Genomic DNA, 221384 nt, shown 5'->3' on the forward strand with positions numbered 1-221384 from the left:
GGGCCGGGGTGGGGCTGTGCCCTGCGGGTGGGGGGGGGGCGGTGTGGTCGGGTGTCGTCCGGCAGGGGGGCCGCCGCCGCACCCCTGGTCCGGGGGGCGCCCGTCTCCGCATCGTCGGGTGGGCCCTCGCACTCCTCCGGGTCACGGGCGGTGAGCAGCGCGTCCGGCCGAGCGGAGTGCTCAATTCGGACGTCGGGGGCACCAGCCACCATCTCCGTACCGAGCCCCTCGTTTGCCTCGAACACCCCAGGGGTGATCGAATGCCCTTCCATCAAAGGGTCGCCATTTCCGACGGTTCGTCGTGCTTCGTCGCGTCCCTGCAGCAACGAATCGCACGGGGGTGCGCACACCATGATCTCCCGCTGGCTCGGCCGACGTACGAGCTCCGCAGGCCACGCCAATCCGCTCTCCGGACTCTCCGTCCCCTCCTCCGCCGGCGTCCTCACCTGCCGGGTCCTCGACCCGGTCAACGAGCCCGTGCGGCAGGCCGAATTCGTCGTCACCGACAGTGCCGGGCGCCGCATCGTGGGCGGTGAGACCGACCCGTACGGCACTCTCGTGGCGGCCGTCCCGGCCGGCGAGTACCGACTCGCCGTCACCGCCGAAGGCTTCACTCCCTACCGCGGCAGCGCCACCGTCACCGAGAGCGGGCACTCCGGCCTCGGGGACGTCACGCTCCAGGTCGCCACCCCGCCGCAGCTCCCCGACCCGGGCGAGTGGGAGATCGACCTGATGCACTCCCAGATCAGCTTCTCCGCCCGGCACATCGGCCTGGCACGCATCCGCGGCCGGTTCAACACCTTCGCGGGCGCCGTGCGCATCGGCGAGCGCATGGAGCACTCGGCCATGCACGTCGTCATCGACGCGGCGTCCATCGACACCAACGTCAAGATGCGTGACGACCACCTGCGCTCCAAGGACTTCTTCGACGTCGCGAACTATCCGACGATGGAGTTCTACAGCGACCGTTTCGTGCACCGGGGCGGCAACCGCTGGGCCGTGTCCGGCCCGCTCACCCTGCACGGCGTCAGCCGTACCGTCACCCTCGACAGTCAGTACCTGGGCACGGGCAACGGCATCCAGGGCGAGACCCGCGCCGCCGTGCACTCCACCGCCGAACTGCACCGCGAGGACTTCACCCTCACCTGGCAGACGATGCTCGGCCACGGCATCGCCGCCATCGGCTCCTCCATCGCCGTCGAGCTGGACATCCAGATCATCCCCAAGGGAACGGGCGCCGCACCCTCCTGAACAGGTCATTCGGTAGCCCCGGGCATCCACATCGGTGTCCTCGGTCCTGCCGCGTACCGGACAATGGGCACGTGAGCGATGGACGACATGTTTTGGTGCTGCCGGACCGGGACGCCGCCGAGGAGGTGGCCCAGGAGCTCCCCGACCGTTTCGGGACGGTGGAGGAGCCGCAGCTCGTGCGGGACGCGCTGGCGGGCGAGGACGACGCCGAGGACGCGCAGTGGCTGGTGGTGGTCGAGGACCCCGAGGAACGCCTCGACCCCGCCGCGCTGGACGCGTTGGCCGCAGCGTACGAGGGGTGGCTGGAAGCCCCGTAGACGGCACCCGGCGGGCACTGTCGGTGCCCCGTGGGATGCTTGACCGCGATGGCCACCAGGAAGAATTCGACCGACGATCCGCTCGCCCCCGTCACCCTCGCCGTGGGGCAGGAGGACCTGCTGCTCGACCGTGCCGTGCAGCAGGTCGTGGCGGCGGCCCGCGCCGCCGACGCCGACACCGACGTGCGCGACCTCACCCCCGACAAGCTGGAGCCCGGCACCCTCGCCGAGCTGACCAGCCCCTCGCTCTTCTCCGAGCGCAAGGTCGTCGTCGTACGCAACGCACAGGACCTCTCCGCCGACACGATCAAGGACGTCAAGGCGTACCTGGGCGCTCCCGCCGAAGAGATCACCCTCGTTCTGCTGCACGCCGGCGGCGCCAAGGGCAAGGGCCTGCTCGACGCGGCCCGCAAGGCGGGCGCCCGCGAGGTGGCCTGCCCCAAGACCACCAAGCCGGCCGAGCGTCTGTCGTTCGTACGGTCGGAATTCAAGGCGCTCGGCCGCTCGGCCACGCCCGAGGCCTGCCAGGCGCTCGTCGACTCCGTCGGCAGTGACCTGCGCGAACTCGCCAGCGCCGTGTCCCAGCTGGTCGCGGACGTCGAGGGGACCATCGACGAGGCGATCGTCGGCCGGTACTACACGGGCCGCGCCGAGGCCTCCAGCTTCACCGTCGCCGACCGCGCGGTCGAGGGCCGGGCCGCGGAGGCCCTGGAGGCCCTGCGCTGGTCGCTGTCGACGGGCGTCGCTCCCGTGCTGATCACCAGCGCCCTCGCACAGGCCGTACGGGCCATCGGCAAGCTCGCCTCCGCCCCGCGCGGGGCCCGCCCGGGAGATCTGGCGCGGGACCTGGGCATGCCCCCCTGGAAGATCGACCGGGTCCGCCAGCAGATGCGCGGCTGGTCCGCGGACGGCGTGGCGACGGCCCTGCGCGCGGTCGCCGATGCCGACGCGGGCGTCAAGGGCGGCGGGGACGACCCCGAGTACGCCCTGGAGAAGGCCGTGGTGGCCGTGTCCCGGGCGGCGAGGTCGCGAGGCGGTCGCTGAACGGCTGCCGTAGCCGTCGGCGGGCGCTGGAGGGCGCCGCCAGGAGGGCGCAGCCGCTGCTGACGCTCCACGCGTACGGAGCGACACAAGGAAGGGAAAACACCGGAACCCCGGTCCTCGTCCTGGGGAAGGACGAGGACCGGGGTTCCGGTTCACGCTGTTTCCACCGCGCCCGCGTGGCGAACGCGTTCGGTGCGCGGCGGGGGTGCCGGGTCAGGAGCGGTAGAGAGGGTCCGCTGGGTCCTGACGCCGACGGTGTACTGCAGGTACCTCAGAGACGATTGCTCAGCCCTGCAGGGCGTTCACCTTGGAGGCCAGCGCCGACTTCTTGTTGGCGGCGGCGTTCTTGTGGAGGACACCCTTGCTGGCGGCCTTGTCGAGCGCGCGGCAGGCGTCGCGAACGGCCAGCGTGGCCTTCTCGACGTCACCGGCGACGACGGCCTCACGGGCCTTGCGCACGGCGGTCTTGACCGAGGACTTGACGGCCTTGTTGCGCAGGCGCGCCTTCTCGTTGGTCTTGTTCCGCTTGATCTGGGACTTGATGTTCGCCACGAAAGAGCCTTTACAGGTTCGGTTGAATCTCAATGTGCGCGTCCCGTCACCCACAAGGGTCACGAGACACAGCTGCCCAGGCTACCAGTCGCCCCACGACCGGCCCAAACCGGCCGCAGGCCCCCGCACGTGGGACCATGGGAAGACTTCACAACTTCCGGACCGAGACGAGAACGACGCACGCGCGCGCACGGCGCACACCGCCGCGACGCATCCGCAGTGCCGTCTTCTCAAGAATCAGGACCCTGCGTGCCCGCGACTCCTCTCCACGTGCCCGAGCCGAGCCGTACCGACCCGGCACTGCTCCGAAACTTCTGCATCATCGCGCACATCGACCACGGCAAGTCGACGCTTGCCGACCGGATGCTCCAGCTGACCGGCGTGGTCGACCAGCGGCAGATGCGTGCCCAGTACCTCGACCGCATGGACATCGAGCGCGAGCGCGGCATCACCATCAAGTCCCAGGCGGTACGACTGCCCTGGGCGCCCGGTGAGGGCGAGGGCAAGGGCAAGACCCACATCCTCAACATGATCGACACCCCGGGCCACGTCGACTTCACCTACGAGGTCTCCCGCTCGCTGGCCGCCTGCGAGGGCACGATCCTGCTGGTCGACGCGGCACAGGGCATCGAGGCGCAGACGCTGGCGAACCTCTACCTGGCGATGGAGAACGACCTCGCGATCGTTCCCGTGCTCAACAAGATCGACCTTCCGGCCGCCCAACCGGAGAAGTTCTCCGAGGAGCTCGCCAACCTCATCGGCTGTCAGCCGGAGGACGTGCTGAAGGTCTCCGCGAAGACCGGCGTCGGCGTGGACGCGCTGCTCGACCGGGTCGTGCGCGACGTGCCGGCCCCGGTCGGCGTCAAGGACGCCCCGGCCCGCGCGATGATCTTCGACTCGGTCTACGACTCGTACCGCGGCGTCGTCACCTACGTCCGTGTCGTCGACGGCCAGCTCAACAAGCGCGAGCGCATCAAGATGATGTCGACCGGCGCCACCCACGAACTCCTGGAGATCGGCGTCTCCTCGCCCGAGATGACGTCCTCCGACGGTCTCGGTGTCGGCGAGGTCGGCTACATCATCACCGGTGTGAAGGACGTCCGGCAGTCCAAGGTCGGTGACACCATCACCTCCCTGAACAAGGGGGCGACCGAGGCGCTCGGCGGCTACAAGGACCCGAAGCCGATGGTCTTCTCCGGTCTGTACCCGCTCGACGGCTCCGAGTACCCGGACCTGCGGGAGGCCCTCGACAAGCTGCAGCTCAACGACGCCGCCCTGGTGTACGAGCCGGAGACCTCCGCGGCGCTCGGCTTCGGTTTCCGCGTCGGCTTCCTGGGCCTGCTGCACCTGGACGTGATCCGCGAGCGCCTGGAGCGCGAGTTCGGCCTCGACCTCATCGCGACCGCGCCGAACGTGGTGTACCGCGTCGTCATGGAGGACCGCAGCGAGCACACGGTCACCAACCCGAGCGAGTTCCCCGAGGGCAAGATCTCGGACGTCTTCGAGCCGGTCGTACGGGCCACCATCCTGGCCCCCAGCGAGTTCATCGGCGCGATCATGGAGCTCTGCCAGACCCGCCGCGGCACGCTCATCGGCATGGACTACCTCTCCGAGGACCGCGTCGAGATCCGCTACACGCTCCCCCTCGCGGAGATCGTCTTCGACTTCTTCGACCAGTTGAAGTCCAAGACCCGCGGTTACGCGTCGCTGGACTACGAGCCGACCGGCGAGCAGTCCGCCGCTCTCGTCAAGGTCGACATCCTGCTGCACGGCGACAAGGTCGACGCCTTCTCCGCCGTCACGCACAAGGACGCCGCCTACGCGTACGGCGTGCGGCTCGTCGCCAAGCTGCGCGAGCTCATCCCCCGCCAGGCCTTCGAGGTGCCCATCCAGGCGGCCATCGGCTCCCGGGTCATCGCCCGCGAGACCATCCGCGCCATCCGCAAGGACGTCCTCGCCAAGTGCTACGGCGGTGACATCTCCCGCAAGCGCAAGCTCCTGGAGAAGCAGAAGGAGGGCAAGAAGCGCATGAAGATGGTCGGCAGCGTCGAGGTGCCGCAGGAGGCCTTCATCGCTGTGCTCTCCAGCGACGATTCCGGCGGCAAGGCCAAGAAGTAACACTTCCGCCGCGCCGCGTGAGAAAGCGCCCGTCCGTTCCACGGACGGGCGCTTTCTGCATTGATGGGCGCGAAAAAAACCTTTACGGACACTTATGTGATTCCCAAAAGGGACCGGGGAAATGTTTGTCGGACGCTTCCGCTTCCGTCCCGGACACCGCAGCGGGGGCCGCCGCGGTTGTCGCCGGTTCCGCGACAGACCCGGGCGGGCCCGCCGATTCGGACACGCCGGTGAGCCGAGAACGCCGCCGACGCGCGTGTCGACGCGGAGGCCGACGCCGTCCCGCCGCCAGCGCCGGGCCGGGCCGGGGGTCAAGCCGGCGCCGTGCGGGCCGTTATCAAAAGGAGGGCTCGGAGGCTCTTACGCACCAGGCCCATGCGCTCTAGTCTGATCACTGATCGTTTGTTACTCGCCAGTTAAATACCAGCCAGTCGCGCAGCAATGCCGTGGGCCCGGAGGACGTCGTGAGCGACACACAGACCATGATCGAGAACCGGCCGCCGTCCGTCGCGGCCCTCTTCGTCGAGCGCGTGGCCGCCACGCCCGACACCGAGGCCTACCGGTATCCGGTACCGCCGTCGAGCGGCCGCGGTCCTGACGAGTGGCGCTCGCTGAGCTGGGGGCAGGCCGCCCAGCGGGTGTACGCGATCGGCGCGGGCCTCATCGAGCTGGGCGTCAGGCCCGAGGAGCGTGTCGCTCTCGCCTGCAACACGCGCGTCGAGTGGATCCTCGCCGACCTCGGCGTGATGTGCGCCGGAGCTGCCACCACCACGGTCTATCCCTCCACCAACGCCGAGGAGTCGGCGTACATCCTCGCGGACTCCGAGAGCCGGATCCTGATCGCCGAAGACGCCGCCCAGCTCGCGAAGGCCCGTGAGAAGCGTTCGGAGCTGCCGAATCTGGCGCACGTCGTCGTCGTGAACACCGAGGACGCCACGGCCGTCGACGGCGACCCCGAGGGCTGGGTGCTCTCACTCGCCGACCTGGAGGCCCGCGGCGCGGCGTACCTGGAGAAGAACCCGGAGGCGGTCAAGGAACGCGTCGCGGCCATCACCGCGGAGCAGCTCGCCACCCTCATCTACACCTCCGGCACCACCGGCCGCCCCAAGGGCGTACGGCTGCCGCACGACTGCTGGTCGTACATGGCGAAGGCGACGATCGCCACCGGTCTGATCACCAAGGACGACGTCCAGTACCTGTGGCTGCCGCTGGCGCACGTCTTCGGCAAGGTGCTGACCTCCGGACAGATCGAGGTCGGGCACGTCACCGCCGTCGACGGCCGCATCGACAAGATCATCGAGAATCTTCCGGTCGTGCAGCCGACGTACATGGCCGCCGTGCCGCGCATTTTCGAGAAGGTCTACAACGGCGTCGCCTCCAAGGCGCGGGCCGGCGGCGGGGCGAAGTACAAGATCTTCCAGTGGGCGGCGGGCGTCGCCCGTGAGTACGCGAAGGTGACGCAGGACAACTTCCGGCGCACCGGGCAGGCCACCGCGCCGTTCGCGCTGAACGCCAAGCACAAGGTCGCCGACACCCTGGTCTACTCGAAGATCCGTGAGGCGTTCGGCGGACGGCTGCGTGCCTGTGTCTCCGGTTCGGCGGCGCTCGCCCCCGACATCGGCTACTTCTTCTCCGGCGCCGGCATCCACATCCTGGAGGGGTACGGGCTCACCGAGTCCAGCGCCGCCAGCTTCGTGAACCCCGGCGAGGCGTACCGCACCGGCACCGTCGGCAAGCCGCTCCCCGGCACCGAGGTCCGCATCGCCGAGGACGGGGAGATCCTGCTGCGCGGCCCCGGCATCATGCAGGGCTACCACGGGCTGCCGGAGAAGACGGCGGAGGTCCTGGAGTCCGACGGCTGGTTCCACACCGGCGACATCGGCGAACTCTCGCCGGACGGCTATCTGCGGATCACCGACCGCAAGAAGGACCTCATCAAGACCTCCGGCGGCAAGTACGTCTCGCCCGCCGAGGTCGAGGGACAGTTCAAGGCGGTCTGCCCGTACGTCTCCAACATCCTGGTGCACGGCGCCGACCGGAACTTCTGCACGGCGCTCATCTCGCTCGACGAGCCGACGATCCTCGCCTGGGCGCAGGAGCAGGGCCTCAAGGCGACGTCGTACGCGGAGGTCGTCGCCGCCCCCGAGACCCGGAATCTCGTCGAGGGGTACGTCAAGGAACTCAACGAGGGTCTGCAGCGCTGGCAGACCATCAAGAAGTTCCGGCTGCTGCCGCGCGACCTGGACGTCGAGAACGGCGAGCTGACACCCAGCCTGAAGCTGAAGCGTCCGGTCGTGGAGCGCGAGTACAAGCACCTGATCGACGAGATGTACGCGGGGTCCCGCGAGGTCTGAACCCCGTTCGGCACGGAGATGCGTGGTGACCTTAAGCGCTGTGGTCGCGACGCATCTCCGTCAGGGTCTCCCGCATCCGGGCCACCTGGTTCCGCAGCGGCGACGCGGTGTCCGGGCACTCCTGCTCGACCTGTTCGCCGATCCGCGCCAACTGTCCGGCGAGGATTTCGAACTGACGGCGCTCCTGGGCGAGCAGCCGCTCCAGCTGACGGTTCTTGCGGTGCAGTTCCAGGAAGACGTTGACCTTGGCACGCAGCACCCACGGGTCGAACGGTTTCGTCAGGAAGTCGGCGGCACCGGTGGCGTAACCCCGGAAGGCGTAACCGGAATCGTTCTCCGTGCCGGTCAGGAAGATGATCGGGACGTCCTTCGTCTGGTCGAGCCGTTTGATGTGGGACGCCGTCTCGAAGCCGTCCATGCCGGGCATGCGTACGTCCAGCAGAACCACGGCGAACTTCTGGCGCAGGAGCGCCTTCATCGCCTCCTCGCCGGAACGGGCCCGCACCAGGGGTTCGTTCAGTGCGCCGAGGACCGCCTCCAGCGCGATGAGGTTGTCCTCCATGTCGTCCACGAGCAGGATGCCGGCGCGTTCGGTCCGCAGTGCCTCAGTGGTCATCGTCTACTCGCCTCACAGCGTCGGTGATGGGCCGGCCGGTTCCCGTGGGGCGTCGGCCTGCTTCGGGATGTCGGGGGCCGTCGAACGCGGCGCGGACGCGGGTGACGCGTTTCAGCAGCGGGAGGAGTGCTGGGTCCGGCGGAAGCGCCCGCCTGCGTCTGCGGCAGCCGCACCCCTGAGTCACCGTCCCGCGGAGCGGCTGTCACGGCGGGCCGGGGGCGCGGGGTGCGGGAGTGCGCCCGGTCCTCACCGGCGTGGCGCACCGCGTGCCCGCCCTCGGCGCAGGGGACACCGGCGCTGGTGGCGGCGCGTGTCGGGGCACGGTCGACCGAGCGGGCAACAGCGCGTGGGACTGCACGGGCTTCGTTCATTGCGGCCGACTTCGGTGACTCGGTGCTTATGGGCAGGCTCAGTCTGTCACCCTGTGGTTGTCGTGAGCGGCGCATTACGGCAACCGATCAGCCGTGGGCGGCGCGCTGCGACAAGCGACTCAGGAGCGCATCGTGACATCCATTCCGACGCAGCGGGACGCCGAACCCCCTGCGACAGCCCCGTGGGCCGGGAGGTACGAAATCCAGCCCTACGCCCGCACCAGCCTGCCCGGCAACCCACTCGCCCCGTCCGCCGCCCGGAAGTTCCTGCGCGCTGCGATCGTCGACTGGTCCGGCACCCCCCTGCTGCCGGCCGACGAGAACTTCGCCGGCCGGCTCGCCGACGACGCCTGCCTCGTCGTCAACGAACTCGTCACCAACGCGGTGGTGCACGCCGGCACCACCGTGGAGCTGCTCTGCCGCGTCGAGCCCGCACGCGCCACCGGCGAGGCCGCCGCCCTCGTCATCGAGGTCTCCGACCACCACCCCGCCCGTGTCGTGCGCAACGAACCGCAGCGGCACGACCGCAGCGCCGCCCCCGAGTACGGCAGGGGGCTGCATCTCGTCGCGGGGCTCGCCGAGAGCTGGGGCGTCACCTACCGCACCGGACTCAAGACCGTCTGGGCCGCCCTCCCGCTGGAGGGCTGGCAGCCCTCCCCGGTGGACGGTCCGGCGTTCACGCCCGCCGATCTCACCTCCCCGGCCGCCCACCAGGCCCTCCAGCGGGGGCTGCGGGCCGCGGAGATCCTCGCCCCGCTGCCCCGGCGGCAGGCCCGTGACGAGGACCCCGACTGGATCAACCGGGGGGCCCTGTCGTTCCTCGCCGAGGCCTCCGACCTGCTGGCCGGGCAGTTCGACCAGGACATGGTGGTGGCGCTCGCCGCCCAGCTCCTGGTGCCCCGGCTCGCCGACTGGTGTGCCGTGTGGCTCGACCCGGAGGGCGGCGGACCCTCCGCGGAACCCCGCCTGGCCCGGGTCTGGCACGCGCGCGAGGCGTGCATGGAGGAGCTGCGCACGCTGCTGGAGAAGGAGCCGCCCCGGCTGCCGGACTCGGCGCGCGGCGGTCCGGTCGCGCTTCCCTGGCCCGGCACCGGCGAGGGCTTCTCGGGCGCCGGGGCGGTGCTCGCCTGCCGCATGGTCGTCGGCGGGCGCAGGGTCGGCGTTCTGATGCTCGGCAGGGCGGGAATGCTGCGCATCCCCGACGAGGTCACCGGGCTCATCGAGGACTTCGTCCGCCGTGTCGCCCTCGCCGTGGGAGCCGCCCGCCGCTACACCCAGCAGGCCACCATCTCGCACGTGCTGCAGCGCGCCCTGCTGCCCAGCCAGGTCGCCCAGATCCCCGGGATCACCAGTGCGCTCGTCTACGAGCCGCGCGGCGAGGGCGTCGCGGGGGGCGACTTCTACGACATCTTCCACGCCGCCGACGGACGCTGGTGCTTCGCGCTCGGCGACGTACAGGGCAACGGCCCGGAGGCCGCGGTGGTCACCGGCCTGGTGCGCCCCTGGCTGCGGCTGCTCGCCCGCGAGGGCTACCAGGTGGCGGAGGTGCTGGACCGGCTCAACAGGCTGCTGCTGGACGACGCGACGGAGTCGGCGGACGCCGCCGCCCGGCTGGTCGCCGCCGCCGGGGGACAGGAACTCCCCGACGGGCCGCAGGCACGTTTCCTGTCGATGCTGTACGGAGAGCTGGAGCCGCTGCCGGAGGCCGACGGCGGCGGTGTGCGCTGCACGGTCTCCAGCGCCGGGCATCCGTTGCCGCTGGTGCTGCGACCGGACGGGGAGGTCCGGACGGCCGGCCGGCCCGGAGTGCTGCTCGGCGTCCTCGACGACGCGACGTACGAGAGCGAGACGTTCGTCCTGACACGGGGGGAGACCCTGCTGAGCGTCACCGACGGGGTGACCGAGCGCCGCCGCGGCAGGGCGATGTTCGACGACGGCGAGGGCGTCGCCGCGGAGCTCGCCCGGTGCGCGGGACTGTCCGCGCAGGGGGTGGCGGAGCGGATCACCAGGGCGGTGCACTCCTTCGCGGACGAGCCGCCCGACGACGACCTCGCGCTGCTGGTGCTGCGCGCCGAGTAGCCCGCCGGGCGGCCGCGGGACGGGAAGGCGCGCGGAGGGCGGACAATGGGGGCATGCCTTCCGTACTGCCTGATGGTGAGCCCATGCCCGAGGACGGGGCGCTGCCTCCCGACGCGCTGCGGAACGCGGGGGAGCGGCCCCTCGGTTTCTACCTGCACGTGCCGTACTGCGCGACCCGCTGCGGCTACTGCGACTTCAACACCTACACGGCGACCGAGCTGCGCGGTTCGGGCGGCGCGCTCGCCTCCCGGGACAACTACGCGGCGACGCTGACCGAGGAGGTGCGGCTGGCGCGCAAGGTCCTCAGCGACGACCCGCGCCCGGTGCGCACGGTGTTCGTGGGCGGCGGCACGCCGACCCTGCTGCCCGCTGCCGACCTCGTCACGATGCTGGGGGCGATCCGCGAGGAGTTCGGCCTCGCCGACGACTGCGAGGTCACCACCGAGGCGAACCCGGAGTCGGTGAACCCCGCCTACCTGGCCGAACTGCGCGAGGGCGGCTTCAACCGGGTCTCCTTCGGCATGCAGAGCGCCCGACAGCACGTCCTGAGGATCCTGGACCGCACGCACACCCCCGGACGGCCCGAGGCGTGTGTCGCCGAGGCGCGGGCGGCCGGGTTCGACCACGTCAACCTGGACCTGATCTACGGCACCCCGGGGGAGTCCGACGCCGACTGGCAGGCCTCCCTGGACGCGGCGATCGGCGCGGGCCCCGACCACGTGAGCGCGTACGCCCTGATCGTCGAGGAGGGCACCCAGCTCGCCCGGCGCATCCGCCGCGGCGAGGTCCCGATGACCGACGACGACGTGCACGCCGACCGCTACCTGATGACGGAGCGGGCGCTCGCCGCCGCCGGGTACTCCTGGTACGAGGTGTCCAACTGGGCCACCTCCCGGGCGGGCCGCTGCCTGCACAATGAGCTGTACTGGCGCGGCGCCGACTGGTGGGGCGCCGGACCCGGTGCGCACAGCCACGTCGGCGGGGTCCGCTGGTGGAACGTGAAGCACCCCGGCGCCTACGCGCAGGCGCTGGGCGACGGGAAGTCCCCCGGCGCCGGACGCGAGGTGCTCTCCGACGAGGACCGCAGGGTCGAGCGCATCCTCCTGGAACTGCGCCTCGTGGAGGGCTGCGAGCTGTCCCTGCTGAAGCCCGCCGGGCTGGCCGCCGCCGAGAAGGCGGTAAGGGACGGCCTCCTGGACGACGGTCCTTACACCGAGGGCCGCGCGGTCCTCACCCTGCGCGGCAGGCTGCTGGCCGACGCCGTGGTGCGGGACCTCGTGGACTGAGCCGGGGGCGCCCCCGGTGCCTGACACACCCCCCGGTGCCTGACACACCCCCCGGCGCCGGACACGCCCCCCGGCGCCCCGGCACCGGGTGCCGCCCTCAGCGGTCCTGCGGCGCTCAGTCGTCCTCCGGGGCCGTCACAAAGTCGATGAGTTCCTCGACGCGCCCCAGCAGCTCCGGCTGGAGGTCCTTGTACGTACGCACCCGCCCCAGGATGTGCTGCCAGGCCGCCCCGGTGTTCTCCGGCCAGCCCAGCGCCCGGCACACGCCCGTCTTCCAGTCCTGGCCGCGCGGAACCCGGGGCCAGCCGGGGATGCCCACCGACGACGGCTTCACGGCCTCCCAGACGTCGATGTACGGGTGCCCGACGACCAGGACGTCCGCGTCCGTCACCCGGGCGGCGATCCGGGACTCCTTCGAGCCCGGCACCAGGTGGTCGACCAGGACGCCCAGCCGGGCGTCCGGGCCCGGGGCGAAGTCGGCCACGATCGCGGGCAGGTCGTCGATGCCCTCCAGGTACTCGACGACGACGCCCTCGACGCGCAGGTCGTCGCCCCACACCCGCTCCACCAGCTCCGCGTCGTGCCGCCCCTCCACGTAGATGCGCCCCGCCCGCGCCACGCGCGCGCGGGCGTTCGCGACGGCGACCGACCCGGAGGCGGTACGGGCGGGACGCACCGGACCGGCACCGGAGGACGGGCGCACCAGCGTCACGGGCGTCCCCTCGTGGAGGAAGCCCGCCGGGGTCATCGGGAACACCCGGTGCTTGCCGAAGCGGTCCTCCAGGGTGACCGTCGGCCCCTGCGCCGTCTTCTCGGTACGGACGACCGCACCGCAGAAGCCCGTCGACACCTCCTCCACCACCAGGTCGTACTCGGCGGCCAGTTCGGGGACGGGCTTCGGCTTCTTCCACGGCGGCGTGAAGTCCGGGCTGTAACTGCGCATGCCGCCGACGCTACGACACCGGCCGCGCGACCGGTCGGGAGACCCCGAAACGGCGCGCCAGCGCGTCCCGTTGCGCCCGTACGAACGCCGCGTCCACCACGGCCCCGTGCCCCGGCACGTACACGGCGTCCTCGCCGCCCAAAGCCAGCAGCCGGTCCAACGCCTCGGGCCACCGCCCGCCGACCGCGTCGTGGCCCGCCTGCGGCTCCCCGGACTCCTCCACCAGATCCCCGCAGAAGACGACCCCGGGGCCGCCCCGGAGGCCCGGTACGAGGGCCACCAGGTCGTGCCCGCTGTGCGCGGGCCCCAGGTTGGCGAACAGGACACCGCGCCCGCTGCCCAGGTCGAGGGTGCGTTCGTCGGACACCAGGTGCCGCGGGGCGCGCAGCAGCTCCGCGGCCTCGACGGCGGCGTCGTGCGGCACCCCCTGCCGGGCCGCGTCGTCGGCGAGCGCGTCGCGCTGCGTGGTCAGCAGGACGTCCATGCCGGACGCGGCGAAGACCTCGACGCCGGCGAACGCCCCGGTGCCCAGGACGTGGTCGAAGTGCGGGTGGCCGAGAGCGACGTGCGTCACTCTGCGGCCCAGGAGGGCCTCGGCCTGCGTCCGTACCTCCGCGCCCTCCCGCAGCGAGGAGCCCGTGTCGTACAGCAGGGCCCCCCGGGCCCCCGCCACCAGGCCGATCGTGGCGTCCCAGCCGGGCATCCGCCGCCTGCCGACCCCCGGAGCGAGACGTTCCCAGCCTGCCTCTTCCCATCGCATGTCCATACCGTGACGCTAGCGTGAGCAGCCGCCCTTGCCCGGACCGGACCGCGCCGCCGTACACTGACCCGGGGAATCGCTGGCACTCGCACACGGTGAGTGCCAAGCGGGACACCGGGGCACAAGCTCCACATGTCCGATCGGCACCAGGGAACATCACGGCTTGGAGGTGTGCGCGATGCTCAGTGAACGCAGACTTGAAGTGCTGCGCGCCATCGTCCAGGACTACGTCGGCACGGAGGAGCCCGTCGGCTCCAAGGCCCTCACCGAGCGTCACCAGCTCGGGGTCTCCCCGGCCACCGTGCGCAACGACATGGCGGCCCTGGAGGACGAGGGGTTCATCGCCCAGCCGCACACCAGCGCCGGGCGCATCCCCACCGACAAGGGGTACCGGCTGTTCGTCGACCGGCTGGCCGGGGTCAAGCCCCTGTCGACGCCGGAGCGGCGTGCCATCCAGAACTTCCTGGACGCCTCCGTGGACCTGGACGACGTCGTCGCCCGCACCGTGCGGCTGCTCGCGCAGCTGACCCGGCAGGTGGCGGTCGTGCAGTACCCGTCGCTGACGCGCTCCACGGTGCGCCATGTGGAACTTCTCTCACTGGCCCCGGCCCGGCTGATGCTGGTGCTGATCACCGACACCGGCCGCGTCGAGCAGCGGATGATCGACTGCCCGGCGCCGTTCGGCGAGACCTCCCTCGCGGACCTGCGGGCCCGGCTCAACAGCCGGGTCGTGGGCCGCAGGTTCGCCGACGTGCCGCAGTTGGTGCAGGACCTCCCCGAGTCGTTCGAGCCGGAGGACAGGGGAACCGTCTCGACGGTGCTCGCGACTCTCCTTGAGACACTGGTGGAGGAGACCGAGGAACGGCTGATGATCGGCGGCACCGCCAATCTCACCCGCTTCGGCCACGACTTCCCGCTCACCATCCGCCCCGTACTGGAGGCGCTGGAGGAGCAGGTGGTACTGCTGAAGCTGCTCGGCGAGGCCACCGAGTCCGGCATGACGGTGCGCATCGGGCACGAGAACGCCCATGAAGGACTCAGTTCAACGTCCGTGGTCGCAGTCGGCTACGGTTCGGGCGACGAGGCAGTCGCCAAACTAGGCGTGGTCGGACCGACCCGCATGGACTACCCCGGAACGATGGGAGCGGTACGCGCAGTGGCACGTTACGTCGGACAGATCCTGGCGGAGTCGTAAGTGGCCACGGACTACTACGCCGTACTCGGCGTGCGCCGCGACGCTTCCCAGGACGAAATCAAGAAGGCGTTCCGGCGCCTCGCCCGTGAGCTCCACCCGGACGTCAATCCGGACCCGAAGACCCAGGAGCGCTTCAAGGAGATCAACGCCGCCTACGAGGTGTTGTCGGACCCGCAGAAGAAGCAGGTCTACGACCTCGGCGGCGACCCGCTGTCGGCCTCCGGCGGCGGCGGTGCCGCGGGCGGCTTCGGCCAGGGCGGTTTCGGGAACTTCTCCGACATCATGGACGCCTTCTTCGGCACGGCGTCGCAGCGCGGCCCGCGCTCGCGCACCCGCCGCGGCCAGGACGCCATGATCCGCCTGGAGATCGACCTCAACGAGGCGGCCTTCGGCACCACCAAGGAGATCCAGGTCGACACCGCCGTCGTCTGCACCACGTGCAGCGGCGAGGGCGCGGCCCCCGGCACCTCCGCGCAGACCTGCGACATGTGCCGCGGGCGCGGTGAGGTCTCGCAGGTCACCCGGTCCTTCCTCGGCCAGGTCATGACCTCGCGCCCCTGCCCGCAGTGCCAGGGCTTCGGCACGGTCGTGCCGACGCCGTGCCCGGAGTGCGCCGGCGACGGCCGCGTCCGCTCCCGTCGCACCCTGACGGTGAAGATCCCGGCCGGTGTCGACAACGGCACCCGCATCCAGCTCGCGGGCGAGGGCGAGGTCGGCCCCGGCGGCGGCCCCGCCGGCGACCTGTACGTGGAGATCCACGAGCAGCCGCACCCCACCTTCCAGCGGCGCGGCGACGACCTGCACTGCACGGTCACCATCCCGATGACGGCGGGCGCCCTCGGCACCAAGGTGCCGCTGGAGACGCTCGACGGGGTCGAGGAGATCGACATCCGTCCCGGTACGCAGTCGGGCCAGTCGGTGCCGCTGCACGGGCGCGGCGTGACGCACCTGCGCGGCGGCGGGCGCGGTGACCTCATCGTGCACGTCGAGGTGCTGACGCCGTCGAAGCTGGACCCGCAGCAGGAGGACCTGCTGCGCCAGCTCGCGAAGCTGCGCGGCGAGGAACGGCCGCAGGGCCAGTTCCAGCCGGGGCAGCAGGGACTGTTCTCGCGGCTGAAGGACGCCTTCAACGGCCGCTGAGCCGGTGGGTGGCGGAACGGGGCCGGGCCTGGCGGCCCGGCCCCGTTCCTGTTCGATTCGGCGGGTCGGCCGTGTCGTGAAACGATGCGGGCATGTCTGTTGAGACCCGGGTGGTGCCCGCGCTGGGAGAGCTGTGCCGGCGCGGAATCGTGGCCGCGCCCATGGCCGGCGGGGTGTCCCGCCCCGAGCTGGCCGCGGCCGTGTCGGACGCGGGCGGGCTCGGCTTCCTCGCCGCCGGGTACAAGACCGCCGACGGAACGTACGAGGAGATCAAGCAGCTCCGTGCGCTGACCTCGAAGCCGTTCGGCGTCAACCTGTTCATGCCGCAGGCCGCCGCCGATCCGGCGGCCGTCGACCTGTACCGGCAGCAGCTCGCGAGCGAGAGCGCCTGGTACGAGACGCCGATCGCCGAGCAGGACGACCACGGCACCGACGACGGGTACGAGGCCAAGCTGGCGCTCCTGGTCGACGACCCGGTGCCGGTGGTGTCCTTCACCTTCGGCTGCCCCTCCCGGGACGAGCTCGACGCGCTGGCGCACGTCGGGACGTACACGATCGTCACGGTCACCACCCCGGAGGAGGCGCAGGCCGCCGAGTGGGCGGGCGCGGACGCCGTGTGCGTGCAGGGCATCGAGGCCGGCGGCCACCAGGGCACCCACCGGGACGACCCGCAGACCGACGGCAGCGGGGGCCTGGGGCTGCTGTCGCTGGTGACGCAGGTCCGCGAGACCGTGCAGTTGCCGGTGGTCGCCGCGGGAGGGCTGATGCGCGGGGCGCAGATCGCCGCCGTGCGGGCCGCCGGGGCGGACGCGGCACAGCTCGGCACGGCGTTCCTCGCGTGCCCCGAGTCCGGTGCGCACGCCCTGCACAAGAACGCCCTGAAGAACCCTCTGTTCGTACGGACCGAACTCACCCGCGCGTTCTCCGGCCGGCCCGCGCGCGGGCTGGTGAACCGTTTCATGCGCGAGCACGGGCGGTACGCGCCCTCCGCCTACCCGGAGGTGCACTACCTGACCGCCGGGCTGCGGCAGGCCGCCGCACGGGTGGGGGACGCCCAGGGCATGGCGCTGTGGGCGGGGCAGGGCCACCGGCTGGCGAGGGACCTGCCCGCCGGGCGGCTGGTGCAGGTGCTGTCGGCCGAGGCGGACGCGGCGTGGACGGAGATGGCTTTGAGGAGGTCGACGTCATGACGGCGCCGGTGTTCGTGGTGGAGGACGTGCCCGAGGGCGGCCAGTACGTCCTGGCGGGCCCCGAGGGGCGTCACGCGGTGTCCGTGCGGCGGCTGACGGCGGGGGAGGACGTCGTCCTCGCCGACGGGCGCGGGCGCGGCGCCGAGGCCGTCGTGGTGGCCGCGGAGGGCAAGGACCGGCTCGTCGTGGAGGTCGTCGGGACCGTCGTCGAGGAGGAGCCCCGGCCGCGCATCACCGTCGTGCAGGCACTCCCCAAGGGCGACCGCGGCGAGCTGGCGGTGGAGACGATGACCGAGACCGGTGTGGACGCCGTCGTGCCGTGGCAGGCGGCGCGCTGCATCACCCAGTGGAAGGGCGAGCGGGGCGCGAAGTCCCTCGCCAAGTGGCGGGCCACCGCGCGGGAGGCCGGGAAGCAGTCGCGCAGGCTCCGCTTCCCGGAGATCGCCGACGCCATGAGCACCAAGCAGGTGGGCGCACTTCTGGCCACCGCCGACTTCGCCGCCGTCCTGCACGAGGACCGCGACGCCGACAGCGCCGCGCTGGCGCTCGCGGAGCTGCCCGCGGAGGGTTCCCTCGTGCTGGTGGTCGGTCCCGAGGGCGGGGTCTCGCCGCAGGAGCTGGAACTGTTCGCGCGGGCGGGGGCGGGAACGTACCGGCTGGGCCGCAGCGTGCTGCGGACGAGCACGGCGGGCACGGCGGCCACCGCGCTGCTGCTGGGACGCACCGGACGGTGGTCCTGACCCCGGCGCCGGAGCCGGGCGCCCGCCCGCGGGCACGGGTGCCGGGGACCGGGCCGCGGCCGGATCGCGCGGAAGACCACGGATGTCACTCGCACCGAGGGAGAGCGCCATGGAACTCGCACAGGTGAGGCTGCTGGTCACCGACTTCGCCGCCTGTTACCGCTTCTACGGCGAGGTGCTGGGGCTCCGGGCCCAGTCCGGGTTCGTGGACGGGCCGTACGAGAAGTTCTCCCCGTCGACCGGGTCGGCGGGCATCGCGCTCCAGGACCGCGCGGTGATGGCCGGCCTGCTGGGCGAGGTCGCCGGGCAGCCCGCGGGGCACCGGTCGTTCGTGGTGCTGCGGGTGGACGACCTCGACCGGTACTGCGCGGAGATCACCGCGCGCGGTGCGGTGCTGGTGCACGGGCCGGCGCCGCTGACGGAGCGCATGCGGGCGGCCCACCTGGAGGATCCCGAGGGGAACCTGGTCGAGCTCCAGGAGTGGCTGCTGCTCGGCGGCTGAAACGCGCCTGTCCTTCGCACCGGGGCGGTGGGAGGCTGCCGGACATGGGGGCACGGAGGCGAGCACGGCACAGGCGCGTCCTCGCGGCGGCGGTCCTCGCCGGTGCGACGGCGGCGGGCGCGGCCGCCTGCGAACCCGGCGGCGAAGGCGGCCCGAGTTCCTTCGCGGTGGCGCTGACCACCGACCGGGCCGGCACGCGTGCGCTGGAGCGCGCCGGCTTCGACGTCAGTTGGCTGACCTGTACGTCCACGGTCGGCGGCGGTGCGCGGGGGAGTGCGCTCCCCTCGGTCCGGCCGTCCCCGGCGACGGCGTCCGGCGTCGCCTCCGTGGCGTGCGAGGGGCAGACCAAGGACGGCGAGGAGATCCGCGTCGCCGGGAGGGTCACCGAGGAGCGCGACGGCCGTTGCGTACGGGGCGACCTGGCCGCCGAGGTCGGCGGGCGCACCGTGTTCCGGGTGAGCGTGCTCGGCGACTGCGGAGCCCGGCCCACCACCCGCCCGCCCACCTGGAGCCCGCCCCCGGAGCCCACCGTGCGCCCCACCAGGACGGTCACCGCCACCGCCACCCGGCCCGCCCCCGCCCCCTCGCCCGACCCGCCCGCCCCCCGGCCCACCGTCACGGTGACCGTGACCGTCGGCCCCGCCCCCGCGCCGGACCCCGCACCCACGTGCGGTTGTCCCCCCGGCAAGTGAGCACGCGCGACGGGGACGGCGGCGTACGAGCGGACCCGGCAGGCCCGGCGGACCCGGCAGGCCCGACGGGCCCGGGAGCGGCGCACGAGGCCGCCTCCCGCATACCTACGCGGCGGCGGCCCGCCGAATTAGGTGTACGGATCTCCGGACCGCAGGGGCGCGCGCCCTCTCCGGGCCCGGCCAGAGTGGGTCCCATGCCCCCCGCACACGGCCTTCCCGTCCCCCGGCTCCCCCGCGAGCCGTCCCTCGACGAGCTGCTCGACGTGCTCGCGGACACCCGGCTGGTGACCCTCACCGGTCCCGCCGGGGTCGGCAAGACGCACCTCGCCGCCCGCATCGCCGAGACCGTCACCGACCTCCCCGTGCACCGGGCCGACCTCTCGGACTGCGCGGACAACGCCCTCGTTCCGCAGACCGTCGCCGCGGCGCTCCACGCGGGCACCGCACCCGGCAGCGGCACCGACCCCATGGAGGCGGTGCTGCGGCTGCTGGCGGGACGGCGCGGCCTGCTCGTGCTGGACACCTGCGAGCACGTCCGGGCGGGCTGCGCCTATCTGGTGGGCAGGCTGCACGACGCGTGCCCGGGGCTCCAGATCCTGGTGACCAGCCGCGGCGCGGTCGGCGTGCCCGGTGAGTACCGGGTGCCGCTGCGGCCGCTGTCGCGCGAGCACACCGTGGAACTCCTGCGGGAGAAGGCGGCGGTGCAGGGGGTGGACCTGCCGGTGTTCTGGACCCGGTTGCTCGCCGAGCGCCTCGACGGCGACCCGCTGAGCGTCCTGCTGGCCGCCCGCACCCTGGGGAACAACACCACGCCGCAGCAGCTCTACGGCAGCCTGTGCGAGCCGGGGGCGCGGTTCGGGGTGCTGATACACGGACCCAAGCAGCCGGCCAGGCACCGCACCCTGTTGCGGGCGATCGCGTGGAGCCACGACCTGTGCGGGCGGGCGGAGCGGCTGCTGTGGGCCAAGTTGTCGGCGTTCACCGGCAACTTCACCGCGCAGCAGGTGGAGACGGTGTTCGCGGACGGCGGCGAACTCGACGCGCTGGTCGAGGCGTCGGTGGTGCTGCCGGAGGAGGACGGCACCTACCGGCTGCCGTTGGCGCACCGGGAGTACGGGCAACTGCTGCTGGCGGGGCTGGGCAGGCCGTAACGCCGCCGCCGGTGCCGTGGACCCGCCCGGGCGCGGGCCGCGCGCGGCCGTCGTGCTCGCGGAGAGGCCGCCGTCGGACGGGCCGCCGTCGGACGGGCCGTGTGGTGCGTGTCGTGCGCGGCCGTGAGGCGTACGGGAGGGGTCCTGGCACTTCCGGTACGGCGCGGGGCCCCCGGACGACGGGCGGGGCGTGCCCGGGACGGGGCGGTTCCCGGTGCGGGGCGCCCGGTGCGGGCCGTCCCCCCCCCGCCGGGCCGCGTCCCGTGTGCGGGCCGTGACGCGGCAGGTCGGGAGCGGGAGCGGGCCGATAGCATGCGCCGTGTCCGATCACCCTCTTCCAGGAGGTTTCCATGCCCGGTGAACCGCAGGCGGACTGCCTGTTCTGCAAGATCGTCGCGAAGGAGATCCCCGCCACCGTCGTCCGCGAGAGCGAGACCACCCTCGCCTTCCGCGACATCAACCCGCAGGCGCCCACGCACGTCCTGGTGATCCCCAAGGCGCACCACCCGGACGCGGCGTCGCTGGCCGCCGCCGATCCGCAGGCAGCCGCCGACGTGCTGCGCGAGGCCGGCGAGGTCGCCTTCGCGGAGGGCGTCGCCGAGAGCGGCCACCGGATCGTCTTCAACACCGGTTCCGGCGCCGGCCAGACCGTCTTCCACGCGCACGCGCACGTCCTGGGCGGGCGCGGCCTCACCTGGCCGCCCGGATAGCCGTCGTGTCCGCCCGCGAACTGGTCGTCCTCGGCACTGCCAGCCAGGTCCCCACCCGCCGCCGCAACCACAACGGCTACCTCCTGCGCTGGGACGCCGAGGGACTCCTCTTCGACCCCGGCGAGGGCACGCAGCGGCAGATGCTGCGCGCCGGGGTGGCCGCGCACGACATCGACCGCATCTGTGTCACGCACTTCCACGGCGACCACTCCCTGGGCCTCGCCGGGGTGATCCAGCGCATCAACCTCGACCAGGTCCCGCACCCGGTCACGGCGCACTACCCGGCGAGCGGACAGCACTTCTTCGAGCGGCTGCGGTACTCCACCGCCTACCGGGAGAGCGTCGACATCGCCGAGGCCCCCGTGTCGGCCGACGGGGTCGTGGCCGACACGCCCGGATACACCCTGTCCGCGCACAAGCTGTCGCACCCGGTGGAGAGTTACGGCTACCGGCTGGTCGAGCCGGACGGCCGCCGCATGCTGCCCGAGCGGCTCGCCGCGCACGGCATCGAGGGCCCGGACGTGGGGCGCCTCCAGCGCGACGGCGTGCTGAACGGGGTCACACTCGCCGAGGTGAGCGAGGAACGCCGGGGCCAGCGTTTCGCCTTCGTCATGGACACCCGCCTGTGCGACGGCGTGCACGTGCTCGCCGAGGGCTGCGACATGCTCGTCATCGAGTCGACGTTCCTCGACGAGGACGTGCGCCTGGCCGCCGACCACGGCCACCTGACCGCCGGACAGGCCGCGGGGGCGGCACGGGAGGCAGGCGTACGGCACCTGGTCCTGACGCACTTCTCGCAGCGCTACAGCGATCCGGAGGAGTTCGAGCGCCAGGCCAGGGCAGCGGGTTTCGAAGGGGAACTGACAGTGGCCGACGACCTGATGCGGGTGCCGGTGCCCAAACGGGTGTAGCGACCGGGGCGAGAGGGTGCCGGTGCCCAAGCGGATGTAGCGACCGGGGCGAGAGGGTGCCGGCGGCGTACGGGACGAGGGCGCGTACCGGGGCGGCAGGGCGCCGGAACTCCCTCCTTCCCGCGCGCCGCTACCGCTGACCCCGCGCGCCGCTACCGCCGCGCCCCGACCCCGCGCGGCTCCCGCTCCCGCCCCCGTGGCGCCCGCCCCGGCGCGGTGCGGGCGAACGGCGGGGGGCCCCCCCGGGCCGGCGGGCGGCCCCGGATCACCGCGAGCCCCAGCGCGCGCGGGGCCCCCCCCCCGCCCGGGCCCCCCCCCCCCCCCCCCCCCCCCGGGCGGCCCCCCCCCCCCCCCGCGGGGCGCCCCCCCGGGGGGGGGGGGGGCCCCCGGCGGGCGCGCCCGCCGGGCGAGCGGCCGCAGCGAGATCTCCGCGACCTCCTGCTCCGCCGCGCCCACCTGCGGCACCTGGCCGGCGGGCGCGCCCGTGGTGCCCGCCAGGACGGCCGCCGGGGCCCCGCCCCTGCGCCGTACCGCACCGGCGACCAGCGGACGGCCGCCGGTGTGCAGCGCCACCAGCGTCATCGGCACCGCCGTCAGCAGCAGGACGCAGCCCAGCACGAGCCCCATGGCAGGGAAGCCCGCCCGCGCCGACAGGACGCTGCCCGCCACCGGACCGCACGCCACGCCCAGCGAGGACGCCGACCCCGCGAACACCGCCCAGCGGCCGCGCGGATCCATCGAGGCGGCCAGCCCGATCAGGTACGACAGCACCACCGGGTAGACCGCGTTCCACAGGATCTCGCCCGCCGCGAAGGAACCGGCGCCGGTCGCCGACGCGCTCAGCGCCACGCACAGCGCGATGAACGCCGTACCGGCGCCCACCGGCACCGCACGCCCCAGCCGCGACCCGAGCGCGCCGGCGGCGGTGACGCCGAGCAGTCCGGCGCCCAGGGCCGCCGCGAACACCGCGCCGGCGCTCACCTCGGTGAGACCCGCCTGCACGGTGGCGATGCGGTTGCTGACGCCCCACAGGGCGTTCTGGCACATCGACCAGCACAGCATCGCCGCGGCCAGCACCAGGCCCGCCCCGCGGTGCGGCAGCCGGGTCGCGGCCGCGGCCGCCGCGAGAGGCGACGTCGTGGCGCCCGCCGCCGCGTCCGGCCGGCCCGCCAGACGTCCCGCGGCGGGCCACACCAGCACGGCGATCAGCGCGAGCGCCGCGAACGGCGGCCGGTGCCCGCCGTCCAGGTGCGGCACCGTCAGGTACAGCACGCCCGCCGTCGCCGACACGCTCAGCAGGCCGAGCACGGACGCCCGGTGCGGGTCGCGCCGGGCCGCCATCCCCGCGGCGGCCACCGCGGTCGCCGTGCCCGAGCCGAAGCCGCCGAGCGCCGCCCCCGCCACCACGGGCACCAGGGAGGACGCCAGGGCCGCGCACCCGTACCCGAGCAGCATCAGCAGCAGCCCCGCGCGGGCCGCCCGGCGCGCCCCGGTCCGCTCCACCCGGGAGGCGAGCGAGAAACCCGCGGTCGCCGAGCACAGCAGCAGGGCGCTGCCCACGAGACCGGCCCCGGCGGGCGTGAGCCCGAGCCCGGAGCCGAGCCGCCCCACCACGGTCGGCAGCAGGTACGCCGCGAGATATCCGGCGGTGAACACGGCGACCAACGGCCACAAAGAGGCACGACGGCACGGCAGGACGGCGCGGGAGCGCGACGAAACGCGAAAGAGCGACGAGACAGCGCGAAGGCGCGGCAGAACAGCGCGAGAGCGCGAAGACACGGGCATTCCTGAAAGAAGACGTGCGTGATGACAGGACGTCATGACGGCCGACCGGCAAAGGGGGTTGAGCGACCGTCGAGGGACAGGAACGCGGCCCAATTCTTATCAAGCGCGCAGACCGCAGGAAAAGGGAAACAGCTCAGTGAGCTGCGACACATTGTGTTTGCGGCCCGGAAGGCCGGGTAAGAGTGGCGCTCTCTCCGCGGTCCAGCGGCTCCGCTGCGTGGGCGCGACGCCCCGCGCACAGAGCCCGCACGGCCCCGCCGGTCGTGCACACTGGCCGCGAAACCGCAGCACACGCACGCACGACGGGGAGCGCACAGTGAGCACGCACATCCACCACGGCGACCAGGATCCCGCCCGGCGGGTCGACCCGCTCGACGGCCTGCGCGACCCCGGCGGACCCGAGTGCGACGTGTTCCTCACCGGCACGGTGTTCCTGGACATCATCTTCACCGGTCTCGACAGCGCCCCCGTGCGCGGCACCGAGTCCTGGGCGCGCGGCATGGGCTCCAGCCCCGGCGGCGTCGCCAACATGGCCACCGCCCTCGCCCGCCTGGGCCTGCACACCTCCCTCGCGGCGGCCTTCGGCGACGACCACTACGGCGAGTACTGCTGGGACGCGCTCGCCGACGGCGAGGGCATCGACCTCGGCATGTCGCGCACCGTCCCCGGCTGGCACTCCCCGGTCACCGTCTCCATGGCGTACGAGGGCGAGCGCACGATGGTCTCGCACGGCCACGAGGCGCCCCCGCCCGGCGGCTCCGCGCCCTTCCCGTCCTGCCCGCCCCGCGCGCGGGCCGCCATCGCGTCCCTGACGCCGGGCCGGCGCGAGGAGTGGACCGCCTCCGCCGCCCGGCGCGGTGCGAAGATCTTCGCCGACGTCGGCTGGGACGACACCGGCCGCTGGGACCTGTCCGCGCTCGCCGGCCTGGAGCACTGCGAGGCCTTCCTCCCCAACGCCGAGGAGGCCATGCGCTACACCCGCACCGACTGCCCGCGCCGGGCCGCCCACCGGCTGGCCGAGAAGGTGCCCCTGGCGGTCGTCACCCTGGGGCCGGACGGCGCGTACGCGGTGGACGGGTCGACCGGCGAGAGCGCCGAGGTGCCCGCCATCGCCGTCGAGGCGCTGGACCCGACCGGCGCGGGCGACGTCTTCGTCGCCGGATTCGTCACCGGCACCCTCGCGGACTGGCCGCTCGCCGACCGGCTCGCCTTCGCCGGGCTGACCGCGGCGCTCTCCGTGCAGGAGTTCGGCGGGTCGCTGTCCGCGCCGGGCTGGTCGGAGATCGGCGCGTGGTGGCGGCAGGTGCGCGGATACGAGGCGCAGGACCAGCAGGCGCTGCGCCGGTACGCCTTCCTGGAGGACCTCCTGCCGGAGCGCGCCCGGCCGTGGCCCCTGCGCCGCGCGGTCCCGACGATCGGCTTCCGGGCCTGAGACCGGAACACATCCGTGCGCGTCCGACGGCGAAACCCCCTGGGTGTTGTCAGCGGTGAGTCGTACGCTTGGGGATCCAGAGGTTGTCGAGCAGCGAGAACCCTGCAACGGGAGGTATGCGCAGGCCACAGTGCCGGCCCATGACTCAGACACCCACACGCAAGCCGCAGGCCCGTGCCGAGTTCAAGATTCCCGCCACGCATCCCATGGTGACGGTGCTCGGATCAGGCGACGCCCTGCTGCGCGTGATCGAAGAGGCCTTCCCGGCGGCCGACATCCACGTCCGGGGCAATGAGATCAGCGCTACGGGGGAGACGGCGGAAGTCGCCCTGATCCAGCGACTGTTCGACCAGATGATGCTGGTGCTGCGCACCGGGGCGCCGATGACGGAGGACGCAGTGGAACGCTCGATCGCCATGCTCAGGGCGAACGGCAACGGAAACGGGACGGGCGGGAGCGCCCCCGACGGCGGAGCGGTCACCGAGACGCCCGCCGAGGTGCTCACGCAGAACATCCTCTCCAGCCGCGGCCGCACCATCCGCCCGAAAACGCTCAACCAGAAGCGGTACGTCGACGCCATCGACAGGAACACCGTCGTCTTCGGCATCGGCCCCGCCGGTACGGGCAAGACCTACCTCGCCATGGCGAAGGCGGTCCAGGCGCTCCAGTCCAAGCAGGTCGACCGGATCATCCTGACCCGCCCCGCCGTCGAGGCCGGAGAGCGCCTGGGCTTCCTGCCCGGCACCCTCTTCGACAAGATCGACCCGTATCTGCGCCCGCTCTACGACGCGCTGCACGACATGATGGACCCCGAGACGATCCCGCGCCTGATGGCCGCGGGGACGATCGAGGTGGCCCCGCTGGCGTACATGCGCGGCCGGACGCTCAACAGCGCGTTCGTCGTCCTCGACGAGGCGCAGAACACCAGCACCGAGCAGATGAAGATGTTCCTCACCCGGCTCGGCTTCGACTCGAAGATCGTCATCACCGGTGACGTCACCCAGGTCGACCTGCCCAACGGCACGAAGAGCGGTCTGCGGCAGGTCCAGGACATCCTCGGGGACGTCCCGGACATCCACTTCTCCCGGCTCACGTCGGAGGATGTCGTACGGCACAAGCTCGTCGGCCGTATCGTCGACGCGTACGAGAAGTACGACAGCCGTACCGAAGTCCAGAACGGGCCGGGCGGCCGGACCGGGAAGTAGAGCCACAGCGCACCATGTCGATCGACGTCAACAACGAGTCCGGAACCGAGGTCGACGAGCAGGCGATCCTCGACATCGCCCGCTACGCCCTCACGCGGATGCGCATCCACCCGCTCTCCGAGCTCTCGGTGATCGTCGTGGACGCCGACGCCATGGAGCAGCTGCACATCCAGTGGATGGACCTGCCGGGTCCGACCGATGTCATGTCCTTCCCGATGGACGAACTGCGTCCGCCGGCGAAGGACGACGAGGAGCCCCCGCAGGGGCTCCTCGGTGACATCGTGCTGTGCCCGGAGGTCGCCGAGCAGCAGGGCAAGGACGCCGAGACGGAGCACTCCATGGACGAGGAGCTCCAGCTGCTCACCGTGCACGGCGTGCTGCACCTGCTGGGCTACGACCACGAGGAGCCGGACGAGAAGGCCGAGATGTTCGGCCTGCAGGCGGCCATCGTCGACGGCTGGCGGGCGGAGAAGGGCCTCACCGGTCCCTCCCCGGCGCCGACCGTCTCATGAGCCCGCAACTGATCGTCGGCGCCGTCGCCCTGGTCGTCGTGGCCTGGCTGGCGGCGTGCGCCGAGGCCGGTCTCGCGCGGGTGACGAGCTTCCGTGCGGACGAGGCGGTACGGGCGGGAAAGCGCGGCAGCGCGAAACTGGCGCAGGTGGCCGCCGATCCGACGCGCTATCTGAACGTGGCGCTGTTGGCACGGGTCGCCTGTGAGATGGCGGCCGGTGTTCTCGTCACGTACGGCTTTCTCGAAGTCTTCGACACGACCTGGCAGGCGTTGCTGGTCTCCATCGCGGTGATGGTGCTCGTCTCGTACGTCGCGGTGGGCGTTTCGCCGCGCACGATCGGACGGCAGCATCCGTTGAACACGGCGACGGCTTCGGCGTACGTGCTGCTGCCGTTGGCCAGGATCATGGGGCCGATCCCGCAACTGCTGATCCTCATCGGCAACGCGCTGACGCCGGGCAAGGGGTTCCGCAAGGGACCGTTCGCCAGTGAGGCGGAACTGCGCGCGATGGTCGACCTCGCGGAGCAGGAGTCGCTCATCGAGGACGACGAGCGGCGCATGGTCCACTCGGTCTTCGAGCTGGGCGACACCCTGGTGCGCGAGGTCATGGTGCCGCGCACCGACCTGGTGTCGATCGAGCGGTTCAAGACGGTGCGGCAGGCGCTGACGCTGGCACTGCGGTCCGGGTTCTCGCGGATTCCCGTGACGGGGGAGAACGAGGACGACGTCGTCGGCGTCGTCTACCTGAAGGACCTGGTGCGCAAGACGCACATCAACCGCGACGCCGAGTCCGATCTCGTGTCGACGGCGATGCGGCCCGCTGTCTTCGTGCCGGACACGAAGAACGCCGGCGACCTGCTGCGGGAGATGCAGCAGGAACGCAACCACGTGGCGGTGGTGATCGACGAGTACGGCGGCACGGCCGGGATCGTGACCATCGAGGACATCCTGGAGGAGATCGTCGGGGAGATCACCGACGAGTACGACCGCGAGGTCGCGCAGGTCGAGGAGCTCGGCGAGGGGCGCTTCCGGGTGACGGCACGGCTCGACATCGACGATCTCGGGGAGCTCTACGGGCTCGACGAGTTCGACGACGAGGACGTCGAGACGGTCGGCGGGCTGCTGGCCAAGGCGCTGGGCCGGGTGCCCATCGCCGGGGCGTCGGCGACGGTCGACCTGCCGGACGGGCGGCGGGTGAGGCTCACGGCGGAGTCGCCCGCGGGACGGCGGAACAAGATCGTGACGGTGCTGGCCGAGCCGGTGGCGTCCGAGGACGCCAAGGACTGAGGGGCGTCGGTGGGGGCGGGGGTGCGGTCGCAGCCGTCGGCTCCGATACTGGAACGTATGACTCCTGCTCAGCTCCGGTCGTTCTGTCTTGAGTTCAACGAGGCGGTGGAGGAGTTTCCGTTCACTCCGGAGACGTCCGTCTTCAAGGTGCTGGGAAAAGTCTTCGCCCTGAGCGCGCTCGCGTCCGAGCCGCTCCGGGTGAACCTGAAGTGCGATCCCGAGATCGCGGTCCGGCTGCGCGGGGAGCACCCGGCGGTCGTTCCCGGCTGGCACATGAACAAGCGGCACTGGAACACCGTCACCCTCGACGGGTCCGTCCCCGACCGTCTCGTGCGCGAGATGATCGAGGACTCGTACGACCTCGTGGTGGCCGGCCTGCCCCGGGCGGTCCGGCTCCGGCTGGACCGGGCATGACCCCCTCTTCGTCAGGCCGGGCGCCTCAGGCGCGCCTGCGCAGGCCGACGGCCACCAGCAGGGCGGTGGCGATCACCAGCCCGGCGCACAGGGCCAGCACCAGGCGGACGCCCGTGAAGAGGGTGTCCTGGGTGGTGGCGAGGACGCCCAGGAGGGGGATGCCGATCGTCAGCGAGACCTGCTGGGTCGTGGTGACCAGGCCGGTGGCCAGACCCTGTTCGGAGTCGGGGACGCCGGAGGTCGCGGTCAGCCCGTACGACACGATCGCGCCCAGGTGGGCCATGCTCGCCAGCGAGATGAAGACCGTGACGAGCAGGGCGCCCGAGCTCGTGCCGACGGCCAGCAGGCCGCCCATCAGAGCGCCCTGGGCGAGCAGCGAGAGCACCAGCGTGCGGCGGGCGCCGAAGCGGCCCACGACCCTCGGGGTGAGCGTGCCCGCGACGACGGAGAGGACTCCCTGGACGCCGAAGACCAGACCGGTCTGCGAGGCGGACAGATGCAGGATCTCCTGGAGGTACAGGGTCAGGACGAAAACGGCGGTGGTCATCGTCGCGAACGTGACCAGGCCCCCGATGTTCCCCCAGGCGACCGACGGCCGGCGCAGCATGGGCAGCGAGACCAGGGGTTCCCGCGTCCGGGACTCGACGAGGACGAAGGCCGTCAGCAGGACCAGGCCCGCGATCAGGGCGGCGAGCACGTCCGCGCCGCCGAAGCCGCGTTCGGCGGCCGTGGACAGGGCGTAGATCAGGGCGAGCAGTCCGCCGGTGACGGTGATCGCGCCGGGCACGTCCAGGCGCGGGCGCTCGGGGTGGCGGGACTCGGTGAGGACGCCGGGGGCCAGCGGCAGCACGATCAGTGTGAACAGGGCCAGCAGGCCCATCGTGGAGCGCCAGCCGAGGGCGTCGGTCAGGACGCCGCCCAGCACCATGCCCACCGTGAAGCCGAGCGAGAGCAGGGTGCCGCTGATGCCGAGCGCGCGGTCGCGCTGCGGGCCCTCGGGGAAGGTGGTGGTGAGCAGCGACATGCCGGTGGGGACGATCGCCGCCGCGCCGACGCCCTGGAGCGCGCGCCCGGCCAGGAACGACGCCGGGTCCCACGCGAAGGTGGCCAGCAGGGACGCCGTACCGAAGAGCGCGAGGCCGGCGAGGAACAGTTTGCGGCGGCCGAACAGGTCGCCGGTGCGGCCGAAGAGCAGCAGGAAGCCGCCGGACGGCAGCGCGAAGGCCGTCACCGCCCACTGGAGCGCGGACCGGCTCATGCCGAGTTCGGCGCCGAGCGCGGGCAGCGCCACATTGAGTACGGAGAAGTCCAGCGCCACCATGAACTGCGCCGCGCACAGCACGAACAGGACGAGCGCGGCGCGGCCCGTCAGCCGCGCCGACGGCGCCTGACCGGGAGGGGACGGGGGAGCGGTGGATGTGTCGAGTGCCATGCGCCCCACCCTCCGGTTCCCGGAATGCCCGTGGGGAGCGGGAACTTATCCTGTTGGCGCCACCACCAGGCAGCCGGGACCAGGGGGACGCACAGGATGACGACGGCCGCACGGCACGACGCGGGCATGACGATGAAGGAGCACCGGCTCAACGAACTGAGGGAGTTCCTGCGCAGCCGCCGGGCCCGGGTCACCCCCGCGCAGGCGGGACTTCCCGACGGCGGCGCGCGCCGCCGCACACCGGGACTGCGCCGCGAAGAGGTCGCCGTGCTCGCCGGCGTCGGCGTCAGTTGGTACCAGTGGCTGGAGCAGGGGCGCGACATCACCGTTTCTCCGCAGGTGCTGGACTCGGTGGGACGGGTGTTGCGGCTGAGCAGCACGGAACGCCGTCACCTGTACGTCCTCGCCGGGCTCAACCCGCCCGCCCCCGAGGTCGAACCGGGCGACCAGGACATGTGCGGCGGGCTGCGGCGGCTGATCGACGCGTGGCTGCCGTATCCGGCGCACATCATGGACGTGTACTGGAACGCCGTGCAGTACAACGACGCGGCGGCCGCCGTCCTCGGCATGCGGCCCGACGTCGTGCAGAACTGCCTGCTCTCGTTCTTCTCCGACCCCGTCTACCGCTCCCGGGCCAAGGACTGGGAGGGCACCGCGAGCCGGGTGGTGGCGCAGTTCCGGTCGGCGTGCTCGGAGTGCCCCGACGACGAGGGGTTCCGGGAGATCGTCGCGCAAGCGAAGGAACTCAGTCCCGCGTTCGCCGAGTTGTGGGAGCGCAGGGACATCGCGCCGGGCGGGCAGACGTTCAAGGACCTGTTGCATCCGCTGGTCGGCGAGCTGAAGCTGGAGAGCACTCAGTTGCGGGTGCCCGCCCGGCCCGACCTGACGATCGTGCTGCACACGCCGAGGCCCGGCACGGGCACGGCGGAGAAGCTGGAGTGGCTGGCGACGCCGGAGGGGCGGCGCGGGGCGATGGGGCCGGTGGCGGGCTGAGCCCGTTCGGGCCCCGGCCCCGGGTGCCCGGGTTTGGTGTTCTCTTTACGCGCTGTTTAAGTTCGCGGGAGTAATCGAACACCCTTCTGGAGTACCCCGTGCGCAACCGTCCGCTCCGTCAGGCCAGACCGGTCCGTCGGCTCCTTCTGGTCCCTCCGGCCCGCCCGGCCCGCCCGCTTCGTCTCGCCGCCGCCGGCCTGGCCGCCTCGTCCCTGCTGCTGCTCGCCGCGTGCGCCGACGGCAGTGCCGCCGAGGGCAGCGGCACCGGCGGCGGCGCCGAGGCCATGAAGGGGAAGGCCGCGGCCACCCCCGAGCCGCCCGGCCCCATGACGCCGCAGCAGGCCAAGAGCGTCCTGGTGGGGGAGAAGGACCTCGCCGACGGATGGAAGTTCCAGAAGGACGTCCTCGTCGACGTGGGCGACCCCTCGCAGAACGTCCTCGACAAGGCCGAGCCCGCGAAGTGCCACATCCTGGCCGACGTCCTGAACACCGGCCGGCTGCTCACCGACTTCAAGGTCACCCGGCAGGCGGTCTTCTACGACCGCACCGGGTCCAGCGTCATCGCCCAGGACGTCAGCGGCTACGGGCGTCCCGCCGAGGCCGAGCGGGCCATGGGGTCCCTGGCCGCCGCGGCCAAGGGCTGCGCCTCCTTCGGCGCGACGTACGAGGGCCGCAAGGTCGAGGTCACCGTCGCCGACTTCGCGGTGCCCGCACTCGGCGAGCAGAAGGTCTCCTACCGGCTGAAGATCGACGACGCGGGGAAGGAGCAGGTCCTCGACTACGACGTCGTCTCCCTCCGCTCCGGTGCGAACATCTCCACCCTCTTCAACAACTGGGGCGAGGACGGCGAGCGCGGCGAGAAGCCGTTCGACCGCGCCGTCCACCGGGCCGCCGCCGCGCTCGACGGGGTCGCCGCCGGGGCGAAGAAGTAACGGGCGCCCCGGCCCGCCGCCCGCACCACGTGCACCGGACACGCCTCCCGGCCGCCCCTCGCGCGGGGGAGGCCGGGGCGTTTCCTATGCTCGGGGCCATGACCACGCCCGCGCAGGACGCGCCCCTCGACCCCGAGGACCAGAAGCTGATCACCCTCGCCCGCTCCACCCGCGCCCGCAACGGCGTTCCCGAGGGTGCGGCCGTGCGCGACGAGACCGGGCGCACCTATGTCGCCGGAACCGTCGCCCTGGACTCCCTGAAGCTCAGCGCGCTGCGCACCGCCGTCGCGATGGCCGTCGCCAGCGGCGCCTCGTCGCTGGAGGCCGCCGCCGTGGTGACGGCCGCCGGCACCGCAGCCGACGCCGACCTCTCCGCGGTGCGGGACCTGGGCGGAGAGGGCACACCGGTGCTGGTGGCAGCGCCGGACGCGACCGTGCGGGCACGCCTCACCGCCTAGCCCGGCGGCACGGGCCGCCCCGGGTGTGACACACGGCACAGCGGCGGCGGACGGCGGGTCGGGCGACCCCCGCCCGCCGTCCTGGACACGTGGCTCCCTGGCCCGTGCGGCACCCGCGCCGGGACCTTCGGCCCGGGCCGTTCGTCCCGGTGCCGGGGCGGTGCCGCGGGGGCCGTCCGGCCCCCGTGGACCCCCCCGAAGGACCGTGGAAACGGGCCGCCGGCGCTGGGAGTGTGGAGGAACGCCGCAAGGGGCCGCACCAGGGCCCCGGCGAGAGGCCGTACCCGCCTCTCGGACGCGGCGGTCCACGTCCCCCAGTGTTAGGCCACTACGTGTTCTCCTCCCTGATCCGCTCCACCGTCGCCCGCCGCGTCACCGGTTCCGTCGTCGCCGCGGGAGCGGCGGCGACGATGATCCTCACCGGCTCGGGCAGCGCCTCGGCCGCCTCCGGTGCCAACTGGTCGGCCGTCGCGGCGTGCGAGTCGGGCGGCAACTGGGCCATCAACACCGGCAACGGCTACTCCGGCGGCCTCCAGTTCACCCAGCAGACCTGGGCGGCCTACGGCGGCACCGCGTACGCGCCGAGCGCCCACAAGGCCACCCAGGCCCAGCAGATCGCCGTCGCCGAGAAGGTCCTCGCGGGCCAGGGCGCGGGCGCCTGGGGCTCCTGCGGCGTCAAGGGCGGGCTGGCCTGAGCGCCTGACGCCGTCCGACGCGTGTCCCGAAGGGCCGACCACTGGTCGGCCCTTCGGCGTGCATCGGGGAGAATGGGCCGCATGAGCGCTCGTACCCCTGAAACCCCCGCAGCCGACCCCGCCCCCCACCGGGCCGGCTTCGCCTGCTTCGTGGGCCGCCCCAACGCGGGCAAGTCCACCCTCACGAACGCTCTGGTCGGCAAGAAGGTGGCGATCACCTCCAGCCGCCCGCAGACCACCCGGCACACCGTGCGCGGCATCGTGCACCGGCCGGACGCACAGCTGATCCTGGTGGACACCCCCGGGCTGCACAAGCCGCGCACACTCCTCGGCGAGCGGCTCAACGACGTCGTACGGACGACGTGGGCCGAGGTCGACGTCATCGGGTTCTGCGTGCCCGCGGACCAGAAGCTCGGACCCGGTGACAAGTTCATCGCCAAGGAGCTCGCCGGGATCAGGAAGACGCCGAAGATCGCCATCGTGACCAAGACGGACCTGGTCGACTCCAAGCAGCTCGCGGAACAGCTCATCGCCATCGACCAGCTCGGGCAGGAGCTGGGAATCGCCTGGGCGCAGATCGTGCCGGTGTCGGCGGTCGGCGAGTCGCAGGTGTCGCTGCTGGCGGACCTGATCGCGCCGATGCTGCCGGAGAGCCCGCCGCTGTATCCGGAGGGCGACCTCACGGACGAGCCGGAGATGGTGATGGTCGCGGAGCTGATCCGCGAGGCGGCGCTGGAGGGGGTGCGGGACGAGCTGCCGCACTCGATCGCGGTCGTCGTCGAGGAGATGATCCCGCGGGAGGACCGGCCGAAGGACCGGCCGCTGCTGGACATCCACGCGAACGTCTACATCGAGCGGCCCAGCCAGAAGGGCATCATCATCGGCCCCAAGGGGCAGCGGCTGAAGGACGTCGGGATGAAGTCCCGGAAGCAGATCGAGGCGCTGCTGGGGACGCCGGTGTACCTCGACCTGCACGTGAAGGTCGCGAAGGACTGGCAGCGGGACCCGAAGCAGTTGCGGAAGCTGGGGTTCTAGGCGGTACGGGGCGCCTCCCGGCCCTGGCGGAGGAGCGCGGCCGGCGCGGGCGCTCGCGCCGGGGCGGCGTCCGGGCGGGCCGGGAGCGCGACGCGCAAAGGAGCGGGCGGGGCGGTCAGGGCACGGCTTTGACGCGGTGGACCAGGAGGGCGCCCAACAGACCCGTCGCCGCGGCCAGTCCGTACAGGACGCGGTAGCCGCCCAGGTGGAGCACGACGGGCGCCGCGAGGGCCGGGGCCACCGCCTGCGGGAGCGAGTTCGCGATGTTGATCAGGCCGAGGTCCTTGCCCCGGGCGGCCGCGGACGGCAGGACCTGCGTCATCAGGGCGAAGTCCACCGAGGTGAAGACGCCGAAGCCGATGCCCAGCAGGGCCGCCGCGACCAGCGCGCCCGGCCAGGTCTGCCACACCGCCAGCAGCCCCGAGGCCCCCGCCATCAGCACCCCGGCCCCCAGCACGAAGGGCTTCCTGCGGCCCACCCGGTCCGACCACGCCCCGCCCACCACGACCGTGGCGAGGAGGGTGACCCCGTTGACGGCGGTCAGGACCAGCACACCGGTCTCCGGGTCGGCGTACCGCACCCGGTCCCGGAGGTAGTACAGCAGGTACAGCAGCACCACCGAGTTCCCCAGGTTGATCAGGAACCGGGTCAGCCACGCCCACCCCAGGTCCGGATGCCGGCGCGGGCTCAGCCAGAACCCCGCCAGGAACCCCCGCCACCGCAGCGGCTCCCGCTCCGCCGGCGACAGGGCCGGGTCCTTGTGCCGTACGACGAACGGCAGCACGCCCACCGCGCAGAACACCGCGCACGCCACGTACCCCGCGAGGACGCCGCCCAGCGACGCCAGTCCCGTCCCGGCGACCACGCCCAGCATCTGTGCCGCGCCCAGCCACCCGCCGACCCGCCCGCGCGTGCGGTGCGGCACCTGGTCCGGCACGGACGCGGTCACCGCGGCGAACGCGGCGTTCAGGGCGAGCTGCACCAGGCACCACCCCAGCGTCATCGTCACCGGGTCCGGGGCGAGGGCGAGCAGCACCAGCGCCGCCGCGCCGGTGAGGGAGCCGCCCACGATCCACGGCGTACGGCGTCCGAAGCGGGACGTCGTACGGTCCGACAGCGCGCCGAAGACGGGGTTGGCGACCATCGAGACGACGGCCCCGGCGCCCGTCACCCATGCCAGCAACGACTCCTCGGCCATCCCCGCGCCGGGCGCCAGCCCGGCCGCCTGGAGCGCCAGGAGGACCTGGAGGGGCCCGAACCACCCCACCCAGATCGCCCCGTTGGCGAGCGACAGGGACGCCGTCCACCCCCGGGAGACCTCCGCGGTGGGTTCCGCCCGCGCCGAGCGGGCGGGGAGGGTCGTCACCGCTGTGCCCGCAGCGCGTCCCGCAGCCATCCGAAGGAGGCCTTCGGGGTCCGCTCCAGGGTGTCGAAGTCGACGTGCACGAGCCCGAACCGCTGCGCGTACCCCTCGGCCCACTCCCAGTTGTCCAGCAGCGACCACACGAAGTACCCGCGCACGTCGACGCCCTCGTCCATCGCGTCGTGCAGGGCGCGCAGGTGCCCGTCCAGGAAGCGGATCCGGTCCTGGTCGTCCAGGCCCTCGTAACTGCAGCCGTTCTCGGTGACGACCACGGGCGGCAGCCGGTCCCCGTACCGCTCCTTGAAGCCCACCAGCAGTTCCAGCAGGGCGGGGGGCACCACCGGCCAGTCGAAGGCCGTGCGGGGGAAGCCGTCGACCCGGTGCACGGAGAAGGGCAGCTCCGGCGGGATCGTGATGCCCGCGAAGTCCGCCGGGACGGACGGGTCGGGGGCGCCCACCCTGGTCGGCTGGTAGTAGTTGACGCCGTACCAGTCCAGGGGCTGCGAGATCAGCCGCAGGTCGTCCTCCACCGGGCCCGGCAGCAGCTCGGCGATGCCCTCCGGGTACGTCCCCAGCAGCAGCGGGTCCGCGAACAGGCGGTTGAGCAGCAGGTCGTAGAAGTCGGCCGCCGCGCGGTCCCCGGCCGACTCCGAGGCCGCCCAGGTCGGCCCGTGCGAGTTGGCGATGCCGATGGAGCCCGAGCCGCGGTCGCGCAGCACTTCCACCGCCAGGCCGTGCGCCAGGAGCTGGTGGTGGGCGACCGGCAGGGCGTCGAAGAGCAGCCGCCTGCCCGGCGCGTGCTCGCCCAGCGCGTGCCCCAGCAGCGTGAGTTCGGCGGGCTCGTTGAGCGTGATCCAGCGCCCCACCCGGTCGCCCAGGCGGGCCGCCACCACCTCCGCGTACTCCGCGAACCGGTGCGCGGTGTCCCGTTCCAGCCACCCGCCCGCCCGCTCCAGCGCGAGCGGGGTGTCCCAGTGGAAGAGGGTCGGCACCGGACGCACCCCCGCCTCGCACAGGGCGTCGACCAGCCGGTCGTAGAAGTCGAGCCCGGCCTTGTTGACGGCGCCCGCCCCCTCCGGCAGCACCCGCGACCAGGAGACCGAGAAGCGGTACGCGCCCACCCCCAGCTCCTTGAGGAGCGCGACGTCCTCGGGGTAACGCCGGTAGTGGTCACAGGCCACGGACGCGTTCGAGCCGTCCTTGATGCGGCCGGGCTCGGCGGCGAAGGCGTCCCAGGAGGACGGCCCGCGCCCGTCGTCGGCCGCCGCGCCCTCGATCTGGTGCGCCGAAGTGGAGACCCCCCACAGGAAGTTGGCGGGGAAGCGGGGCAGCGGGCCGGTTGGACCGGGTGGCAGCGTCGTCATGGGGGAGATGCTCCGTACCGCCGGGTAACGCTGTCAACGGTCGTGACGCCGCCCGCCGTTACGCGCCTTCCTTCAGCACCCTCGTGATCAACTCGCGCTGGGCGTCGGAGAGTTGCGGCTCCGCGCAGTGGAAGGTCTGCCCGTCGACGGTGATCTCGTAGCTGAACCCGTCCGGGACCGCCGCCCCCGGCATCCGGAGCCCCCGCCCGGCGGCCGCCGCCTCCCCGGCGAGCGCGTGCCAGGCGTGGGCGTCGGGCCGGCCCGAGGTGTCGACCTCGGCGCGGCGCTCGATCCCGGCGAATCCTCCGGTGCGGACTACCTGAATAAGCATGGGGTCCGTTCTAGTACGGGTACGGGCGCACCGGTAGGGGGCGCCCCGCCGGCACGGCGAAAGGGGCGTCCCGCCTCGGGACGCCCCCACGACCGCCGACGGCGCCTACGGCTTCGCCTTCTTCGCCACCGGCACTCCGACCTGCTCCCACGCCTTCAGCACGGCCAGGGTCTCCGCGCCGTCCCGGAACCGGGCGCGCGACGCCGCCACCGTGGCCTGCGCGAACTCCGCGAAGGTCGGGGTGACGGAGAGCGTTCCGGCGGTCAGGGTGTCGTACCAGATCTGCCCGGCCCGCTCCCACGCCTTGCCGCCGAGCGCGTCGGCCAGCAGGTAGAAGGCGTGGTTGGGGATGCCGGAGTTGATGTGCACCCCGCCGTTGTCGCGGCCGGTGCTGACGTAGTCGTCCATCGTCGCGGGCTGCGGGTCCTTGCCCAGGACGTCGTCGTCGTACGCCGTGCCCGGGGCCTTCATCGAGCGCAGGGCGACGCCCTGGACGCGCTCGGCGAGCAGGCCCGCCCCGATCAGCCAGTCCGCCTCGGCGGCCGTCTGGTCGTTGACGTACTGCTTGACGAGGGAGCCGATGACGTCGGACACGGACTCGTTCAGCGCCCCCGGCTGGCCGAAGTAGCTGAAGTTCGCCGTGTGCTGGGTGACGCCGTGCGCCAGTTCGTGGCCGATGACGTCGACGGGGAGGGTGAAGTCGAGGAAGATCTCGCCGTCGCCGTCGCCGAACACCATCTGCTCGCCGTCCCAGAAGGCGTTGCCGTAGTCGCGGTCGAAGTGCACGGTCGCGTTCAACGGCAGCCCGGCGCCGTCGACGGAATTGCGTCCGAACGCCGAGAGCAGCAGCTCGAACGTGGCGCCGAGGCCGGCGTACGCGCGGTTCACGGTGGCGTCCTTGACGGGCTCCGCGCCCTCCGTCCGGACGGCCTTCCCCGGCAGGTTCCGGGTGTGCTCGGCGTCGTGAACGGTCCGGTGGACCTTGTTGTCGGCGGCTCCCGGCGAGGGCGCGGCCGCCGGCGCGCCGAGGACCGTGGTGAGCCGGCGGTGGGTGCGCTGCCGGGCGTCCGCCTCCAGGGTGCGGCGGGCGGGACCGGCGAGGGCGGGGTCGTCGGCGCGGGCGAGCCGGTCGAGGACGTGGGGCGGCACGATGGTGCAGAAAACGGGATGGATGGCTTCCATGGCGAGCAATGTGGCACTGGGTCATGCCGCTGTCACTACCCGCGACCATGATTCGGTCCATATTTCATTGCTTGGAGTGAAGGATCACAGTTTCCGCGACACGCATGCCGGGTCTTGCATACTGATACGGACCGGCGCCCCCGCCGCCCCTCGGTTAGGCTGCGGCACATCATGCGTTTCGGGCTGCTTCTCCTTAGCTGCCGCGGCGAGGGCCTGTAAGTCGTAGGCCGACCCCCTCCCCGCGGGATCTGGTGCTGCGCAGACACGTCGGCCGTCCCCTTGCAGGTGACCCGAGGAGCCCCACGCGATGACCCCCCAGCAGGCCCAGCCGTCCGCGCAGTCCGTCGGCAGCCCCACCCCCGTGACGAACGCCGGGCACTTCCAGCGGCCGTCCGGGATGCCGGTCCACAAGTACGGTCCGTACGACGCCGTGGACATCCCCGACCGCACCTGGCCCGAGGCCCGCATCACCCGGGCCCCCCGCTGGCTCTCCACCGACCTGCGCGACGGCAACCAGGCGCTGATCGACCCCATGTCGCCCGCCCGCAAGCGCGAGATGTTCGACCTGCTGGTCCGCATGGGCTACAAGGAGATCGAGGTCGGCTTCCCGTCCTCGGGCGAGACCGACTTCGCCTTCGTCCGCTCGATCATCGAGGAGGGCGCGATCCCCGAGGACGTGACGATCTCCGTCCTGACCCAGGCGCGCGAGGAGCTGATCGAGCGCACCGTGGAGTCCCTGCGCGGCGCGCACCGCGCCACCGTGCACCTGTACAACGCGACCGCCCCGACCTTCCGCCGCGTGGTCTTCCGCGGCACCAAGGAGCAGGTCAAGCAGATCGCGGTGGACGGCACCCGGCTGGTGATGGAGTACGCGGAGAAGATCCTCGGCCCCGAGACGGTCTTCGGCTACCAGTACAGCCCGGAGATCTTCACCGACACCGAGCTGGACTTCGCCCTGGAGGTCTGCGAGGCGGTCTGCGACGTGTGGGGCCCCGAGGAGGGGCGCGAGATCATCCTCAACCTGCCCGCGACCGTGGAGCGTTCGACGCCGTCCACGCACGCCGACCGCTTCGAGTGGATGTCCCGCCGCCTGACGCGCCGCGAGCACGTCTGCCTGTCGGTGCACCCGCACAACGACCGCGGCACCGCCGTCGCCGCTGCCGAGCTGGCGATCATGGCGGGCGCGGACCGCGTCGAGGGCTGCCTGTTCGGCCAGGGCGAGCGCACCGGCAACGTCGACCTGGTGACCCTGGGCATGAACCTCTTCTCCCAGGGCGTCGACCCGCAGATCGACTTCTCGCAGATCGACGAGATCCGCCGCACCAGCGAGTACTGCAACCAGATGGAGGTCCACCCGCGCCACCCCTACGCGGGCGACCTGGTCTACACCGCCTTCTCCGGCTCCCACCAGGACGCCATCAAGAAGGGCTTCGACGCCATGGAGGCCGACGCGGCCGCCGCGGGCAAGAGCGTCGACGACATCGAGTGGGCGGTCCCGTACCTGCCGATCGACCCCAAGGACGTCGGCCGCTCCTACGAGGCGGTCATCCGGGTCAACTCGCAGTCCGGCAAGGGCGGCATCGCGTACGTCCTGAAGAACGACCACAAGCTGGACCTGCCGCGCCGGATGCAGATCGAGTTCTCGAAGATCATCCAGCAGAAGACGGACACCGAGGGCGGCGAGGTCACCCCGAAGGCCATCTGGTCGGTCTTCCGGGACGAGTACCTGCCCAACGCCGAGAACCCGTGGGGCCGCATCCAGGTCCGCTCCGGCCAGACCACCACCGACACCGACGGCGTCGACACCCTGACGGTGGACGCGGTCGTAGACGGCCGGGAGACGGTCCTCACCGGTTCCGGCAACGGTCCGATCTCCGCGTTCTTCGACGCGCTGGCCGCCGTCGGCGTCGACGCCCGGCTGCTGGACTACCAGGAGCACACGATGAGCGAGGGCGCGTCCGCGCAGGCCGCCTCGTACATCGAGTGCGCGATCGACGGCAAGGTCCTGTGGGGCATCGGCATCGACCCGAACACGACGCGGGCCTCCCTGAAGGCAGTTGTCTCCGCCGTGAACCGGGCCGCCCGCTGACCTCGCTCTTTGCACGATGTTTCGGAAGGTCCCGTTCCCGCGCCGCCGGGGGCGGGACCTCCGTCTTTTCCCGGGGTGCTGACGGGGCCCCGCGGATGTGGCTAACATCACGTCCAACCCCGGCAAAGATGCCGAAGCGTTATGGAGGTACGCCGTGCTGCCAGGACGAGGCCGATCGCTCAGTCTGTGGGGCGTGCGCACCACGTGGACCACCGTCGGCGACGGGGAGTTCTTCTGCCCGGGCTGCGGCGGCGACCGCAACTACGCCCGCCGCACCGGCCGGCAGCGCCGCACCGTCCTGGGCGTCCCGCTCGCCGCGCGCGGCACGGTCGGACCCGTCGTGCACTGCGCCTCCTGCGAGGGCGAGTTCGGCCCCGAGGCCCTCGACCACCCCACCACCGTCCGGCTGTCGGCGATGCTCCGCGACGCCGTCCACACGGTCGCGCTCGCCGTCCTCGCCGCCGGCGGCACCTCCTCCCGTACGGTCACGGCCACCGCGGCGGCCACGGTCCGCTCGGCGGGCTTCGAGGACTGTACGGAGGACCAGCTCACCCACCTCGTGGAGGCGCTCTCCGCGGAATCGGGCCGCTACCTCCCCGAGGAGGCGGAGTCCGGGATCGACTGCCCCTACAGCGCCACCCTCGCCATCGAGCTCCACGAGGCCCTGGAACCCCTCGCCCCGCACCTGGCCCCGGCGGGCCGGGAGTCCCTGCTCCTCCAGGGCGCCCGCATCGCGCTGGCCGACGGCCCGTACAACCCGGCGGAGCGGGAGGTCCTGGCGACGGCCGGCGCGGCCCTCCACCTGTGCGCGGCGGACACCGCCCGCCTCCTGGCGGCGGCCCGCACGCCGTCCTGAAGCCCGCCCCTGCGGGCCGGAACCCTCCCGGGAAGCGGCGGCGGGGCGCCTGTGGCACGTTGTGGGGATGGTGCACGAGGAGCAGGCGGAGCGGTCCGGTGAGGAGCGGCGGCACGGGTGGGGCAGCGGGCTCACCCTGACCACGGCCGCGTTCCTCTTCCTGCTGCTGCGGCTGTTCGCCGTGTCCGGCTACCAGTGGCACACCGCCTTCGCCGTCCTGCACACGCTCGACCTCGACGACAGCATCGGCATCCTGCTCGGAACGGTGCTCGCCGACTCCGTCGTGGCCGCCGTGCTGCTCGTCGTCCTGCTGCCCGCGTTCCTCTTCCGGGTGGTCGGCGGTCTCGTGCTGGCCGCCCGGACGCGCGAGGAGGAGCAGCCCGACCGGGGCCCGCGGATCGACATGACCGGGATCGTCGTGCTGGCCATCGTCGTCGCGGGCATGACCGCGTACGTCCTGAGCTTCGGCACCTGGTGGCTGCCGCTGGCGTCGGTGCTGGTCACGGCGGTCATGGTGGGTCTGGGCGCGCTGACCAGGGGCGTGCACGGGCAGGTCGGCGAGGCGTCGCGGTGGGCGGGCCGGCACCTCATGGGGCTGGTGCTGGCCGCCTCGGTCCTCGCGCTGCTGATCAGCGCGGCCGTCGTCCGCACGCCGTGGATGCCCAAGGAGCGCATCGTGGTGAAGGGGCACGGGGAGCCGCTGCGCGGCTATGTGCTGGAGGCCGAGCCCGGGTTCCTGAAGGTCCTGACGGAGGAGGACCGGGAGTTCGTGATCCTCCGGGACGAGGAGGTGGAGTCCCGCGAGGAGATCGTCGAGCACTAGGGCCCGCGCCGACGTCAGGGCCCTAGGGTTCGCGGCTCACCGCCGGAGCCGACTCCGGCAGGGCCGGGGTCGTCGTCGGGCGGGGGGTGTCGACCACGCGCGGCGGTTGCGCGGGCGGCACCGGAGTCGGGTTCACGGGGCTGTGGGGCAGCAGCACGAGCAGGCACACGGCGACCACCGCCGCCGCGCCCACCACCGCGTATGCGATCCCGCGCACCCGGCGCACTCCCCAGGTCCGCCCCTGCGGAACTTCGCCGCGACGCAGCATCGAGTACGTGAGCTGGTCCGCCCGGGCGGCGAGCGCGGCCCGCAGCCTGTCTTCGGTCTGCGTCATGCGGTGGTGTTCTCCAGCTTCTTCTCCAGCGCGTCCAGGGCGCGGCTCGCGGTGGACTTCACCGTGCCACGCGACAGGCCGAGGGCCTGCGCCGTCTGCGCCTCGGTCAGCTCCGACCAGTACCGCAGCACCAGCACCTCGCGCTGGCGCCGGGTCAGTTCGGCCAGCGCCGCCAGGACGTGGCGGTGCTCCTCGGCGAGCAGGAGCCCTTCGTCGACGGGCGGGCCCGCCGCCGGGTGCGGCGGCGTGTACGCGCGTGCCGTGCGCCGTCTGCGCAGCACCGAGCGGGCCGCGTTGAGCACGGCGGTGTGCAGGTACGCCGCGGGGTCCTGGAGCCCGGCCAGCTTCGTCCCGTGGGTGCGGCACACCGCGGCGAACGCGTCCTGCACCACGTCCTCGGCGGTGTGCAGGTCGTCCACCAGGAACAGGGCGAGGCGGACCATGTCGAGGCGGCGGGCCCGGTAGAGGTCGCTGAGGGTGGGCGGCTCGCAGTCGTCGCCGTACGGGGCGCTGCCGTACGGCGTGCCGTCGTACGGCTGGCTCTCGACCGTGCGCAACGGGCGGGCGTCCCGGGGGCGGGACGCCCGTGCCCCGGACACGCGGGCGAGCAGGCGCGACCACCACGGGGGCGCGACGGGGACGGCGTACGCGGCGTACTGCATGGGCCTCGATCCGGTGGTGCGGGCGGCAGGGGACGGCGGGCGGGCCTGCGTACAGGCCCGCCCGCCGGATGAGGCCGCTACTTCTGCGGCGCGGGCGCGGGCGCGCTGCCCGGCTCCACCACGCGGGGAGCGGCATCGGACTTCCCGGCGGGCGCCGGACGCGTCTTGCCGTCGGCCACGGGGGCGGCGGGCGCCGGACGGGTCTTGTCGTCGGCCACCGGGGCGGCGGGAGCCGGACGGGGCTCGCCGGCGGGCGCCGGGGCGGCCTCCGGGGCGGTCTCCGGAGCGGCCGGGCCGGACTTCGGAGGGGCCGGCGCCGGGGTCGTGTCGGCGACGGCCTGGGCCGCGAAGGCGCCGCCCAGGACGACGGCGACCGAGGCGACGGCGCCGAAGAGGCGGGGGCGGGTCAGCTTCCGGTGCATGGACATGGGTACTCCCGAGTGCGGGGCGCGCCGGGCGCCGTACGAGATGACGTACGGCGCCCGGAGCACGATCTGGAACATGGGGTGAAGGGCGCCTTCAACCGACCAGACGTGCGGGTACCCGGGAGGTTGCGTCCGGAGTGCGGAAAGTTTTTGCGGGGACGGGCCGCGGCCGTCCGCGGCGCGGCCGTCCTCCCGGGGCCGGCCGCGCCGCGTCCGTAGCGCGGCAGCCGAAATCCCTCCCGCACGGGAAATTCACGACAATGATGGGGAATCCGCACCCCGGGCGCAGTGCGCCGGGAAGCACCGGAGCAACGGAGGACGTGGTGGAGACAGTGCGCTCGACACGGGGAAGTGCCGGCCTCGTGCCGCCGGACGCGCGGTGAAGCCGCCGCCTCTCGGCTCGTACGTGATGGACCTCACCAGCGGCCGGGTCGGCCGGGTCGTCGCCGCGGTGGGCCGCCTGCTGCGGCTGACCCCGGCGGGCGGCGGCCGCGACTGGAACGTCGACCAGGGCGAGGTCCGCCCCGCCACGGCCGCCGAGCGGCTCAGCGCGGCCACGGCCTACGTCAACGCCCGCAGCCGCGGCGAGCTGCCGTAGCACCTCCGGCCCCGGCTGCCGCCCGGGCCGGAAGCGCCGCCGTCCCCGGCCCCGCCCCCGCGTGCGGGACAATGGGCGTCATGAGTCTGTTCCGTGATGACGGCATCGTCCTGCGCACCCAGAAGCTGGGCGAGGCGGACCGCATCATCACGCTCCTCACCCGCCACCACGGCCGCGTCCGGGCCGTGGCCCGGGGCGTACGCCGCACGAAGTCGAAGTTCGGGGCGCGCCTGGAGCCCTTCTCCCACGTCGACGTGCAGTTCTTCGCCCGCGGCAGCGAGCTGGTCGGCCGCGGCCTGCCGCTGTGCACCCAGGGCGAGATCATCGCCCCCTACGGCAGCGGCATCGTCACCGACTACGGCCGCTACACCGCCGGCACCGCCATGCTGGAGACGGCGGAACGGTTCACCGACCACGAGGGCGAACCCGCGGTGCAGCAGTACCTCCTCCTGGTGGGCGGTCTGCGCACCCTCTCCCGCGCCGAGCACGCCCCGAACCTGATCCTCGACGCCTTCCTGCTGCGCTCCCTCGCCGTCAACGGGTACGCCCCCAGCTTCGACGACTGCGCCAAGTGCGGCATCGACGGACCCAACCGGCTGTTCTCCGTCTCGGCCGGCGGCGTCATATGCGGTGACTGCCGGGTGCCCGGGAGCGTCGTACCCTCTGCGGAGGCTGTCGCTCTGCTGAGCGCGCTGCTCACGGGGGACTGGGCGGCGGCCGACGCGTGCGAGCCCCGGCACGCCCGCGAGGGCAGCGGGCTGGTCTCGGCCTATCTGCACTGGCACCTGGAGCGCGGACTGCGCTCGCTCAGGTACGTGGAGAAGGCGTAGGGCACGCGGCGGGCACAGTCAGTACGGGAAGCACGGGCACATCACAGGGAGAGCTACGAACCATGGCACGACGCGGAATCCTGGGGCGCACCAAGCGCGAGTACAAGATCCCCGAGCCGCACCCGTCCGGCGCGCGCCCCCCGAGGATTCCCGGTGAGCTCGTCCCCGAGCACGTCGCGATCGTCATGGACGGCAACGGCCGCTGGGCCAAGGAGCGCGGCCTGCCCCGCACCGAGGGCCACAAGGTCGGCGAGGGCGTCGTCCTGGACGTCCTCAAGGGCTGCCTGGAGATGGGCGTCAAGAACCTCTCGCTGTACGCCTTCTCCACCGAGAACTGGAAGCGCACCCCCGACGAGGTCCGCTTCCTGATGAACTTCAACCGGGACGTCATCCGCCGCCGCCGCGACGAGATGAACGAGCTCGGCATCCGCATCCGCTGGGTCGGCCGGATGCCCAAGATGTGGAAGTCGGTCGTCCAGGAGCTCCAGGTCGCCCAGGAACAGACCGTCGACAACGACGCGATGACCCTCTACTTCTGCGTGAACTACGGCGGCCGCGCCGAGATCGCGGACGCCGCCCAGGCCGTCGCCCGGGACGTCGCCGCCGGGAAGCTCGACCCGTCGAAGGTCAACGAGAAGACCTTCGCCAAGTACCTGTACTACCCGGACATGCCGGACGTGGACCTCTTCCTGCGTCCCAGCGGCGAGCAGCGCACCTCCAACTACCTGCTCTGGCAGAGCGCGTACGCCGAGTTCGTCTACCAGGACGTGCTGTGGCCGGACTTCGACCGGCGCAACCTCTGGGACGCCTGCTACGAGTACGCGCAGCGCGACCGTCGCTTCGGCGGGGCGGTCCCCAACGAGCAGCAGAACGGCGGCGGTTCCCCGCTCGCGCAGGTTCCCGGACAGGGCTGAGCCGTCGCCGGGCCCCGTGCGGGGCGGGGCCCGGTGCGCGCACCCGCCGGGCCCCGCCCGCCGGGTCAGCCCGCCTGGGCCTTGTCGTACGCCGCCTTCACCTCGTTGCCGAAGTACGGGCCGAACATCCGGCCCGGCAGGAAGGTGTAGCCGAAGCTGTTCACCGAGGCCTGGAGGCCGGTGCCGGCGGACTCATTGAAGGAGTTGAACCACGGGCCGCCGCTGGAGCCGCCGGTCATGTCGCAGGCCAGGCCGTGGTCCTTGGTGAGCAGGAAGTCCTTCGTGGTGTTCCCGGAGCAGTAGACCAGCTTCTTGCCGTCGTACGGGGCGGCCGCCGGGAAGCCGAACGCGTACATCGGCTTGTTGTAGCCGCCGTTGAACTGGACGCCCTGCGCCCCGACCACGTCGGACAGCTTCTGCCCGTTCAGCGGGTTCACCACGGCGAGGCCCACGTCGTAGTTGATGTCCTCGCTCGCCGTCCACTGGTCGGTGGCGGAGAGCTTCGCGGCGGTCCACGTCCCGTACGGGGTGACGCCGTCATTGTAGGCGGGCACGAACACCCAGTTCGTGTGCCAGGCGCCGTCCATCTTGACGCAGTGTCCCGCCGTGACGACGGTCGACTTGTTCTGGCTGGTGACGGAGTTGCCCGAGCAGGAGGCGGTGCGGCCCTGGTACGTGAAGAACACGCGGCCGGAGGTCTTCACCACCGCCCCGCCGCCGGTCCACGCGCCGCCCTTCTGCGGGAAGGCCCGGGTGCCGGGGACGGAGGTCGCGGGGCCGTCGGCCCTCGCCGGGGAGACCTTGGCGGGGGACACCTTCAGCAGGTCGAGCGGCTTCGCCGCACGCATCCGCTCCGGCGTCCAGAAGTTCCGTACCTGCTGCTCGGCGGTGCGGGCGGCGGGGGCGGCGGGGGAGGGGGCGCCGGATGCGGCGGCGGGGGCCGCGGCGGTGGCGAGCAGACCGCCCACGGCGGCCGCCAGACCGAACAGTGCACTGGGGGGACGACGTCTCACGCTGACTCCTTCTGCGAAGAGGTAAGCGGTGCGGAAACCGGTGTGCGTGAGGAGCGTGCCACGGAAGCTGAACATCTGTCAGGAGTGCGTGCGGCACTCCGTGCGACTTGGCCGAAACACGCCGAACGCCCCAACCCGGCAAGGGAGTTGGGGCGTTCGGCAGGCGCGCGGGATCAGGCGGCGGCGCACTCCGCGCAGGTGCCGAAGATCTCCACGGTGTGCGCCACGTTCACATAGCCGTGCTGGGCCGCGACGGACTCGGCCCACGACTCGACCGCCGGGCCCTCGACCTCGACCGCCTTGCCGCACATCCGGCACACCAGATGGTGGTGGTGGTCGCCCGTGGAGCAGCGCCGGTAGACCGACTCGCCCTCACTGGTGCGCAGCACGTCCACCTCGCCGGCGTCGGCCAGCGACTGGAGCGTGCGGTAGACCGTGGTCAGGCCCACCGAGTCGCCCTTGTGCTTGAGCATGTCGTGGAGTTCCTGCGCGCTGCGGAACTCGTCCACCTCGTCCAGCGCCGCCGCCACGGCGGTCCGCTGCCGGGTGGAGCGCCCCTTCACCGGTGCGGTGTTCGTCGTCGCGGTCGCACCGCTCGGCGCCGTCGTCACAGGTGCCTCCTCAGGTTGCCCATTACGCGGGTAGATACGTCGGGCCATTGTGCCAGGAGCGCCGCCGCGCTCCGGCTCAGAGCTTCGCCGCCACGGGCTCGGCCGCGTCGGCCGGTCCCGTCGAGTGTCCCGCGCGGGCCCGGCGTCGTGCCAGCGGTGTGGCCAGAAGTGTCAGTGCGACGAAGGCCACGATGGCCAGCAGCACGATCGTCGCGCCCGGCGGCACGTCGTACTGGTAGGAGGCCACCGTGCCGCCCAGCGTCACCGCCGTGCCGATGGCGACCGCCAGCACGAAGGTGACCGCGAAGCTGCGCGAGATCTGCTGCGCGGCCGCCACCGGCACCACCATCAGCGCGCTGACCAGGAGCAGTCCCACGACCCGCATGGCGACCGTCACCGTCACCGCCGCCACCACCGCGACCAGCAGGTTCAGCGCCCGCACCGGCAGCCCGGTGACCCGCGCGAACTCCTCGTCCTGGCTCACCGCGAACAACTGCCGCCGCAGCCCGACCGTCACCGCCACCACGAACGCCGCGAGCAGCATGATCGCCGTCACGTCCTCCTGGGAGACCGTGGAGAGCGAACCGAAGAGGTACGAGGACAGATTGGCGTTGGAACCGGTCGGCGCCAGGTTGATCAGCAGCACACCGCCCGCCATGCCGCCGTAGAACAGCATGGCCAGGGCGATGTCGCCCCGGGTCTTGCCGTACCAGCGGATCAGCTCCATGACCACCGCGCCCGCGACGGCGACGACGGTGGCCGTCCACACGGGGCTGGCCTGCATCAGGAAGCCGAGGCCGACGCCGGTCATCGCGACGTGGCCGATGCCGTCGCCCATCAGGGACTGGCGGCGCTGCACCAGGTAGATGCCGATGGCGGGCGCGGTGACGCCGACTAGGACGGCGGCGATCAGGGCGCGCTGCATGAAGGCGGTGGAGAGGATCTCGGTCAGCATCAGCTCAGCAGTCCCGTCGGTACGGGGGAGGCGGGTGCCGGGGCCGCGGGCGGGTGGCAGTCCTCCTGGGTCAGGTGGTGCGGTTCGTGGCCGGGCAGGGCGTCCCCGGCGGTCACCGGGCCGTCGTACGCCACCAGGCCGTCGCGCAGGACGACCGTGCGGCCGATGAGCGGCTCCAGGGGGCCCAGCTCGTGCAGGACCAGCAGGACGGAGACCCCGGCGGCCACCTGCTCGCGCAGGGTCGCGGCGAGGATCTCCTGGCTGGCCAGGTCGACGCCGGCCATCGGCTCGTCCATGATCAGCAGTTCGGGTTCGCCGGCCAGCGCCCGCGCGATCAGCACCCGCTGGTGCTGCCCGCCGGACAGGGCGCTCACCGAGTCCTTCGCCCGGTCGGCGAGGCCCACCAGGCCGATGGCCCGCTCGACGGCGGCCTTGTCGGCCTTCGACAGCAGCCCGAACCGGGCGCGGGAGAGCCGCCCCGAGGAGACGACCTCGCGGATCGTCGCGGGCACGCCGCCCGCGGCCGTCGTGCGCTGGGGGACGTAACCGACGCGCGCCCACTGCCTGAAGCGCTTCAGCGGCGTGCCGAACAGCTCGACCGAGCCGCCGGTGAGCGGCACCTGCCCGATCACGGACCGCACCGCGGTGGACTTGCCCGAGCCGTTGGCGCCGAGCAGGGCGACGACCTCGCCGCGCTCGACGGCGAGGTCGATGCCGCGCAGCACGGGGCGCGAGCCGAGCACGGCGGTCGCCGCGCGCAGGGATATGACGGAGTCGTTGTGCACGGTTCGTGCCTCCGGGGCCGCTGGGAGTGGCATCACTTGGCGCCGAGCGCCTTCTTCAGCGCTTCGAGGTTGGACTGCATGACCTCGATGTAGGTGGAGCCCTTGGACTTGCCGGGCGTGATGCCCTCCAGCGGGTCCAGGACGTCCGTCTTGAGGCCGGCGTCCGAGGCGAAGGTCTTCGCCGTCCGGTCGCTGATCAGCGTCTCGAAGAAGACCGTGGAGACCTTGTCCTCCTTGGCGATCTTCTGGAGCTGCTTGATGTGGGCCGGGCTCGGGTCCGACTCGGGGGAGACGCCGTTGATGGCCTCCTGCTCCAGGCCGTACCGCTCGGCGAGGTAGCCGAAGGCGGAGTGGGTGGTGATGAAGGTCTTGGTGGAGGTGTTCTTCAGGCCGTTCCGGAACGCCGTGTTCAGGCCGTCCAGCTTCGTGACCAGTGTCGCGCTGTTCTTCTCGTACGTCGCGGCGTTCTTCGGGTCGGCCTTCGCGAGGGACTTCTCCACGCCCTTGGCGATCTCCGCGTACTTCACGGGATCCAGCCAGACGTGCGGGTCGGCGCCGTCCTCGGCGTGGTCGTGGCCGTGGCCCTCGTGCCCGGCCTCCTCGCCGCCGTGCCCGTGGTCGTGCCCGCCGGCCTCGGCGCCGTGCTTCTCCATCTTCGTCAGGGTCGCGGCGTCGACGGTGGCCTTGGCCCCGGACTGCTTCACGGCCTCGTCGACGGCGGGCTGGAGGCCGCCGAGGTAGAGGATCAGGTCCGCTTCGCCGAGCTGGGCGGTCTGCTTGGGGCCCAGCTCCAGGTCGTGCGGTTCGACGCCCGGCTTGGTCAGCGTGGTGACGGAGACCTTGTCGCCGCCTATCTGCTCGGCCAGGTACTGCAGGGGGTAGAACGACGCGGTCACCTTCAGCCCGCCGTCCGCGCCCTTGCCGTCCGCGGCGGAGGAACCCCCTCCGCAGGCGGACAGGGTGACCAGTCCGAGAGAGGCGGCGGCGGCGGTGGCGGCGGCGGGTATCAGGCGTCGTACGTTCATGACAGTCATTTTCAACAAAAGTGGAAACGATTGTCAATAGTGCGCTTGTCCGCTCTGTCCCCGATACCGATTTGATCCGGGGCCCCCGCACGCCGGTAACCTGAAGCATTCGCCGGGCCGTGCCGGGTCGTGGCCGTGCAGGGGGGCCGCGCGGGGAAGCAGCGCGCACCGGCGGGACCCACACCTTCGTCGTCGTAATGAAGAGAGCACCGTGGCCGCCGACAAGATCGAGACCATCGTCAGCCTGAGCAAGCGCCGTGGCTTCGTTTTCCCGAGCAGTGAGATCTACGGCGGGTCCCGGGCCGCCTGGGACTACGGTCCGCTGGGTGTCGAGCTCAAGGAGAACATCAAGCGCCAGTGGTGGCGCGCGATGGTCATCGCGCGCGAGGACGTGGTCGGCATCGACTCGTCGGTCATCCTGGCCCCCGAGGTGTGGGAGGCGTCCGGCCACGTCGCGACCTTCTCCGACCCGCTCACCGAGTGCACCTCCTGCCACAAGCGCCACCGCGCCGACCACCTGATCGAGGCGTACGAGGCCAAGCACCACGGCCGCGCCCCCGAGAACGGCCTGGCCGACGTCAACTGCCCCAACTGCGGCACCAAGGGCCAGTTCACCGAGCCCAAGCAGTTCTCCGGCATGCTGGAGACGCACCTCGGCCCCACCCAGGACACCGGCTCGAAGGCGTACCTGCGCCCGGAGACCGCGCAGGGCATCTTCACCAACTTCGCCCAGGTGCAGCAGACCGCCCGCAAGAAGCCGCCGTTCGGCATCGCGCAGATGGGCAAGTCCTTCCGGAACGAGATCACTCCGGGCAACTTCATCTTCCGCACGCGCGAGTTCGAGCAGATGGAGATGGAGTTCTTCGTCAAGCCGGGCGAGGACGAGCAGTGGCAGGAGTACTGGATGGAGCAGCGCTGGAACTGGTACCTGGACCTCGGCATCGACCCCGAGAACATCCGCTGGTACGAGCACCCGGCCGAGAAGCTCTCCCACTACTCCAAGCGCACCGCCGACATCGAGTACCGCTTCAACTTCGGCGGCACGGAGTTCTCCGAGCTCGAAGGCGTCGCCAACCGCACCGACTTCGACCTGAAGGCGCACTCCAAGGCCTCCGGCCACGACCTGGTCTACTTCGACCAGGAGGCCAACGAGCGCTGGACGCCGTACGTCATCGAGCCGGCCGCCGGCGTCAACCGCGCGATGCTCGCCTTCATGCTGGACGCCTACCGCGAGGACGAGGCGCCCAACGCCAAGGGCGTCATGGAGAAGCGCGTCGTGATGGGCCTCGACCCGCGCCTGGCCCCGGTCAAGGTCGCGGTGCTCCCGCTCTCCCGCAACCCGCAGCTCTCGCCGAAGGCCAAGGGCCTCGCCGCGGACCTGCGCAAGAACTGGAACATCGAGTTCGACGACGCGGGCGCCATCGGCCGCCGCTACCGCCGCCAGGACGAGATCGGCACGCCGTTCTGCGTGACGGTCGACTTCGACACCCTGGACGACAACGCGGTGACCGTGCGCGAGCGCGACACCATGAAGCAGGAGCGCGTGTCGCTGGACATGATCCAGGAGTACCTGGCGGTCCGCCTCATCGGCTGCTGACCCCCCGGTACGTCTCCTCCCCGTACGTCCCGGAGCCCCCGGCCGCCCGTTGGCGCGGCCGGGGGCTCCGGCGTGCCCGGGCGGCGCACAGGACGGCCAGCGGCAGCTCGGCACACCCCGCCATGGCGAGGGCGGCGGCGAACTCCGGGCCCGGCGCGGAGACGAGCAGGTCGGCACAGGCGTCGGCGGCGAGCAGCAGGGCGGCCCCGGCGGCGGGGAGACGGGCGGCGCGTCCCTGCCGCACACGGGCTCCCGCGACGAGCAGACAGAGGGCCTCCAGCAAGTCCAGTCCCACCCACGCGGCGGCCTCGGCGGGCGGCAGGGTGGCGGCCAGGTACCCCGTCCACGGAAGCAGGGCCAGCCCGGCCAGGGTGAGCAGCCCGCCCTGCCACCGGGCGGTGGGGAACGGGCAGGCGAAGACGAGGAGTGCCATGGGACGGTTCCTTCCGGGGCTCTTCGGGGAGTACGGACCCGGTTGTCGGGCCTGGCTCCACACTCCGGATTCCGGCGGCCCAAGTCAGGAACGCTGGTTGCCGGACCGGGGTGGCACCAGTTGCACCCCCGCACGGCAACGGGCTTCCTGGTGGGCTGTCGGACCCACCGTCTACCGTCGGATCATGAACCTCCTGACCCGGGGAACTCCCGGGCCGCTCACCCGCCCGAGGGCCGGGACGGGCGCCGAGCGGCGGTCCCGCCGGGCCCGTGCCCGCGCGCGGCTGCGCCGCGACCTCGCGTTCGTGGCCACGGGGGTGCCGCTGCACCTGCTCACCGTGCCGCTGTTCCTGTGGGCGACGACACAGTTCGTCGGGCTCCTGGAGGGACGCCTGGACGCGGCCCCGTACGGGCTGCCGGTGGCCCTCGCGCTGGTCGTCGCCGCCGGGTTCTGGCTCACTGAGGCGCAGCGGTGGCGGTTCCGCGAGCTGTGCGGGGTGGAGATGCCCCGGCTGCGGTTCGCGGCGGCGCGGCGGCAGTTCGGGTACCACTGGCTCGTGGGCCCCTGCCTCGCCCTGCTCGAACTCGCGGTGCTGGCGCTGGTGCTGCTCGCCGTCGCCGGGACGACGGTGTACGCGTGGGAGTGGCTGCTGCCGGACGAGTTCCGGACGGCGCACCGGGACTACACCACCTGGTCGGCGTTCGTCATGGCCGCCGGGATCGGCTCGTTGTTCGCCGTGCCGCCGGCCGCCGGAGCTCTCGTACGGCTGGAACACCGCATCGCCCCCGCCCTGCTGCGGGACGACAGGGCCGAAGCCCTCGAGCGGCGCGTGTCGGACCTCACCGAGAGCCGGGCCGCGGCGGTGGACGCGGCGGACGCCGAACGGCGGCGCATCGAACGGGACCTGCACGACGGGGCCCAGCAGCACCTGGTCTCGATGGCTCTCAACCTCGGTATCGCCAGAGCGACGTTGAAGGACCTGCCGCCCGAGGCACAGGCGGTCATCGACGAGGCGCACCGGGCGGCGAAGGAGTCCATCGAGGAGCTCAACAACCTGGTGCGCGGCCTGCACCCCTCGGTGCTGGACGAACTCGGCCTGGACCCCGCCCTGTCGGGACTCGCGGCCCGCGCGCCCCTCCCCGTGCGCCTGCGCGTGGACATCCCCTCCCGTCCCGCACCCGCCGTCGAGGCCGTCGCCTACTTCGTCGTCTCCGAAGCCCTCACCAACATCGCCAAGCACGCGCACGCGACCAGGGCGGAGGTGACCGTGACCCGGCGCGGGGAGATACTGCGGGTGATCGTCACCGACGACGGAACGGGCGGCGCCGACCCCTCCGCCGGCACCGGACTGCGCGGCCTCGCGCAACGGGCGTCCTCCGTCGACGGCGCGTTCCGCCTCAGCAGCCCCACCGGGGGACCGACCGTGATGACCGTGGAGTTGCCGTGCCGCGCCGCCGCGCAGTGATAGCCGAGGACTCCGTCCTTCTCCGCATGGGCGTCGTCAAGATCCTCGACATGGCCGGCTTCGACGTCGTCGCGGAGTCCGACGACGCGGACGGCCTGCTCGCGGCCGTCGGGGAACACCGCCCGGACCTCGCGGTCGTGGACGTCAGGATGCCGCCCGGCTTCACCGACGAGGGAATCCGCGCGGCCCTCGCCCTGCGCGAGAGATGGCCCTCCACGGCGGTCCTCATGCTCTCCCAGTACGTCGAGGAGCGGTACGCGGCGGATCTCCTCTCCCGGCACACCACCGGGATCGGCTACCTCCTCAAGCAGCGCGTCGCCGACGTGGAGGAGTTCATCGAGGCCCTGTGCCGCGTCGCCGACGGCGGCACGGCCCTGGACCCCCAGGTCGTCGCCCAGCTCCTGGTCCGCCGGGGCAGCGACCCGCTCGACCGCCTCACCGCCCGGGAACGCGAGGTGCTCGCTTCGATGGCGGAGGGCCGCTCGAACGCGGGGATCGCCGCGCAGCTCGTGCTCAGCGAGAGCGCGGTGGCCAAGCACATCAACTCCATCCTCGCCAAACTGGACCTGCCCCGCGCGGACGCCGACCACCGTCGGGTGCTGGCCGTGCTGCGCTTCCTGGAGGGCGGCGGCTGAGCTCCGCCCAGCCGGGGGCGGCGGAAATCTGGTGCGCGGCCCCGTCGGGAGCGGGTACCGTCGTGACCATGTTCTTCCAGACGCCGATTTACGAGTGAGAGCGTGACGGGCCGCCGCTGACGTCCTGCGATGCCGCCGCGCCCGTCCCCCACCGACGAATCCGTAGATCACTTCACATCATTCCGGGAGAACCCGTGACCACCAGCAAGAACATCAACAACCCCGTCGGCCAGGGCGGCGGCCAGCGCAAGCGGCAGTCCCGCGACGAGCGCGCCAACAACGGCCCGCACCGCAACGCCGACCGCGCGTCGGCGGCGGAGAAGAAGGCCGAACTGCTGGCCAAGATGCGCGAGAAGGCCGCCGGCGGCGGGGACGCGCAGCAGGCGGACGGCGACGCCTCCCAGAGCTGACTCAGCCGCGCGTGGGCCCGGACCGTTCCGACGGTCCGGGCCCACGCGTGCGTGGCCCGGCCCCTCGGTGAGCCCGGGAAGAGGGCTCTCAGGGCTGCCGCCCCCGGTGCCGTCGTCGTCCGCCGGGCCGTCCGCGGGAGCGGCGCGAGGCGGGCGGGCAGGTTCACGCGTTGGCCGGCGCGGTCTCCCGGGGCCCCGGCGACGCCAGCCGCTCCGCCGTCCGCAGGGCGGTGCCCTTCGCCCACTTTCCGCTGGTCAGCGCCCCGACCAGGAGGACGGCCAGGCCGCAGCCCGCGATGACCCACCACGCCGGGACGGCCGCCTCCACGAAGCCGTCGGCGTACGAGGTCCCGCTGATCCCCGCCGCGATCACCGCCCCGATCACCGCGACCCCCAGCGTGGAGCCGACCTGGCGGCTGGTCGAGGCGATGGCCGCCGCGACCCCGGCCTGGGCGCGCGGCATCCCGGACACCGCCGTGTTGGTGATGGGGGCGTTCACCATGCCGAAGCCGAGGCCGAAGAGCACATAGCCGGTGAACATCAGCACGTTGTCCGTCTCCGCCCGGAAGCCCGCGAACAGCACCGCGCTCGCCGTCATCGCCGTTCCTGCGACCAGCAGCGGAAGACGGGGCCCGCGCGCCCCCACCAGCCGTCCGGACAGCGGTGCGCAGACGAAGGTCATGGCGGCCATGGGCAGCATGTACAGCCCGGCGTGCAGGGCGGACAGACCGCGCACGTTCTGCAGGTACAGGGTGTTCAGGAAGAGGAACCCGGCCAGCGAGGCGAACGCGCAGACCGCGATCACCGTCGCCCCGCTGAACGGCGCGCTGTGGAAGAACCGCAGGTCGATCAGCGGCTCCGCCCGCCGGGGCTCGTACAGCACCAGCCCGGCCAGGGCCAGGACCGCGGCCCCCGCGAGCGACAGCGTGAGCGGCGAGAGCCAGCCCGCCTCCGGGCCCTCGATGATCGCGTACGTCAGCGAGGCGAGCAGCGCGATCACCAGGAGCTGGCCCACCGGGTCGGCCCGGCGGGCCCTGGAGGCGCGCGACTCGGGGACGTACCGGAACGTCAGCAGCAGGGCCGCGAGGCCGACCGGCAGGTTGACCCAGAAGATCGACCGCCAGCCCACCGAGTCGACCAGCAGTCCGCCGACCAGGGGTCCCGCGGCCATGGAGATGCCGACGACCCCGCCCCAGACGCCGATGGCACGGGCGCGTTCGCGCGGGTCGGTGAAGGTGTTGGTGATGATCGACATCGCGACCGGGTTGAGCATGGAGCCGCCGATCGCCTGGACCGCCCGGAAGGCGACCAGCGACTCCAGGTTCGGGGCGAGCGAGCACAGCAGCGAGCCGAGGGTGAAGAGCACCAGGCCTGCCATGAACACCTTGCGCCGCCCGACGCGGTCGGCCGTCGACCCGGCGAGCATCAGCAGGGAGGCCAGGACGAGGGTGTAGGCGTCGATGGTCCACTGCATCCCGGCGACGCTCGCGTCCAGCTCGCGCTGCATGGCGGGGAGGGCGACGTTGAGCGCCGTGTTGTCGAGGCTGACGATCAGCAGGCTCATGCAGCAGATGCCAAGGATCAGCATCCGGCGGCGGTGCGTCAGCGGGAGGGAGGGGTCGGCGGACATCTTTCGATAGTACGGATAACTAAAGAAACCGCTCGATCGGGTGCGGGGGGTGCGCGACAATGAGTCAATGACCCCGCTCAACATCGGCCCCCATGTCGTGCAGCCGCCCGTGGTCCTCGCACCCATGGCGGGCATCACGAACGCCCCCTTCCGCACCCTCTGCCGTGAGTTCTCCGGCGGGAAGGGCCTGTTCGTGAGCGAGATGATCACGACGCGGGCGCTGGTCGAGCGCAACGAGAAGACGATGCAACTGATCCACTTCGACGCGACGGAGACCCCGCGTTCGATCCAGTTGTACGGAGTGGACCCGGTCACCGTCGGCAAGGCGGTCCGCATGATCGTGGACGAGGACCTCGCCGACCACATCGACCTCAACTTCGGCTGCCCGGTGCCCAAGGTGACCCGCAAGGGCGGCGGCTCGGCGCTCCCGTACAAGCGGCCGCTGCTGCGCGCGATCCTGCACGAGGCCGTGGGCAACGCGGGCGACCTGCCCGTGACGATGAAGATGCGCAAGGGCATCGACGACGACCACATCACCTTCCTGGACGCCGGACGCATCGCCGTCGACGAGGGCGTCACCGCGATCGCCCTGCACGGCCGCACGGCCGCCCAGCACTACGGCGGCACCGCCGACTGGGACGCCATCGCGCGCCTGAAGGAGCATGTGCCGGAGATCCCGGTGCTCGGCAACGGCGACATCTGGTCGGCGGACGACGCGCTGCGGATGGTCCGGGAGACGGGCTGCGACGGCGTGGTCGTGGGGCGCGGCTGCCTGGGGCGGCCGTGGCTGTTCGGCGACCTGGTGGCGGCCTTCGAGGGCCGCGCGGAGCGGGCCGCGCCCACGCTGCGCGAGGTCGCGGTGGTGATGCGGCGGCACGCGGAGCTGCTCGGCGAGTGGATCGGCGACGAGGCACGCGGTGTCATCGACTTCCGCAAGCACGTCGCCTGGTACTTGAAGGGCTTCTCGACGGGCGGCGAGATGCGCAAGAAGCTCGCCGTGTCCTCCTCGCTCGCCGAAATGGACGCTCATCTGAGCGAGCTGGATCTGGACCAGCCGTGGCCCGAGGGGGCCGATGGGCCTCGGGGGCGTACATCCGGAAATGGGCGGGTTGTGCTGCCGGATGGCTGGTTGAAGGACCCGTATGACTGTGCCGGGATCAGTGACGAGGCGGAGCTGGACACGTCCGGAGGGTGAGATCCGGGGTGCTCTGATGAGCGTACGCGCGAGTGATTCTCGCCACGCCTGATGCTGTACTCGCTCAGATGAGCGCTCGGCGACGGGCTGCATTTTTCAAAGGGTGGCACCCAGTGCCACCCTTTATTTTTTCAATCCCCGGGATCAGACGTGACGGATCGTCGATCCGGGCGGGATCTTCTGTGGCTCTGCGTGATCTTGCGTTCAATGCCTGAAGGAATGCGGTACGGGACGCGGACGGCCGCAGCACTTTCGATCTGCTGGCGGACAGGCGGTTAAAGCCGTATGACGGTTAAGTGGACGTACCCAGACACCTTCGATCTGGGTATGTTCCTCGCCGTCAGGGCAGCCAACGCGTCTTCGAGGAGCCGAGACCGTGTCGGAAAACAAAGAACCCCACGTAGCGAAGTCTTCTTCCGGGCAGAAGTTCGTCTACGACTTCACCGAGGGCAACAAGGACCTCAAGGACCTTCTCGGTGGCAAGGGCGCCAACCTCGCCGAGATGACCAACCTGGGTCTGCCGGTGCCTCCGGGGTTCACGATCACGACCGAGGCCTGCAAGGTCTACCTCGACAGCGGCGACGCTCCCAAGGAGCTGCGCGACGAGGTCAGCGCCCATCTGGACGCCCTTGAGGCGAAGATGGGCAAGAAGCTCGGCCAGGCCGACAACCCGCTCCTCGTCTCGGTCCGCTCCGGCGCGAAGTTCTCCATGCCCGGCATGATGGACACGGTTCTCAACATCGGCCTCTCCGACGCCTCCGTCACCGGCCTGGCACAGCAGGTCGGCGGCGACGAGCGTTTCGCGTGGGACTCCTACCGGCGCCTCATCCAGATGTTCGGCAAGACCGTCCTCGGCGTGGACGGCGAACTCTTCGAGGACGCCCTCGAAGAGGCCAAGACGGCCAAGAAGGTGAAGGTCGACACCGACCTGGAGGCCGCCGACCTCAAGAAGCTCGTCAAGAAGTTCAAGAAGATCGTCTCCGACGAGGCCGGCCGCGACTTCCCGCAGGACCCGCGCGAGCAGATGGACCTCGCGATCAACGCGGTCTTCGACTCGTGGAACACCGACCGCGCCAAGCTCTACCGCCGTCAGGAGCGCATCCCGGGCGACCTGGGCACCGCGGTCAACGTCTGCTCGATGGTCTTCGGCAACCTCGGCCCGGACTCCGGCACGGGCGTCGCCTTCACCCGCGACCCGGCCTCCGGCCACCAGGGCGTGTACGGCGACTACCTGCAGAACGCGCAGGGCGAGGACGTCGTCGCGGGCATCCGCAACACCGTCCCGCTCGCCGACCTGGAGTCGATCGACAAGGCGTCGTACGACCAGCTCATGCAGATCATGGAGACCCTCGAAACGCACTACAAGGACCTGTGCGACATCGAGTTCACCATCGAGCGCGGCCAGCTCTGGATGCTCCAGACCCGCGTCGGCAAGCGCACGGCGGGCGCGGCCTTCCGCATCGCCACGCAGCTCGTGGACCAGGGCCTCATCGACGAGGCCGAGGCGCTCCAGCGGGTCAACGGCGCGCAGCTCGCGCAACTGATGTTCCCCCGCTTCGACGACAGCGCGAAGACGCGGCTGCTCGGCCGGGGCATCGCCGCCTCGCCGGGTGCGGCGGTCGGCAAGGCGGTCTTCGACTCGTACACGGCCGTCAAGTGGTCGCGCTCGGGCGAGAAGGTCATCCTGATCCGCCGGGAGACCAACCCGGACGACCTGGACGGCATGATCGCCGCCGAGGGCATCCTGACCTCGCGCGGCGGCAAGACCTCGCACGCCGCCGTCGTCGCGCGCGGCATGGGCAAGACCTGTGTCTGCGGCGCCGAGGAGATCGAGGTCGACACCAAGCGCCGCCGCCTCACCGTCGGCGACACGGTGGTCGAGGAGGGCGACGTCGTCTCCATCGACGGCTCCTCCGGCAAGGTCTACCTGGGCGAGGTCCCGGTCGTCCCGTCGCCGGTCGTGGAGTACTTCGAGGGCCGCATGCACGCCGGCGCCGACGACGCCGACGAACTGGTCGAGGCCGTGCACCGGATCATGGCGTACGCGGACCGCCGCCGCCGGCTGCGGGTGCGCGCCAACGCCGACAACGCCGAGGACGCGCTGCGGGCGCGGCGCTTCGGGGCGCAGGGCATCGGCCTGTGCCGCACCGAGCACATGTTCCTGGGCGAGCGCCGCGAGATGGTCGAGAAGCTGATCCTCGCGGACACCGACAACGAGCGCGAGGAGGCCCTCAAGGGGCTGCTGCCGCTCCAGAAGCAGGACTTCATAGAGCTCTTCGAGGCCATGGACGGCCTGCCGGTCACCGTCCGCCTCCTCGACCCGCCGCTGCACGAGTTCCTCCCCGACATCACGGAACTCTCCGTGCGCGTCGCCCTCGCCGAGTCCCGCAAGGACGCCAACGAGAACGACCTGCGGCTGCTCCAGGCCGTGCACCGGCTGCACGAGCAGAACCCGATGCTGGGTCTGCGCGGCGTCCGCCTGGGCCTGGTCATTCCGGGCCTGTTCACCATGCAGGTGCGGGCCATCGCGGAGGCGGCCGCCGAGCGGCGCGAGGCCAAGGGCGACCCGCGTGCGGAGATCATGATTCCGCTGGTGGGCACCGTCCAGGAGCTGGAGATCGTCCGCGAGGAGGCCGAGGCGGTCATCGCGGAGGTCCAGGCGGCCACCGGGACAGACCTCAAGCTGGCGCTGGGCACGATGATCGAGCTGCCGCGCGCCGCCATCACCGCCGGGCAGATCGCCGAGGCGGCGGAGTTCTTCTCCTTCGGCACGAACGACCTGACCCAGACGGTGTGGGGCTTCTCCCGCGACGACGTGGAGGCCTCCTTCTTCACGGCGTACCTGGAGAAGGGCATCTTCGGGGTGTCCCCCTTCGAGACCATTGACAAGGACGGCGTCGGCTCGCTGGTCCGCTCCGCGGTGGAGGCCGGCCGCAAGACCCGTCCCGACCTGAAGCTGGGCGTCTGCGGCGAGCACGGCGGCGACCCGGAGTCCGTCCACTTCTTCCACGAGGTGGGCCTGGACTACGTGTCCTGCTCCCCGTTCCGCATTCCGGTCGCCCGGCTGGAGGCGGGGCGGGCGGCGGCCCAGTCGGCGGGCAGCGACAGCCGCTGACGCGGTTTCCCTTCCTCCGCGAGACCCCCGAGTCCGTCGCCGGGACTGCACCACCCCACCCTCACCGCCCGGCGGCGGGCTCGGCTCCTCACGAAGCGGCGGCACCCTGTGCGGGGGTGCCGCCGCTTCGGCGTACGGGGCTTCCTGGGGCTGCGCTTCTGGCGCCCCGTCCAGGGGCGCGGGGAACTGCGCGACCAGCCACCCACTCACCCGCACGGGAACCGTGGGCGGCCGCGCGGCGAGCGCTTTAGGGAAAGGGGCGGGTTCGGGGCCTCTCTGCCTGAGCCGGGCGGGGCTGAGGCGTTCGGTACGGGGCTGAGCTCTCGGCCTTGGCGGAGGAGCGTGCCTGGCACAGGCGCTCACGTAAGGGGCGGCACCCGGGTGGGCCGGGAGCGGGAGGGGCCGCCCCCTTGCCCGCCCGTTCCGCCCCCTTGGGGCGGCCCCGTCGCCCAAGGGGCCGGGGGTGGAGCCCGAGGGGCCGGGGGTGGAGAGCGGCTGCGGAGCCCGAGAGGCAGGGTGGCTGCGGCGACCGAGCGGGTGGGGGCGCTGGCGCCCGAAGACGGGGTGGGGTGGGGAGTCGTCCCCGCGGAGCGTGAAGCTTGGTCCTGGTGCGCGAAGGTGGCAGTTGAAAAGTTGACCTTCGCAGTCGGGGGTTCGCCGGGACTTCTCCCGGCGTTTCCCGGGCGGCGGCACCGGGCACGGCCGGCAGATCCCCACCTGCCGACCGCGCCCCGGCGCCTCGGCCGGACACCGATTCCGCCGGCCCCGCGCGTCGCCGTCAAGTACGGCGAAGCCCCCCACGGCCTTCACCGAACCCCTCGGACGTGCGGGGCGGCCGGTGTCCGACGTCGCTCAGCTTCGCCCCTGGCCTTCCGTCGCCGCGAGGCGTTTCAACTGTGGCCGAAAGGCCGTGGTGACGGGGCGTGAGGGCGTGCATACTCGTTCCCTGGGACGGTTGCGGATGCAACCGGTGGGCGAGGGTGGGGAGTTGGGCCGGTGGTGCTGCGCATCCACTTCACGGGGGAGGACCTCGCACGGGTGAGGCTCGCCGCACGGCCGGACGCCCTGTGGGAGACGGTCCTGAGCCTGCACCGGCTGCGGGACCGCCGGGGCGGACGGACGTACGGCGACTGGCGGGACCGGGCCCGCGCCGGGTGGGCGGGCGGCGGGGACGGCCGCCGGCTGCTGCGGGCGGTGGTGCCGCCCCGGGGGTACTTCCCCGACTTCCTCACGCCGGAGGAGGGGGCGGTGGGGTGGGAAGAGGGACTGGCGGCCGTGCGGGGCACGCCCGACGGGCGGGTCGGAGCGGAACTGGCGGTGCTGGGCGGGGAGGTGGACGTACCGCTCGCCGGGCTGGTGGACGCCCTGGTCGACTACCACCGGGCGGTGGTCGCCCCGATGTGGCCGCATCTGCACGCACGGGTCGAGGCGGACCGGGCGGCGCGGGGGCGGGCGCTGCTCGACGGCGGCGCCGACGCGCTGCTGGCGTCGCTGCCGCCGGGGCTGCGGTGGCACTCGCCCGTGCTGGAGGCGGACTACCCGGTGGAGCGCGAGGTATATCTCCAGGGGCGGGGGCTGCGGCTCCAGCCGTCCTTCTTCTGCCAGGGGGCGCCGGTGATGCTGTACGACCCGGGGCTGCCGCCCGTGCTGGTGTACCCGGTGGCGCACGCGCCGGGGCCCCCGAGTGAGCGGGCCGGGGCCTCGCTGGGGCGGCTGGTGGGGTCCACGCGGGCGGCGGTACTGCGGGCCATCGACCACGGGTGCACGACCAGCGAACTGGCCCGGCGGGCGGGGGTGTCCCTGGCGTCGGCGAGCCAGCACGCGGGGGTGCTGCGGGAGGCGGGGCTGGTGGTGACGCTGCGGCACGGCAGCGCGGTGCTCCACTCGCTGACGCCGCTGGGCACGGCGCTCCTGCGGGGCAACGCGTAGGAGCAGCCGTAGCAGCCCGGCCCTCGGCCGCACCGAGGCCCCTCGAACCGCGCTGAAGCCTCTCGGGCCGCCCCGAGGCCCCCGGGCCGCCCCGAGGCCCCCGGCCGCCCCGAGGCCCCCGGGCCACCCCGAGGTCCCCGGACCGCGCCGAGTCCCCCGTACCACCCCGAGCCCCCCCGTACCGCCCCGAGCCCCCGCCCCGGGCGTCAGTCGTCGATGCCCGAGCGTTCCACGCCCGCCACGATCCACCGCTGGAAGAAGAGGAAGACCAGCAGCAGGGGGAGGACCGAGACCGCCGCGGCGACGAAGAGCCCGTGCAGGTTGACCGTCTGGGCGGTGTTCAGGGTGGACAGCGCCACCTGCACCGTCCAGGAGTTCTGGTCCTGGCCGATGACCAGCGGCCACAGGAACGCGTTCCAGGCGCCGATGAAGGTGATGGTGGCGACCGCCGCGAACACGGGCCGCGAGTTGGGGACCACGATCCGCCAGAAGGTGCGCCAGTACCCCAGCCCGTCCACCCGCGCCGCGTCCTCCAGCTCCCTCGGGAAGCCCAGGAAGTACTGCCGGAAGACGAAACACGCGAAGGCCGAGAAGAGGGTGGGGATGATCAGGCCCCGGAGGGAGGACACCCACCCCAGGGAGGAGACCAGCACGAAGCTGGGCACGAAGGTCACCGCGGCGGGGACCATCAGGGTGCCCAGGATCGCGTAGAAGACGGCGTCGGCGTGACGGTAGGGGATGCGGGCCAGCCCGTATCCGGCGAGCGCCGCGAGCAGCACCGTGCCCAGCGTCGTGGCGACCGCGATCAGCGCCGAGTTGAGCAGCGAGCGGGCGAAGGGGACCGTCGTGTCGGAGAAGACCTCGGCGATGTTGCCCCACTGGAGGGTGGCGGGGAAGAAGGTCCAGTCGGGGGAGGTGATCTCGGCGTCCGTGGACAGGCCGTTGCGGACCAGGAGGTAGAAGGGGATCAGGAAGAGCAGGGCGAGGGCGATCAGCAGCGCCACGCGCAGCGCACGGCCCACGCGCACCAGGGCGTCGTTCATGACGGCTCAGTCCTCCTTGCTGCCGAGGCCGAAGAAGCGGGCCTGGAAGACCGTCACCACCGCGATGATCAGCGCCAGGATGATCGCGCCCGCACTGCCCAGGCCCAGGTTCTGCCCCTGCCCGAGGGCCGTGTAGTAGAGGTAGACCAGCGGCGGCCGGGCGTACGGCGGGTAGCCGCGCGAGTCCGAGAGCAGGTTGTAGAACTCGTCGAAGGCCTGGAAGGCGTTGATGACCAGCAGCAGGACGACCGCGACCGACGTCGCCCGCAGCAGCGGGAAGGTGATGTTCCGGAAGACCTGCCAGCCCGGACGGGCCCCGTCGACGGCGGCCGCCTCGTACAGCGTGGGGGAGATGCGCTGCAGGCCCGCCAGGAAGAGGATCATGTAGAACCCCGCCTGGAGCCAGAGCCGTACGGTCACGATGACCAGCCAGTACCAGGGCGGCGAGGTCGTCGACAGCCACGCCGTCTGGTCCGCGCCGAACCAGCCGAGCACGGTGTTCGCCAGCCCGAACCGCACCCCGTTGAAGATCGACATCTTCCAGATCAGGGCGGCCACCACGTACGAGCAGGCCGCCGGCAGGAAGAACACCGACCGGAAGAAGGCCTGCGCGAAGCGCAGCCGGTTCACCATCAGCGCCAGCGCCAGCGAGAGCGCGTACGTCGCCGGGACGATGAAGGCGGTGAAGAGGACGAAGGTGCCGAGGCTGCCGGTGAACGCCTCGTCGCCCAGCATCGCGGTGTAGTTGTCGAGGCCGACGAAGTCCGTGGGCACGACCGTGTTGCGGGCGTCGAAGAAGCTGAGCCAGAGGCTCCAGAGCAGCGGTACGTACGTGAACAGGCCGAGCCCGAGCGCGAAGGGGCCGACGAACACCCAGAACCACAGCGTCCGGTTCTGGGCGCCGAGCAGCCGCTCCCGCACGGTCCTTTCCGCGGCCTGCGTCACGAGGCCTTCTTCTGCACGCGCTGAAGCTCCGCGTTCGCCGTGCGGATCACCTTCCTCAGCTCCGTTTCCGGGTTCGCGCCGTCCTTGACGATGCGGCTCAGCGCGTCCTGGTAGGCGGTCGCGGACGCCGGGGTCCACAGGAGGGGCTGCGCGTAGGCGTTCTCCGTCGCGTACCTGACCGCGTCGGCCGCCGCCCCCTGCTTCAGCTTGTCCGCCTTGCGGGCGAGCGAGACGCGGGCCGGGATGTGGAAGCCGTAGGAGAGCGCGAAGTCCGTCTGGTGCTGCGCCTGTTCGATCCAGAGCCACTTGACGTACGCCTTGGCGGCGGCCTGCTGCTTGCTGCGGGCGTTCACCGCCGCCCCGTACGCCCCGACCGGCACCGACGGCTTTCCGCCGCTGCCGTCCTTCGGGAACGGCAGCACGCCGAAGTCGTCACCGAGCGCCTTCTGCACGGCGGGCAGCGCCCACAGGCCCGACCACTGCATCGCGGTCAGCCCCTGGATGAAGGCGGAGGGGTCCGACCAGTCGGTGGGCGCGCCGAGCAGGAGCGACTTGTCGGCGTACAGCCGGCGCAGCTTGCCGAGCGCGCGGGCGGCGGCCGGGTCGTCGAAACCCACCTTGCCGTCCCCGGTGACCAGGGAGAGCCCGGCCGCGTACAGCGGGGTGCCGCCGACGGCGCCCGCGCCGCCGTCGTTGCCGAGGAAGAGCCCCTTGGTCTTCTCGTCCGTCAACGCGGCCGCCGCGTCCACGAGTTCGTCCAGGGTGCGCGGCGGCCGCACGCCGGCCGCCGCGAGCAGGCTCCTGCGGTAGAAGAGGAGCTGCGTGTCGACGACCTGCGGGACGGACCAGATCTTCCCTTCGTACGTCTTCGGGGCCAGCACGGCGGGATTGAAGTCCCCCCGCACCCCCTCGAACAGGTCGGTGAGGTCGACCACCTGGCCGCCCCGGATCTGGTCCAGCGTCGGCCCGTTGACCTCGAACACGTCCGGTCCGTCGGCGGTCAGCAGGGCCGCCGCGGTCTGCTGGTCGTAGTTGCCGGGCCGCCACTGCACGGTGACCTCGGTCTTCCGGTACGCCGCCGCGTACCGCCGCACGGCCTGCTCGGTGCCGGGCTCCCCGTACTGGTGGTACCACTGGGTGATCCCCGGCCCGCCGCTCGCGTCACCCCCGCCCCCCGAACCGCCTTCCTCGCGGCCGGTGTTGGAGCCGCAGGCGGTGAGGGCGCCGCCGGCGGCGAGCGCGGTGCCGGCGGCGAGGAGCGTGCGGCGGCTGATCGACATGACGTGTTTCCCCCAGTGCTTCCCGGTGGTCGGTCGTCGGACCCGGCCATCGTGCGGACGGACCTCCCAACGATCAACCATGCGGGGGGATGACGACCAGTGTGTTGCGCCGGTGTGTCGCTTCGTGAGACGGGAGCGGGGGTGCTTCCGGCCGTGCCCGCTCCCCGCCGTCGGCGAGCAACTCCCGCAGTACATACAGGTGTTCCCGCCGGAGGGCTTCGCCGCCGTCACCGCGTCCGCGTCGCCCGGCCCGCAGGGCGTCCGCCGGGGCGCGGTCGGCGACGCGCCTGACGTGTTGCGGGGAGGTCTGCGGCTTCACCGGGCCGTCGTTCGAATCCTGTGTCATTTTTCTTCCCCGGGGGCGATGAGTTTCGCGATCACCCCTGGTCTACATCTGTGCAGGGCGACGGCAAGCGGGCCGCGCCCGACGAGCGGGACGACGAGAGACAGGGGCGCACACCATGGCGACGTACCAGCAGATGATCTTCCTCAACCTTCCGGTCAAGGACCTGGAGGTGTCGAAGAACTTCTTCGCCAAGCTGGGTTACGGCTTCAACGAGCAGTTCAGCGACGACAGGACCGCCTCCATGGTGGTCAGCGAGACCATCGTCGTGATGCTGCTGACCGAGCCGCGCTTCAAGGAGTTCACGACGAAGCAGATCACGGACACCGCCACCCACACCGAGGCCCTGATCGCCATCAGCGCCGAGAGCCGGGAGAAGGTCGACGAGCTGTGCGACGCGGCGCTGGCGGCGGGCGGCACCGCGGCCAACGAGCCGCAGGACCACGGCTTCATGTACGGCCGCTCCTTCCAGGACCCGGACGGCCACATCTGGGAGGTCGTCTGGATGGACTCGGCGGCGGTCGAGGGCTGAGCGGCCGGGCACGGAGCGGGTGGGGGTTCGGTTTGTCCCACCCCCGGTGTCCGTGCCCGCACGATGGAGGCGCGCGGGCCCTGCCGACAGCATGGAGGCATGGACATCGCCGCGCAGTCGCAGACGAGGGCCGTGAGGGGCCGGAGGTTTCCCGGGTGGCGGGAGACCGGGCGGGAGCCGTTCCGCCCGGAGACCTGGCGGCGGGCGGGGTATCTGGTGCTGGCCGTGCCGGTGAGCGTGCTGTGTGTGCCGCTCGCGATGGTGGGCGGGCCGGTGGGGCGGGTGCAACGCGCGCTGCGGGAGCGGGTGCTGGGGGAGCGCTTCGGCTTCGAGGTGCGGGAGGGCGGCGGCGCGGCGGCCGCCGCGGTGTACGTCCTGGCGGCCGTGCCGTTGAGTCTGGCCGGGCTCGTGGTGACGGCGTACTGGTGGGCCGTGGTGGCCCTCAACCTCGGGTATCCGTTGCGGCCCGGCGTCGACCCGACGGACGCCTGGGGCGGGCCCGCCCTGGCCGGGGCGTGGGCCGTGCACGGCATCGGCGGGATCGGGTTCCTGCTGCTCGCGCCGTGGGTCGGGAAGGGCTTCACCGCCCTGCAGACGCGGCTCGCCGTCGGGCTGCTCGGGCGGGACGGGCGGGGCCGCGGACGGGCGCTCGGGTTCGCGGCGGGGGTCGTGCTGGTGTGCGGGCTGCTGTCCGTGCCCGTCGTCCATCAGCTGTAGGGGACTTCGGTGACCGCTGTGACCCGCTCGTTCAAGGCGCTGCTGCACGCGCTGCTCGCCTTCCCCCTGGCCCTCGTCGGCATGCTGCTCGTCGTGGCCGGGCTGCTGGCGGGCGGGGCGCTCTCGGTCACCGCGCTCGGGCCGTGGCTGATCGCCGCGACCCTGCGCGGTGCGGGCGCGCTGGCTTCCGTACAACGCGCCCTGGCGGGGCGGCTGCTGGGGGTGCGGGTCGAGGACCCGCCGCCGCTGCCGCCGGTCGGCGGGCCGTTCGCGTGGCGGCGGGCCGTGCTCGCCGACCGGCGGGCCCGGCGGGCGGCCGGGTGGGTGTGCCTGGCGCCGCTGCTGGCGCTGCCGGGGCCGGCGGTCGCCGTCGGCGGATACGTGTACGGGCTGCTGTTCCTGCTCCATCCGCTGCTGCGCCACGTCAACCACACCACCGTCCGCACCCCCGACGGCGGGGAGCGGCGGGTCTCGCTGGAGGTGTTCGGCGCGCAACTGGACACCTGGCCGCGGTGGCTCGCCGTGGTGGCGGTGGGGGCGCTGCTGCTCGCCGCCGCGCCGCGGCTCGTACGGCTGGCCCTCCGTCCGTACGAGAGGGTCCTGCGTTCCCTGCTCGGCCCGGGGGCCGCCGACCGGCGCATCCGCGCGCTGGAGGAGACCCGCGCCCGGGCCGTCGAGGACGCGGCCGCCACCCTGCGGCGCATCGAACGCGACCTGCACGACGGGACGCAGGCCCGGCTCGTCGGCCTGGGCATGCACCTGACGATGATCAGGGAACTGGTGGCGGGCGGAGCGCCGGACGAGCAGGTGCTCGCGGTCGTCGAGACCGCGCGGAACAACGCGAAACAGGCCGTCGCCGACCTGCGGGTCCTGGTCAAGGGCATCCATCCGCCGGTCCTCGACCAGGGCCTGGACGCCGCCCTGGCCACGCTCGCGGCGGACAGCCCGCTGCGGGTGGAGGTACGGGTGGGGATCGGCGAAAGGCCCTCCCCGGCCGTGGAGTCGATCGCCTACTTCTGCGCAGCGGAACTGCTCGCCAACGCGGCCAAGCACAGCGGGGCGGACGCCGTGGAGATCGAGGCCGTGGGCGACGGAGAGGCACTGAGCGTGGTCGTACGGGACGAGGGGTGCGGCGGCGCGGCCGTCGGGGCGGGCAGCGGGCTGACCGGTCTGCGTGGACGGGTCGGGGCGGTGGACGGGATGCTGCAGTGCGACAGCCCGGCGGGCGGGCCTACGGTGGTGCGCGTGGTACTGCCGTACCGGTGAGCAGCGGTTCGGCCGTGCCCCGCCGGGCCGCGCAAGGCGTCCTGCCGTCCCGTGGAGAGGAATCGACCCACCATGCGCGTTGTCGTCGCCGAGGACTCGGCGCTGCTGCGGGACGGACTCGTCCAGCTCCTCGGCATGCGGGGCGTGGCGGTGGTCGCGGCCGTGGACGACGCGGACGCGCTGCTGGCGGCGGTCGCCGAGCACGCGCCGGACGCGGCGGTCGTCGACGTGCGGATGCCGCCGACGCAGACGGACGAGGGGCTGCGGGCGGCCGTCGAGATCCGGCGGGCGCATCCGGGGACCGGGGTGCTGATCTTCTCGCAGTACGTCGAGACGAAGCACGCGGCCGAGCTGCTGGGGAGCGGCGCCGGGGGAGTCGGCTACCTGCTCAAGGAGCGGGTGGTGGACATCGGGGAGTTCGTCGACGCGCTGCGGCGGGTCGCCGCCGGGGGCACGGCCCTCGACCCGGAGGTCGTCTCGCAGCTCCTCGGCGCGAGCCGGCGCGGCTCGGCGCTGGACGGGCTGACGCCGCGCGAACGGGAGGTGCTGGGACTGATGGCGCAGGGACTCACGAACCAGTCGATCGCGGCACGGTTCGTGGTGTCGGAGCGGGCGGTGGAGAAGCACGTGGCGAACATCTTCGCCAAGCTGGGGCTCGCGGTGGGCGAGGGCGGGCACCGCAGGGTGCTGGCGGTGCTGCGCTATCTGGAGGGGTGAGGAGCGGGCCGGGTACCGGGAGGGGTGAGGAGCGGGCCGGGTACCGGGAGGGGGGAGAACGGGGTGGACACCGGGAGGGGTGCGGGGCGGGCTGCCCCGCACCCCTCCCGGCGCCGGTCAGATCCGGAGCTCGCCCATCTCGCTCCAGTCCGTCTGGCCCTCGATCGTCGTGCTGACGATCTGCGGGGTGTGCCGCAGCAGCGGGCGCATGGCCTCCAGGCCGGCCCGGAAGTGGTCGGAGTTCACATGGGCCTCCGCCGCGTCGTCCTGGAAGGCCTCCACCAGGACGTACTCGTTCGGGTCCGCGACACTGCGCGACCAGTCGAACCACAGGTTGCCCGGCTCGGCGCGGGTGGCCGCGGTGAACGCCGCCACGTGCTCCGGCCAGGACTCGACGTACTCGGGCTTTACCGGAAACTTCACCACAATAAAGATCATTGGCCCATTCTAGACCTGCCCTTAATCCCCGTTCAGGCCTCCCTCAAGGCTGCCTTAAGAATCTTCCCGGACCGCCCTGACCAGCCACTACGCCCCTGACCGCGGCCTAGTTTGGCAACCGTGACGACCCAGGCCCCCGCACCGCCCCAGCCGGACGCCTACCCGGCCCTCTCGGCCTACCTCTCCCGGACCGCCCGCCGGGCCGCGCCCCGGGCCGCCGCGCCCGGCGCCCCGGCGGCGGAGCCCGTCCGCGTCCCGCGGGTCACGCCCGGCGCCCTGCGCGCCGGCATCCTCACCGGCCTCGGCGCGGTCTGCCTGGCCTGGGGCGTCCAGGCCGTCCCCTCCTTCCGGCTCGACGCGCTGTTCGCCGCCGGGGCGCACCTCAGCGGGCTGCTCGCCGGGTACGGGGTCCTCGTCCTGCTCTTCCTGATGGCCCGCGTCCCCGCCGTCGAGCACGGCGTCGGCGCCGACCGGCTCGCCCGCTGGCACGCGCTGGGCGGACGGTACGTACTGTCGCTGTGCGTGGGCCACGGCCTGCTGGCCCTGTGCGGACACGCCGCCCACACCGGCGCCGACCTCCTCTCCGCCGCCGTCGAACTGCTCGGCTACGCGGGCATCCTCACCGCCGCGCTCGGCACCGCGCTCCTCGCCGTCGTCGGCGTCACCTCCGCACGCGCCGCCCGCACCCGGCTGCCGTACGAGACCTGGCGGGCCCTGCACCTGCTCACCTACCTCGGCGCGGCCCTCGCCTTCGCCCACCAGCTCGTCGGCCCCGACGTGGCCGGCAGCCCGCTCACGCTGTGGCTGTGGGCGATGCTGCACGCGAGCGTGGGCGTGCTGCTGGTCTGGTACCGGGCGGTGGTGCCCGTACGACAGGCCCTGCGGCACGGTCTGCGGGTGCGGGAGGTACGGGACGAGGGGCCGGGCGTGGTGTCCGTGCTCGTCCAGGGCGTCGGGCTCGACGAACTGCGGGCCGAGCCGGGCCAGTTCTTCCGCTGGCGGTTCCTGCACCGGCGGCTGTGGCACACCGCGCTGCCGTTCTCGCTGTCCGCGCCGGTGCGCGACGACGTGCTGCGGATCACCGTGAAGGCGGCCGGCGACCACACCCGCCGGCTGCGCCGGCTGCGCCCCGGCACCCGGGTGCTGGCGACCGGGCCGTTCGGCGCGCTCACCGCGCACCGGCGCACCCGGCGCAAGGTGCTGCTGCTCGCGGGCGGGGTCGGGATCACCCCGATGCGGGCCCTGTTCGAGACGCTGGAGTGCGCGCCGGGGGAACTGACCCTGCTCTACCGGGCGCGCAGCGAGGCGCAGTTGGTGCTGCGCGAGGAGCTGGAGGCAATCGCCCGGGCGCGGGGCGCGGGGCTGCGCTTCCTGCTCGGCCCCTCCGACGGCGCGTACGATCCGCTCGCCCCGCAGGCGCTGCGCGCACTGCTCCCCGACCTCGCCGAGCACGACGTGTACCTGTGCGGGCCGCCCGGGATGGCCGATGCGGCGATGGCGTCGCTGCGGCGGGCGGGGGTGCCCGAGAGGCAACTGCACGTCGAGATCTTCCGCTTCTGACGCCCACCGCGTTCCGACCTCCGAGGACTTGGCCATGCCCCGTCACCGCAGACCGCTGCCCGTCACCACCGCCGCCGTCGCCCGCCGGGCCCGTACCCGGGTCGCCGTGGCGCTCTTCGGCGTGAGCGCGCTCGCCGCGACCGTACTGGCCGCCGTCGTGGAACCGGCTGCCCCGCCGGCCCCCGACCGGGCGCCGGAGGTGACCGCGGACCGGGGCCCCGCTGTCACCTCGGACCGGGGTCCTGCTGTCACCTCGGACCGGGTTCCCGCTGTCACCTCAGGTTTGGCTCAAGTATCCGAGAAGTAAGTGGTGCCCCCGCCTCGCGCTCCGTACTGTCGTGCCCATGCCCGATATCTCGATCACCGCCGTCCTGCTCCTGTGCCTCGCCGCCGCCACAGCCGGGTGGGTGGACGCGGTGGTCGGCGGCGGAGGGCTCCTGCTGATCCCCGCGCTGGTCATGGGCCTGCCGCCTGGCATGGCGGGCACCTTCGCGCTCGGCACCAACAAGGCCGTCGCCATCGTCGGCACCACGGGCGCGGCCATCACGTACGTCCGCAGGACCCCGATCGACGTGAAGATCGCGCTGAAGGTCGGCGTCGCCGCCGTCGCGGGCTCCATGTCCGGAGCGCTGTTCGCCGCCGGGATCAGCGACGCGCTGCTGCGGCCCATGATCATGGTGGTGCTGGTGGGCGTCGGCACCTTCGTCATCTTCCGGCCCAGCTTCGGCACCGCGCCCGCCACCGGCCCCGCCACCAGGCGGCGCGTCCTCGCCGCGATCCTCCTCGCGGGCTGCGGACTGGGTTTCTACGACGGCCTGTTCGGGCCAGGCACCGGCACCTTCCTGGTGCTCGCGCTCACCGCGCTGCTGCACTTCGACATGGTCAACGCCTCCGCCACCGCGAAGATCGTCAACGTCTGCACCAACGCGGGCGCGCTCGTCATGTTCGCCGTCCAGGGGTACGTCCTGTGGCAACTCGCGCTGCTGCTCGCCGCGTTCAACCTCACCGGCGGTCTGATCGGAGCGCGTACCGCCCTGAAGAAGGGCAGCGGGTTCGTGCGGGTGGTGCTGCTGGTGGTGGTGTTCACGCTGGTCGCGAAGCTGGCGTACGACCAGTGGGTGGCGTGAGGTCCGTACGGCTCACGCTCGTACGGCTCACGTTCGTAGGGGTGGAGTTCGTACGGGTGACGTGCGTACGGGCGGCGCTCTCGGCGACCGTCCGCACCCCCGTGAGGTGGGCGAAGACCACCACGTTCCCCCGGTAGCCCTTGCCCTCGACGAAGCCGCCGCCGCAGGTGATCACTCGCAGCTCGGGCCGGGCGGCCTGCCCGTAGACCTTGCTGTCGGGGAAGGCGGCGGCGTCGTACACCTCGATCGCGTCGATGGTGAAGACGGCGGTACGACCGTCCTCGCGCAGCACCTCGACGGTGTGGCCCCTGCGCAGCGAGCCCAGGCGGTAGAAGACCGCCGGGCCCTCCGCCGTATCGACGTGGCCTGCGACGACGGCGGTGCCAGGGCTGCCGGGCGCGGTGCCGTCCTGGTACCAGCCGGCGATGTTCGGCTGGTCCCGCGGCGGTACGTCGAGGCTTCCGGCGGCGTCCAGGCCCAGGCGCATGACCGGGGTGTCCACGCTGATCCGCGGGATGCGCAGGCGCACCGGCTCGGAGGCCGGGAGCGGGGCGACGGCGGACCCGTCACGTGTGCTGCCGACCCGCTCCGCGGCCGCCCGGCCCGCGTGCTGGGGGGCGAACGCCTCGGCCGCGGAGGGCTGGGGCGGCGGGGCGGCCGGAGAGGGGTCGCCCTGGATCAGCCACACGCCGGTCAGGACGGCGAGCGCGAGGGCGGCGCAGTGGGTGCGGAAGCGGACGGTGTCGGCGGGGGAGAGGGCGGGGAGGCGGGGCAGGCGGGGCGGCTGGGGTCGGGGAATCCTTGGCACGGGGGTCCTCCCGCTGGCATACGTGCTGGTGGTGGCCGGTGGGACGGGCGTCCCGCGCCCCCGCCCGGGGCTCATGGTGAAGGGCGGGGACACGGGACGGTGGCGGGCGGCCGCAGGGGCCCGTGCTTCCGCACGGGCCGCGCGGCCGCTAGTGCGAGCCGCTCGCCCGGCGGCGCAGCAGCCAGGTGCCGCCTACGGCGGACGCGACCAGGACGGCCGCCCCCGCCGCGATCCGGGGGGAGCCGGGGTCGGCCGCGGCGGTGCCGCCGACTCCGGTGCGGACGTGGCCGGTGGGGGCGGTGTGGTTCGGAGAAGGGGCCGTGCCGGCGGTGACCCAGAGCTCGCCCGTCGCGGACCGCTTGCCGTCGGTGCAGGACACGGTGACCGCGTACGCGCCCTTGGCCGTGTCCGACGGGACCGTGAACTGTCCGACCAGCACTTCCCGGTGGGTGCCGGTCGTCATGGTGAAGTCACCGACGCCGAGCGAGGACGCGTCGCCGGTGCCGGGCCTGCCGGGGCCGCAGGCGGTGGTGTTCACGGTGACGACGGTGCCGGGGGAGGCGGTGGCGGGGTGGAACTCCAGCTTCCCGGAGGGCGCGCGGCCCTCGGTGAGGGCGCCGGGGGCGGCGGAGGGGTCGAGTGCGGGGAGTGGGTCGGTGGGGGTGTCGGGGCCGGTGCCGGCGTCGGGGTCCGTGCTGGTGTCGGCTTCCGTGCCCGTGCCCGTGCCCGTGCCCGTATCCGTGTCCGTGCCCAGGCCTGTGTCCGTGCCCATGCCCAGGCCCGTGTCCGTTTCCGCGTCTGTCTCGGTCTCCGGGTCTGTGCCCGCGTCCATGTCCGTGCTCGTGTCCGTGTCCATGTCCGGTGCGGCGGGTGCGGCGGACATTTCGGCGGGGTCGGGGAGGTCGGCCGCCCGAGCCACGCCGCCTGCCGTGCCGCTCAGCGCGAGTCCGGCGACGACGAGCGCGGCGAGGGCCGTTCCGGTCGGCCGGGGGCGGCGGCTGGGGTGGGGCGGGGAGGGCATGGGCCGGCTCCTTCGGGGCGGTGGGGGCGTACGGGTGGGACTTCCGCTGCTTCGAGGTAAGCGGCAGGGGGCCGGGGCCGCCTCCTGAGGGGGGTGTGCTGTGGGGGGTCAGAGGTGGGGCTCCTCACCCGTCCGCCGAGCCGTCCGGGCAGGTCAACGGGCTTTCCGGGGCTCAGCCCGACAGGCCCCGCCCGGACCACCCCGAACGGGTGACGCCTCCTCACTTCCCCCCGGCTCCGGTGCTGCGGACACCATCGCCGCCCCCGCATCCCGCCCCTTCTTTCCCCGAGCCTCCTCGACCTCCCTGCGCCTTCTTGATCTCTACAACCCCCCTCGGTCTCTTCGCCCCGACCCCCTTCGCCCCCCGGCCTCCTTCGCCCCCCCCGGGCCCCCTCGGCCTCCACGGCCCTTCACCCCGTCCCCTTGGGTTTGCGCAGCCGCCCTGCGCCCCCGCTCCCTTGGGCGACGGGGCCGCCCAAGGGGGCGAGGGGGGCACCCCCTGCTCGAGCGAAGCCGAGAGCTTGGGGGAGGGCGGGCAAGGGGGCGGCCCCTCCCGCTCTCGGCCCACCCGGGTGCCGCCCCCTGCCCCAGCACCTGCGCCGGACGCGCGACCCCGCCAAGGCCGAGAGCTCAGCCCCGTACCGAACGCCTCAGCCCCGCCCAGCTCAGGCAGAGAGGCCCCGGACCCGCCCCTTCCCTAAAGCGCTCGCCGCGCAGCCGTGCACGGTTCCGTGCAGATCCGTCGTGGCTGGTCGCGCAGTTCCCCGCGCCCCTGAAGGGGCGCCCCCGGTGGGAGATGTGCACGCGCGTCGTGGTTGCTCGCGCCGCCCCGCAACAGCCCTTGACCTCAAGTCAACTTGACGTATGAGAGTTCTCGCATGGACACCAACACCACCCCCCTCCGCCTCGCCCTCATCGTCGGCAGCAACCGCGAGGGCCGCTTCGCCCCCGTACTGCGCGACTGGTTCCTCTCCCGGGCCGAGCAGTTCGGCGAGTTCGACGTGGACGTCGTCGACGTCGCCGAGGCCGACCTGCCGACCGCCCTCACCCCCCGTCCCTCCGACACCGTCCAAGCCGAACTCGCCAAGGTGTCCGGCCGGTTGGCCGCCGCCGACGCCTTCGTCGTCCTCACCCCCGAGTACAACCACTCCTACCCCGCCGGTCTCAAGAACCTCATCGACTGGCACGGCCCCGAATGGCACGCCAAACCCGTCGGTTTCGTCTCGTACGGCGGACTCTCCGGCGGCCTGCGCTCCGTCGAGCACCTGCGCCAGGTCTTCGCCGAGCTGCACGCCGTGACCCTGCGCGACACCGTCTCCTTCCACGGCCCGTGGGGACAGTTCGACGCCGACGGCCGGCACCTCGACCCCGAGAGCGCCGACACCGCCGCCAAGGCGATGCTCGGCAAGCTGGGCTGGTGGGCGCACGCCCTCCGCGACGCCAAGGCCGTACGCCCCTTCGCCGCCTGACGGCCGCCCGACCGCCTTCGAGGGCCGGCGTCCGCCGTGCGCGCCCTCCTCGCCCTGCTCCGGCCGCACCTGCACCCGTGCCGCCGCACCCTCGCCGGGGCGGGCCGCACCGGCGAACAGGGCTCCGGCGATTCCGTACGGCACGCACAGGGGTGGGCCGTGCTGCGGTTCACCCCTGCGGCGGTGCCTCCGGCAGCGTCACCGTGACCACCGCGCCCCCGTCGTCCGGATGGTTCGCCAGCTCCACCCGGGCCCCGATCGCCCGCGCCTGTCCGAACGCGATCGTCAGGCCGAGGCCGCTGCCCTGACCGCGTTCGGCGGCTCCCGTCAGGAACCGCTGCGGGCCCTCGGCCAGCAGTTGGCGCGGAAAGCCGGGGCCGTGGTCGCGGACCACCACCCGGGGGCCCTCCAGTCGTACCTCCACCGGGTTCTGGCCGTGCTTGCGGGCGTTGACCAGCAGGTTCGTCAGGATCCGCTCCAGGCGGCGGGCGTCGGTGCGCACCTGCGTCCGCCCGTCGTCCCCGGTCAGCTCCACCGCGCAGCCGAGCCGGTCCACCAGGGCGGCCACCAGCCGGCCCAGCGGGTGCACCGCCAGGTCGGGCTCCTCGGCGTGCGAGTCCAGCCGGGCCACCTCCAGGAGGTCCTCGGTCAGGGTGCGCAGAGCGGCCACCCGGTCGCGTACCAGCTCCGTCGGACGGGACGGCGGGAGCAGCTCGGCGGCCGTCTGCAGCCCGGTGAGCGGGGTGCGCAGCTCGTGCGCCACATCGGCGGTGAACCGCTGCTCCGCCTCGATGCGGCGCTGGAGGGAGGCCGCCATGGTGTTGAGCGCGGCGGACAGCTCCGCCACCTCGTCCTTGGTGCCCGGGGGGCCGTCGGGGCAGCTCGCGACACGGGCGTCCAGGTCGCCGTGGCTGATCCGGCGGGCGGTCGCGGCGGCCGTGCGCAGCCTGCGGCTCAGCCGGGACGCCAGCGCCGCCCCGCCCAGCGCGGCCAGCCCCACCACGACCGCGCCCCACACCACCAGGCTGCGGTCCAGGTCGCGGATCTCGGCCCGCTGGGCGCCCAGCGGCAGCCGGACCGACAGGACCTGGTCGCCGATGGGCCGGGCCGCCCATACGCTCGGGGAGGCGCCCGACAGGTCCAGATAGGTGTTGCGGGTGCCCGCCCGGGCCTGGGCGCGCAGCGCGGCCGGCAGTTCGGGGGAGTCGAGGGCGGCCCCGGTGTCCTGCGGGTCCACGTGCCCGGTCAGCTCGTACAACTGGCGCACCCGGTACAGCTCGGCGATCGCGGACTCCCTGGCCGTCTCGGCGACCTGCGCGGTACGGGCCTGGTGGATCACCACACCGATGGCCAGCGCCACCAGGGCCGCCCCGGCGGCGGGCAGCGCGGCGATCTTCCAGCGCAGGCTGAGCCCGGCGACGAAGGCCCGCAGGCGGCGGACGGGACGGGGGGTCACGGGGTGGGCTCCCGGGTGGCCCGCGGGGGCGCGACGTCCTGCGGGGTGGGCTGCTCCCTGCCCGGGACGGACTCGGGGACGTCGTCGTCCGTGCGGAAGCTGCGGACCTCGCTGACGGTGATCATCCGGTTGCCGTCCCAGCGGTAGCGGATCGCCTGCTCGCCGCCGTCGGTCGCCGAACCCCGCACGACCAGGTCGACCCCGACGGACTCGACGACCGGGCGTACGCCGCTCGTGTGGAGGATCGGCACGATCCTCGCGTCGCGGACCGTGTACGCGGCCATCACCGTCCGGCCGCTCTCCAGGTCCACCGCGCTGATCAGCTCGGGTGTCCCGTCGCCGGTCAGGTCGTGCAGCACCGCCGGGCGGACGCCCGGCTTGCCCGGCCGGTCGACGGGTTCGCGCCGGGTCAGCCGCGCCATGCGCGGGTCGGCGCGCAGGACGTCCAACTGGTCCATGGCGGCCAGGCCGCCCGCGGGGACGGCGGGGGACTGGGGGAGCGGCTGCGGGGCGGGCTGGAGTTCGGGGTCGGTCACCGCGTCCGAGGGCGACGAGGACTCCGGCGACCAGGCGGGCCACAGGGTCCGCGGCCGGGGCTGGGCGGTGGCGGAGGGCGCGGGCTCCCCGGCGCCGAGGCCGTCGGGGGAGCCGCACCCGGCTAGGAGGGCGGCACAGAGCGCCGTGGCGGCAGCGGCGGGGCCGGCCGGAACGGATCTGCGCGCGGTGCTCGGAGGGCAGGACATGGGTCTACCGACCCTATGTACCGAGCATCACAAGAACCGGGACATTCTGTAACAGCCATGCGTACGGTCCATCGGCCGCCGCCCGTGCCCGCGTGCGGCGCTCGCCGCGCCGCTTCCGGGGTCCCCGCCCGGGGCGACACGCGATACACCCGAACGGGTGTTGCGGGTTTGGAAGTTGGGTGGGGCCAGTAGCAATGTGCCCCCCATGCACAGCTCCCACCTCAAGACCCTCGTCACGGCAGCAGCCCTCGCGGCGACCTTCTTCGCCCCCGCCGGCGAGTCCCACGCCGCCGGTTCCTGCGCGTGCGGCCCCGCCCAGCCGGCCGTGGCCGTCGCCCCCGACTACGACCGGTGGATCGGCAAGACGCTGGTGCGCGACGGGGACACCGACCCCGTCGGGGTGCCCGCCGACCGCCTCGTCCACGAGCGGGACATCCCGCGGCCGTACCGGATCGTCAAGCCGGGGACCTTCCTGACGCAGGAGTACCGGCCGGACCGGCTCAACGTCCACGTCGACGACGCCGACCGCATCACCCGCGTCACCGTCGGCTGACCGGATTCCCCGTGTCGTTCCGGGCCGACCGGCCCCTGCTCACCGGGCCCTGGCGTCCCGCCGGCCGCTGCGGCACCAGTCCCGCCGTCCAGCCTCCGTCCACCGCCAGCTCCGCCCCCGTCACGTACGCCGCCGCGTCCGACAGCAGGAACGCCACCGCCGAGGCGATCTCCTGGGGCACCCCCACCCGCCCCAGGGGCGTGCCGGGGTACTTGCCCGCACCGACCTCGATGCCCACGTGCGCCGTCATGTCCGTGTACGTCATCCCCGGGTGCACCGAGTTGACCCGGATGCCCGCCTCCGCCAGCTCGACCGCGCCGATCTTCGACAGGCCCCGGACGCCCCACTTGGACGCCCCGTAGCCCGCCGTGCGGGCCATCCCGGTCAGGCCGGCCGCCGACGAGATGTTCACGATCGAGCCGCCGCCCGCCTCCCGCAGGGCCGGCACCACCGTCTTCACGCCGATGAAGACGCCCACCAGGTTGACCTCGACGATCTCGCGGAAGCGGGCCACGTCCGCCTCGGCGAGCAACTCCCCGCCCGATATTCCGGCGTTGTTGACCAGCCCGTCCAGCCGGCCGAACTCCCGCACCGCGAAGGCGACCGCCGCCTCCCAGCCCGGCTCGCTCGTCACGTCGTGCCGGTGGAAGCGGGCCGCGCCGTCCCCGTACTCCCCGTTCAGCTCCTCGACGAGCGCCGTGCCCTCGGCCACGAGGACGTCCGTGACGACCGCCCGGCCGCCGCCCGCCGCCACCGCCCGCGCGACCGCCGCGCCCAGACCCCGGGCGCCCCCGGTGACCAGGACGACCTTCCCGTCCAACTGCCCGCCCGCACCGGTCACGTGGACCCACCGCCTCCGTCTGACCACACAGCACCGACGTATGCCTGTCCGGCACAGTCGTCTCGGACGGCGGTCAGTGTGTCAGCGCCCCGCGGCCCCTGCCAACGCCTCGGTGACCCCCTTTTCCCGCTCACCGAGAAAGCGCGGGTCCGGCCGCAGCGTCGCGTCCAGCAGCGCCTTGCCCGCCGCGAACACCTCGCGGGCGCCGCCGTAGTACCAGGTCGCGTCGTGCGCGTCGTCGACGCCGACCCCGAAGCCGTCCACCCCGGCCGCCTCGCACAGGGCGACGGCGCGCCGTATGTGGAATCCCTGGCTGATCAGGACCGCCCGGTCGACCCCGAAGATCTTCCTGGCCCGCACGCACGAGTCCCAGGTGTCGAAGCCGGCGAAGTCGCTGACGACGTGCTCGTCCGGGACGCCGTGGCGCACCAGATAGCCGCGCATCGCGTCCGGTTCGTCGTACTCCGCACGGCTGTTGTCCCCCGTGACCAGGACGACCTTCACCCTGCCCGTCCGGTACAGCTCCACCGCCGCGTCCAGCCGACGGGCCAGGTACGGGGTCGGCTCGCCCCGCCACAGGCCCGCCCCGAACACCATCGCCACCTCGCGCGCGGGCGCGTCCGCCACCTCGCCGACGCGGTCGGCGGTCGAGGCGTACGTCCAGGTGGAGGGCATCAGGGCCAGCACGCACCCCGCCATCACCGCCTGTACGAGCCGCCGTCTGCCCCGGCGCCCGCGCGGCAGCCGGGGCCACGAACCGCCGACGCTTCTCCACCGCATGGTCTTCCCCCCGTACCGCACTGTCTTCATCTGCCCCTTCTGACGTGTGGACGGGCGGCGGAGTTCCCGTCGGGCGGCCCGGCCCGGCCGTCGGTGACGCGGAGCGGGACGGCACGCTGTTCGATTGCTCGGCGCATGGGGCGGGCGGCTCGGGGCAGGCGTCCGTGCGGAGGTTGATAGTCATGGTTCCCCTGCTTCTGGTACTTCTGCTCGTCCTGCTCCTGTTCGGCCTCGGTTTCGTGGCCAAGCTCTTCTTCTGGATCGCCATCGCGGTCCTGGTGCTGTGGCTGCTCGGGTTCGTCGCCCGCTCCGGCAGCGGCGGCCGTCGCGGCCGCTGGTACCGCTGGTAGTCCGGATATCCGGATGAGGGATCGCGCGCGGAGTCCGATACTGCGCGCATGACCTTTGACGACAGCAGGGCCGTACTGCGGGTCGGCGGCGAGGACCACGACCTCGCCGACCGGCTGGACGCGGAACTCACCGCCTTCAACAGCGAGGCGTCGGGCGCGCCGGTGGAGGAACTGTCCGTGCGCGTCACCGACGCCTCGGACGAACTCATCGGCGGCCTCACCGGTTTCACCTGGGGCGGCCTCGGCTTCGTCCACCTGCTCTGGGTCCGCGACAGCGCCCGGCGCGAGGGCTGGGGTGCCCGGCTCATGCGGGCCGCCGAGGAGGAGATGCGGCGGCGCGGCTGCGACCGGGCGGGCGTCTCGACGTACACCTTCCAGGCCCCCGGCTTCTACCGGCGGCTCGGGTACGAGGAGACCGCCCGCCTGCCGGGCGTTCCGGGCGGGCACGAGGACGTGTACTTCTTCAAGGAGCTGTAGGGCGTCTGCTTCCTCGAGCGGCTCCAGACTTCCCCGAGCCGCTCCGGACCTCCTGGAGCGGCTCCAGGGCTTTCGGGACCGCCCCGGTCCGCCCGCCGGACCAGGTCACGGGGCGGCGGGGGATTGACTGTCGGTGCGTGCGGTTACGGTCATCGGTATGGAAAGCACCGCATACGACTCGGCCGCGACGCAGCGCTGGGACGCCGAGCCCGACAAACGGCCCGGCAGAACCGCGTTCCAGCGCGACCGCGCCCGTGTGCTGCACTCCTCGGCACTGCGCCGTCTCGCGGGCAAGACCCAGGTCGTCACCCCCGGTTCCCGCAGCCAGGTGTGGGACTCCAGCCCCCGCACCCGGCTCACCCACTCCCTGGAGTGCGCCCAGGTCGGCCGGGAGCTGGGCGCCGCCCTCGGCTGCGACCCCGACCTCGTCGAAGCGGCCTGCCTCTCCCACGACATGGGCCACCCGCCCTTCGGCCACAACGGCGAACAGGCCCTCAACGACTTCGCCAAGGACTGCGGCGGCTTCGAGGGCAACGCCCAGTCGCTGCGCCTGCTCACCCGCATCGAGCCCAAGCGGTTCGTGCGCTCGCCGCAGAGCGGGGAGCTGGTGAGCGTCGGGCTCAATCTCACCCGGGCCGCGCTGGACGCCGCCACCAAGTACCCCTGGACGCGGGGGAGCCACCCCACCGACCCCGCCTCGGTCAAGTTCGGGGTGTACGAGGACGACCTCCCCGTCTTCCAGTGGGTCCGGGAGGGAGCGCCCGGGCACCGCACGTGTTTCGAGGCGCAGGTCATGGACTGGTCCGACGACGTCGCGTACTCGGTGCACGACTTCGAGGACGGCCTGCACGCGGGCCACATCGACCCCGGCCTGCTTGACGCCGAACCCGAACGGAACGAGATCTTCCGGGTGGCGCGGGGCCGTTACGTCCCCGCCGACACCGACCCCGCCGAACTGGCCGAGGCGCTCGACCGGCTCATGGAGCAGGAGTGGTGGCCGCACGGCTACGACGGCTCGGCCCTGGCCCAGGCCCGGCTGAAGGACGCCACGAGCCAGCTCATCGGCCGCTTCTGCCTGTCGGCGGAGGGCGCGACCCGCACGGCGTACGGACCCGGCCGCCTCACCCGGTACGGCGCGGAACTGGTCGTACCGCGCGCCACCCGCAACGAGTGCGCGGTCCTCAAGGCGGTCGCCGACCGGTACGTCATGCAGCGCGACGAGCAGGAACGGCTCCGCGCCGACCAGCGCATCGTCATCGCGGAGCTCGCCGAGGCCCTGACCCTGCGCGCGCCCGCCGAGGGCCTGGACCCCCAGTTCCGCGCGCTGTACGACGCCGCCGAGGACGACCGCGCCCGCCAGCGCGTCCTGGTCGACCAGATCTCCTCCCTCACGGACTCCTCCGCCCGCTCCCTGCACGCCCGCCTCACCTCGAACCGGTGAGCGGGCACTCCCCCGGCACGCCCCGCCCCCGCACCCCACCCCCCTTCCCCCGCACCCCTCCGTGCGGGACGCTCAAGAGCCACGCGCACATTGATGGAGGCACCAAGTGGTCGACGCAGATCAGACCTATCTCATCGTCGGCGGCGGTCTCGCCGGCGCCAAAGCCGCCGAGACCCTGCGCACCGAGGGCTTCACCGGCCGGGTGATCCTGATCGGCGACGAACGCGACCACCCCTACGAACGCCCGCCCCTCTCCAAGGGCCTCCTCACCGGCAAGAGCGACCGCGACGGCGTCTTCGTCCACGACGCCGCCTGGTACGCCGCCCACGACATCGAGCTGCACCTCGGCCAGAGCGTCGTCCACCTCGACCGCGAGGCGAAGACCGTCCGCCTCGGCGACGACAGCACCCTGATCCGGTACGACAAACTCCTCCTCGCCACCGGCTCCGAGCCCCGCCGCCTCGACATCCCCGGCACCGACCTCACCGGCGTCCACCACCTGCGCCGTCTCTCCCACGCCGAGCGCCTGCGCGGGGTCCTGGCCACCCTCGGCCGGGACAACGGCCATCTCGTCATCGCCGGAGCCGGCTGGATCGGGCTGGAGATCGCCGCCGCCGCCCGGGGCTTCGGCGCGGAGGTCACGGTCGTCGAGGCCGAGCCCACCCCCCTGCACTCCGTCCTCGGCCCCGAACTCGGCCAGCTCTTCACCGACCTGCACGCCGAGCACGGCGTCCGCTTCCACTTCGGGGCCCGCCTCACCGAGATCGTCGGCCAGGACGGCCTGGTCCTCGCGGCCCGCACCGACGACGGCGAGGAGCACCCCGCCCACGACGTCCTCGCCGCCATCGGCGCCGCCCCCCGCACCGCCCTCGCCGAGGCCTCCGGGCTCGCCCTCGTCGACCGCGCCCACGGTGGCGGCATCGCCGTCGACGAGCACCACCGCACCAACGACCCCGACGTCTACGCCGCCGGCGACGTCGCCGCCGTCCCCCTGCACCTCCCCGGCACCCCCCTGCACGGCCGGCGCCTGCGCGTCGAGCACTGGGCGAACGCCCTCAACGGCGGTCCCGCCGCCGCCCGCGCCATGCTGGGCCGGGGCACCGCGTACGACCGCGTGCCCTACTTCTTCTCCGACCAGTACGACCTCGGCCTCGAATACTCCGGCTGGGCGCCCCCGGGAACGTACGACCAGGTCGTCGTGCGCGGCGACGCCGGAAAGCGCCAGTTCATCGCCTTCTGGCTGAAGGACCACCGCGTCCTCGCGGGCATGAACGTCAACGTGTGGGACGTCACCGAGTCGATCCAGCGCCTGATCCGGAGCGGTGCGGAGGTCGACCAGCACGCCCTCGCCGATCCGTCCGTACCGCTGGACTCCTTGATCGCGTAGCCGCCGCCGCAGACTGTCCGACCGGCCCCGTACACTTCACGCGTGGCAGGCAGGATCAACGACGACGACGTGAAGGCGGTCCGGGAGGCGCTCCCGATCGACGCCGTCGTGTCCGAATACCTTTCGCTCCGCAACGCGGGCGGCGGCAACCTCAAGGGCCTCTGCCCCTTCCACGACGAGAAGTCCCCGTCCTTCCAGGTCAGCCCCAGCAAGGGTCTCTTCCACTGCTTCGGCTGCCAGGAAGGCGGCGACACGATCGCCTTCGTGATGAAGATCGACCACCTCACCTTCGCGGAGACGGTCGAGCGCCTCGCCGCGCAGGCGGGCATCACCCTGCGGTACGAGGAGGGCGGCTACAACCCCTCCACCCAGCGCGGCGAACGCACCCGCCTGGTCGAGGCGCACAAGGCCGCCGCCGAGTTCTACCTCCAGCAGTTGGAGAGCCCGGAAGCGGAGATCGGCCGCGCGTTCCTCGCCGAACGCGGCTTCGACCAGGCCGCCGCCGCCCACTTCGGCGTCGGCTACAGCCCGGCCGGCTGGGACCACCTCACGCGTTACCTGCGCGGCAAGGGCTTCACCGACAAGGAGCTGCTGCTGTCCGGGCTCGCCCAGGAGTCCCGCCGCAGCCCCATCGACCGCTTCCGGGGCCGCCTGATGTGGCCGATCCGCGACATCGGCGGCGAGGTCGTCGGCTTCGGCGCGCGCAAGCTCCGCGACGACGACAACGGGCCCAAGTACCTCAACACCCCCGAGACCCCGATCTACAAGAAGTCCCAGGTCCTGTACGGCATCGACCTGGCCAAGAAGGACATCGCCAAGTCCAGCCGCGCCGTCGTCGTCGAGGGCTACACCGACGTCATGGCCTGCCACCTGGCCGGCGTCACCACCGCCATCGCGACCTGCGGCACGGCCTTCGGCGGCGACCACATCAAGATCCTGCGCCGGCTGCTGATGGACAACGGATCGGCCCGCGTCATCTTCACCTTCGACGGCGACGCGGCGGGTCAGAAGGCCGCCCTGCGTGCCTTCGAGGACGACCAGAAGTTCGCCGCCGAGACGTACATCGCGATCGCCCCCGACGGCATGGACCCCTGCGACCTGCGCCTGGCCAAGGGCGACGAGGCCGTCGCCGACCTCACCCAGCCGCGCACCCCGCTCTTCGAGTTCGCGCTGCGGCAGATCATCGCCCGCTACGACCTGGAGACCCCGGCGGGCCGCGCCGCCGCCCTCGACGAGGCCGGCCCCGTCGTCGCCCGCATCAAGAACAGCGCCTCCCAGCACGAGGTCGCCGTCCAGCTCGCGGGCATGCTCGGCATCCTCGACACCCAGTTCGTCGTCAAGCGCATCGCCCAGCTCGCCCGCTGGGCCAAGGACCGCGGCGGCCGCGGCCCCTCCGCGGACCCCCGGCAACGACAGCGGGCCTACGACGCCGCCCCCGCCGCCCCCGCCGTGCGCGGCCCCGCGCTCAACCTGCGCAGCCCCGTCCACCGCACCGAGCGCGAACTCCTCAAGCTCGCCCTCCAGCGCCCCGACCTGGTCTCCCCGGCCTTCGACGCGTACGGCGCCGACGAGTTCACCGCCCCGCCGTACGCGGCCGTCCGGCAGACCATCGAGGAGGCGGGCGGCGTTGAACTCGGCGCGCAGGCCCCCGCCGACTACCTCGCCCGGGTCCGCGAGTGCGCCGTCGACGACCAGGTCAGGGCCATGGTGACCGAGCTCGCGGTGGAGGCCCTGCACGCCAAGACCGTCGACGAGGTCTACGCGGGCGTCCAACTCGTCCAGGTCCGGCTGCGCGCCGTCGACCGCCGCATCCTGGAGGTCCAGGGCTCGCTGGCCCGCCTCGGCCACCACGGCGACCCCACCGCCGTGCAGAACGAGCTGTGGGTCCTCCAGCAGTACGCCCAGTCCCTCCGCAACCACGGCGCGGCAGCCCTCTAGCTCCCCCGGGTCACCACTCGGTCACGGACCGGACTCAAAAAGTCACCGCACGCCCCTCGCGGCGGCCGTGTGTCGCACCCCACACTGAGTGCGGTGCTTGTGGCCCGTGATGGGCGGCCGCAGTCGTCGGTCGTACGAGGGGCCGTACCCGTGCGTGGCCCGTGCCCCCGGCTCCGCCTTGGCAGCGTTCACCCTGGAGGTCGCCCCCGTGCAGACCCAGACCCTGGCCGATCTGGTCGCGGCCGTACCCGCGCAGAGCCGCGCCGAACGCCCCTTGCGGACGCCCGGGGAAACCGCCGAGGTCCCGGAGCCCGCCGGGGCCGCGCCCACGGGGCGCGAACCGGAGGAACCGGCCGACCTCGAACGGCCCGACGTGCCCGAACGTCCCGCCCGCGCCGACACGTCCGGCCCCTCCTCCGACCTCTTCCGCCAGTACCTGCGCGAGATCGGCCGCATCCCCCTCCTCACCGCGGCCGACGAGGTCGAGCTCGCCCGGAGCGTGGAAGCGGGCCTGTTCGCCGAGGAGAAGCTCGCCGGATCGACCGACCTGGACTTCCAACTCACCCTGGACCTGGACACCTTGGTGGTACGGGGCCGGATGGCGAAGCGCCGACTCATCGAGGCCAACCTCCGCCTGGTCGTCTCGGTGGCGAAACGCTACGTCGGCCGCGGCCTGACCATGCTCGACCTGGTCCAGGAGGGGAACCTGGGCCTGATCCGGGCCGTCGAGAAGTTCGACTACGCACGCGGCTACAAGTTCTCGACGTACGCCACCTGGTGGATCCGCCAGGCCATGTCCCGGGCCCTGGCCGACCAGGCGCGGACGATACGGGTCCCCGTCCACGTCGTCGAACTCATCAACCGCGTCGTGCGCGTCCAGCGCCGCCTGCTCCAGGAGCGGGGGTACGAGCCCACCGCCGAGGAGGTCGCCGCCCAGCTCGACCTGACGCCGGAGCGGGTGGGGGAGGTGCTGCGCCTGGCCCAGGAGCCGGTCTCCCTGCACGCGCCGGTCGGCGAGGAGGACGACGTCGCCCTCGGCGACCTGATCGAGGACGGCGACGCGGCGTCCCCCGTCGAGTCCGCCGCCTTCCTCCTCCTGCGCGAGCACCTGGAAGCCGTCCTCTCCACGCTCGGCGAACGCGAGCGCAAGGTGGTCCAGCTCCGCTACGGCCTCGCGGACGGGCGTCCCCGCACGCTCGAAGAAATCGGCCGGATCTTCGGCGTCACCCGCGAACGCATCCGCCAGATCGAGTCCAAGACCCTGAACAAACTCCGCGACCACGCCTTCGCCGACCAACTCCGCGGCTACCTCGACTGACCCCCGCCCCTCTGGGCGGCGGGGCCGCCCCCCCCCGGGGAGGGCGGACAAGGGGGCCGCCCCTCCCGCTTCCGGCCCACCGGGTGCCGCCCCTGCCCCAGCGCCCGCGCCGGACGCCCGGTCCACTCGGGCCCCGGCCCGCCCCCGTACCGGCGGGCCGGCGGCCTACTCCACCTCCACCACCGCCCTCGCGAACTGCGCCGCGTACAGCCGCGCGTACGCACCCCCCGCCTCCAGCAGCCCCGCATGGCTGCCCTGCTCCACGATCGCCCCGTTCTCCATCACCAGGATCACGTCCGCGTCCCGGATCGTCGACAGCCGGTGCGCGATCACGAACGACGTCCGCCCGTGCGCCAACCGCGCCATCGCCTTCTGGATCAGCACCTCGGTCCGCGTGTCGACCGAGCTCGTCGCCTCGTCGAGGACCAGGATCACCGGGTCCGACAGGAACGCCCGCGCGATCGTGACGAGCTGCTTCTCGCCCGCGCTGACCCCCGACCCCTCGTCGTCGATCACCGTGTCGTACCCGTCCGGCAGCGTCCGCACGAAACGGTCCGCGTGCGCCGCCCGCGCCGCCTCCTCGACCTGCTCCCGCGTCACCGGCCCGGCCGCCCCGTACGCGATGTTGTCCGCGATCGTCCCGCCGAACAGCCAGGTGTCCTGGAGCACCATTCCGACCCCGGACCTCAGCTCCTCCCGGGACATCTTCGCGATGTCCACCCCGTCGACGGCGATCCGGCCACCGGTCACCTCGTAGAAACGCATCAGCAGATTGACCAGCGTGGTCTTGCCCGCGCCCGTCGGCCCGACGATCGCGACCGTCTGGCCGGGGGAGACCCGCAGCGACAGGTCCTCGATCAGCGGCTTGTCCGGCTCGTAGCGGAAGGAGACGTTCTCCAGCTCCACCGCGCCCCGCAGCGCGTCGGGACCCGTCACCGGCAGCCCCGGCGCGTCCACCGCGTCCGGCTCCTGCTCCTCCGCGTCCAGCAGCTCGAAGACGCGCTCCGCCGAGGCCACCGCCGACTGCACCAGGTTCGCCATCGACGCCACCTGCGTCAGCGGCATCGAGAACTGCCGCGAGTACTGGATGAAGGCCTGTACATCACCGATCGACAGGGTTCCCGAAGCGACCTTCAGACCGCCGACCACCGCCACCAGCACGTAGTTCAGGTTCGACACGAACATCATCAGCGGCTGCATGATCCCGCTGTTGAACTGCGCCCGGAAGCTCGCCTCGTAGAGCTGCTCGTTCTGCTCGCGGAAACCCTCCGCCGACTCGTGCTGCCGGCCGAAGACCTTCACCAGCGAGTGACCGGTGTACATCTCCTCGATGTGCGCGTTCAGCGTGCCCGTCGTCTTCCACTGCTGCACGAACTGCGGCTGCGACCGCTTGCCGACCTTCGCCGCCACCACCACCGACAGCGGCACCGTGATCAGCGCGACCAGCGCCAGCAGCGGCGAGATCCAGAACATGATGACCAGGACCCCGATCACCGTCAGCACCGAGTTGATGAGCTGGCCCATCGTCTGCTGCATCGTCTGGCCGATGTTGTCGATGTCGTTCGTCGTCCGCGACAGCACCTCACCGCGCTTGGCGCGGTCGAAGTACGACAGCGGCAGGCGCGACAACTTCGCTTGGACGTCCTGACGCATCCGGTACACGGTCCTGTTGACCGCCCGGTTCACCATCCGCGTCGAGACCAGCATCAGCAGCCCCGCGCCCACGTACACCGCCAGCACGATCAGCAGCACGGTGCCGATCGCCCCGAAGTCGATGCCCTGGCCCGGCGTGAAGTCGACGCCCGACAGCATGTCCGCGAGCCGGCCGTCACCCGCCGCGCGCAGCCCCTCGACGGCCTCTTCCTTGGTCGGGCCCGCGTCCATCGTCCGGCCGACGATTCCCGCGAACAGCAGGTCCGTCGCCGAGCCGAGGATCTTCGGTCCGATCACCGACAGCGTCACGCTGAAGACCAGCGCCACGAACAGCACCCACAGGGTGACCTTCTCCGGTGCCAACTGTCGCAACAGCCGCTTCCCCGACCCGCGGAAGTCCATCGACTTCTCGGTCGGGGGTCCCATCATGCGTCCAGCGGGCCCGCTCATGCCGCCTCGGCCTCCGTCAGCTGGGAGAGCACGATCTCCCGGTAGGTCTCGTTGGTCTCCATCAGCTCGTGGTGCCGTCCGGCGCCCACGACCCGGCCCTCGTCCAGCACGACGATCCGGTCGGCGTCCCGGATGGTCGACACCCGCTGCGCCACGATGATCACCGTCGCCTCCGCGGTCTCCCGCGCCAGCGCCGCCCGCAGGGCCGCGTCCGTCGCGTAGTCCAGGGCGGAGAAGGAATCGTCGAAGAGATAGATCTCCGGCCGCTGCACGAGCGTCCGGGCGATCGAAAGCCGCTGCCGCTGCCCGCCCGACACATTCGTGCCGCCCTGCGAGACGGGGGCGTACAACCCGTCGTCCAGCCGCTGCACGAAGTCCTTGGCCTGCGCCGTCTCCAGCGCCGCCCACAGTTCTTCGTCCGTGGCGTCGGGATTTCCGTACCGCAGATTGCTCGCTACCGTCCCCGAGAACAGGTACGGCTTCTGCGGAACAAGTGACACCGTCTTCGCGAGCAGCACCGGGTCCAGGGTGCGTACGTCGACGCCGTCGACCAGCACCTCTCCGGCCGTGGCGTCGAACAGCCGCGGGATCAGGCCCAGCAGCGTCGACTTGCCGGAGCCCGTCGAGCCGATGACCGCCGTCGTCTCGCCCGGCCTGGCCCGCAGGGAGATGTTCTCGAGTACGGATTCCTCCGCGCCCGGATAGCTGAACCCGACGCCCCGCAGCTCCAGTTCGCCGTGCCTGCTCAGCTCCACGACCGGCGCGAGCGGCGGCACCACACTGCTGTCCGTCCCCAGCACTTCCTCGATGCGCTCGGCGCAGACCTCCGCGCGCGGCACCATCATGAACATGAAGGTGGCCATCATCACGGACATCACGATCTGCATCAGGTAGGCGAGGAAGGCGGTCAGCGCGCCGATCTCCATCCCGCCGCTGTCGATGCGCTGCGCACCGAACCAGACCACCGCCACGCTCGACACGTTCACGACCGTCATCACGATCGGGAACATCAGCGCCATCAGCTTGCCGGTGGCCAGCGACACCTCGGTCAGGTCCTCGTTGGCCCGCTTGAACCGCTCCTTCTCGAAGTCGTCCTTCACGAAGGCCCGGATGACGCGGTTGCCGGTGATCTGCTCGCGCAGCACCCGGTTCACGGTGTCCAGCTTCTCCTGCACGGACCGGAACAGCGGGCGCATCCTGCGGATGATCAGCGAGACGGCGACGCCCAGCACCGGCACCACCGCGAGCAGCACGCTCGACAGCGGCACGTCCTGACCGAGCGCCATGACGATGCCGCCGACGCACATGATGGGGGCGGCCACCACCAGCGTGAAGCTCATCAGGACCAGCATCTGCACCTGCTGGACGTCGTTCGTCGTGCGGGTGATCAGGGACGGAGCCCCGAACTGCCCGACCTCCCGCGCCGAGAAGCTCTGCACCTTCCCGAACACGGCGGCCCGGATGTCCCGGCCGAGGGCGGCGGCGGTACGGGCCCCGTAGAAGACCGCACCGATGTTGCAGACGACCTGCACGACGCTCACCGCGATCATGAAGGCGCCGAACTGGAGGATGTAACCCGTGTCCCCCTTCACGACGCCCTTGTCGATGATGTCGGCGTTGAGGGTGGGGAGGTAGAGGGCGGCGCTGGTCTGCAAGAGCTGCAGCAGCACCAGCAGGGCTATCGGTTTCCGGTACGGGCCGAGGTGGGCCCGCAGAAGCTTCAGAAGCACGCGCGGTCTTTCGTCGGACGGCGAGGGGGCGGAGGGATCGCCCCCCATCCTGCGCCACCCGCCCCCGGCCCGCCCACGGGTTTACCCCAAACCCCGGTCAAGCATCCCGCCGCCCGGGGCGCGCCCCTGCCGCTATTCGGCCCCGGTCTCGAAGGCCCCCGGGTGGACCTGGTCGCGGGCCGCCTTGAACTGCTGGCGGACGGCGGCGCCCACGGCGACCTCGTCCCCCGGCTCCAGCACCTGCGCCACCGCACCCCGCCAGGCCGGCGGCTCGTCCGGCGACAGCGTCCCCTGCGCGACCCCCAGCGCCCACGCCGCCTGCCGGGCCGCGCCCAGTGCCGCGTACTGCGCCGGAGCCGGCACCACCACCTGCGTACCGAAGATCATCGGTGCCATCGCCTGCACCGCGGGCAGCTCCGCCGCGGCCCCCAGCAGGAACACCCGCCGCACCTGCACGCCCCGTCCCCGCAGCACGTCCATCGCGTCGGCCAGCGAGCACAGCATCCCCTCGAAGGAGGCCCGCGCCACGTGCTCCGGTTTCATCGACTCCCGCCGCAGCCCGAACAGGGTCCCGGCCGTGTGCGGCAGCCACGGCGTCCGCTCGCCCTCCAGATACGGCAGGAGCACCAGGCCCGACGCCCCGGGCGTCGACTTCAACGCCAGCGCGGACAGCTCCTCCAGCCCGCCGCCCTCCACGCCCAGCATCTCCGCCGTCCCGCGCAGCGCCCGTACCGCGTTGGAGGTGTGCACGACCGGCAGGTGCATGCCCGTCGCGTCGGCGAAGGACGTGATCGTCCCGCTGGAGTCGACGAGTGCTTCGTGGTGCACCGCCATCACGGAACCGGAGGCCCCCAGCGAGACCACGGCGTCCCCGACGGCCACCCCGAGCCCGAAGGCCGCGGCCATCGTCTCCCCGGTGCCCGCCGAGATGAGCAGCCCCTCCGGCGTCGTGCCCGCCGCCTCACTGGGCCCGAGCACCTCCGGCAGCGCCACCTGGTGCCCGAGCGCCAGCTCGACCAGGTCGGGACGGTACGAGCCGGTGGCCGCCGACCAGTAACCCGTCCCCGAAGCGGCCCCCCGGTCCGTGGTCCTGCGGGCCGGCCGGCCCAGCAACTGCCACACCAGCCAGTCGTGCGGCTGCATCACACCGGCGGTCCTGGCGGCGTTCTCCGGTTCGTGCCGGGCCATCCACGCCAGCTTCGCCAGCGGCTGCGGCGACGTCGGAACCGACCCCACCGCCTGGGCCCACGCCTGCCGGCCCCCGTACCCCTCCACCAGGTCCGCCGCGGCGACCTGCGCCCGCTTGTCGTTGCCGAGCAGCGCGGGCCGCACCGGCTGCCCGTTCACGTCCAGCGGTACGAGACCGTGCTGCTGCGCCGACACCCCGATGGCGGCCACGTCGTCCAGCAGCCCGTCCGCGGCGGCCTCGCCCAGCGACAGCAGCCACACCTGCGGATCGGCCTCGGTGGCCCTCTCCTCGATCGGATGGGGGGCGTACCCCTCACGCAGTACGGCGCCCGTGTCCGTGTCGCAGACCACGACGTGTGTGAAACCGGAGGAACTGTCCAACCCCGCGACTATGCCCATGCACATGATTCTGCCGCACCCCGCCGAGGCGGAATGCGGCAGCCGGGAAACCCGCGACGAGGGGGGCGGGGGCGAGACCCGCGACGGGGGAGCCGGCTCGCACCGACACCTCCGCCGCGCCCGCTCCCGCGACGTCGCTCAGGTGTTGCTGGTCCCCCAGTCGTCCTCGCCGCCCTGGGTGCGCTCCCGCAGCGAGCGCACCCGCTGGGCGACCGACTCCGGGACCCGGCCGCTCACCCTGTCGCCCATCTTCTCGGTGACGGTGTGCACGGCCTTGTCCGCGAACTCGCGCCCGGTCTGGGCCGCCGACTCCGCGGTGTTCCGCACGGCCGGGTTCTGGGAGATCCGCCGCGCGGACTTCCTGATCTGCTCGTACCGCTCGCGCCCGGCCCGGGTCCCGAACACGTAACCCAGGGCCAGTCCGGCGACGAACGTGAGCCGGTAGCGCATGGCTGCCACCCTTCTCCTGCAACGGTCTCGGTGTGTGATCCGCCTACCCGTCGTGCCCGCAGATCATCCCGGGGCATACCGATTGGCGGAGCACCCCCCTGCTTGCGCTAATGTATGTCTCGCAGCGGGCGCACGCCCCCGGGAAGACCGGCGGGAGGTGCATTCGGTGCAAGCACAGCAATCCCCTGTAGCTCAATTGGCAGAGCAGCCGGCTGTTAACCGGCAGGTTACTGGTTCGAGTCCAGTCGGGGGAGCGCGGTCCCCTGTAGCTCAATTGGCAGAGCATTCGGCTGTTAACCGGAGGGTTACTGGTTCGAGTCCAGTCGGGGGAGCAGGAAGAGAAGAGGGCCTCTCCGGAGGCCCTCTTTTTCGTGCGTACGACGGCCGCTCCGCCCCTCTTCGTGTGGCATGCGGCACGTTCGGGAACCGTCCGGACGGCAGGGCAGTCCTCATGGTCATGTGTTGCCGGGCATCCGAGGCGGGAGATCGTATGACCGGCTATGCTGCGGCAGACGGCGCGTACATGTGTACGCGCCACGCCGTGTGGGGGCGGTAGCTCAGCCGGTTAGAGCAGCGGACTCATAATCCGTCGGCCGTGGGTTCGAGTCCCACCCGCCCCACCACAACGGAATGTCGCAGAAACGATCCGAGCTGCACGGCAGTCGGCGCAGGGCCTCCACCTCAGGGTGGGGGCCCTGCGGCGTTCGAGGTCCTGGGGCTTCGAGGGCAGGGCCCGGTTCGCCCCGGTGGGAGGGTGGCGCGGTTTCGGATGCGAGTTCGATGTATGAGACAACTGAGCGAGCCGTTCCGGTCGGGTGACCGGCGCGGTGGCGGTCGTCTCCAGTGAAAGGTGAACTCCATGGTCCTCTCCCTCCTCCGGCGTGCGCGGGCGAAGTCCGGCGGGGCGAGCGGCGGTGGGCTCGTGCTGCCGGTGCCGCGCGGTGCCGGAACCGTGAGCTGTGAGGTCGTGGACCCGGTCGGGCAGAAGCTCGGCGGGGCGGAGATCACGGTGACGGCGAAGAGCGACGGGCGGGTGGTGGCCAAGGGGACCACCGACCTGTTCGGGCTGTTCACGGCCGCGCTGCCGGCCGGGGAGTACGGGCTGCTGATGACCGCCGAGTCGATGCGGCCCGCGAGCTGGTCGTTCTACATCGAGCCCGGCGAGGCGCTCGGCATGGGGCGCGTCGAGCTGGAGGTGGCGCAGCAGTTGGAGCCGCCGAGCCCCGGCATGTGGCTGATCGACCCGCCGCACACCGCGATCCGCTTCATCGCCCAGCACGTCGGGATGGCGAACGTGCACGGCAGGTTCCAGAAGTTCGAGGGCGGGGTCAGGGTCGCCGAGAACCCCGAGGAGTCCGAGGTACGGGTGCGGATCGAGGCCGCCAGCCTCACCACCGGCAACAAGACCCGCGACACCCACCTGCGCTCCGCCGACTTCCTCGACGTGGAGAACTATCCGTACATCGACTTCGTCAGCGACCGCTTCGTCTACCGGGGCGGCAACGCCTGGTCCGTGCAGGGCGCGCTGACCCTGCACGGGGTGAGCCGGTCGGTGGCGCTCGACACCGTGTACCTGGGGGCCGTCAACGGCGGGTACGGCGAGGAACTGCGCTGCGCCGCCCGCGCCACCGCCGAACTCCACCGCGAGGACTACACCCTGAACTGGCGGAACATGCTCGCCAAGGGGATCGCCGTCGTCGGGCCCACGGTGAAGCTGGAGATGGACATCCAGACGATGTTCCAGGGGCCGGACACCCCGACACCGCCCGAGTAGGCGAGCGGGCCGCTGTGCGGTGGGCGGTGGGCGGTCATGTCGTGATCCAGTAGCGCTGGGTGCGGCCCAGGGCGGTCGTGCGGGTGTCCTCCAGGACGCCGCCGTTGCGCTCGATGGTGCGGGCCGAGGCGGTGTTGGTGTCCTCGCAGGTGACCAGGACCCGGTCCAGGCCGAGGGCCCGGGCCTCGGGGAGGACCGCCCCGAGGGCCCAGGTGGCCAGGCCGCGCCTGCGGGCGGAGGGGCGGATGCTGTAGCCGACGTGCCCGCCGGCGTCGAGCAGGAAGTCGTTCAGGGTGTGCCGCAGGTCGATGGCGCCCAGGTACGTGTCGCCCTCGGCCACCCACCAGTGCGTGGCCGGCACGCGGCCCTCGTCGAGCTCCGCCGAGGGGTCCGACTGCCGCTTCAGCGTCTCCACCCACGCCGCGAAGACCCCGGGATCGGTGAGGTCTCCGTCCGCCAGGACCACCGCCGCACCGGGCAGGTGCGCGCCGGGGTCCCACTCCTCGCGGGCGTCGAGCCAGGAGGAGTGGAGCCGGGCGGTGGGCGCGATCAGTTCGGGCATGCGGGGGAACGTAACACCGGAGCGCCCCGCTGAGCAGGGGATTTACGGGGGTGGGGCGGGGGTACGGCTACGGATGCGGTTGCGGCCAGGTCGCCGGGGCCGGGCCGAAGGCGCGGCGGGCGGAGCGGACCGCGAGGGAGGCCATCGCGGCGTTGGCGCCGCCCCCGATGACCGCGCCGATGCCGAAGGGGGCGACGCGGCCGAGCACGATGATGCCCTGCTTGGTGCCGTACTTCGTGACGAAGTTCCGGCCCAGGACCTTGTTGATCTGCTTCAGCGTCTCGGCGGGCACCTTGGCGACGACCTGGCGTCCCCAGTGGGCTCCCGTGCGCCCGGCGGCCTTGTTGATGGTGGCGGAACCGGAGCCGCCGAGCATGACGCCCAGGACGATCGTCCGGCGGCGTTCGATCTCGTCGATGGGGACGCCGTGGACCTCGGCCACCGAGAGCGCGTAGAGGGCGCTCAGTTCGAGCGAGGAGAACACCTCGCCCGCCGACATCGCCAGGGCGATCCCGGTGCCGACGCCGGGGGCGGCGGCGGTTCCGCCCACCGCCGCCCCCGTGCCGGTCAGGGCGCTCACGTACATCCGCTCCAGCGTGCGGATCACCTGCTCCGGGGTGGCGTCGGGGTTCCGCTGGCGGGCCCGGGCGATGTTCTTGTGCACCAGCAGGCTCTGGGCGGCTATGGCCTTGTCCAGGAGGGCGAGGACTCGCCCTGCCGACGGTTCGGGCTCGCTGGGGGCTTCCGTGGTCACGCGGGGACTCCTCGGGTCGTCGCATCACGACGCGTCCAGGCGTGAGGGGCCGCCTAGTTGCCGGTCGTTCCGTCGAGCATTTCGCGCAGGATATCCAAGTGGCCGTTGTGGCGGGCCGTTTCCTCCACGAGGTGGTGGAGGATCCAGCGCAGGTCGACCCGGAGGCCGTCGCGGATGGTTCCCACGGACTTCTGGTCGAGGGGGGTGGCCGCCGCCAACTCGCGGTAGCGCCGGCTCTGTTCGGCGTACTCGGCGAGGAGCTGGGGGAGCGGGAAGCCGACGGCGATGCGCATCTCGCGGTCGGGGTCCTCGTCGGTCATGGGGGCCAGGTCCTCCTCGCCGAGGAGGATCACCTGGAACCAGTAGTACTCGACCCAGCGGAGGTGGTTGATCACCCCGCTGACGGTCATCAGCGGCGAGTTCGGGAGGGGCGCGGTGCGGGCGTTCTCCTCGGAGAGGCCCTCGCACTTGGCGCGGGCGGTGTCGCGGGTGTAGTCGAGGAAGGTGGTGAGCTGGGTGCGTTCGTCCCAGGCGGCAGGTGTGTCGGTGCATCGGGTCATCGGGCGAAGTCTGTCCGGTCCGGGGGCCGGTGTCGACGCCTTTGTGGTCCAGTGGGGGCGGGACAGTGGGACAAGTAGGACCTTTCTTGTCCTACTTCTTGGCTAGGGTCGTGGATGTCGGAGCGCGTCGGGGACCACCGGAAGCAGGCAGTGATATGACCGTGAGCGAGTCGAACACCTCCGTCCTCACCACCCTCACCGGAGAGCGGGCGGACCTCCTCGCCGCGCTCGCCAAGAACCGGTTTTTCCTGCGGAACACCGCCCGCGGTCTCACCGACGAGCAGGCCGCAGTGCGTACCACCGTGAGCGAGCTGTGCCTGGGCGGGCTGATCAAGCACGTGACCGCCGTCGAGCGGGGCTGGGCCGCCTTCATCGTCGAGGGGGCCGCGGCGATCGAGGACCCGGCCGCCGAGACGGAGCGGGGACGCAAGGAGCGCGAGGACGGATTCCGGATGCTGCCCGGGGAGACCCTGGAGGGGGTGCTCGGCGCGTACGAGGAAGCGGCCCGGGCGACGGACGAACTCGTCCGTACCGTTCCCGACCTGGACAGGACCTGGCCGCTGCCCGAGGCTCCCTGGACCGAGCCGGGGGCGGCGTGGTCGGTGCGCGGCGTGCTGCTGCACATCATCGCGGAGACCGCCCAGCACGCCGGGCACGCGGACATCCTGCGGGAGTCCCTCGACGGCGCGCAGAGCATGGCCTGACCCCGTCGGCGCGGGCGGTCCGTCACGCGTCCCGTGCGGGGGCCGGGGCGGCGACGGACTTGCTGTGCAGGACCTCGCGGGCCTGTTCGGCGGCGCGGGCGCTGGCCTCGGCGACGTAGTCCATGAAGCGTGCGACGTTCTCCAGGCGGGTGGCGGCCGGGGTGCCGGGGCCGAGCACCGCGACGCCCTCGCGTGCCGTCTGCACGACCTGGAGGGTGGCGCGTGCGCTGGTGATCATCGCCTGGTACCAGATGTCGTCGTCGACCGTGTACCGCTCCCGGCGGCCGTCGCCCTTCTCCCGGCGCACCAGGCCCTGGCCGTCCAGGAACGCGATCGCCTTCGAGATCGACGCCGGGCTCACCTGGAGGTGCCGGGCCAGTTCGGCGGCGGTGAGGCTGCCGGAGTCGGTCACCATGAGCGCGGCCATCACCCGGGCCATCATCTGCGGCATCCCGTTGGTCATCTGAACGGTCGTGAACACCTCCTCGTACGCGCGCACCGCCTCCGGGTCGCGGCCGTGCGGCAGCGGTGCCGCCGCCGGACCGCGGGTGGCCGGGGCGGCGGGCCTGCGGCGCTGGGTGCGGCGTTCGGTGGCGCGGTGGGCGAGGTCGGCGCGGTAGGAGGCGGGGCCGCCGTTGCGCATGACCTCGCGGGTGACCGTGGAGGTGGGGCGGTCCAGGCGGCGCGCGATCTCCGCGTACGCGAGTCCGTCGGCCAGGCCGAGCGCGATCTGCTGGCGTTCCTGCTGGGTGAGTCGGCCTCCGGGCATCGCGGTCTCCTTGGGGTGGGGGAGGGGTCGTGCGGCGCGTCAAGTTTCGCTTCACGCACGGCACTTGGTGGCGCAGCATAGCGTTCAGCTTCAGTCCATTGCAATGGAAGCGCGTGGTGTTGTTGCGTTATGCGGCAGGACGTCGCAATGAAATTGGGCCCCTGAGCTGCGATAACACGGTTTGTACGCAACATAGTTGTTGCCGGGTCGGTGAAGGCAACGTAGCGTTCAGGTCATCGGAAAGAACGAGCCGGACGCAACCCCGGCCCGAAACAAGGGAATTGACATGCAGACCTTCGCCACCGCCGCCCCCGTCACCGCCCACCTCGACCTCCCCGCCGGCAGCATCCGCCTCATCGCCGCCGACCGCGCCGACACCACCGTCGACGTCCGCCCCGCCGACCCGGCCAAGAGCCGTGACGTCAAGGCCGCCGAGTCCACCAGCGTCAGTTACGAGAACGGCGTCCTGCGCGTCACCGCCCCCGAGGCCAAGAAGTTCGGCCCCTCCGGCGCGGTCGAGGTCACCGTCCAGCTCCCGGCCGGATCGCACGTCGAGGCGACGACGGCCACCGCCGAGTTCCGCGGCGTCGGCCGGCTGGGCGACGTCACCTACGAGAGCGCCCACGGGCAGGTCAAGCTCGACGAGACCGCCGCTGCCCGCCTCTCCCTCCAGGCCGGCGACATCCAGGTGGGCCGCCTCAACGGCGCCGCCCGCCTCAGCACCGCCAAGGGCGACCTGACCGTCGCCGAAGCCGTCCGGGGCGAGGTCGCCCTGCACACCGAACACGGCGACATCACCGTCGGCGCCGCCCGCGGCACGGACGCCACCCTCGACGCGGGCACCGCCTACGGCCGCGTCTCCAACACCCTCCGGAACGCGGGTACTTCGGACGCCGTGCTCACCGTCCGCGCCACCACCTCCCACGGCGACATCACCGCCCGCAGCAACTGACCCGGCCGTGCCCGGCCACCGCCCCGTCCAGCCCGCACCGCCCCGGGGCGGCGGAGTCCCGCCGCCCCGGAAACCCCCGGCACCGCCGCCCCGAAGGAGACCGCCGCCATGTCCGCAACCCCCTCCCGCCCCGAACTCCACAAGGCCGTCGCGTCCATGGTCGAGGCCGGCTTCACCGGTGTGCAGCTCCGCGTCCGCGACGAGCGCGGCACCTGGTCCGGCACCGGCGGCGTCGCCGAGCTGGGCGGCAGCGAGCCGCCCCCGCTCGACTCACCGGTCCGCATCGGCAGCAACACCAAGACCTTCGCCGCCACCGTGCTGCTCCAGCTCGTCGGCGAGGGCGGCGTCGGACTCGACACCCCGGCCGCCCAGTACCTCCCCGAGTTCGGTCTCGACCCCCGCATCACCGTCCGCATGCTCCTCCAGCACACCAGCGGCCTCTTCAACCACACCGGCGAGGTCTACGAGGACGGCACGAAGGTCCACGGCATCCCCTGGTCGGGCCGCGAGTGGGTGGAGAACCGGTTCAGGGCCTACTCGCCGCGGGAGCTGGTGCGGTACTCCCTGGAGCGGCCGGTCCGCTTCGAGCCGGGCGCCGACTGGAGCTACGCCAACACCAACTACGTGCTCGTCCGCCTGATCGTCGAGCAGGTCACCGGCCGTACTTTCGCCGAGGAGACCGGGCGGCGGATCCTGGAGCCGCTCGGCCTGACCGGCACCCGCGTCCCCTCGCCCGCGCATCCGCAGACCGACCTCGCCGGGCCGCACGGCCACGCCTACCACCGCTACGAGGACGCCGACGGCCGGGAGCGGGTCGTCGACGTCACCCGGCAGGACCCCTCCTGGGTCTCCACCGGCGGCGACATGGTCTCCACCACCCGTGACCTCGACGTCTTCCTCTCCGCGCTCGTCACCGGCGAGCTGCTGCCCGCGCCGCTGCTGGCCGAGATGTACGGGACCCACGAGAAGGTCCCGTACGGACTGGGCGTCTTCGTCCAGCCCACCGGCGACGGCGGCACCGTCATCACCCACAACGGCGGCATCTCGGGCCACGGCGCCCTGATGTACGCCACCCCCGACGGCAGCCGCACCCTCACCGCCGCGTTCAACTACGTGGACGACCCGGACCTGTCGCTGTCCGCCGCCTTCCAGGAGGTGACGGCGATGCTGGTCGCCGAGGTCTTCGGCCGGGGCGGCACCGGACCGGCGGAGTGAACCCCCGCCCCCGCACCCGGGGCGCGGCCCCGCGCCCTCACTCCTCCAACTGCCCCCGCAGCCACTCCTCCACCGCGCCCACGTGCGCCGCCGCCGCCGCCCTGGCCGCCTCCGGGTCGCGGTTCACCAGCGCCCGGTAGATCCGCGTGTGCTCCTCCCGGGTGCGGGGGAACGCGTCCGCCTCCTGGCGGCCCCGCCGCACCCTGGCCCGGAAGGTCCGTGACGACAGGCCCTCCACGATCGCGGCCAGCGCCTCGTTGCCCGCCGCCTGCGTGATCGTACGGTGGAACGCCATGTCGGCGGCAAGGAACTCCTCCGGGTCCTCCGCCTCCCGCATGGTGTCCAAGTGCACGGCGAGCTGCGCGAGTTGGGAGGCACTGATACGGGCCGCCGCCAGCGCCGTCGCCGAGGACTCCAGGATCCGGCGCACCTCCAGGAGTTCCGCCAGCCGGGGCTTGGGGGAGATCTCCGCGACCACCCCGAAGGTGTCCAGGAGGTCCCCGGCCTCCAGGTTCGTGACGTAGACGCCGGAGCCGTGCCGCGACTCCAGGATGCCGATGACCGTCAGCGCGCGGATCGCCTCGCGCATCGAGCTGCGGGAGATGCCCAGGTGCACGGCCAAATCCCGCTCGGTGGGCAGGCGTTGGCCCGGGGTCAGGTTACCCTCAGTGATCATGGCCTTGATGGCCTCGATCGCCCGCTGGGTGACCGAGCCGCCCTTCAGCGGCGCGGTGTCCGCATCCGGCTCGGGAACGGTCTCGGGTGGGGTCGTGGCCATGGGGCTCCTCCGGCTTCGACGGTGCTTCGCAAGGGTGGCGGGCGCGGCGCAGTTTATCCAGCCCACTGTGCCCGATCGGCCAAGTCATCGGACCAATTCGCCAGTTGTTCAGGAAAAATACGCCCAGAGGGGTGTTGGAGCACCTGAAAGGTCTGATAAATATTCGGCGCGCGCACTCCGTTCGTTGGAGAACGGGATTCGATCAAGAGCCGAGGAGCCGCCAGATGGCCGGCAGCAGGAGCAGGGCAGTGAACAGAGCGAACAGCGGGACGACGAACGGGCCTTCGGCCGCCACCACCCGGACGCGGACGGTACGGGTGGCCGCTCTCGCGGCCTGCGCCGCCCTCGCGCTCAGCGCGTGCGGAAGCACCAAGGGCGCCGGCGCTTCGGGCGCCGGCGGCGAGGGCAAGGTCGGCGTCATCCTGCCCCTGCTGACCTCCCCGTTCTGGCAGTCGTACAACGACTACCTGCCGAAGATGGCGAAGGAGGAGAAGGTCGACGCGCTGAAGTCGGTCAACTCCAACTCCGACCCGGCGCAGCAGATCACCGACATGAACAACCAGCTCAACCAGGGCGTGAAGGGCATCGTCGTCGCCCCGCTCGACAGCGCCGCGATAGCCGCCGGCCTCGACCAGGCCGAGCGCAAGGGCGTCCCCGTGGTCGCCGTCGACGTCGCCCCCGAGAAGGGCAAGGTCGCCATGGTCGTGCGGGCGAACAACGTCGCGTACGGGCAGAAGGCCTGCGAGTTCCTCGGGGAGAAGGTCAAGACCGGCAAGGTCGTCCAGATCATGGGCGATCTGGCCTCGGTCAACGGCCGTGAGCGCTCCGAGGCGTTCCGGGCCTGCGCCAAGAAGAAGTACCCCTCCCTGAAGGTCCTGGAGATCCCGGCCAAGTGGGAGTCCGACGCGGCGGCCGCCCAACTGGACACCGTGCTCAACCAGAACCCCGACGTGAAGGGCATCTACTTGCAGGCGGGCGGCGTCTACCTCGCGCCGACCCTGCAGACCCTGAAGTCGAAGAAGCTCCTCAAGCCGGCCGGCGAGGAGGGGCACATCGCCATCGTCTCCAACGACGGCATCCCGCAGGAGTTCGAGGCCATCCGCAAGGGCGAGATCGACGCCACCGTCTCGCAGCCCGCGGACACCTACGCCAAGTACGGCATGTACTACATCAAGAAGGCGATGGCGGGCGAGACCTTCAAGGAGGGCCCGACCGACCACGGCTCCACGATCGTCCGGCACTGGAACGGCTCCCTGGAGGACCAGCTGCCCGCGCCGCTGGTGACGAAGGAGAACGTCGACGACAAGAAGCTCTGGGGCAACAACGTCAAGTGAGCGCCGTGACCCGCTCCGACGCCTCCGACCCGGTACCGCTGGTCGAGGCGTCAGGGATCACCAAGCGGTACGGTCCCACGACCGCTCTGCAGGACGGCCGGCTGACCGTGATGCCGGGCGAGTCGCACGCACTGGTGGGGCGCAACGGTGCGGGCAAGTCCACCCTCGTGACCGTCCTCACCGGGCTCCAGGCCCCGGACGCGGGCACGCTCCGCTTCGACGGGGAGCCCGCTCCGGCGCTCTCCGACCGGGACGCGTGGCGGCGCAAGGTCGCCTGCGTGTACCAGAAGCCGACCGTCGTGCCCGAGCTGTCCGTCGCCGAGAACCTGTTCATCCACCGCCAGCCGACCGGCCCCGGCGGTGTCATCAGGTGGAAGCAACTGCACGCCCAGGCGCGCGAGTTGCTGGACACCTGGGACGTGCGGGTCGATCCCGGCGCGCGGACCGCCGACCTCAGGGTCGAGGACCGGCAGATGGTCGAGATCGCCCGCGCGCTGTCCTTCGGGGCCCGGTTCATCGTCCTCGACGAGCCGACCGCCCAGCTCGACAACAAGGAGATCGAACGGCTCTTCGCCCGGATGCGGACCCTCCAGGAGTCCGGGGTCACCTTCCTGTTCATCTCGCACCACCTCCAGGAGGTGTACGAGGTGTGCCAGGCGGTGACGGTCCTGCGGGACGCCCGCTGGATCACCACCGCCCCGGTCGCCGAACTGCCCCGCACCGCCCTGGTCGAGGCCATGGCGGGCGAGGCCGTGACGGTCGCCCGGGACGCCGCCCGCGCCGAGGTGCCCCGCGACGCCCCGGTGCGGCTGCAGGTCACCGGGCTCGGCTCGGCGGCGTACGAGGACATCGACCTGACCGTCCGCGAGGGCGAGGTCGTGGGGCTCGCCGGGACCAGCGGCAGCGGCAAGATCGAGCTGGCGGAGACCTTCGCCGGGCTGTACCGCCCGGAGCGCGGGATCGCCCGGCTCGACGGCCGGGAGCTGCCGTTCGGGGACGTGCCCGCCGCGCTGGCGGCGGGCGTGGGCTGTGTCCCGCGCGACCGGCACGACCAGGGCCTGGTCTCCGGCATGAGCATCGGCGACAACGCCACGATGAGCGTGCTGGACCGGCTCGGGTCGTACGGGTTCGTCGGTGCGGAGAAGAAGCGCGCGGTCGGCGAGGAGCTGATCGAGCGGCTCGACATCCACGCGGAGGGCCCGCACCAGCCCGTCTCCGACCTGTCCGGCGGCAACGCCCAGAAGGTCGTGATGGCCCGGGCGCTGGCCTCCGATCCCCGGCTCCTCGTCCTCATCAACCCCACGGCGGGTGTGGACGTGAAGTCCAAGGAGTCCCTCCTCGCGCGGATGGACAGCGCCCGCGAGGACGGCACGGCGGTGCTCGTCGTGTCCGACGAAATAGACGATCTGCGGCGCTGCGACCGCGTTCTGGTCCTCTTCCACGGGCGGGTCGTCGCCGACCACGCGGCCGGATGGAACGACCACGAGCTGATCGCATCCATCGAAGGAGTAGACCGTGGCTGACACGACAGCCTCGAAGGCGGCCGCGCACGCACGGGAGCCGGCGGGCACCCCCGCCGACCGGAAGAAGTCCCTGCTGCTGAGCCGGGCGCGCGAACTGGCGCTGCTGCCGGCCCTGCTGGTGCTCGTCCTCTTCGGCGCGCTGACCAACGACACCTTCTTCACCAGCGGCAACATCATCTCCATCCTGGGCGCGTCCGCCGCGCTCGCGATGGTGGTGCTGGCGGAGTCGCTGGTGCTGATCACCGGCAAGTTCGACCTGTCGCTGGAGTCGGTCGTGGGCATCGCGCCCGCGATGGGCGCGCTGCTGGTGCTGCCCGCGGTCAGTGCCGGGTTCGGCACGGAGCTGCCGGCGTTCGTCGGCATCCTGGTGATCCTGGTGGTCGGCGGACTCGTCGGGGCGTTCAACGGCGCGCTCGTCGTGAAGCTGAAGCTGAACGCGTTCATCGTGACGCTGGCCATGCTGATCGTGCTGCGCGGGCTGCTCGTCGGGGCGACCGAGGGCAAGACCCTCTTCGGCATGCCGGACGCCTTCTTCGCCCTGGCCACCTCGACCTTCCTCGGCATCCCGCTGTCGGTGTGGATCGCGGCCCTGTGCTTCGGCGCTGCGGGCTTCGTGCTCAAGTACCACCGGGTGGGCCGGGCGCTGTACGCGATCGGCGGCAACCCGGCGGCGGCGCGCGCGGCGGGCATCCGGGTGGACCGGGTCATGCTCGGGGTGTTCGTCACGGCCGGTGTGCTGGCCGCGCTCGGCGGGCTGATCCAGACCGGGTACGTCGGCGCGATCAACGCCAACCAGGGCCAGAACATGGTCTTCACGGTGATGGCCGCGGCCGTCATCGGCGGGATCAGCCTGGACGGCGGCAAGGGCACGATGTTCGGCGCGCTCACCGGTGTGCTGCTGCTGGGCGTCGTGCAGAACCTGCTCACCCTGGCCCAGGTGCCGTCCTTCTGGATCCAGGCCATCTACGGCGGCATCATCCTGATCGCGCTGATGATCGCCCGGGTGACCACGGGACGCGCCCAGGACTGATCCGGGGCCGGCCCCCGTCCGGGCCCGGGAGCGTTCGCGCCCGCGCCCGGGACCACCCGTGCCCGGGTTCGGGGCCCGTCCGCACGGTCCCGGGGCCGGCCCCCGGCCGGGGGACCGTACCCGGGACGGACGGCCGTGGTCCCTGGCGGCCGGACGGCCATCCGGTCCCGGGAGGCGGGACGCGGGACGCGTCGCGGAGCAGCCCGAGGCGTGTCCGCCCCCGTCCTTCCCCGCTCGCCCGCACCCCATTCGCCCACTCGCCCACCCCGAACGAGGAGTCCAACCGGCATGAAGTTCCAGCGACTTGGTGAGCGCGGCAGCGAGACGCCCGCCCTCCTCGCCGACGACGGCACCGTCCACGACCTCTCCGGCCTCACGTCCGACATCGACGGAGCGTTCCTCGCCTCCGGCGGCGTCGAGCGCGTCCGTGCCGCCCACGCGGCCGGTGAGCTGCCGCTCCTCGCCGGCGCCGCCGGCCTGCGGGTCGGAGCGCCCGTCGCCCGGCCCGGGAAGATCGTCTGCATCGGTCTCAACTACCGCGACCACGCCGAGGAGACCGGGGCCGCCGTCCCGCCCCGGCCCGTCGTCTTCATGAAGGACCCGGGCACCGTGGTCGGCCCGTACGACGAGGTGCTGATCCCGCGCGACTCCACCCGTACCGACTGGGAGGTGGAGCTCGGCGTCGTCATCGGCAGCCGCGCCCGCTACCTGGACGGGCCCCGGGAGGCCCTCGCCTGCATCGCCGGGTACGCGGTCAGCCACGACGTCTCCGAGCGCGAGTTCCAGCTCGACTTCTCCTCGCAGTGGGACCTCGGCAAGTCCTGCGAGACCTTCAACCCGCTCGGCCCCTGGCTCGTCACCGCCGACGAGATCGCCGACCCCCAGGACCTGTGCCTGCGGCTGTCCGTCAACGGCGTCGAGCGCCAGGACGGCCACACCGGCGACATGATCTTCGAAATCGCCGAGATCGTCGCGTACTTGAGCCGCTACATGGTGCTGGAGCCCGGCGACGTCATCAACACCGGCACCCCGGCCGGCGTCGCCCTGGGCCTGCCCGGAAATCCGTATCTGCGCGCCGGCGACTCCGTGGAGCTGTCCATCGACGGCCTCGGCAGCCAGCGCCAGACCTTCGCCCAGGCATGAGAGGCCTTCCTCGTGACCCCAACCACGGCTCGTATCACGGCAGTTGACACGTACGACATCCGCTTCCCCACCTCCCGCGAGCTCGACGGCTCCGACGCGATGAACCCGGACCCCGACTACTCCGCCGCGTATCTGATCCTGCGCACGGACGCCCCCGAGGGCCCCGGCAGGATCGAGGGGCACGGCTTCACCTTCACCATCGGGCGCGGCAACGACGTGCAGGTCGCCGCCATCGAGGCGCTCCGGCCCCATGTGATCGGCCGCTCCGTCGACGAACTGTGCGCCGACCCGGGCAGCCTGGGCCGGGCCCTCGTCGGTGACAGCCAGCTCCGCTGGCTGGGACCCGAGAAGGGGGTGATGCACATGGCGATCGGCGCGGTCGTCAACGCCGTCTGGGACCTCGCCGCCAAACGCGCCGAGAAGCCGCTCTGGAAGCTGCTCGCCGACGCCGATCCCGAGTGGCTCGTGGCGCAGATCGACTTCCGCTACATCGCCGACGTGCTGAGCCCCGCCGACGCCCTGCACCTGCTCCGTGCCGGCAAGCAGGGAGCCGCCGAACGCGAGGCGAAGCTCCGCGAGACCGGCTACCCCGGCTACACCACCTCGCCCGGCTGGCTCGGCTACTCCGACGAGAAGCTGACCCGCCTCGCCCAGGAGGCGGTCGCCGACGGCTTCACCCAGATCAAGCTGAAGGTGGGCGCCGACCTCGCCGACGACGTACGCCGCATGCGCACGGCGCGCGCCGCCGTGGGACCGGACATCCGCATCGCCATCGACGCCAACCAGCGCTGGAACGTCGGCGAGGCCATCGAGTGGACCCGGGCGCTGGGCGACTTCGACCCGTACTGGATCGAGGAGCCCACCAGTCCCGACGACGTCCTCGGCCACGCCGCCGTCCGCGAGGCCGTCGGCCCCGACATCAAGGTCGCGACCGGCGAGCACGTCCAGAACCGCATCATCTTCAAGCAGCTCCTCCAGGCGGGCGCGCTGGACGTCCTCCAGATCGACGCGGCGCGCGTCGGCGGTGTGGGCGAGAACCTGGCGATCCTGCTCCTCGCCGCCAAGTTCGGCGTCCCGGTCTGCCCGCACGCGGGCGGCGTGGGCCTGTGCGAGCTGGTGCAGCACCTGTCGATGTTCGACTACGTCGCGCTCACCGGCACCACCGAGGACCGGGTCATCGAGTACGTCGACCACCTCCACCAGCACTTCACCGACCCGGTCGTGATGCGCCGGGGCCACTACACGGCCCCCACCGCGCCCGGCTTCTCGGCGACCATGCACGCGGAGTCGATCGCCGAGTTCACCTATCCGGACGGCCGGTTCTGGGCCGCCGACCTGGCCGCACAGATCACCGAAGGGGCAGGGGCATGAGCGAGCTGGCAGGGCTGAGGGCGCTGGTCACGGGGGGCGCGTCGGGCATCGGCCTGGCCACCGCCCGGCTGCTGGCGGCACGGGGCGCGCAGGTGGCCGTACTGGATCTGGACCCCTCGGGGGCCCGGCCCCCGCTGCTCGGGTTCACGGCGGACGTCGCGGACGACGCCTCGGTACGGTCCGGGGTGGCGGCCGCGCTGGAAGCGCTGGGCGGACTGGACGTCCTGGTCAACAACGCGGGCATCGGGGCCGCCGGAACCGTCGAGGACAACGACGACGAGCAGTGGCACCGGGTGCTGGACGTCAACGTGGTCGGCATGGTCCGGGTGACCCGCGCGGCCCTGCCCGCGCTGCGCGCGTCGGCGCACGCGTCGATCGTCAACACCTGCTCGATCGCCGCCACCGCCGGGCTGCCCCAGCGCGCCCTGTACAGCGCGAGCAAGGGCGCGGTCCTGTCCCTGACCCTCGCGATGGCCGCCGACCACGTCCGGGAGGGGATACGCGTCAACTGCGTCAACCCCGGCACCGCGGACACCCCGTGGGTGGGCCGCCTGCTGGACGCGGCCGACGACCCGGAGGCGGAGCGCGCCGCGCTCAACGCCCGCCAGCCCATGGGCCGCCTGGTCGGCGCCGACGAGGTCGCCGCCGCGGTCGCCTACTTGGCGAGCCCGGCCGCCGGCTCGGTCACCGGCGCCTCGCTGGCCGTGGACGGCGGCATGCAGGGCCTGCGCCTGCGTCCGGAGGGCCGATGAGGACCCTGGGCGGCAGCAAGGTCGCGGTGAGCGCGCTCGGGTTCGGGGCGGCGACCCTCGGCAACCTCTTCCGGGAGGTCTCCGACGAGGACGCGCACGCCGCCGTGGACGCGGCCTGGGCGGCCGGGGTCCGTTACTTCGACACGGCCCCGCACTACGGCCTGGGCCTCTCCGAACGCCGCCTGGGGGAGGCCCTGCGCGGGCGCCCCAGGGACGCGTACACCCTGTCGACGAAGGCCGGCCGCCTCCTGGTGCCGGACGGTGCGGACGGTGCGGGTGGTTCCGGCGGCACGGACGAGGGTTTCGCGGTGGCCGCGGACCGCCGCCGGGTGTGGGACTTCAGCGCGGACGGGGTGCGCAGGTCCATCGAGGACAGCCTGACCCGGCTGGGCCTGGACCGGATCGACGTCGTCTACCTGCACGACGCCGACGAGTGCGGCGACGGCGGCGAACAGGCCCTGCGCGAGGCCTACCCCGCACTGGAGCGGATGCGGGCGGAGGGCACGGTCGGCGCGATCGGCGCGGGCATGAACCAGGTCGCCCCGCTGGAGCGCTACCTCCGGGAGACGGACGCCGACGTGCTGCTGTGCGCCGGCCGGTACAGCCTGCTGGACCAGCGGGCGGGGACGTCGTTGCTGCCGGAGGCGCTGCGGCGCGGCCGGAGCGTGGTGATCGGCGGGGTCTTCAACTCGGGGCTGCTGGCCGATCCGCAGCCGGGGGCGACGTACGACTACAAGGCGGCGTCCGTGGACCTGCTGGGCCGGGCCCTGCGCATCAAGGCCGTCGCGGAGGCCCACGGGGTCCCGCTGCGGGCCGCCGCCCTGAACTTCCCGTTCCGCCACCCGGCGGTGGCGAGCGTGCTGGTGGGGATGCGGTCGGCGGCGGAGGCCGCGGACGCGGCGGCGATGCTGGCCGTCCGGGTGCCGGGGGAGCTGTGGGACGAGCTGCGGGAAGAGGGGCTGCTGACGCTGTGAGCACCGGTGCGGTGGACGGGCGGATCGGACGGGGGGCCGGTGTCGTGAGCGGGCGGGAGGTGCCGGTGCGGTGAGCGGGCGGATCGTGGACGCGCACCACCATGTGTGGGACCTGTCGGTACGGGACCAGGACTGGATCACCGGTCCCCGGCTGGCGCCCCTGCGGCGCGACTTCCTGGTGTCCGACCTGCTGCCGGAGGCCCGGGCGGCGGGCGTGGACGCGACGGTCCTGGTCCAGACGGTGACGGTCGCGGACGAGACCCCGGAGCTGCTGGCGCTGGCCGCCGCGCACGAGCTGATCGCGGGGGTGGTCGGGTGGACCGACCTCACCTCGGACGGCGTGGCCGACGAACTGGCCCGCCTGCGCGCGCTGCCCGGCGGCCCGGCGCTGGTGGGCGTCCGCCACCAGGTCCAGGCGGAGCCCGACCCGCGGTGGCTGCTGCGGGAGGACGTGGGCCGGGGCCTGGCGGCGGTGGCGGCCGCGGGACTGGCGTACGACCTGGTGGTCGTGCCCGGCCAGCTCGCCGCCGCGGCGGAGGCCGCGGCGGCGCACCCGGGCCTGACCTTCGTCCTGGACCACCTGGGCAAGCCGCCGATCGCGCGGGGCGGGCCCGAGCCGTGGGCCGCGCTGGTGCGGGAGCTGGCGGCGCTGCCGAACGTGGTGTGCAAGCTGTCGGGGATGGTGGTGGAGGCGGACTGGGACCACTGGCGGACCGACGACCTGCGGCCGTACGCGGAGGTGGTGCTGGACGCCTTCGGTCCGGAGCGGCTGATGTACGGGTCGGACTGGCCGGTGTGCCGCCTGGCCGCCACCTACGCACAAGTGCTGGACGTGGCGCGGGAGTTGACGGCGGGCCTGTCGGACGCCGAGCGGGCGCAGGTGTTCGGCGGAACGGCGGCCAGGGTGTACGGGGTGTAGCCGCAGCCGGCCCTGCGGCAGCGGCCAGGCGATCTGCGCCGCGTACACCGCCGACCGGATTTCGCGGCGGGGACCCGGCCGCGCGGCGGAGGGCGCGGCAGGAACCCGGCCGTGCGGCGGAGGGCGCGGCGGGAGCGGGGGCGCCGCTCACCGCAGCGGGGCCTGCCAGCTCACCACGGTCTCCGCCCGCCCGCCCTGGCTCTCGCCCGCGTCCGAGCCCTGCCGCTCCCCGGCCTCCCGCTCCCCGCCCTCCCGCTCCCCGTCGTCGCGCACCGTCAGCCGTACGCCGTCGCGCCCGTCCGGGAGGTGTGCCGTCGCGTCCACGCGGACCTGCACGGAGGTGACGCCCGCACGCCGGTGCGCGGCGGCCAGCGCCCCGCGCAGGGCCGCGATCAGTTGTTTCGCCACCGGTTCGGGGACCACCGCGTCGACGGCCCCCTCGAAGTGCACGGACGGCGCGAACCCGAGCAGCGCGCCCGCGCCGGCCGTCTCCCGCAGCACCCTGCCCCGTACGGTCGTCGGCGCGTCGGCGGGGGGCTGCTGGAGGGCGAAGATCGCGGTGCGGACCTCCTGGATGGTGGAGTCCAGCTCGTCGACGGCCCGTGCGAGCAGCTCGTCCATGCCGGGGGCCGCGGACGCGGCGTTCGCCGCCCGCCGCCGGGTCGACTCCAGCATCATCTCCGTCGCGAACAGGCGTTGTACGACCAGGTCGTGCAGGTCGCGGGCGATCCGGTCCCGGTCCTCGAAGACCGCCAGGCGCTCCCGGGCCTCGCGTCCGTCGGCCAGCACCATCGCGAGCGCGGCCTGCGAGGCGAACTGGGTGGCGAGCAGCCGCTCGACCGCCGTGTACGGCACGTCGCCGCGGCGGCGGGGCAGGGCGAGCGTCCCGATGAGCCGGCCGCCGCTCTGCAGGGGCAGCAGCATGCTGGGGCCGAAACGGGACCGCACGGCCGTCGTCATCCGGTCGTCCGTCGCCGAGTCCTCCACGAACACCGGCTCGCCGCCCAGGAGTTGGGTGAGCACCGGGCTGCCGGGCTCGATCGCGGTGCCGAGCAGGTCGGCCGCGTCGTCGCCGGGCCCGGTGGCCGCGGCGACGATCTCCATGCCGGCGTCCGCGGTCGGCTGGAGGACGATTCCGGCCGCCGCGCCGGACAGCAGGCGGGCCTTGTCGGCGACGGTCATGAGCGGGTCCTCGGCGCTCCCGCCGTGCAGCAGGGCGGTGGTGACGGCGGCGGCGCCCTCGATCCAGTGCTCGCGCAGCCGGGCCGTCTCGTACAGGCGGGCGTTGCCGATGGCGATGCCGGCCTGCGCGGCGAGGACGCGCAGCAGCGAGAGGTCGTCGGGTGTGAAGGGGGCGCCGTCCTGCTTCTCGGTCAGGTACAGGTTGCCGAAGACCTGGGCGTCCACCCGGACCGGCACCCCGACGAAGGTGTCCATCGCCGGATGCCCAGCGGGGAAGCCCACCGAGCGGATGTCGGCGCGGACGCTCGGCACGAGCAGCGGGCGTGGTTCCCGGACCAGCGCGCCCAGCAGGCCGCTGTGCCCGTCCGGCAGCCGTCCGATCCGCTCGCGGGCCGCCGCGTCCAGGCCCGCCGTGTACAGGTCGGTGACGCGGGTCCGCTCGGCGTCGAGCACACCGAGGGCGCCGTACCTCGCCCCGGTGAGCTCCACGGCCGAGTCCACCAGGTGCTGGAGGGTGCCGCGCAGCTCCAGGTCCGTGCCCACGCCGAGCACCGCGTCGAGCAGCCGGGGCAGGCCGGGGGCCGTGCGTCCCTCTCGGTGCATGGCGGTCGGGTTCCTTCGTGCCGGGTATGTGCCGATCTCGTACGACCCTAACCAGGCGGGGCGGCGGGCCGCAGCTTCCGGCGGCGACGGCGGACGTACTGCCCCGCGCCGGTCTTCCCGCGCCCTCTCGCACCCCGTCGGCCGTCACGCGGCCCCTATGTGGCGGGGCCGGCCTCCGGGGGCTGCTGGTCGGCCTGGGCGGCGGCATGGACGGGGGTCTGTTCGGCGGACTGGTCGGGAGACTGCCCGGCGGCCCGCGCCGAGGACTTGCGGGTCCACCTGTGCTCGCCCCTGCGCTCCGTCTTCGGCTGCGTCAGCGGGTCCAGGATCAACGGCTGGATCCGCCCCTCCAGCATCGCCCCGAGCCCCAGCACCGCGCACACGTCCGGCCGCTCCGCGATCTTCACCCGCATGCCCGTCGCGTCCCGCAGCATCTGGTCCAGGCCGGGCAGCAGGGCGCTGCCGCCGACCATCATGATGCCGCTCTCGCCGAGGTCGGCGACCAGGTCCGGCGGGCAGGTCCGCAGGATCTTCCCGATGCCGTCCAGGACGGCGGTCAGCGGGGTGTGGATGGCCCGCTGCACGGCCGCCGTGTCCACGTGCACCGAGCGGGGGAGCCCGGTCACCACGTCCCGCCCGTGGATCTCCGTCGACACCGGACCGCCCGCCGCCAGCCCGCTGGAACGCAGGGCCAGTTGCAGCGGACGCACCGACTGCGAGGGCAGCATCAGCTCGTGCGCCTGCCGCAGGTGCTGGACGACGGCGTGGTCGATGGCGTTGCCGCCGACGGGGATGCGCTCGGCGCCCACGATCGAGCCGAGCGAGAGCACCGCCACCTGGGTGGTGGCCGCCCCGCACACCATGATCATGGTCGCCCTGGGCTGCTCCACCGGGAGCCCGCAGCCGACGGCCGCCGCGATGAGGGTGTCCACCAGTTCCACGCGGCGGGCCCCGATCCCGGTGAGCGTCTCGACGGCGGCGCGCTGGGCGAGCGGGTCGGCGTCGTGCGGGGTGCAGGCGGCGGCCCGCAGGCCCGGCTTGCGGCGGAGCTGGCGGCGGAGCTTGTCGCCGAGCAGGCTGCGGAGCATCCGCCGGGCCATCTCGATGTCGACGACGGTGCCGCCGGAGACGGGGCGGACGACCCGGATGTAGTCGGGGGTGCGCCCGGTCATCTGCTCCGCGAAGGCGCCGACCGCGATGAGGGCGCCGGTGCGGGTGTTGACGGCGGCGCAGCTCGGTTCGTCGACCACGAGGCCGAGCCCCTTCACGAAGACCCGGGTTCTGGAGGCCCCCAGATCGACGGCGACATGGCAACGGCGCAACTGCTCAAGGCTGACGGTCATAGTCGCATCGTGCGGGGTGCGCGCGGTGGGCGCGCGCTGGGCTGCGCCGCACGGGGTACGGGAACTGACGCCGCGCCAGAATCTTCCGGTACGTCAGGAACCCGGCCCCTCACCCCGCCGACCGCGGGCTCCCGGGGTCTACGGCGTCTCCCGCAGCCCCTGGAAGAGGCCCCAGCAGAACTCCGCCACCCGGGCCGTGCCGTCCGGCAGGGTGAGCGACAGGCGGGCCCGGTGGGGGGCGCCGCCGTCGAGCATCCGTACCGGACCGAAGGCCGCGAAGGCCCGGGCCACCTCGTCCACCGTCGCCGACCAGGGCGCCAGGTCGTCGGCCGAGCCCAGCGAGGGCCCCGGCGCGTCCGGCGCCCGCACCAGCCACTCGTTCCACGCCGTCCCGTCCGGCCCCGTGACCACCTCCAGCCGCAGGTCGGGCCAGAGCGGCACCCGCCACTGGTGCGCCTCGCACTCCAGGTCCCCCACCGTGCGCCGCACCACCGCCGCCGGCGGTCCCAGCACCGACCGGTAGCGGTTCACCGCCCCGCGTGCCCGGGGCGAGCGGACCATCGCCTGCCAGCGGCGATTGACCTCCCGCATCGCGGTGAGGCTCACTCCCATCGCGATCCGGGCGTCCTCCGCCAGCCCCGGCTGGTGGTCGGCCATCCGCCGCAACAAAACGAGCTGGAACTCCCGGGGCCCCAGCGCTCCGCCCGCCCCGCCGGCCGCGACACCCACCATGACCCACCTCACTTACTTGACAATCTCAATCATTGAGGAGCAAGGTTCTTCCAGATACTAAAGTTTCCCCGCGTCGATCCGGAGGCCGCACCCGTCATGACCACTCTCCCCACCACCGGCCGCGCCTGGCACCTCGTACGCCGCCCGAACGGCTGGCCGGTCCCGGAGGACTTCGCGCTCGTCGAGACCCCGGTCACCGAGCCCGCCCCCGGCCGGGTCCTCGTCCGGAACCTCTACCTCTCCGTCGACCCGTACATGCGCGGCCGCATGAACGACGTGAAGTCCTACGTCCCGCCCTTCCAGCTCGACGAGCCGATGACCGGCGGCGCGGTCGGCGAGGTCATCGCCTCGGCGGACGAGCGCTTCGCCGTCGGCGACCACGTCCTGCACGACCTGGGCTGGCGCGAGTACGCGGACCTGAAGGCGGACTACGCCACCAAGGTCTCCGCCGAGCTCGCCCCCCTCTCCACCTACCTCGGCGTCCTCGGCATGCCGGGCCTGACCGCCTACGCGGGACTCTTCGAGGTGGCCTCCTTCAAGGAGGGCGACACCGTCTTCGTCTCCGGCGCGGCGGGCGCGGTCGGCAGCCAGGTGGGCCAGATGGCCAAGCTGCGCGGCGCCAAGCGCGTGGTCGGCTCCGCGGGCTCCGCCGACAAGATCAAGCTCCTCACCGAGGAGTACGGCTTCGACGCCGCCTTCAACTACAAGGACGACGCCCCCGTCGTCGAGCAGCTCCGCGAGACCGCCCCCGAGGGCATCGACGTCTACTTCGACAACGTCGGCGGCGAGCACCTGGAGGCGGCCATCTCCTCCCTCACCGTGCACGGCCGGGCCACCCTGTGCGGTGCGATCTCCGGCTACAACGAGACGGAGCCGGTCCCGGGCCCGCGCAACATGATGGCGATCATCGGCAAGCGCCTGCGGCTCCAGGGCATCCTGGTCGCCGACCACGCCGACCTCCAGCCGAAGTTCGTCGAGGAGGTCTCCGCGTGGATCCGCTCGGGCGAGCTGAAGTACCACGAGACCACCGTCGAGGGCATCGACCACAACGTCGACGCGTTCCTCGGCATGCTGCGCGGCGAGAACACCGGAAAGATGATCGTTTCCCTGGTCTGAGGTCCGGACACACGAACCGATAGAGTCCGCGTACACCGTCACGGCGCGTGGGCGCGAGCCGCTGGCGAACCAAGCAGGAGGATCAACCCGTATGTCCATCCAGAAGATCGACGTCAAGTACACCGCTGTCGCCACCGCGGAGAACGGCCGCGACGGCCGGGTCGCCACGGACGACGGCAAGCTGGACGTAGTGGTCAACCCGCCGAAGGAGATGGGCGGCAGCGGCGCGGGCACCAACCCGGAGCAGCTCTTCGCCGCCGGCTACAGCGCCTGCTTCCAGGGCGCGCTCGGCGTGGTGGCCCGCAAGGAGAAGGTCGACATCACCGGCTCGACCGTCACCGCGAAGGTCGGCATCGGCTCGACCGAGGCGGGCGGCTTCGGCCTGGAGGTCGCGATCTCGGCCTCCATCCCGAACGTGGACGAGGCCACCGCGAAGTCCCTGGTCGAGAAGGCCCACGAGGTCTGCCCGTACTCCAGCGCCACCCGCGGCAACATCAAGGTCGAGCTGTCCGTCGCCTGATGCGCTAGCCGTACGCGAAGAGGGGCCGCACTCCGTGGAGTGCGGCCCCTCTTCCGTGCCCTTGCCGGGCGCGACCGGTCCGTTCCCCGTCGGGACGGGGGGCTGTGCTTGATCTGCGGCTCCGCGGCACGGGCGTGACCGGTCCGTTCCCCGTCAGGGCGCGGGGCTGTGCACATTTGCGGCTCCGCGGCACGGGCGTGACCGGTCCGTTCCCCGTCAGGGCGCGGGGCTGTGCACATTTGCGGCTCCGCCGCGCGGGCGCGACCGGTCCGTTCCCCGCATCAGGGGCGCGGGGAACTGCGCGACCAGCCATGACGCATCCGCACGGGAACCGTGCATGCCCCCGCGGGTCCAGGTGAAGGGGCGGGGCCGGGGACACCTCGCGCAAGCGCATCCCCGCCGCACCCACCGGGTAGACCTCAAGCCCCCGGGGCCCCCGGCAAGCCCCCACCGAACGACCCCGTGACCCGGCACAGAGCCTTCCCCGCAGGGCCCCCGGCCCCGGAGAAAGGCCCCCGGGCCTCGGAGAGAAGCCCCCGGGCCTCGGAGAGAAGCCCCCGGGCCCCCGGAGAGAAGCCTCCCGGCCCCCGCCTACGCGGAAGCCGCCCTCACCACCGCCCTCACCAACCGCACGTTCTCCGCCCCCGCCCCGCCCGGATACGCCACCCGCCTCCGGTTGTACCCGTACGCGATCCGCTGCCGGGGATCGGCGAACGCCACCGCCCCCGCCGCCCCGCTGTGCCCGATCGACCCCTGCCCCAGCACCGGGTACTTGTCCTCGGACATCGCCTGGAACCCCACCGCGAACACCGACCGGCTCGCGGGCCCCCCGACCAGGTCGACCCCGTCGGACTGGATCTGCCCGAACTCGGCCAGCGTCCGCGCCGACAGCAGCGCCCCCCGCTCCACCCCGTCCCCGAGGACCGCCCGGTACATCCCCGCGATGCCGCGCGCCGAGCCGACCCCGCCCGCCGACAGCTGCCCGTTCGCCCGCAGGGCGTAGGAGTTGCCCGCCTCCACCAGGTCCGTCGGCTTCTCGGCGTTCAGGTTGAAGGCGATCCCGCCGAGCGAGTGCGCACCGACCGGGTCGGCGTCGATCTCCGCCTGCTGCGCGGGCGTCGGCGTCATCGGCAGCGTGTCCAGCACCCGGTGCGCCTCCGCGTCCGGCAGCCCGACGAAGAAGTCGAGCCCGTACGGCGCCCGCACCCGCTCCTCGTAGATCTCCCGCACCGACCGCCCGGTGACCCGCCGCACGACCTCGTCGGCGAGCGCCCCGACGACGAAGGCGTGGTACCCGACGGCCGTGCCGGGCCGCCAGTACGGCCGCTGCCCGGCGAGCCGCGCCGCGATCGCCCGGTCGTCGGCGAGTTCCTCCGCGGTGAACCCGGTGTCCGCGCCCACCACCCCCGCCCGGTGCGCGAGCAGTTCCCGCAGCGTCAGCCGGTCCTTCCCGTGCGCCCCGAACTCCGGCCAGTAGGAGGCGACCTCGCGGTCCAGCTCCAGCACCCCGTCCTGCACCAGCAGCGCCACCACCAGATACACGGCGCCCTTGGTGACGGAGTACACCGGAGTCAGCGAGTCCGCCCCGATTCCCGGGCCGCCCCACAGGTCCACGACCAGCTCGCCGCGCACGTACACGGCGAGCTGGGCGGAGTGGTCCGGCCCCTCGTCGGGGTCGGCGAGGGCGGCCGCGAACTCCTCGCGGACGCCCTCGTAACCTGCGGCGACGGTCCCCTCGACCTCGACCTCGATCCCGCTCATGCGGATCAACCCCCCGATGTCAGCGTTCTCTGCCTGCTTCTTCGCTTACTTGCTTGCAGAGAGATCAAGCACCCGCCGCCACGGGCTATTCCGCTGGTGACGACATTGCTCATGCCGCCCGCGCGATACGCCCGTTACGCCCCGGACGTCACATACAGAGCCCGCGCGACCTGCGCGAACTCTCCCTTCGGGTGCGCCCGGAACAACGGCTGCGTACCGAACAGCACCACCCGGCCGCCCTGTGCCGACCTCCCGGAGACGACCGCCGGCTGCCCCGCCGCGTCCTTCGGGCCGCCCGTGCCGTTCTCGTTCGCGCGCCAGTGCCCGGACACGAGCGGGTTCCCGCCCGCCTTCCCGTACGACTGGTCCACCCGCACACCCGTCCCCAGCCCGCTGAACCACAGCGGCGAGAAGACGAAGGTGTGCGCCGGCGCCCCGCCGGTCACCGCGCTGCCGGCCGCGTTGTCGACCCGTACGACACCGTTGGCGTCGCCGTTCCCCGCTACGGCGGTCGCCGCGAGCAGCTTCGCGTCGGCGTTGAACTTCGCTCCGGCGCCGCCGAGTCCGACGACCCCGTGCTCCTTCAGGAACGCGTCGAGCCCGGCCCGCGCCGCCGCGTTCAGCTTCCCGTACGCCAGGTCCGCCGATACGTACAGCGCGTCGACGCCCTTCCAGTCGAACCCGGCGTTGAGCACGCCCGTCGACACCGGCGTCACGTCGAAGCCCATCTCGCGCAGCGCGAACAGCTCACCGGACGACACCGCCGCCGCCACCCGGGTCCGCTCGACCGGCGCGACCCCCTGGGCCCGCGTCGTGTGGAACGCGACCCCGAACCGGTCCGCGAGCCGCACGGCCTGCCGGCGTGCCGAGCCCGGCACGACCGCCGTCCCGTCGGCGGCGCGCCGCACCCGCACGCCGTCGGCCAGCAGCGCGTTGAGGGCGCTGATCTCCTTGGGGTCGTCCAGCCGCAGCCGCAGGTCCCCCGCCGGGGCGACGTATCCGGTCCCGGAGGCGGCGTGCACGGTACGACGCGGAACGTCGACCGTGCCCCCCTTCGCGACCCGGTCCACGCTGGCACCCCACAGCAGTCCCAGGCTCCACCCGGAGATGTCGTACATCGCGGAGACGTCGGCGCTGATGTCACGCCCGTCGGCGAGGATTACGTTCGCCATCCCCCGCTTCGGCTGCTTCATGTCCACGACGTACGACCCGGCCGGGTAGCTCTTCCCACCGGCCCGGAAGGCGCGCAGTGCCCGCTCGACCCTGACGTCGTTGGCCACGAGGTGGTCGACGAGCCGCGCCGCCGCGACACCGGACCGCTGCCCCTCGCCGCCCGCCGGAATGACGTACGCGCTCGGGAACTCGGTCGTGTACACGTCCTCCGGGCCGATCCCCGGCACGCCCGGCACGGTCTCCTCCGACACGGGCACCTGTGCGGCGCCCGCCGCACCCCGCCGGAAGGTCTCGATCTGGTCGGCGATGAGAGAACTCCGGTGCGTGGCCGTGTAGTTGACGGCCGCCTTGATGGCCGCACCGGCGATGTCGGTGTTGATCGCCGAGCGCCGCCGCAGCTCGGCGACGGGCCGGCTGTCGTACTCCTCGTTGTTGACCTGGAGCGGAATCTCAATGGTGTGCGTGGCGACCGCACCCTGGAAGGGGAGGTACTGCGGGGTGAAGATGGGCGGCCAGTCGTCCCATCCCTCCTTCTGGTCCCGGAAGGGAATGACGGCCGGATCGACGCCGTCCTTCGCGGGCGTGTATCCGAGCGCGTTGACGGCGGCTTCCATTCCCAGCGCGTTCGCGTACGAGTTCTTCAGGAAGAGGTCGTACTCGTAGTTCTCGCCGTGCGGGGGAGTGGTGGGCTCGATCAGGGTCCCGTTCACGTACCCGTGCAGGTCCAGCATGACGGCGGGCTGCTTGTCGATGGCGATCTGCCGGATGGCACGGGCCTCGGGCTGGGTGGCGGTGATGAAGTCGCGGTTGATGTCGAACCCGTTGGAGTTCGCCCGTGTCCCGGCTATGCGGCCGTCCGGATTGGCCGTGACGTTGAAGTACAGCCGGTTCTCGTCCAGCAGCTTCCGCGTTTTCGCGTCCTTCGCGGAAGCGAGCTCGGAGATGAGCTTCAGGGACGCGTCCGTCCCCTCCCACTCGTTCCCGTGGATGTTGTTGTTGACGAACAACGGCGTCTTGTATTCCGCCTTGATCTCCCGGTCCTTGGCCGCCTTCGCCGGGGAGTTCTCGATGAGTTCCCGCATCCGCTCCTGCCGCCCGGCCTCCCGCCGGCTCTCCGGGGCGGTGACGGTCACCAGGTACAGGTCGTGCCCGCCGGCCGACTTCCCGGCCAGCTCGACGCTCACCCGGTCGCTCTGCTGCTGGAGCCGGTTCAGCTTCGGGGCGATCGCGTGGTACGGCGTGAGCCCCAGCTTGATCGACTTGTCCGCCGGATCGGCGGCGGGCTCCTTCAGCCGGGTCCGCCGGGGGAACCCGTCGGTCCGCCCGCCGTGCCGGACCCCGGTGTCCCCGAGCGCCCGCTCGGCGGCGCCCGCCCCGGTCCTGGCCGCGGGCCCCCGCAACTCCCGCTCCCGGTCGGTGCGTTCGTGCTTCGGCCCGTCGTCCTTCGGTCCGGGCACGGCCTGGGCGCCGGAGGCGGGGACGATCAGGGCGGCGCCCGCGAGGGCGGCGGTGGCGACGAGCACGGGTCTCGGTATGCGTACGGCCATGGATGTGCGTACCTCCGGGAAGGGCGGGTGATCGGTACGCAGGGGTCTACCGGCTGAACTCAGGTGACACAAGAGGGTCTTGGGGGCTCCCCCCGGCCTCTAGGAACGGACGGCGTTCCCGCAGGAGCCGTCCGCGCCCCTCCCGACGACGGGCCCGTTCCGGTCGTACGGGTCCGTGCCCGGCCCCTCGCCGCCGGCGTGCGGGCCGAACTCGGGCGCGAAGTAGCCGGTGGGACGGCGCCCGCAGCCGCCGTTGGTCATGTTCACCCGGTAGGACAGCACCGAGAAGGTTCCCGGCTCGGTCCGCACCTTCGCCGGATCGTCCCAACTGGCCACCACCTCACGGCGGACGACGACCCGCACGACCTCCCGGCTGTCGGCGGTCGTTCGGGTCACGGGATAGACGTACGTGACGTCGCTCGCCACCTCGACCGCCCCGCGCGGGCCCTCCCGGAGGGTCAGCTCCCCCCGCACCTTGACGACGTCGCCGACCAGCCGCACCGTGTCCGCGTCGAACCGGCTGAACAGCAGCAACGGATCGTTCTCCGCGTCCGGCTTCCGGAACGCCTGCCGCAGATAACGCGCCATGTCCGCCTGCTGCGGATTCACGAGCGCGACGGCCTTGTCGGGCCGCTTCCCGCGCAGGGTGTCGGCGTCGAGATTGGTCGCCACCAGGAAATCCCGCGTCTTCGCGAGCGCCTGCTCCACCTGCGCGGCAGTCATCCACCCGGTGGCCTTCGCCCGAGGCACGGAGATCCCGCGCACCCCGTCCTCCCACCGCTCGGCGGGCGATCCCCGGAACGGCTCCTCGACGGTCCCGCGCCGGGGCCGGGGCCCGGCACTGGACCCACCCCCACCCCCGCTCCCTTCCCCGGCGACGGCCTGTGCGGCGTCCCCGCCGAACCACCCGCCCACACTCCCGGGCACGAGCGCCACCCCCAGCAGTGCCAACGCCCCCACCAGCACCAGCGCATGCCACGCCCTGAACCGGCGGCGCGCCCTGCCAGGCGTGTGCGCCCGCCACGGCACGGCCTGCTGCGGCTGCTCCTGCAACCGCCGCGTCACCATCCGGGCCCGCGCGGAGGGCTCCTTGGGCGCACCCGGCACCCCGTTCACGGAGTCCCGGAGGAACCTCTCCCACTCCTCGTCCGGCACCGAAGACCCGCCGTCCGTACCCGCGCCCGTACCCACCGCTGCTGCTCCCCGCTGCCACGCACTCCCGCTCCGGTTCCCCCCAGGGCGGCCCACGGAATAATCACACAGCCCCCCATCCGTGTCCTCGCCCGCCCGGCACGCTTGTCGGTGCGGCGGGCTACAGTCCGCCCCCATGTTCCCATTGCCCGAAGGCCTGCCCCCGGGCCGCTTCGTACGCCACGCGGCCACCCCCGTCTGGATCTCGTCCACCCTCCCCGAGAACCCCGAAGCTCTCCGTTCCCTCCCGGGCCTGGTGCCGCTCCTCTGTCACCCCTACGCACTGGGCGGCCCGGTGGAGTTCGCCCACCTGCCGCTTGAGCAGACGCTGGCCGAGGCCTTCACGGAGTACCGCCGCAGACGCCTCCCCTGGTGGACGGCCCCCGGCCCCCGCCCCGCCCCGGACGGCACCGCCCCCCGGTCGCACGACCCGGGCCCGCCCTTCACCACCTGGCCGGGCCTGGCCCCGGGCACACCGCCGGACGGCCCGGCGCGGTACGACGCCGCCGCGCCCCTGCTCGCCACGCTCCTGCACGAGCACGGGCCGCCACTGGACGAAGCCCGCCTGCTCCTGGTGCCCGCCCACCGGGGCAGCGAGGCCCTGGCCCGGCTCGGCTGGGCCGCTGACGTGCCCCTTTCCCTCCTGTGCGCGCTCCTGCGGAGCTGGGAGGACCGCTTCGGGGCCCGCCTGGTGGCGGTCCTGGGCAGCGAGGTGCACATGGCGGTGGAAAGGCCCCCGAGGGACGGAAGGTGCGCTGAGCTGCTGGCCCTGGAACACGTCCTGTCGACCGCGTCCAGCGTCGTCGACGATCCGCCCATGCCCTTCTCGCAGTACGCGGCGGAGCTGGTGGGCCGGACGTCGTGGTCCTTCTGGTGGGATTGACCCGCAACGGGCGGGCGGGCGGCCCAGTGCGCTCCGACCTCCTTGCCGACGCCGACGGCCAACGGAGCGACGCCCCACCGCGCGGCCCCGCCGGCCCCGTCTCCGGCGCGCACGCGCCCTGGCACCGCCGTGCCCTCGGCCCCTGCGCGCCGGAGTAGGACACATCAGCCCCCGAACGTCCTACTCGTGAGCTCGTACACCCGCACCCGCGCTCCATGCCCCGGCACCACCGTCTCCCGCTCCCACCGCATGCCCAGCCTGCGCACCACGGCCTCCGAAGCGCCGTTCTCGGCATGACAGACGCTGACGAACCGCTCCAGCCCGACCCGTGAATTCCCCGCTCTCCCGCACCTCCACCGTGAAGATGCCGTGCCCGCGCGCCGCCCACTCGTCCCGCACGACCTCGGGGTCGGCGTTCAGTTCGGTGAGCGCGTCGAGGTCGGCGTCGCGCAGCGGGCGCAACCGCAGCCGTGCGGTGAGCAGTTCGGGCATCCGAGCATCCTGCCACGGGCGCGCGGTCCGGGTCCGGCGCCTCGCACGGGCCGTGCGCCGTCAGGGGTTCCGGGCGGCGCGGGCCGGTTCCCGTCGGCCGAAGCGGGCCAGGCAGTGCCACACCCGCTTCAGGGCCTGCGGGTCGTGGCGGCCCGTGCGTACCGCTTCCCCCACGGCCGCCGGGTCGAGGCGGCCCGAAACGGCGATCCGCGCCCCCAGCTCGACGTACTCCCGGCCCCGGTAGTCCGGGTGCAGCCGCAGCTCCGGTACGGGCAGGGCGAAGCCCGGGTGCCACTCCACCGGGCAGCCCAGCAGCCGGGCCGCCGCCTCCACGTCCGTGCCCCGGAAGCAGGGGTCCAGGACCAGCGCCTCCACGTCCTCGGCGAGCCGGACCGGCCCGTGCACCTGCGCCTCGACGTAGTCGTCCAGCGCGTCCCGGCCCTCCGCGAGGGCGAGTTCGGTCAGGCGCATCCGGGTGGCGACCCCGAAGTCGGTCGGCTCCAGGCAACTGTCCGGGTAGCAGAAAGTCGTCCGGGGAAGGACCCCGGCCCGCAGGCGGAGGTGCGCCGAGCCGAAGCGCGGGGCCGCCCCGTACGCGTCGGCGCGGAAGTTCGGAGCCCCGTACACCGGGCGGGCCTCGGCCGGCGCCGTGTCGTACGCCCCCGCGAAGATCCTGCTCTCCCAGCGCCACCGGTCACCGCCCGGGTGCGCGGTCAGGCCCCCGTTGCTCGTGCCCGTGACGAACTGCGAGCGGTAGACGCCGGCCGCCGCCAGCGCCCGAAGGATCGGCACCCCCCGTGCCCACCGGTCCGGATGGAAGTTGAGCGTGACGCGCACCGACGCGTCCAGGGGCGCGCCGGACGACAGCGCGGCGACGTGGGCCAGGGCCCGGTCCTGGGGTGACCTGGAGGGGATCATCCGTGCAGTGTGCTGCGCACCGCACGCCGCGCGCACCCCGATTGCCCGCCGCGCCCCCTCCCACCAGCCCACCTCTACAGTGTCTGCGTGAGAGATTTCGGGGCGGGTTTCAAGTACTTGGCCAAGGGCCAGCGGTGGATGACGCGGCACGGGCGGAGCTACGGGCTCGGGCTGCTGCCCGGTCTCGTCACGCTCGTCCTGTACCTCGGCGCGCTCGTCGGTCTCTTCACCTGGTCGGACGACTTCGTCGCCTGGGCCACCCCGTTCGCCGACGGCTGGGGCGAGACCTGGCTGACGCTCTTCCGGGGCGTGCTGCGGGCACTGCTGTTCGCGCTCGCGCTCTTCCTCGCCGTCGTCACCTTCACCGCCGTGACCCTGCTCGTCGGGCAGCCCTTCTACGAGGCCCTGTCCGAGCGCGTCGACAAGTCCCGGTCGCCGGACGGCACCGCGCCCGAGTCCGGGCTGCCGCTCGTGCGCGAGCTGTGGATCTCGGCGCGGGACAGCGTCCGGGTGCTGGTCAGGGTCCTGTGCTACGGCGTCCTGCTGTTCGCCTGCGGGTTCATCCCGGTGGTCGGGCAGACCGTCGTCCCGGTGCTCGGCTTCTGCGTGTCCGGGTTCTTCCTCACCGAGGAGCTGACCGCCGTCGCCCTCCAGCGGCGCGGCATCGAACTGAAGGAACGCCTGCGCCTGCTGCGGAGCCGCCGCTCGATGATCCTCGGGTTCGGTGTGCCGCTCACGCTCGCGTACCTGGTGCCGTTCGTCGCCGTCTTCCTGATGCCGGGCGCCGTCGCCGGAGCCACCCTGATGGCCCGCGACCTCCTCGGCGAGCCCTCCGTGGACGACGAGGACGGCGAGGGCGGCGAGGACGCCGAGGACGCCGACGGCTCCGCCGCCTCCGCTACGACCGCCTGAGCACGGGCACGTCCGCCACCGCGAGCCCCGGCACGTCCGCCGGGGCCTCGGCCAGCAGTTCGCCGCCCGCGCCCCACACCGCACTGCGGCCGCACCCGGTCCACGCGCCCGCCCGGCCCACGTGATTGGCCAGCACTACTGGGAGACCGAAGTCCCGCGCCAGGCCGGGGTACACCGTCGCCCTCTCCTCCTCGCCGCCCCCGGTCCCGTACAGCGAACTCGCCAGCCACAGTCCGCACCCGTCCTTGACCGCCTCCCGCGCCAGTTCCGGGAAGTGGTTGTCGAAGCAGGTGGCCAGCGCGATCCGTACGCCGTCGAACGTGCAGCGGCCGGGCGCGGCACCCGCCGCGAAGACCTTCCGCTCGCCCTCGAAGAGGTGTCGTTTGGCGTACGTCGTCAGGGGCGCGCCGTCCGCTCCGTACACGAAGGTGACCAGCCGCCCCCGGGAGGCGCAGTTCACCACGGCCGCCGTGCCCGTCTCCCGGCACGCCTCGCGCACGGGGTCCAGCCGGGGGTCGTCCGGGCCGCTCGTCCACAGGCCGGGGCTGGCGGCCAGCAGCCCCAACTCGTAACCGGTGACGGCGAGTTCCGCGAAGACGGTCAGCCGGGCCCCGGACGCGGCGGCCTCCCGCACGAAGGAGGACATCGTGGCGACGTTGGCGGCGACATCGCCCGGCAGGGCGGAGAACTGGGCGGTGGCTGTGCGCATGGGCAGTCAGTCTCCCAGGCCCCTCCCGGGCGTACGGGGGTCGGCCCCCGTCACACCTTGACGGTGCGCACCCTCCGGTCGCTCAACGTGCGGAGGTCGTCGGGGTCGGAGGTGAGGACGACCACGGGTCCCGGCTGCTGGAGGGCGGTGGCGGTGAGGACCGCGTCGATGGCGTACTTGTGGCCGTGGAGACCGGCGGCGGCCAGCAGTGCGGAGGCCTCACGAGCGGTGTCCTCCGTCACCGGCTCGATCTCGATGCGGGACAGCACCCAGTCGAACCGGGGCTGCTTGACGGTGGGGTTGCGGGCTTCGACCGCGGTCATCGCGCTGGTGACGACCCGGGCTCCGTGATCGCGTGCCCGCCGCACCAGTGCTGTCACTTCGCGGTCGTCGCCGACGAGCTTCGACAGTCCCTGGCAGTCGAGGACCAGGTTGCCGACGAGAGGTGCGGTCATGCGGCGGATCGCTCCTCGCCGTGCCGGGCCGGGCTGTCCGCCGTACCGCCGAGGAGCGCGTCGGCCGCGGCCAGCTCCGTCTCGGAGAAGGCGCCGTGCCGTGCCTCGTGGTCGTCGACGAGCTCGGACAGCCTCTCCATCGCCAGGCGCTGACGCAGTGCTGCCGTGATGTACGCCGAAAACTCCCCGGGCCCGACCTTCGCCCGCACCGTCTCGGCCAGGTCCTCCGGAATGCTGACCGAGTACTTGCGTGTGGTTCCGCTCATGGAACGATGGTACCACCGGCCCTGCCACCGTCGTGACCGTACGCACACGCGCTGCTATGTAGCCCGAAGTCCCTTGATCCGCAAGGGTGTCGAGGGGAGCATCCCCCCATGACAGAACTCCTCGCCGTCGCGCTGATCACCGTCCTCGCCGTCATCAGCCCGGGGGCCGACTTCGCCATGGTGGTGCGCAACAGCTATCTGTACGGGCGGACCACCGGCCTCCTGGGCGCCGCCGGGGTCGCGGCCGGCGTCCTCGTCCACGTCACGTACACCATGCTCGGCGTCGGCCTGCTCATCGCCTCCTCCACCGCCCTCTTCACCGCCATCAAGCTCCTCGGCGCCGCCTACCTCGTCTACATCGGCCTGCGCACCTTCTTCGCCCGCGCCGAGCTCGCCGTCGACCTCGCGGACAAGCGCGAGCTGTCGCCGCTGGGGGCGATGCGGGCCGGGTTCCTGACCAATGTGCTCAACCCCAAGACCACCCTCTTCGTCGTGTCGACGTTCACGCAGGTCGTCGGCCCCGACACGGCCCTGTGGCAGCAGGCGGGATACGGGCTCTTCATGTCCGCCGCGCACTTCGGGTGGTTCGCGCTGGTGGCGCTCTTCTTCTCCGACGGACGGCTGCGCGCCGCCATGCTCCGCCGCCAGAAGGCCCTCAACCGGGGCATCGGCTCGGTACTGGTGGGACTCGGGGTGACACTGGGCCTGGCACGCTGAGGTCCCCCGCAGGCCCCGCCCGCACGGCCGCCGCACGCCCCGCCCGCACGGCCGCCGCTCAGCGCGCCCCCCGAACCGCTACCGCGCCGCCGCCACCCGCAGCACCTCCCGCACCTGCGCCACGATCTCCGACCGGTTCTTCACGAACACCGGGTCGGTGATCTCCGTGGTGTTCGCCCGGTCGAACTCCAGCACCGGCGTGTGCAGATGGCCCCCCGGGACCGTCAGGCCCAGCCGGTCGCGCAGCAGCGTCGCCCGGTAGGCGATCTCGTTGGAGAGGTAGTCCCCGCCGCCCCCGGCCCGCGCCGACGAACCCGGCGTGGGCCCGTCCGGGCGGACCACGGCGGCGGTCTGCCCGGCCGGGACCTCCGTCACGGAGGTGTTGTCATACACCGGGAAGGGGCCCGTGCGCGCCGCCACGATGCGCTGGTACGGCAGTGACGTACGGGTCCACTGGGGCTGCGTGGCGGAGTCGGCGACCGGGACCGTCCCGGTCCGGCTCACGTTCAGGTTGTCGCCGAAGCCGCCCCGCCACGCCCCGTTGTACCGCTCGACGTCGAAGCGGCCCACCCGCCCCTGGCTGATCGTCGTGAACAGGTCGACCCCGCGCAGGTGCGGGCGCAGCGCGCGCTCCACCTCCCCGGCGGCGAAGTCGTCCCAGCGCACCGGGAAGACGGCCGTCTCGACGCGCGCGAGCCGCCCGTCGGCGGTGCGGATCACGGTGCCGTCCAGCGCGAGCGCGGTGGCCCCCGACGGATTGCCGATCCGGATGTCACGGTCCAGCGTGAACGGGTCGAAGCCCGTCACCAGCACCCGCCGCAGGCCCTTGGCCCCGGCGTAGCCGATGCCGTCCTGCCCCCGCGAGGACCGCTCCAACTGCTCGACGAGCCGGTCCCTGTCCCGGTCGGAGAGCCGGAACCCCGGTTCCCAGGAGCGCAGTTCACGGGTCATGGCCAGCCGCGCCCAGTACAGGGGGCGGTCGTCGCCCCGGCTCAGGTCGCCGCCCGCCGCGCCGCGCCCCTGCGCCCGGTCCACGGCCCGCCGCCACAGCCGCGTCCCATGCCGTTCGACGGTCTCCTGCGCCCTGCGGTACGTCGTCGCCCCGGCCAGCGCCGTGGCGAAGCGGGGCGCCACCGCGTCGAACCCGCTGCGGCGCAGGATCTCCCGCGGGACGGCCCGCTCCAGCCGGGCCTCCTCGACGGTGACGGCCGCGATCCGGCCGGCCGGGCCGGGCGGGGCCGCCGGGTCCGCCTGCGCGGCGGCGGGCAGGGCCGTCGTGCAGGCGAGAGCGGCGAGGGCCAGTGCGGCCGTCCGTGTACTGCGTCGCATCCCGCGTCCTTCCGTGGAGCCTCGAAACCGGCGAAGCCCCAGTATCGGAGCGCGGCCGGCGTGACGGAAGGGGGTGGTGGGTCCGGCGGGTCAGTCCGTGACCGTGCCCAGCGCCGTCCGCAGCAGTTCCCGCACCTGCCGCACGATGTCCGCCCGGTTCCTCAGGAACACCGGGTCCGTGACGGCGGTCGCGTTCCTCGGCCCGAACTCCAGGACCGGCGTGTGCAGGTGCCCGCCGGGAATCGACAGGCCCAGCCGGTCGCGCAGCAGCGTCGCCCGGTAGGCGATCTCGTTCGACAGGTAGTCCCCGCCGCTGCCCGACCACGCCCGGGAGCCCGGCGCCGGACCGTTCGTGCGCCGGACCGGGTCCCCGCCGTCCTTGGCCGGGGCCTCCACCACCGCCGTGTTGACCCGTACCGGGAAGCGGCCGGTCCTGGCCGCCGCGAGGGTCTCGTACGGCAGCGAGGTCTCGGTCCACTGGGGCTGCGCGCCCGGGTCGTCGACCGGGGCCAGGCCCTGCCGGCCCACCGTGAGGTTGTCCGGCGTGCCGCCCCGCCGGGCCCCGTTGAAGCGCTCCACGTCGAACCGGTCCGACCCGCCCTGGCTCACCGTCGCGAAGAGGCTCGCCCGGGGCAGGCGCGTGCGCAGGGCCCGTTCGACCTCGCCGGCGGCGAAGTCGTCCCAGCGCACCGGGAAGAGCACCGCCTCGACGCGGGCCCTGCGGCCGTCGGGAGTGGTGATCTCGGTGCCGTCGAGGGCGAGGGCGGCGGCCCCGGAGGGGTTGGAGGTGCGGATCTCCCGGTCCAGCGAGAAGGGGTCGAAGCCCGTCAGCACCACGTGGTCCACGCCCGGGGAGATGACGGGCTGCGCCTCGTGGCCGCGCGAGGTGCGCTCCAGCCGGTCCAGCAGCCGGGCCTGCTCGTCGGACGGCAGCGTGAAGTCGGGCTTCCAGGCGCGCAGTTCGCGGGCCATGGCCAGCCGTGCCCAGTACAGCGGACGGTCGTCGTCGCGCGGCAGGTCACCGCCCGCCGCGCCCCGGCCCTGCGCCCGGTCCACGGCCCGCCGCCACAGGGCGGTGCCGTGCCGGACGACCGCGCGTTCGGCGGACTCGTACCCCTCGGACCCGCCCAGTTCCCGTGCGAAGTCCGGCGCGACGGCATGGAAACCGCTGCGCCGCAGCAGCTCCTGCGGGACCTTGCCGTCCAGCCGCCGCTCCTCCGCCGTCGGGGAGTCGGCGGTGAGCACGGGCGCGGTCGCGGGCGCGGAGGCGACGGCGGGGGACGCCACCGTGACCGGGGGAGCGGCCGTCCCGGAGGAGCCGGCGCACGCCGAGAGGGCGAGGACGGAGGCGGTCAGCAGGGCGGGGGCGGAGGTACGGGCGGGTCCTCGGTGCATGGCGGGTGACGACCTCCGGAAGGGGGCGGCTCCCGGGCGGCTTCCGGGAGGGGGCGGTGCTTTCGGGCGGCCTCCGGGGAGGAACGGCGGTCCCGGCGGCCGCCGGGAGGGGGTGGCGGTCCCGGCGGCCGCCGGACAGCGGTGACGGCTCCGGGGGACCCGACCTCACTCCGGCCGCAGCAAGGACAGGAAGTCCCGGAACGCCCCGGGCATGTCCACCGACCCGGGGTCCAGCAACCATTGGTACTGCAACCCGTCCATCACCGCCACCAGGAGCGGAGCCGCCTGCTCCGGTGTCAGTCCGCCGGGCAGCCGCTCCCCGTACTCCGCGCGCAGCGCCCCCGCCACGCCCTCGCGCACGAGCGCGTACCGCTGGGTGAAGAAGTCCTTCGCCGGGTGCTCGTCCGTGACGGACTCCCCGAGCAGCGCCGAGAAGGTCTGCACGACGCCGGGGCGCATCGCGTTGTAGTCCACCAGCGACGCCAGCAGGTCCAGCCGCCAGGCCGCCGGGCTCAGGCCCGCCCCGCCGGTGTCCCACTGGTCGCGCTCCTCCAGGACGGCCACGAGCAGGGCCTCCTTGGTCGGGAAGTAGTGCAGCAGGCCCTGCTGGGTGAGGCCCACGCGCTCGGCGACGGAGGCCAGCGACGCCCCCCGGTAGCCGCGCTCGGCGATCACTTCGAGGGCGGCGCGCAGGATCTCCGCCCGCCTCTCCTCACTCCTGGCCCTGGCCATCACGTGCACCCGCTTCCCCTGTGATCTTGCTGGTCAGGACGGTACGCCATACCTCCCACCGACCCCCACATCACGAAAAGGCAACGAACCCTACCGTTCTACAGGTGAACCGAGTAACCATGGGGGCACCAGCAGATCTCAACGAGGAGGTACGGCCGTGGCAGGCGAGTCCACCACCCAGCACACCCGCGACGACGAGCAGGTCCGCGAGGACGTCGTCGGCGCCGCACTCGGCAGGCTCGACCTCGACGCCAAGACCCGCCTGCTGGCCGGCCAGGACATGTGGTCCCTCCCGGCCCTCCCGGAGATCGGCCTGAGGTCCCTCGTCTTCTCCGACGGCCCGATCGGCGTGCGCGGCGTGCGCTGGACCGCCGACGACCCCTCGATCGCCCTCCCGTCCCCGACCGCGCTCGCCGCCACCTGGGACCCGGAGCTGGCCCGCCGGGCCGGCCGCCTGCTCGCCCAGGAGGCCCGCCGCAAGGACGTGCACGTCCTCCTCGCCCCGACCGTCAACCTGCACCGCTCGCCCCTCGGCGGCCGCCACTTCGAGTGCTACTCCGAGGACCCGTACCTCACCGGTGAGATCGGCTCCGGTTACGTCAACGGCGTCCAGGACGGCGGCGTGGGCACCACGGTCAAGCACTTCGTCGGCAACGACGCGGAGACCGACCGCTTCACCGTCGACAACCTGATCGACCCGCGCCCGCTGCGCGAGCTCTACCTCGCCCCCTTCGAGGCGATCACCCGGAACGCCCACCCGTGGGGCATCATGTGCGCCTACAACTCGGTCAACGGCACCACCATGTCCGAGCACCGCCACCTCCAGAACGAGGTGCTGCGCGGCGAGTGGGGCTTCGACGGCGCGATCGTCTCCGACTGGATGGCGGCCCGCTCCACCAAGGGCGCCGTCGAGGGCGGCCTCGACGTCGCGATGCCCGGTCCGCAGACGGTGTACGGCGAGGCGCTCGCCGGTGCGGTGCGCGCGGGCGAGGTCGAGGAGTCGGTCGTCGACGAGGCGGTGCGCAACGTCCTGCGCCTCGCCGCCCGCGTCGGCGTCCTGGACGGCGCCCCGGCGGTCGTCTCCCCCTCGGACCTCCCCGCCGGGATCGACGGCCAGGCGGTCGCCCGCGAGGTCGCCCACCGGGCGATCGTCCTGGTGCGCAACGAGGGCGACGTCCTCCCGCTCGCGTCCAGCGGCACGGTCGCGCTCTCCGGCGCCGCCGCCCGCGACGCCCGGGTGCTCGGCGGAGGCTCCGCGACGGTCTTCCCGGAGCGGGTCGTCTCACCGCTCGACGGCCTGACCGAGGCGCTTCCGGCCGGGGCCCTCAGCTACTGCGTCGGCGCGGACCCGAGCGACGAGCTCGCGGTCGCCGACAAGGGCTTCGAGCTGCGCGCCGTCTGCCGGGACGAGAAGGGCGAGGTCATCGGCGCGGGCTCCCTGCCCAACGGCCAGGTCCAGTGGATCGGCGACGACCTCCCCGACGGCGTCAGCCACGACAACCTGCACTCCGTCGAGATCACCGGCACCTTCACCCCCCGCGAGACCGGCGAGCACGTCTTCGGCACCCGGGGCCTGGGCCGCTTCACCCTCACCGTCGGCGACGAGACCTGCTACGACGACTTCCACGGCCCGCGCGAGGGGGCCGACCCGTTCGAGTCGTTCTTCGGCGCTCCCGAGGAGCGCGGCCGCTTCCACCTCACCGAGGGGCGGCCGGTGACGGTCTCCCTCACCCACGTGGTCCAGAAGAGCACCGGCTCGCCGCTCACCGCCGTGATGTTCTCGCTGTCCCACCTCTCGCCGCGGCGCGACGCGGACGAGCTGATCGCGGAGGCCGTCGAGGCCGCGCGCACCGCCGACACCGCCGTCGTCGTGGTCGCCACCACCGACCGCGTCGAGTCCGAGGGCTTCGACCGGACCGACCTCGCCCTCCCGGGCCGCCAGAACGACCTGGTCCGCGCCGTCGCCGCGGTCAATCCGCGCACGGTCGTCGTCGTCAACTCCGGCTCGCCGGTCGAGCTGCCGTGGCGCGAGGAGGTCTCCGCGATCCTCCTCACCTGGTTCCCGGGCCAGGAGGGCGGGGCGGCGCTCGCCGACGTGCTCCTGGGCGCGGAGGAGCCGGGCGGCCGTCTGCCGACCACCTGGCCGGCCGCCTTCTCCGACGCGCCCGTCACCCAGGTCGCCCCGGTCGACGGCGAACTCCCCTACGCCGAGGGCGTCTTCATCGGCTACCGCGCCTGGGACAGGGCCGGGACCGCCCCCGCCTACCCCTTCGGCCACGGCCTCGGCTACACGACCTGGTCGTACGAGTCGGCCACCGTCTCCGGTTCCGGCAGGTCGGTGACGGTCCGCCTCACCAACACGGGAGACCGGGCGGGCCGGGAGGTCGTGCAGGCGTACGTCGCCCCGGTCTCCGACACGGCCGGGCGTCCGGCGCGGTGGCTGGCGGCGTTCGGGGGCGTGACGGCGGGGGCGGGGGAGACGGTCGAGGTCACGCTCGATCTTCCGCGCCGGGCCTTCGAGATCTGGGACGAGGCGGCCTCCTCCTGGACCCTGATCGAGGGCCCGTACACCCTCACCCTCGCCCACTCCCTGACGGACCCCCGCCTGACGGTGCCCCTCTAGGGGCGCGGGGAACTGCGCACCCTGCCACGACGCCCCCGCACGTTTCCCACCGAGGGCGGCGCCCCTTCAGGGGCGCGGGGAACTGCGCGACCAGCCACGACGCTCCTGCACGGGAACCGTTCCCCTTGGCCGCGCGGCGAGCGCTTCAGGGAAAGGGGCGGGTCCGGGGCCTCTCTGCCCGAGCCGGACGGGGCTGTGCGTCCGGTGCCGGGGCTGAGCTCACGGCCTCGGCGGAGACGCGCGTCCGGCGCAGGCGCTCGGGCAGGGGGGCGGCACCCGGGCGGGCCGGGAGCGGAAGGGGCCGCCCCCTTGCCCGCCCGTCCCGCCCCCTTGGGGCGGCCCCGTCGCCCAAGGGGACGAGGGGAAGGGAAAGGACGGGCCCGTCGCCCCGGGGGGACGGGGGCGCAGGGCGAAGGGGGTTGCGGCGTGCGAGGGGGCGAGGGCGCTGTCCAGGAGGGGTGCTGGGGGCTGCGGCGCGCAAAGGGCCCCGGGGTTAGTCCGGGGCGGTGATGCGTTGGTGGGCGAGGGCCGCGAGTTGGTTCTGGCCGTTCACGCCGGGATGGAAGAAGTCCCACTGGCTGAGCTGGGCCCCGGTGAAGGCGTAGTCGAAGACGGCGCCCCCGTCGTAGCGGCACCTGGCATCCCGCCCGCACACCTCCGCCAGCACCCCGTTGTACGCCACCACCCGCTCCCGCACCGCCTCCCGCCGCGCCACCGCCGCCGCGTCCGCCGCGTCCGCGTCGCCCAGCATCGAGGGGCAGATCCCCAGTCCCCACACCTGCTTGCCGAGCGGATTGCCCCGCCCCAGCGACCACAGCCTCTTCAGGTCCGGCACGCTCGCCACGTACACCTGCGTCCTCGGCAGCTCCGTCCGCACCTCCTTCAGCGCCCGCTCGAACGACCGGCGGAAGTCCGCGACCGGCGTCATCTGCGCGACCGAGCTGCGGCACGCGTCGTTGGCCCCCGTCATCACGGTGATCAGCTCGGGCCGGTGCCCCACCGCCCGCGCCGTCTGCCGGGGCAGGTCGGCCATCCGCGACCCGGTCACCGCCAGGTTCCAGCTCCGCGACGCGGCGCCCGCAGCGCCGAACAGCCGCACCGCGAGACTCCGTACGGACGCGTGCGTACCGGTCGCCCAGGACGCCTGCGGGCAGTCCGCCAGGACCTCGCACGCGTCGAACCCGCGTGTTATCGAATCGCCGACGGCAACGAGCGAGGACGGCGACCGGTCCCACGTGGGGGTGGGTTTCGCGGAGGGCTTCGCGGTGCTCCGCGCCGGGGCGGGGCCCGCCCCCTCGCGCGCTCCGCCGTCCGAGCACCCGGCGACCAGCGCGAGCAGGGCCGACGCCGCCGCGGCCGCCGCGCGCAGCCGCCGCGCCGGACCCTTCGTACCGCTCTCCCGCATGTCCGTGTTCCCTCCGCGCCGTGACCCTCCCGTGGACCCGGGGTGGAAAAGCCCGGAATCCAGCCACACACCCGGTATTTCGCCCCGCCCCCGGACCGACAGTACGTCACACCCCCGGGCGCGCCGCACGGTAGCTTTTCCCCACCGGGACCGCACCGGCCACAGCACCGGACGGCGCTGTGACCCGTCCCATCGGCCCCGGTACATTACATGACGTCACATACTGTCCCTTTTCAGGAGTTTCACCCCGGATGCTGTTTACTGTTGACAGCCTCGGGATTCGGCCAGGCGTGTCACCCCCGACCGCAGGGCGCAGGGAGTACGAGGCCGCAGGTGTTCGCGAACCTCGACCCACACAGCAGGAGGTCCCGGTGACGACACGTGGAGTTCTCTACGTTCACTCCGCACCGCGCGCGATGTGCCCCCACGTCGAATGGGCGGTGGGTTCCGTCCTCGGCGTGCGCGTCGGGCTCGACTGGATCAGGCAGCCCGCCGCGCCCGGCACCTGGAGATCCGAGTTCTCCTGGCAGGGCAGGGCGGGCACGGCGTCCAAACTGGCCTCCGCCCTGCGCGGCTGGGACATGCTCCGCTTCGAGGTGACCGCGGAGCCCTGCCCCACCGCCGAGGGCGAGCGCTACAGCTCCACCCCGGCGCTCGGCATCTTCCACGCCGTCACCGGCATGCACGGCGACATCCTCGTTCCCGAGGACCGGCTGCGCGCCGCGCTCGCCCGTTCCGTGCACGGGGAGAGCGACCTGGAGGCGGAGGTCGCCCAACTGCTCGGCAAGCCCTGGGACGACGAGCTGGAACCCTTCCGGTACGCCGGCGAGGGCGCCCCGGTGCGCTGGCTCCACCAGGTGGTCTGACCGGCCGCACCGGCGGCCCGCCCCCGATTCCGGCCCCCGCCGACCGCACCGCCCGGGACCGGGATAGATTCCGCCCACAGTTGAACGAGTTTTTACCTGTGGGGGGTAGGAAGTGCGCGTGGGTCAGGTGGTGGCCGGGGCCGCCGTCGTCATCTCGGGAGGCCTGGTCGCGGCAGCGGTCAGGTTCCACATCGAGGATTCCCGGCTGGAGCGGATCGAGGGCGTCTGCACCGGCGACAACTGCCTGCCCGGGTCCGCGGCCGTCGACGGCTGGGCGCACGCCTTCACGGTCCTCGGCGTGATCGCGGTGCTGATCACCGTACTGGCCTTCATCGCCGTCGTCGTGCCGCCGCCCCCCAAGGGACCGGACGGCAAGGTCACCGGCCCCTCCCCGCACCGCAAGCGGGCCTGGATCGCCCTCCCGCTGGTGCTGGCGGGCCTCGCCGCGTTCCTGTGGCCCGCGGGCTCCTGGGCCGCCTCGCTGCCCGGCAAGGCCCGCTCCGTGGCCTGGTCCCTCCCGTACGAGAACACCGGGTCGGACAACGGCGGCAGCACGTACGACATCCGCAGCGTCTGGACGCTGCCCGGCGGCCCGAACCTCGTGCGGATCACCCCGGACACGCTCACCGCGCACTCCCTGGCCGACGGCCGCCGCCAGTGGCAGACGCCCGTGCCGACGCGGCGCACGGTGTGCGGCACCGCCACCCGCGCCGGAGCGGACCTCGCCCTGATCGGGTACGCCCGCCACGACCAGCCGTGCGCGGAGCTGGCCGCGGTCGACCTCGCCACCGGGCGGACCCGCTGGCAGCAGAAGCTGCGCCACGACGAGTACGACACCCGGGCCCGGACCGGCAGCTTCGCCCTGGCGGGCCGCACCGCCGTCGCGGTGGAGACGGAGCGGCTGCGGGCCTTCGACACGAACACCGGCAAGCAGGCCTGGACACGGCCGTTCCCGAAGAAGCGGCTGTGCACGGCCGGTGCGCTGGACGCCTCCGCGGACCGGGTCCTCCTGATGGAGGAGTGCGTCAAGGAGTACGGCGGGGACGCCTCGGTGACCCGGCTGATCGCCCTCGACGCGGCCACCGGCAAGCAGCTCTGGCGCACCGCCCTGCCCGTGGAGTCGCCCGCGCTCAGCGCGTACTTCGCCTCGACCGCGCCGGTGGTCCTGCGGGTCAAGGAGCGGGACGAGCGCGGGGTGGACGCGTTCTTGTCGTACGACGACAAGGGGCGCGCCCGCGCGGTCCTGAAGGTCTCCCGCCACGCCGACGGCAACCGGAACGCCAACTCCGAGAGCGAGGGCCTCATCGGGCTGCCCGGGCAGGCCCGCGTGGTCGGCGACCGGCTCGTCGCGGGGGCGATCACCCCGGGGGAGACCAGCGTGCGCTGGGTGGGCGCGTTCTCCCTGGCCACCGGCGAACGGCAGTGGCTCAAGCGGCTCCCCGACCTGGCCACGGCGCTGCTCACCGGCACGGACGGGCGGCTCACCGTCCTCATCCGGGGTGACGACACGCCCTACCTGGCCTCGTACGACCTGCGCACCGGGCGCAGGACCGCGGCCCCGCTCGGCGTTCTCGGGTCACGGACCCCGAACCCGTCCTCGGCGTCGCTGCACCAGGGGCCGGGCTCCACGGTGGTCGTCGTCAACGAGGACCAGCCCAACCAGTACAGCAGCCTCAAGCACCTCGCGGAGCCGGTGCCGGTCTTCGCGATCCGCTGAGGCGCCGGCCGTACGGCGGCACGAGCGCCGCGGAGCGGGCGACGGCGCACGGCGACGGCGAAGGCCCGCCCCCGCGAGAAGCAGGGGGCGGGCCTTCGCCGTGCACCGGAAACGTACGAGAGCGTACGGAAAGGTACGCGAACGGATGGAACGTACGCGAACGGATCAGACCGTGCGGAACGCCAGCACCACGTTGTGGCCGCCGAAGCCGAACGAGTTGTTGATCGCGGCGATCGTGCCCTCGGCCGGCAGCGCGCGCGGCTTGTCGCGGACGATGTCCGCTTCCGCCGCCTCCGGGTCGAGGTCGTCGACGTTGATGGTCGGCGGGGCCGTGCGGTGGTGCAGCGCCAGGACCGTCGCGACGGTCTCGATGCCGCCCGCGCCGCCCAGCAGGTGGCCGGTCATGGACTTGGTGGCGGAGACCGCGACGTGGTCCAGGTCGTCGCCCAGCACCTTGCGCAGCGCCTTGATCTCGGCCACGTCGCCCTGCGGGGTGGACGTGGCGTGCGCGTTGAGGTGCCTGACCTCGGACGCTTCGAGGTCGGTGGAGTCCAGCAACTGCTGGAGGGCGGCGGCGATGCCCCGGCCGGTGGGCTCGGGCTGCGCGATGTGGTGGGCGTCGGAGGACAGGCCCTGGCCGACGGCCTCGCAGTACACCTTGGCGCCGCGCGCGGCGGCGTGCTCGGCGGACTCCAGGACGACGATGCCGGCGCCCTCGCCCAGGACGAAGCCGTCACGGGCGGTGTCGTAGGGGCGCGAGGCCTGCTCGGGCTCGTCGTTGTTCTTGGACATCGCCATCATGTTGGCGAAGGCGGCGATCGGAAGCGGGTGGATGGTGGCTTCCGTGCCGCCGGCGATGACGACGTCGGCGCGGCCGGAGCGGATCATCTCGATCGCGTAGCCGACGGCCTCGGCGCCCGAGGCGCACGCGCTGACCATGGAGTGCACGCCCGCCTGGGCGCCCATCTCCAGGCCGACGTTGGCCGAGGGGCCGTTCGGCATGAGCATGGGGACGGTGTGCGGGGAGACGCGGCGGACGCCCTTCTCCTTCAGCACGTCGTACTGGTCGAGCAGGGTGGTGATGCCGCCGATGCCGGAGGCGATCACGGTGCCCAGGCGCTCGGGCGAGATCTGCTCGTCCTCGCCGGCCTTGGCGGTGAAGCCCGCGTCGGCCCACGCCTCGCGGGCCGCGATCACGGCGAACTGCGCGGAACGGTCCAGCTTGCGGGCGAGCGGCCGGGGCAGCACCTCGGACGGGTCGACCGCGGCCTGGGCGGCGATGCGCACCGGCAGCTCGGCGAAGCGCTCGCCCTCCAGGGGGCGGACGCCGCTGCGTCCGGCCAGCAGACCTTCCCAGGTCGACGCGGCGTCGCCACCCAGCGGTGTAGTTGCGCCGATACCGGTGACGACCACGGTGCGATTGGTCGGGATCACAGGAATTCTTTCTCCACGTGTAGAGGGGGAATCTTTACGGCGCCACCGCCGGGTGGCGAGTACGGCGCTACGGACGGGCGACCCCGGCGACGGGGCGGCCCGGTCCCGGTTGCCGGCCTGATCAGGCCTGGTGCTCCAGGATGTACTTCGCGGCGTCGCCGACCGTCTTGAGGTTCTTGACGTCCTCGTCGGGGATCTTCACGTCGAAGCGCTCCTCGGCGGCGACGACGACCTCGACCATGGACAGCGAGTCGACGTCCAGGTCGTCGGTGAAGGACTTGTCCAGCTGGACGTCCTCGACCGGGATACCGGCGATCTCGTTGACGATCTCTGCGAGACCGGCGACGATCTCTTCCTGCGTGGCGGCCATGACGGCGCTCCTTCGGTTAAGGGTGAATTTCAGCGGGTGCGGGCGGCAGGCGGGCGGAAACCCGCAGACGCCCTAGGGGAGGGTAACGACAGTCGCGGCGTAGACGAGACCCGCCCCGAAGCCGATGACCAGGGCGGTGTCCCCGCTCTTGGCCTGTCCGGTGGCCAGGAGCCGCTCCATCGCGAGCGGGATCGAGGCCGCCGAGGTGTTGCCGGTGGTCTCGATGTCACGGGCGACCGTGACGTGTTCCGGCAGTTTGAGGGTCTTCACCATCGAGTCGATGATCCGCATGTTGGCCTGGTGCGGAATGAAGACGTCCAGGTCTTCGGGGGCGATCCCGGCGGCGTCCAGCGCCTGCTGGGCGACCTTCGCCATCTCGAAGACGGCCCAGCGGAACACCGCCTGGCCCTCCTGCGTGATGGCGGGGAACTTGACCTCGCCGCTGCTGTCCAGCGGAAGCTGCGCGACGTCGCCGACCCGCCACTGGTCCCAGGCGACGGTCTGCTTGATGGTCTCGGACTTGTCGCCCTCGGAACCCCAGACGGTCGGGCCGATGTGCGGCTCGTCGGAGGGGCCCACGACGACCGCGCCCGCGCCGTCGCCGAACAGGAAGGCCGTCGCGCGGTCCTCCAGGTCGGTGAGGTCGCTGAGCCGCTCCACGCCGATGACCAGCACGTACGCGGCGGACCCTTCGACGATCATGCCCTTGGCGAGGGTCAGGCCGTAGCCGAAGCCCGCGCACCCGGCGGAGATGTCGAAGGCGGCGGGCTTCCCCGCGCCGATCCGGTCGGCGATCTCGGTCGCGACGGCCGGGGTCTGCTTGAAGTGCGAGACCGTCGAGACGATGACGGCGCCGATCTGCTCCGGGGAGATCCCGGCGTCCGCGATGGCCTTGCCGGACGCCTCGACCGACATCATCGCCACCGTCTCGGTCGCGTCGGCCCAGTGCCGGGTGGCGATGCCGGAGCGCGAGCGGATCCACTCGTCGGAGGAGTCGATCTTTTCGAGGATCACCTCGTTGGGCACCACCCGGGTCGGGCGGTAGCCGCCGACCCCGAGGATGCGCGCGTACGGAGCGCCCTTGCTGGGCTTGATCTTCGACATGGCTCGCTCCTTACGCGCTCGCGTGCTCGGCGAGGAGCGCGCGGGCCGCGTCGAGGTCGTCGGGGGTCTTGAGCGCGAGGGTCTTGACGCCCGGCAGGGCGCGCTTGGCCAGCCCGACCAGCGTGCCGCCGGGGCAGACCTCGATCATCGCGGTCGCGCCCAGCGTCTGGAAGGTCTCCATGCACAGGTCCCAGCGGACCGGGTTGGAGACCTGGCTGACCAGGCGCGAGACGACCTCGGAGCCGGCGGCGACGGTCTTGCCGTCGGCGTTCGAGACGTACGTCAGGGAGGGGTCGGACACGGCGAGGTCCTGGGCGGCCTTGCCCAGTTCCGCGACGGCCGGAGCCATGTGCTCGGTGTGGAACGCGCCGGCCACCTTCAGCGGCACCACGCGGCGCACGCCCTCGGGCTTGTCGGCGTCCAGCGCGGCGAGCTGCTCGGCGGTGCCGGCGGCGACGATCTGGCCGGCGCCGTTCACGTTCGCCGGGGTCAGGCCGAGCTTCTCCAGGTGAGCGACGCTCACCTCGGGGTCGCCGCCCAGCAGGGCGGACATGCCCGTCTCGGTGACGGCGGCGGCCTCGGCCATGCCGAGTCCGCGCGTCCGTACGAAACGCAGCGCGGCCTCGTCGGCGAGCACGCCGGCGAACACGGCGGCGGTGATCTCACCGACGCTGTGCCCGGCGACGGCGCCGGCGCCGGAGATGTCGCCGAGCGCGGACGCCGAGAGGAGACCGGCGGCGACCAGCAGCGGCTGGGCGACGGCGGTGTCACGGATGGCGTCGGCGTCGGCCTTCGTGCCGTAGTGGACGAGGTCGAGACCGATGGCGTCGGACCAGGCCGCGACGCGGTCGGCCGCGCCGGGGAGGTCGAGCCAGGGGGTCAGGAAGCCGGGCGTCTGAGCGCCTTGGCCGGGAGCGACGAGTACGAGCACCCTCACACTCTCTCTTGTGGGCGGCGTCTTCTGCCCGTGGGGACTGGGACGAAGAACCGACGGTCTCATTGTTTGTATCCGACAAAAGTCTAGGACGGCTGTTCGCCGTCGGCCAGACGCCCCAGGATGAGCGCGATACGGAGCGTGAAGGCCGATCGGACGTCGGACGGCGACCATCCGGTGACGTCCGTCACACGTCGCAGCCGGTAGCGCACGGTGTTGGGGTGCACGAACAGCATCCGCGCCGCCCCCTCCAGGCTGCTCGCCTGCTCCAGATAAACGCTCAGGGTCTCCAGGAGTGCCGAACCGGCCTCCTCCAGCGGTCTGTAGATCTCCTCCACCAACTGCTCCCGCGCGCCACGGTCGGAGGCGATCGCCCGCTCCGGCAGGAGATCGTCCGCCAGCACGGGCCTCGGGGCGTCCTGCCAGGCCGTGCACGCCTTCAGTCCGGCGGCGGCGGCCTGGGCGGAGCGGGTGGCGGCCAGCAGGTCGGGGACGACGGGTCCCGCAACGACGGGCCCGGCCGCGTACGGCCCGATCAGGGCCTTCGCGACCTGCAACGGGTTGTCGCTGCCCCCGGCGATGACGACCAGCCGCGAACCGAGCACCCCGGTCAGCACTTGCAGCTTGGCGTGCCGGGCGGCCCGCCGGATGGCCTCCACGGTCAGCTCGGAGTCCCCGTCGGGGGCGGTGCCGAGGACGACGCACACGTGCTCCGGGGCGTTCCACCCCAGCGCGGCGGCCCGCGAGACGGCCCCTTCGTCGGCCTCCCCGGACAGCACGGCGTTCACGACGAGCGATTCGAGCCGCGCGTCCCACGCCCCCCGCGCCTCGGCGGCCTGCGCGTACACCTGGGCGGTCGCGAAGGCGATCTCCCGGGCGTACACGAGCAGCGCCTCCCGCAGCACGGACTCGTCGCCCGGGGCGGCGACCTCCTCGATGGCCGACTCCATGACCTCGATGGTCGTCCGGACCATCTCGACGGTCTGGCGCAGCGTGATCGCCCGGGTCAGCTCGCGCGGAGCCGTCCCGAACACGTCGGTGGAGATGGCCTGCGGGGTCTCCGGGTGCCGGAACCACTCGGTGAACGCGGCGATGCCGGCCTGCGCGACCAGTCCGATCCACGACCGGTTCTCGGGCGGCATCGCCCGGTACCAGGGCAGCGTCTCGTCCATGCGCGCGATGGCGCTCGCGGCGAGGGAGCCGGCGGACTGCTCCAGCCGCTTGAGCGTCGCGGAGTGCGGGTGGGCGTCGTAGACGTCGTTCGCGGCGGCCGCTTCGGCTTCTGCTTCGGCGGCTGCGCCGGGCTGCTGCGCTTCGGGATCGGATCGGGGCACGGGGACAAGACTGCCTTATCCGGCGGCGGGCGTGATCGGCAGGCCGCGCGGAGACCGCCCCCGGAGGCCCGCGCGCGGCCCTAGGCTGGCTCCGTGATCTCCGTACGACGCTCAGCGGACCGGTACCGGGGCGGCGACCCGGCCGCCGGCATCGAGTCCCTGCACGCCTTCTCCTTCGGCCACTTCTACGATCCGGACAACCTCCGCTTCGGCCCGGTCCTCGCCTGCAACGAGGAACGCCTGGCCCCCGGCGCGGGCTTCGACGAACACCCGCACAGCCACACCGAGATCGTCACCTGGGTCGTCGAGGGCGAGCTGACCCACCTGGACTCCACGGGCCGCGCCACGCTGGTCCGCCCCGGCGACCTCCAGCACCTGAGCGCGGCCGACGGCGTGCGCCACGTCGAACGCAACGCGGGCCCGGACCCCCTGGTCTTCGTCCAGATGTGGCTGGCGCCGCTGGCACCGGGCGGCGAGCCCGCGTACACACTGGTCCGGGACCTCGCCGCCGCCCCCTACGAGCTGACGGCGGCGGGCGCGGCCCTGACGGCACGACGGCTCCCGGCGGGCGGCCGGACGGACCTGCCCGGCGAGGCGTACGTCCACGTCGTGCGCGGCGAAGTGGCCCTGGACGGACAGGAGCTGGGCCCCGGCGACTCGGCGCGCGTCGGCGGCGGACCCGGCCCCGGCCTGACGGCGACGACCCGCGCCGAGGTGCTGGTGTGGGAGTTCCGGGCGGCTCAGTAGCCGCTGCCCGACGGCTCCGCCGCGTTGCGCCACACCGTGAGGTCCAGGGTGACGTAGTCGGCGGGCTCGGAGGCGCCGGAGCGGCCCCGGTAGGTGACCAGGGCGATGTGCCCGGACTCGGTGTGCACGCAGAGCTGCGAGCCCTTGGAGACCTGCGACACGGTGACGCGCTCGGTGAACCGGGTCTCCGCCCGGCAGGTCTTCAGCGACCCCTCCTGGGAGTTGTTGAGGAGGGACACCTTCTCGCCGTGGCTGCCGAGGTAGCGGTCGTCGCTCCAGTAGTAGAAGTCGGCGTCGTCCTCGTAGGCGGCGTCGCCCGAGTGGACCGGCTGGGGCGGGGAGTCGGCGAAGCGGATGTAGTAGTCGTTGGTGAGGTGCACGCCCTTGTAGGTGACCGGCTTGGGGTCGGGGCGGGGCGTGCCGCTCGCCTGCGCGCCGGGCCGCTTGGCGTCGTTGCCGCTGTTGCCGGCGAGACCGGCGAGGAGCGCCGCGCAGCCGCCGACCGGAAGCAGGACCGCCGCGATGACGATGAGGGCGACGGCCCCGCCGCTCATCTTCTTCTTCGGCGCGGGCGGCGTCCAGACCGGCTGCGGCTGCGCGGGGTACGGGGCGGAGTGCAGGCTGTGCTGGGGGCTGGTGGGGTACGAGGTGGGGTTGTACGGGGCGGGGTGGTACGGGACGGGGCCCGTCGGCGGCGGTGTCGGCAGGGCGCTGGGCGGCGGGGGAGTGGCCGACGGCGGGGTGGCGGTGACCGTCGGGGCGTGGTGCACGGACGGTCCCGGGGCGGCGTCCAGGGAGGTGCGCATCGCGGCCCAGGCCCGGGTGCGGCGGTGGATGTCCGCCTCCATCGGCTCGGGCAGCCAGCTCCCCTGCTGGGACAGGGGCACGGGGGAGGCGGCCCGGCACAGGTCGATGATCTCGCCGGGCTCCGGGCGCTCCGCCGGGTCCTTGGCGAGACAGCGCGCGAGGAAGGCCAGCTCGCCCGGGAGCCCGCTCAGGTCGGGCTCCTCGTGCACGATCCGGTACAGCACGGCGTGCGAGTTGCCCTGCCCGTACGCCGAGGCGCCGAGGGCGGCGAACACCGCCACCAGCCCCAGCGCGAACACGTCCGACGCCGGACCGACCTCCCGGCCCGCCGCCTGCTCCGGTGACATGAACGCGGGCGTGCCGACGGTGACACCGGTCCCGGTGAGCGCGGTGGCGTCGGCGGCCCGCGCGATGCCGAAGTCGATGACCCGGGGCCCGTCGGCGGCCAGCAGCACGTTCGCGGGCTTCAGGTCCCGGTGCACGATCCCGGCGCCGTGAATGACCTTCAGCGCCTCCGCCATCCCGGCCACCAGCCGCAGCACGGCGGCCACCGGCAGCTTCCCGTGCTCGTCCACCGCGACGGCCAGCGAGGGCCCGGCGACGTACGCCGTCGCGAGCCAGGGCCGTACGCCCTCGGTGTCGAAGTCGATGACGGGCGCGGTGTAGAGCCCCTGCACCCGCTGCGCCGCCTGCACCTCGGCCCGGAACCGCTGCCGGAACCCGGGGTCGTCCCCGAGTTCGGGCCGGATCACCTTCACGGCGAGGGGATGCCCGCCGGGCGTGTACGAGAGGTACACCTGCCCCATGCCGCCCGCGCCGAGCCGGGCGGCGATGCGGTAACCCGCCACCGTGCGCGGGTCGTTGTCCTCCAGCGGGCTGAACTGCCCGCCCTCTGCCGTGCCCTGGTGCATGTGTGGTCCCCGTTGCTCGACGTCGTGCCGGACGTACTGCGTACCATGTCGCGCTGAGCGCACGACGAGGGCCCCGCACCTGACACCAGGTGCGGGGCCCTTCGTCGTGCTCAGCGCAGGGTGTCCACGAACGTGCTCCAGGCGGCCGGACCGAAGAAGAGGACCGGGCCGTCGGGGTTCTTGCTGTCGCGGACGGGGACGGTGGTCGGGCAGTTGCTGACGACCTCGACGCAGTCGCCGCCCGTGCTGCCGCTGTAGCTGGACTTACGCCACCGCGCGTTTTCCAGGTCCGGACCGTGCTCCATATCGTTCCTCCATCACGCGCGTGATCAGTGCCGCTGAATCCTCCACGGAGAGGGCTGCGGCCTGCAAGTGAGCGTAACGGAGCGAGGCTTCGCGGATCGTCTCGGCGTCGGCTGTCATGTGGCCCGAGATCAGATCTTCCGTGTAGATGATGTCCGGGTCGTCATCGAACCGCAGGAGGTTGAACATTCCGTCCAGACTTTTGTGCGCGCCCGCTTCGAACGGCAACACCTGAACCCTTATCCACCGCTTCCCCATGAAGCTCAACAGGTGCGCGAGTTGGTCTCGCATGACCTCGCGGCCGCCGATCGGCCGATGCAGGACAGCCTCGTCGAGGATCGCCCAGGCCAGCGGAGGGCGTTCTCGCTCCAGGATGCGCTGTCGCTCCATACGACCCGCGACCAGCCCTTCCAGGTCGTCCGGCATGCCGGTGGCGAGGACGGCCCGCGCGTACTCCTCCGTCTGGAGCAGCCCGTACACCAACTGCGCCTGGTACGTCGAGATGTACGCCGCCTTCGCCTCCATGTCCGCGTACGGCTGGAACCACGTCGGCAGTTGGCTCCGCAGGACGAGCCCAATCAGCCGGGAGAACAGGCCGTCCGTGCCGAGCGCGGCGTCCACGCGTTCGGAGAAGTCACGGGTCGGGATCTTCTTCGTGGTCTCGATCTGGCCGATCAGCGAGCCCGTGCAGAAGATCGCCTCGCCGAGCTGGCACTGCCGCAGGCCCGCTTCCTCGCGCAGACGGCGCAGTTCGAAGCCGTAGTAGTCGAGGGGTGAGGCGCTGGGGTCGAGGGAGCGGATGTGAGCCACGGTGGGGGCCTCCCGACGTACTCCTGCAACGAGTGGCAGGGTTCGATCCAGTACGTAGCCGAGTGTAGTTGGCCGAACGCACTCTGGTGGCATGAATCACACAACTGCCCCTCAGGCACCGGAGCTTGGGGACCCCCTCGGCGCGAGCTACCGCACCGGCTTCACCGTCGGTGAGCACTCTGCCAGGCACTTGCGGCGCATCCTGCGCGTGTACCTCGCCAACTGGCGGCTGCTGGACCTCGCCGACGCGGCGGAACTCGCCCTCACCGAACTCGTCGCGAACGTTGTCCGGCATGTGCCGGGCCGGCGTTGCTCGATGGTGTTCCTGTGCGGCGCGGAAGGGGTGCGGGTGGAGGTCGCGGACGACTGCCCGGAGCTTCCGGTCGTACGGGCCGGGGCGCCGGACGGCGACGCGGAGGAGGAGGCCGGGCGGGGGCTGTGGCTGGTGGGGGCGGTGACGGACGCCTGGGGGGTGGAGCCCAGGGGCGGCGGCCGGGCGGGGAAGACGGTGTGGTTCGAGTGCCGGGCGGCTGTCAAGAAGGATGCATGAAGGGCACGGGAAAGCACGGAGGAATTCAGCCGCTGCGGGCCGACTGCGGACTCGTGGCCGTAATGAATTCATTCGTTGACACCCGAATGGGCGCGGTGGTTGGCTCCGTCCCGGATTCGAGAGACCGATCCACCGGAATTCCATTGATTCGGTGTTCTGTCGAATAGTCGTCGGACGGATGTCCGGCAGATGAACGAGAGGAACAGCATGCGTCGCAAGCTCGCTCTTCGTTTCGGCACCATGGCCGCCGCGGCCACCCTCGCGCTCGGGGTCGCCCCCGCCGCGAACGCGGCTTTCAACCTGTACCAGCACGACAACTACGGTGGCCACTACGCCGTCTTCAACGGCTCCGACGTGGAGCTGAACAACAAGTACTGGGCCGGCACCACGCAGGTCATGCAGAACGGCGCCAGCTCCATGCGGAACCAGACGAACTCCTACGTCGGCCTGTGGGACATCGGCGGTTCGTGTACGGGTTCCAGCTACACGGCGAAGCCCAATTCGTCGGACAGCGACTTCAGCAACAACAACTTCGACAACAAGGCGAGCTGTGTGAAGTTCCTGTAGCAGGAGAGCCGGGGGGCCGGAGAACCGGCCCCCCGCTTTTTCGTTTCACGGTCCGGGGAGAAAAGTGAACGGCGACGACGTCGTACGGAAGAGAAAGAAACGGGCGGGGGCGTGGCTCTCGGCGGCGCTGGCCGTCCCCCTGGCGCTGACGGCGGGGTGCGCGACGCAGCAGCCCGAACCGCGCGGTGTACGCGTGCCGGAGGTTCCGGCGCCCTCCGCCGAGGTCCTCGCACTGCGGCTGCCGATGGACGCGTACCTCCTGTCGGTCGACGAGATCTACGACGGCGAGGCGGCGGCGGACCTGCTCACCCGGCAGTGCATGAAGAAGCTCGGCTTCGAGTGGCGGCTCATCGACCGCCCCGACTTCGGGGACTGGCGCAACCGCCGCCGGTACGGGGTCGTGGAGCCGGACGTGGCACGGTCCTTCGGTTACCACCACGTGCCGGCGCTGCTGAGCCCCACCGAGGTCTACGAGAAGAAGCAGCGCCGCGAGCTCGGCCTCACGCCGGAGGAGAAGAAGGCGGCCACGGACGAGGAGTCGGGCTGCCAGCGCCGCGCCAACGACGCCCTGTGGCGCGGCATCCGCTACGACGACGCCCCGGCGATGCGATTCAGCTCCAAGGCGCTGGAGGAGTCCGCGAAGGACCCGCGGGTGGTGCGGGCCACGCGGGACTGGAGCGCGTGCATGCGGGCTGCGGGCCACGCCTACGCGACGCCCGCCGAGGCGGTCGGCGACCCGCGGTGGGACATGGCGAAGCCGCCGACGGAGGCCGAGAAGGCGGTCGCGGTCCAGGACGTGCGGTGCCAGGTGCGGACGGGGCTCGTCCGCACCTGGTTCCGGGTGGACGGCGAACTCCAGCGGAAGTGGATCGAGGAGAAGCCGAAGGACTTCGCGGCGCTCCTCGCGGCGAAGAACAGCTTCCTGGAGCGCGCGAGGAAGATTCGCGAGGCCCCCGCCGCCCAGGGGTAGGCGGAGTCCCTGCCGGTACTCCCGCGCGGGAGTCAGGCGGTGCGTGCCTCGGCGAGCACCGCGTCGATGTACGGGGGCCAGACCTCCGCCGCCCAGGGGCCGAAGGCCCGGTCGGTCAGGGCGACGATCGCGAGCCCCGCGTCCGGGTCGACCATCAGGAACGTACCGGACTGGCCGAAGTGCCCGAACGTGCGGGGCGAGGCGGAAGCGCCGGTCCAGTGCGGGGACTTGGAGTCGCGGATCTCGAAGCCGAGGCCCCAGTCGTTGGGGTTCTGGTGGCCGAAGCCGGGGAGGACGCCCTTGGTGCCGGGGTAGTGCACGGTGAGGGTGGCCTCGGCGACCGTGCGGGGGTCGAGGAGCCGGGGGGCCTGGAGCTCGGCGGCGAAACGGGTGAGGTCCTCGACCGTGGAGACGCCGTCGCGGGCGGGGGAGCCGTCCATGGTGGTGGCGGTCATGCCGAGGGGCTCCAGGACGGCCTGGCGGAGGTACTCGCCGAAGGGGATGTCGGTGGCCTTGGCGATGTGGTCGCCGAGGGCGTCGAAACCCGCGTTGGAGTAGAGGCGGCGCGCGCCCGGCTCCGAGGTCACCCGGGGTTCGTCGTAGGCGAGGCCGCTGGTGTGGGCGAGCAGGTGCCGGACGGTCGAGCCGGGCGGGCCCGCGGGCTCGTCGAGCTCGACGGCCCCCTCCTCGTACGCCACGAGGGCGGCGTAGGCGCCGAGCGGCTTGGACACGGAGGCGAGGGGGAAGCGGTGGGCGGTCGCCCCGTGGGCCCCGAGGACGGTGCCGTCCGCCCGGACGACGGCGGTGGCGGCGGTGGGCACAGGCCAGGACTCGATCATCGACACGCTCTGCATGACGTCGAGCGTAACGGGCGCCCGGCCGCCGCCCTCCGCGGGCCGGTGGACCGGTGGGCGGCCCGCGGGCGCCGCCCGGTTCCGTGCGGGTGAGCGGGACGCGGCCGGGGACCCGTCACAGGGTCAGGCGCATCTCCGGTTGCGGGCGCCGGGTGAAGCCCAGGGAGGTGTAGAGGGGCTCGGCCTCCGGGGAGGCGGAGAGGCCCGCCTGGACCACGCCGCGCTCGCGGAACCAGGCGAGGAGCGCGCCCACGCACGCGCGGGCGTGGCCCCGGCGGCGGGCGTCCGGGTCGGTGGCGACCGAGAAGACGTGGCCCCGCGCGCCCAGGGGGTCCCCCGGGCCGCCGATGCGGTAGTCGACCGTACCGACGGCGAGGGAGCCCAAGAGGCCGCCGCCGGCCGGGTGTTCGGTGACGAAGGCCGCGAAGTCCCCGTCCGGGGAGGCCAGTCTCCTACGCAGGCCCGGCAGCGCGGCGGCCTGCCAGTCCGCGGGGGCGGGGTGGCCCGGTGCGCGCAGCGAGTCGAGCATGACCTGGCGCAGGCGCAGCACTTCCGCCGCGTCGTCCGCCGTCGCGCGCCGCACGCGCACGGCGGGTGGGGTCGCATCGTCCATGCGGGGCACGGTAGCGGCGCACCGCGGGAATCTCCTGCGGATTGTGCTTGCTTGGAGTGCACTCCAAGGTTCTAGCGTGGAGGACATGACGGTGATCGACAGCAGTCCCGTACGCACCCACCGGGCCTCGTGCGCCCCGGCCCCCGGCCACCCCCTCCCCGAGGGGCGCGACCACTACACGATCAGCGAGGTCGCCCGGGTCACCGGCCTGAGCGCGCACACCCTGCGCTGGTACGAGCGGATCGGGCTGATGCCGCACGTGGACCGCTCGCACACCGGCCAGCGCCGGTTCCGCAACCGGGACCTGGACTGGCTGGCCCTCGTCGGCAAGCTCCGGCTGACCGGGATGCCGGTCGCGGACATGGTGCGGTACGCGGAACTGGTGCGCGAGGGGGAGCACACCTTCGAAGCGCGCCAGGAACTGCTGGAGGCCACCCGGCGTGACGTGCGCGCCCGCATCGCGGAGCTGCAGGACACGCTCGCCGTACTCGACTACAAGATCGACGTCTACGCGGAATCGCGCCGGGCGTCGGAGAGGTACTGAGGACTCACGCATGACGAACACCCCCCGCGTCCCCACCACCCGCCTCGGCGGCCCCACCGGTCCCGAGATCGGCGTCCAGGGCCTCGGCTGCATGGGCATGAGCTTCGCGTACGGTCCCACCGACGCCGGCGAGGCCCGCGCCACCCTGGAGCGCGCCCTGGAACTGGGCGTGACGCTGTACGACACCGCGGACGCCTACGCGAACGGCGAGAACGAGGAGTTCCTCGCCCCCTTCGTCGCCGCGCACCGCGACGAGATCACCCTCGCCACCAAGTTCGCGCTGACCATCGACCCCGAGGACAGCACCCGGCGCATCATCCGCAACGACCCCGCCCACATCCGCGCCTGCGCCGACGACAGCCTGCGCCGCCTGGGCGTCGACGTCATCGACCTCTACTACATGCACCGGCGCGACGTGAACGTCCCCATCGAGGAGACCGTCGGCGTGATGGCCGAACTGGTCGCGGCGGGCAAGGTCAAGCAGCTCGGCCTGAGCGAGGTCACCGGACCCGAGCTGCGCGCCGCGCACGCCGTGCACCCGATCGCGGCCGTGCAGTCGGAGTGGTCGCTGTTCAGCCGGGACATCGAGGCGGGCGTCGTCCCGGCGGTCGCGGAGACGGGGGCCACCCTGGTCGCGTACTCGCCGCTGGGCCGGGGCTTCCTCACCGGTTCCTTCACCAGCGCCGAGAAGGACCTCACCGAGGGCGACTTCCGCCGCCAGCAGCCCCGCTTCACCGGCGACAACGCCCAGCACAACACCACCCTGCTCGACCCGGTCCGCGAGGTGGCCCGCGCGCGGGGCGTCACGTTGGGGCAGGTGGCGCTGGCGTGGGTGCAGCAGCGGGCGCGGGTGCACGGGGTGTCGGTGGTGCCGATCCCGGGGACCAGCAGGCGGACCCGGGTCGAGGAGAACGCGGCCGCCGCGCACCTGCTCCTCTCCGCGGACGAACTGGCGCTGCTGGAGCCGATCGCCGGGCAGGTGCGGGGCGGCCGGTACGCCGACATGGCGTTCACGTCGGCGGGCCGCGAGTAGCCGGGCTCCGGGCGGGGCCTCCTCACGCGAGGCCCAGCGCGAAGACCGTGAAGCCCGCCGCGAGCAGCCCGGTGGCCGCCCGGCGGGCCTTCGTCGCGCCCAGGGCGGTCCGCCCGGGGTTCTCGAAGACCCGGGTGTACTTCCCGATCACCACCAGCAGCACCGCGAACAGCGGGAGCCACGCCAGCCGGGCGGCGATCCACCCGAGGGTGACGGGCGCCTCGGTGAGCCCGGGGATCGTCCCGATGTACGAGGCGGGGACGGCGGCGGCGAGCATCGCGGTCTGGTGCCAGCACAGGATCGTCATGGCGGAGAGGTTGATGACGACGACGGGCGCCCACAGCGCGGGCCGCTTGAGGAGCTTCGCGATCCGGTCCCGCAGCAGGATCGCGGCGCCGCTCTGGGCGGCGGCCAGCGCGAGGACGAGCAGGGACGGCGGGTGCGAGTTGGTGCGGTCCTGGCCGGGCACGCCGACCATGGACGCCGGGTAGTGGAAGGCGAGGAGCAGCGCGGCGAACAGGACGGTGCCGCCGATCAGCAGGACGTACGCGGCGCGCTTGCCGAGCCGCTTCTCGCCCCAGGCGACGCCGAGCTGGTACGCGAACAGCCATCCCGGCAGCAGGTTCAGCAGGCTCAGCCAGGAGGGCATCGCGTCGGCGTACGGTCCGTACCGCAGGAAGTCGACGGCCGCGACGGTCCCGATGAGCGGGGCGGCCGACCAGGCGCCCGTCCGCCGGGCCGCCCGCACGCACAGCGGCGTGAGCGCGGTGATCACCGCGTACACCGCGACGAACCACAGCGGCTGCACGACGAGCTTCGCGCCGGTCCGCAGGGTGGCTTCGGGCACCCCGAGCCCGTACAGCAGGGGCACCATGAGCGCCCACACGGCGGTCACCCCGAGCACGGGCCGCCCCAGCCGCACCAGCCGTCCCTTGAGCCACTCGGCACTCGTTCCCGCGTGCCGCTTGTACGAGAGGACCGCCGCGTAGCCGCCCACGAGGAAGAAGATCCCCAGCATCTGGAGCACCCAGCTCAGCGGCGAGAGCCCGGAGAAGGTGCTGAGCGGGCTGGCGTTGTGCAGCGACCCGACGTCGGCGTCGACGGTGAAGCCGCCGAGCAGCCAGTGCCCGGTGGGCACGGCGAGCAGGGCCAGCGCCCGCAACCCGTCGACGGCCCGGTCCCGGTGGGCGGGCGTCCGCGCGTCGATCTTTCCCGCGATGGCGGCGAGGTTCATGAGGTTTCCTTCAGACTTCCGAGTGAACGAGAGCCCCCGTCAGGGGGGCGCGGGGAACTGCGCGAGCGACCACGGCGCACCGGCGCGGTCGCATCCGGGGGGAGCCCCGTCAGGGGCGCGAGGAACTGCGCGACCAGCCACGACGCACCCGCACGGGAACCGTGGGCGGTCGCGCGTCCGGTACGGGCGCCCGGCGCGGCACCGGACGGCACCGAAAGCGGGCGACGAGGGCCCGAGTGGTCGCCTTCACGGCATCCGCCCCTCGGCGATCGCCGCGAACGCCCGCAACGAGTCCGTCCCCGGCACGAAGTACCCCGTGTGCCCCCGCGCCCCCCGCGCCTCCACCCGCCGCGCCCCGAAGCGGGCGTCCGCCGGGTCCGCCCCGTGCCCCAGCCCCAGCACCTCGACGTTCGGGACGCGCCCGACCCAGTCCGTGGGGTCCTTCGCCGCCCACACCCGCGCCGACGTGCGCAGCTCGGCGGCCGAGTCCACCCGCATCCCCGGCGACGCGAACGCCACGATGTCCGCGGCGGCCAGCCGGGGCGCGGCCAGCCCGCACACCACCGACCCGTAGCTGTGGCAGAACACCGCCGGGGCCGGCGCCCCCACCGCGGCCAGCCCGTCCGCGAACCGTGCCAGCCGGTCCGCCCCCGCCTCCGCGAGGCCCCCGGTCGCCGCGTCGACGCCGACGCCGACCGGGGTGGTGTACCCGGCCCAGGCGACGACCGCCGTCCCGGCGCCGGTCTCGTCCCGCAGACTCCGCGCCATTCCGGAGGGCGTCCCGTACGGGTCCCTCCTGCGGTCGTACGTCCCCGCGTCGATGTCCGACCCGGGCACGATCACCGCGACGTGCCGGGCCCGCTCCAGGTCCCCGTACACCTCGGCCACTTGGCCGCGGCCGCGCGGGTCGAAGGCGAGGATCTGCCGGCCCGGCCCGAGCAGCCGCCCGAAGCGCCCGTCGGCGGCGACGGCCGCCCGGTTCGCGGCGTACCGCAGGGCGACGGGAGCGCCGTCCAGGTTGCCGACGACCAGCGGGTGCCGCCGTACGAGCTCCGCCCGCCGCTCGGCGCTCAACCCCCGGAAGAACGCGGCCACCTGACGCGGCGTACTGGCGGCCGGGTCGATCAGCCCCTCACCGCGCCACGCGGCGGAGCCCGGGGGCGGACCGGTGACGGGGGCCTGCGCGTCGGCGGAGACCCAGCCCGCGGTGCCCGCGACCATCGTCGCGACGAGCGCGACGGCGGCGAGAGTCCTCCTGAATCGGTGCGACCGCTGCATGTCCCCGCCCCTTTCCGCACCTCGCGGCCCTTCCGCGGCGTGCTGACCCGACAGCCGGAAAGGTAGGAAAGAGGTGGGGCGCGCGGCGTCACACCAGGGAGCCAACTCGGGTGTGATACCGCAGTACTGGAGGTTTTCCGCAGGCGGGAGGGGGGTGCTGGCCCCACCCCGGGGCGTACGGTTCTCTCCCCCGACCGGTGGAGGCGCTGGGTACTCGCGATCGACGCGCCCGTCCCGCGCCGGGTGTGAAACTGCGCGATATGACCAGGATCACACCTCCGGCCCGTCCCGGCTCCCGCCTTCTCCTCGTCTGGGCGGTCGTCCACGGGGCGTTCGCCGCCGGCTGCGCCCTCGCCGGGGTCCCTCTCCTCAGCCTGGGGCCGCACGAGGCCCCGGCCGCCTGCGACTGGGGCGCGGTCGCCGTCGCCGGCCTGGCCACCGCCGCTCTTGCGGCCCGACGCCGGCGGAGTGCCCGGCTCGCGGTCCGCCGCGCCCTGCTGATCGCCGCCGCGCTGTCACTCGTGTCGGGTTTCGGCCTTCTGATGGACGTCCTGATGCTGCTGACCGGCAGCCTCCCCGCCCACCCGGCCGCCGCCGCACACCACGCCCTCGGTCTCATCGGGGCAGTGCTCCTGGGCGCCGACTCCCTTGGGCGGCGGCCTCGTTCGGGGCGCCACGCGCCCGCGGCCGCCGCCTCCTCCCGCGTCCACCTCGTCGCCGTCGTGGGCGCCGCGGCCTTCCTTCCGTACGCCACGATGAAGACGGTCTGGGCTCTCGGCGGAACCTTCGCCGGAATGTCCGGGGCCGAGGTGCTGGAGGTGTCGCGCCGCAACGGGGCCTCGGACGCGTGGCTGGCCCTGGAGTCCCGGGGCCTCGACCCGACCGCCTTGTTCGCCCTGCTCGGGGTGGTCCTGCTGTTCGGTCTGATACGTCCGTGGGGCCAGGTCTTCCCCCGGTGGACGGCGTTCCTCGCGGGCCGGCGGGTGCCGAGGTGGCTGCCCCTGGCCCCCGCCCTCCTCGGTGCGGCCACCCTGGTCCCGTACGGCCTGATCGGCAGCGGCTACCTGACCCTCGCCACGCTGGGCGTCCTCGACCTCCCCCCGGGCGACTTCCGCACCGGCGCAGACGCGCTCCTGGTGAGCTGGGCGGGCATGGGCGCCTTCGCCCCGTACGGTCTGGCCCTTGCCGTGGCGGCCCATTCGTACTGGCGCAGGACCCGGCCCCTCCCCGTCACCCGACCCGCCCGCTGACCGGCGTCAGCCCGCGTCCCCCGGCGCCACGAGCCCCGACTCGTACGCGAAGATGACCGCCTGGGCCCGGTCCCGCAGGTCCAGTTTGGCCAGCACCCGGCCGATGTGGGTCTTCACCGTCTGCTCCGCCAGGATGAGCCGGTCCGCGATCTCCGAGTTGGACAGCCCCCGCGCGATCAGCTCCAGCACCTCGGTCTCGCGCGGGGTGAGGCCGTTGAGCCGCAGCGCGGGACTGGGGCGGGGGGCGGGCCGCTGGGCGGCGAACTCCGCGATCAGCCGCCGGGTCACCGACGGCGCGAGCAGCGCCTCCCCGGCCGCCACCACCCGTACCGCCGCGATCAGATCGGCCGGCGGGGCGTCCTTGAGCAGGAACCCGGAGGCCCCCGCCCGCAGCGCCTCGTACACGTAGTCGTCCACGTCGAAGGTGGTCAGCATCAGCACCTTCGGCCGGTGCTCCAGGCCCGGCGGCGGGTTCAGGATCTCCCGGGCGGCGGCCAGCCCGTCCATCTCCGGCATCCGCACGTCCATCAGCACCACGTCCGGGTGCGTCTGCCGGCTCACCGCCACGCCCTGCTTCCCGTCGGGGGCCTCGCCCACCACGTCGATGTCGGCCTGCGCCGCGAGCAGCGCGGCGAAGCCGGCCCGCACCATGGCCTGGTCGTCAACGATGATCACGCGAATGGTCATGGGGCAGGGGCGTCCTTCTCGTCGGGGAACGGAGGTCCGTCGGGACCCGGTGGTCTGTCCGGGGGCGCGGACCCGTCGGGCGGCTCGGGCTGCCCCGCCGGGGCCCCGGCCGCCGGCAGCGGCAGCCTCGCCGCCACCCGGAAACCGCCGTCCGGCAGCGGTCCCGTGTCCAGCGTGCCCCCGGTCAACCGTACGCGTTCGCGCATCCCGACCAGTCCGTGCCCGCCCGCCCCCTTCGCCTCGACCCGCGAAACCGGGTCGGCCACCGGCCCGTTGACGACCAGCACCAGCAGATCCGCCCCCTCCACGCGCACCGACACCCGCGTCTGTGCCCCCGGCGCGTGCCGCACCACGTTCGCCAGGGCCTCCTGCACGATGCGGTACGCCGACAGGTCCACCGCCTGCGGCACGGCGGGCTTGCCCGGACCCGCCGCCAGCTCCGCCGCCATCGACAACTCGGCCGGGACGCCCGCCCGCACCGCCGCCTCCACGAGCTGCTGGATCCTGTCCAGCCCCGGCTGCGGCGCCCGCTCGCCCTCGGCGCCCTCACTGCGCAGCACCACCAGCAGCCGCCGCATCTCGGTCAGCGACTCCCGCGCACTGGCCGCGATCGAGGCGAACTCCTCCCGCGCCGCGTCCGGCAGCCCGCTGATCCGGTACGGCGCGGAATCCGCCTGCACCGTGATCATCGACATGTGATGGGCGACCACGTCGTGCAACTCCCGGGCGATCCGGGTGCGTTCCTCCAGGAGCGTGCGGTGGGCGCGCTCCGCGACGCTGATGGTCTCCTGTGCCACCAGCGCCCGCTGGGCCTCGCCGCGCTCGCGCAGCGCCCCGCCGATGATCAGCGCCGCCCCGCCGAGCACGATCGTCAGCACCTGGGTGCCGTCGCTGAGCTGCGGTTTGTACTGGCCGAGCGCCAGGCCCGTGACCACGGTGACCAGCCAGACGCCCACCAGGGCCGCCCGCCGCTCCCGCAGCCCCAGCCCGAACAGCAGGAACAGCATCCCGATGATCGTGGGCGCGGGCCACGGCCAGATCCCCCGCCCCGGATGCAGCGGCTCCACCAGGAACAGGGCCCCCGCCACCCCGGAGGGGAACACGATCCACCAGGCCTGGAGCGGCCGGTGGGCGATCATCAGCAACGGCAGCGCCTGCCCCGCGCCGACCGCCCCCGCGATGCCGCCGGACAGCCCGTAGCTGTTCGTCAGCACCTGGATCGTGACCGGCAGCAGCACCGCCGTCAGGGTCAGCGCCACCGCGTACGGCAGCAGCCGCTGCCAACGCTTGGGGGCGTCCGCCAACAGCGGAGTGGCCGGATGCGAGGGATGCGTGAGCGCGTGCAGCATCTCCCGCAGCCGACGCCCGGCGGCGGCGAACAGCCCGTCGTGCCCGGCGGGCTGCTGCCCCGGGGCGGGGCCCGGCGCCCTCGGCGCGAAGGCGGGTCTCGGCGGGACGGAGGACGGGGGCTCGGGAGACGCTGTCGGTTCTTTCATGGCTCCCTCAGCGTAGGCAGCGCACCCGTTCTCCCACGTCATACCGGGGGTCGGAACGCGCCCTCATACCCTGGTACGAGACACCGGCCGTTTTCGACCCGGGCTCCTGCGGCCGGCCGCCTCCCGCCTCCACCCCCGCTCCTACAACTGGGCCAGCAGCTCCGCCTTCTTCGCCGTGAACTCCTCGTCCGTCACCAGCCCCGCCTGGTGCAGCTCGCCCAGGTGCCGGATGCGCTCCGCGATGTCCGCCGGGTCCCGGCGCCCCGCGCCCACCGCGTCCACCGCGACCCGGTCCAGGGCCGCGACCGCCGGAACCGTGCTCCGTACCGCGGCCAGAACGGACGCCGCGAACGGCAGCGACTCGTGCACCGGCCCGTACCCCAGCCCGAACACCACCGCCGCCGGGTCCTGGTCCGCCGGGCCGGCCGCCGCCCCGCCCGCGCCACCGGTCCCGCCCGCACCGCCGTCCGCCGCCCCGTCGCGCCGCAGCAGGCGCAGATGGCCGCCCGAGAGGTCGGGGGAGCGCCACTCGACCCCGCTCAGCGCGGCGACCGGGAAACTCTGGTCGCCCACCTTCCACTTGGCGGAGGACGCACCCGTCCAGAACCACCGGAACGTCACCTGCGTCCCGTCGAACCCGGCCTTGGCGTCGTACGCCTTGAACTGCGAGGGGCCCCCGGGCGGCGCCACCAGGAACCTGTCCGCGGGCTCGCCCTCCGACAGGCCCAGGGCGGTGCCCGCCGCGCGCACCCGCCCGCGCAGTTCGTCCGCGTAGTACTCCGCGAGCACCTCGCGCTCCGCCGGGAGCACCAGCCGGTAGGGGTCGCAGCCCTCCTTGAGCTGCCCCGCGGCGGCGTCCATCAGCGGATCGGCGCCGGATCTGGGCACCGCGTGCAGCACCACCGTGCCGCGCTTGCCCGGGGTCAGCGTCACCTCGGCCAACGCCTCGTGCGGGATGCGCCGCTCACCGAGCGCGGAGAGCAGCTTCGGCGTACGTATCCCCCGTTCGAAGCGGATGAGCACGGAGTCGCTGTCGAACTCCCAGGTGGCATGAATTCCGGCCAGCACATCACCCATGCGGCTCATCGTATGCGGCGCCCGCCCGCTCGTCGCCCCTCGGCGGGACGTCCGATTTCCGGCCCGCCCCGCGCGCCGGACACCTCAGACCCCCACGCCGGACGCGGCGGGCCCCCCGGAACCTGCCGCGATCCCGTCCCGGCAGGACGTGCCGCCGTCCGCGCAGTCCACCTCGGCGTACGCCCCGACGCCGATCCGCGCGAAGTTGCCGATGCTGTCCGTCCCCGGCACGAAGTAGCCGGTGTGCCCGACGGCGGTCCGCGCCGACAGCACCCGCGCGCCGAACTCCGGCGACACCGGGTCGCTGCCGTGCCCGAGCCCGCCGAGCTCCAGGTGGGGGACGTCCGCGATCCAGTCGTCCGCGTCCCGCATCGCCCACACCCGTGCCTCCGACCCCAGGTCGGCGGCGGTGTCGGCGCGCATCCCGGGGCTGCCGGAGACCGCTATGTCGGTGACCCGCTCCGGCAGGCCGCGGGCCGCGAGCCCGCACACCACCGATCCGTAGCTGTGGCAGAACAGCGCCACCGGGGCGCGCCCCGGCAGCACCCCGGCCAGCGCGACCAGCCGCCGCGCGCCCGCCTCCGCGGGGGCGCCGACCATGGCGTCCATGCCGAGGCCCGCGGGCGCGGTGTAGTCGGCCCAGGCGATCACGGCGACCTTCTTGTCCGGGTCCGCCCTGCGCTCCTCGTCGTACAGCGAGGAGGCCATGCCGACCGGCGAGGAGTAGCGCAGGAAGGTCCGCTCGAAGTTGACCACGTTGGTGTCGACGCCGGGCACCACCACCGAGATCCGCTCGGCCCGCTCCAGGTTCCCGAAGACCTCCGCGACCCGCCCGCCGCCGTCCGGGTCGAAGGCCAGCACCTGCCGCTGCTGGCGCAGCAGCGCCGCGAACCGGTGCATGCGCCGGTCGGCGTCCGCCTTGCCCGCGCGCGAGAGCCGGTTGTCGTGCATGCGGGCCGCCTCGGTGTCCCGGGCCGTGGCCAGCGCGTACCGGTTCGCGGCGTACCGCAGCGGCACGGGCGCCCCGTTGAGGTTGCCGACGACCAGCGGGTGCTCGCGGGCCAGCGCGTTCCGCCGCTCGGGGGTCAGCGCGTGGAAGAAGCCCGCCACCACGCCGGGCGCGCCCGTCGGGTCGGGGAGCCTGCGGCCGTCGAAGCTGCCGTGGCTCCAGGCCGTGAAGGCCTCCTTGAGCGACACGTGGTCGTCGCGCTGGTCGTGGAGGGCGGTCCAGCCGGTGATCGCGAGCATCACGAACACCACGGCCAGCGCGAGCAGCGCCCGCCACGCGGTCAGGGTGGGGGAGGAGTCGAAGGAAGTCACTGCGGGACACCCTAGGAGAATCCGCGCCACCCGTGTCCATTCCGTGATGCGGATCACGTTTCGATAAAGGTACTCAGGTCAGGGTGTGCGTACGGATGTTCCGGGCACTCGTACGGGTTCGGGTGGACCGGCTTCTCCGGCCGATCACCGGTGTTTCTCGGCCACTTCGCGGCCGACGGCGCCCGCGATCCCCTCAGTGCCAGTCCCCGCCCAGGGCGGGTTCCAGATGGTCCAGGCAGCGGGCCGTCATCTCCCGGATCGCCTCCAGGCTGGCGTCCTCCCGCCGCCCCCACATCCGTCCGGTCAGCCGCATCACGCCGCCGAACGCGGCCACCGCGATCCGGGGCCTGAGGTCCGTGTCCACGTCGAGCCCCTCCCGCTCGGCGATGACCCGGGCGATCGCGTCCTCCAGCTCGGTGGAGCGCCGCAGGTGGACCGCCAGCAGGGCCGGGGTCGACTCGATCATCTGGTACGTCCGCATGTGCAGCTCGATCGGGACCACCGCCTCGATCGCCTCGCCCACCGACTCCCACGCCCAGGTCACGGCGTTGCGCAGCGCGGTGAGCGGATTCTCGTCGGCGGGCCGTTCGCGCACCGCCGCCAGGAAGCGGGCCTCCACCATCGAGACCACCGTGAAGGCGACCTCCTCCTTGGAGGCGAAGTAGCGGAAGAAGGTGCGCTGGGAGACCTCCACGGCGTCCGCGATCTCGTCCACGGTGGTGCGTTCGTACCCCTGCGTGGTGAACAGCTCCAGGGCCACGCGCAGCAGGGAGTCGCGGGTGCGCCGCTTCTTGCGCTCGCGCAGTCCGGTCGGCCGCGCCGGTTCCAGCCGCTCCGTCATCGCCCCGTCATCGTCCCGCCGTCGTTCCTGCGCCGCGCCCCGGCCCGCGCTCGGGAGGGCCTGATCCGAAGATTTCGCCTGCTCAGCTTACCTGTGAGCTACCTGACAGTTACCGGCTTGTGAATTGGTTCGTCAACTGTCAGTGGCTGTCACTAGCCTGGAAACATGACTGCACAGATCACGCTCGACAAGGTGCCGCCGGGCCCCGATCCCGTACCCCGACAGGCCAAGGGGCTTCGCGGCCACCCGTGGCTGACGCTCTTCGCCGTGGCGATCGGCGTGATGATGGTCGCCCTGGACGGCACGATCGTCGCGATCGCCAACCCGGCCATCCAGCACGACCTCAAGGCGTCCCTCGCCGACGTCCAGTGGATCACCAACGGCTATCTGCTCGCCCTCGCGGTCGCCCTGATCACCGCGGGCAAGCTCGGCGACCGCTTCGGCCACCGTCAGACCTTCCTCATAGGCATCGCGGGCTTCGCCGCGTCCTCCGCCGCGATCGGCTTCTCCACGGAGATTGGCCTGGTCATCGGCTTCCGCGTGCTCCAGGGCCTGTTCGGCGCGCTGCTCATGCCCGCCGCGCTCGGCCTGCTGCGCGCCACCTTCCCCGCCGAGAAGCTGAACATGGCGATCGGCATCTGGGGCATGGTCATCGGGGCGTCCACCGCCGGCGGCCCGATCGTCGGCGGACTGCTCGTCGAGCACGTCTCCTGGCAGTCGGTCTTCTTCATCAACGTGCCCGTCGGCGTGCTGGCCCTCGCCTTCGGCCTGCTCGTGCTGCGCGACCACCGCGCCCAGAACGCGCCGCGCTCCTTCGACATCCCGGGCATCGTGCTGCTCTCGGGCGCCATGGGCTCCCTCGTCTACGGCCTGATCAAGGCCGGTGAGTCCTGGGGCTGGGGCGGCACCAACACCTGGCTGTGCGTGGGCGGTTCCGTCGTCCTGTTCGCCGTCTTCGCCCTCTGGGAGACCAAGGCCAAAGAACCGCTGATTCCGCTGGCCATGTTCCGCTCCGTGCCACTGTCGGCCGGTGTGGTGCTCATGGTGCTGATGGCGTTCGCCTTCATGGGCGGCCTCTTCTTCGTGACCTTCTACCTCCAGGGCGTGCACGGGCTGAGCCCCGTCGACAGCGGGCTGCACCTGCTGCCGCTGACCGGCATGATGATCGTCGCCTCGCCCCTCGCGGGCGCCCTCATCACCAAGTTCGGCCCGCGCGTCCCGCTGGTCGGCGGCATGGTGTGCACCGCGACCGCCATGTTCGGCATGTCCCAGCTCGACATCGGCACCGGCACGCTGACCATGTCGCTGTGGTTCGGGCTGCTGGGCCTCGGCCTCGCGCCGGTCATGGTCGGCGCGACCGAGGTCATCGTCGGCAACGCCCCGCTGGAGCTCTCCGGCGTCGCGGGCGGCCTCCAGCAGGCCGGCATGCAGGTCGGCGGCGCACTGGGCACGGCCGTGCTCGGCGCGGTGATGTCCTCGCGGGTCAACGCCGAGTTCGCGGGCAACTGGAAGGACGCCGGACTGCCGGGCACGCCCCCGCCGGGCCTGGAGCAGGCCGCCGAGTTCGGCATGGTGCCCGCCGAGGCGGCCAAGGCCCCGGGCATGACGCCGGAGGGGTTCAAGGCCGTCACCGCCGTCATCCACGACACGTTCGTGTCGGGCATGGGCTTCGCCTTCACCATCGCGGGCGGCGTCGCCGCCGTCGCGGCCCTGGTCGCCTTCCTCACCAAGCGCGGTGCGAACGCGGACGCGGCAGGCGGCGGCGTCCACATCTGAGCGGCCCCCGCCCTGCCCTCCGGACGCGTCAATCCCGCGCCCGCACAGCCCCGCCGGAAGGGTTCCGGCGGGGCTGTCGCCTATCCGGGTGATCCGCCGTCCCGCCCCTTCCGTACCGCTGTTTCCGCAGGTCACAGTGCTGGCACACGGTCCGGGCAGACAGGCTCGGACCGTACGGGAAGCCATGACCGTACGCCATCCGGGGGGATCCTCATGAAGCTGTTCGCCACCGCACCACTCGCCGCCGCCACCACCCTGGCCGCCGCCGCGCTCGCGGCCACCGCCCTGTTCCCGGCGACGGCCCGGTCCGCCCCCGCCGGCGTCCAGCTCGGCAGTTGCGCCGCCGGGGAGCTCTGCCTCTGGCAGAAGCCCGACTTCCAGGGCAAGCGGTACGCCCACGAGCTGTCCGGCACCGACGTCGAGAGCTGCGTCGCGCTGCCCCCGGGCACCGGCGCGCAGGCCGTCGCCAACCGCACCGGCCGCCCCGTCACCACGTACCAGTCGGCGGAGTGCGCCGAGACGGGCGAGTTCGACACGTATCCCGGGAAGGGGAGCTGGGTGCCGCAATCGCCCTACCGGGTGAGGGCGTTCAAGATCTGGGAGAGCTGACGCCGCTCCGGGCGGGGATCTCGGGGGCCTCGATGGCCTCGGGGCCCTCGGCGGCCGCGGGCCGCTCGGCGCCCAGCCGCCGCACCTCCGCCCGCAGCTCCTTGATCTCCAGCGAGAGCGCTTCGAGGAGCGCCGTCTGCCGGCGCTCCTCGGCGTCGTCCCGCTCGAAGCGGGAGATGAACCAGGCCGCGATGTTCGCCGTCACCACACCGAGCAGCGCGATCCCCGACAGCATCAGGCCCACCGCCAGCACCCGGCCGAGGCCGGTGGTGGGGGAGTGGTCCCCGTAGCCGACCGTGGTCATCGTGGTGAAGGACCACCACACGGCGTCACCCAGCGTCTTGATGTTCCCGCCCGGCGCGTCCCGCTCGACCTCCAGGACGGCCAGCGAGCCGAACATCAGGAGCCCCACCACCGACCCGCCCACGTACGCGGTCAGCGTCACCTGCGGGGCCATCCGCGCCCGCCGCCCCACCAGCAGCAGCGTCGAGACCAGCCGCAGCAGGGTGAGCGGCCGCGCCAGCGGCAGCAGCACCGCGAGCAGGTCCAGCGGATGGCTGCGCACGAAGAGCCACTTCGCGGGGGCGAGCGCCAGCCGCACCAGGTAGTCCAGCGCGAACGCGGCCCACACCGTCCATTCCGCCCAGGTGCACGCACGCAGCACCCCGCGCGGGGCGTCCGGGGCGACGATCGGGACGGCGTACGCGAGGGCGAACGCGAGCGCCAGGCCCAGCAGCGGCGTCTGGGTGCGCCGCTCCCACCGGACCTGGGCGGTCTGTTGCTTCATGCCCGGCATCGTAGGACGCGCGAAGGCGGTGGGAACCCGAGGGCTCCCACCGCCTTCACCGCGTCCGGGGTGCTACGCGTCGCCGCCCGCGGCGCCCGGGTCGGCCGCCGTCACGTCGAGCAGCCGGTAGCGGTCCACCGCCTGCTTCAGCGCCGAGCGGTCGACCTTGCCCTGCTTGGCGAGCTCGGAGAGCGTCGCCAGGACGATCGACTGCGCGTCGATGTGGAAGTAGCGACGGGCCGCGCCCCGGGTGTCGGCGAAGCCGAAGCCGTCCGCGCCGAGCGAGGTGTACGGGCCCGGCACCCAGCGCGAGATCTGGTCCGGAACCGAACGCATCCAGTCGGAGACCGCCACGAACGGTCCCTCGGCGTCTTCGAGCTTGCGCGTCACATAGGGCACGCGCACCTCTTCCTCGGGGTGCAGGAGGTTGTGCTCCTCGCACTCCACGGCCTCGCGCCGCAGCTCGTTCCAGCTCGTCGCGGACCAGACGTCGGCCTTGACGTCCCACTCGTCGGCGAGGATCTGCTGCGCCTCGACCGCCCACGGAACCGCCACGCCGGACGCCATGATCTGCGCCGGAAGGGAGCCCTTGGTGCCGGACTTGAAGCGGTAGATGCCCTTGAGGATGCCGTCGGCGTCCACGTTCTCGGGCTCGGCCGGGTGCTGGATCGGCTCGTTGTAGACGGTCAGGTAGTAGAAGACGTCCTCGTTCTCCTCGGGCGTCCCGCCGTACATCCGCCTCAGGCCGTCCTGCACGATGTGCGCGATCTCGTACCCGAAGGCCGGGTCGTACGACACGCAGCCCGGGTTGGTCGAGGCCAGGAGCTGCGAGTGGCCGTCCGCGTGCTGGAGGCCCTCACCGGTCAGGGTCGTACGACCGGCGGTCGCACCCAGTACGAAACCGCGCGCGAGCTGGTCGGCCATCTGCCAGAACTGGTCACCGGTGCGCTGGAAACCGAACATCGAGTAGAAGACGTACACCGGGATCAGCGGCTCGCCGTGCGTGGCGTACGCCGAGCCCGCGGCGATCAGCGAGGCCGTGCAGCCCGCCTCGGAGATGCCGTCGTGCAGCATCTGGCCGGTCGGCGACTCCTTGTACGCGAGCAGCAGCTCCCGGTCCACCGACTCGTACTGCTGGCCGAGCGGGTTGTAGATCTTCGCACTCGGGAAGAACGCGTCCATGCCGAAGGTGCGGTACTCGTCGGGCGCGATCAGCACGAACCGCTTGCCGATCTCCTTGTCCCGCATGAGGTCCTTGAGCACCCGGACGAACGCCATGGTCGTGGCGATCGACTGCGAGCCGGAGCCCTTCTTCGCAGCCGCGTACGTCTTGTCCTCGGGCAGCGGGAGCGCCTTGGCCCGCACCACGCGCGAGGGCACGTAACCGCCGAGGCTCTTGCGGCGGTCGTGCATGTACTGGATCTCTTCGGAGTCGCGGCCCGGGTGGTAGTACGGCGGCGCGCCGCTCTCCAGGTCCTTGTCCGCGATCGGGATGTGCAGCCGGTCGCGGAAGCGCTTGAGGTCCTCGGCGGTCAGCTTCTTCATCTGGTGGGTCGCGTTGCGGCCCTCGAAGTTCGGGCCGAGCGTCCAGCCCTTGACCGTCTGTGCGAGGATCACCGTCGGCTGGCCCTTGTGCGCCTTGGCCGCCGCGTAAGCCGCGTAGACCTTCTTGTGGTCGTGGCCGCCGCGTCCCAGGTGCAGGATCTGCTCGTCCGACATGTCCTTGACCATGTCGCGCAGCCGCTGGTCGTCGCCGAAGAAGTGCTCGCGGATGTACGCGCCGGTCTCGGTGGCGTACGTCTGGAACTGGCCGTCCGGGGTCGTGTTGAGCTTGTTGACCAGGATGCCGGTGCGGTCCTGCGCCAGCAGCGGGTCCCAGGAACGGTCCCAGACCAGCTTGATGACGTTCCAGCCGGCGCCCCGGAACTGCGACTCCAGCTCCTGGATGACCTTGCCGTTGCCGCGCACCGGGCCGTCGAGGCGCTGGAGGTTGCAGTTGACGACGAAGGTCAGGTTGTCCAGGCCCTCGCGGGCGGCGATGGACAACTGGCCCAGCGACTCGGGCTCGTCCATCTCGCCGTCGCCCAGGTAGGCCCAGACGTGGGACTTCGAGGTGTCGGCGATGCCGCGCGCCTCCATGTACCGGTTCATCCGGGCCTGGTAGATCGCGCCCAGCGGGCCCAGGCCCATCGAGACGGTCGGGAACTCCCAGAAGTCCGGCATCAGGCGCGGATGGGGGTACGAGGACAGGCCGTTCGGGAACTTCGACTTCTCCTGGCGGAACGCGTCGAGCTGCGTCTCGGTCAGCCGGTCCAGGAGGTACGCGCGGGCGTAGATGCCGGGGGACGCGTGCCCCTGGAAGAAGATCTGGTCGCCGCCGTCGCCCTCGTCCTTGCCCCGGAAGAAGTGGTTGAAGCCCACGTCGTACAGCGAGGCGGAGGACGCGAAGGTGGCGATGTGGCCGCCGACCCCGATGCCCGGGCGCTGCGCCCGGGAGACCATCACGGCCGCGTTCCAGCGGGTCGCGTTGAGGACCTTGCGCTCGATCTCCTCGTCGCCGGGGAAGAACGGCTCGTCCTTGGTGGCGATCGTGTTCACGTAGTCCGTGCTGCGCATCTCGGGCACGGCCACGCGCTTCTCACGGGCGCGTTCGATCAGGCGGAGCATCAGGTAGCGGGCGCGCTCGCGGCCCCGCTCGTCGACGGCCGCGTCAAGCGAGTCGAGCCATTCCCGGGTCTCCTCGGGATCGAAATCCGGGACCTGGCTCGGCAGGCCACCAATGATGATCGGGTTGCGATCGGTTCCGGAAGCCACGCTGTTCCTTCACTGGTAGGGAAAAGACCTGGTGCGCACAACGCGCGAAGTCTGCGCTGACTGTGCGGGTGCACTGACTGTGCTGGGTGCACCGACTGTGCTGGGCGCACTGGCGGTGCTGGGTGCACTGACTGTGCTGTGTGTCCTGTCAACGGGGGCGTCGCGCCGCAACCATCGTGTACCCAGGGGACGTAAACGTCATCTCTACCGATTGGTAACCGGGGGTTCCGGAGGGCGTGGACCGACCGTCCGGCCGGGGCCCGTCTGCGGCGCCGGTCGATTCGCAACCTTACGCGCACCGCGATCACACGTTCCCGGAGAGCGTTCACCCCCGTCGGAGGCACCGAAGCCGCAGAATGTGCCAAAGCGTTCCTTATGGTGTGGGATGAATCACTGCACGGGCCCGCGGAGCCGTCAGGAGTTGCGGCGGGGCCGTCCCATCCGTCACCGTTTCGGCGGTCCGGACGGCCGGGTACTTGCGCGATCGGTCCCGCCCGTGTGGACTACGGCCAATGCCGCGCACGCGCGCGGCACCGAACGCATCGCTGAAAAAGCACTTCCCGAAAAAAGATCAGGAGGCAATCCGTGAGCGCGACCGCGGACCACGCGGAGGAGCGGACCAACCCTGCCGCGAGGCTGGGTTTCCAGCCCGAGCAGGTGGTCCAGGAGATCGGCTTCGACGACGATGTCGATCAGGAGCTCCGCGAAGCCATCGAGGAGATCATCGGCGGCGAACTCGTCGACGAGGACTACGACGACGTGGCTGACGCCGTCGTCCTGTGGTTCAGGGACGAGGACGGCGACCTGACGGACGCGTTGGTGGACGCCACGCAGCTCGTCGACGACGGTGGCACCGTCTGGCTGATGACTCCGAAGACCGGCCGTGACGGCTATGTCGAACCGAGCGACATCAACGAAGCCGCACAGACCGCCGGTCTTTCCCAGACCAAGAGCGTCAACGCGGGCAAGGACTGGACGGGCAGCCGTCTGGTCTCGCCGAAGGCGGCGAAGTCCGGCAAGCGGTAACGGCCGGAAACACCTCAGGCAGCACCGAAGGACCCCCGTCGACGCAGGTCGGCGGGGGTCCTTTGCGTACGCTGGCGGCAGCTTCACCGCATCGGCCCAACGAAAGGCAGCGCATCCCCATGGCGATCGAGACGGGCGTGCAGGCCCCCGACTTCACGCTCAAGGACAACCACGGCCGCACCGTGCGGCTGTCCGACTTCCGGGGCCGGAAGAACGTCGTGCTGCTCTTCTACCCCTTCGCCTTCACCGGCGTGTGCACCGGCGAGCTGTGCGCCCTGCGCGACGAGCTGCCGGCCTTCCAGAACGACGACGTGCAGCTCCTGGCGGTCTCCAACGACTCCATCCACACCCTGCGCGTCTTCGCCGACCAGGAGGGTCTGGAGTATCCGCTGCTGTCCGACTTCTGGCCGCACGGCAACGTCTCGCGCGCCTACGGCGTCTTCGACGAGGAGAAGGGCTGCGCGGTGCGCGGCACCTTCATCATCGACAAGGAGGGCACGGTCCGCTGGACCGTCGTCAACGGCCTCCCCGACGCTCGTGACCTGAACGAGTACGTCAAGGCCCTCGACACGCTCTGATCCGCGCGACAGCCTGGGGTCCCGGACGGATTTCCGGGTTCCGGCAATCTCCGGGACCACAGGAATTCGGGACTTAAGTCCTGCCGTGACGGGAACCGGTCACTAGGATCAGCACGTTGATCCGTATGCCAAGCACTACGGGGGCAGGGCCTCTCCTGAGCCCCTCGACACACTTTGGAGGACTCGTGGGAGTCAGCCTCAGCAAGGGCGGAAACGTCTCGCTGACCAAGGCCGCCCCGAACCTGACCGCGGTCATCGTCGGTCTGGGCTGGGACGCGCGCACCACCACCGGCGGTGACTTCGACCTCGACGCCAGCGCGCTGCTGACGAACGACGCCGGCAAGGTCACCAACGACTCGAACTTCGTCTTCTTCAACAACCTGAAGAGCCCCGACGGCTCCGTCGAGCACACCGGTGACAACCTCACCGGTGAGGGCGAGGGCGACGACGAGGTCATCAAGGTGAACCTGGCCGGTGTCCCGGCCGACGTCGCCAAGATCGTCTTCCCGGTCTCGATCTACGAGGCCGAGTCCCGCCAGCAGAGCTTCGGCCAGGTCCGCAACGCGTACATCCGCGTCGTGAACCAGGCCGACAACACCGAGCTGGCGCGCTACGACCTCAGCGAGGACGCCTCGACCGAGACGGCCATGGTCTTCGGCGAGCTCTACCGCAACGGCGCCGAGTGGAAGTTCCGCGCCATCGGCCAGGGTTACGCCTCGGGCCTGCGCGGCATCGCGCAGGACTTCGGCGTCAACGTCTGAGCCGAGCAGCAGCACTCCCGTCGTCCGGCGCCGTACTTCTCCAGTGCGGCGCCGGACGCGCAGGGCCGTAGTTCCGTTACCGCGGGGAGGAAGAAAAGATCATGGGCGTCACGCTCGCCAAGGGAGGCAATGTCTCCCTCTCCAAAGCCGCTCCGAACCTCACCAAGGTGCTGGTCGGGCTCGGCTGGGACGCACGTTCCACCACCGGGGCCGACTTCGACCTGGACGCCAGCGCACTGCTGTGCCGGGACGGCCGGGTGCTCGGCGACGAGTACTTCGTCTTCTACAACAACCTGACCAGCCCCGAGGGCTCCGTCGAGCACACCGGCGACAACCTCACCGGCGAGGGCGACGGCGACGACGAGTCGCTGATCATCGACCTCTCCCAGGTCCCGATGAGCGTCGACAAGATCGTCTTTCCGGTCTCGATCCACGACGCCGACAACCGCGGCCAGACCTTCGGCCAGGTCAGCAACGCCTTCATCCGCGTGGTGAACCAGGCGGACGGCCAGGAACTGGCCCGCTACGACCTCAGCGAGGACGCCTCCAGCGAGACCGCGATGATCTTCGGCGAGGTCTACCGGTACGGCGGAGAGTGGAAGTTCCGTGCCGTTGGGCAGGGGTACGCGTCCGGACTGCGGGGCATCGCTCTAGACTTCGGGGTCAACGTTTCGTAAAGCCCCGCTCCCAGCGGGGGAGAGCACTACTCAATGATGGGGTAGCCAGTGGTTCTGAAAACCTTCGGCTGGTCGTTCGCGGTGACCGCGCTCGGCCTGGTCGCGGCGGTTCTCTACGGGGGGTGGACCGGCTTCGGAATCGTGGCGATCCTGTCCATCCTGGAGATCTCGCTGTCCTTCGACAACGCGGTGGTCAACGCCGGGATCCTGAAGAAGATGAATGCCTTCTGGCAGAAGATCTTCCTCACCATCGGCATCCTGATCGCCGTGTTCGGCATGCGCCTGGTCTTCCCTGTCGTCATCGTGGCCATCAGCGCCAAGATCGGGCCCATCGAGGCCGTCGATCTGGCGATGACCGACAAGGACATGTACAAGCAGCTGGTGACCGACGCCCACCCGTCGATCGCCGCCTTCGGTGGCATGTTCCTGCTGATGATCTTCCTGGACTTCATCTTCGAGGACCGGGACATCAAGTGGCTCGCCTGGCTGGAGCGTCCGCTCGCGAAGCTCGGCAAGGTCGACATGCTGTCGGTCTGCATCGCGCTGATCGTCCTGCTGATCACGTCGATGACCTTCGCGGTCAACGCCCACCAGCACGGCGGCACGCACGTCAACAAGGCCGAGACCGTACTGATCTCGGGCATCGCCGGTCTGATCACCTACCTGATCGTCGGCGGTCTCTCCGGGCACTTCGAGAACAAGCTCGAAGAGGAGGAGGAGCGCGAGCACGAGGCCGAGGAAGAGGCGAAGCGCACCGGCAGGAAGAACACCGGCATGGCCCTGGCGGGCAAGGCCGCGTTCTTCATGTTCCTCTACCTGGAGGTCCTGGACGCGTCGTTCTCCTTCGACGGCGTCATCGGCGCCTTCGCCGTCACCAACGACATCGTCCTGATGGCGCTGGGCCTGGGCATCGGCGCGATGTACGTACGTTCGCTGACGGTCTATCTGGTCCGCCAGGGAACCCTGGACGACTACGTCTACCTGGAGCACGGCGCGCACTACGCGATCGGCGCCCTCGCCGTGATCCTGCTCGTCACGATCCAGTACGAGATCCACGAGGTCATCACCGGCTCCGTGGGCGTCATCCTGATCGCCTGGTCCTTCATCTCCTCGGTCCGCCGCAACAAGCGGATCGCGGCCGAGGAAGCGGCGGGCGGAGCGAATCTGAAGAAGGAAGTCTCCGGGGTCTGATTCAGGACCCCCGGTTCCGGCCCGCTCGCGGGTGTGACCCGGAGAAGATTGAGGAACGCTCCCAACGGGGCGGCCGCAGGGCGACACCGCCCCCGTGGCCGCCCCGTTGGGCGTGTCCGGCAGGGGCGGGGAGCGACAGAGGTGGGGGTGGGGGCCGATGGCCTTCTGGGACAGGATTCGTGACAGCCTCGGCGGCTGGCGGGGGAGTTCGGCGCGGTTCGACTCCGGCAGCGCCTCGACCAACTCCATCGAGCTGACCAAACGGCATCCCACGGTCTCGCTCGGCAAACAGGGCGCCGACACCGGCAGCCTGCGCGTCAACCTCTCCTGGCGGATGCGCACCTCCGACATCGGCGGCCGGCAGCGGCACGACGGGAACTTCCTGAGCCGCCCGCTGAAGTTCTTCCAGCCCGAGACCGTCCAGGCGCACACCCAGGGCGTCGTCAACGTCGACCTGGACCTCGGCTGCCTCTACGAGCTCAAGGACGGCAGCAAGGGCGTCGTACAGCCCCTCGGCGGCTTCTTCGGCGACATGAACGAGCCGCCGTACGTCAAGCTCAGCGGCGACGACCGGTTCGGCGCGCCCTCCGGTGAGACGGTCTTCATCAACCTCGACCACCGCGAGGAGATCAAGCGGCTGCTGGTCTTCGTCTACATCTACGACCAGACCCCCGCCTTCGACCGCACCCACGCCGTCGTCACGCTCTACCCCAGCAACGGCCCCCGGATCGAGATCGCCCTCGACGAGCGCGCCCCGCAGGCACGTTCCTGCGCCGTTTTCACCATCGAGAACGGCAAGGAGGGGCTGACGGTCCGCCGCGAGGTGAAGTTCGTCTACGGATTCCAGGCCGAGCTGGACCGCCTGTACGGCTGGGGCCTCCAGTGGGGCCGCGGGTACAAGACCAAGGCCTGAGGCCTTCCGCGGCACCGCGCGGCGCCGGCGCCGCCCGGCCCGCGAACCGGATGTCGCGGCCGGGCGGCCCGCACACGCCTCGGGAGCGGTCAGCCCCGGATGAACTGCGGCCCCATCGGCGGCAGCCGGAAGTTCGGGTCGGGGGCGTGGGCGGCGGCGGCCGCGGGCTGCGGGTAGCCGTAGGCGGGCTGGTTCGACGCGGGCTGCGGGTAGCCGTACGCGGGCCGGCCCTGCGGCGGGGGAGGGGCCGCGTGCGGATAGCCGTAAGCGGGCTGCGCGGGCGGCTGCGGGTACGGCCGGCCGGGGGCCGCGGTCGGCGGCACGGCCTGGGTGGCGGGCTCCTGGGCGGGCACCGGGGGCGGGGGCGCGCTCGCGGGGGAGGCGGGGGCCGGAGGGACGGACGCCGCCGCCGGGCCGGCCGCCGCGGCCGGGGGCGCGTCGGGGGCCTCGCTCTCGTCGACCGAGACGCCGAACTGGGTGGCCAGGCCCACCAGCCCGGTCGGGTAGCCCTGGCCCACCGCGCGGAACTTCCAGCCCTCCCCGCGCCGGTAGACCTCCCCGCAGATCACGGCGGTCTCCTCGCCGGTCTCCGGCTTCACGTCGAACATCGCGAGCGGCTCGGCGCCGGCCGCGGCCGCGTCGTACAGCAGGATCCGCAGGTCGCGCACGTGCGCGAAGGTGGCGCCCTCGAAGGCCTCCAGGTCCAGCGAGGCGGCGATCACCACCCGGTCGACCGTGCGGTCCAGGGAGGTGAGGTCCGCGACGATCGTGTCGGTCGAGCCCTCGGGCACCCGCTTCATCGGCAGCTTGCGCACGAAGCCCGAGGGGTGGCGTACGTAGTTGTAGAAGACGAAGTCCTCGTCGCTGCGCACACGCCCGTCGGCGCCCACCACCAGGGCCGAGGCGTCCACGTTGGGGATGCCGGGCCCGGGGGTCCACCGGAGCACGGCCCTCACGGCCGTGGCGTCGAGAGGTACGTTCGCGCCCTTCAGCATGGCGTGCGTCATGCCGGTCATCCTGCCTCGCCGCGGCCGGTGCGGACAACGTGGGGGGCCGTTCCCGTACGGTCGGGGGTTGGGCCGCGACCTGCGGGTTACCTGGAGTTCACACAAGGGGGGAACCGCGGTCACCCGCCCCTACGTACTATTACCGGCCACATGTCCGACGATCCACACGCCAGCTCGGGGGTACTCACATGCGTCATTTCGGGCATATCCCTGCTGCGGTACGGGCTGAGCTCTTCCACCGGGAGCCCGTCCGCTTCGACGCGGACTCCCCGGCGCCGCTGCTCGCCGCCGCCCTCGGCGCGACCCTCTACAGCCCGGCGACCCGCCCCCGGCTCGCGGACGACATCCTCAAGCAGGCCGGGCGCGGCGTGGTCTCCATGGTGCTGTGCCTGGAGGATTCGATCGCCGACGACGACGTCGAGGCCGCCGAGGCCAACCTCGTGAGCCAGCTCGCCGACCTCGCCGGGCGCGGCGCGCAGACCCCGCTGCTCTTCGTCCGGGTGCGCGAACCGGCCCAGGTGCCGGACCTGGTGCACCGGCTCGGCGACGCCGTACGGCTGCTGTCCGGATTCGTACTCCCGAAGTTCACCGAGGAACGCGGGGTTCCGTTCCTGGAGGCGCTCACCGACGCCGAGGCGGCGAGCGGGCGCAGACTCTTCGCGATGCCCGTCCTGGAGTCCCCGGAGCTCCTGCACCTGGAGACCCGCACCGAGACCCTCGCCGGCATCGCCCGCACCGTCGACAAGTACCGCGACCGGGTGCTCGCGCTGCGGCTCGGCGTCACCGACTTCTGCTCCGCGTACGGTCTGCGCCGCGCGCCCGACATGACGGCGTACGACGTCCAGATCGTGGCCTCCGTCATCGGCGACGTGGTGAACGCGCTCGGCCGCTCCGACGGCACCGGCTTCACCATCACCGGGCCGGTGTGGGAGTACTTCAAGGTCCAGGAGCGGATGTTCAAGCCGCAACTGCGGCGCAGCCCCTTCCTGGAGGGGCGGGCGGAGGAGCTGCGCACCGCGCTCATCGCCCACGACCTCGACGGGCTGCTGCGCGAGATCGGCCTGGACCGGGCCAACGGACTCCAGGGCAAGACCTGCATCCACCCCTCGCACGTCCTGCCGGTGCACGCGCTCTCGGTGGTCAGCCACGAGGAGTACGGCGACGCCCGGGACATCCTGCGGCCCGAGCGGGACGGCGGCGGAGTCATGCGCTCCGCCTACACGAACAAGATGAACGAGGTGAAGCCGCACCGCGCCTGGGCGGAGCGGACCCTGCTGCGGGCCGAGGTGTTCGGCGTGGCGGGGGCGGACGTGGGCTTCGTGGAACTGCTGGCGGCGGGGCTCGCCGGGCTCGCGGGGCGGCAGGAATGACGGCAAGGGGCGCGGTGTGAGCGGTGTGAGCAGCGGACGAAGCGGAAGAAGCGGAAGAAGCGGAAGAGGGAACGACGACGTGGTGTGGTCGGGCAGGTGGGTCGCGGAGCGGCTGGGCGTGGAACTGGTCCCCCCGGAACGGGAGACCGGGCCGGACTCCGTGGGTGCGCGCGCCCCCGAGCCGCTGCACGACCTCCTCGGGCTCGCCCTGCGGCGCAACCCCAAGCGGGCGCACCTGCTCGTCTCGAACGTGCTCGGCAAGCACGTACCGCAGCGGCCGTCCCTCGTGCACGGGGCCGGGGTGGCCCTGGGCCGGGAGGTGCGGGCCCTGCTGGGCGACGCGGAGGCCGCCCGGGCGGTCGTCCTCGGTTACGCGGAGACCGCCACCGGCCTCGGCCACTCGGTCGCCGACGGCCTGGCGCTCGCCCCCTGCCTGCACTCCACCCGCCGCCCGGTCGCCGGGGTCGCCACGGCGGGCGGCTTCGAGGAGTCCCACTCCCACGCCACCTCGCACCTGCTGCTGCCCGCCGACCCGGAACTGCTCGCCGGGGACGGGCCCCTGGTCCTCGTCGACGACGAGTTCTCCACCGGCAACACCGTCCTCAACACCATCCGCGACCTGCACGCCCGCCACCCGCGTGCGCGGTACGTCGTCGTCGCCCTGGTCGACATGCGCACCCCGGCGGACCGGGCCCGCCTGGCGGACTTCGCGCGGGAGACCGGCGCCCGGGTCGACCTGGTCGCCCGCGCCTCGGGCACGGTCCGGCTGCCGGACGGCGTGCTGGAGAAGGGGCAGCACCTGGTCGCCGAGGAGGAGGCACGCGGCGCCCGGGAGCGGAGCCGGCACCGGGGCGCTGGTTCCGCCGCTCCTGCCGCTCCCGCCGCCCGTGTGGACCTGGGCTGGCCCGCGGGCCTGCCCGACGGCGGACGGCACGGCTTCACGCCCGGACACCGCCGGACACTGGAGGCGGCCCTCCCGGGCATGGCGGCACGGGTTGCGGACGCGCTCGGGGACGCGCCCGGACGCGTGCTGGTCCTGGGCTTCGAAGAGCTGATGTACGCGCCGCTGCGGATCGCCACGGCGCTCCAGGAGACGGGCGTCGACGTCCGGTACTCCACCACCACCCGCTCCCCGGTGCTGGCCGTCGACGACCCCGGCTACGCGATCCGCACCCGGCTGGTCTTCCCCGCGCACGACGACCCCGCCGACGGTCCCGGCGAGCGCTACGCCTACAACGTCGCGGGCGCGGGCTTCGACACCGTGCTCGTGGTCGTCGACTCGACGGCCGACACCGCCGAACTCCACGGCCCCGACGGGCTGTTGGCGACGCTGGCCCCGCACGCGGGACGCGTCCTGCTGGCGGTCGTCCCGTCGTACGTCCCCCCGGGCGTCCCGTCCGCGCCCGGGGCCGACGCCGTGCCCGGCGCGGGTGTGTGCTCCGCGACCGTTCCCCGTCCCTCCGTCCAGGAGAACTCCGTGCTGCCCGAGCCACTGCGTGGTCCCGTCTTCTCCTCCTACGCGCCCGACGAGGTCGGCTGGCTGCTCCGGGACCTCTCCGACGTCTCCCTGGAGGCCCCCACCGAGGAGCGCGAGGAGGCCGTCCAGGCGGGCGGCGCGCACTACGCGGAGTCGCTGCCGGTCGAGTACCAGCCGACCGAGGAGTACCAGGAGCTGTTCCGGGCCGCGCTGGAGGAGTCGGCGGGGCGGATCGCGCGGGCCGTCGGCGTCGTCACCGAGACCGTGCTCGCCGAGCGCTCCCCGCGCCCCGTACTGGTCTCGCTGGCCCGCGCGGGCACTCCCGTCGGCGTCCTCATGCGCCGCTGGGCGCAGCACCGGCACGGCCTGGACCTGCCGCACTACGCCGTGTCCATCGTCCGGGGCCGGGGCATCGACGCCAACGCCCTGCGCTGGCTGGCCGCCCACCACGACCCCGCCGACGTCGTCTTCGTCGACGGCTGGACCGGCAAGGGCGCCATCACCCGCGAACTCGCCGCCGCCGTCGAGGAATTCCACGCGGCCGCCGGCCTCGAAAGCGCCCCGGGCGGTTTCGACCCGGAGATCGCGGTCCTCGCCGACCCCGGTTCCTGCGTCCGCACCTACGGCACCCGCGAGGACTTCCTCATCCCCTCCGCCTGCCTCAACTCGACCGTGTCCGGCCTGATCTCGCGCACCGTCCTGCGCGCCGACCTGGTCGGCCCGAACGACTTCCACGGCGGCAAGTTCTACCGCGAGCTGGCCGGCTCCGACGTGTCCAACGACTTCCTGGACGCGGTCACCGCCCGCTTCGCCGACGTCACCGAGGACGCCGTCGCCGAGGCCAAGGTCCTCCAGGGCCAGGACCGCACCCCCACCTGGGAGGGCTGGGCCGCCGTCACGCGGATCAGCGAGGAGTACGGCATCCACGACGTGAACCTGGTCAAGCCGGGCGTCGGCGAGACCACCCGGGTCCTGCTGCGCCGGGTCCCCTGGAAGATCCTCGCCCGGCGCGGCGCCGGGGCCGACCTCCGGCACATCCGCCTCCTCGCCGAACAGCGCGGGGTGCCCGTGGAGGAGGTCGACGGCCTCCCGTACACCTGCGTGGGCCTGATCCACCCCCGCTACACCCGGGGCGCGACGGGCGCCGACGGCACGGCGGTGACCGCCAAGTGACCGGTCCCGCACCGGTGCTGGTCGCCAGCGACCTGGACCGCACGCTCATCTACTCCGCCGCCGCCCTCGGCCTGTCCATGCCGGACGCCCGCGCGCCGCGCCTGCTGTGCGTGGAGGTGTACCAGGGCAAGCCGCTGTCGTACGTCACCGAGGAGGCGGCCCGGCTGCTCCCGGAACTCGCCGCGGCCGCGCTCTTCGTGCCGACCACGACCCGCACCCGCGAGCAGTACCACCGCATCCGGCTGCCCGTCCCCACCCCGCGGTTCGCGATCTGCGCCAACGGCGGGCACCTGCTCGTGGACGGCGTCTCCGACCCGGACTGGCAGCGGCAGGTCGCCGGCCGCCTCGCCGACGCGTGCGCCCCGCTCGCCGAGGTCCGCGCCCACCTGGCCCGCACCGCCGACCCCGCCTGGCTGCTCAAGGACCGGGTCGCCGAGGACCTGTTCGCCTACCTCGTCGTGGAGCGCGCCCTGCTGCCCGACGGCTGGGTCAAGGACCTCGCCGCCTGGGCCGTCGAACGCGGCTGGACGGTCTCCCTCCAGGGGCGGAAGGTGTACGTCGTCCCCGCGCCCCTCACCAAGAGCGCGGCCGTCCGCGAGGTGGCCCGCCGCTCGGGGGCCCGGCTGACCCTGGCCGCCGGGGACTCCCTGCTCGACGCGGACCTGCTGCTCGCCGCCGACCGGGGCTGGCGTCCCGGCCACGGCGAACTGGCCGACGAGGGCTGGAGCGCGCCGCACGTCACGGCCCTGGAGGAGGCGGGCGTGGCGGCGGGCGAGGAGATCCTGCGCCGCTTCACCGCCGCGTCGGCTGCTTCTCCTCGTGCCCTGATCCCCGGCGGGCCTTCTCCTTCCGGCTCTTCCTGACCCGTACGACCACGAAGGCGACCACCGCGACCGCGGCCACGCCGAGCACCACCTTGGAGTACAGCGAGACGTAGCTAGCCACCTGCTCCCAGTTGTCGCCGAGCAGGTAACCGGCCATCACGAACAGGCCGTTCCAGATCGCGCTGCCGAGGGTGGTGAGCCCGAGGAAGACGGGCAGCGGCATGCGTTCCACCCCGGCCGGGAGGGAGATGAGACTGCGGAAGACGGGGACCATCCGTCCGAAGAACACCGCCTTCGTCCCGTGCTTGGCGAACCAGGCCTCGGTCTTCTCGATGTCGGCGACCTTGAGCAGGGGAACCTTCGCCGCGAGGGCGACGGTCCGGTCGCGCCCCAGCAGCGCTCCGATCCCGTACAGCGCGAGGGCCCCGACGACCGACCCGAGCGTCGTCCACACCAGGACCGCCCACAGGTCCATCTTCCCCGCGCCCGCGGCGAAGCCCGCCATCGGCAGGATCACCTCGCTGGGCAGCGGCGGGAAGAGGTTCTCCAGGGCGATGGCGAGGCCGGCACCGGGGGCTCCCATGGCGTCCATGAGCCCGGTGATCCAGGAGGGGGCGGCGGGTGCTGCGCTTGCGACCATGTCGTCCACGTTAAGTCGGCTGCCCTGAAGGCAGACTGAAATGCGACGCGGTACGCGACGAGGTGGAGGAGCGGTCCATGACCAAGGGCAACACCACGAAAATCACCGACGAGTTGTACGAGTACGTCCTGGCGAACAATCCGCCGCTGGACCCGGTGCAGCAGGAGCTGGTCGAGACGACCTGGGAGCACTTCCCGGCGTCGGCGGGCATGCAGTCGGCGGCCGAACAGGGCCCGCTGCTGGCCTTCCTGGTACGTCTCACGGGGGCGCGGCACGTGGTGGAGGTCGGCACCTTCACCGGCTTCTCGGCGCTGGCGATGGCGCGGGCGCTGCCCGCGGACGGGCGGCTGATCACCTGCGACATCTCGGAGGAGTGGACGGCGTACGGACGCCGGGCGTGGCAGAAGGCCGGGGTCGCGGACCGGGTGGAGCTGCGGCTCGGCGACGCGCTGGAGACACTGCGGGCGATGCCGGCGGACGCGCACATCGACCTGGCGTACCTGGACGCCGACAAGCCGCAGTACGTCGCGTACTGGGAGGAGCTGGTGCCCAGGATGCGGGAGGGCGGGCTGATCGTGGTGGACAACGTGCTGTTCCACGGGGGCGTGGTGGACCCGCGGGCGGAGGGGAACGCGGCGGCGATCCGGGAGTTCAACGCGCACGTGAGGAAGGACGGGCGGGTGGAGAGCGTGCTGCTGGGCATCGCGGACGGGGTGACGCTGGCGCGCAGGAGGTGAGCGCGGCGGGGGCTGCGAGGGGCCGGCGGCGGCCCCTTACCCTGTGGCCATGCCTCGCTACGAGTACCGCTGCCGTCCCTGTGACACCACCTTCGAGCTGAACCGTCCGATGGCGGAGTCCGCCGACCCCGCCGCCTGCCCCGAGGGGCACACGGACACCGTCAAGCTCCTGTCCGCCGTCGCCGTCGGCGGCACCAGCAGTGCGCCGGCCGGCGGCGGCGGTGGAGGTGGCGGCTGCTGCGGGGGCGGCTGCTGCGGCTGACGGCCCGCTCCCCGGGCGCGGCGGTGGACAGCGCGACCCCGTCGCACGCGCGGGCGCGGCGGGGGCTCAGCCCGCTGCCGCGCCGCGCTCCTCGCGGATGGCGGAGACGACGCGGGTGACCGTCGCGCGGACCGCCTCCGTCTCCGTGAGGAAGTGCCAGTAGTCGGGGTGGCGGCCCTCCAGGTCCGCGACCGCCCGGTCCAGGCGGGCGACCGCGTCGTCCAGCGGCCGGGCGTGCCGAGGGTCGGGCGTGTTGCGCCCGGCCATCGCCAGCCGCTGCGCGTCCCGGATCGCGAAGCGGGTGCGCTGGATCTCGGCCTGCGGGTCCTTGGCGACCGCGTTCAGCCGCTGCAACCGGTCCCCGGCCGCCGAGACCGCCTCGTCGGTGTCGTTCAGGAGCGCCCGTGCCGTGCTGATCAGCGACGTGGCGTCCGGCCAGCGCTGTTCCTCCCGGGCCTGCCCGGCCTCCTTGAGCCGCTGCTCCGCGAGCCGCACGCTCTGCGCCGCCTGCGCCGGAACCCCCTGGAGGTCCTGCCAGCACGCCGCCGTGAACCTGCGCCGCAGCTCGCTCAGTACGGGATCGACCTTGCCGGCCCGTGTCGTCAGGGCCTGGGCGCGGGTCCGCAGCGACACCAGCCGCCGGTCGATCTCCGCCGCACGCTGCGGCAGGGCGGCGGCCTCGGCCCGTACCGCCTCGGCGTCCCGCTGCACCTGCTCGGCCCGCGCCAGGGTCTCCGGCACGCCGTGCTGCCCGGCGCCCTGGTTGAGCCGGGTCAGCTCCGGGGCGAGGGCGGCGAGCCGGGCCGCGAGGTCGTCGGCGCGCAGGCCGGCGGCCCGTACCGCGTCCAGGGCGTTGCTCGCGCCGAGCAGGGCCTGCCGGGCGCGCTCCACGGCCGGGGCCAGCCGCGCCAACTGCGTCTCGGCCTTGTCGAGCAGCGGGGTGAGGCTCTGCGAGAAGCGGTCGAGCTCGCCCTTGACCCGTACGAGGTCGTCCTTGGCCCTGCCGAGCTCGGCGCGGGCCCTGGCGGCGTCGCCCGCGTCGAGGTCGTCGCGCTCCAGGTCGTGGGCGTCGACGGCGGTGATGTACGTGTGGCTGGCCTCGTCGATGCGCTGCCCGAGCGCGGCGAACTGCTCGGCGGTGCGCCGGGCGCCCGGCGAACTGTCCACGGCGGTGATCGTCTCGATGGAGATCCGCAGGTCGCGCTGGGCGGTGTCCAGCTCGTAGAAGGCGGCCGCGGCGGCGTCCTTGGCGGCCAGCGCGTCCGCCCGCGCGCTCTCGCTGCGCCCGCCGAACCAGCGCCGGGTGCCGCCCCCGGCGAAGGAAGCGGCGGCGAGCGGCAGCAGGACGGCCGGCAGCAGCACCAGCGCCACCGCGTCACGCACCGCTGCGGCCCGCGCGGACCCCGTGGTCCCGGCAGCCCCCCGACCGGGCCTGGCCGCGGTTTGCGGACCGGTCCGGGCCCGACGGCGTACTCGCTGCGTCTGCGGCTGCGCGTCTGTCGCCGTCACATGCCTCTCCCGTACCGTGTCCGCCTGCCTGGTTCATTCTCCCACCAGGTAATGACGAACACACGGGCCGGTTAGTTCGCGCTTCGCACCGTGACTTCGCCGTTGTCGGTGCGCAGCTTCACCACGTGGCTGCTGGTCTCCGCCTTGGGCACGTCCACCCGCGCCTCGCCGTTGCCGGTCTCCACGTCGACCTTGTACGTCGCCTTCGGCAGCGTGAGCCGGATCGAGCCGTTGTCGCTGCCGCCGTCGACGAGGTCGGGGGTGGCGGCGAAGCCCATCTCCACCGTGCCGTTGTCCGTCCGGGCGGTCACGGACCTGGCGGCGAGGCGTTCGCCGACGATCTCCCCGTTGGAGGTCTTCAGGTTCAGTCTGCCGCTCATGTCCTTGACGGCGATCTCGCCGTTGTCGGTCGTGACCGCCATGTCGGTGGTGAAACCGGCGGCCTCGACACGGCCGTTGTCGCTCTCCACGTTCACGGTGACGCCGCGCGGGACCTTGACCGAGTGGCGGGCCTGGCAGTTGGTGGCGATGCCGGAGCACTTGACCTTCAGGTCCAGGGTGTCGCCCCGCAGCTCCCACACGGGCTCGGGGCCGCTCCCCAGCAGCGCCCACCCGTCGACCTGCCGCTCGACCTCGATCTGCTGGACGTCCGCCGGCACCAGGGTCAGCCCGGAGTCGTGCCCGGCGACCGTGAGGGTCCGCCCGCTGAACGCGAACGACTTCTTCTCCACGGGCGCGTCCATGACGTCCGCACCGCCGCACCCGGAGACGGAGAGCGCGACGAGAACGGCCCCGCCGAGGGCGAGAAAGGTGCGGGTCTTGGCTGCCATGATGCGGTCCCCCTGCTGCGTACGATCGGTGTGCCCCCAACCTAGGCACCGGGGCCCACCCCGCACGATCCGGCCGCCCACCGGATCGGGGGTGGGGCTAACCCCCCTGCCCCGCCCGTGACCAGCACCGCCACCGGATCCGGCTTGCGAAGCAGCCCCCGGGGCCATGTACGCTGTTGCCTCATGCCCGGGCGCGTAGCTCAGGGGTAGAGCGCCGCCCTTACAAGGCGGATGTCGGCGGTTCGAAACCGTCCGCGCCCACCAGGGATAAACAGCAGGTGAGAGCCTGTTTGAAGCCCCTCAATCAAGATCGATTGGGGGGCTTTCTCGTGTCCGGAGTCCGTTCGATCTTCAGGTGGATGGCATAGGCGTGTGCCACCCGCTGAACCGCCCGCACGGGTCCTCACCCGCCGCCGGGCCGTCGGTGACGCACGCAAGGCCGCCGGCCTCACACAAGAGGCGGTCGCCCTGCGCATCGGGATGGAGCGGCACAACGACAACCGGATCGAGCAGGGCCACGCGAGTGCCCGCCTCGACTCCCTGCTCCTCATCGCCGACGCGATCGGCGTCCCGCTCGCCGACCTCGTTCGGTAGGTCGGCGGTCCGCAGGAAGTCGGCGCTGCGAACCGCCGGGGCGCGGGGGTTCTACTCGCTGCCACCTCCGCAGCACCCGCAGGGCACAGTGACCGGGCCCTGGGGCGTCGCCATCACGACGAAGCCGTGGCCGGGACACCTACGGGTATGCCGCGGACGCCGCCCCTTGGGGGAGCGCGCCTGAGCGCGTGCCTTCACGGACTTGAACTCGGCGATGGCAGCCCACTGTTGTTCATTCATGGCAGCAGGGTAGAGGTCGGTTCGGTCAGTTCTGGGTGCTTTCGCACGAGACCTCCGAGCAGTTGCAGTCCGTGCAGTTGGTCTCGGAGTGCTGGCAGTCGGCGGCCACGACGAACGTTCGATCCTCCGCCGGAATCCAGAGGTCGCGGTCGACGCTGAACCCGGCCATCTCGATGGCGACGGTCGTCCGGCCGAGGATGCCCTGGGACCTGGTTGGGTTCGGCGGTTGCGGGACGTGGTGGACGAACCGGCCGCCGAGGCGCTCGCAGAGCCGGGCGTACGTCTGGGTGTGCAGGATCAGGGCGTGCCAGCCCTCGTCAACGACGCGGGACGGCGCCAGGCCGGCGCTGGCGGGGTCCCGGGTGGCGGCGGTGGCGACGAACTTCAAGGCGTCGAGGACGATCCGCTGCGCGAGCGCCGTCTCCATCCCCGGGTTCGCGCGGAGAACGGTGCGAGTGACCGCATCGAACTCGGCGGTGGTCAGCAGGGATCGGGCGTCCCTGGTGACGGGCGCGCAGGTGGTGGTACTCATGTGGTGCCTCCCGTTTCGGTGGGTGGTGCATGAGGCCCGCCCCGGCCGCCGTCCGTAGCAGGGCTCAGGCGGCGGGGGCGGGTGCACGAGGGGTTACTCCTCGGACTCGTCCGGGGGAGCCGCAGGGGTGAGGTCGTCGGCGGTGATCGGCTCGCCGTGCCACAGCAGCGTCACCCCGTGCTCCGCGCAGTGCGCTCCGGATTCGTCCTCGTCGGGGAACTGGTGGCCGTTCCCGGCACGGCTCGGGCACCGCGTCATGACGGCGTCCCCTGGTTGCCCACCAGGATCCGGAGGGCGCCGAAGGGCGCGTATGTCGCCTCGCCGCGCGCGTCGCAGTACCGGGCCCGCCAGGAGAGGGCGTGATCGCCCATGTCGAGCAGCAGTGCCACGGAGAGCGCTTCGGAGACCTGGCCTGGCTGGACGGGCCGCGACCAGAACAGCGCGCTGCTGGGCGTAGTGCGACTGGGGTGCGGCAGGATCAGATGCTCGTCGGGTGGGACGAACGTGCCGAGCCCGTCAGGATCGCAGCGCTTGTACCACTTCGGACCCGTCGGCCGGGTGAGGGCCAGGTACCAGCCGGCGGCCGGAGCGGCTGCCATCGGACCCTCAAGGAAGCGGGTGAGTCTCTCGGCGACGGAGGGCGGATCGGTGCTGTGTACGGCCGCGTGCACCAGGGGGGCGGGCATCCGGACGGCCTCGTACTCGATGCCCATGCCGGGCCAGACGTGCCGGCCGGTCGGCCAGTTCCGGGTCTGCGCGCGGGCGGCGTCCCCGTGGCCCAGCAGCCAGGCGGCGGCGGAGTCGGCAGCAGCAGGCGTGCTGAGGAGGGTGGTCATGGCGTCCTCACCTGCCAGGTCCGGCGAGCCTCCCACGCCGCCATCAGCCGCGTACCGACCGGGCACAGGGCCCCGGCCTGGCACTCGGGGCAGCAGGCCAGGCCGTGCTTCATGAGCGCGGTGAAAGCGAAGTAGCTGGGCGACTGCTCCAGTACGACCTCGGACAACCGGACCATCACCTGCCCTCCTTCCCGGAGAGGGCGGAGACGCCGGCCTCGATCATCGAGGCGACGGCCGCCGGCTCGCAGAGCCGGCCAGGGGCGGCCATCGCGACGGTCCAGTACATGCCGGGCGGGCCGAGCTGGTCAGTGTCAGGTACGGCCAGCCGGCCCCGGCCGCGGTAGTTCCCGGCACGGGCCGACCAGGCGGAAGCGCCGCCGGTGGGGACGAGCGGGTACGTCCACTTCTCACCGTCCTGGATCACCGGCCCGCCGAGCATCTGCGGCAAGGTCCGGCCGATCGCGTCCCGGTTGTCCGTGCCGAGGGCCGCGCGTACGACCGAGAACGGGATGCGGACCGCGTCGAAGCGGACGCCGAGCGGCAGCATCGCCACCCCGCGCTCCGCCCACTCCCGGTGCGCGGCGTCCGGATCGGCGTGCGCGCGGGCCAACCAGTCAGCAACGGACGTTCGGTTGTCGGATCGGGTGTGCACGGTCGCCCCCGGCATCGTCGGTGAACTGCGTATACCGACGGTAGGAGCGACCTGGAGGAAGAGAGGGCACAGAATGTACCCCCTCCCATCAGGCAGCCAGCAGGCCCAACTTCACTGCCAGCTCGGAGGCACGACGGCGGCGCGCGGGAGCCTTCGACTCCGCCTCTTCGAGCACGATCCGCTTCGCATACCCGTTGTACTTGATCGTCTCCGGGGCAGCCTCGTGCGCCTGCGCCAGCGTCGCGAGGGCCACGTCCGGCTGTCCGTCGAGCTGGTACCCGCGGGCCTCCTCGATCCGGTGCCGGGCCCGGCGCGGCCGGGACGGAATCGTCGTGGCGTCCGAAGCCGCCGCCTGCCGCACAGACTCTCCGCCCGCGTGCAGTTCGACGGCGATCGTTACCGCGTGCGCGCCCATGATGGCCCGCGAGAACGACGTCACCGGATGGTAGTAGTCCCTCGGCAGCCGGGCGGCCGTCTCGCGGGCGACGTCCCAGTACCGCCAGGCAGTACCCGACTCCGCCCGGCGAGCGGCCGTGTACCCGGCTTCGAACCGAAGGGCGCCGGTGATGGCGACGACGTCGTCCGACGCATCGGGGAGCAGAGGCTCCAGAAACTCCAACGTCTCCCGTGTCACGGTGTCGGCAGCGTCGAAGTGCGCCGGCCCCGAGTCGCGATGTGCCTGTGCGGTGAGCCATGCTGCGACGCCGATGGTGTGCGGGTCCTCGGACTCCTGAGCGGCTACCATGCCGCGCTCGGCGATCCGCCACAGGAGGGCAGCGTCCGGCTGGTACGCGGCGAAGAACTGCGCCAGCGAGTACACCTCGCTGAGCATCGCCTGTGCAGTGCGGCGGTCGGTGGCGCTGTCGGCCGCCCGTACGGTGAGTTGGGCGTCCCGGATCAGGTCGGGCAGCAGAGCACCCACCACGTCACGGTGATTCGGTGCCGAGTGCCGCGCCGCCCACGCGCGCGCGAGGCGGGCCTGAAGGTGATCGGCTGGCGGGGCTTCACCGAGCGGGACGGGGAACTGGTTCATCGCGGCCTGCACTGCCCCGAGTCGGGGGTGGCCAGGGCCAGTGAAGAGGTCGACGTGCACGGACTGGTCCCCAGTGAGGTCGGAGAGATCTCGGACGCGCAGCAACTCCGCAAGCTGCAGCACTACTTCGAGTCGGGGCACCTTCAGGCGGCCGGTCTCGACGGCCTTGACCCACGATCCGGATCGACCCATGAGGCCGCCGAGTTGGTCGCGGGTCATACCCTTGCGCGTGCGGAGGATTTGCAATCTCTGCCCGAAGGCCAATGGGTCGGCATACGGGTCCGGGGTAGCATCAGATGGCACGGCCTTGCCCCTCTCTGAACAGCTCGACACTGTCAGGGTATGGGGCAAGGCCCTTTCTGTGTCGTGGTCTTGAACATGACGAAAGCCCCTCCCGCCCGAAGGCCGCAGGACAAGCACCCCTCGTAGCTACGTGCCGTAGTCCGCGGCCACCGGAGACCCCTTCCCGGTAGCGCGTGCTGTCGATCAGATGCGTACCTCCTGCGGAGCACCCCCGGCCGCCGGTGCCGTCCCGGTGGTCGCGCCGCACCAGGTGCCAGGAATCGGGGCGGGGCATGCGGTACCGGTGCTGGATGAGGACGTTGCCCTCCCAGGAACCCGGCCGGTACTGCGTGTCCTGCGGACTCTCGGACCGTGGGAGAACGCCCCGCCATCCCGCGGGCGCGCGCCGTCCGGAGGGCGGAGAGGGGCGGGTCAGCAGGACTCCGTGAACTTCGCCGCGCTGATCGTGACCGGTTGTCCGTCCAGCGCGGTGCCCGCCCCGGGGGTCACCGAGCACACCGACCAGTTCGACTCCACGAGAACCATGCGGCCCCGGCCGGAACTGTCCTCGACGGTCAGTGACGTGTTGGCCGGCAGGGACTCACGGGCGACCTTCACGCTCTTCCCCACGAGGTTCGGCATGGTCCCGCCCGCCCTGTCCGGCTCGCGGACGTCGGCGTCGGGACAGGACTCCTCCAGCTTCACCGTGCCGAAGTCGACGGTCGTGGAGGTGGGGCGGGTGCTGGCCGCGGGCGTCTGGGAGCAGACCTTCCAACTGCGGTCCAGCACCTGCTGCCGGCCGCGGCCGAGCGCGTCGTGGCTCTTCAGCGCGTAGAACCCGGCTGCCTGCGCCTGGTCCTGGGCGGACTGGAGGCCCTTGCCGACGAAGTCGGGGAGTCGCGCGTCCTTCTCGGCCGGGACCCGGGGCGCGCTGGGCCCGGGAGCCGCCGAGGACGCCGGGCCGGTGGAGTTCGGCTTCGAGGCGTCGCCCGTGCTGACGTCCTGGCAGGCCGTGAGCGCGAGGAGCGCGGCGGCGGTGAGGGCGAGAGCGGTGTGACGGTGGTGCATGGTCCCCCCGGGGATGTCGCTGTGCTGAGAGGGACATCATGCGTGTCGGGTGAGGGGCCGTGTGCGCGGTGTAGCCGTCCCGTGACATGGGGAAGTGACGCGCGGGACATCCCCGTTCCCGTGCGGACGGAAGCTCCGCCGGTGCGAGGCCCCTGCTCGGCCGGAGCGGCGCGGCCCGCCGCCGGTGCGGTCGGCCGGGCGGTCCTCGCCTCGGCGAACGTGCGCCGGGGCGACGCGCAGGCCCCCTCCGCCTCCTCGGCGAGCATGCGCCGGGGCGACGCATGGGTCCCCCCCCGGCCCCCTCAGCGGGCGTGCGTGTACGTCAGGGGTTCCTCCGGGCACTCCGCGGCCATCGTGGTCAGCGCCTTGTGCTCGGCCGCGTCCGCCGTCAGGCGCCAGCGGCTCTTCACGGCCGTCCACTCGGCGACGTAGCGGCAGTCCGCCCCGTCGTCCGACGGCTCCCAGTGGGCCGGGTCCCGGTCGCCCTTGAGGCGGTCCTCCGCGGAGGTGATCGCGGCGAGGGTGCGCGGGTCCTCGGTGTCGTTGGCGAAGCGCCGGCGCTCGTCGGGGGACCAGGCGGCGGCGCCCGAACGCCAGGCGTCGGCGAGCGGGACGAGGTGGTCGACGGCCAGGGAGGTGGCCGTGGTGTGGTCCTTCTTGTCGTAGTACGAGTGCCAGGCGCCGCCCGTCAGCACGCACCGGGGGTCGGCCGCCGGCGGGGTCGTGGCCTCCTCCAGGAGCACCTCGGAGCGGGTGTTGCAGCCGTCCTGGTCCTCGTCGGTCCAGTGCGTGAACTCCGCCGCCGTGTATCCGGCCGGGGTGTCGGCGGCTTTCGGCAGGGCGGCGACGGCCGCGTGGAGGGTGGTGGTCACGGTGACGGGCGGGGCGGCGGGGGAGGAGGTGAACAAGAGGGGCAGCAGGAACAGCAGGGCAGCGGTCTTCATGCGGGCGGGCCTCCGTCTCGTACGCGTACGGCCTGGTACGCGGTCGTCGTGTGCGGCGAGCGAACAAGTCGTAGCGGTACGAGGGGCCGGTGCGGGCCGGGGGCACGGGAAGATCACCCGATGGTGCGCAGCCCCGGCCGGTAAACCTCCGGGGCGGCAGCGGCGCAGCCGGGAGGCGTGCGGGCCGGGTGCCGGAGGCCGTTGTCAGTGGGCGTCGGTAGCGTGGAGGGCATGTGCCGCAGCATCAAGACGCTTCGTCCGCCCGCCCTGCCCGAAGAGGCCACCGGGGAGGAGATCACCGCCGCCGCCCTGCAGTACGTACGGAAGATCTCCGGCTTCCGCGCGCCCGCCGCGCACAACAAGGAGGTGTTCGATCAGGCCGTCGAAGAGGTCGCCGCCGCCACGGCCGCGCTGCTGGCCGGACTGGAAGTGCGCGGGCGGCGCACCACGTAGGCCGCCAGGGTCCCCGCGACGGCGAGCGCGAGCACCGAGACGCCCGTGCTGAGCCAGCTCGCGCCCAGCCACTGCCCGCCGAAGTAGCCCAGCGTCACGCTGTACAGCGCCCAGGTGGCGCCCGCCAGCGCCGACCACGGGACGAACTCCTGGGGCCTGCGGTGCGCCGCGCCCGCCCCCAGCGACACCACCGAGCGCCCGGCGGGCGCGAAGCGGGCCACGACGACCAGGACGCCGCCGCCCCGGCTGAGCGCGCTGCCGAGACGTTCCTGCGCGGCGGTCAGCCGGCGCGAACGGGAGATCGCCCGGTCCAGGCGCTCCCCGCCCCGCCAGGCCAGCCGGTACGCCGCGAAGTCGCCGAGCAGGGACGCGGCGGCCGCGCACGCGGCGAGCAGGAGCAGGTCCGGCACGTCCTGCGCGAAGCCGTCGGGGGCGCCGGCGGTGGCGTTGGACGCGCCCGCGGCGGCCGCGGTGGCGGCGGTGATCAGCAGGACGCCGCTCGGCATGATCGGGAGGAAGACGTCGAGGACGATCGAGACACCGATCACCGCGTATATCCACGGACCCGAGGCCAGCGACCCCAGACTCTCCAGCACTGCGAAACTCCCCGGCGAGGAACCACGCCGCGACGTCGCATGGGGAGCGGCAGGGGCGGCTTAACAGCGATCCACCTTACGCCTGGTGGGAGCGGGATCGGTGTCCGGTACGGGTGGTGTTGGGCATATCACGCCGGCCGGGCCGCGAGGCCCCGCCGGGGCTCGTGCGAGCACCGGGCCGTTCACCCGATCGCCGCGTTCCGTGCGACGGCCCGCGAGGGTGCGCGGAGGGTGGTGCGGGGCGGGAGCAACGGCAGGGGGCCACTCGAAGGAGACGCACCATGACAGGTCGCAGCCCGGCGCGGAAGCATGCCGTACGGATCGTCGGCGGGGCCGCCGCCCTCCTGCTCGCGGGACCGGCCGCCGCGTACGCCGAGGACGGCAGCGCGGGCCGGGGCGGTGACGGCAGGGGCCTCACCGTCGACGGACGCTTCGCCCCCGCCTCCGCCTCCGTGCCGCCGGGAGCCGTGTCGTACGACGCGGAGCTGGTGCCCGCGGGGAGCCGGATACGGGTCGAGCAGAGGTCCGGCGCGAAGGGGACCACGGTCACCCTGAAGGTGCGGGGCCTGAAGCCGGGCCACGCGTTCGGCGTGCACGTCCACGAGAAGCCGTGCGGCGTCGACCCGCAGGCCGCCGGGGCGCACTACCAGCACGTCAAGGACCCGAAGCTGGTGAACCCCGACAACGAGGTGTGGCTCGACCTCACCACCGACCGCAACGGCGACGCCTGGACGAGCTCGCACCACAGCTGGGGGCTGCCCGAGGGCGCGGCCAACTCGGTGGTCCTGCACCGCGAGCAGGGCGGCGCGGGCGAGCGCGTCGGCTGCTTCACCGTGCCGTTCGGCGACTTCCGGACGGGCGTGAAGTGACGGGTCGACGCCTTCGTTGACGCGCCGTCGTCTCCGGTGGCGCGCCAGGGGCGTTCGGACCGTCGAGCGGGATCGGTCCGAACGCCCCTCGCGTGCCTCAGGCGGTCGCCGTGACCTGCGGTTCCTCGCGTGCCGTCGCCGTGTCCTGGCCGCGTCGCGCGGCGAGCAGTCCGTCCGCCGCCAGCGCGCCGGGCCCGGTGAAGACCAGCAGCAGGAGCGTCCAGCAGAACAGGGCCGAGAGCTCGCCGCCGTTCTGCATCGGCCACAGCCCCTCCGGCTGGTGGACGACGAAGTACGCGTACGCCATGGAGCCCGCGGCGACGAAGGCGGCGGTCCTGGTGAACAGGCCGAGCGCGACGAGCACCCCGCCGACGAGCTGGATCACGGCCGCGTACCAGCCCGGCCAGGCGCCCGTCTGGACGGTGGCCCCGGTGCCGCCCGCGCCGCCGAGGACGCCGAAGAGCGAGGCCGCGCCGTGGCAGGCGAAGAGCAGGCCGGTGACGAAGCGGAACGCGGCGAGAGCGTACGGGCGGTACTCCGTGAGACGAGCGGCCAGGGAGGTCCGGGGGACCGGTGCGGAAGGCGGGGTCATGGGCGGGGGACTCCTTCGGTGGCGGCCAGGGGGAGGCCGGGTGGGGACGCAGCCCGAAGAGACCTGCGATGCCCAGGAGGTTAGGTAAGCCTCACTGTGCTTGCAAGTTCAACATTCGACTTGTGGCCGAAATTCACTCTCAAGTGGCGCTTATACACTGCTGGTTGGCCCTTTTGTGTCATTCCTGTGTCAGAGATGTGGTCATCGCCATCACAAGCCGCGCGCCGCCCTTGCTCCGGCCCTGCCTGCTGTGACCTCCGTCCTCCTTCCGGCCCGTCTGCACCTGCTGCGCCTGGTCCAGCCGCAGTTCCGCGGAGCGCCCGCGCAGCGTCAGCGTCATGAGCTGGTTGCCGAACCAGGGCCCGGCGGAGCGCCGCCACCGCAGCAGCGGCGCTCCCAGCCGGCCGTGCCGCGCGAGCCCGCGCCCGAGCCGCTGCCCCGGCCCGCTCCAGCCGAAGCGGAAACCGAGCTTGATCGAGGAGGGAATGCCGTTGTGCACCGGCGAACAGGTCAGCTGGAACACCTTCGCGGTGTCCGGCCGGGCGTCGTCCGGCCACGCGGTCGGCTCGGCGACGTACGCGTGGTGCACGTCCCCCGACAGCACGCACACCGTGGCGGGGGCGGCCGGACCGCTGCCCGCCTCGGCGATCAGCCGCGCCAGCCGCTCGAAGGACGCCGGGAAGGCCGCCCAGTGCTCCAGGTCCGAGCGCCTGCGCAGGTCCTCCGCGAACCGCGCCCACCGCCGGCCCCTGAGCCCTGCCGCCAGCGCCGCGTTCCACCCCTCCGCGTCGTGGATCAGCGGCGGCAGCAGCCACGGCAGCGAGGTCCCGATCAGGAGGTGGTCGTACGGGCGCGTGTCGTCCAGCGCCTGGTCGGCGAGCCAGGACGCCTCTTCCTCGTCGAGCATCGCCCGCTCGCCCTCCTTCAGGACGCGGGCCGCGCGGGTGTCCACCATCAGCAGCCGTACGTTCCCGAAGTCGCGCCGGTAGCTCCAGCGCACCGAGGCCGGGTCCTGGTCGGCGCGGCCGGCGAACGCGCGCAGCGCGTCCGTGCCGTCCGGGCCCGCGCACACCTCGGCGTACAGCGGGTCGGCGGCGAGCTCGGCGGGGGAGAGGTTGCCCAGGTGCTGGTAGACCCAGTACGACATCAGTCCGCTGAGGATGCGCTCGCGCCACCACGGGGTGGCCCGCATGTCGGCGACCCAGGCGGCGCTGGTGTTCCAGTCGTCGATCACGTCGTGATCGTCGAAGATCATGCAGGTCGGCACGGTGGACAGCAGCCAGCGCACCTCCGGGTCGAGCCAGGACTCGTAGTAGAGGTGGGTGTACTCCTCGTAGTCCGCGACCTCCGCGCCCGGCGGCTCGCGCAGGTCGCGGCGGGCGGCCAGCCAGCGGCGGGTGGCCTTGGAGATCTCGTCCGCGTACACCTGGTCGCCCAGCAGCAGCAGGTAGTCCGGGCGCTCGGCGTACGCCCCCTCCGGGTGCTCGACGAGCCTGGCCGCCAGGGTGTCCAGGGCGTCGGGCCCCGCCGGGTCCTTCTCGCCCTCGGCGGGCGCGGCCCACCGGCAGGACCCGAAGGTGATCCGGGCGGAGTCCGCGCCGGGCTCGGGCGTGTTGATGGTGCTGGGCGGGAACCCGGAGGCCTCCGCGTCCGGCAGCGGCCACACCCGGCTGCCGCCGAGCAGGACCTCGTACGGTGTCGACGTGCCCGGGCGCAGGCCCGTCACCGGGATCAGCGCGTAGTGGTGTCCGGATATCTGGAAGGTCTCCGCGCTTCCCCCGCCGCCGCCCGCGCAGACCACCTCGGCCGTGCAGGGCCGGTCGGTCTCCACCCAGACGGTCGCGGCGTCCCCGCGTTCCCAGTCGACGTACCTCAGTACCGGTCCCAGGCGCAGCCGGGTCATGTCCGTCCTCCTCCGTCGTCCCCCGTGCGGGGCCACGGCCCCGTACGGTACGGAACGACGGAGGGGAACGGGGAAGTTCCGCGCGTCAATCTGGGGTTGACCGTGCGGTTGCCCCGGACGGCCGGACCGGTGGACGGTCCGGACGGCCGGTCCGGTGGGCGGCCCGGACGGCCCGGTGGACGACCCGGACGGCTCCGGAGGCCGGCCGCGCCCCAGGGGTCTCAGCAGTTCCTGAGGACGCCCTCCAGGGCCGACTTCTCCGCCTGGTCGACGGTCAGCTTCCAGTGGTGCTTCACCTGCACCCACATCCGGGTGTACGTGCAGCGGTAGGAGGTCACCGGGGGCAGCCACTCGGCCGGGTCCTGGTCGCCCTTGGCCTGGTTCACGTTGTCGGTGACCGCGATGAGCTGCGGGCGGGTCAGGTCGTTGGCGAAGGACTGCCGGGCGGCGGTCGTCCAGTTCCTCGCCCCGGACCGCCAGGCCTCCGCGAGCGGGACCATGTGGTCGATGTCCACGTCGGACGCGGCCGTCCAGGTGGCCCCGTCGTACTCGGAGAACCAACTGCCCTTCACAGCCGCGCACTTGGTGTCCTGCTCGACGTTCCGTCCGTCGCGCTTGAGGACCACCTCGCGGGTGTTGCAGGCCCCGGTCTGGGTGCTCCAGTGCGGGAACTTCTCCCGGCTGTAGCCGTCGGAGCTGCCCTCGGCGGCCACGGTGAGCGCGGCGAGGTAGGTGCGCGCGGTGCCCGCGTCGACCGGCGGGGGCGGCGAGGCGAGGGCGGTGGGGGCGGTGGCGAGCAGGCCGGTCGCGGCGAGCGCGGCGGCACCGAGGCAGACGGCGGTGCGACGCGCGTAGAACTTCGCGGAGGGGGCTGTGGCACGGCGTGACATGGGAACTCCCGAGCTGTGGGGGGACGTTGTGCCACGCGTCCCGTCAACTCCCGCGCGGCCCGGCCATCATGGCGACGCCGGGTTTCCGGGAGGCGTGCGCCAGGTAACAGGCTGACGGCATGGGCACGTCATATCAAGGCGTTCGGAGCTGTTCACGGAATCTGACGATTCACCACACCGCGCTCATGCAAGGGAGTTGGGGCCCTCTAGGCTGACCCGGTGACCGCCCCCGCGCCCGGTGCTCCCGCTGCGTTCGCGCAGGACGCCCCCACCCTGCTCCCCGTCAACGCCACCCTCGGCGCGGTCCTCGCCGTGCTGCTCGCCCTCGCGGTCACCGTCGTCGCCTGCGCCCGCCTCTCCGGCGACGGCACCCGTGCCCGGGGCCGGGCCACCGCGCTCGCCGGGGCGCGGGCCGCCGTGCAGCTCGCCGTGGTCGCCCTCGCGATCGGCTGGGTGGCCCGCTCGGGCTGGCTGCTGTGCGCGTTCCTGCTGCTGATGTACGCGGTGGCCGCGCGCACCGCCGGGCGGCGGATCACCCCCAACGGGACCTGGTGGTGGGCGGCCGTCCCGATCGCCGCCGGGGTCGCCCCCGTAGTGCTCGCCCTGCTGCTCACCGGTCTCGTCCCGCCCACCGGCATCGCGCTGATCCCGGTCACCGGCATCCTCATCGGCGGCGCCCTCACCGCGACCGTGCTGGGCGGGCGGCGCGCCCTGGACGAGCTGACGACGCGGCGCGGGGAGATGGAGGCGGGCCTCGCGCTCGGCCTGCTGGAGCGGGAGGCGCGGCTGGAGGTGGCCAGGCCCGCCGCCTCCGACGCGCTGCTCCCCGGGCTCGACCAGACGCGGACGGTGGGTCTGGTCACCCTGCCGGGGGCCTTCGTGGGGATGCTGCTGGGCGGGGCCTCGCCCGTCATGGCGGGCGCGGTGCAGCTCTTCGTGCTGGTGGCACTGCTCGCGGTGCAGGCGGTGGCGGTCGCGGGCGTCCTGGAGCTGGTGGCCCGGGGGCGGCTGCACCGGGACTGAGGCGGCGGGGCCGGGGCGGCGGGACCCGGGCGCCGGGACTTTCCGGCCGGGGCGTCCCGTACCCTTGTACGAGCATGAAGGGGAGTAGCTCTTCGCCGGACCGTCGACATACTGCTGAGTTCGCTCAGCCGGCGCCCGGAGGCAGGCACCCGGCGGTCCTCCGTCGTCGTGTCGGCCGGCGAGACCTTCGGCCGCAGTGTTTGTTGTGTGTTGACGACGCTGCCGTGCCGAAGCGACCCCGGAATCAGGCAGGTCTCTCGGTACGGGCAGCCCGACCGATTGAGGAAGCCCCACCCGTGATCAGCTTCACCGTCATGGCCATCACCTTCGGGACCGTGTTCCTGGCGGAACTCCCCGACAAGACGGCCCTCGCCGGGCTCATGCTCGGCACCCGGTACAAGGCGAGCTACGTCTTCGCGGGCGTCGCCGCCGCCTTTCTCGTCCACGTCTGCATCGCCATCGCGGCGGGCAGCGTGCTCACCCTCCTGCCGCAGTGGATCGTGAACACGGTGGTGGGCGTGCTGTTCCTGGTGGGAGCCCTGGTGCTCCTGCTGAAGAAGAGCGACGACGACGAGGAGATCAAGCCGCCCGAGGACCAGTCCTTCTGGAAGGTCTCCGGGGCGGGCTTCATGCTCATCCTGGTCGCCGAGTTCGGCGACATCACGCAGATCATGACGGCCACGCTCGCCGCCCGCTACGACGACCCGGTCTCCGTCGGCATCGGCGCGGTCCTCGCCCTGTGGGCCGTCGCGGGCCTGGGCATCGTGGGCGGCCAGGCGCTGATGAAGCGGGTGCCGCTGCGGCTGATCACCCGGATCGCGGCCTGCCTGATGCTGGCGCTCGCGGCCTTCAGCCTGTACGAGGCGGTCGCGGGCTGAGCTTCTGCGGCATACGGCGAAGGGGGCGGCCCGCAGCGACGCGGACCGCCCCCTTCGCCGTACGGCGGCGGTGGCTCAGACGGTGACGTGCAGGGACGTGGAGCCGTCCGCGTCGGTCACCACGCGGACCCGGGTCAGATCGGCGACGACGGCCGTCGGGGCGTGCTCGGCCGCGCGCGGGCCGACGCCCAGCACGCGCATCCCGGCGGCCTTGCCCGCCTCGATGCCCGCGCCCGAGTCCTCGAAGACGATGCAGTCGGCCGGGTCGAAGCCCAGCTCGGCCGCGCCCTTGAGGAAGCCCTCGGGGTCCGGCTTGCTCGCGCCGACCAGCTCGGCGGTGACGCGGGTCGCCGGCATCGGCAGCGCGGCGGCGCCCATCCGGGCCTGCGCCAGCTTCTCGTCGGCGGAGGTCACCAGGGCGTGCGGCAGGTCCGCGACGGCGGCCATGAAGGCGGGGGCGCCGCCGATCGGGACGACGCCCTCGGTGTCGGCGGTCTCCTTGGCGAGCATGACCTTGTTGTCGGCGTGGTTGAGCTCCATCGGGCGCTCCGGCAGGAGGACCGCCATGGTGGCGTAGCCCTGACGGCCGTGCACGACCTTGAGCGCCTCGGCCGGGTCCAGGCCGTGCTCCAGGGCCCACTCCCGCCAGCAGCGCTCGACCACGGCGTCGGAGTTGACGAGGGTGCCGTCCATGTCCAGGAGGAGGGCCTTGAAGGGCAGGACAGTGGTGTGCGGCATGAGGTGACTCCAGGGGCGCTCGGGCGGGGGCGCGGATGCGCACCGGTGGGTGCGGGAAAGCGGAACAAGTGGTTCCGTCCACCGGTCAGGGTTTCATGGACGGAACCACTTTGTTCTTCCACGGTACAAAACCGTGGGGGGTTCTGTCACCCCGGGGTGCCCGCGGAACCCCCGGGCGGCCCCGTCAGGACGTGCGGGCCGCCGCTCAGCGCCCGAACGTCCAGTCCTCCAGTGCCTCCCTGGTCTTGGGGCCGTACACGCCCGACGGCTCGTCGTCGATGTTCATGTGGGCCTGGAAGCGGGCGACGGAGTCCGTCACGCTCTGCGTGTAGCGGCCGTCGCGCGGGCCGTCGTAGAGCCCGATCTGGTCCAGTCGGCCCTGGAGTTCCCGTACCTCGGGGCCGCTCGACCCCGGCGCGAGGGAGCCGGGCGGGAGCTGGTCCCCGGGCGGCTCGGGGGTCGCGGTGGGCCGCCGGGCGGGCGCGGTGGTCGGGGGCTTCGACGGCGGCGCGGTCGGCGGGGCGGTGGTGGTCTTCGGGGGCGGCGTGGCCGAGCGGGAGGCACGGGTGGGGGTGGGGAGGGCCCGGCGGACGGCGGTCGCGGTCGGGGAGGGGGCGGCCGTCCGGGACGCGGCGGGGGAGGGGGTCGGCTCGGCCACCGCGGTGGGGGCGGTGGTGATGCCGGGGAAGGCGCGGGTCTCCTCCGGGGCGGAGTCGAAGGCGCCCACGGCGAAGGCGGTGCCGGCCAGGACAGCGAGGGTCGCGGCGGCGGTGACCAGGACCAGGCCCCGGCGGCGGCTCCCGGCCGACGGCTCCGCGGCCGGCACCGGCCGCAGCGGCATGGTCTGCTCGGCGGGCGTGAGGGGCGGCTGCGTACGGGGTTCCTCGAAGGAAGGGGACGTGCGGGACGGCCCGGCAGAGCCCGGGGACGCCAGGGACGGCTGCGCGGAGGTGTCCTGGAGGGCGGGGGACGGCTGCGCGGAGGCCGGGGGCACGAGGGGCGGCTGTGCGGAGACCGGGGGCGCCAGGGGCGGCTGCGCGCGAGTCTCCTCGAAGGCCGGGGGCGTCCGGGGCTGCGCGGCGGCGGGCCGCGGGGGGCCCGCCGGGTCCGGGGCGCGCTGACCGGACGGCTCCGCCAGGTTCACGTACGGCCGAATGCGCAGGGGGTCGAAGTCCTCCGCGTCCGCCATCCGGGCCGAGCGCTCCGCGTGACGGGCGTCCGCCGCCCGGCGGGCGCAGTCGCACCGCGGGGCGCCCGGACCCGGTCTGTTCTCGTCCGGTGCTGCCCGTTCCGTACCGCATTCAGGACATGGTTGTCCGTTTTCCATGGGGTCCCCTCCCTTGAGCTGCCAGCGATTATGCAGACCTCCGTGTCCGGGCCCAACGGCCAGGTCGCTTCCCGGCAGGCCATATCCGTACAGAACAATCAGGATGGAGACATGGCCCAGGAGAATCAGCAGCCCGGCGCGACCCCCGGCCGACCCCGCGAGCCCCTGTCGAGCGGGGCCGCCCCGTCGGGCGGAGCCACCCCGTCCGCCGGGACCGACGGGACCGGCGTGCCCGCCGGGCCCGGTGCGGAGCTGTCCCGGCGGGCCGTGCTCGTCTCGATCGGCGCGCTGCTGCTCGGCATGCTGCTCGCCGCCCTCGACCAGACCATCGTGTCCACCGCGCTGCCGACGATCGTCAGCGAACTCGGCGGGATGGACCACCTGTCGTGGGTGGTGACCGCGTACATGCTGGCGGCGACGGCCGCGACGCCGCTCTGGGGCAAGCTGGGCGACCAGTACGGGCGCAAGAAGCTGTTCCAGACCGCCATCGTGATCTTCCTGGTCGGCTCCGCGCTCTGCGGGATCGCGCAGAACATGCCGGAGCTGATCGCCTTCCGCGCCCTCCAGGGCCTCGGCGGCGGCGGACTGATGGTGCTGGCCATGGCGATCGTCGGCGACATCGTGCCGCCGCGCGAACGCGGCAAGTACCAGGGCCTCTTCGGAGCCGTCTTCGGCACGACGAGCGTCCTCGGGCCGCTGCTGGGCGGCGTCTTCACCGAGCACCTGAGCTGGCGGTGGGTGTTCTACGTCAACCTCCCCGTCGGCGTCGTCGCGCTGCTCGTCATCTCCGCCGCGCTGCACATCCCGGTACGGACCGCCAAGCACCGCATCGACTACCTCGGCACCTTCCTCATCGCCTCCCTCGCCACCTGCCTGGTGCTCATCGCCTCCCTCGGCGGCACCACCTGGGGGTGGGGGTCGGCCCAGATCATCGGGCTCGCGGTGCTGGGCGCGGTGCTGCTCGTCGCCTTCGTGGCGGTCGAGCGCAGGGCGGCGGAACCCGTGCTTCCACCGCGGCTGTTCACCGTGCGGACCTTCGTGCTCAGCTCGGTCATCAGCTTCGTGGTGGGCTTCGCGATGTTCGGCGCGATGACCTACCTGCCCACGTTCCTCCAGGTGGTGCGGGGCGTGTCGCCGACCATGTCCGGCGTGTACATGCTGCCGATGGTGCTCGGCATGCTGATCTCCACCACCGGCTCCGGGCAGATCGTCAGCCGCACCGGCCGGTGGAAGGTGTTCCCGGTGGCGGGCACGGCCGTCACCACCGTCGGCCTGGTGCTGCTGCACCAGCTCACGCCGGCCAGCAGCACCTGGCAGATGGGCCTGTGCTTCTTCGTCTTCGGCGCCGGGCTCGGTCTCGTCATGCAGGTGCTCGTCCTGATCGTCCAGAACGCGGTGCCGTACGAGGACCTGGGCGTCGCCACCTCGGGCGCCACCTTCTTCCGCTCGATCGGCGCGTCCTTCGGCGTGGCGATCTTCGGCACGGTCTTCACCGCCCGGCTGGACGACAAGCTGACCGCCGCCCTCGCCGGACAGCGGCTGCCGCCCGGCGTCGACGCCGCCCGGCTGGAGTCCGACCCGCGCGCCATCTCCCAGCTCCCCGCCGCCCTGCGGCCCGAGGCGCTGGACGCCTACTCCTCCGCCATCACCGACGTCTTCCTGTACGCCGCCCCCGTCGGCCTCCTCGCCTTCGTGCTGGCCTGGTTCCTCAAGGAGGACCCGCTGCGCGGCTCCGTCACCGCGCCCGAGGCCTCGCAGACGCTGGCCGCCAACCCCGTCGAGCGCACCTCGCGGGACGAGGTGGCGCGGGCGCTGTCCGTGCTGGGCACCCGGGACGGCCGCCGGGCCGCGTACGAACGCATCACCGCGCGCGCCGGGTACGACCACCTGCCGGTGGCGAGCTGGCTGCTGCTGCGGATGCGCAGGAACGGCCTGGTCCACCCGGCGATGCTGGCCGAACGCGGCACCGTGCCCCCCGAGGTCGTACGGGAGGGGGCGCGGCAGGTCGAGGAACGCGGCCTCGCCCGGCGCGAGGGCATGGCGCTCGTCCTGACCGAGAAGGGCGCGCAGGCGGCCGACCGGCTGTCGGTGGCCCGCGAGGAGTCCCTCGCGGAACTGCTCGGCGACTGGTGGGAGCCCGGCCGCCGCGACGAACTCAGCGAGATCGTGCAGCAGTTGAGCGGCGAGCTGTGCGGCTCGGACGCGGAGCAGCCGACCGGGCTCGCGCAACTGCGCAAGACTTCCTGACGGTACGTCAGGCCGCATCAGACCGCGTCAGTCCGCGTCCGTCAGGTCCTTCACGAACCAGTGCTCCGCGTACGGCTTGGAGTTGAGCGGCCCGACCTCCCGGTAGCCGTGCTTGGCGTACAGGCCGCGCGCCTCCACCAGGTCGCCCCGGGTGTCGAGCTGGAGGCGGCGGACGCCGTAGGCGCGCGCCGTCCGCTCGACCGCCGCGAGCAGCAGCCCGCCCGCGCCCGTGCCGCGCGCCTCGGGACGTACGAACACCCGCGTCAGCTCGCCCACTTCGGGCTCCAGCAGGACCATCCCCGCGCACGCCGACGGCTTCCCCCCGTACCGCCCGACGACGAACGTGCCCGTCGGCGGGACCAGCAGCCGCGTGCCGTCGTCGGTCAGACCCTCGTCGATCTCCGCCTGCGTCACCGGCCGGTTCCAGTAGCGGGCGGCGACCTCGTCGTAGTAGTCGCGGCGCAGCGTGGTGGCGTCCGGGGTGCGGGGGTGCTCGGTGGTGATGATCCAGGTCATCGCATCTCTGTACTCGACCCGGCGACCGTTTGGCCAGCGGATTACGGGCTACCCGGTGGGCGAGAGGCCCGACACAGCGCGCCCCGAGAGCAACAAGCATCGGAAAGGCAGAGCATGTCCACAGTCCTGATCATTGTGCTGATCGTGGTGGTCGTGATCGCCGTCGCGGCGGCAGTCGTCTTCCTCGGTCCCGGGCGGGGCCGTGTCGGTGGCGGCAAGTCCCTGAAGAGCCGCTTCGGCCCCGAGTACGACCGCGTACTGGCCCGCCACCAGGGTGACACCAAGGCCGCCGAGCGGGAGCTCGGCGAGCGCGTCAAGCGCTACGGCGACTTCCGGCCGCGCGAGCTGAGCCGGGAACGGCACGAGAGCTACGTGGCCCTGTGGGCCGGCGTCCAGGAGCAGTTCGTCGACTCCCCGCCGAAGGCGGTCGCCGAGGCCCACGGCCTGGTCTCCAAGGTCGCCCTGGAACGCGGCTACCCGCAGGGCGAGCAGGAGCAGATGGACGCCCTGTCCGTGCACCACGCCAAGCACCTCGACGGCTTCCGCCGGGTGGGCCGGGCGGCGCGCGGCGAGGGCGGCACGGAGGAGATGCGGGAGGCGCTGGTCGAGGCGCGCGAGCTGTTCGACGCGCTGGTCACCGACAGCGGCGGCCCCGTCACGGCGCACGGCGACCGCGGACGGCGGCACGGGCACCACGAGGACGAGCACGGTACGCACAAGCCGGGCCTGCTGGGCCGGTCCACCAAGGCCAAGGGGAGTGGAGTCTGACATGACGTACGAAGCCGGAAACGACAGGCCCGTCGACGCGCCGCAGGGCCGGGGCAAGGACCCCTCCGCGCACGGCCGTTCGACCCCCTCCGCGCGCGGCGCCGAGGCGGAGCCGGACGCGCTGCACGACCCCGTGCAGGCGGAGCGGCAGCAGCGCACCGCGCGCGACTTCGGCGTGACCGGCGCGGGCGCGTCCCCGGACGTCGGCCCGCTGCACACGCCGCCGGGCGACGGCCGCGAGCAGCACCTGACGTCGTCGTCGGCGCAGGACCCCGCGCACTCGGCGGACGCCGGGCACCGGCCGGACGGCGGTCGCCTCGCGGACGGCCGGGACACCGGCCACCGCACGGGGCAGCCGGGCGCGGGCGCCCAGCTCCTGCCGCACGGCGAGCGCGACAAGCTGGGGCTGCGTCTCCAGCAGGCGGTCAACCAGTTCGTGGACGAGCCGAGGCGCGCCGTCGAGGAGGCCGACCACGTCCTGGAGGAGACCGTCCGCCACCTCACGGAGACCCTCGCCGAACACCGCCGCTCGCTGCGCGGCGGCTGGGACTCCCGGGAGCACGGCGCGGAGACCGAGGACCTGCGGGTCGCGCTGCGCAAGTACCGCGAGGTGACGGAGCGGCTGCTCCAGATCTGACACGGAGGCGGGGCGGAGCTGACACCGCTCCGCCCCGGAGGACCCTTCAGCCGTCGGCCTTCGGACCGGTCTGCTGGACCACCTCGAACGACCACACCGTGGAACCGGAGGCGGCGGGCCTGGGACGCCCGCCGCCTTCCGCGCTGCCCTGGTGCGCCTGCTTCATCGGCCCCTCCATCCACGCCGTGAAGGACTCCTCGTCCCGCCACCGGGTGTACACCAGGTACTGGTCCGTCCCCTCCACGGGCCGCAGCAGCTCGAACCACTCGAAACCGTCGGAGCCCTCCACGGCCCCGGCCCGCGACGCGAACCGCTTCTCCAGGACCTCCCGCTGCTCGGCGGGCACGGTCAATGCGTTGATTTTTACTACGCTAGGCACATGGCACCTCTCAGAAAGTACAGGCCGGGCACTGCACCTAGCCTTGATCACGTGTGAGCAGTCTCCTGCATACGTCAGTTAAAGCGTCGTGAAGACGACTCCCAGGGCTCCCCCATGGCCCAGCGCGAGCGGTGCGCGTCGCTGATCAAGTCCAAGGGGTGGAGCGACGCCGGCCACTTCGAGGACGTGGGGAAGTCGGGTTGGGACCCGAGCATTGTCCGTCCCGGCTTCGAAGAGATGATCGCGGCCGTGCGGGGTGGGCACGTGGATGCGGTGATCGTCTTCTCGCGGTCCCGGCTCACTCGTCGCGGTGCTCTCAAAGCCATGCGGATCATCGAGGAGCTGGAGACCCACGGGATCCGGCTGGTGAGCGTCGAAGGGCCGTATCTCGCCATGTCCGCCCCGGTCGGGGTCGGCGTCCTGGACATCATCGCGGGTCTCGCGCAGCAGGAATCCGACATGAAGTCGGCCTACGTCTCCGCCACGAAGGACACGCTCCGTCGAACAGGCAGCCATGTCTCCGGCGTCGCTCCGTACGGCTTCACGGCGGAGAGGGCGACCAGCGGCAAGCTGTCCGTCATACGCCTCGTCCCGGACCCCGTGGAAGCCCCGCACGTCCGTGACATGGCCAAGTGGGCAACAGAGGGAGTCTCCGCCTCGCAGATCGCCAAGCGGCTCAATGAGGACGGCGTGCCGACGAAGACGGAGTCCCTGGGGGAGTCGGGGGCCAAGCGCCTCGCCTCGCGCAGTGCGCGCGGAGTCTCGGAAGCGGTGGAGTGCCCCGCATGGGTGTCGTCGACAGTCCTGCCGCATCCTGCGGGACCCACGCCTTGCCGGGTAGGTCAGCCGAGCGACGACAAGGCGGACGTCACGAGCGAGCGTGCGGCGGCTCCCCGTGCCGACCCTTGCGACAGCCAGTCGAAGGCTCGTGCGTAGAGCTCGACTTGGCTTGGTTGCGTCAGTGTGGACGCGGCGTCCAAGGTGTCCGCGTGCACCCTCGTGTCGTCGAAGATGGTGAAGGTCGGCATGGGCCAGACGGTTCGTTGCGACGAGAACGGGACGACGCCCACGGCCACGTTCTGGAGGTCCATGACCGCCAGGAGGTGACCGAGCTGTGCCGCCATCGTCTCGACGGTGCACAGCCGGTAGCGCAGGACCGATTCCTCCAGGACGAACGAGAACCGGTGCGCCGCGTTGTTCAGTACCGCGTTTCGTCTCATGCGGACCTTGACTGCCTCTGTCACGTCGTCCGGTGTTCCCCGGAAGTCCGCGATGGACGACAGGAGCGCGGTCGCGTAGCCGGGTGTCTGGAGGAAGCCGGGGATCACGTCGGAGACGTAGACGCGGAAGAGGCGCGTGCGCCGGTACAGGCTCTCCGTGGATTCCTGCACGTGCCGTAGGCCGCCTCGCTGGAGGCGTTTCCATTGGATGTGGGCGTCTGCGGATTGTCTGTTCGCTGCTATGAGATCCGGCGCCTGGTCGTCAGCTCCGCACGCCCGGCACCATGCTCGGATGTCCGCGTCGGACGGGGGCGTCTTGGCGTTGCCGATGCGCGACACCTTCGAGTCCGACCAGCGGAGCCTGACGGCTAGCTCCCGCCCGCTGATTCCGGCGTCCCTGCGTAGCTCGCGTAGCCGGCCCGCGAGTGCTTCACGAGCCTGCTGGACGCTCGAAGAGGGGTGTGGGGGCATGGAGCTGGCTGTCCTCAGATCGCGTACAGGTGGTGCGGGACGGCCCGGTCCCAGACGGCTTCGAAGGCCGATGCGCAGAGTTTCACCGTCGCCGGGTCGTCCGTGATCTCGTCTTCGACCACCGCCCCGTCGCCGGAGAAGTGGTGCACGCGCAGGAGTTCGCCGTCGAAGAGCCAGAAGTCGTTACCGGGGAGGGCGATGTCCGTAGCCCGGCGGCGCGGCAGCCATCGGACGTCCTCGCCGGCTGCGACGTTGGCGTGGGTGACGTAGTGCTCCCACCGGATGTACTCCGTCACGGGTTCGGAGACGATCCGGGCGCGACGGATCGACACCCCTCGCGCCACGGTGTCCGTGATCAACTGGTCGTACGGGTGCCACCAGGACGCGCGGTCGTCCCAGTCGATGCGCTCGCCCCGCTTCCACGCTTCGAACCTGTCGGTGGACGCGTACGAGTCACGCATCTCCAGGTGCACGGCGGACCGCTCGCACCGGCCCAACAGCTCAGCGAAGCTGGGCACGCTCGATGGCATCGCACGCCTCCCGGATCATCGGAATCATGCGGGCCGGAAGCCTGACGATCGCCTCACTGTCGGGCACCGGTCCGTTCGCGGGGCTGCTCGCCTCGCACTGGGCCTGAGTCTCGCTGTCCGGCTTCCAGCCTTGCAACAAGATCTCTTGAGCTTCCGCGTCCGCCCACACCGTCGGGCAGTGATCGCGGTCGGTGTTCGGGTCGATGCCTACGAACTTTACGGCCATGGCTGACTCCCTGGTCCAAGTGATTGCGTGGGCTTGCATGAACCATGCCGATCTGCGCTCGGAGCGTCAACGCGCTAATGAGACACGTGATTTGGCATGCAAGCTCGTGCAATCTCGTAGAGCTTCCACCGGGTGTCTTCCTAGCGTCCTCGGCAAGGAACGTAGACGGATCGAGGGGACGACGACATGCCTGGCAAGGCTCAGGAGCGTGAAACGGATGCACGCCAGTGGGAGTACACGACCTACGCCCCTTCGGGCGAGGTGTGTCCCGCCTGCGACAAGCCGATCGCCTCACTCGAACGCTGTCGCCGGGGAACGCTGCGCGAACCGTCCCAGCCCGGCAGGGCCGTCTACCAGCACGTGAAGTGCCCCAAGTGATCGGCCCGGACGACATCGGCCGGCGCGTCGAGGACGGCGCGGGAAGGGTCGGCATCCTGCGTGACGTGATCCGGGACTACGAGGATCCCGCCGAGTTGCCCGGCGAGCGCAGGAAGCACCCCATGGCGTTCCTGTGGCCCGAGCGCGGCGGGCGGGAGTGGTTGGTCCCGCCCGGCCAGGTGCGGCGAGCGTAAGGGGGCATGGGCCGACAGCGGGGGCCGGCGGCTTCCAGGCTGGCCGACCACGGCGGCACTCACGGTGTGAGGTTCTATGTGAGCGGCTTGACCCATTCATTGATCTTCACGATGCTCATGCGTCCCATCCTGCCGTACGGGTCCGACGGGGCGACCGGCGGCCCGGCCCGCGCCGGGCGTGTGCCTGGGCCGCTCGTCACCGCTGTTTATTGCGTGGCAGGAGGGGGTGCCGAGGGGCTAGAACGGGGCTTCGGTTGCCGGAATGTCGTGGGGCGGGAGCGGGCGCGTGGCTGGTCAGGGTGTCGAGGCGTTCTTCAGGGACGGGCGGCTCACGTCCGTACCGCGCAAGCCGGGCCGGCGGGAGGAACTGCTCGCGCACCTGGCGCGGACGCTCTTCGAGGAGGGGCGGGCGTACACGGAGCGCGAGGTCAATGACGTGATCCGCACCGTTCATGAGGACTGCTCGGCGCTGCGGCGGTACTTGGTGGAGGGCGGCTTCCTGTCCCGCACGAAGGACGGCAGCGCGTACCACCGCGTCCCCCGCTGAGGGCTTGCGGCGCCCTGCCGGGGGTGCGGGGAACTGTGCGCCCAGCGACGACGTTCCCGCACGGAACCGTTCCCCTTGGCCGCGCGGCGAGCGCTTTAGGTGGAGGGGCGAGTCCGGGTCCTCTCTGCCCGAGCAGGGCGGGGCTGACGCGTCCGGCACGGGGGCTGGTGTCCCGGCCTTGGCGGAGTCCCTTGCCCGGCACAGGCGCTTGCGCGGGAGGCGGCACCCGGGTGGGCCGGAAGCGGGAGGGGCCGCCCCCTTGCCCGCCCGTTCCGCCCCCTTGGGGCGGCCCCGTCGCCCAAGGGGGCGGGACGGGCGGGGCGGCTGCGAAGCCCAGGGGACGGGGGCGGGCCGTGATGCCCAAGGGGGCGGGCTGTGAAGCCCGAGAGGGCGGGGTGAAGTGGGGGAGGGGAAAGGGAAGGGCGGAACCGTTCCGCGGAGGGTCAGGACGCCGAGGGGGAAGCCGATTCCCTGCGCGCGTCCGCGCGGATCTGCTCCGCCTCCTCCTCCGTCTCCACCGCCGGCCCCGACCCCGGCAGCGGTCGCCGTGCGCTCTCCGTCATGAAGAACACGGCGATCCCGCCGATCACGGCCGCGCCCATCATGTAGTACGCGGGCATCATCAGGTTGCCCGTCCAGCCGATCAGCGCGGCGACGACCAGCGGCGTCGTACCTCCGAACAGCGACACCGAGACGTTGAAGCCGATCGACAGCGAGCCGTAACGGGTCTTCGTCGGGAACAGCGCCGGCAGCGTCGACGGCATGGCCGAGGTGAAGCAGACCTGGAGCAGGCCGAGCATCAGCAGCCCCGGGACGATCGCCGCCAGGCTGCCCTGCTGGATCAGCAGCAGCGCCGGGACGGACAGCACCAGGAAGCCCGCGCAGCCGACGGCGATGACCGGGCGGCGGCCGAAGCGGTCGCTGAGCAGGCCCGCGAAGGGCTGCACGCACATCATGAAGGCCATCACGCACAGGATGATCAGCAGGCCGTGCGTGGGGTCGTACTCGAGCTGCTCGGTGAGGTACGTCGGCATGTAGGACAGCAGCATGTAGTTGGTGACGTTGAAGACGAGCACCAGGCCGACGCAGAGCAGCATCGTGCGCCACTGGCCGACGACGGTCTCCTTCAGCGACGGCTTCTCCCGCTTCGGCGCGGCCGTGCTCGCGAGCTTCTCGTCCTCGGCGGCCTGCGCCGCGAAGGCGGGAGTCTCCTCCAGCTTCAGCCGCAGGTACAGGCCGATGAGACCCATCGGGCCCGCGACCAGGAACGGAACGCGCCAGCCCCAGGACTCCAGGTCCGACGTGCTGAGCAGGGCCGTCATCAGGGTGACCAGACCGGCGCCGCAGAGGTAGCCGACCAGCGTGCCGAACTCCAGCCAGCTCCCCAGGAAGCCGCGCTTCTTGTCGGGGGAGTACTCGGCGATGAAGGTGGACGCGCCGCCGTACTCGCCGCCGGTCGAGAAGCCCTGGACGAGGCGGGCCAGGAAGAGCAGGGCCGGCGCCCACATGCCGATCGTCGCGAAGGACGGGATCAGGCCGATGCAGAAGGTCGCCGTCGCCATCATGATCATGGTGATGGCGAGGATCTTCTGGCGGCCGACGCGGTCGCCGAGCGGGCCGAAGACCATGCCGCCGATCGGCCGTACCAGGAACGCCGCGGCGAACGCACCGAAGGTCGACAGCATCTGCGCGGTGGGGTTGTCGCTCGGGAAGAAGACCTTGCCGAGGGTCACCGCGATGTAGCTGTAGACGCCGAAGTCGAACCACTCCATGGCGTTGCCGAGGGCGGCGGCCTTCACCGCCCGCTTGACCTGCGCCGGGTCGGTGACGGTGACGGGGGCCTCGTCGGTCTGCCGCTCGGAGTTCTTCGCGACGGACCCGGGCCGGGGTGCGACGGGGACGGACGTCGACACGTGCTCGCTCGCCTGCTCTTTCTGGGGGAAGGTCGGCTTCTGGGGGAGATCGGCGGTCGCATTCCAGGACAACCGGCAAGGGAATGGACAGGGGCCGTCCCATGGTGCGAGACGACCCAAAACCGACCATAAACTTTTAGTTGCTCTCTGCACTTAGCGCAAAGTTGATCACCCGATGGCGCTTATACCCCCTTTCACCTGGTCAAACGGCCCTTCCGAAGGTCCCGCGTCACTCGGCCTCCTGTGAGTTAAATCGCAGGGAACGCACGGTGTGGGTGGACCTCGTCGCCGCGATGCGCCCCGGCAGGGGCACGTCGCCCGGCAGCGCGGAGTCCGGTTGCGGAGCCCCGTGGGCGGTGTGCATCGGGATCACCCCGGCCCGCCGGCCGAGCTCCGCGTCCGGCCCCGCGCCGTCCTCCGGCGGCCCCGCGGCCACCTTCACCGAGGCCTCGTCGAGGGGGAGGGCGAGGAGCGGGGTGGCGGCCAGTTCCTTGGGGGCGGGGCGGCGGGCGTGGTCCCACTGGCCGGGGGCGCTCCGCTCGCTGAGCACGCGCAGCCCGTGCGGCAGGGCTTCGGGGGCGGAGCGGTGCGTGATCAGGCGCGGGGCGCCGTAGACCATCGCGGAGCGGTGGTTCAGGCCGTGACCCGCAGCTCCTTGATCCCGTTGATCCACGCCGAGCGCAGCCGCCGCGGGTCGCCCGCGAGCCGCAGCTCCGGCAGCGTGTCCGCCAGCGCGTTGAAGATCAGGTCGATCTCCATCACCGCGAGGGACTTGCCCAGGCAGAAGTGCGGGCCGCCCCCGCCGAAGCCGAGGTGGGGATTGGGGTCGCGGGTGATGTCGAAGGCGCCGGGGTCGGTGAAGACCTCCGGGTCGTGGTTGGCGGAGGAGTAGAAGATGCCGACGCGGTCGCCCGCCCTGATCCGCTGCCCGCCCAGCTCCAGGTCCTGGGTCGCGGTCCGCTGGAAGGACACCACCGGCGTGGCCCAGCGGACGATCTCCTCGGCGGCGGTCTTGGGGCGCTCCCTCTTGTACAGCTCCCACTGCTCGGGGTGGGTGAGGAAGGCGTGCATGCCGTGGCTGATGGCGTTGCGGGTGGTCTCGTTGCCGGCCACGGCCAGCAGGATCACGAAGAAGCCGAACTCGTCCGAACCGAGGTTGCCCTCGTCCTCGGCCGCGACCAGTTGCGAGACGATGTCCTTCGCCGGGCACTCCTTGCGCGCCGCGGCCAGGTTCATCGCGTACGAGACCAGCTCCATCGCGGACTCCGCGCCGACCTCCTCGGTGATCGCGTACTCGGGGTCGTCGTACGCCACCATCTTGTTCGACCAGTCGAAGATCCGGCTGCGGTCCTCCTGCGGTACGCCGATCAGCTCGGCGATCGCCTGGAGGGGCAGCTCCACCGCGACGTGCGTGACGAAGTCGAAGGTGCCGTCGCCCTTCCGCGCCGTCGCGGCCGCCGCCTCGACGATCGTGCGCGCCCGGTCCCGCAGGGTGTCCGCCAGGGAGCGGATGGCGCGCGGGGTGAAGCCGCGCTGCACGATCTGCCGGACCCGGGTGTGCTCCGGCGGGTCCATGTTCAGCATGATCAGCTTCTGGGCGTCGATCTGGTCCCGCTGGATGTGCTCGTTGAAGCGGACCACGGCGGTGTTGGTGTTCGAGGAGAACAGCTCGGGGTGCGTGGAGACGTACTTGACGTCCTCGTGCCGCGTCACCGCCCAGTACCCCGCGTCGTCGAACCCGGAGATGCCGTGCCGCTGGGCGCACCACCGCACGGGGGAGGTCCGGCGCAGAAGCGCGAACTCGGGGAGCGGAACGCCGGACTGCAGGACGTCGGGGTCGGTGAAGTCGAAGCCTTCGGGAAGGCCGGTCCCCTCGGGCAGCGCGGGGCAGGTCATCGGCAACTCCTTCTCGCTCACACGTACCTGACGGCCCATCAGAAGGTGTCCGCAAGGTAGTGACGTGTTCTACAAGTGGCAAGACCCTTGCGCAGTCGGGCCGTTGTTCATGAGACTTGCCCAAGAACTAGAACGCGTACTAATTCTGGTGAGAAAACCTGGTGAGAAGAGGACGAGCTCATGGCCGCGGAACCCGTCATCGTCGAAGCCGTACGCACCCCCATCGGCAAACGCGGGGGCGCGCTCGCCAACCTGCACCCCGCCTACCTCCTGGGCGAGACCTACCGCGAGCTGCTCGCCCGCACCGCCATCCCCGCGGACTGCGTCGAGCAGGTGGTCGGCGGCACCGTCACCCACGCCGGCGAGCAGTCCATGAACCCCGCGCGCAGCGCCTGGCTCGCGATGGGCCTGCCCTACGAGACGGCCGCGACCACCGTGGACTGCCAGTGCGGCTCCTCCCAGCAGGCCAACCACATGGTCGCCAACATGATCGCCGCCGGCGTCATCGACATCGGCATCGGCTGCGGCGTCGAGGCGATGAGCCGCGTCCCGCTGGGCAGCGGCTCCAAGCACGGCCCGGGAAAGCCCTTCCCGGACGAGTGGAACGTGGACCTGCCCAACCAGTTCGAGGCCGCCGAGCGCATCGCCCGCAACCGGGGGCTGACACGGGAGGGGGTCGACGCGCTGGGCCTGCTGTCCCAGGAGCGGGCCCGCACCGCCTGGGCCGAGGAGCGCTTCAAGCGCGAGACCTTCGCCGTGCAGGTGCCGACCAACGAGGAGGAGCAGGCCGCCGGGCAGGGCATGTGGCGGCTCGTCGACCGTGACGAGGGTCTGCGCGACACCTCCATGGAGGCCCTCGGCAGGCTGAAGCCCGTCATGCCGACCGCCGTGCACACCGCGGGGAACTCCTCCCAGATATCCGACGGCGCCTCCGCGATCATGTGGGCCTCCAAGCGGATGGCCCGCGCCCTCAAGCTGAAGGCCAGGGCCCGCGTCGTCGCGCAGGCGCTGGTCGGCTCCGACCCGCACTACCACCTCGACGGCCCCGTCGACGCGACCCGCGCGGTCCTCGGCAAGGCGGGCATGTCACTCAGGGACATCGACCTGGTCGAGATCAACGAGGCCTTCGCGTCGGTGGTGCTGAGCTGGGGCCAGGTCTTCGAACAGGACCTGGACAAGGTCAACGTCAACGGCGGCGCCATCGCGCTGGGCCACCCCGTCGGCGCCACCGGGGCCCGCCTGATCACCACCGCCCTGCACGAACTGGAGCGCAGGGACAAGGAGTTCGCCCTCATCACGATGTGCGCGGGCGGGGCCCTCGCCACCGGGACGATCATCCAGCGGCTGTGACGGCAGGAGGCCGGGCCCCCGGGAGGACGGCGGAGGCCCCGTGCGGCCGGCCGTGGGAGGCCGGCCGCACAGGGCCTTCGATGCCGGTGTCCGCACCGGCGGCGGGGTCCGAGCCGTGACGGCTCAGTACCAGTGGTTCTGCTGCCAGAAGCTCCAGGCGGCGCACGGGCTGCCGTAGCGGGAGTTCATGTAGGAGAGACCCCACTCGATCTGGGTCTTGGGGTTCTCCTTCCAGTCCGTGCCGGCCGAGGACATCTTCGACGCGGGCAGCGCCTGGACCAGGCCGTACGCCCCGGAGGAGGCGTTGGTCGCGTGGTGGTTCCAGCCGGACTCGTGCGCCACGATGTTGCTGAAGCACTGGAACTGGGCGGCGGGCATCATCCGCCGCGCCGTGTCCTTGGCGGACGACGGCGCAGCCACAGCGCCGGAAGCCGAACCGAGCACCGAGCCCGCGGCGCCCAGCAGGGCGGCGGCGGCGACGGCGGCGGACTTCTGGCGGGCGGAGAAGCGGCTGGCAAGGGCGAACGACACGAAAGAACCTCACGGTCGGGAACAGGGGGCCGCGCTCAAGGACCCGAAGGTCCGGGGCGGGGGAGCCGGGGCCGGCGGCGGCGGGTGCCAAGCCGTCCGGCGTCCTGCGGCTCCACCAATGAAGCAGCCGCCGCCGTGGACGGCAAACACCCCGCCTACTAGCGGAGGTGGTGCTCGGGGCCGCCGCGCTTCCCCGCTCCCGGCGCGGGCGCCCCGCCCGGGACCGCGTTCCGGGGGCCTCCGGGCGCCCCGGGGGCCTACGACCCCCCCTAGTTGAGGACCAAGGTCCTATGGGACGGTTCACAGGACAGGGCCCCCCGGACACACCCAGGGTCGCCGTCCGACTACGGACCGGTCGGCTCTTTCGGCGCGTTCTCGAAGGCGACCGGCGCCTCGAACGCGGCCCGCCGGGTCGCCCGGCGCAGCGCCTTCAGCAAGGTCGGCCCGACCGTCAGGGTGAGGACCACCGTCAGCACCGCCCGCCCCAGGTCCCAGCCGATCGAGGTGGCCAGGCAGTACGCGAGGAAGCGCACCAGGTTCTCGTGCACGGGGTCGCCCGGCACGAAGGAGACGCCGGTGGAGAGCCCGCCGAGGTAGGTCCAGCCCTGGAGGTTCATCGCGGTGCCGTAGCAGAAGGCGGCGACGGCCCCGTACAGCGCGAGCAGCACCGTCTCGCCGGCCCCGCGCAGCCGCCGCCACCCCGGCAGCAGCCCCGCGCCCATCGTGAACCAACCCATCGCCAGCATCTGGAACGGCATCCACGGCCCGACCCCGCCCGTGAGCAGCGCCGACGCGAAGATCGTCACCGAGCCCAGCACGAACCCGAAGCCGGGCCCCAGCACCCGCCCGCTCAGCACCATCAGGAAGAACATGGGCTCCAGGCCCGCCGTCCCCGCCCCCAGCGGCCGCAGCGCCGCCCCGACGGCGGCCAGCACCCCGAGCATCGCGACGGCCTTCGCGTCCATCCCCGCGTCGGAGATCGTGGCCACCACCACGGCGACCAGCAGCGGCAGCAGCGCCGCGAACAGCCAGGGCGCGTCCTTGGAGTGCGCGAGCCCGGCCGTCGAGTCGGCGAGCAGCGGCCACCCGAAGGCGATCACCCCGACCAGGCCGACCAGGACCAGCGCGGCCACGGATTTCGGCCCCAGCCGTACGGGCCGGCTCACGAGGGGGCCTCCCCGGCGAGCGCGTCCCGCACCTGCGGCACCGTCAGCCATTTCTGCGGCGCCAGGATCTTCGCCACCTGCGGCGCGAAGGACGGCGAGGAGACGACGACCTCGGCCGTCGGGCCGTCCGCCACGACCTCCCCGTCGGCCAGGATCACCACCCGGTGCGCCAGCTCGGCCGCCAGCTCCACGTCGTGCGTGGCCAGCACCAGCGCGTGCCCCTCGGCCGTCAGCCTCCGCAGCATCGTCACGAGCCGGGCCTTGGCCGCGTAGTCGAGGCCCCGGGTCGGCTCGTCGAGCAGCAGCAGCGGCGGCCTCCCGGTCAGGACCAGCGCCAGCGCCAGTGCGAGCCGCTGCCCCTCCGACAGGTCCCGGGGGTGCGTGTCGTCCGGCACCCCGGGCAGCAGCGCGCTGACCAGCGCCCGGCAGGTCCCGCTCCCGGCCCCCGCGTCGTGGTCGGCGGCCGCGCACTCGGCGGCCACCGTGTCGGCGTACAGCAGGTCCCGCGGCTCCTGCGGTACGAGTCCCACCCGCCGCACCATCTCGCGCGGGGAGGTCTTCGCCGGGGTCCGCCCGCCGACGGTGACCCGCCCGCCGGACGGCGCGTGCATCCCGACCAGGGCGTTGAGCAGGGTCGACTTCCCGGCGCCGTTGCGGCCCATCAGGGCGACCGTCTCGCCGGGCCGCACCGCCAGGGACACGTTCCGCAGCGCCTCGACGCGCCCGCGCCGCAGCGACAGGTTCTCGGCCTCGGCGACGGGTGGGGCAGCCGCGGGCTCCGCCGCCACGGCGGGCGCACGGTCCGCCAGTTCGGCCCGCAGCCCGGCGGCCCGGCGGCGCGCGTCCCGTACGGACAGCGGCAGCGGCGACCACCCGGCGAGCCGCCCGAGGGCCACGACGGGCGGATGCACGGGGGAGGCGGCCATGACCTCGGCGGGCTCGCCCAGCACCGGGGCCTGCCCCGGCCCGGGCAGCAGCAGCACCTGGTCCGCGTACTGCACGACCCGCTCCAGCCGGTGCTCGGCCATCAGCACGGTCGTCCCGAGGTCGTGCACCAGCCGCTGGAGCACCGCCAGGACCTCTTCGGCGGCGGCCGGGTCCAGCGCGGACGTCGGCTCGTCCAGCACCAGCACCCTGGGGTGCGTGGTGAGCACCGACCCGATCGCGACCCGCTGCTGCTGCCCGCCGGACAGCGTGGAGATCGCCCGGTCCCGCAGCTCGGCCAGGCCGAGCAGATCGAGGGTCTCCTCGACCCTGCGCCGCATCACGTCAGGGGCGACGCCGAGCGACTCCATCCCGTAGGCGAGTTCGTCCTCGACGGTGTCGGTGACGAAGTGCGACAGCGGGTCCTGCCCGACCGTGCCGACCACGTCGGCCAGCTCGCGCGGCTTGTGCGTACGGGTGTCGCGGCCGTCGACGGTGACCCGGCCGGTGAGCGTCCCCCCGGTGAAGTGCGGCACGAGCCCGGACACGGCCCCCAGCAGGGTCGACTTGCCGACGCCGGACGGCCCGACGAGCAGCACCAGCTCACCCTCGGGGATCGTCAGGTCGACGCCGCTGAGGGTGGGCTGCCGGGCCCCGTCGTACCGGACGGAGACGTTCTCGAACCGGATCACTTCACGTTTCCTTGGCTGGGAGCGGGTCCTTGCGGGGGAGCGGGTGCGACGGCGGAGCGGGCACGGGGGCCACGAACGCGGGCAGCAGGCCGAGCAGGATCGACAGGGCGGGCCAGAGCGGGAACGCGGGGGCGACGAGCGGCAGCACTCCCGGGTGCAGGGCCTGCGCGTCGTAGGAGCCGGCCCAGCCCATCAGCCCCGCGACCGCCGCGCCCGACCCGGCGACCAGCCACGCCCGCGCCCCCCACCGGTCGGGCCGGTACCGGGTGCGCACGCTGCGCCGCCCGCCGAGCCGCAGCCCGGCCATCGCCGCGGCGAGCCCGATCGCCAGCACCGGCAGGCCGTACCCGGCGCCCTCGGCGGCCAGCAGCCCGTACGTTCCCGCGCACACCCCGAGCAGGCCGCCGAGGGTCAGGGCGGTGGTCATGTGCCGTACCGGAGCGGGGACGTGCGCGGTACGGCCGTAACCCCGCGCGTCCATGGAGGCGGCCAGCGCGACGGAGCGCTCCAGCGCGCCCTCCAGCACGGGCAGCCCGATCTGGACGATCGCCCTGATCCCGCCCGTGGGGCGGCCGCGCAGCCGCCGGGCGGTCCGCAGGCGTACGACGTCGGAGACCATGTTCGGCGCGAAGGTCATCGCGACGACGACGGCGACCCCCGCCTCGTACAGCGCGCCCGGCAGCGACTTCAGCAGCCGGGCCGGGTTGGCGAGCGCGTTCGCCGCGCCCACGCAGATCAGCAGGGTGGCCAGCTTCAGCCCGTCGTACAGCGCGAAGACGAGCTGCTCGGCGGTGACCCTCCCGCCGAGCCGCACCCCCTTCGCCCAGTCCGGAAGCGGAACCTCCGGCAGGGTGAACAGCACGTGCTGACCCGGAATCGGCGAGCCCAGGAACACCGAGAACACCAGCCGGATCACCAGCACCGCCAGCCCCAGCTTCACGAACGCGCCGTACGAGCGCGCCCACGGCGCGTCCGTGCGGCGCGCGGCGACGACGTACCCGGCGACTCCCACCAGCAGCCCGAGCAGCAGCGGATTGGTGGTGCGGGACGCGGCGGCGGCGAGCCCGAGGGCCCACAGCCACCAGGCGCCGGCGTGCAGGGCGTTGCTCCGGCCGGCCGCGGGGGCGCGCAGCGACGGGCCGCCGGTGGTCGCGCTCATCCCCGGCGGCGGCGCGCCTGCCACACGGCGGCCCCGCCGAGCAGCAGCACGGCCACGGCCCCGACGACCAGCCCGGCGGAGGGGCCGCCGCCCCCGTCCGCCCCCTGGCCGGAAGCGGAATCCGTGACGGTGGGGGAGGGGGACTTCGCGCCCGCGCCCGTGCCCGTCCCCGGATCGGCCACCTGGTCCGCGCAGCCGGACTTCGGGAACCCGGCGATCGCGCACAGCAGCGCGGAGCGGTCGTACCGCAGCGGCGCGGCCACGTCCGCCAGCGCCTCCGCGGTCGTCGCGTCCGTCCCGACCTGCGCGCACACGGTCCTGGGGGCAGGCGGCGTCTCGCCCTCCGGCGCGTCGCCCGGCGTCCCGAAGTCCAGCACCAGGGCGATCCGCTTGGTGCCGTCCTTGGCGGGGGTCTTGGCGCAGGCGGCCTCGAAGTCGGCGGCCCCGCGCGGCTCGGCGGCGTTCTGGGAGTCCTGGCTCACCGCGAAGCGGAATCCCTGGACGGCCCCGTCGGCCGGGCGGGTGGTGCCGGCGCCCTGCTGGGCGTACACCCACCGCGCGCCGTCCCGCTCCCAGAACGACCAGTACCGGTACCCGGTCCCGTCGGCGGCCTGCGCGGCGGGCGACGCGAACGCCCCCAGCACGGCGACGACGGCGGCGAGCACGACGCCGCGCGCGGACCGGCGGCTCACAGCTGCTGCTTGTTCTTGTTGCGTCCGCTGATCAGGAAGCCCGCGCCCATGCTGGCGACGAACGCGACACCGACGATCAGCCAGGTCGTCGTGGACCCGCCCTCGTCGTCGCTCTTCTTCTCCTTCTCCGCGGCCGCGTCGGCGTCCTTCTGCGCCTGCGGGGCGGGTCCGGTCGCGTTGAGCTGCGCGAGGAGGTCGGTCCCGCCGAAGTTCTTCGCGTCCATGCCGGTGGCGTGCGCGGCGAAGACGAGCTGGGCCCAGGCGGCGGGCCCGCTGCTCTTCGCCCAGGCGGCGGAGTTCTTCGCCAGCCAGTCGGCGGACTTCTTCGCGGCCTGCTGGTGTCCGTCCGCGGCGAGCGCCACGACGGCGTCGGCGGTGTTGCCGAAGTCGGGCTGGTCCTCGGCGCCGGGCATGGCGGACTTCAGGAAGCCGCCGTTCTTCTCCAGCGACCTGGCCAGGTAGTCGGAGCCGCCCGCCGCGGCGGCCTTCGGGTCGGCCATGCCCTGCTTGCAGCCCGGCGCGGGCTCGACCGGCCGGTCCTCCCGGGGCGCGTCGACGACGGGTCCGCCGCGCCCGGCCATGGCCGTCACGACGGCGGCGGTGGCGTCGGCGTTGGGGAAGAGCTTGCCGGACTTGTCGGGCTGGAAGGCGAAGGAGCCCTGGTTCTCGGTCTTTCCGTCACAGTTGACCTGGAAGGCGAGCAACGCCTGCAACGGCGTCTTGCCGTCCTTGCCCGTCAGCTCGGCGGGCTTGGTGCCCGTCGCGGTCAGCGCGCCGGTCACGAGCGAGGTGGAGTTGGCGTCGGAGGGGGTGCCGGGCAGGTACGGCCAGCCGCCGTCGGCGTTCTGCACCGACTTCAGCCAGGCGACGCCCTTCTTCACGGCGGCGTCCTGCCCGCCCAGCGCGGCGAGCGCCTGGACGGCGGCGGCGGTCGCGTTGGTGTCGACGGCGGTCCTGGGGTCGCACGGCTTGCCCGCGTCGGCCCGGAAGGCGGGGAACGCGCCGTTGTCGCACTGCTGCCCCACCAGCCAGTCCACGGCCTTGGTCGCGGGCTCCACCCCGAGGCTGTGCTGCGCGGTCAGCGCCAGCGACTGCCGGAAGACCCCGTCGTACGTCGGGTCCCCCTTGCCGTACAGCCCGGACGGAACGGCGACGGGCGTCGGGGTCGGAGCGGCGAGGGCGACCGGTGCGGCGACCGCGCCGACCGCGCAGGCCGTGCCGGTCACGGCACTGACGGCGAGCGCGGCTGCGCCACGACGAAGGTGAAGGGGGATCATGCGGGGCATTCTACCGACGGGTACCCTCCCGGGCGCGGCCCCACCACCCCCGCGCCCTCCCGGGGCGGAGCTACTCCTCGGGCGGGAACACCGCCTCGCCCGAGTCCCGCAGGGCGATCGCGATCGCCTCCACCGGGCAGCCCTCCGCCGCCGCCAGCACGTCCTCGTCGGCGTCCACGGCGGAGACCACCGGGTGCGACTGCCGGGCGGAGTCCAGGCGGAAGGCGGACGGGGCCGTGTTCACGCACATCCCGGAGCCGATGCACACCCCCCGGTCCACCTCGACCCGCCAGCGGTCGCCCATCAGGCGTCCGCCCCGGGCGCGTAGCCGGAGGGGAGGTGGATCATCTTGTGCTCCAGGTACTCCCCGTACCCCTCGGGGCCGAACTCCCGCCCCAGGCCGGAGTTCTTGTAGCCGCCGAACGGGCCCATCATGTCCATGCTGAAGGTGTTCACGGAGTACGTTCCGGTGCGCACCGAGCGCGCGACCTCGATGCCGCGCTCGACGTCCGCCGTCCAGACGCTGCCGCTCAGCCCGTACTCGGAGTCGTTGGCGATGCGGACGGCCTGCGCCTCGTCCTCGTACGGCAGCAGGCAGATCACCGGCCCGAAGATCTCCTCGCGGGCGATCCGCATGGAGTTGTCGACCGCGCCGAAGAGGGTCGGCTCGACGTACCAGCCGCGTTCCCGGCCGGCCGGCCGTCCGCCGCCCGCGAGGATCTTCGCGCCCTCCTCCTGGCCGATGCGGATGTAGTCCAGGGAACGCTGCTGCTGGCGGCGGGCGACCAGCGGGCCGACCTCGGTGGCGGGGTCCATCGGGTCGCCGACCTTGAGGGCGTCCGCCGCCGCCGCGAAGGCCTCCGCGAACTCCTCGTAGCGGGCGGCGGGGGCCAGGATGCGGGTCTGGGCGACGCACGCCTGCCCGTTGAGCATCCAGGAGAAGGGGGCCAGACCCGCGACGGTCGTGGCGAGGTCGGCGTCCGGGAGGATCACGGCGGCCGACTTGCCGCCCAGCTCCAGCGTCACGCGGGTCAGGTTGCGGGAGGCGACCTCCATGACCCGCCGGCCCGCCGCGACGGAGCCGGTGAAGGACACCTTGTCGACGTCCGGGTGCCCGACCAGGTACTCGCTGACCTCCCGGTCCGCCGGGATGATCGACAGCACGCCCTCCGGCAGCCCGGCCTCCGTGCAGATCTCCGCGAGGAGGTACGAGTCGAGGGGCGTCTCCGGCGAGACCTTCAGCACGACCGTGCACCCGGCGAGCAGCGCGGGCGCGAGCTTGGCGGCAGCGGTGAACTGCGGGACGTTCCACGGCACGACCGCCGCGACGACCCCGACGGGCTCGCGCCGGATGAGCAGATTCCCCAGCACCCCCGTCCGTCCCGTCTCGAACGGCACCTCCTGCGCGACCTTGATCGCCGAGTCCCAGACCATCATCGCGGCGAGCGCCTGCATCATGACGCTCGCGGTGTACGGGGTGCCGTTCTCGGCGGAGATGAGCCGGGCGAGCTCCTCGTGCCGCACCGCGATGGCGTCCTTGATGCGGGTGACGACCGCGATCCGCTCGTCCAGCGTCGTACGGGGCCACTCGCCGGTGTCGAAGGCCCTGCGGGCGGCGGCGACCGCGCGGTCCACGTCGGCGCGGTCGGCGTGCGGGACGCGGCCGATCACCTGCTCGGTGTGCGGGGAGACGACCTCGATGACGTCCGTGCCGTGGGGGTCGGTCAACTGCCCTGCGATGTAGAGCTGTTGGTGTTCCACGAGTTCGGTCATGGCTGCTGCCTCCCGCAAGTCCGGCCCGGTGCGCGCCTGTTGCTGACGTCCTATCAGCTTTCCTCACCGAACTGATACCAGTTCTAGTTCGTGCGGGGAAGGGGCGCGGCCCGGCCGCCCGGGGCGAGCGGGGCGAGGGCGATCAGGAAGCACAGGCCGCCCAGCGAGAGGAAGTCGAGGTCGACGGCCATCAGGACGGCGCCGAGGGCGAGGGCGCCGGCCGTGAGGGCCCGCGTCCGCGCCGGGAGCGAGGTGAGGGCGGCCAGGACGGTCAGGCCGAGGAAGAGGAGCGGCGGGACCACCCCGTACACGACGGCCTCCGCCCCCGGGACCGCCTTCACCTCCCGGAAGATCTCGACCATCCCGGCCCGGTCGTCCGCCAGGAGCCCGGCCGCGAGGTCGACGACGGCCTGCACGGCGGTGGCGAGCAGCCCCGCCAGCCCGGCCCCGAGCGCCACGGCGGCCGGGACCCGCCGCCGCTCCGGGACCAGTCTTCGCAGGTGCAGCAGCACCGGAACGAAGAGCAGTAACCCCGCCAGCATGGCGAGATGCCCCGCCGTCCATCCGGCGCCGGGCGTGCCGCGCTCGCTGAACAGCCGGATGAGGCCGTACGCGACCAGGGCGACGGGCCCGGCGACGAGGGCGGCCGCGGTGGGGCGGGAGGGGGCGGGGGCTGCGTACGTCGTGTTCGTCATGCCCCGAATCCTGTCCGTGCACGGACACCCGGCCCATCGGGGACAACCATGCCCCGCCCCCGACAACACCCCCTACCGGCCTCGGGGTTCAGTCCCCGACCCCCGCTGGAACCGGTTCTAGTTATAGTGGCCGCGAGTCAAGTCCTGCACGGCACGGCACAGTTGGGGGAGCCATGACGCAGCGCACGGCCGGGCGGACCGGCGAGGACGCGGCCGCACCCGCCACCATCGACCACGGCGGCGGCGTCTGGAGCATCGAGGTCCCGATCCCCGACAACCCCCTGGGCCACACCCTCGTCCACCTCCTGGACACCGACCGGGGCCCGGTCCTCATCGACACCGGCTGGGACGACCCCGCCTCCTGGGACGCCCTCACCGCGGGCCTCGCCTCCCTCCACGTGCGCATCGAGGACATCCACGGCGTCCTCGTCACCCACCACCACCCCGACCACCACGGCCTCTCCGGGCAGGTCCGGGAAGCCTCCGGCGCGTGGATCGCGATGCACGCCGCCGACGCGGAGGTGGTCCGCCGCACCCGCAGCGCCGAACCGGGCGTCTGGCTCGACTACCTCACCGCCAAACTCGCCTCCGCCGGCGCCCCGCCCGACCACCTCGCCCCACTCCGTGCCGCCCGCGACTCGGGCCGCATGCGCACCCTCCCCGGCCTGCACGCGGCCCTCCCCGACCGCGAGATCACCCCCGGCGACCTCCTCCCCCTCGCGGGCCGCGCGCTGCGCGCGATCTGGACCCCCGGCCACACGCCGGGCCACGTCTGCCTCCACCTGGAGGAGGCCCACCCGGCCAACCTCCCCGGCCGGGGCCGCCTCTTCTCCGGCGACCACCTGCTCCCCGGCATCTCCCCGCACATCGGCCTCTACGAGGACCCCGAGGACACCACGGTCACCGACCCCCTGGGCGACTACCTCTCCTCCCTCGAACGCGTCGCGCGCCTCGACGCCGCCGAGGTCCTCCCGGCCCACCAGCACGCCTTCACGAACCCCCGCGAGCGCGTCACCGAACTCCTCGCCCACCACGAGGCCCGCCTCACCGGCCTCCGCGCCCTCCTCGCGACCCCCCTCACCCCCTGGCAGCTCGCCGAGCGCATGGAGTGGAACCGCCCCTGGGACCGGATCCCCCACGGCTCCCGCAACATCGCGGTCTCCGAGGCGGAGGCCCACCTGCGCCGCCTGGTGAAACTGGGCCACGCGGAGCCGGTCCCGGGGTCGGACCCGGTGGCGTACACGGCACGGTGACAGGGGTCCCGGAGTTGCCGTCCGGGCCCGCCCCGGGCGGCGAGGGCTGCGGCCCCTCAGCCCTCCTCCGCCGTCAGGTCGATCAAGCGGCACACCGTTTCGATGTCGATCTTGACCTGGGCGATGGAGGCGCGGCCCGAGAGCCAGGTGATCAGGGCCGAGTGCCAGGTGTGTTCGATGACGCGGACCGCGGAGAGCTGTTCGGGGGTGGGGCGGTCGGCCGGGGCGGTCAGGCCCATCGCGTCGAGGATGATCGCGGTGGTCTGGCGGGAGACCGTGTCGACCTCGGGGCTCACCGAGCGGTCGGCGAAGGTCAGGGCGCGGACCATCGCGTCCGCGAGGTTCGGTTCGCGTTGCAGGGCGCGGAAGGCGCGCATCAGGGTCTCGGCGACGCGTTCGGAGGGGGAGGAGGTCGCCGGGGGGCGTTTGCGGAGGGTGGTGTGGAGGTGGCTGAGCTGGTCCTGCATGGTGGCGACCAGGAGGTGGATCTTGGAGGGGAAGTAGCGGTAGAGGGTGCCCAGGGCCACTTCGGCGGCTTCGGCCACCTCGCGCATCTGGACCGCTTCGAAGCCGCCCCGGCTCGCCAGCTGGGCGCTCGCGTGCAGGATGCGGCGGCGGCGGGCCTCCTGGCGTTCCGTGAGGGGAGGGGTGCCCGGGGTGACGCCCCGGGGCGAGCCCGTGCCGGTGCCGGTGGGTGTGCTGGCTTCCGCTGTCATCTGACCCCGTGTCCCCGTGTCGTACTCGGTGCGCTCAGTGCGTCGTGGCGCGAATCACCTGATCCGGACCTTACGCCGCTCCGTCCTGCCGGTAGATTCAAAGCTCCGTGTTCGATCAACACTGGAACTTGTTCTAGATTAGCGCCAGCGGATACGCTCCGGCGGAAGTGCGTCAAGAAGGGGGCCGAGAGTGACCGCTGAGGCCGTGACCGCGGGCCCCCGTGCCGGGGTCGACACCGATGCCGGGAGTGCCGGGAGCGACCGGCCGCTGCGCGTCGCGCTCCTCTCGTACAAGGGGAACCCGTTCTGCGGCGGGCAGGGCGTGTACGTGCGCCATCTGTCGCGCGAGCTGGCGCGGCTCGGGCACAGCGTGGAGGTGCTGGGCGCCCAGCCCTATCCGGTGCTGGACGGCGGCGTGCCGCTCACCGAGCTGCCGAGCCTGGACCTGTACCGCAGCCCCGACCCCTTCCGCACCCCCGGGCGGGACGAGTTCCGGGACTGGGTGGACGCGGTCGAGTTCGCGACCATGCGCACCGGCGGGTTCCCCGAGCCGCTCACCTTCTCGCTGCGGGCCAAGCGCCATCTGGCCGCCAGGAAGGGGGAGTTCGACGTGGTCCACGACAACCAGACCCTCGGGTACGGGCTCCTCGGCGACCTCGGCGCACCGCTCGTGACGACCATCCACCACCCCATCACCGTCGACCGGCAGCTCGACCTCGACGCCGCCGGGACCTGGCTCAAGCGGGCCTCCGTACGCCGCTGGTACGGGTTCACGCGCATGCAGAAGCGGGTCGCCCGGCGGCTGCCGTCCGTGCTGACCGTCTCCGGGTCCTCGCAGGCCGAGATCGTCGAGCACCTCGGGGTGCGGCCCGAGCGGGTCCACGTCGTGCACATCGGGGCGGACACCGAGCTGTGGTCGCCGGACCCGGCCGTGCCGCAGGTGCCGGGGCGCATCGTCACCACC

At 72.6% G+C, this 221384-nt stretch carries 214 protein-coding genes, 4 tRNA genes and 4 pseudogenes (1 of these 222 running past the window's edge); 113 read left to right on the plus strand and 109 right to left on the minus strand.

Annotated elements, in window-relative coordinates; translation table 11 throughout:
• Positions 1 to 351 precede the first annotated feature (351 nt).
• From ACIP93_RS09165 to holA, 3 genes are all read left to right on the plus strand, one after another.
• The gene (locus ACIP93_RS09165) at positions 352 to 1251 is read left to right on the plus strand and encodes a YceI family protein (RefSeq protein WP_401757055.1); all 900 of its coding nucleotides are present in this window, start codon (positions 352 to 354) and stop codon (positions 1249 to 1251) included.
• Positions 1252 to 1322: 71 nt separating this feature from the next.
• Positions 1323 to 1568: a hypothetical protein gene (locus ACIP93_RS09170; RefSeq protein ID WP_401757057.1), complete on the plus strand. Its 246-nt coding sequence runs from the start codon at positions 1323 to 1325 to the stop codon at positions 1566 to 1568.
• Positions 1569 to 1616: 48 nt separating this feature from the next.
• Positions 1617 to 2612: a DNA polymerase III subunit delta gene (gene holA, locus ACIP93_RS09175; protein ID WP_345223079.1), complete on the plus strand. Its 996-nt coding sequence runs from the start codon at positions 1617 to 1619 to the stop codon at positions 2610 to 2612.
• Between the two features lie 285 nt (positions 2613 to 2897).
• On the opposite strand, the gene rpsT is transcribed toward holA, so the two are convergent.
• Positions 2898 to 3164, minus strand: coding sequence for a 30S ribosomal protein S20 (gene rpsT, locus ACIP93_RS09180; protein WP_345223083.1), 267 nt, complete (start codon positions 3162 to 3164; stop codon positions 2898 to 2900).
• 249 nt (positions 3165 to 3413) lie between these two features.
• Here rpsT and lepA point away from each other — a divergent pair, with 249 nt between their 5' ends.
• Positions 3414 to 5282 (plus strand): translation elongation factor 4, encoded by a 1869-nt coding sequence (gene lepA, locus ACIP93_RS09185; protein ID WP_345223085.1) that lies wholly within the window; start codon positions 3414 to 3416, stop codon positions 5280 to 5282.
• Positions 5283 to 5746: 464 nt separating this feature from the next.
• Positions 5747 to 7636, plus strand: coding sequence for an AMP-binding protein (locus tag ACIP93_RS09190; protein WP_345223087.1), 1890 nt, complete (start codon positions 5747 to 5749; stop codon positions 7634 to 7636).
• A 31-nt stretch (positions 7637 to 7667) separates the two neighbouring features.
• Here ACIP93_RS09190 and ACIP93_RS09195 read toward each other — a convergent pair whose 3' ends face one another.
• On the minus strand, positions 7668 to 8252 hold the full coding sequence (locus tag ACIP93_RS09195) for a two-component system response regulator (protein WP_401757060.1): 585 nt from the start codon (positions 8250 to 8252) through the stop codon (positions 7668 to 7670).
• Positions 8253 to 8755: 503 nt separating this feature from the next.
• Between ACIP93_RS09195 and ACIP93_RS09200 the strand changes: the two genes are divergently transcribed.
• Positions 8756 to 10702, plus strand: coding sequence for a SpoIIE family protein phosphatase (locus ACIP93_RS09200; RefSeq protein WP_401757062.1), 1947 nt, complete (start codon positions 8756 to 8758; stop codon positions 10700 to 10702).
• Positions 10703 to 10755: 53 nt separating this feature from the next.
• A complete protein-coding gene (hemW, locus tag ACIP93_RS09205) occupies positions 10756 to 11988 on the plus strand; it encodes a radical SAM family heme chaperone HemW (protein WP_401757064.1) in 1233 nt (410 codons plus the stop codon).
• 115 nt (positions 11989 to 12103) lie between these two features.
• On the opposite strand, the gene ACIP93_RS09210 is transcribed toward hemW, so the two are convergent.
• Together ACIP93_RS09210 and ACIP93_RS09215 are read right to left on the minus strand one after the other, a co-directional pair.
• Positions 12104 to 12931: a DUF3097 domain-containing protein gene (locus ACIP93_RS09210; RefSeq protein ID WP_401757066.1), complete on the minus strand. Its 828-nt coding sequence runs from the start codon at positions 12929 to 12931 to the stop codon at positions 12104 to 12106.
• Between the two features lie 10 nt (positions 12932 to 12941).
• A complete protein-coding gene (locus ACIP93_RS09215; protein ID WP_401757068.1) occupies positions 12942 to 13697 on the minus strand; it encodes an MBL fold metallo-hydrolase in 756 nt (251 codons plus the stop codon).
• 172 nt (positions 13698 to 13869) lie between these two features.
• Here ACIP93_RS09215 and hrcA point away from each other — a divergent pair, with 172 nt between their 5' ends.
• From hrcA to ACIP93_RS09260, 9 genes are all read left to right on the plus strand, one after another.
• Complete coding sequence (hrcA, locus tag ACIP93_RS09220) at positions 13870 to 14886, plus strand: heat-inducible transcriptional repressor HrcA (protein WP_189827661.1); 1017 nt, start codon at positions 13870 to 13872, stop codon at positions 14884 to 14886.
• Positions 14887 to 16026, plus strand: a complete 1140-nt coding sequence (gene dnaJ / locus ACIP93_RS09225; RefSeq protein WP_401757070.1) for a molecular chaperone DnaJ — start codon at positions 14887 to 14889, stop codon at positions 16024 to 16026.
• A gap of 92 nt (positions 16027 to 16118) precedes the next feature.
• On the plus strand, positions 16119 to 17216 hold the full coding sequence (locus ACIP93_RS09230) for a nitronate monooxygenase (protein WP_380837028.1): 1098 nt from the start codon (positions 16119 to 16121) through the stop codon (positions 17214 to 17216).
• Positions 17213 to 17956: a 16S rRNA (uracil(1498)-N(3))-methyltransferase gene (locus ACIP93_RS09235; RefSeq protein WP_345223101.1), complete on the plus strand. Its 744-nt coding sequence runs from the start codon at positions 17213 to 17215 to the stop codon at positions 17954 to 17956. Before ACIP93_RS09230 ends, ACIP93_RS09235 begins: the two co-directional genes overlap by 4 nt.
• 109 nt (positions 17957 to 18065) lie before the next feature.
• Positions 18066 to 18458, plus strand: a complete 393-nt coding sequence (locus ACIP93_RS09240; RefSeq protein ID WP_345223102.1) for a VOC family protein — start codon at positions 18066 to 18068, stop codon at positions 18456 to 18458.
• Positions 18459 to 18502: 44 nt separating this feature from the next.
• Positions 18503 to 19150, plus strand: coding sequence for a hypothetical protein (locus ACIP93_RS09245; protein ID WP_401757073.1), 648 nt, complete (start codon positions 18503 to 18505; stop codon positions 19148 to 19150).
• A 194-nt stretch (positions 19151 to 19344) separates the two neighbouring features.
• Entirely contained in the window at positions 19345 to 20301 is a 957-nt protein-coding gene (locus ACIP93_RS09250) for an AAA family ATPase (RefSeq protein WP_345223107.1), read from the plus strand.
• A 350-nt stretch (positions 20302 to 20651) separates the two neighbouring features.
• Positions 20652 to 21011: a histidine triad nucleotide-binding protein gene (locus ACIP93_RS09255; RefSeq protein WP_345223109.1), complete on the plus strand. Its 360-nt coding sequence runs from the start codon at positions 20652 to 20654 to the stop codon at positions 21009 to 21011.
• Between the two features lie 5 nt (positions 21012 to 21016).
• Positions 21017 to 21922, plus strand: coding sequence for a ribonuclease Z (locus ACIP93_RS09260; protein WP_345223110.1), 906 nt, complete (start codon positions 21017 to 21019; stop codon positions 21920 to 21922).
• A gap of 342 nt (positions 21923 to 22264) precedes the next feature.
• Here ACIP93_RS09260 and ACIP93_RS09265 read toward each other — a convergent pair.
• Positions 22265 to 23617, minus strand: a pseudogene (locus ACIP93_RS09265) (MFS transporter); the annotation flags it as partial.
• 406 nt (positions 23618 to 24023) lie between these two features.
• On the opposite strand from ACIP93_RS09265, the gene ACIP93_RS09270 reads away from it, so the two are divergent.
• The 5 genes from ACIP93_RS09270 to ACIP93_RS09290 all read left to right on the plus strand — a co-directional run bounded on the left by ACIP93_RS09270 (position 24024) and on the right by ACIP93_RS09290 (position 28556).
• The gene (locus tag ACIP93_RS09270) at positions 24024 to 25139 is read left to right on the plus strand and encodes a carbohydrate kinase family protein (protein ID WP_380837026.1); all 1116 of its coding nucleotides are present in this window, start codon (positions 24024 to 24026) and stop codon (positions 25137 to 25139) included.
• Positions 25140 to 25279: 140 nt separating this feature from the next.
• Positions 25280 to 26344 (plus strand): PhoH family protein, encoded by a 1065-nt coding sequence (locus ACIP93_RS09275; RefSeq protein WP_345223111.1) that lies wholly within the window; start codon positions 25280 to 25282, stop codon positions 26342 to 26344.
• 14 nt (positions 26345 to 26358) lie between these two features.
• Complete coding sequence (ybeY, locus tag ACIP93_RS09280; RefSeq protein WP_345223112.1) at positions 26359 to 26856, plus strand: rRNA maturation RNase YbeY; 498 nt, start codon at positions 26359 to 26361, stop codon at positions 26854 to 26856.
• Positions 26853 to 28142: a hemolysin family protein gene (locus ACIP93_RS09285; protein WP_345223113.1), complete on the plus strand. Its 1290-nt coding sequence runs from the start codon at positions 26853 to 26855 to the stop codon at positions 28140 to 28142. The genes ybeY and ACIP93_RS09285 overlap by 4 nt, the downstream gene beginning before the upstream one ends.
• Positions 28143 to 28199: 57 nt before the next feature.
• Positions 28200 to 28556, plus strand: a complete 357-nt coding sequence (locus ACIP93_RS09290) for an MmcQ/YjbR family DNA-binding protein (protein ID WP_345223114.1) — start codon at positions 28200 to 28202, stop codon at positions 28554 to 28556.
• 25 nt (positions 28557 to 28581) lie between these two features.
• On the opposite strand, the gene ACIP93_RS09295 is transcribed toward ACIP93_RS09290, so the two are convergent.
• On the minus strand, positions 28582 to 29988 hold the full coding sequence (locus ACIP93_RS09295) for an MFS transporter (RefSeq protein ID WP_345223115.1): 1407 nt from the start codon (positions 29986 to 29988) through the stop codon (positions 28582 to 28584).
• A gap of 96 nt (positions 29989 to 30084) precedes the next feature.
• Between ACIP93_RS09295 and ACIP93_RS09300 the strand changes: the two genes are divergently transcribed.
• The 5 genes and pseudogenes from ACIP93_RS09300 to era all read left to right on the plus strand — a co-directional run bounded on the left by ACIP93_RS09300 (position 30085) and on the right by era (position 34101).
• On the plus strand, positions 30085 to 30981 hold the full coding sequence (locus ACIP93_RS09300) for a helix-turn-helix transcriptional regulator (RefSeq protein WP_401757078.1): 897 nt from the start codon (positions 30085 to 30087) through the stop codon (positions 30979 to 30981).
• A 98-nt stretch (positions 30982 to 31079) separates the two neighbouring features.
• The gene (locus ACIP93_RS09305; RefSeq protein ID WP_401757080.1) at positions 31080 to 31913 is read left to right on the plus strand and encodes a hypothetical protein; all 834 of its coding nucleotides are present in this window, start codon (positions 31080 to 31082) and stop codon (positions 31911 to 31913) included.
• 86 nt (positions 31914 to 31999) lie between these two features.
• The gene (locus tag ACIP93_RS09310; RefSeq protein WP_380837023.1) at positions 32000 to 32371 is read left to right on the plus strand and encodes a cytidine deaminase; all 372 of its coding nucleotides are present in this window, start codon (positions 32000 to 32002) and stop codon (positions 32369 to 32371) included.
• A gap of 332 nt (positions 32372 to 32703) precedes the next feature.
• Positions 32704 to 33045 (plus strand): annotated as a pseudogene (locus tag ACIP93_RS09315) (transglycosylase family protein); the annotation flags it as partial.
• A 102-nt stretch (positions 33046 to 33147) separates the two neighbouring features.
• Positions 33148 to 34101, plus strand: a complete 954-nt coding sequence (gene era / locus ACIP93_RS09320; RefSeq protein WP_345223119.1) for a GTPase Era — start codon at positions 33148 to 33150, stop codon at positions 34099 to 34101.
• Between the two features lie 115 nt (positions 34102 to 34216).
• Here the strand turns inward: era and ACIP93_RS09325 are convergent, their stop codons facing one another.
• The 4 genes from ACIP93_RS09325 to ACIP93_RS09340 form a co-directional block, all read right to left on the minus strand.
• Complete coding sequence (locus ACIP93_RS09325; RefSeq protein WP_401757083.1) at positions 34217 to 35467, minus strand: MFS transporter; 1251 nt, start codon at positions 35465 to 35467, stop codon at positions 34217 to 34219.
• Positions 35464 to 36828, minus strand: coding sequence for a GH1 family beta-glucosidase (locus ACIP93_RS09330; protein ID WP_345223121.1), 1365 nt, complete (start codon positions 36826 to 36828; stop codon positions 35464 to 35466). The genes ACIP93_RS09325 and ACIP93_RS09330 overlap by 4 nt, the downstream gene beginning before the upstream one ends.
• A gap of 58 nt (positions 36829 to 36886) precedes the next feature.
• On the minus strand, positions 36887 to 37159 hold the full coding sequence (locus ACIP93_RS09335) for a protealysin inhibitor emfourin (protein WP_345223122.1): 273 nt from the start codon (positions 37157 to 37159) through the stop codon (positions 36887 to 36889).
• A 105-nt stretch (positions 37160 to 37264) separates the two neighbouring features.
• Positions 37265 to 38341: a M4 family metallopeptidase gene (locus ACIP93_RS09340; RefSeq protein ID WP_401757086.1), complete on the minus strand. Its 1077-nt coding sequence runs from the start codon at positions 38339 to 38341 to the stop codon at positions 37265 to 37267.
• Between the two features lie 307 nt (positions 38342 to 38648).
• On the opposite strand from ACIP93_RS09340, the gene leuA reads away from it, so the two are divergent.
• From leuA to ACIP93_RS09355, 3 genes are all read left to right on the plus strand, one after another.
• The gene (leuA, locus tag ACIP93_RS09345; RefSeq protein ID WP_401757088.1) at positions 38649 to 40430 is read left to right on the plus strand and encodes a 2-isopropylmalate synthase; all 1782 of its coding nucleotides are present in this window, start codon (positions 38649 to 38651) and stop codon (positions 40428 to 40430) included.
• Between the two features lie 154 nt (positions 40431 to 40584).
• Positions 40585 to 41286, plus strand: a complete 702-nt coding sequence (locus tag ACIP93_RS09350) for a TerB family tellurite resistance protein (RefSeq protein WP_401757090.1) — start codon at positions 40585 to 40587, stop codon at positions 41284 to 41286.
• A gap of 67 nt (positions 41287 to 41353) precedes the next feature.
• The gene (locus tag ACIP93_RS09355) at positions 41354 to 42109 is read left to right on the plus strand and encodes a hypothetical protein (protein WP_401757092.1); all 756 of its coding nucleotides are present in this window, start codon (positions 41354 to 41356) and stop codon (positions 42107 to 42109) included.
• Positions 42110 to 42131: 22 nt separating this feature from the next.
• Here ACIP93_RS09355 and ACIP93_RS09360 read toward each other — a convergent pair whose 3' ends face one another.
• From ACIP93_RS09360 to ACIP93_RS09370, 3 genes are all read right to left on the minus strand, one after another.
• Positions 42132 to 42443, minus strand: a complete 312-nt coding sequence (locus tag ACIP93_RS09360; RefSeq protein WP_345223126.1) for a hypothetical protein — start codon at positions 42441 to 42443, stop codon at positions 42132 to 42134.
• Positions 42440 to 43105 (minus strand): RNA polymerase sigma factor, encoded by a 666-nt coding sequence (locus tag ACIP93_RS09365; RefSeq protein ID WP_401757094.1) that lies wholly within the window; start codon positions 43103 to 43105, stop codon positions 42440 to 42442. Before ACIP93_RS09365 ends, ACIP93_RS09360 begins: the two co-directional genes overlap by 4 nt.
• 77 nt (positions 43106 to 43182) lie before the next feature.
• Positions 43183 to 43608: a hypothetical protein gene (locus tag ACIP93_RS09370; RefSeq protein ID WP_401757096.1), complete on the minus strand. Its 426-nt coding sequence runs from the start codon at positions 43606 to 43608 to the stop codon at positions 43183 to 43185.
• Between the two features lie 331 nt (positions 43609 to 43939).
• Between ACIP93_RS09370 and ACIP93_RS09375 the strand changes: the two genes are divergently transcribed.
• The 3 genes from ACIP93_RS09375 (at position 43940) to ACIP93_RS09385 (ending at position 45872) form a co-directional block, all read left to right on the plus strand.
• The gene (locus ACIP93_RS09375; RefSeq protein ID WP_401757913.1) at positions 43940 to 44128 is read left to right on the plus strand and encodes a hypothetical protein; all 189 of its coding nucleotides are present in this window, start codon (positions 43940 to 43942) and stop codon (positions 44126 to 44128) included.
• A gap of 80 nt (positions 44129 to 44208) precedes the next feature.
• Positions 44209 to 44958, plus strand: coding sequence for a DNA repair protein RecO (gene recO, locus ACIP93_RS09380; RefSeq protein ID WP_345223129.1), 750 nt, complete (start codon positions 44209 to 44211; stop codon positions 44956 to 44958).
• A gap of 62 nt (positions 44959 to 45020) precedes the next feature.
• Positions 45021 to 45872: an isoprenyl transferase gene (locus ACIP93_RS09385; RefSeq protein WP_345223130.1), complete on the plus strand. Its 852-nt coding sequence runs from the start codon at positions 45021 to 45023 to the stop codon at positions 45870 to 45872.
• A 65-nt stretch (positions 45873 to 45937) separates the two neighbouring features.
• Here ACIP93_RS09385 and ACIP93_RS09390 read toward each other — a convergent pair whose 3' ends face one another.
• The 5 genes from ACIP93_RS09390 to ACIP93_RS09410 all read right to left on the minus strand — a co-directional run bounded on the left by ACIP93_RS09390 (position 45938) and on the right by ACIP93_RS09410 (position 50261).
• On the minus strand, positions 45938 to 46885 hold the full coding sequence (locus tag ACIP93_RS09390) for a trypsin-like serine peptidase (RefSeq protein ID WP_401757099.1): 948 nt from the start codon (positions 46883 to 46885) through the stop codon (positions 45938 to 45940).
• A gap of 173 nt (positions 46886 to 47058) precedes the next feature.
• The gene (locus tag ACIP93_RS09395) at positions 47059 to 47496 is read right to left on the minus strand and encodes a transcriptional repressor (RefSeq protein WP_345223132.1); all 438 of its coding nucleotides are present in this window, start codon (positions 47494 to 47496) and stop codon (positions 47059 to 47061) included.
• Positions 47497 to 47572: 76 nt separating this feature from the next.
• On the minus strand, positions 47573 to 48451 hold the full coding sequence (locus tag ACIP93_RS09400; protein ID WP_401757101.1) for a metal ABC transporter permease: 879 nt from the start codon (positions 48449 to 48451) through the stop codon (positions 47573 to 47575).
• Positions 48451 to 49269, minus strand: coding sequence for a metal ABC transporter ATP-binding protein (locus tag ACIP93_RS09405; RefSeq protein ID WP_401757103.1), 819 nt, complete (start codon positions 49267 to 49269; stop codon positions 48451 to 48453). The genes ACIP93_RS09400 and ACIP93_RS09405 overlap by 1 nt, the downstream gene beginning before the upstream one ends.
• Positions 49269 to 50261 (minus strand): metal ABC transporter substrate-binding protein, encoded by a 993-nt coding sequence (locus ACIP93_RS09410; RefSeq protein ID WP_401757105.1) that lies wholly within the window; start codon positions 50259 to 50261, stop codon positions 49269 to 49271. The genes ACIP93_RS09405 and ACIP93_RS09410 overlap by 1 nt, the downstream gene beginning before the upstream one ends.
• Positions 50262 to 50472: 211 nt before the next feature.
• On the opposite strand from ACIP93_RS09410, the gene ACIP93_RS09415 reads away from it, so the two are divergent.
• A complete protein-coding gene (locus tag ACIP93_RS09415) occupies positions 50473 to 51858 on the plus strand; it encodes a glycine--tRNA ligase (protein WP_345223136.1) in 1386 nt (461 codons plus the stop codon).
• Here the strand turns inward: ACIP93_RS09415 and ACIP93_RS09420 are convergent.
• The gene (locus ACIP93_RS09420; protein ID WP_401757107.1) at positions 51845 to 52291 is read right to left on the minus strand and encodes a hypothetical protein; all 447 of its coding nucleotides are present in this window, start codon (positions 52289 to 52291) and stop codon (positions 51845 to 51847) included. The genes ACIP93_RS09415 and ACIP93_RS09420 overlap by 14 nt on opposite strands.
• A gap of 184 nt (positions 52292 to 52475) precedes the next feature.
• Between ACIP93_RS09420 and ACIP93_RS09425 the strand changes: the two genes are divergently transcribed.
• The 3 genes from ACIP93_RS09425 (at position 52476) to ACIP93_RS09435 (ending at position 54801) form a co-directional block, all read left to right on the plus strand.
• Positions 52476 to 53756, plus strand: coding sequence for a histidine kinase (locus tag ACIP93_RS09425; protein WP_401757109.1), 1281 nt, complete (start codon positions 52476 to 52478; stop codon positions 53754 to 53756).
• Positions 53753 to 54391 carry a response regulator gene (locus ACIP93_RS09430; RefSeq protein ID WP_401757915.1) on the plus strand — a complete coding sequence of 213 codons (639 nt, stop codon included), beginning with the start codon at positions 53753 to 53755 and terminating at the stop codon, positions 54389 to 54391. Before ACIP93_RS09425 ends, ACIP93_RS09430 begins: the two co-directional genes overlap by 4 nt.
• A 194-nt stretch (positions 54392 to 54585) precedes the next feature.
• On the plus strand, positions 54586 to 54801 hold the full coding sequence (locus ACIP93_RS09435; RefSeq protein ID WP_345223137.1) for a DUF6243 family protein: 216 nt from the start codon (positions 54586 to 54588) through the stop codon (positions 54799 to 54801).
• A 163-nt stretch (positions 54802 to 54964) separates the two neighbouring features.
• On the opposite strand, the gene ACIP93_RS09440 is transcribed toward ACIP93_RS09435, so the two are convergent.
• The gene (locus tag ACIP93_RS09440; RefSeq protein ID WP_401757917.1) at positions 54965 to 56389 is read right to left on the minus strand and encodes an MFS transporter; all 1425 of its coding nucleotides are present in this window, start codon (positions 56387 to 56389) and stop codon (positions 54965 to 54967) included.
• Positions 56390 to 56498: 109 nt separating this feature from the next.
• On the opposite strand from ACIP93_RS09440, the gene dusB reads away from it, so the two are divergent.
• The 3 genes from dusB to ACIP93_RS09455 all read left to right on the plus strand — a co-directional run bounded on the left by dusB (position 56499) and on the right by ACIP93_RS09455 (position 62670).
• A complete protein-coding gene (dusB, locus tag ACIP93_RS09445) occupies positions 56499 to 57626 on the plus strand; it encodes a tRNA dihydrouridine synthase DusB (protein ID WP_345223138.1) in 1128 nt (375 codons plus the stop codon).
• 376 nt (positions 57627 to 58002) lie between these two features.
• On the plus strand, positions 58003 to 60741 hold the full coding sequence (gene ppdK, locus ACIP93_RS09450; RefSeq protein WP_345223139.1) for a pyruvate, phosphate dikinase: 2739 nt from the start codon (positions 58003 to 58005) through the stop codon (positions 60739 to 60741).
• Positions 60742 to 61740: 999 nt separating this feature from the next.
• On the plus strand, positions 61741 to 62670 hold the full coding sequence (locus tag ACIP93_RS09455) for a helix-turn-helix domain-containing protein (protein WP_345226484.1): 930 nt from the start codon (positions 61741 to 61743) through the stop codon (positions 62668 to 62670).
• A 206-nt stretch (positions 62671 to 62876) separates the two neighbouring features.
• Here ACIP93_RS09455 and ACIP93_RS09460 read toward each other — a convergent pair whose 3' ends face one another.
• The 3 genes from ACIP93_RS09460 to ACIP93_RS09470 are packed head-to-tail and all read right to left on the minus strand — an operon-like array spanning position 62877 to position 65938.
• On the minus strand, positions 62877 to 63713 hold the full coding sequence (locus ACIP93_RS09460) for a carbohydrate ABC transporter permease (protein WP_401757112.1): 837 nt from the start codon (positions 63711 to 63713) through the stop codon (positions 62877 to 62879).
• A 6-nt stretch (positions 63714 to 63719) separates the two neighbouring features.
• Complete coding sequence (locus ACIP93_RS09465; protein ID WP_401757114.1) at positions 63720 to 64658, minus strand: carbohydrate ABC transporter permease; 939 nt, start codon at positions 64656 to 64658, stop codon at positions 63720 to 63722.
• A complete protein-coding gene (locus ACIP93_RS09470) occupies positions 64655 to 65938 on the minus strand; it encodes an ABC transporter substrate-binding protein (RefSeq protein WP_401757116.1) in 1284 nt (427 codons plus the stop codon). Before ACIP93_RS09470 ends, ACIP93_RS09465 begins: the two co-directional genes overlap by 4 nt.
• 461 nt (positions 65939 to 66399) lie before the next feature.
• On the opposite strand from ACIP93_RS09470, the gene ACIP93_RS09475 reads away from it, so the two are divergent.
• From ACIP93_RS09475 to ACIP93_RS09490, 4 genes are all read left to right on the plus strand, one after another.
• Positions 66400 to 66813, plus strand: a complete 414-nt coding sequence (locus ACIP93_RS09475; RefSeq protein ID WP_401757118.1) for a VOC family protein — start codon at positions 66400 to 66402, stop codon at positions 66811 to 66813.
• Between the two features lie 99 nt (positions 66814 to 66912).
• On the plus strand, positions 66913 to 67530 hold the full coding sequence (locus ACIP93_RS09480) for a hypothetical protein (RefSeq protein ID WP_401757120.1): 618 nt from the start codon (positions 66913 to 66915) through the stop codon (positions 67528 to 67530).
• Positions 67531 to 67539: 9 nt separating this feature from the next.
• The gene (locus ACIP93_RS09485) at positions 67540 to 68796 is read left to right on the plus strand and encodes a sensor domain-containing protein (RefSeq protein WP_401757122.1); all 1257 of its coding nucleotides are present in this window, start codon (positions 67540 to 67542) and stop codon (positions 68794 to 68796) included.
• A gap of 72 nt (positions 68797 to 68868) precedes the next feature.
• Entirely contained in the window at positions 68869 to 69513 is a 645-nt protein-coding gene (locus ACIP93_RS09490) for a response regulator (protein ID WP_401757124.1), read from the plus strand.
• A gap of 117 nt (positions 69514 to 69630) precedes the next feature.
• Here ACIP93_RS09490 and ACIP93_RS09495 read toward each other — a convergent pair whose 3' ends face one another.
• Positions 69631 to 69951, minus strand: coding sequence for a putative quinol monooxygenase (locus tag ACIP93_RS09495; protein ID WP_401757126.1), 321 nt, complete (start codon positions 69949 to 69951; stop codon positions 69631 to 69633).
• 120 nt (positions 69952 to 70071) lie between these two features.
• On the opposite strand from ACIP93_RS09495, the gene ACIP93_RS09500 reads away from it, so the two are divergent.
• Genes ACIP93_RS09500 through ACIP93_RS09510 form a run of 3 tightly spaced genes read left to right on the plus strand, consistent with a single transcriptional unit; the run spans position 70072 to position 72638 of the window.
• Positions 70072 to 71511 (plus strand): ferric reductase-like transmembrane domain-containing protein, encoded by a 1440-nt coding sequence (locus ACIP93_RS09500; protein WP_401757128.1) that lies wholly within the window; start codon positions 70072 to 70074, stop codon positions 71509 to 71511.
• Between the two features lie 34 nt (positions 71512 to 71545).
• Positions 71546 to 71818, plus strand: a complete 273-nt coding sequence (locus ACIP93_RS09505; protein WP_401757130.1) for a hypothetical protein — start codon at positions 71546 to 71548, stop codon at positions 71816 to 71818.
• Between the two features lie 37 nt (positions 71819 to 71855).
• Complete coding sequence (locus ACIP93_RS09510) at positions 71856 to 72638, plus strand: TSUP family transporter (RefSeq protein WP_401757131.1); 783 nt, start codon at positions 71856 to 71858, stop codon at positions 72636 to 72638.
• A gap of 91 nt (positions 72639 to 72729) precedes the next feature.
• Here the strand turns inward: ACIP93_RS09510 and ACIP93_RS09515 are convergent.
• Positions 72730 to 73335 (minus strand): annotated as a pseudogene (locus ACIP93_RS09515) (class F sortase); the annotation flags it as partial.
• Between the two features lie 259 nt (positions 73336 to 73594).
• Positions 73595 to 74467, minus strand: coding sequence for a hypothetical protein (locus tag ACIP93_RS09520; RefSeq protein WP_401757132.1), 873 nt, complete (start codon positions 74465 to 74467; stop codon positions 73595 to 73597).
• Between the two features lie 878 nt (positions 74468 to 75345).
• On the opposite strand from ACIP93_RS09520, the gene ACIP93_RS09525 reads away from it, so the two are divergent.
• On the plus strand, positions 75346 to 75936 hold the full coding sequence (locus ACIP93_RS09525; RefSeq protein WP_401757134.1) for an NADPH-dependent FMN reductase: 591 nt from the start codon (positions 75346 to 75348) through the stop codon (positions 75934 to 75936).
• Positions 75937 to 76105: 169 nt separating this feature from the next.
• On the opposite strand, the gene ACIP93_RS09530 is transcribed toward ACIP93_RS09525, so the two are convergent.
• Together ACIP93_RS09530 and ACIP93_RS09535 are read right to left on the minus strand one after the other, a co-directional pair.
• Entirely contained in the window at positions 76106 to 77392 is a 1287-nt protein-coding gene (locus tag ACIP93_RS09530; protein WP_345223154.1) for a HAMP domain-containing sensor histidine kinase, read from the minus strand.
• Positions 77389 to 78135 (minus strand): hypothetical protein, encoded by a 747-nt coding sequence (locus ACIP93_RS09535; RefSeq protein WP_401757136.1) that lies wholly within the window; start codon positions 78133 to 78135, stop codon positions 77389 to 77391. The genes ACIP93_RS09530 and ACIP93_RS09535 overlap by 4 nt, the downstream gene beginning before the upstream one ends.
• A gap of 205 nt (positions 78136 to 78340) precedes the next feature.
• Here ACIP93_RS09535 and ACIP93_RS09540 point away from each other — a divergent pair, with 205 nt between their 5' ends.
• On the plus strand, positions 78341 to 78688 hold the full coding sequence (locus ACIP93_RS09540; protein WP_401757138.1) for an I78 family peptidase inhibitor: 348 nt from the start codon (positions 78341 to 78343) through the stop codon (positions 78686 to 78688).
• Here ACIP93_RS09540 and ACIP93_RS09545 read toward each other — a convergent pair.
• Together ACIP93_RS09545 and ACIP93_RS09550 are read right to left on the minus strand one after the other, a co-directional pair.
• Positions 78675 to 79529 (minus strand): glucose 1-dehydrogenase, encoded by an 855-nt coding sequence (locus tag ACIP93_RS09545; RefSeq protein ID WP_401757140.1) that lies wholly within the window; start codon positions 79527 to 79529, stop codon positions 78675 to 78677. The genes ACIP93_RS09540 and ACIP93_RS09545 overlap by 14 nt on opposite strands.
• Before the next feature lie 81 nt (positions 79530 to 79610).
• Positions 79611 to 80309, minus strand: a complete 699-nt coding sequence (locus tag ACIP93_RS09550; RefSeq protein ID WP_401757919.1) for a vancomycin high temperature exclusion protein — start codon at positions 80307 to 80309, stop codon at positions 79611 to 79613.
• Between the two features lie 182 nt (positions 80310 to 80491).
• Here ACIP93_RS09550 and ACIP93_RS09555 point away from each other — a divergent pair, with 182 nt between their 5' ends.
• The 6 genes from ACIP93_RS09555 to ACIP93_RS09580 all read left to right on the plus strand — a co-directional run bounded on the left by ACIP93_RS09555 (position 80492) and on the right by ACIP93_RS09580 (position 87220).
• Positions 80492 to 80659: a hydrophobic protein gene (locus ACIP93_RS09555; protein ID WP_345223159.1), complete on the plus strand. Its 168-nt coding sequence runs from the start codon at positions 80492 to 80494 to the stop codon at positions 80657 to 80659.
• Between the two features lie 48 nt (positions 80660 to 80707).
• Complete coding sequence (locus ACIP93_RS09560; protein ID WP_401757142.1) at positions 80708 to 81136, plus strand: GNAT family N-acetyltransferase; 429 nt, start codon at positions 80708 to 80710, stop codon at positions 81134 to 81136.
• Between the two features lie 157 nt (positions 81137 to 81293).
• Entirely contained in the window at positions 81294 to 82577 is a 1284-nt protein-coding gene (locus ACIP93_RS09565) for a deoxyguanosinetriphosphate triphosphohydrolase (RefSeq protein WP_401757144.1), read from the plus strand.
• 106 nt (positions 82578 to 82683) lie between these two features.
• Complete coding sequence (locus ACIP93_RS09570; protein WP_345223162.1) at positions 82684 to 83964, plus strand: FAD-dependent oxidoreductase; 1281 nt, start codon at positions 82684 to 82686, stop codon at positions 83962 to 83964.
• A gap of 42 nt (positions 83965 to 84006) precedes the next feature.
• The gene (dnaG, locus tag ACIP93_RS09575) at positions 84007 to 85902 is read left to right on the plus strand and encodes a DNA primase (RefSeq protein WP_401757146.1); all 1896 of its coding nucleotides are present in this window, start codon (positions 84007 to 84009) and stop codon (positions 85900 to 85902) included.
• Positions 85903 to 86011: 109 nt separating this feature from the next.
• Complete coding sequence (locus ACIP93_RS09580; RefSeq protein WP_401757148.1) at positions 86012 to 87220, plus strand: sigma-70 family RNA polymerase sigma factor; 1209 nt, start codon at positions 86012 to 86014, stop codon at positions 87218 to 87220.
• A gap of 165 nt (positions 87221 to 87385) precedes the next feature.
• Here ACIP93_RS09580 and ACIP93_RS09585 read toward each other — a convergent pair whose 3' ends face one another.
• The 4 genes from ACIP93_RS09585 to ACIP93_RS09600 all read right to left on the minus strand — a co-directional run bounded on the left by ACIP93_RS09585 (position 87386) and on the right by ACIP93_RS09600 (position 93090).
• Positions 87386 to 89323 (minus strand): ABC transporter ATP-binding protein, encoded by a 1938-nt coding sequence (locus ACIP93_RS09585; protein WP_345223165.1) that lies wholly within the window; start codon positions 89321 to 89323, stop codon positions 87386 to 87388.
• The gene (locus ACIP93_RS09590) at positions 89320 to 91053 is read right to left on the minus strand and encodes an ABC transporter ATP-binding protein (protein ID WP_345223166.1); all 1734 of its coding nucleotides are present in this window, start codon (positions 91051 to 91053) and stop codon (positions 89320 to 89322) included. Before ACIP93_RS09590 ends, ACIP93_RS09585 begins: the two co-directional genes overlap by 4 nt.
• 132 nt (positions 91054 to 91185) lie before the next feature.
• Positions 91186 to 92640 (minus strand): FGGY family carbohydrate kinase, encoded by a 1455-nt coding sequence (locus tag ACIP93_RS09595; RefSeq protein WP_345223167.1) that lies wholly within the window; start codon positions 92638 to 92640, stop codon positions 91186 to 91188.
• A 138-nt stretch (positions 92641 to 92778) separates the two neighbouring features.
• Complete coding sequence (locus tag ACIP93_RS09600; protein ID WP_345226486.1) at positions 92779 to 93090, minus strand: YtxH domain-containing protein; 312 nt, start codon at positions 93088 to 93090, stop codon at positions 92779 to 92781.
• 181 nt (positions 93091 to 93271) lie between these two features.
• On the opposite strand from ACIP93_RS09600, the gene ACIP93_RS09605 reads away from it, so the two are divergent.
• From ACIP93_RS09605 to ACIP93_RS09620, 4 genes are all read left to right on the plus strand, one after another.
• A tRNA-Asn gene (locus ACIP93_RS09605) sits at positions 93272 to 93344 on the plus strand.
• Positions 93345 to 93349: 5 nt separating this feature from the next.
• Positions 93350 to 93422 (plus strand) — tRNA-Asn (locus ACIP93_RS09610).
• A 214-nt stretch (positions 93423 to 93636) separates the two neighbouring features.
• Positions 93637 to 93713 (plus strand) — tRNA-Ile (locus tag ACIP93_RS09615).
• A gap of 236 nt (positions 93714 to 93949) precedes the next feature.
• The gene (locus ACIP93_RS09620; RefSeq protein ID WP_401757151.1) at positions 93950 to 94864 is read left to right on the plus strand and encodes a YceI family protein; all 915 of its coding nucleotides are present in this window, start codon (positions 93950 to 93952) and stop codon (positions 94862 to 94864) included.
• Between the two features lie 34 nt (positions 94865 to 94898).
• Here ACIP93_RS09620 and ACIP93_RS09625 read toward each other — a convergent pair whose 3' ends face one another.
• The 3 genes from ACIP93_RS09625 to ACIP93_RS09635 form a co-directional block, all read right to left on the minus strand.
• Complete coding sequence (locus ACIP93_RS09625) at positions 94899 to 95426, minus strand: GNAT family N-acetyltransferase (protein WP_401757153.1); 528 nt, start codon at positions 95424 to 95426, stop codon at positions 94899 to 94901.
• Positions 95427 to 95493: 67 nt separating this feature from the next.
• Entirely contained in the window at positions 95494 to 96180 is a 687-nt protein-coding gene (locus tag ACIP93_RS09630; RefSeq protein ID WP_401757154.1) for a hypothetical protein, read from the minus strand.
• 53 nt (positions 96181 to 96233) lie between these two features.
• Positions 96234 to 96740: a DinB family protein gene (locus tag ACIP93_RS09635; protein WP_345223171.1), complete on the minus strand. Its 507-nt coding sequence runs from the start codon at positions 96738 to 96740 to the stop codon at positions 96234 to 96236.
• Positions 96741 to 96895: 155 nt separating this feature from the next.
• Between ACIP93_RS09635 and ACIP93_RS09640 the strand changes: the two genes are divergently transcribed.
• Positions 96896 to 97444 carry a DinB family protein gene (locus ACIP93_RS09640; protein WP_401757156.1) on the plus strand — a complete coding sequence of 183 codons (549 nt, stop codon included), beginning with the start codon at positions 96896 to 96898 and terminating at the stop codon, positions 97442 to 97444.
• Between the two features lie 22 nt (positions 97445 to 97466).
• Here the strand turns inward: ACIP93_RS09640 and ACIP93_RS09645 are convergent, their stop codons facing one another.
• Positions 97467 to 98213 (minus strand): helix-turn-helix domain-containing protein, encoded by a 747-nt coding sequence (locus ACIP93_RS09645; RefSeq protein WP_401757158.1) that lies wholly within the window; start codon positions 98211 to 98213, stop codon positions 97467 to 97469.
• 286 nt (positions 98214 to 98499) lie between these two features.
• Between ACIP93_RS09645 and ACIP93_RS09650 the strand changes: the two genes are divergently transcribed.
• Positions 98500 to 99165 (plus strand): DUF4097 family beta strand repeat-containing protein, encoded by a 666-nt coding sequence (locus ACIP93_RS09650; protein WP_401757160.1) that lies wholly within the window; start codon positions 98500 to 98502, stop codon positions 99163 to 99165.
• A gap of 108 nt (positions 99166 to 99273) precedes the next feature.
• Positions 99274 to 100380, plus strand: coding sequence for a serine hydrolase domain-containing protein (locus tag ACIP93_RS09655; RefSeq protein WP_401757162.1), 1107 nt, complete (start codon positions 99274 to 99276; stop codon positions 100378 to 100380).
• 37 nt (positions 100381 to 100417) lie between these two features.
• Here the strand turns inward: ACIP93_RS09655 and ACIP93_RS09660 are convergent, their stop codons facing one another.
• Positions 100418 to 101158, minus strand: a complete 741-nt coding sequence (locus tag ACIP93_RS09660; protein ID WP_401757164.1) for a FadR/GntR family transcriptional regulator — start codon at positions 101156 to 101158, stop codon at positions 100418 to 100420.
• 224 nt (positions 101159 to 101382) lie between these two features.
• Between ACIP93_RS09660 and ACIP93_RS09665 the strand changes: the two genes are divergently transcribed.
• From ACIP93_RS09665 to ACIP93_RS09700, 8 genes are all read left to right on the plus strand, one after another.
• On the plus strand, positions 101383 to 102492 hold the full coding sequence (locus tag ACIP93_RS09665; RefSeq protein WP_380837015.1) for a sugar ABC transporter substrate-binding protein: 1110 nt from the start codon (positions 101383 to 101385) through the stop codon (positions 102490 to 102492).
• Positions 102489 to 104015 carry a sugar ABC transporter ATP-binding protein gene (locus ACIP93_RS09670; protein ID WP_401757166.1) on the plus strand — a complete coding sequence of 509 codons (1527 nt, stop codon included), beginning with the start codon at positions 102489 to 102491 and terminating at the stop codon, positions 104013 to 104015. The genes ACIP93_RS09665 and ACIP93_RS09670 overlap by 4 nt, the downstream gene beginning before the upstream one ends.
• Positions 104008 to 105045 (plus strand): ABC transporter permease, encoded by a 1038-nt coding sequence (locus tag ACIP93_RS09675; RefSeq protein WP_401757168.1) that lies wholly within the window; start codon positions 104008 to 104010, stop codon positions 105043 to 105045. Before ACIP93_RS09670 ends, ACIP93_RS09675 begins: the two co-directional genes overlap by 8 nt.
• Before the next feature lie 288 nt (positions 105046 to 105333).
• Positions 105334 to 106188: a fumarylacetoacetate hydrolase family protein gene (locus ACIP93_RS09680; protein WP_401757170.1), complete on the plus strand. Its 855-nt coding sequence runs from the start codon at positions 105334 to 105336 to the stop codon at positions 106186 to 106188.
• A 12-nt stretch (positions 106189 to 106200) separates the two neighbouring features.
• A complete protein-coding gene (locus tag ACIP93_RS09685; RefSeq protein WP_401757172.1) occupies positions 106201 to 107559 on the plus strand; it encodes an L-fuconate dehydratase in 1359 nt (452 codons plus the stop codon).
• Positions 107556 to 108311, plus strand: coding sequence for an SDR family oxidoreductase (locus ACIP93_RS09690; protein ID WP_345223180.1), 756 nt, complete (start codon positions 107556 to 107558; stop codon positions 108309 to 108311). Before ACIP93_RS09685 ends, ACIP93_RS09690 begins: the two co-directional genes overlap by 4 nt.
• Positions 108308 to 109285, plus strand: a complete 978-nt coding sequence (locus ACIP93_RS09695) for an aldo/keto reductase (protein ID WP_345223181.1) — start codon at positions 108308 to 108310, stop codon at positions 109283 to 109285. Before ACIP93_RS09690 ends, ACIP93_RS09695 begins: the two co-directional genes overlap by 4 nt.
• A gap of 70 nt (positions 109286 to 109355) precedes the next feature.
• Positions 109356 to 110204, plus strand: coding sequence for an amidohydrolase family protein (locus tag ACIP93_RS09700; protein WP_401757175.1), 849 nt, complete (start codon positions 109356 to 109358; stop codon positions 110202 to 110204).
• A gap of 147 nt (positions 110205 to 110351) precedes the next feature.
• Here ACIP93_RS09700 and ACIP93_RS09705 read toward each other — a convergent pair whose 3' ends face one another.
• From ACIP93_RS09705 to ACIP93_RS09715, 3 genes and pseudogenes are all read right to left on the minus strand, one after another.
• The gene (locus ACIP93_RS09705; RefSeq protein WP_401757177.1) at positions 110352 to 111989 is read right to left on the minus strand and encodes a GAF domain-containing protein; all 1638 of its coding nucleotides are present in this window, start codon (positions 111987 to 111989) and stop codon (positions 110352 to 110354) included.
• A 314-nt stretch (positions 111990 to 112303) separates the two neighbouring features.
• A pseudogene (locus ACIP93_RS09710) lies at positions 112304 to 113332 on the minus strand (rod shape-determining protein); the annotation flags it as partial.
• 138 nt (positions 113333 to 113470) lie between these two features.
• Positions 113471 to 114064 (minus strand): hypothetical protein, encoded by a 594-nt coding sequence (locus tag ACIP93_RS09715; RefSeq protein ID WP_401757179.1) that lies wholly within the window; start codon positions 114062 to 114064, stop codon positions 113471 to 113473.
• A gap of 96 nt (positions 114065 to 114160) precedes the next feature.
• Here ACIP93_RS09715 and ACIP93_RS09720 point away from each other — a divergent pair, with 96 nt between their 5' ends.
• Together ACIP93_RS09720 and ACIP93_RS09725 are read left to right on the plus strand one after the other, a co-directional pair.
• On the plus strand, positions 114161 to 115180 hold the full coding sequence (locus ACIP93_RS09720) for an NADP-dependent oxidoreductase (RefSeq protein WP_345223184.1): 1020 nt from the start codon (positions 114161 to 114163) through the stop codon (positions 115178 to 115180).
• Between the two features lie 91 nt (positions 115181 to 115271).
• Positions 115272 to 115700 carry an organic hydroperoxide resistance protein gene (locus ACIP93_RS09725; protein WP_345223185.1) on the plus strand — a complete coding sequence of 143 codons (429 nt, stop codon included), beginning with the start codon at positions 115272 to 115274 and terminating at the stop codon, positions 115698 to 115700.
• A gap of 591 nt (positions 115701 to 116291) precedes the next feature.
• Here the strand turns inward: ACIP93_RS09725 and ACIP93_RS09730 are convergent.
• The 3 genes from ACIP93_RS09730 to ACIP93_RS09740 all read right to left on the minus strand — a co-directional run bounded on the left by ACIP93_RS09730 (position 116292) and on the right by ACIP93_RS09740 (position 121372).
• A complete protein-coding gene (locus tag ACIP93_RS09730; protein WP_401757921.1) occupies positions 116292 to 117452 on the minus strand; it encodes a serine hydrolase domain-containing protein in 1161 nt (386 codons plus the stop codon).
• A 143-nt stretch (positions 117453 to 117595) separates the two neighbouring features.
• Positions 117596 to 120181 carry a M14 family zinc carboxypeptidase gene (locus ACIP93_RS09735; protein WP_401757182.1) on the minus strand — a complete coding sequence of 862 codons (2586 nt, stop codon included), beginning with the start codon at positions 120179 to 120181 and terminating at the stop codon, positions 117596 to 117598.
• A 99-nt stretch (positions 120182 to 120280) separates the two neighbouring features.
• Positions 120281 to 121372 carry a hypothetical protein gene (locus ACIP93_RS09740; protein WP_401757184.1) on the minus strand — a complete coding sequence of 364 codons (1092 nt, stop codon included), beginning with the start codon at positions 121370 to 121372 and terminating at the stop codon, positions 120281 to 120283.
• A gap of 136 nt (positions 121373 to 121508) precedes the next feature.
• Here ACIP93_RS09740 and ACIP93_RS09745 point away from each other — a divergent pair, with 136 nt between their 5' ends.
• Positions 121509 to 122255, plus strand: a complete 747-nt coding sequence (locus ACIP93_RS09745; RefSeq protein WP_401757186.1) for a DUF4253 domain-containing protein — start codon at positions 121509 to 121511, stop codon at positions 122253 to 122255.
• A 180-nt stretch (positions 122256 to 122435) separates the two neighbouring features.
• On the opposite strand, the gene ACIP93_RS09750 is transcribed toward ACIP93_RS09745, so the two are convergent.
• Positions 122436 to 122747, minus strand: a complete 312-nt coding sequence (locus ACIP93_RS09750) for a GNAT family N-acetyltransferase (protein WP_401757188.1) — start codon at positions 122745 to 122747, stop codon at positions 122436 to 122438.
• 60 nt (positions 122748 to 122807) lie between these two features.
• The gene (locus tag ACIP93_RS09755; protein ID WP_401757190.1) at positions 122808 to 123665 is read right to left on the minus strand and encodes a DUF3626 domain-containing protein; all 858 of its coding nucleotides are present in this window, start codon (positions 123663 to 123665) and stop codon (positions 122808 to 122810) included.
• A gap of 87 nt (positions 123666 to 123752) precedes the next feature.
• Here ACIP93_RS09755 and ACIP93_RS09760 point away from each other — a divergent pair, with 87 nt between their 5' ends.
• Positions 123753 to 124577, plus strand: a complete 825-nt coding sequence (locus ACIP93_RS09760; RefSeq protein WP_401757192.1) for an EI24 domain-containing protein — start codon at positions 123753 to 123755, stop codon at positions 124575 to 124577.
• Here the strand turns inward: ACIP93_RS09760 and ACIP93_RS09765 are convergent.
• The 3 genes from ACIP93_RS09765 to ACIP93_RS09775 are packed head-to-tail and all read right to left on the minus strand — an operon-like array spanning position 124564 to position 126007.
• Positions 124564 to 125286, minus strand: coding sequence for a carbon-nitrogen hydrolase family protein (locus ACIP93_RS09765; RefSeq protein WP_401757194.1), 723 nt, complete (start codon positions 125284 to 125286; stop codon positions 124564 to 124566). The genes ACIP93_RS09760 and ACIP93_RS09765 overlap by 14 nt on opposite strands.
• A gap of 50 nt (positions 125287 to 125336) precedes the next feature.
• Positions 125337 to 125741 carry a PIN domain-containing protein gene (locus tag ACIP93_RS09770; protein WP_401757196.1) on the minus strand — a complete coding sequence of 135 codons (405 nt, stop codon included), beginning with the start codon at positions 125739 to 125741 and terminating at the stop codon, positions 125337 to 125339.
• Entirely contained in the window at positions 125738 to 126007 is a 270-nt protein-coding gene (locus ACIP93_RS09775) for a hypothetical protein (RefSeq protein ID WP_345223194.1), read from the minus strand. Before ACIP93_RS09775 ends, ACIP93_RS09770 begins: the two co-directional genes overlap by 4 nt.
• A gap of 108 nt (positions 126008 to 126115) precedes the next feature.
• Between ACIP93_RS09775 and ACIP93_RS09780 the strand changes: the two genes are divergently transcribed.
• Positions 126116 to 126724, plus strand: coding sequence for a LysE family transporter (locus ACIP93_RS09780; RefSeq protein WP_345223195.1), 609 nt, complete (start codon positions 126116 to 126118; stop codon positions 126722 to 126724).
• 78 nt (positions 126725 to 126802) lie between these two features.
• Here the strand turns inward: ACIP93_RS09780 and ACIP93_RS09785 are convergent, their stop codons facing one another.
• The 3 genes from ACIP93_RS09785 to ACIP93_RS09795 all read right to left on the minus strand — a co-directional run bounded on the left by ACIP93_RS09785 (position 126803) and on the right by ACIP93_RS09795 (position 130180).
• On the minus strand, positions 126803 to 128053 hold the full coding sequence (locus tag ACIP93_RS09785; protein ID WP_401757198.1) for a pyroglutamyl peptidase: 1251 nt from the start codon (positions 128051 to 128053) through the stop codon (positions 126803 to 126805).
• Between the two features lie 90 nt (positions 128054 to 128143).
• Positions 128144 to 129448 (minus strand): pyroglutamyl peptidase, encoded by a 1305-nt coding sequence (locus ACIP93_RS09790; protein WP_401757200.1) that lies wholly within the window; start codon positions 129446 to 129448, stop codon positions 128144 to 128146.
• A 165-nt stretch (positions 129449 to 129613) separates the two neighbouring features.
• Entirely contained in the window at positions 129614 to 130180 is a 567-nt protein-coding gene (locus ACIP93_RS09795) for a TetR/AcrR family transcriptional regulator (protein ID WP_345223198.1), read from the minus strand.
• A gap of 157 nt (positions 130181 to 130337) precedes the next feature.
• On the opposite strand from ACIP93_RS09795, the gene ACIP93_RS09800 reads away from it, so the two are divergent.
• The gene (locus tag ACIP93_RS09800) at positions 130338 to 132803 is read left to right on the plus strand and encodes a glycoside hydrolase family 3 protein (RefSeq protein WP_401757202.1); all 2466 of its coding nucleotides are present in this window, start codon (positions 130338 to 130340) and stop codon (positions 132801 to 132803) included.
• A gap of 493 nt (positions 132804 to 133296) precedes the next feature.
• Here ACIP93_RS09800 and ACIP93_RS09805 read toward each other — a convergent pair whose 3' ends face one another.
• Complete coding sequence (locus ACIP93_RS09805) at positions 133297 to 134208, minus strand: SGNH/GDSL hydrolase family protein (protein WP_401757204.1); 912 nt, start codon at positions 134206 to 134208, stop codon at positions 133297 to 133299.
• A 371-nt stretch (positions 134209 to 134579) separates the two neighbouring features.
• Between ACIP93_RS09805 and ACIP93_RS09810 the strand changes: the two genes are divergently transcribed.
• Positions 134580 to 135074 (plus strand): DUF3145 domain-containing protein, encoded by a 495-nt coding sequence (locus tag ACIP93_RS09810; protein ID WP_345223201.1) that lies wholly within the window; start codon positions 134580 to 134582, stop codon positions 135072 to 135074.
• A 118-nt stretch (positions 135075 to 135192) separates the two neighbouring features.
• On the plus strand, positions 135193 to 136791 hold the full coding sequence (locus tag ACIP93_RS09815; protein WP_401757206.1) for a PQQ-binding-like beta-propeller repeat protein: 1599 nt from the start codon (positions 135193 to 135195) through the stop codon (positions 136789 to 136791).
• A 165-nt stretch (positions 136792 to 136956) separates the two neighbouring features.
• On the opposite strand, the gene fabF is transcribed toward ACIP93_RS09815, so the two are convergent.
• The 5 genes from fabF to ACIP93_RS09840 form a co-directional block, all read right to left on the minus strand.
• A complete protein-coding gene (gene fabF, locus ACIP93_RS09820) occupies positions 136957 to 138225 on the minus strand; it encodes a beta-ketoacyl-ACP synthase II (protein ID WP_401757208.1) in 1269 nt (422 codons plus the stop codon).
• A 121-nt stretch (positions 138226 to 138346) separates the two neighbouring features.
• Complete coding sequence (locus tag ACIP93_RS09825; RefSeq protein ID WP_345223204.1) at positions 138347 to 138595, minus strand: acyl carrier protein; 249 nt, start codon at positions 138593 to 138595, stop codon at positions 138347 to 138349.
• Positions 138596 to 138667: 72 nt separating this feature from the next.
• Positions 138668 to 139699, minus strand: a complete 1032-nt coding sequence (locus tag ACIP93_RS09830; protein WP_345223205.1) for a ketoacyl-ACP synthase III — start codon at positions 139697 to 139699, stop codon at positions 138668 to 138670.
• 10 nt (positions 139700 to 139709) lie between these two features.
• Positions 139710 to 140630, minus strand: coding sequence for an ACP S-malonyltransferase (locus ACIP93_RS09835; protein WP_401757211.1), 921 nt, complete (start codon positions 140628 to 140630; stop codon positions 139710 to 139712).
• Positions 140631 to 140719: 89 nt separating this feature from the next.
• On the minus strand, positions 140720 to 141967 hold the full coding sequence (locus ACIP93_RS09840) for a PucR family transcriptional regulator (RefSeq protein WP_380837010.1): 1248 nt from the start codon (positions 141965 to 141967) through the stop codon (positions 140720 to 140722).
• A gap of 93 nt (positions 141968 to 142060) precedes the next feature.
• On the opposite strand from ACIP93_RS09840, the gene ACIP93_RS09845 reads away from it, so the two are divergent.
• On the plus strand, positions 142061 to 142714 hold the full coding sequence (locus tag ACIP93_RS09845) for a pirin family protein (RefSeq protein WP_345223207.1): 654 nt from the start codon (positions 142061 to 142063) through the stop codon (positions 142712 to 142714).
• Here ACIP93_RS09845 and ACIP93_RS09850 read toward each other — a convergent pair.
• The 3 genes from ACIP93_RS09850 to ACIP93_RS09860 form a co-directional block, all read right to left on the minus strand.
• The gene (locus ACIP93_RS09850; RefSeq protein ID WP_401757214.1) at positions 142708 to 144432 is read right to left on the minus strand and encodes a serine/threonine-protein kinase; all 1725 of its coding nucleotides are present in this window, start codon (positions 144430 to 144432) and stop codon (positions 142708 to 142710) included. The two genes, ACIP93_RS09845 and ACIP93_RS09850, sit on opposite strands and share 7 nt — an antisense overlap.
• 110 nt (positions 144433 to 144542) lie before the next feature.
• On the minus strand, positions 144543 to 144737 hold the full coding sequence (locus ACIP93_RS09855) for a DUF397 domain-containing protein (RefSeq protein ID WP_401757216.1): 195 nt from the start codon (positions 144735 to 144737) through the stop codon (positions 144543 to 144545).
• The gene (locus tag ACIP93_RS09860) at positions 144697 to 145545 is read right to left on the minus strand and encodes a helix-turn-helix domain-containing protein (protein WP_401757217.1); all 849 of its coding nucleotides are present in this window, start codon (positions 145543 to 145545) and stop codon (positions 144697 to 144699) included. The genes ACIP93_RS09855 and ACIP93_RS09860 overlap by 41 nt, the downstream gene beginning before the upstream one ends.
• A gap of 91 nt (positions 145546 to 145636) precedes the next feature.
• Here ACIP93_RS09860 and ACIP93_RS09865 point away from each other — a divergent pair, with 91 nt between their 5' ends.
• From ACIP93_RS09865 to ACIP93_RS09875, 3 genes are all read left to right on the plus strand, one after another.
• Positions 145637 to 146095, plus strand: coding sequence for an ATP-binding protein (locus tag ACIP93_RS09865; protein ID WP_401757219.1), 459 nt, complete (start codon positions 145637 to 145639; stop codon positions 146093 to 146095).
• Between the two features lie 207 nt (positions 146096 to 146302).
• Positions 146303 to 146662 (plus strand): peptidase inhibitor family I36 protein, encoded by a 360-nt coding sequence (locus ACIP93_RS09870; RefSeq protein ID WP_345223212.1) that lies wholly within the window; start codon positions 146303 to 146305, stop codon positions 146660 to 146662.
• Positions 146663 to 146726: 64 nt separating this feature from the next.
• Positions 146727 to 147632: a hypothetical protein gene (locus ACIP93_RS09875; protein WP_401757222.1), complete on the plus strand. Its 906-nt coding sequence runs from the start codon at positions 146727 to 146729 to the stop codon at positions 147630 to 147632.
• A 32-nt stretch (positions 147633 to 147664) separates the two neighbouring features.
• Here ACIP93_RS09875 and ACIP93_RS09880 read toward each other — a convergent pair whose 3' ends face one another.
• Together ACIP93_RS09880 and ACIP93_RS09885 are read right to left on the minus strand one after the other, a co-directional pair.
• Complete coding sequence (locus tag ACIP93_RS09880; protein ID WP_401757224.1) at positions 147665 to 148486, minus strand: serine hydrolase domain-containing protein; 822 nt, start codon at positions 148484 to 148486, stop codon at positions 147665 to 147667.
• 115 nt (positions 148487 to 148601) lie between these two features.
• A complete protein-coding gene (locus ACIP93_RS09885) occupies positions 148602 to 149099 on the minus strand; it encodes a GNAT family N-acetyltransferase (protein ID WP_401757226.1) in 498 nt (165 codons plus the stop codon).
• Positions 149100 to 149184: 85 nt separating this feature from the next.
• Between ACIP93_RS09885 and ACIP93_RS09890 the strand changes: the two genes are divergently transcribed.
• Both ACIP93_RS09890 and ACIP93_RS09895 read left to right on the plus strand, forming a co-directional pair.
• Entirely contained in the window at positions 149185 to 149643 is a 459-nt protein-coding gene (locus ACIP93_RS09890; protein ID WP_401757228.1) for a MerR family transcriptional regulator, read from the plus strand.
• Positions 149644 to 149653: 10 nt separating this feature from the next.
• Positions 149654 to 150676, plus strand: a complete 1023-nt coding sequence (locus ACIP93_RS09895; protein WP_401757230.1) for an aldo/keto reductase — start codon at positions 149654 to 149656, stop codon at positions 150674 to 150676.
• A 22-nt stretch (positions 150677 to 150698) separates the two neighbouring features.
• On the opposite strand, the gene ACIP93_RS09900 is transcribed toward ACIP93_RS09895, so the two are convergent.
• Together ACIP93_RS09900 and ACIP93_RS09905 are read right to left on the minus strand one after the other, a co-directional pair.
• Positions 150699 to 151910, minus strand: a complete 1212-nt coding sequence (locus ACIP93_RS09900) for an acyltransferase (protein ID WP_345223218.1) — start codon at positions 151908 to 151910, stop codon at positions 150699 to 150701.
• A 246-nt stretch (positions 151911 to 152156) separates the two neighbouring features.
• Positions 152157 to 153188, minus strand: a complete 1032-nt coding sequence (locus ACIP93_RS09905) for an alpha/beta hydrolase (RefSeq protein WP_401757232.1) — start codon at positions 153186 to 153188, stop codon at positions 152157 to 152159.
• A 260-nt stretch (positions 153189 to 153448) separates the two neighbouring features.
• Between ACIP93_RS09905 and ACIP93_RS09910 the strand changes: the two genes are divergently transcribed.
• The gene (locus tag ACIP93_RS09910; protein ID WP_401757234.1) at positions 153449 to 154438 is read left to right on the plus strand and encodes a hypothetical protein; all 990 of its coding nucleotides are present in this window, start codon (positions 153449 to 153451) and stop codon (positions 154436 to 154438) included.
• 6 nt (positions 154439 to 154444) lie between these two features.
• Here the strand turns inward: ACIP93_RS09910 and ACIP93_RS09915 are convergent, their stop codons facing one another.
• The 5 genes from ACIP93_RS09915 to ACIP93_RS09935 form a co-directional block, all read right to left on the minus strand.
• Entirely contained in the window at positions 154445 to 155125 is a 681-nt protein-coding gene (locus tag ACIP93_RS09915) for a response regulator transcription factor (protein ID WP_345223224.1), read from the minus strand.
• Positions 155122 to 156621 carry a sensor histidine kinase gene (locus ACIP93_RS09920; RefSeq protein WP_401757236.1) on the minus strand — a complete coding sequence of 500 codons (1500 nt, stop codon included), beginning with the start codon at positions 156619 to 156621 and terminating at the stop codon, positions 155122 to 155124. The genes ACIP93_RS09915 and ACIP93_RS09920 overlap by 4 nt, the downstream gene beginning before the upstream one ends.
• A 141-nt stretch (positions 156622 to 156762) precedes the next feature.
• Positions 156763 to 157698 (minus strand): DUF4429 domain-containing protein, encoded by a 936-nt coding sequence (locus ACIP93_RS09925; protein WP_401757238.1) that lies wholly within the window; start codon positions 157696 to 157698, stop codon positions 156763 to 156765.
• Between the two features lie 84 nt (positions 157699 to 157782).
• Positions 157783 to 159018: an alpha/beta hydrolase gene (locus tag ACIP93_RS09930; RefSeq protein ID WP_401757240.1), complete on the minus strand. Its 1236-nt coding sequence runs from the start codon at positions 159016 to 159018 to the stop codon at positions 157783 to 157785.
• 193 nt (positions 159019 to 159211) lie between these two features.
• Positions 159212 to 159859, minus strand: coding sequence for a TetR family transcriptional regulator (locus tag ACIP93_RS09935; RefSeq protein ID WP_401757242.1), 648 nt, complete (start codon positions 159857 to 159859; stop codon positions 159212 to 159214).
• Positions 159860 to 160024: 165 nt separating this feature from the next.
• Between ACIP93_RS09935 and ACIP93_RS09940 the strand changes: the two genes are divergently transcribed.
• Together ACIP93_RS09940 and ACIP93_RS09945 are read left to right on the plus strand one after the other, a co-directional pair.
• Positions 160025 to 161635: an MFS transporter gene (locus ACIP93_RS09940; protein WP_401757244.1), complete on the plus strand. Its 1611-nt coding sequence runs from the start codon at positions 160025 to 160027 to the stop codon at positions 161633 to 161635.
• Between the two features lie 213 nt (positions 161636 to 161848).
• Complete coding sequence (locus tag ACIP93_RS09945; protein ID WP_401757246.1) at positions 161849 to 162244, plus strand: peptidase inhibitor family I36 protein; 396 nt, start codon at positions 161849 to 161851, stop codon at positions 162242 to 162244.
• Here ACIP93_RS09945 and ACIP93_RS09950 read toward each other — a convergent pair.
• The gene (locus tag ACIP93_RS09950) at positions 162225 to 163040 is read right to left on the minus strand and encodes a potassium channel family protein (RefSeq protein ID WP_401757248.1); all 816 of its coding nucleotides are present in this window, start codon (positions 163038 to 163040) and stop codon (positions 162225 to 162227) included. The two genes, ACIP93_RS09945 and ACIP93_RS09950, sit on opposite strands and share 20 nt — an antisense overlap.
• 63 nt (positions 163041 to 163103) lie before the next feature.
• Positions 163104 to 165845 carry a pyruvate dehydrogenase (acetyl-transferring), homodimeric type gene (gene aceE / locus ACIP93_RS09955; protein ID WP_345223243.1) on the minus strand — a complete coding sequence of 914 codons (2742 nt, stop codon included), beginning with the start codon at positions 165843 to 165845 and terminating at the stop codon, positions 163104 to 163106.
• 585 nt (positions 165846 to 166430) lie between these two features.
• On the opposite strand from aceE, the gene ACIP93_RS09960 reads away from it, so the two are divergent.
• From ACIP93_RS09960 to ACIP93_RS09985, 6 genes are all read left to right on the plus strand, one after another.
• Positions 166431 to 166871: a DUF3052 domain-containing protein gene (locus ACIP93_RS09960; protein WP_345223246.1), complete on the plus strand. Its 441-nt coding sequence runs from the start codon at positions 166431 to 166433 to the stop codon at positions 166869 to 166871.
• 119 nt (positions 166872 to 166990) lie between these two features.
• A complete protein-coding gene (locus ACIP93_RS09965) occupies positions 166991 to 167449 on the plus strand; it encodes a peroxiredoxin (RefSeq protein WP_345223247.1) in 459 nt (152 codons plus the stop codon).
• A gap of 185 nt (positions 167450 to 167634) precedes the next feature.
• A complete protein-coding gene (locus ACIP93_RS09970; protein WP_345223249.1) occupies positions 167635 to 168210 on the plus strand; it encodes a TerD family protein in 576 nt (191 codons plus the stop codon).
• A gap of 101 nt (positions 168211 to 168311) precedes the next feature.
• On the plus strand, positions 168312 to 168887 hold the full coding sequence (locus ACIP93_RS09975) for a TerD family protein (RefSeq protein WP_345223250.1): 576 nt from the start codon (positions 168312 to 168314) through the stop codon (positions 168885 to 168887).
• Positions 168888 to 168935: 48 nt separating this feature from the next.
• Positions 168936 to 170078 (plus strand): DUF475 domain-containing protein, encoded by a 1143-nt coding sequence (locus tag ACIP93_RS09980; protein WP_345223252.1) that lies wholly within the window; start codon positions 168936 to 168938, stop codon positions 170076 to 170078.
• A gap of 157 nt (positions 170079 to 170235) precedes the next feature.
• Complete coding sequence (locus ACIP93_RS09985; protein ID WP_345223253.1) at positions 170236 to 170991, plus strand: Tellurium resistance; 756 nt, start codon at positions 170236 to 170238, stop codon at positions 170989 to 170991.
• An 89-nt stretch (positions 170992 to 171080) separates the two neighbouring features.
• Here ACIP93_RS09985 and ACIP93_RS09990 read toward each other — a convergent pair whose 3' ends face one another.
• Positions 171081 to 171998 carry a TerD family protein gene (locus ACIP93_RS09990; RefSeq protein ID WP_401757252.1) on the minus strand — a complete coding sequence of 306 codons (918 nt, stop codon included), beginning with the start codon at positions 171996 to 171998 and terminating at the stop codon, positions 171081 to 171083.
• Positions 171999 to 172186: 188 nt separating this feature from the next.
• Here ACIP93_RS09990 and ACIP93_RS09995 point away from each other — a divergent pair, with 188 nt between their 5' ends.
• The 3 genes from ACIP93_RS09995 (at position 172187) to ACIP93_RS10005 (ending at position 176881) form a co-directional block, all read left to right on the plus strand.
• Entirely contained in the window at positions 172187 to 173368 is a 1182-nt protein-coding gene (locus ACIP93_RS09995) for an HpcH/HpaI aldolase/citrate lyase family protein (protein ID WP_345223256.1), read from the plus strand.
• Between the two features lie 25 nt (positions 173369 to 173393).
• A complete protein-coding gene (locus ACIP93_RS10000) occupies positions 173394 to 176018 on the plus strand; it encodes a phosphoribosyltransferase (protein WP_401757254.1) in 2625 nt (874 codons plus the stop codon).
• Positions 176019 to 176095: 77 nt separating this feature from the next.
• The gene (locus ACIP93_RS10005) at positions 176096 to 176881 is read left to right on the plus strand and encodes an HAD family hydrolase (protein WP_401757923.1); all 786 of its coding nucleotides are present in this window, start codon (positions 176096 to 176098) and stop codon (positions 176879 to 176881) included.
• On the opposite strand, the gene ACIP93_RS10010 is transcribed toward ACIP93_RS10005, so the two are convergent.
• Positions 176811 to 177482 (minus strand): DedA family protein, encoded by a 672-nt coding sequence (locus ACIP93_RS10010; RefSeq protein WP_345223260.1) that lies wholly within the window; start codon positions 177480 to 177482, stop codon positions 176811 to 176813. The two genes, ACIP93_RS10005 and ACIP93_RS10010, sit on opposite strands and share 71 nt — an antisense overlap.
• A 77-nt stretch (positions 177483 to 177559) precedes the next feature.
• Between ACIP93_RS10010 and ACIP93_RS10015 the strand changes: the two genes are divergently transcribed.
• Both ACIP93_RS10015 and ACIP93_RS10020 read left to right on the plus strand, forming a co-directional pair.
• Positions 177560 to 178219 (plus strand): O-methyltransferase, encoded by a 660-nt coding sequence (locus tag ACIP93_RS10015; protein WP_401757255.1) that lies wholly within the window; start codon positions 177560 to 177562, stop codon positions 178217 to 178219.
• A gap of 49 nt (positions 178220 to 178268) precedes the next feature.
• Complete coding sequence (locus tag ACIP93_RS10020; protein ID WP_401757256.1) at positions 178269 to 178481, plus strand: zinc ribbon domain-containing protein; 213 nt, start codon at positions 178269 to 178271, stop codon at positions 178479 to 178481.
• A gap of 66 nt (positions 178482 to 178547) precedes the next feature.
• On the opposite strand, the gene ACIP93_RS10025 is transcribed toward ACIP93_RS10020, so the two are convergent.
• Both ACIP93_RS10025 and ACIP93_RS10030 read right to left on the minus strand, forming a co-directional pair.
• Complete coding sequence (locus ACIP93_RS10025; RefSeq protein ID WP_401757258.1) at positions 178548 to 179990, minus strand: hypothetical protein; 1443 nt, start codon at positions 179988 to 179990, stop codon at positions 178548 to 178550.
• Between the two features lie 71 nt (positions 179991 to 180061).
• Positions 180062 to 180820, minus strand: a complete 759-nt coding sequence (locus ACIP93_RS10030; RefSeq protein ID WP_345223268.1) for a DUF4097 family beta strand repeat-containing protein — start codon at positions 180818 to 180820, stop codon at positions 180062 to 180064.
• A gap of 189 nt (positions 180821 to 181009) precedes the next feature.
• Here ACIP93_RS10030 and ACIP93_RS10035 point away from each other — a divergent pair.
• Both ACIP93_RS10035 and ACIP93_RS10040 read left to right on the plus strand, forming a co-directional pair.
• Positions 181010 to 181084, plus strand: a tRNA-Val gene (locus ACIP93_RS10035).
• Positions 181085 to 181192: 108 nt separating this feature from the next.
• Positions 181193 to 181414 carry a helix-turn-helix transcriptional regulator gene (locus tag ACIP93_RS10040; protein ID WP_345223271.1) on the plus strand — a complete coding sequence of 74 codons (222 nt, stop codon included), beginning with the start codon at positions 181193 to 181195 and terminating at the stop codon, positions 181412 to 181414.
• 265 nt (positions 181415 to 181679) lie between these two features.
• Here the strand turns inward: ACIP93_RS10040 and ACIP93_RS10045 are convergent, their stop codons facing one another.
• From ACIP93_RS10045 to ACIP93_RS10080, 8 genes are all read right to left on the minus strand, one after another.
• A complete protein-coding gene (locus ACIP93_RS10045; RefSeq protein WP_401757260.1) occupies positions 181680 to 182186 on the minus strand; it encodes a glycine-rich domain-containing protein in 507 nt (168 codons plus the stop codon).
• Between the two features lie 93 nt (positions 182187 to 182279).
• Positions 182280 to 182444: a hypothetical protein gene (locus tag ACIP93_RS10050; RefSeq protein ID WP_401757262.1), complete on the minus strand. Its 165-nt coding sequence runs from the start codon at positions 182442 to 182444 to the stop codon at positions 182280 to 182282.
• Positions 182441 to 183022 carry a hypothetical protein gene (locus ACIP93_RS10055; RefSeq protein WP_401757264.1) on the minus strand — a complete coding sequence of 194 codons (582 nt, stop codon included), beginning with the start codon at positions 183020 to 183022 and terminating at the stop codon, positions 182441 to 182443. The genes ACIP93_RS10050 and ACIP93_RS10055 overlap by 4 nt, the downstream gene beginning before the upstream one ends.
• Positions 183019 to 183198, minus strand: coding sequence for a hypothetical protein (locus tag ACIP93_RS10060; protein WP_401757266.1), 180 nt, complete (start codon positions 183196 to 183198; stop codon positions 183019 to 183021). The genes ACIP93_RS10055 and ACIP93_RS10060 overlap by 4 nt, the downstream gene beginning before the upstream one ends.
• Positions 183198 to 183674, minus strand: a complete 477-nt coding sequence (locus ACIP93_RS10065; protein ID WP_401757268.1) for a hypothetical protein — start codon at positions 183672 to 183674, stop codon at positions 183198 to 183200. The genes ACIP93_RS10060 and ACIP93_RS10065 overlap by 1 nt, the downstream gene beginning before the upstream one ends.
• 88 nt (positions 183675 to 183762) lie before the next feature.
• Positions 183763 to 185010, minus strand: a complete 1248-nt coding sequence (locus ACIP93_RS10070; protein ID WP_401757925.1) for a helix-turn-helix domain-containing protein — start codon at positions 185008 to 185010, stop codon at positions 183763 to 183765.
• 411 nt (positions 185011 to 185421) lie between these two features.
• Positions 185422 to 186057 (minus strand): hypothetical protein, encoded by a 636-nt coding sequence (locus ACIP93_RS10075; RefSeq protein ID WP_401757270.1) that lies wholly within the window; start codon positions 186055 to 186057, stop codon positions 185422 to 185424.
• Between the two features lie 302 nt (positions 186058 to 186359).
• Positions 186360 to 187001, minus strand: coding sequence for an HNH endonuclease family protein (locus ACIP93_RS10080; protein WP_345223287.1), 642 nt, complete (start codon positions 186999 to 187001; stop codon positions 186360 to 186362).
• Between the two features lie 231 nt (positions 187002 to 187232).
• On the opposite strand from ACIP93_RS10080, the gene ACIP93_RS10085 reads away from it, so the two are divergent.
• Positions 187233 to 187454, plus strand: coding sequence for a DUF2277 family protein (locus ACIP93_RS10085; RefSeq protein ID WP_345223289.1), 222 nt, complete (start codon positions 187233 to 187235; stop codon positions 187452 to 187454).
• On the opposite strand, the gene ACIP93_RS10090 is transcribed toward ACIP93_RS10085, so the two are convergent.
• Positions 187376 to 188050 carry a VTT domain-containing protein gene (locus tag ACIP93_RS10090; protein ID WP_345223291.1) on the minus strand — a complete coding sequence of 225 codons (675 nt, stop codon included), beginning with the start codon at positions 188048 to 188050 and terminating at the stop codon, positions 187376 to 187378. The two genes, ACIP93_RS10085 and ACIP93_RS10090, sit on opposite strands and share 79 nt — an antisense overlap.
• Before the next feature lie 281 nt (positions 188051 to 188331).
• On the opposite strand from ACIP93_RS10090, the gene ACIP93_RS10095 reads away from it, so the two are divergent.
• Positions 188332 to 188919 carry a superoxide dismutase family protein gene (locus ACIP93_RS10095; RefSeq protein WP_401757273.1) on the plus strand — a complete coding sequence of 196 codons (588 nt, stop codon included), beginning with the start codon at positions 188332 to 188334 and terminating at the stop codon, positions 188917 to 188919.
• A 97-nt stretch (positions 188920 to 189016) separates the two neighbouring features.
• Here ACIP93_RS10095 and ACIP93_RS10100 read toward each other — a convergent pair whose 3' ends face one another.
• The 3 genes from ACIP93_RS10100 to ACIP93_RS10110 all read right to left on the minus strand — a co-directional run bounded on the left by ACIP93_RS10100 (position 189017) and on the right by ACIP93_RS10110 (position 192304).
• A complete protein-coding gene (locus ACIP93_RS10100) occupies positions 189017 to 189511 on the minus strand; it encodes a DoxX family protein (RefSeq protein ID WP_401757275.1) in 495 nt (164 codons plus the stop codon).
• Between the two features lie 178 nt (positions 189512 to 189689).
• On the minus strand, positions 189690 to 191414 hold the full coding sequence (locus ACIP93_RS10105) for an alkaline phosphatase D family protein (protein ID WP_401757277.1): 1725 nt from the start codon (positions 191412 to 191414) through the stop codon (positions 189690 to 189692).
• 221 nt (positions 191415 to 191635) lie between these two features.
• Positions 191636 to 192304 carry an HNH endonuclease family protein gene (locus tag ACIP93_RS10110; RefSeq protein WP_345223300.1) on the minus strand — a complete coding sequence of 223 codons (669 nt, stop codon included), beginning with the start codon at positions 192302 to 192304 and terminating at the stop codon, positions 191636 to 191638.
• 219 nt (positions 192305 to 192523) lie between these two features.
• On the opposite strand from ACIP93_RS10110, the gene ACIP93_RS10115 reads away from it, so the two are divergent.
• On the plus strand, positions 192524 to 193327 hold the full coding sequence (locus ACIP93_RS10115) for an ABC transporter permease (RefSeq protein WP_345223303.1): 804 nt from the start codon (positions 192524 to 192526) through the stop codon (positions 193325 to 193327).
• Positions 193328 to 193623: 296 nt separating this feature from the next.
• Entirely contained in the window at positions 193624 to 194205 is a 582-nt protein-coding gene (locus ACIP93_RS10120) for a TMEM165/GDT1 family protein (protein ID WP_345223306.1), read from the plus strand.
• Between the two features lie 75 nt (positions 194206 to 194280).
• Here the strand turns inward: ACIP93_RS10120 and ACIP93_RS10125 are convergent, their stop codons facing one another.
• Positions 194281 to 194943: an HAD-IA family hydrolase gene (locus ACIP93_RS10125; RefSeq protein ID WP_401757280.1), complete on the minus strand. Its 663-nt coding sequence runs from the start codon at positions 194941 to 194943 to the stop codon at positions 194281 to 194283.
• A 205-nt stretch (positions 194944 to 195148) separates the two neighbouring features.
• Positions 195149 to 196132 (minus strand): peptidoglycan-binding protein, encoded by a 984-nt coding sequence (locus tag ACIP93_RS10130; RefSeq protein WP_401757282.1) that lies wholly within the window; start codon positions 196130 to 196132, stop codon positions 195149 to 195151.
• A gap of 249 nt (positions 196133 to 196381) precedes the next feature.
• Between ACIP93_RS10130 and ACIP93_RS10135 the strand changes: the two genes are divergently transcribed.
• A complete protein-coding gene (locus tag ACIP93_RS10135; protein WP_401757284.1) occupies positions 196382 to 198517 on the plus strand; it encodes a DHA2 family efflux MFS transporter permease subunit in 2136 nt (711 codons plus the stop codon).
• 27 nt (positions 198518 to 198544) lie between these two features.
• On the opposite strand, the gene ACIP93_RS10140 is transcribed toward ACIP93_RS10135, so the two are convergent.
• Positions 198545 to 199033, minus strand: a complete 489-nt coding sequence (locus ACIP93_RS10140; protein ID WP_401757286.1) for a GNAT family N-acetyltransferase — start codon at positions 199031 to 199033, stop codon at positions 198545 to 198547.
• Between the two features lie 114 nt (positions 199034 to 199147).
• On the opposite strand from ACIP93_RS10140, the gene ACIP93_RS10145 reads away from it, so the two are divergent.
• Positions 199148 to 199801: a hypothetical protein gene (locus ACIP93_RS10145; protein WP_401757288.1), complete on the plus strand. Its 654-nt coding sequence runs from the start codon at positions 199148 to 199150 to the stop codon at positions 199799 to 199801.
• Position 199802: 1 nt separating this feature from the next.
• Positions 199803 to 200438, plus strand: coding sequence for a hypothetical protein (locus tag ACIP93_RS10150; RefSeq protein ID WP_345223319.1), 636 nt, complete (start codon positions 199803 to 199805; stop codon positions 200436 to 200438).
• A 46-nt stretch (positions 200439 to 200484) separates the two neighbouring features.
• Here ACIP93_RS10150 and ACIP93_RS10155 read toward each other — a convergent pair whose 3' ends face one another.
• The gene (locus ACIP93_RS10155) at positions 200485 to 200817 is read right to left on the minus strand and encodes an antibiotic biosynthesis monooxygenase family protein (protein WP_401757290.1); all 333 of its coding nucleotides are present in this window, start codon (positions 200815 to 200817) and stop codon (positions 200485 to 200487) included.
• A 69-nt stretch (positions 200818 to 200886) separates the two neighbouring features.
• Between ACIP93_RS10155 and ACIP93_RS10160 the strand changes: the two genes are divergently transcribed.
• Positions 200887 to 201753 carry a recombinase family protein gene (locus tag ACIP93_RS10160; protein ID WP_401757927.1) on the plus strand — a complete coding sequence of 289 codons (867 nt, stop codon included), beginning with the start codon at positions 200887 to 200889 and terminating at the stop codon, positions 201751 to 201753.
• Here the strand turns inward: ACIP93_RS10160 and ACIP93_RS10165 are convergent.
• From ACIP93_RS10165 to ACIP93_RS10175, 3 genes are read right to left on the minus strand one after another with little or no spacing between them, the layout of a single operon-like run.
• The gene (locus ACIP93_RS10165) at positions 201660 to 202508 is read right to left on the minus strand and encodes a helix-turn-helix domain-containing protein (protein ID WP_401757292.1); all 849 of its coding nucleotides are present in this window, start codon (positions 202506 to 202508) and stop codon (positions 201660 to 201662) included. The genes ACIP93_RS10160 and ACIP93_RS10165 overlap by 94 nt on opposite strands.
• Before the next feature lie 14 nt (positions 202509 to 202522).
• Complete coding sequence (locus ACIP93_RS10170; protein WP_401757294.1) at positions 202523 to 203038, minus strand: DUF6879 family protein; 516 nt, start codon at positions 203036 to 203038, stop codon at positions 202523 to 202525.
• Positions 203010 to 203264, minus strand: a complete 255-nt coding sequence (locus tag ACIP93_RS10175; protein WP_401757296.1) for a hypothetical protein — start codon at positions 203262 to 203264, stop codon at positions 203010 to 203012. The genes ACIP93_RS10170 and ACIP93_RS10175 overlap by 29 nt, the downstream gene beginning before the upstream one ends.
• Positions 203265 to 203450: 186 nt before the next feature.
• Between ACIP93_RS10175 and ACIP93_RS10180 the strand changes: the two genes are divergently transcribed.
• The 3 genes from ACIP93_RS10180 to ACIP93_RS10190 all read left to right on the plus strand — a co-directional run bounded on the left by ACIP93_RS10180 (position 203451) and on the right by ACIP93_RS10190 (position 204383).
• Positions 203451 to 203642, plus strand: a complete 192-nt coding sequence (locus tag ACIP93_RS10180; RefSeq protein WP_401757298.1) for a hypothetical protein — start codon at positions 203451 to 203453, stop codon at positions 203640 to 203642.
• Positions 203630 to 203836, plus strand: a complete 207-nt coding sequence (locus ACIP93_RS10185) for a hypothetical protein (protein WP_401757300.1) — start codon at positions 203630 to 203632, stop codon at positions 203834 to 203836. Before ACIP93_RS10180 ends, ACIP93_RS10185 begins: the two co-directional genes overlap by 13 nt.
• A 262-nt stretch (positions 203837 to 204098) precedes the next feature.
• On the plus strand, positions 204099 to 204383 hold the full coding sequence (locus ACIP93_RS10190; RefSeq protein WP_401757302.1) for a DUF2087 domain-containing protein: 285 nt from the start codon (positions 204099 to 204101) through the stop codon (positions 204381 to 204383).
• 443 nt (positions 204384 to 204826) lie between these two features.
• On the opposite strand, the gene proP is transcribed toward ACIP93_RS10190, so the two are convergent.
• From proP to ACIP93_RS10205, 3 genes are all read right to left on the minus strand, one after another.
• Positions 204827 to 206296, minus strand: coding sequence for a glycine betaine/L-proline transporter ProP (proP, locus tag ACIP93_RS10195; protein WP_380837084.1), 1470 nt, complete (start codon positions 206294 to 206296; stop codon positions 204827 to 204829).
• Between the two features lie 229 nt (positions 206297 to 206525).
• Positions 206526 to 206969 (minus strand): pyridoxamine 5'-phosphate oxidase family protein, encoded by a 444-nt coding sequence (locus tag ACIP93_RS10200; protein ID WP_401757303.1) that lies wholly within the window; start codon positions 206967 to 206969, stop codon positions 206526 to 206528.
• Positions 206930 to 208192, minus strand: a complete 1263-nt coding sequence (locus ACIP93_RS10205) for a cytochrome P450 (protein WP_345223333.1) — start codon at positions 208190 to 208192, stop codon at positions 206930 to 206932. Before ACIP93_RS10205 ends, ACIP93_RS10200 begins: the two co-directional genes overlap by 40 nt.
• 180 nt (positions 208193 to 208372) lie before the next feature.
• Here ACIP93_RS10205 and ACIP93_RS10210 point away from each other — a divergent pair, with 180 nt between their 5' ends.
• A complete protein-coding gene (locus tag ACIP93_RS10210; RefSeq protein ID WP_345223341.1) occupies positions 208373 to 209542 on the plus strand; it encodes a steroid 3-ketoacyl-CoA thiolase in 1170 nt (389 codons plus the stop codon).
• Positions 209543 to 209665: 123 nt separating this feature from the next.
• Here ACIP93_RS10210 and ACIP93_RS10215 read toward each other — a convergent pair whose 3' ends face one another.
• The 9 genes from ACIP93_RS10215 to ACIP93_RS10255 all read right to left on the minus strand — a co-directional run bounded on the left by ACIP93_RS10215 (position 209666) and on the right by ACIP93_RS10255 (position 218451).
• Positions 209666 to 210073: a transglycosylase SLT domain-containing protein gene (locus tag ACIP93_RS10215; protein WP_345223343.1), complete on the minus strand. Its 408-nt coding sequence runs from the start codon at positions 210071 to 210073 to the stop codon at positions 209666 to 209668.
• Positions 210074 to 210417: 344 nt separating this feature from the next.
• Positions 210418 to 211290: an ECF transporter S component gene (locus ACIP93_RS10220; RefSeq protein WP_401757306.1), complete on the minus strand. Its 873-nt coding sequence runs from the start codon at positions 211288 to 211290 to the stop codon at positions 210418 to 210420.
• Positions 211236 to 212855, minus strand: coding sequence for an ATP-binding cassette domain-containing protein (locus ACIP93_RS10225; RefSeq protein WP_345223348.1), 1620 nt, complete (start codon positions 212853 to 212855; stop codon positions 211236 to 211238). Before ACIP93_RS10225 ends, ACIP93_RS10220 begins: the two co-directional genes overlap by 55 nt.
• Position 212856: 1 nt before the next feature.
• The gene (locus tag ACIP93_RS10230) at positions 212857 to 214014 is read right to left on the minus strand and encodes an energy-coupling factor transporter transmembrane component T (protein WP_401757308.1); all 1158 of its coding nucleotides are present in this window, start codon (positions 214012 to 214014) and stop codon (positions 212857 to 212859) included.
• Positions 214011 to 214706: an SCO2322 family protein gene (locus tag ACIP93_RS10235; protein WP_401757310.1), complete on the minus strand. Its 696-nt coding sequence runs from the start codon at positions 214704 to 214706 to the stop codon at positions 214011 to 214013. Before ACIP93_RS10235 ends, ACIP93_RS10230 begins: the two co-directional genes overlap by 4 nt.
• Complete coding sequence (locus ACIP93_RS10240) at positions 214703 to 215983, minus strand: prenyltransferase/squalene oxidase repeat-containing protein (protein ID WP_401757312.1); 1281 nt, start codon at positions 215981 to 215983, stop codon at positions 214703 to 214705. Before ACIP93_RS10240 ends, ACIP93_RS10235 begins: the two co-directional genes overlap by 4 nt.
• A gap of 70 nt (positions 215984 to 216053) precedes the next feature.
• Positions 216054 to 216287, minus strand: a complete 234-nt coding sequence (locus ACIP93_RS10245) for a ferredoxin (RefSeq protein WP_345223354.1) — start codon at positions 216285 to 216287, stop codon at positions 216054 to 216056.
• Positions 216287 to 217756: an aldehyde dehydrogenase gene (locus ACIP93_RS10250; RefSeq protein ID WP_401757314.1), complete on the minus strand. Its 1470-nt coding sequence runs from the start codon at positions 217754 to 217756 to the stop codon at positions 216287 to 216289. The genes ACIP93_RS10245 and ACIP93_RS10250 overlap by 1 nt, the downstream gene beginning before the upstream one ends.
• 83 nt (positions 217757 to 217839) lie before the next feature.
• Positions 217840 to 218451 (minus strand): hypothetical protein, encoded by a 612-nt coding sequence (locus ACIP93_RS10255; protein ID WP_401757316.1) that lies wholly within the window; start codon positions 218449 to 218451, stop codon positions 217840 to 217842.
• 173 nt (positions 218452 to 218624) lie between these two features.
• Here ACIP93_RS10255 and ACIP93_RS10260 point away from each other — a divergent pair, with 173 nt between their 5' ends.
• The gene (locus tag ACIP93_RS10260) at positions 218625 to 219704 is read left to right on the plus strand and encodes an MBL fold metallo-hydrolase (protein WP_401757318.1); all 1080 of its coding nucleotides are present in this window, start codon (positions 218625 to 218627) and stop codon (positions 219702 to 219704) included.
• Positions 219705 to 219760: 56 nt separating this feature from the next.
• Here ACIP93_RS10260 and ACIP93_RS10265 read toward each other — a convergent pair whose 3' ends face one another.
• The gene (locus tag ACIP93_RS10265) at positions 219761 to 220420 is read right to left on the minus strand and encodes a TetR family transcriptional regulator (protein ID WP_345223372.1); all 660 of its coding nucleotides are present in this window, start codon (positions 220418 to 220420) and stop codon (positions 219761 to 219763) included.
• Positions 220421 to 220610: 190 nt separating this feature from the next.
• Between ACIP93_RS10265 and ACIP93_RS10270 the strand changes: the two genes are divergently transcribed.
• A protein-coding gene (locus ACIP93_RS10270) for a glycosyltransferase family 4 protein (protein ID WP_401757320.1) crosses the window boundary here: on the plus strand, positions 220611 to 221384 show its 5' portion. Its footprint extends 552 nt past the window's final position; 774 of the gene's 1326 nt are visible here — the first part of the coding sequence; it begins with the start codon at positions 220611 to 220613; its stop codon lies off the right edge, out of view.

This window comes from Streptomyces sp. NPDC088745, assembly GCF_044751045.1.
In the GTDB taxonomy this organism is placed as follows: domain Bacteria; phylum Actinomycetota; class Actinomycetes; order Streptomycetales; family Streptomycetaceae; genus Streptomyces; species Streptomyces cremeus.

What these genes read in the sequence shown, in the direction of transcription:
- ACIP93_RS09165 (WP_401757055.1), top strand. Translation starts at nt 352, where the DNA reads ATGATCTCCCGCTGGCTCGGCCGACGTACGAGCTCCGCAGGCCACGCC.
- holA (WP_345223079.1), top strand. Translation starts at nt 1,617, where the DNA reads ATGGCCACCAGGAAGAATTCGACCGACGATCCGCTCGCCCCCGTCACC.
- ACIP93_RS09195 (WP_401757060.1), bottom strand. Translation starts at nt 8,252, where the DNA reads ATGACCACTGAGGCACTGCGGACCGAACGCGCCGGCATCCTGCTCGTG.
- hemW (WP_401757064.1), top strand. Translation starts at nt 10,756, where the DNA reads ATGCCTTCCGTACTGCCTGATGGTGAGCCCATGCCCGAGGACGGGGCG.
- ACIP93_RS09210 (WP_401757066.1), bottom strand. Translation starts at nt 12,931, where the DNA reads ATGCGCAGTTACAGCCCGGACTTCACGCCGCCGTGGAAGAAGCCGAAG.
- ACIP93_RS09215 (WP_401757068.1), bottom strand. Translation starts at nt 13,697, where the DNA reads ATGGACATGCGATGGGAAGAGGCAGGCTGGGAACGTCTCGCTCCGGGG.
- hrcA (WP_189827661.1), top strand. Translation starts at nt 13,870, where the DNA reads ATGCTCAGTGAACGCAGACTTGAAGTGCTGCGCGCCATCGTCCAGGAC.
- ACIP93_RS09230 (WP_380837028.1), top strand. Translation starts at nt 16,119, where the DNA reads ATGTCTGTTGAGACCCGGGTGGTGCCCGCGCTGGGAGAGCTGTGCCGG.
- ACIP93_RS09235 (WP_345223101.1), top strand. Translation starts at nt 17,213, where the DNA reads ATGACGGCGCCGGTGTTCGTGGTGGAGGACGTGCCCGAGGGCGGCCAG.
- ACIP93_RS09240 (WP_345223102.1), top strand. Translation starts at nt 18,066, where the DNA reads ATGGAACTCGCACAGGTGAGGCTGCTGGTCACCGACTTCGCCGCCTGT.
- ACIP93_RS09245 (WP_401757073.1), top strand. Translation starts at nt 18,503, where the DNA reads ATGGGGGCACGGAGGCGAGCACGGCACAGGCGCGTCCTCGCGGCGGCG.
- ACIP93_RS09250 (WP_345223107.1), top strand. Translation starts at nt 19,345, where the DNA reads ATGCCCCCCGCACACGGCCTTCCCGTCCCCCGGCTCCCCCGCGAGCCG.
- ACIP93_RS09255 (WP_345223109.1), top strand. Translation starts at nt 20,652, where the DNA reads ATGCCCGGTGAACCGCAGGCGGACTGCCTGTTCTGCAAGATCGTCGCG.
- ACIP93_RS09275 (WP_345223111.1), top strand. Translation starts at nt 25,280, where the DNA reads ATGACTCAGACACCCACACGCAAGCCGCAGGCCCGTGCCGAGTTCAAG.
- ybeY (WP_345223112.1), top strand. Translation starts at nt 26,359, where the DNA reads ATGTCGATCGACGTCAACAACGAGTCCGGAACCGAGGTCGACGAGCAG.
- ACIP93_RS09285 (WP_345223113.1), top strand. Translation starts at nt 26,853, where the DNA reads ATGAGCCCGCAACTGATCGTCGGCGCCGTCGCCCTGGTCGTCGTGGCC.
- ACIP93_RS09290 (WP_345223114.1), top strand. Translation starts at nt 28,200, where the DNA reads ATGACTCCTGCTCAGCTCCGGTCGTTCTGTCTTGAGTTCAACGAGGCG.
- ACIP93_RS09295 (WP_345223115.1), bottom strand. Translation starts at nt 29,988, where the DNA reads ATGGCACTCGACACATCCACCGCTCCCCCGTCCCCTCCCGGTCAGGCG.
- ACIP93_RS09300 (WP_401757078.1), top strand. Translation starts at nt 30,085, where the DNA reads ATGACGACGGCCGCACGGCACGACGCGGGCATGACGATGAAGGAGCAC.
- ACIP93_RS09310 (WP_380837023.1), top strand. Translation starts at nt 32,000, where the DNA reads ATGCTCGGGGCCATGACCACGCCCGCGCAGGACGCGCCCCTCGACCCC.
- era (WP_345223119.1), top strand. Translation starts at nt 33,148, where the DNA reads ATGAGCGCTCGTACCCCTGAAACCCCCGCAGCCGACCCCGCCCCCCAC.
- ACIP93_RS09330 (WP_345223121.1), bottom strand. Translation starts at nt 36,828, where the DNA reads ATGACGACGCTGCCACCCGGTCCAACCGGCCCGCTGCCCCGCTTCCCC.
- ACIP93_RS09335 (WP_345223122.1), bottom strand. Translation starts at nt 37,159, where the DNA reads ATGCTTATTCAGGTAGTCCGCACCGGAGGATTCGCCGGGATCGAGCGC.
- ACIP93_RS09340 (WP_401757086.1), bottom strand. Translation starts at nt 38,341, where the DNA reads ATGGAAGCCATCCATCCCGTTTTCTGCACCATCGTGCCGCCCCACGTC.
- leuA (WP_401757088.1), top strand. Translation starts at nt 38,649, where the DNA reads ATGACCCCCCAGCAGGCCCAGCCGTCCGCGCAGTCCGTCGGCAGCCCC.
- ACIP93_RS09355 (WP_401757092.1), top strand. Translation starts at nt 41,354, where the DNA reads ATGGTGCACGAGGAGCAGGCGGAGCGGTCCGGTGAGGAGCGGCGGCAC.
- ACIP93_RS09360 (WP_345223126.1), bottom strand. Translation starts at nt 42,443, where the DNA reads ATGACGCAGACCGAAGACAGGCTGCGGGCCGCGCTCGCCGCCCGGGCG.
- ACIP93_RS09365 (WP_401757094.1), bottom strand. Translation starts at nt 43,105, where the DNA reads ATGCAGTACGCCGCGTACGCCGTCCCCGTCGCGCCCCCGTGGTGGTCG.
- ACIP93_RS09370 (WP_401757096.1), bottom strand. Translation starts at nt 43,608, where the DNA reads ATGTTCCAGATCGTGCTCCGGGCGCCGTACGTCATCTCGTACGGCGCC.
- ACIP93_RS09375 (WP_401757913.1), top strand. Translation starts at nt 43,940, where the DNA reads ATGGACCTCACCAGCGGCCGGGTCGGCCGGGTCGTCGCCGCGGTGGGC.
- recO (WP_345223129.1), top strand. Translation starts at nt 44,209, where the DNA reads ATGAGTCTGTTCCGTGATGACGGCATCGTCCTGCGCACCCAGAAGCTG.
- ACIP93_RS09385 (WP_345223130.1), top strand. Translation starts at nt 45,021, where the DNA reads ATGGCACGACGCGGAATCCTGGGGCGCACCAAGCGCGAGTACAAGATC.
- ACIP93_RS09400 (WP_401757101.1), bottom strand. Translation starts at nt 48,451, where the DNA reads ATGCTGACCGAGATCCTCTCCACCGCCTTCATGCAGCGCGCCCTGATC.
- ACIP93_RS09405 (WP_401757103.1), bottom strand. Translation starts at nt 49,269, where the DNA reads ATGCCACTCCCAGCGGCCCCGGAGGCACGAACCGTGCACAACGACTCC.
- ACIP93_RS09410 (WP_401757105.1), bottom strand. Translation starts at nt 50,261, where the DNA reads ATGAACGTACGACGCCTGATACCCGCCGCCGCCACCGCCGCCGCCGCC.
- ACIP93_RS09420 (WP_401757107.1), bottom strand. Translation starts at nt 52,291, where the DNA reads ATGGCACTCCTCGTCTTCGCCTGCCCGTTCCCCACCGCCCGGTGGCAG.
- ACIP93_RS09425 (WP_401757109.1), top strand. Translation starts at nt 52,476, where the DNA reads ATGAACCTCCTGACCCGGGGAACTCCCGGGCCGCTCACCCGCCCGAGG.
- ACIP93_RS09440 (WP_401757917.1), bottom strand. Translation starts at nt 56,389, where the DNA reads ATGCTGATCCTTGGCATCTGCTGCATGAGCCTGCTGATCGTCAGCCTC.
- dusB (WP_345223138.1), top strand. Translation starts at nt 56,499, where the DNA reads ATGACCCCGCTCAACATCGGCCCCCATGTCGTGCAGCCGCCCGTGGTC.
- ACIP93_RS09460 (WP_401757112.1), bottom strand. Translation starts at nt 63,713, where the DNA reads ATGAACGACGCCCTGGTGCGCGTGGGCCGTGCGCTGCGCGTGGCGCTG.
- ACIP93_RS09470 (WP_401757116.1), bottom strand. Translation starts at nt 65,938, where the DNA reads ATGTCGATCAGCCGCCGCACGCTCCTCGCCGCCGGCACCGCGCTCGCC.
- ACIP93_RS09475 (WP_401757118.1), top strand. Translation starts at nt 66,400, where the DNA reads ATGGCGACGTACCAGCAGATGATCTTCCTCAACCTTCCGGTCAAGGAC.
- ACIP93_RS09480 (WP_401757120.1), top strand. Translation starts at nt 66,913, where the DNA reads ATGGACATCGCCGCGCAGTCGCAGACGAGGGCCGTGAGGGGCCGGAGG.
- ACIP93_RS09490 (WP_401757124.1), top strand. Translation starts at nt 68,869, where the DNA reads ATGCGCGTTGTCGTCGCCGAGGACTCGGCGCTGCTGCGGGACGGACTC.
- ACIP93_RS09495 (WP_401757126.1), bottom strand. Translation starts at nt 69,951, where the DNA reads ATGATCTTTATTGTGGTGAAGTTTCCGGTAAAGCCCGAGTACGTCGAG.
- ACIP93_RS09505 (WP_401757130.1), top strand. Translation starts at nt 71,546, where the DNA reads ATGCCCCGTCACCGCAGACCGCTGCCCGTCACCACCGCCGCCGTCGCC.
- ACIP93_RS09510 (WP_401757131.1), top strand. Translation starts at nt 71,856, where the DNA reads ATGCCCGATATCTCGATCACCGCCGTCCTGCTCCTGTGCCTCGCCGCC.
- ACIP93_RS09520 (WP_401757132.1), bottom strand. Translation starts at nt 74,467, where the DNA reads ATGCCCTCCCCGCCCCACCCCAGCCGCCGCCCCCGGCCGACCGGAACG.
- ACIP93_RS09525 (WP_401757134.1), top strand. Translation starts at nt 75,346, where the DNA reads ATGGACACCAACACCACCCCCCTCCGCCTCGCCCTCATCGTCGGCAGC.
- ACIP93_RS09535 (WP_401757136.1), bottom strand. Translation starts at nt 78,135, where the DNA reads ATGTCCTGCCCTCCGAGCACCGCGCGCAGATCCGTTCCGGCCGGCCCC.
- ACIP93_RS09540 (WP_401757138.1), top strand. Translation starts at nt 78,341, where the DNA reads ATGCACAGCTCCCACCTCAAGACCCTCGTCACGGCAGCAGCCCTCGCG.
- ACIP93_RS09550 (WP_401757919.1), bottom strand. Translation starts at nt 80,309, where the DNA reads ATGCGGTGGAGAAGCGTCGGCGGTTCGTGGCCCCGGCTGCCGCGCGGG.
- ACIP93_RS09555 (WP_345223159.1), top strand. Translation starts at nt 80,492, where the DNA reads ATGGTTCCCCTGCTTCTGGTACTTCTGCTCGTCCTGCTCCTGTTCGGC.
- ACIP93_RS09560 (WP_401757142.1), top strand. Translation starts at nt 80,708, where the DNA reads ATGACCTTTGACGACAGCAGGGCCGTACTGCGGGTCGGCGGCGAGGAC.
- ACIP93_RS09565 (WP_401757144.1), top strand. Translation starts at nt 81,294, where the DNA reads ATGGAAAGCACCGCATACGACTCGGCCGCGACGCAGCGCTGGGACGCC.
- ACIP93_RS09580 (WP_401757148.1), top strand. Translation starts at nt 86,012, where the DNA reads ATGGGCGGCCGCAGTCGTCGGTCGTACGAGGGGCCGTACCCGTGCGTG.
- ACIP93_RS09585 (WP_345223165.1), bottom strand. Translation starts at nt 89,323, where the DNA reads ATGAGCGGGCCCGCTGGACGCATGATGGGACCCCCGACCGAGAAGTCG.
- ACIP93_RS09595 (WP_345223167.1), bottom strand. Translation starts at nt 92,640, where the DNA reads ATGGGCATAGTCGCGGGGTTGGACAGTTCCTCCGGTTTCACACACGTC.
- ACIP93_RS09600 (WP_345226486.1), bottom strand. Translation starts at nt 93,090, where the DNA reads ATGCGCTACCGGCTCACGTTCGTCGCCGGACTGGCCCTGGGTTACGTG.
- ACIP93_RS09620 (WP_401757151.1), top strand. Translation starts at nt 93,950, where the DNA reads ATGGTCCTCTCCCTCCTCCGGCGTGCGCGGGCGAAGTCCGGCGGGGCG.
- ACIP93_RS09625 (WP_401757153.1), bottom strand. Translation starts at nt 95,426, where the DNA reads ATGCCCGAACTGATCGCGCCCACCGCCCGGCTCCACTCCTCCTGGCTC.
- ACIP93_RS09635 (WP_345223171.1), bottom strand. Translation starts at nt 96,740, where the DNA reads ATGACCCGATGCACCGACACACCTGCCGCCTGGGACGAACGCACCCAG.
- ACIP93_RS09640 (WP_401757156.1), top strand. Translation starts at nt 96,896, where the DNA reads ATGACCGTGAGCGAGTCGAACACCTCCGTCCTCACCACCCTCACCGGA.
- ACIP93_RS09645 (WP_401757158.1), bottom strand. Translation starts at nt 98,213, where the DNA reads ATGCCCGGAGGCCGACTCACCCAGCAGGAACGCCAGCAGATCGCGCTC.
- ACIP93_RS09650 (WP_401757160.1), top strand. Translation starts at nt 98,500, where the DNA reads ATGCAGACCTTCGCCACCGCCGCCCCCGTCACCGCCCACCTCGACCTC.
- ACIP93_RS09655 (WP_401757162.1), top strand. Translation starts at nt 99,274, where the DNA reads ATGTCCGCAACCCCCTCCCGCCCCGAACTCCACAAGGCCGTCGCGTCC.
- ACIP93_RS09660 (WP_401757164.1), bottom strand. Translation starts at nt 101,158, where the DNA reads ATGGCCACGACCCCACCCGAGACCGTTCCCGAGCCGGATGCGGACACC.
- ACIP93_RS09665 (WP_380837015.1), top strand. Translation starts at nt 101,383, where the DNA reads ATGGCCGGCAGCAGGAGCAGGGCAGTGAACAGAGCGAACAGCGGGACG.
- ACIP93_RS09680 (WP_401757170.1), top strand. Translation starts at nt 105,334, where the DNA reads ATGAAGTTCCAGCGACTTGGTGAGCGCGGCAGCGAGACGCCCGCCCTC.
- ACIP93_RS09690 (WP_345223180.1), top strand. Translation starts at nt 107,556, where the DNA reads ATGAGCGAGCTGGCAGGGCTGAGGGCGCTGGTCACGGGGGGCGCGTCG.
- ACIP93_RS09695 (WP_345223181.1), top strand. Translation starts at nt 108,308, where the DNA reads ATGAGGACCCTGGGCGGCAGCAAGGTCGCGGTGAGCGCGCTCGGGTTC.
- ACIP93_RS09705 (WP_401757177.1), bottom strand. Translation starts at nt 111,989, where the DNA reads ATGCACCGAGAGGGACGCACGGCCCCCGGCCTGCCCCGGCTGCTCGAC.
- ACIP93_RS09715 (WP_401757179.1), bottom strand. Translation starts at nt 114,064, where the DNA reads ATGGTGGGTGTCGCGGCCGGCGGGGCGGGCGGAGCGCTGGGGCCCCGG.
- ACIP93_RS09720 (WP_345223184.1), top strand. Translation starts at nt 114,161, where the DNA reads ATGACCACTCTCCCCACCACCGGCCGCGCCTGGCACCTCGTACGCCGC.
- ACIP93_RS09725 (WP_345223185.1), top strand. Translation starts at nt 115,272, where the DNA reads ATGTCCATCCAGAAGATCGACGTCAAGTACACCGCTGTCGCCACCGCG.
- ACIP93_RS09735 (WP_401757182.1), bottom strand. Translation starts at nt 120,181, where the DNA reads ATGGCCGTACGCATACCGAGACCCGTGCTCGTCGCCACCGCCGCCCTC.
- ACIP93_RS09745 (WP_401757186.1), top strand. Translation starts at nt 121,509, where the DNA reads ATGTTCCCATTGCCCGAAGGCCTGCCCCCGGGCCGCTTCGTACGCCAC.
- ACIP93_RS09750 (WP_401757188.1), bottom strand. Translation starts at nt 122,747, where the DNA reads ATGCCCGAACTGCTCACCGCACGGCTGCGGTTGCGCCCGCTGCGCGAC.
- ACIP93_RS09755 (WP_401757190.1), bottom strand. Translation starts at nt 123,665, where the DNA reads ATGATCCCCTCCAGGTCACCCCAGGACCGGGCCCTGGCCCACGTCGCC.
- ACIP93_RS09765 (WP_401757194.1), bottom strand. Translation starts at nt 125,286, where the DNA reads ATGCGCACAGCCACCGCCCAGTTCTCCGCCCTGCCGGGCGATGTCGCC.
- ACIP93_RS09770 (WP_401757196.1), bottom strand. Translation starts at nt 125,741, where the DNA reads ATGACCGCACCTCTCGTCGGCAACCTGGTCCTCGACTGCCAGGGACTG.
- ACIP93_RS09775 (WP_345223194.1), bottom strand. Translation starts at nt 126,007, where the DNA reads ATGAGCGGAACCACACGCAAGTACTCGGTCAGCATTCCGGAGGACCTG.
- ACIP93_RS09780 (WP_345223195.1), top strand. Translation starts at nt 126,116, where the DNA reads ATGACAGAACTCCTCGCCGTCGCGCTGATCACCGTCCTCGCCGTCATC.
- ACIP93_RS09785 (WP_401757198.1), bottom strand. Translation starts at nt 128,053, where the DNA reads ATGCGACGCAGTACACGGACGGCCGCACTGGCCCTCGCCGCTCTCGCC.
- ACIP93_RS09790 (WP_401757200.1), bottom strand. Translation starts at nt 129,448, where the DNA reads ATGCACCGAGGACCCGCCCGTACCTCCGCCCCCGCCCTGCTGACCGCC.
- ACIP93_RS09795 (WP_345223198.1), bottom strand. Translation starts at nt 130,180, where the DNA reads ATGGCCAGGGCCAGGAGTGAGGAGAGGCGGGCGGAGATCCTGCGCGCC.
- ACIP93_RS09805 (WP_401757204.1), bottom strand. Translation starts at nt 134,208, where the DNA reads ATGCGGGAGAGCGGTACGAAGGGTCCGGCGCGGCGGCTGCGCGCGGCG.
- ACIP93_RS09825 (WP_345223204.1), bottom strand. Translation starts at nt 138,595, where the DNA reads ATGGCCGCCACGCAGGAAGAGATCGTCGCCGGTCTCGCAGAGATCGTC.
- ACIP93_RS09830 (WP_345223205.1), bottom strand. Translation starts at nt 139,699, where the DNA reads ATGTCGAAGATCAAGCCCAGCAAGGGCGCTCCGTACGCGCGCATCCTC.
- ACIP93_RS09850 (WP_401757214.1), bottom strand. Translation starts at nt 144,432, where the DNA reads ATGCACCAGGGCACGGCAGAGGGCGGGCAGTTCAGCCCGCTGGAGGAC.
- ACIP93_RS09855 (WP_401757216.1), bottom strand. Translation starts at nt 144,737, where the DNA reads ATGGAGCACGGTCCGGACCTGGAAAACGCGCGGTGGCGTAAGTCCAGC.
- ACIP93_RS09865 (WP_401757219.1), top strand. Translation starts at nt 145,637, where the DNA reads ATGAATCACACAACTGCCCCTCAGGCACCGGAGCTTGGGGACCCCCTC.
- ACIP93_RS09870 (WP_345223212.1), top strand. Translation starts at nt 146,303, where the DNA reads ATGCGTCGCAAGCTCGCTCTTCGTTTCGGCACCATGGCCGCCGCGGCC.
- ACIP93_RS09880 (WP_401757224.1), bottom strand. Translation starts at nt 148,486, where the DNA reads ATGCAGAGCGTGTCGATGATCGAGTCCTGGCCTGTGCCCACCGCCGCC.
- ACIP93_RS09885 (WP_401757226.1), bottom strand. Translation starts at nt 149,099, where the DNA reads ATGGACGATGCGACCCCACCCGCCGTGCGCGTGCGGCGCGCGACGGCG.
- ACIP93_RS09890 (WP_401757228.1), top strand. Translation starts at nt 149,185, where the DNA reads ATGACGGTGATCGACAGCAGTCCCGTACGCACCCACCGGGCCTCGTGC.
- ACIP93_RS09895 (WP_401757230.1), top strand. Translation starts at nt 149,654, where the DNA reads ATGACGAACACCCCCCGCGTCCCCACCACCCGCCTCGGCGGCCCCACC.
- ACIP93_RS09900 (WP_345223218.1), bottom strand. Translation starts at nt 151,910, where the DNA reads ATGAACCTCGCCGCCATCGCGGGAAAGATCGACGCGCGGACGCCCGCC.
- ACIP93_RS09905 (WP_401757232.1), bottom strand. Translation starts at nt 153,188, where the DNA reads ATGCAGCGGTCGCACCGATTCAGGAGGACTCTCGCCGCCGTCGCGCTC.
- ACIP93_RS09910 (WP_401757234.1), top strand. Translation starts at nt 153,449, where the DNA reads ATGACCAGGATCACACCTCCGGCCCGTCCCGGCTCCCGCCTTCTCCTC.
- ACIP93_RS09915 (WP_345223224.1), bottom strand. Translation starts at nt 155,125, where the DNA reads ATGACCATTCGCGTGATCATCGTTGACGACCAGGCCATGGTGCGGGCC.
- ACIP93_RS09920 (WP_401757236.1), bottom strand. Translation starts at nt 156,621, where the DNA reads ATGAAAGAACCGACAGCGTCTCCCGAGCCCCCGTCCTCCGTCCCGCCG.
- ACIP93_RS09925 (WP_401757238.1), bottom strand. Translation starts at nt 157,698, where the DNA reads ATGGGTGATGTGCTGGCCGGAATTCATGCCACCTGGGAGTTCGACAGC.
- ACIP93_RS09935 (WP_401757242.1), bottom strand. Translation starts at nt 159,859, where the DNA reads ATGACGGAGCGGCTGGAACCGGCGCGGCCGACCGGACTGCGCGAGCGC.
- ACIP93_RS09940 (WP_401757244.1), top strand. Translation starts at nt 160,025, where the DNA reads ATGACTGCACAGATCACGCTCGACAAGGTGCCGCCGGGCCCCGATCCC.
- ACIP93_RS09945 (WP_401757246.1), top strand. Translation starts at nt 161,849, where the DNA reads ATGAAGCTGTTCGCCACCGCACCACTCGCCGCCGCCACCACCCTGGCC.
- ACIP93_RS09950 (WP_401757248.1), bottom strand. Translation starts at nt 163,040, where the DNA reads ATGCCGGGCATGAAGCAACAGACCGCCCAGGTCCGGTGGGAGCGGCGC.
- ACIP93_RS09965 (WP_345223247.1), top strand. Translation starts at nt 166,991, where the DNA reads ATGGCGATCGAGACGGGCGTGCAGGCCCCCGACTTCACGCTCAAGGAC.
- ACIP93_RS09975 (WP_345223250.1), top strand. Translation starts at nt 168,312, where the DNA reads ATGGGCGTCACGCTCGCCAAGGGAGGCAATGTCTCCCTCTCCAAAGCC.
- ACIP93_RS09985 (WP_345223253.1), top strand. Translation starts at nt 170,236, where the DNA reads ATGGCCTTCTGGGACAGGATTCGTGACAGCCTCGGCGGCTGGCGGGGG.
- ACIP93_RS09990 (WP_401757252.1), bottom strand. Translation starts at nt 171,998, where the DNA reads ATGACGCACGCCATGCTGAAGGGCGCGAACGTACCTCTCGACGCCACG.
- ACIP93_RS09995 (WP_345223256.1), top strand. Translation starts at nt 172,187, where the DNA reads ATGCGTCATTTCGGGCATATCCCTGCTGCGGTACGGGCTGAGCTCTTC.
- ACIP93_RS10005 (WP_401757923.1), top strand. Translation starts at nt 176,096, where the DNA reads ATGCCGGACGCCCGCGCGCCGCGCCTGCTGTGCGTGGAGGTGTACCAG.
- ACIP93_RS10010 (WP_345223260.1), bottom strand. Translation starts at nt 177,482, where the DNA reads ATGGTCGCAAGCGCAGCACCCGCCGCCCCCTCCTGGATCACCGGGCTC.
- ACIP93_RS10015 (WP_401757255.1), top strand. Translation starts at nt 177,560, where the DNA reads ATGACCAAGGGCAACACCACGAAAATCACCGACGAGTTGTACGAGTAC.
- ACIP93_RS10020 (WP_401757256.1), top strand. Translation starts at nt 178,269, where the DNA reads ATGCCTCGCTACGAGTACCGCTGCCGTCCCTGTGACACCACCTTCGAG.
- ACIP93_RS10030 (WP_345223268.1), bottom strand. Translation starts at nt 180,820, where the DNA reads ATGGCAGCCAAGACCCGCACCTTTCTCGCCCTCGGCGGGGCCGTTCTC.
- ACIP93_RS10045 (WP_401757260.1), bottom strand. Translation starts at nt 182,186, where the DNA reads ATGAGTACCACCACCTGCGCGCCCGTCACCAGGGACGCCCGATCCCTG.
- ACIP93_RS10050 (WP_401757262.1), bottom strand. Translation starts at nt 182,444, where the DNA reads ATGACGCGGTGCCCGAGCCGTGCCGGGAACGGCCACCAGTTCCCCGAC.
- ACIP93_RS10055 (WP_401757264.1), bottom strand. Translation starts at nt 183,022, where the DNA reads ATGACCACCCTCCTCAGCACGCCTGCTGCTGCCGACTCCGCCGCCGCC.
- ACIP93_RS10060 (WP_401757266.1), bottom strand. Translation starts at nt 183,198, where the DNA reads ATGGTCCGGTTGTCCGAGGTCGTACTGGAGCAGTCGCCCAGCTACTTC.
- ACIP93_RS10075 (WP_401757270.1), bottom strand. Translation starts at nt 186,057, where the DNA reads ATGCACCACCGTCACACCGCTCTCGCCCTCACCGCCGCCGCGCTCCTC.
- ACIP93_RS10080 (WP_345223287.1), bottom strand. Translation starts at nt 187,001, where the DNA reads ATGAAGACCGCTGCCCTGCTGTTCCTGCTGCCCCTCTTGTTCACCTCC.
- ACIP93_RS10085 (WP_345223289.1), top strand. Translation starts at nt 187,233, where the DNA reads ATGTGCCGCAGCATCAAGACGCTTCGTCCGCCCGCCCTGCCCGAAGAG.
- ACIP93_RS10095 (WP_401757273.1), top strand. Translation starts at nt 188,332, where the DNA reads ATGACAGGTCGCAGCCCGGCGCGGAAGCATGCCGTACGGATCGTCGGC.
- ACIP93_RS10100 (WP_401757275.1), bottom strand. Translation starts at nt 189,511, where the DNA reads ATGACCCCGCCTTCCGCACCGGTCCCCCGGACCTCCCTGGCCGCTCGT.
- ACIP93_RS10105 (WP_401757277.1), bottom strand. Translation starts at nt 191,414, where the DNA reads ATGACCCGGCTGCGCCTGGGACCGGTACTGAGGTACGTCGACTGGGAA.
- ACIP93_RS10110 (WP_345223300.1), bottom strand. Translation starts at nt 192,304, where the DNA reads ATGTCACGCCGTGCCACAGCCCCCTCCGCGAAGTTCTACGCGCGTCGC.
- ACIP93_RS10125 (WP_401757280.1), bottom strand. Translation starts at nt 194,943, where the DNA reads ATGCCGCACACCACTGTCCTGCCCTTCAAGGCCCTCCTCCTGGACATG.
- ACIP93_RS10130 (WP_401757282.1), bottom strand. Translation starts at nt 196,132, where the DNA reads ATGGCGGACGCGGAGGACTTCGACCCCCTGCGCATTCGGCCGTACGTG.
- ACIP93_RS10135 (WP_401757284.1), top strand. Translation starts at nt 196,382, where the DNA reads ATGGCCCAGGAGAATCAGCAGCCCGGCGCGACCCCCGGCCGACCCCGC.
- ACIP93_RS10140 (WP_401757286.1), bottom strand. Translation starts at nt 199,033, where the DNA reads ATGACCTGGATCATCACCACCGAGCACCCCCGCACCCCGGACGCCACC.
- ACIP93_RS10145 (WP_401757288.1), top strand. Translation starts at nt 199,148, where the DNA reads ATGTCCACAGTCCTGATCATTGTGCTGATCGTGGTGGTCGTGATCGCC.
- ACIP93_RS10150 (WP_345223319.1), top strand. Translation starts at nt 199,803, where the DNA reads ATGACGTACGAAGCCGGAAACGACAGGCCCGTCGACGCGCCGCAGGGC.
- ACIP93_RS10165 (WP_401757292.1), bottom strand. Translation starts at nt 202,508, where the DNA reads ATGCCCCCACACCCCTCTTCGAGCGTCCAGCAGGCTCGTGAAGCACTC.
- ACIP93_RS10170 (WP_401757294.1), bottom strand. Translation starts at nt 203,038, where the DNA reads ATGCCATCGAGCGTGCCCAGCTTCGCTGAGCTGTTGGGCCGGTGCGAG.
- ACIP93_RS10175 (WP_401757296.1), bottom strand. Translation starts at nt 203,264, where the DNA reads ATGGCCGTAAAGTTCGTAGGCATCGACCCGAACACCGACCGCGATCAC.
- ACIP93_RS10180 (WP_401757298.1), top strand. Translation starts at nt 203,451, where the DNA reads ATGCCTGGCAAGGCTCAGGAGCGTGAAACGGATGCACGCCAGTGGGAG.
- ACIP93_RS10190 (WP_401757302.1), top strand. Translation starts at nt 204,099, where the DNA reads ATGTCGTGGGGCGGGAGCGGGCGCGTGGCTGGTCAGGGTGTCGAGGCG.
- ACIP93_RS10205 (WP_345223333.1), bottom strand. Translation starts at nt 208,192, where the DNA reads ATGACCTGCCCCGCGCTGCCCGAGGGGACCGGCCTTCCCGAAGGCTTC.
- ACIP93_RS10210 (WP_345223341.1), top strand. Translation starts at nt 208,373, where the DNA reads ATGGCCGCGGAACCCGTCATCGTCGAAGCCGTACGCACCCCCATCGGC.
- ACIP93_RS10220 (WP_401757306.1), bottom strand. Translation starts at nt 211,290, where the DNA reads ATGGCTGACGGTGCCGCAGGTGCGGGACGCGCTCGCCGGGGAGGCCCC.
- ACIP93_RS10230 (WP_401757308.1), bottom strand. Translation starts at nt 214,014, where the DNA reads ATGAGCGCGACCACCGGCGGCCCGTCGCTGCGCGCCCCCGCGGCCGGC.
- ACIP93_RS10240 (WP_401757312.1), bottom strand. Translation starts at nt 215,983, where the DNA reads ATGATCCCCCTTCACCTTCGTCGTGGCGCAGCCGCGCTCGCCGTCAGT.
- ACIP93_RS10245 (WP_345223354.1), bottom strand. Translation starts at nt 216,287, where the DNA reads ATGGGCGACCGCTGGCGGGTCGAGGTGGACCGGGGGGTGTGCATCGGC.
- ACIP93_RS10250 (WP_401757314.1), bottom strand. Translation starts at nt 217,756, where the DNA reads ATGACCGAACTCGTGGAACACCAACAGCTCTACATCGCAGGGCAGTTG.
- ACIP93_RS10255 (WP_401757316.1), bottom strand. Translation starts at nt 218,451, where the DNA reads ATGACGAACACGACGTACGCAGCCCCCGCCCCCTCCCGCCCCACCGCG.
- ACIP93_RS10260 (WP_401757318.1), top strand. Translation starts at nt 218,625, where the DNA reads ATGACGCAGCGCACGGCCGGGCGGACCGGCGAGGACGCGGCCGCACCC.
- ACIP93_RS10265 (WP_345223372.1), bottom strand. Translation starts at nt 220,420, where the DNA reads ATGACAGCGGAAGCCAGCACACCCACCGGCACCGGCACGGGCTCGCCC.